General features: G+C 39.2%; 187 protein-coding genes, 3 tRNA genes and 4 pseudogenes (2 of these 194 only partly in view). 120 read left to right on the forward strand and 74 right to left on the reverse strand.

Translation table 11 applies throughout. From position 1 onward, the window contains the following. Window positions 1-91, forward strand: the final stretch of a protein-coding gene (locus HPE56_RS05100) for an N-acetylmuramoyl-L-alanine amidase family protein (RefSeq protein ID WP_188242896.1). Its footprint begins 911 nt before the window's first position; the window shows 91 of its 1,002 coding nt (coding positions 912-1,002); its start codon lies beyond the left edge, outside the window; it ends in the stop codon at window positions 89-91. Here the strand turns inward: HPE56_RS05100 and HPE56_RS05105 are convergent. The 6 genes from HPE56_RS05105 to HPE56_RS05130 are packed head-to-tail and all read right to left on the reverse strand — an operon-like array spanning window position 88 to window position 4,489. After that, window positions 88-795: a TIGR04283 family arsenosugar biosynthesis glycosyltransferase gene (locus HPE56_RS05105; RefSeq protein WP_188242698.1), complete on the reverse strand. Its 708-nt coding sequence runs from the start codon at window positions 793-795 to the stop codon at window positions 88-90. The genes HPE56_RS05100 and HPE56_RS05105 overlap by 4 nt on opposite strands. Next, the gene (locus tag HPE56_RS05110) at window positions 782-1,537 is read right to left on the reverse strand and encodes a DUF547 domain-containing protein (RefSeq protein WP_188242699.1); all 756 of its coding nucleotides are present in this window, start codon (window positions 1,535-1,537) and stop codon (window positions 782-784) included. The genes HPE56_RS05105 and HPE56_RS05110 overlap by 14 nt, the downstream gene beginning before the upstream one ends. Before the next feature lie 56 nt (window positions 1,538-1,593). Next, a complete protein-coding gene (gene arsM / locus HPE56_RS05115) occupies window positions 1,594-2,559 on the reverse strand; it encodes an arsenosugar biosynthesis arsenite methyltransferase ArsM (RefSeq protein WP_188242700.1) in 966 nt (321 codons plus the stop codon). Next, a complete protein-coding gene (locus HPE56_RS05120; RefSeq protein WP_188242701.1) occupies window positions 2,556-3,377 on the reverse strand; it encodes a purine-nucleoside phosphorylase in 822 nt (273 codons plus the stop codon). The genes arsM and HPE56_RS05120 overlap by 4 nt, the downstream gene beginning before the upstream one ends. After that, complete coding sequence (locus tag HPE56_RS05125) at window positions 3,374-4,045, reverse strand: TIGR04282 family arsenosugar biosynthesis glycosyltransferase (protein WP_188242702.1); 672 nt, start codon at window positions 4,043-4,045, stop codon at window positions 3,374-3,376. Before HPE56_RS05125 ends, HPE56_RS05120 begins: the two co-directional genes overlap by 4 nt. A gap of 15 nt (window positions 4,046-4,060) precedes the next feature. After that, window positions 4,061-4,489 carry a rhodanese-like domain-containing protein gene (locus HPE56_RS05130; protein ID WP_223170194.1) on the reverse strand — a complete coding sequence of 143 codons (429 nt, stop codon included), beginning with the start codon at window positions 4,487-4,489 and terminating at the stop codon, window positions 4,061-4,063. A gap of 143 nt (window positions 4,490-4,632) precedes the next feature. On the opposite strand from HPE56_RS05130, the gene HPE56_RS05135 reads away from it, so the two are divergent. Beyond that, window positions 4,633-6,195, forward strand: a complete 1,563-nt coding sequence (locus HPE56_RS05135) for a glycoside hydrolase family 32 protein (RefSeq protein ID WP_188242704.1) — start codon at window positions 4,633-4,635, stop codon at window positions 6,193-6,195. Here HPE56_RS05135 and HPE56_RS05140 read toward each other — a convergent pair. The 7 genes from HPE56_RS05140 to HPE56_RS05170 all read right to left on the reverse strand — a co-directional run bounded on the left by HPE56_RS05140 (window position 6,162) and on the right by HPE56_RS05170 (window position 9,774). Next, entirely contained in the window at window positions 6,162-6,761 is a 600-nt protein-coding gene (locus tag HPE56_RS05140) for a recombinase family protein (protein ID WP_317173178.1), read from the reverse strand. The genes HPE56_RS05135 and HPE56_RS05140 overlap by 34 nt on opposite strands. 290 nt (window positions 6,762-7,051) lie before the next feature. Then, a complete protein-coding gene (locus tag HPE56_RS05145) occupies window positions 7,052-7,480 on the reverse strand; it encodes a hypothetical protein (protein ID WP_188242705.1) in 429 nt (142 codons plus the stop codon). A 10-nt stretch (window positions 7,481-7,490) separates the two neighbouring features. Continuing rightward, window positions 7,491-8,072, reverse strand: a complete 582-nt coding sequence (locus tag HPE56_RS05150) for a hypothetical protein (protein ID WP_188242706.1) — start codon at window positions 8,070-8,072, stop codon at window positions 7,491-7,493. Next, on the reverse strand, window positions 8,069-8,578 hold the full coding sequence (locus HPE56_RS05155; RefSeq protein WP_188242707.1) for a hypothetical protein: 510 nt from the start codon (window positions 8,576-8,578) through the stop codon (window positions 8,069-8,071). Before HPE56_RS05155 ends, HPE56_RS05150 begins: the two co-directional genes overlap by 4 nt. A 391-nt stretch (window positions 8,579-8,969) precedes the next feature. Beyond that, window positions 8,970-9,269 carry a GIY-YIG nuclease family protein gene (locus HPE56_RS05160; protein ID WP_188242708.1) on the reverse strand — a complete coding sequence of 100 codons (300 nt, stop codon included), beginning with the start codon at window positions 9,267-9,269 and terminating at the stop codon, window positions 8,970-8,972. Window positions 9,270-9,365: 96 nt separating this feature from the next. Next, complete coding sequence (locus HPE56_RS05165) at window positions 9,366-9,647, reverse strand: GIY-YIG nuclease family protein (RefSeq protein WP_188242709.1); 282 nt, start codon at window positions 9,645-9,647, stop codon at window positions 9,366-9,368. A 54-nt stretch (window positions 9,648-9,701) separates the two neighbouring features. Then, window positions 9,702-9,774 (reverse strand) — tRNA-Phe (locus HPE56_RS05170). 101 nt (window positions 9,775-9,875) lie between these two features. Here HPE56_RS05170 and HPE56_RS05175 point away from each other — a divergent pair. The 7 genes from HPE56_RS05175 (at window position 9,876) to HPE56_RS05205 (ending at window position 17,611) form a co-directional block, all read left to right on the forward strand. Then, a complete protein-coding gene (locus tag HPE56_RS05175; RefSeq protein WP_188242710.1) occupies window positions 9,876-10,604 on the forward strand; it encodes a type III pantothenate kinase in 729 nt (242 codons plus the stop codon). Beyond that, window positions 10,605-11,894 carry a hypothetical protein gene (locus HPE56_RS05180; protein WP_188242711.1) on the forward strand — a complete coding sequence of 430 codons (1,290 nt, stop codon included), beginning with the start codon at window positions 10,605-10,607 and terminating at the stop codon, window positions 11,892-11,894. It begins immediately after the preceding gene. Between the two features lie 35 nt (window positions 11,895-11,929). After that, complete coding sequence (locus HPE56_RS05185; protein ID WP_188242712.1) at window positions 11,930-13,300, forward strand: tetratricopeptide repeat protein; 1,371 nt, start codon at window positions 11,930-11,932, stop codon at window positions 13,298-13,300. Window position 13,301: 1 nt separating this feature from the next. Further along, on the forward strand, window positions 13,302-13,910 hold the full coding sequence (gene lptC / locus HPE56_RS05190) for an LPS export ABC transporter periplasmic protein LptC (protein WP_188242713.1): 609 nt from the start codon (window positions 13,302-13,304) through the stop codon (window positions 13,908-13,910). Further along, window positions 13,903-14,106 (forward strand): hypothetical protein, encoded by a 204-nt coding sequence (locus tag HPE56_RS05195; RefSeq protein ID WP_188242714.1) that lies wholly within the window; start codon window positions 13,903-13,905, stop codon window positions 14,104-14,106. The genes lptC and HPE56_RS05195 overlap by 8 nt, the downstream gene beginning before the upstream one ends. Window positions 14,107-14,108: 2 nt before the next feature. Next, window positions 14,109-15,398, forward strand: a complete 1,290-nt coding sequence (locus tag HPE56_RS05200) for a hemolysin family protein (RefSeq protein WP_188242715.1) — start codon at window positions 14,109-14,111, stop codon at window positions 15,396-15,398. Between the two features lie 92 nt (window positions 15,399-15,490). After that, window positions 15,491-17,611 (forward strand): SurA N-terminal domain-containing protein, encoded by a 2,121-nt coding sequence (locus HPE56_RS05205; protein WP_188242716.1) that lies wholly within the window; start codon window positions 15,491-15,493, stop codon window positions 17,609-17,611. A 51-nt stretch (window positions 17,612-17,662) separates the two neighbouring features. Here the strand turns inward: HPE56_RS05205 and HPE56_RS05210 are convergent, their stop codons facing one another. Together HPE56_RS05210 and HPE56_RS05215 are read right to left on the reverse strand one after the other, a co-directional pair. Next, window positions 17,663-18,571: a GYDIA family GHMP kinase gene (locus tag HPE56_RS05210; RefSeq protein WP_188242717.1), complete on the reverse strand. Its 909-nt coding sequence runs from the start codon at window positions 18,569-18,571 to the stop codon at window positions 17,663-17,665. After that, window positions 18,568-19,890, reverse strand: a complete 1,323-nt coding sequence (locus HPE56_RS05215) for a hydroxymethylglutaryl-CoA reductase, degradative (RefSeq protein WP_188242718.1) — start codon at window positions 19,888-19,890, stop codon at window positions 18,568-18,570. The genes HPE56_RS05210 and HPE56_RS05215 overlap by 4 nt, the downstream gene beginning before the upstream one ends. A 156-nt stretch (window positions 19,891-20,046) precedes the next feature. Between HPE56_RS05215 and HPE56_RS05220 the strand changes: the two genes are divergently transcribed. From HPE56_RS05220 to HPE56_RS05230, 3 genes are all read left to right on the forward strand, one after another. Continuing rightward, window positions 20,047-22,215: a S9 family peptidase gene (locus HPE56_RS05220; RefSeq protein ID WP_188242898.1), complete on the forward strand. Its 2,169-nt coding sequence runs from the start codon at window positions 20,047-20,049 to the stop codon at window positions 22,213-22,215. 15 nt (window positions 22,216-22,230) lie between these two features. Next, window positions 22,231-23,598 carry a peptide MFS transporter gene (locus HPE56_RS05225; protein ID WP_188242719.1) on the forward strand — a complete coding sequence of 456 codons (1,368 nt, stop codon included), beginning with the start codon at window positions 22,231-22,233 and terminating at the stop codon, window positions 23,596-23,598. A gap of 104 nt (window positions 23,599-23,702) precedes the next feature. After that, the gene (locus HPE56_RS05230; RefSeq protein ID WP_188242899.1) at window positions 23,703-25,487 is read left to right on the forward strand and encodes a peptide MFS transporter; all 1,785 of its coding nucleotides are present in this window, start codon (window positions 23,703-23,705) and stop codon (window positions 25,485-25,487) included. 2 nt (window positions 25,488-25,489) lie between these two features. On the opposite strand, the gene HPE56_RS05235 is transcribed toward HPE56_RS05230, so the two are convergent. From HPE56_RS05235 to surE, 5 genes are all read right to left on the reverse strand, one after another. Continuing rightward, the gene (locus HPE56_RS05235) at window positions 25,490-27,523 is read right to left on the reverse strand and encodes a ComEC/Rec2 family competence protein (RefSeq protein ID WP_188242720.1); all 2,034 of its coding nucleotides are present in this window, start codon (window positions 27,521-27,523) and stop codon (window positions 25,490-25,492) included. A gap of 2 nt (window positions 27,524-27,525) precedes the next feature. Beyond that, the gene (locus HPE56_RS05240; protein ID WP_188242721.1) at window positions 27,526-28,083 is read right to left on the reverse strand and encodes a C40 family peptidase; all 558 of its coding nucleotides are present in this window, start codon (window positions 28,081-28,083) and stop codon (window positions 27,526-27,528) included. 33 nt (window positions 28,084-28,116) lie between these two features. After that, the gene (gene lpxB / locus HPE56_RS05245; protein ID WP_188242722.1) at window positions 28,117-29,229 is read right to left on the reverse strand and encodes a lipid-A-disaccharide synthase; all 1,113 of its coding nucleotides are present in this window, start codon (window positions 29,227-29,229) and stop codon (window positions 28,117-28,119) included. Window position 29,230: 1 nt separating this feature from the next. After that, window positions 29,231-29,515 carry a hypothetical protein gene (locus tag HPE56_RS05250; RefSeq protein WP_188242723.1) on the reverse strand — a complete coding sequence of 95 codons (285 nt, stop codon included), beginning with the start codon at window positions 29,513-29,515 and terminating at the stop codon, window positions 29,231-29,233. A gap of 114 nt (window positions 29,516-29,629) precedes the next feature. Continuing rightward, the gene (surE, locus tag HPE56_RS05255; protein WP_188242724.1) at window positions 29,630-30,403 is read right to left on the reverse strand and encodes a 5'/3'-nucleotidase SurE; all 774 of its coding nucleotides are present in this window, start codon (window positions 30,401-30,403) and stop codon (window positions 29,630-29,632) included. 204 nt (window positions 30,404-30,607) lie between these two features. Between surE and HPE56_RS05260 the strand changes: the two genes are divergently transcribed. From HPE56_RS05260 to cas2, 3 genes and pseudogenes are all read left to right on the forward strand, one after another. Beyond that, window positions 30,608-32,803: a carboxy terminal-processing peptidase gene (locus HPE56_RS05260; protein WP_188242725.1), complete on the forward strand. Its 2,196-nt coding sequence runs from the start codon at window positions 30,608-30,610 to the stop codon at window positions 32,801-32,803. Window positions 32,804-33,564: 761 nt separating this feature from the next. Continuing rightward, window positions 33,565-33,681 carry a hypothetical protein gene (locus HPE56_RS20635; RefSeq protein ID WP_394355034.1) on the forward strand — a complete coding sequence of 39 codons (117 nt, stop codon included), beginning with the start codon at window positions 33,565-33,567 and terminating at the stop codon, window positions 33,679-33,681. A gap of 130 nt (window positions 33,682-33,811) precedes the next feature. Then, a pseudogene (cas2, locus tag HPE56_RS05265) lies at window positions 33,812-34,158 on the forward strand (CRISPR-associated endonuclease Cas2). 1,129 nt (window positions 34,159-35,287) lie between these two features. Here cas2 and HPE56_RS05270 read toward each other — a convergent pair. Further along, window positions 35,288-36,739, reverse strand: coding sequence for a sugar porter family MFS transporter (locus HPE56_RS05270; protein WP_188242726.1), 1,452 nt, complete (start codon window positions 36,737-36,739; stop codon window positions 35,288-35,290). A 503-nt stretch (window positions 36,740-37,242) separates the two neighbouring features. Then, window positions 37,243-37,704: a peptide-methionine (R)-S-oxide reductase MsrB gene (gene msrB, locus HPE56_RS05275; protein ID WP_188242727.1), complete on the reverse strand. Its 462-nt coding sequence runs from the start codon at window positions 37,702-37,704 to the stop codon at window positions 37,243-37,245. A gap of 156 nt (window positions 37,705-37,860) precedes the next feature. On the opposite strand from msrB, the gene HPE56_RS05280 reads away from it, so the two are divergent. Further along, window positions 37,861-38,673 (forward strand): DNA/RNA non-specific endonuclease, encoded by an 813-nt coding sequence (locus HPE56_RS05280; RefSeq protein WP_188242728.1) that lies wholly within the window; start codon window positions 37,861-37,863, stop codon window positions 38,671-38,673. Here HPE56_RS05280 and rodA read toward each other — a convergent pair. The 7 genes from rodA to HPE56_RS05315 form a co-directional block, all read right to left on the reverse strand. Next, window positions 38,670-39,953 (reverse strand): rod shape-determining protein RodA, encoded by a 1,284-nt coding sequence (gene rodA / locus HPE56_RS05285; protein WP_188242729.1) that lies wholly within the window; start codon window positions 39,951-39,953, stop codon window positions 38,670-38,672. The genes HPE56_RS05280 and rodA overlap by 4 nt on opposite strands. Beyond that, entirely contained in the window at window positions 39,943-41,811 is a 1,869-nt protein-coding gene (gene mrdA / locus HPE56_RS05290) for a penicillin-binding protein 2 (RefSeq protein WP_188242730.1), read from the reverse strand. The genes rodA and mrdA overlap by 11 nt, the downstream gene beginning before the upstream one ends. Window positions 41,812-41,881: 70 nt before the next feature. Next, entirely contained in the window at window positions 41,882-42,388 is a 507-nt protein-coding gene (gene mreD / locus HPE56_RS05295; RefSeq protein WP_188242731.1) for a rod shape-determining protein MreD, read from the reverse strand. Continuing rightward, window positions 42,381-43,193 carry a rod shape-determining protein MreC gene (gene mreC, locus HPE56_RS05300; protein WP_188242732.1) on the reverse strand — a complete coding sequence of 271 codons (813 nt, stop codon included), beginning with the start codon at window positions 43,191-43,193 and terminating at the stop codon, window positions 42,381-42,383. Before mreC ends, mreD begins: the two co-directional genes overlap by 8 nt. A gap of 76 nt (window positions 43,194-43,269) precedes the next feature. Beyond that, window positions 43,270-44,298, reverse strand: a complete 1,029-nt coding sequence (locus HPE56_RS05305; RefSeq protein WP_109648904.1) for a rod shape-determining protein — start codon at window positions 44,296-44,298, stop codon at window positions 43,270-43,272. A gap of 55 nt (window positions 44,299-44,353) precedes the next feature. After that, window positions 44,354-45,883 (reverse strand): bifunctional phosphoribosylaminoimidazolecarboxamide formyltransferase/IMP cyclohydrolase, encoded by a 1,530-nt coding sequence (gene purH, locus HPE56_RS05310; RefSeq protein WP_188242733.1) that lies wholly within the window; start codon window positions 45,881-45,883, stop codon window positions 44,354-44,356. Between the two features lie 227 nt (window positions 45,884-46,110). After that, the gene (locus tag HPE56_RS05315; RefSeq protein ID WP_188242734.1) at window positions 46,111-46,563 is read right to left on the reverse strand and encodes a GAF domain-containing protein; all 453 of its coding nucleotides are present in this window, start codon (window positions 46,561-46,563) and stop codon (window positions 46,111-46,113) included. Between the two features lie 132 nt (window positions 46,564-46,695). Here HPE56_RS05315 and HPE56_RS05320 point away from each other — a divergent pair, with 132 nt between their 5' ends. The 5 genes from HPE56_RS05320 (at window position 46,696) to HPE56_RS05340 (ending at window position 52,973) form a co-directional block, all read left to right on the forward strand. Next, a complete protein-coding gene (locus HPE56_RS05320; RefSeq protein WP_188242735.1) occupies window positions 46,696-47,109 on the forward strand; it encodes an HYC_CC_PP family protein in 414 nt (137 codons plus the stop codon). A 96-nt stretch (window positions 47,110-47,205) separates the two neighbouring features. Beyond that, window positions 47,206-47,772 carry an AraC family transcriptional regulator gene (locus HPE56_RS05325; protein WP_188242736.1) on the forward strand — a complete coding sequence of 189 codons (567 nt, stop codon included), beginning with the start codon at window positions 47,206-47,208 and terminating at the stop codon, window positions 47,770-47,772. Between the two features lie 73 nt (window positions 47,773-47,845). Next, on the forward strand, window positions 47,846-50,335 hold the full coding sequence (locus tag HPE56_RS05330; RefSeq protein WP_188242737.1) for a heavy metal translocating P-type ATPase: 2,490 nt from the start codon (window positions 47,846-47,848) through the stop codon (window positions 50,333-50,335). A gap of 20 nt (window positions 50,336-50,355) precedes the next feature. Next, window positions 50,356-52,599, forward strand: a complete 2,244-nt coding sequence (locus HPE56_RS05335; protein ID WP_188242738.1) for a TonB-dependent receptor — start codon at window positions 50,356-50,358, stop codon at window positions 52,597-52,599. A 17-nt stretch (window positions 52,600-52,616) separates the two neighbouring features. Further along, window positions 52,617-52,973 (forward strand): heavy-metal-associated domain-containing protein, encoded by a 357-nt coding sequence (locus HPE56_RS05340; RefSeq protein ID WP_188242739.1) that lies wholly within the window; start codon window positions 52,617-52,619, stop codon window positions 52,971-52,973. Between the two features lie 216 nt (window positions 52,974-53,189). Here the strand turns inward: HPE56_RS05340 and groL are convergent, their stop codons facing one another. The 7 genes from groL to miaB form a co-directional block, all read right to left on the reverse strand. Next, window positions 53,190-54,821: a chaperonin GroEL gene (gene groL / locus HPE56_RS05345; RefSeq protein WP_188242740.1), complete on the reverse strand. Its 1,632-nt coding sequence runs from the start codon at window positions 54,819-54,821 to the stop codon at window positions 53,190-53,192. A 107-nt stretch (window positions 54,822-54,928) separates the two neighbouring features. Further along, window positions 54,929-55,207 carry a co-chaperone GroES gene (locus HPE56_RS05350; protein ID WP_109648913.1) on the reverse strand — a complete coding sequence of 93 codons (279 nt, stop codon included), beginning with the start codon at window positions 55,205-55,207 and terminating at the stop codon, window positions 54,929-54,931. Window positions 55,208-55,348: 141 nt separating this feature from the next. Beyond that, a complete protein-coding gene (gene secG / locus HPE56_RS05355; protein WP_188242741.1) occupies window positions 55,349-55,708 on the reverse strand; it encodes a preprotein translocase subunit SecG in 360 nt (119 codons plus the stop codon). Window positions 55,709-55,713: 5 nt separating this feature from the next. Further along, window positions 55,714-56,661, reverse strand: coding sequence for a hypothetical protein (locus tag HPE56_RS05360; RefSeq protein ID WP_188242742.1), 948 nt, complete (start codon window positions 56,659-56,661; stop codon window positions 55,714-55,716). A 75-nt stretch (window positions 56,662-56,736) separates the two neighbouring features. Continuing rightward, window positions 56,737-57,258: an LptE family protein gene (locus HPE56_RS05365; RefSeq protein ID WP_188242743.1), complete on the reverse strand. Its 522-nt coding sequence runs from the start codon at window positions 57,256-57,258 to the stop codon at window positions 56,737-56,739. A 2-nt stretch (window positions 57,259-57,260) separates the two neighbouring features. Further along, on the reverse strand, window positions 57,261-58,535 hold the full coding sequence (locus HPE56_RS05370) for a sigma-54 interaction domain-containing protein (protein ID WP_188242744.1): 1,275 nt from the start codon (window positions 58,533-58,535) through the stop codon (window positions 57,261-57,263). A gap of 24 nt (window positions 58,536-58,559) precedes the next feature. Next, entirely contained in the window at window positions 58,560-60,005 is a 1,446-nt protein-coding gene (gene miaB, locus HPE56_RS05375) for a tRNA (N6-isopentenyl adenosine(37)-C2)-methylthiotransferase MiaB (protein WP_188242745.1), read from the reverse strand. A gap of 133 nt (window positions 60,006-60,138) precedes the next feature. On the opposite strand from miaB, the gene HPE56_RS05380 reads away from it, so the two are divergent. From HPE56_RS05380 to HPE56_RS05420, 9 genes are all read left to right on the forward strand, one after another. Next, the gene (locus tag HPE56_RS05380) at window positions 60,139-60,867 is read left to right on the forward strand and encodes a hypothetical protein (RefSeq protein WP_188242746.1); all 729 of its coding nucleotides are present in this window, start codon (window positions 60,139-60,141) and stop codon (window positions 60,865-60,867) included. 158 nt (window positions 60,868-61,025) lie between these two features. After that, a complete protein-coding gene (locus tag HPE56_RS05385; protein WP_188242747.1) occupies window positions 61,026-62,270 on the forward strand; it encodes an LVIVD repeat-containing protein in 1,245 nt (414 codons plus the stop codon). Between the two features lie 120 nt (window positions 62,271-62,390). Then, the gene (gene topA / locus HPE56_RS05390) at window positions 62,391-64,892 is read left to right on the forward strand and encodes a type I DNA topoisomerase (protein WP_188242748.1); all 2,502 of its coding nucleotides are present in this window, start codon (window positions 62,391-62,393) and stop codon (window positions 64,890-64,892) included. 2 nt (window positions 64,893-64,894) lie between these two features. Beyond that, entirely contained in the window at window positions 64,895-66,052 is a 1,158-nt protein-coding gene (locus HPE56_RS05395; protein ID WP_188242749.1) for a formimidoylglutamase, read from the forward strand. Between the two features lie 119 nt (window positions 66,053-66,171). Next, window positions 66,172-67,527 (forward strand): T9SS ring complex lipoprotein PorK/GldK, encoded by a 1,356-nt coding sequence (gene porK, locus HPE56_RS05400; RefSeq protein WP_188242750.1) that lies wholly within the window; start codon window positions 66,172-66,174, stop codon window positions 67,525-67,527. A gap of 116 nt (window positions 67,528-67,643) precedes the next feature. Further along, a complete protein-coding gene (gene porL, locus HPE56_RS05405; RefSeq protein WP_188242751.1) occupies window positions 67,644-68,297 on the forward strand; it encodes a type IX secretion system motor protein PorL/GldL in 654 nt (217 codons plus the stop codon). Window positions 68,298-68,352: 55 nt separating this feature from the next. Beyond that, window positions 68,353-69,909 (forward strand): type IX secretion system motor protein PorM/GldM, encoded by a 1,557-nt coding sequence (porM, locus tag HPE56_RS05410; protein WP_188242752.1) that lies wholly within the window; start codon window positions 68,353-68,355, stop codon window positions 69,907-69,909. A 27-nt stretch (window positions 69,910-69,936) separates the two neighbouring features. After that, window positions 69,937-70,839: a type IX secretion system ring subunit PorN/GldN gene (gene porN / locus HPE56_RS05415; protein WP_188242753.1), complete on the forward strand. Its 903-nt coding sequence runs from the start codon at window positions 69,937-69,939 to the stop codon at window positions 70,837-70,839. Between the two features lie 109 nt (window positions 70,840-70,948). Next, window positions 70,949-72,010, forward strand: a complete 1,062-nt coding sequence (locus HPE56_RS05420) for an NAD(P)/FAD-dependent oxidoreductase (protein ID WP_188242754.1) — start codon at window positions 70,949-70,951, stop codon at window positions 72,008-72,010. Here HPE56_RS05420 and HPE56_RS05425 read toward each other — a convergent pair. Next, window positions 71,997-72,383 (reverse strand): DUF983 domain-containing protein, encoded by a 387-nt coding sequence (locus HPE56_RS05425; protein ID WP_109648928.1) that lies wholly within the window; start codon window positions 72,381-72,383, stop codon window positions 71,997-71,999. The genes HPE56_RS05420 and HPE56_RS05425 overlap by 14 nt on opposite strands. Window positions 72,384-72,447: 64 nt before the next feature. On the opposite strand from HPE56_RS05425, the gene HPE56_RS05430 reads away from it, so the two are divergent. The 22 genes from HPE56_RS05430 (at window position 72,448) to HPE56_RS05535 (ending at window position 100,013) form a co-directional block, all read left to right on the forward strand. After that, complete coding sequence (locus HPE56_RS05430) at window positions 72,448-74,364, forward strand: ABC-F family ATP-binding cassette domain-containing protein (RefSeq protein ID WP_188242755.1); 1,917 nt, start codon at window positions 72,448-72,450, stop codon at window positions 74,362-74,364. A gap of 171 nt (window positions 74,365-74,535) precedes the next feature. Next, a complete protein-coding gene (locus HPE56_RS05435) occupies window positions 74,536-75,414 on the forward strand; it encodes a leucine-rich repeat domain-containing protein (RefSeq protein WP_188242756.1) in 879 nt (292 codons plus the stop codon). A 226-nt stretch (window positions 75,415-75,640) separates the two neighbouring features. Next, window positions 75,641-76,045 carry a MarR family winged helix-turn-helix transcriptional regulator gene (locus HPE56_RS05440; protein ID WP_223170196.1) on the forward strand — a complete coding sequence of 135 codons (405 nt, stop codon included), beginning with the start codon at window positions 75,641-75,643 and terminating at the stop codon, window positions 76,043-76,045. Window positions 76,046-76,062: 17 nt separating this feature from the next. Next, the gene (locus tag HPE56_RS05445) at window positions 76,063-77,208 is read left to right on the forward strand and encodes an efflux RND transporter periplasmic adaptor subunit (protein ID WP_188242758.1); all 1,146 of its coding nucleotides are present in this window, start codon (window positions 76,063-76,065) and stop codon (window positions 77,206-77,208) included. Further along, entirely contained in the window at window positions 77,205-80,453 is a 3,249-nt protein-coding gene (locus HPE56_RS05450) for an efflux RND transporter permease subunit (RefSeq protein WP_188242759.1), read from the forward strand. Before HPE56_RS05445 ends, HPE56_RS05450 begins: the two co-directional genes overlap by 4 nt. Before the next feature lie 70 nt (window positions 80,454-80,523). Continuing rightward, entirely contained in the window at window positions 80,524-81,876 is a 1,353-nt protein-coding gene (locus HPE56_RS05455; protein ID WP_188242760.1) for a TolC family protein, read from the forward strand. 4 nt (window positions 81,877-81,880) lie between these two features. Beyond that, window positions 81,881-82,063, forward strand: a complete 183-nt coding sequence (locus tag HPE56_RS05460; protein WP_188242761.1) for a CPXCG motif-containing cysteine-rich protein — start codon at window positions 81,881-81,883, stop codon at window positions 82,061-82,063. Between the two features lie 160 nt (window positions 82,064-82,223). Continuing rightward, window positions 82,224-83,252: a formylglycine-generating enzyme family protein gene (locus HPE56_RS05465; protein WP_188242762.1), complete on the forward strand. Its 1,029-nt coding sequence runs from the start codon at window positions 82,224-82,226 to the stop codon at window positions 83,250-83,252. Between the two features lie 15 nt (window positions 83,253-83,267). Then, window positions 83,268-83,810: a YceI family protein gene (locus HPE56_RS05470; RefSeq protein WP_188242763.1), complete on the forward strand. Its 543-nt coding sequence runs from the start codon at window positions 83,268-83,270 to the stop codon at window positions 83,808-83,810. 130 nt (window positions 83,811-83,940) lie between these two features. Further along, entirely contained in the window at window positions 83,941-84,849 is a 909-nt protein-coding gene (locus HPE56_RS05475; RefSeq protein WP_188242764.1) for an FAD:protein FMN transferase, read from the forward strand. Between the two features lie 312 nt (window positions 84,850-85,161). After that, window positions 85,162-86,406: a TolB-like translocation protein gene (locus tag HPE56_RS05480; protein ID WP_188242765.1), complete on the forward strand. Its 1,245-nt coding sequence runs from the start codon at window positions 85,162-85,164 to the stop codon at window positions 86,404-86,406. A gap of 56 nt (window positions 86,407-86,462) precedes the next feature. Next, a complete protein-coding gene (locus HPE56_RS05485; RefSeq protein ID WP_188242766.1) occupies window positions 86,463-88,136 on the forward strand; it encodes a PorP/SprF family type IX secretion system membrane protein in 1,674 nt (557 codons plus the stop codon). 776 nt (window positions 88,137-88,912) lie between these two features. Next, window positions 88,913-89,533: a response regulator transcription factor gene (locus tag HPE56_RS05490; protein WP_188242767.1), complete on the forward strand. Its 621-nt coding sequence runs from the start codon at window positions 88,913-88,915 to the stop codon at window positions 89,531-89,533. A 540-nt stretch (window positions 89,534-90,073) separates the two neighbouring features. Then, complete coding sequence (gene kduI, locus HPE56_RS05495) at window positions 90,074-90,910, forward strand: 5-dehydro-4-deoxy-D-glucuronate isomerase (protein ID WP_188242768.1); 837 nt, start codon at window positions 90,074-90,076, stop codon at window positions 90,908-90,910. A 111-nt stretch (window positions 90,911-91,021) separates the two neighbouring features. Then, entirely contained in the window at window positions 91,022-92,428 is a 1,407-nt protein-coding gene (uxaC, locus tag HPE56_RS05500; RefSeq protein WP_188242769.1) for a glucuronate isomerase, read from the forward strand. Between the two features lie 24 nt (window positions 92,429-92,452). Beyond that, the gene (locus tag HPE56_RS05505) at window positions 92,453-93,493 is read left to right on the forward strand and encodes a sugar kinase (protein WP_188242770.1); all 1,041 of its coding nucleotides are present in this window, start codon (window positions 92,453-92,455) and stop codon (window positions 93,491-93,493) included. Window positions 93,494-93,509: 16 nt separating this feature from the next. Then, complete coding sequence (locus HPE56_RS05510; protein ID WP_188242771.1) at window positions 93,510-94,181, forward strand: bifunctional 4-hydroxy-2-oxoglutarate aldolase/2-dehydro-3-deoxy-phosphogluconate aldolase; 672 nt, start codon at window positions 93,510-93,512, stop codon at window positions 94,179-94,181. Between the two features lie 3 nt (window positions 94,182-94,184). Beyond that, window positions 94,185-95,162 carry a TRAP transporter substrate-binding protein gene (locus tag HPE56_RS05515; protein WP_188242772.1) on the forward strand — a complete coding sequence of 326 codons (978 nt, stop codon included), beginning with the start codon at window positions 94,185-94,187 and terminating at the stop codon, window positions 95,160-95,162. A 1-nt stretch (window position 95,163) separates the two neighbouring features. Continuing rightward, window positions 95,164-95,628: a TRAP transporter small permease gene (locus HPE56_RS05520; protein ID WP_188242773.1), complete on the forward strand. Its 465-nt coding sequence runs from the start codon at window positions 95,164-95,166 to the stop codon at window positions 95,626-95,628. Then, window positions 95,628-96,923 (forward strand): TRAP transporter large permease, encoded by a 1,296-nt coding sequence (locus tag HPE56_RS05525; protein ID WP_188242900.1) that lies wholly within the window; start codon window positions 95,628-95,630, stop codon window positions 96,921-96,923. The genes HPE56_RS05520 and HPE56_RS05525 overlap by 1 nt, the downstream gene beginning before the upstream one ends. Before the next feature lie 24 nt (window positions 96,924-96,947). Further along, a complete protein-coding gene (locus tag HPE56_RS05530; RefSeq protein ID WP_188242774.1) occupies window positions 96,948-98,393 on the forward strand; it encodes a tagaturonate reductase in 1,446 nt (481 codons plus the stop codon). A 6-nt stretch (window positions 98,394-98,399) separates the two neighbouring features. Next, window positions 98,400-100,013, forward strand: coding sequence for a UxaA family hydrolase (locus tag HPE56_RS05535; protein ID WP_188242775.1), 1,614 nt, complete (start codon window positions 98,400-98,402; stop codon window positions 100,011-100,013). Here HPE56_RS05535 and HPE56_RS05540 read toward each other — a convergent pair. The 10 genes from HPE56_RS05540 to HPE56_RS05585 form a co-directional block, all read right to left on the reverse strand. Continuing rightward, complete coding sequence (locus tag HPE56_RS05540) at window positions 100,008-101,039, reverse strand: LacI family DNA-binding transcriptional regulator (RefSeq protein ID WP_188242776.1); 1,032 nt, start codon at window positions 101,037-101,039, stop codon at window positions 100,008-100,010. The genes HPE56_RS05535 and HPE56_RS05540 overlap by 6 nt on opposite strands. A 313-nt stretch (window positions 101,040-101,352) precedes the next feature. Next, window positions 101,353-101,928: an electron transport complex protein RnfA gene (locus HPE56_RS05545; protein WP_109648965.1), complete on the reverse strand. Its 576-nt coding sequence runs from the start codon at window positions 101,926-101,928 to the stop codon at window positions 101,353-101,355. Window position 101,929: 1 nt separating this feature from the next. Then, window positions 101,930-102,535, reverse strand: coding sequence for an RnfABCDGE type electron transport complex subunit E (locus HPE56_RS05550; protein ID WP_188242777.1), 606 nt, complete (start codon window positions 102,533-102,535; stop codon window positions 101,930-101,932). A gap of 5 nt (window positions 102,536-102,540) precedes the next feature. Next, window positions 102,541-103,137, reverse strand: a complete 597-nt coding sequence (locus tag HPE56_RS05555) for an RnfABCDGE type electron transport complex subunit G (RefSeq protein WP_188242778.1) — start codon at window positions 103,135-103,137, stop codon at window positions 102,541-102,543. Between the two features lie 2 nt (window positions 103,138-103,139). Then, window positions 103,140-104,150 carry an RnfABCDGE type electron transport complex subunit D gene (locus HPE56_RS05560; RefSeq protein ID WP_188242779.1) on the reverse strand — a complete coding sequence of 337 codons (1,011 nt, stop codon included), beginning with the start codon at window positions 104,148-104,150 and terminating at the stop codon, window positions 103,140-103,142. A gap of 7 nt (window positions 104,151-104,157) precedes the next feature. Continuing rightward, window positions 104,158-105,486 (reverse strand): electron transport complex subunit RsxC, encoded by a 1,329-nt coding sequence (gene rsxC, locus HPE56_RS05565; protein WP_188242780.1) that lies wholly within the window; start codon window positions 105,484-105,486, stop codon window positions 104,158-104,160. Continuing rightward, window positions 105,479-106,384 carry a Fe-S cluster domain-containing protein gene (locus tag HPE56_RS05570; protein WP_188242781.1) on the reverse strand — a complete coding sequence of 302 codons (906 nt, stop codon included), beginning with the start codon at window positions 106,382-106,384 and terminating at the stop codon, window positions 105,479-105,481. Before HPE56_RS05570 ends, rsxC begins: the two co-directional genes overlap by 8 nt. Window positions 106,385-106,390: 6 nt before the next feature. Next, window positions 106,391-106,819, reverse strand: a complete 429-nt coding sequence (locus HPE56_RS05575) for a SoxR reducing system RseC family protein (protein WP_188242782.1) — start codon at window positions 106,817-106,819, stop codon at window positions 106,391-106,393. A gap of 205 nt (window positions 106,820-107,024) precedes the next feature. After that, entirely contained in the window at window positions 107,025-107,750 is a 726-nt protein-coding gene (locus tag HPE56_RS05580; RefSeq protein WP_188242783.1) for a ribonuclease activity regulator RraA, read from the reverse strand. A 24-nt stretch (window positions 107,751-107,774) separates the two neighbouring features. Continuing rightward, window positions 107,775-108,728, reverse strand: a complete 954-nt coding sequence (locus HPE56_RS05585; protein ID WP_188242784.1) for a sugar phosphate isomerase/epimerase family protein — start codon at window positions 108,726-108,728, stop codon at window positions 107,775-107,777. Window positions 108,729-109,052: 324 nt separating this feature from the next. Here HPE56_RS05585 and HPE56_RS05590 point away from each other — a divergent pair, with 324 nt between their 5' ends. From HPE56_RS05590 to HPE56_RS05700, 23 genes are all read left to right on the forward strand, one after another. Continuing rightward, complete coding sequence (locus HPE56_RS05590) at window positions 109,053-111,374, forward strand: chondroitinase-B domain-containing protein (protein WP_188242785.1); 2,322 nt, start codon at window positions 109,053-109,055, stop codon at window positions 111,372-111,374. A gap of 116 nt (window positions 111,375-111,490) precedes the next feature. Next, the gene (locus HPE56_RS05595) at window positions 111,491-113,731 is read left to right on the forward strand and encodes an alginate lyase family protein (RefSeq protein ID WP_188242786.1); all 2,241 of its coding nucleotides are present in this window, start codon (window positions 111,491-111,493) and stop codon (window positions 113,729-113,731) included. A gap of 24 nt (window positions 113,732-113,755) precedes the next feature. After that, entirely contained in the window at window positions 113,756-114,133 is a 378-nt protein-coding gene (locus HPE56_RS05600) for a cupin domain-containing protein (protein ID WP_188242787.1), read from the forward strand. A 514-nt stretch (window positions 114,134-114,647) separates the two neighbouring features. Further along, complete coding sequence (locus tag HPE56_RS05605; protein WP_188242788.1) at window positions 114,648-117,692, forward strand: SusC/RagA family TonB-linked outer membrane protein; 3,045 nt, start codon at window positions 114,648-114,650, stop codon at window positions 117,690-117,692. Window positions 117,693-117,719: 27 nt separating this feature from the next. Then, window positions 117,720-119,258: a RagB/SusD family nutrient uptake outer membrane protein gene (locus tag HPE56_RS05610; protein WP_188242789.1), complete on the forward strand. Its 1,539-nt coding sequence runs from the start codon at window positions 117,720-117,722 to the stop codon at window positions 119,256-119,258. 257 nt (window positions 119,259-119,515) lie between these two features. Continuing rightward, window positions 119,516-120,220, forward strand: a complete 705-nt coding sequence (locus tag HPE56_RS05615; RefSeq protein ID WP_188242790.1) for a FadR/GntR family transcriptional regulator — start codon at window positions 119,516-119,518, stop codon at window positions 120,218-120,220. 158 nt (window positions 120,221-120,378) lie between these two features. Further along, window positions 120,379-121,668, forward strand: a complete 1,290-nt coding sequence (locus HPE56_RS05620; RefSeq protein WP_188242791.1) for an MFS transporter — start codon at window positions 120,379-120,381, stop codon at window positions 121,666-121,668. A gap of 31 nt (window positions 121,669-121,699) precedes the next feature. After that, a complete protein-coding gene (locus HPE56_RS05625; RefSeq protein ID WP_188242792.1) occupies window positions 121,700-122,464 on the forward strand; it encodes an SDR family NAD(P)-dependent oxidoreductase in 765 nt (254 codons plus the stop codon). A 49-nt stretch (window positions 122,465-122,513) separates the two neighbouring features. Then, window positions 122,514-123,554: a sugar kinase gene (locus HPE56_RS05630; RefSeq protein ID WP_188242793.1), complete on the forward strand. Its 1,041-nt coding sequence runs from the start codon at window positions 122,514-122,516 to the stop codon at window positions 123,552-123,554. 40 nt (window positions 123,555-123,594) lie between these two features. After that, the gene (locus HPE56_RS05635; RefSeq protein WP_188242794.1) at window positions 123,595-124,818 is read left to right on the forward strand and encodes a 6-phosphofructokinase; all 1,224 of its coding nucleotides are present in this window, start codon (window positions 123,595-123,597) and stop codon (window positions 124,816-124,818) included. Window positions 124,819-124,827: 9 nt separating this feature from the next. Then, the gene (locus HPE56_RS05640; protein ID WP_188242795.1) at window positions 124,828-125,496 is read left to right on the forward strand and encodes a bifunctional 4-hydroxy-2-oxoglutarate aldolase/2-dehydro-3-deoxy-phosphogluconate aldolase; all 669 of its coding nucleotides are present in this window, start codon (window positions 124,828-124,830) and stop codon (window positions 125,494-125,496) included. A 260-nt stretch (window positions 125,497-125,756) separates the two neighbouring features. Further along, window positions 125,757-126,638 carry an NAD(P)-dependent oxidoreductase gene (locus HPE56_RS05645; RefSeq protein WP_188242796.1) on the forward strand — a complete coding sequence of 294 codons (882 nt, stop codon included), beginning with the start codon at window positions 125,757-125,759 and terminating at the stop codon, window positions 126,636-126,638. Between the two features lie 833 nt (window positions 126,639-127,471). Next, complete coding sequence (locus HPE56_RS05650; RefSeq protein WP_262890265.1) at window positions 127,472-127,618, forward strand: hypothetical protein; 147 nt, start codon at window positions 127,472-127,474, stop codon at window positions 127,616-127,618. 191 nt (window positions 127,619-127,809) lie between these two features. Further along, window positions 127,810-129,063 (forward strand): Nramp family divalent metal transporter, encoded by a 1,254-nt coding sequence (locus HPE56_RS05655; protein ID WP_188242797.1) that lies wholly within the window; start codon window positions 127,810-127,812, stop codon window positions 129,061-129,063. 4 nt (window positions 129,064-129,067) lie between these two features. After that, on the forward strand, window positions 129,068-130,159 hold the full coding sequence (locus tag HPE56_RS05660) for a type I phosphomannose isomerase catalytic subunit (RefSeq protein WP_188242798.1): 1,092 nt from the start codon (window positions 129,068-129,070) through the stop codon (window positions 130,157-130,159). 789 nt (window positions 130,160-130,948) lie between these two features. After that, window positions 130,949-131,779, forward strand: coding sequence for an SDR family oxidoreductase (locus tag HPE56_RS05665; RefSeq protein ID WP_188242799.1), 831 nt, complete (start codon window positions 130,949-130,951; stop codon window positions 131,777-131,779). A gap of 21 nt (window positions 131,780-131,800) precedes the next feature. Beyond that, on the forward strand, window positions 131,801-132,991 hold the full coding sequence (gene uxuA / locus HPE56_RS05670) for a mannonate dehydratase (RefSeq protein WP_188242800.1): 1,191 nt from the start codon (window positions 131,801-131,803) through the stop codon (window positions 132,989-132,991). Window positions 132,992-133,222: 231 nt separating this feature from the next. Further along, window positions 133,223-134,017 (forward strand): gluconate 5-dehydrogenase, encoded by a 795-nt coding sequence (locus HPE56_RS05675; RefSeq protein ID WP_188242801.1) that lies wholly within the window; start codon window positions 133,223-133,225, stop codon window positions 134,015-134,017. Between the two features lie 1,463 nt (window positions 134,018-135,480). Next, window positions 135,481-138,714, forward strand: a complete 3,234-nt coding sequence (locus HPE56_RS05680) for a SusC/RagA family TonB-linked outer membrane protein (protein WP_223170198.1) — start codon at window positions 135,481-135,483, stop codon at window positions 138,712-138,714. 6 nt (window positions 138,715-138,720) lie between these two features. Next, entirely contained in the window at window positions 138,721-140,316 is a 1,596-nt protein-coding gene (locus HPE56_RS05685; RefSeq protein WP_188242803.1) for a RagB/SusD family nutrient uptake outer membrane protein, read from the forward strand. Between the two features lie 12 nt (window positions 140,317-140,328). After that, the gene (locus HPE56_RS05690) at window positions 140,329-141,531 is read left to right on the forward strand and encodes a hypothetical protein (RefSeq protein ID WP_223170199.1); all 1,203 of its coding nucleotides are present in this window, start codon (window positions 140,329-140,331) and stop codon (window positions 141,529-141,531) included. Window positions 141,532-141,554: 23 nt separating this feature from the next. Continuing rightward, window positions 141,555-143,027 (forward strand): PKD domain-containing protein, encoded by a 1,473-nt coding sequence (locus HPE56_RS05695; RefSeq protein WP_188242805.1) that lies wholly within the window; start codon window positions 141,555-141,557, stop codon window positions 143,025-143,027. 114 nt (window positions 143,028-143,141) lie between these two features. After that, complete coding sequence (locus HPE56_RS05700; protein ID WP_188242806.1) at window positions 143,142-144,065, forward strand: polysaccharide lyase family 7 protein; 924 nt, start codon at window positions 143,142-143,144, stop codon at window positions 144,063-144,065. Window positions 144,066-144,298: 233 nt separating this feature from the next. Here the strand turns inward: HPE56_RS05700 and HPE56_RS05705 are convergent, their stop codons facing one another. Then, window positions 144,299-145,120 carry an endo alpha-1,4 polygalactosaminidase gene (locus HPE56_RS05705; protein ID WP_188242807.1) on the reverse strand — a complete coding sequence of 274 codons (822 nt, stop codon included), beginning with the start codon at window positions 145,118-145,120 and terminating at the stop codon, window positions 144,299-144,301. A 557-nt stretch (window positions 145,121-145,677) separates the two neighbouring features. On the opposite strand from HPE56_RS05705, the gene HPE56_RS05710 reads away from it, so the two are divergent. The 3 genes from HPE56_RS05710 (at window position 145,678) to HPE56_RS05720 (ending at window position 149,232) form a co-directional block, all read left to right on the forward strand. Continuing rightward, window positions 145,678-146,868, forward strand: coding sequence for a hypothetical protein (locus tag HPE56_RS05710; protein ID WP_188242808.1), 1,191 nt, complete (start codon window positions 145,678-145,680; stop codon window positions 146,866-146,868). Window positions 146,869-147,271: 403 nt separating this feature from the next. Beyond that, a complete protein-coding gene (locus HPE56_RS05715) occupies window positions 147,272-148,525 on the forward strand; it encodes a tyrosine-type recombinase/integrase (RefSeq protein WP_188242809.1) in 1,254 nt (417 codons plus the stop codon). A 176-nt stretch (window positions 148,526-148,701) separates the two neighbouring features. After that, complete coding sequence (locus HPE56_RS05720; RefSeq protein ID WP_188242810.1) at window positions 148,702-149,232, forward strand: hypothetical protein; 531 nt, start codon at window positions 148,702-148,704, stop codon at window positions 149,230-149,232. Between the two features lie 395 nt (window positions 149,233-149,627). On the opposite strand, the gene HPE56_RS05725 is transcribed toward HPE56_RS05720, so the two are convergent. From HPE56_RS05725 to HPE56_RS05750, 6 genes are all read right to left on the reverse strand, one after another. Then, complete coding sequence (locus HPE56_RS05725; RefSeq protein WP_188242811.1) at window positions 149,628-150,098, reverse strand: DUF6730 family protein; 471 nt, start codon at window positions 150,096-150,098, stop codon at window positions 149,628-149,630. A gap of 18 nt (window positions 150,099-150,116) precedes the next feature. Continuing rightward, a complete protein-coding gene (locus HPE56_RS05730) occupies window positions 150,117-150,986 on the reverse strand; it encodes a relaxase/mobilization nuclease domain-containing protein (protein ID WP_188242812.1) in 870 nt (289 codons plus the stop codon). Further along, the gene (mbpA, locus tag HPE56_RS05735; protein ID WP_188242813.1) at window positions 150,983-151,279 is read right to left on the reverse strand and encodes a mobilization protein MbpA; all 297 of its coding nucleotides are present in this window, start codon (window positions 151,277-151,279) and stop codon (window positions 150,983-150,985) included. The genes HPE56_RS05730 and mbpA overlap by 4 nt, the downstream gene beginning before the upstream one ends. A gap of 162 nt (window positions 151,280-151,441) precedes the next feature. Next, entirely contained in the window at window positions 151,442-152,305 is an 864-nt protein-coding gene (locus HPE56_RS05740) for a toprim domain-containing protein (RefSeq protein WP_188242814.1), read from the reverse strand. Between the two features lie 226 nt (window positions 152,306-152,531). Next, a complete protein-coding gene (locus HPE56_RS05745; RefSeq protein ID WP_188242815.1) occupies window positions 152,532-153,725 on the reverse strand; it encodes a VapE domain-containing protein in 1,194 nt (397 codons plus the stop codon). Then, on the reverse strand, window positions 153,722-154,009 hold the full coding sequence (locus tag HPE56_RS05750) for a helix-turn-helix transcriptional regulator (RefSeq protein WP_188242816.1): 288 nt from the start codon (window positions 154,007-154,009) through the stop codon (window positions 153,722-153,724). Before HPE56_RS05750 ends, HPE56_RS05745 begins: the two co-directional genes overlap by 4 nt. Window positions 154,010-154,571: 562 nt before the next feature. Here HPE56_RS05750 and HPE56_RS20645 point away from each other — a divergent pair. The 7 genes from HPE56_RS20645 to HPE56_RS05780 all read left to right on the forward strand — a co-directional run bounded on the left by HPE56_RS20645 (window position 154,572) and on the right by HPE56_RS05780 (window position 165,496). Then, window positions 154,572-154,883 carry a DUF6660 family protein gene (locus tag HPE56_RS20645; protein ID WP_394355031.1) on the forward strand — a complete coding sequence of 104 codons (312 nt, stop codon included), beginning with the start codon at window positions 154,572-154,574 and terminating at the stop codon, window positions 154,881-154,883. A 126-nt stretch (window positions 154,884-155,009) separates the two neighbouring features. Beyond that, entirely contained in the window at window positions 155,010-159,413 is a 4,404-nt protein-coding gene (locus HPE56_RS05755; protein ID WP_188242817.1) for a CusA/CzcA family heavy metal efflux RND transporter, read from the forward strand. Window positions 159,414-159,428: 15 nt separating this feature from the next. Continuing rightward, complete coding sequence (locus HPE56_RS05760; RefSeq protein ID WP_188242818.1) at window positions 159,429-160,682, forward strand: efflux RND transporter periplasmic adaptor subunit; 1,254 nt, start codon at window positions 159,429-159,431, stop codon at window positions 160,680-160,682. Window positions 160,683-160,792: 110 nt separating this feature from the next. Next, window positions 160,793-161,131: a P-II family nitrogen regulator gene (locus HPE56_RS05765; RefSeq protein WP_188242819.1), complete on the forward strand. Its 339-nt coding sequence runs from the start codon at window positions 160,793-160,795 to the stop codon at window positions 161,129-161,131. A 15-nt stretch (window positions 161,132-161,146) separates the two neighbouring features. Then, window positions 161,147-161,569, forward strand: coding sequence for a Fur family transcriptional regulator (locus HPE56_RS05770; RefSeq protein WP_188242820.1), 423 nt, complete (start codon window positions 161,147-161,149; stop codon window positions 161,567-161,569). A 407-nt stretch (window positions 161,570-161,976) separates the two neighbouring features. Beyond that, window positions 161,977-164,505 (forward strand): heavy metal translocating P-type ATPase, encoded by a 2,529-nt coding sequence (locus HPE56_RS05775; RefSeq protein ID WP_188242821.1) that lies wholly within the window; start codon window positions 161,977-161,979, stop codon window positions 164,503-164,505. Window positions 164,506-165,115: 610 nt separating this feature from the next. After that, window positions 165,116-165,496 (forward strand): hypothetical protein, encoded by a 381-nt coding sequence (locus HPE56_RS05780; protein WP_188242822.1) that lies wholly within the window; start codon window positions 165,116-165,118, stop codon window positions 165,494-165,496. Window positions 165,497-165,560: 64 nt separating this feature from the next. On the opposite strand, the gene HPE56_RS05785 is transcribed toward HPE56_RS05780, so the two are convergent. The 4 genes from HPE56_RS05785 to HPE56_RS05800 form a co-directional block, all read right to left on the reverse strand. Continuing rightward, a tRNA-Arg gene (locus HPE56_RS05785) sits at window positions 165,561-165,637 on the reverse strand. Between the two features lie 483 nt (window positions 165,638-166,120). Further along, window positions 166,121-167,146 carry an adenosine deaminase gene (locus HPE56_RS05790; protein ID WP_188242823.1) on the reverse strand — a complete coding sequence of 342 codons (1,026 nt, stop codon included), beginning with the start codon at window positions 167,144-167,146 and terminating at the stop codon, window positions 166,121-166,123. Window positions 167,147-167,368: 222 nt separating this feature from the next. Then, a complete protein-coding gene (locus tag HPE56_RS05795; protein ID WP_188242824.1) occupies window positions 167,369-167,788 on the reverse strand; it encodes a response regulator in 420 nt (139 codons plus the stop codon). A gap of 3 nt (window positions 167,789-167,791) precedes the next feature. Further along, window positions 167,792-169,657, reverse strand: coding sequence for a PAS domain-containing sensor histidine kinase (locus tag HPE56_RS05800; RefSeq protein ID WP_188242825.1), 1,866 nt, complete (start codon window positions 169,655-169,657; stop codon window positions 167,792-167,794). 996 nt (window positions 169,658-170,653) lie between these two features. On the opposite strand from HPE56_RS05800, the gene HPE56_RS05805 reads away from it, so the two are divergent. The 11 genes and pseudogenes from HPE56_RS05805 (at window position 170,654) to HPE56_RS05855 (ending at window position 189,564) form a co-directional block, all read left to right on the forward strand. Next, the gene (locus tag HPE56_RS05805) at window positions 170,654-170,878 is read left to right on the forward strand and encodes a type II toxin-antitoxin system ParD family antitoxin (protein ID WP_188242826.1); all 225 of its coding nucleotides are present in this window, start codon (window positions 170,654-170,656) and stop codon (window positions 170,876-170,878) included. Beyond that, complete coding sequence (locus HPE56_RS05810) at window positions 170,875-171,171, forward strand: type II toxin-antitoxin system RelE/ParE family toxin (RefSeq protein WP_188242827.1); 297 nt, start codon at window positions 170,875-170,877, stop codon at window positions 171,169-171,171. Before HPE56_RS05805 ends, HPE56_RS05810 begins: the two co-directional genes overlap by 4 nt. A gap of 74 nt (window positions 171,172-171,245) precedes the next feature. Continuing rightward, window positions 171,246-171,599: a hypothetical protein gene (locus HPE56_RS05815; RefSeq protein WP_188242828.1), complete on the forward strand. Its 354-nt coding sequence runs from the start codon at window positions 171,246-171,248 to the stop codon at window positions 171,597-171,599. An 84-nt stretch (window positions 171,600-171,683) separates the two neighbouring features. Beyond that, on the forward strand, window positions 171,684-173,135 hold the full coding sequence (locus HPE56_RS05820) for a serine hydrolase domain-containing protein (RefSeq protein WP_188242829.1): 1,452 nt from the start codon (window positions 171,684-171,686) through the stop codon (window positions 173,133-173,135). Window positions 173,136-173,405: 270 nt separating this feature from the next. Continuing rightward, entirely contained in the window at window positions 173,406-174,272 is an 867-nt protein-coding gene (locus HPE56_RS05825; protein ID WP_188242830.1) for a DUF2911 domain-containing protein, read from the forward strand. A 481-nt stretch (window positions 174,273-174,753) separates the two neighbouring features. Further along, entirely contained in the window at window positions 174,754-176,088 is a 1,335-nt protein-coding gene (locus tag HPE56_RS05830; RefSeq protein WP_188242831.1) for a tyrosine-type recombinase/integrase, read from the forward strand. A 1,173-nt stretch (window positions 176,089-177,261) separates the two neighbouring features. Then, window positions 177,262-178,094: pseudogene (locus HPE56_RS05835) on the forward strand (type IV secretory system conjugative DNA transfer family protein); the annotation flags it as partial. A 50-nt stretch (window positions 178,095-178,144) separates the two neighbouring features. Then, window positions 178,145-184,621, forward strand: coding sequence for an NACHT domain-containing protein (locus tag HPE56_RS05840; protein ID WP_188242832.1), 6,477 nt, complete (start codon window positions 178,145-178,147; stop codon window positions 184,619-184,621). 97 nt (window positions 184,622-184,718) lie between these two features. Beyond that, on the forward strand, window positions 184,719-186,098 hold the full coding sequence (locus HPE56_RS05845; RefSeq protein WP_188242833.1) for an RNA-binding domain-containing protein: 1,380 nt from the start codon (window positions 184,719-184,721) through the stop codon (window positions 186,096-186,098). A 40-nt stretch (window positions 186,099-186,138) separates the two neighbouring features. Next, on the forward strand, window positions 186,139-187,302 hold the full coding sequence (locus HPE56_RS05850; protein WP_188242834.1) for a hypothetical protein: 1,164 nt from the start codon (window positions 186,139-186,141) through the stop codon (window positions 187,300-187,302). A 3-nt stretch (window positions 187,303-187,305) separates the two neighbouring features. Next, window positions 187,306-189,564, forward strand: a complete 2,259-nt coding sequence (locus HPE56_RS05855) for a type I phosphoribosyltransferase (protein WP_188242835.1) — start codon at window positions 187,306-187,308, stop codon at window positions 189,562-189,564. Window positions 189,565-189,606: 42 nt separating this feature from the next. Here the strand turns inward: HPE56_RS05855 and HPE56_RS05860 are convergent, their stop codons facing one another. Both HPE56_RS05860 and HPE56_RS05865 read right to left on the reverse strand, forming a co-directional pair. Continuing rightward, window positions 189,607-189,861: a hypothetical protein gene (locus HPE56_RS05860; RefSeq protein WP_223170200.1), complete on the reverse strand. Its 255-nt coding sequence runs from the start codon at window positions 189,859-189,861 to the stop codon at window positions 189,607-189,609. 369 nt (window positions 189,862-190,230) lie between these two features. Beyond that, window positions 190,231-190,641 carry a helix-turn-helix domain-containing protein gene (locus HPE56_RS05865; protein ID WP_188242836.1) on the reverse strand — a complete coding sequence of 137 codons (411 nt, stop codon included), beginning with the start codon at window positions 190,639-190,641 and terminating at the stop codon, window positions 190,231-190,233. Between the two features lie 126 nt (window positions 190,642-190,767). Between HPE56_RS05865 and HPE56_RS05870 the strand changes: the two genes are divergently transcribed. Next, window positions 190,768-191,646, forward strand: coding sequence for a hypothetical protein (locus tag HPE56_RS05870; RefSeq protein ID WP_188242837.1), 879 nt, complete (start codon window positions 190,768-190,770; stop codon window positions 191,644-191,646). Between the two features lie 478 nt (window positions 191,647-192,124). On the opposite strand, the gene HPE56_RS05875 is transcribed toward HPE56_RS05870, so the two are convergent. Continuing rightward, entirely contained in the window at window positions 192,125-192,319 is a 195-nt protein-coding gene (locus HPE56_RS05875; protein ID WP_188242838.1) for a hypothetical protein, read from the reverse strand. 553 nt (window positions 192,320-192,872) lie between these two features. Between HPE56_RS05875 and HPE56_RS20265 the strand changes: the two are divergent. From HPE56_RS20265 to HPE56_RS05930, 12 genes and pseudogenes are all read left to right on the forward strand, one after another. Then, window positions 192,873-193,246 (forward strand): annotated as a pseudogene (locus HPE56_RS20265) (type I restriction-modification system subunit M N-terminal domain-containing protein). 146 nt (window positions 193,247-193,392) lie between these two features. Continuing rightward, on the forward strand, window positions 193,393-193,809 hold the full coding sequence (locus tag HPE56_RS05880) for an HYC_CC_PP family protein (protein ID WP_188242839.1): 417 nt from the start codon (window positions 193,393-193,395) through the stop codon (window positions 193,807-193,809). Window positions 193,810-193,916: 107 nt separating this feature from the next. Continuing rightward, the gene (locus HPE56_RS05885; RefSeq protein ID WP_188242840.1) at window positions 193,917-197,666 is read left to right on the forward strand and encodes an efflux RND transporter permease subunit; all 3,750 of its coding nucleotides are present in this window, start codon (window positions 193,917-193,919) and stop codon (window positions 197,664-197,666) included. Beyond that, window positions 197,663-198,880, forward strand: a complete 1,218-nt coding sequence (locus HPE56_RS05890) for a TolC family protein (protein ID WP_188242841.1) — start codon at window positions 197,663-197,665, stop codon at window positions 198,878-198,880. Before HPE56_RS05885 ends, HPE56_RS05890 begins: the two co-directional genes overlap by 4 nt. Window positions 198,881-198,957: 77 nt before the next feature. Continuing rightward, window positions 198,958-201,285, forward strand: a complete 2,328-nt coding sequence (locus HPE56_RS05895; RefSeq protein WP_188242842.1) for a multicopper oxidase domain-containing protein — start codon at window positions 198,958-198,960, stop codon at window positions 201,283-201,285. A 43-nt stretch (window positions 201,286-201,328) separates the two neighbouring features. Beyond that, window positions 201,329-201,711: pseudogene (locus HPE56_RS05900) on the forward strand (DUF302 domain-containing protein). A 59-nt stretch (window positions 201,712-201,770) separates the two neighbouring features. Continuing rightward, window positions 201,771-202,310: a DUF3347 domain-containing protein gene (locus HPE56_RS05905; RefSeq protein WP_188242843.1), complete on the forward strand. Its 540-nt coding sequence runs from the start codon at window positions 201,771-201,773 to the stop codon at window positions 202,308-202,310. Window positions 202,311-202,361: 51 nt separating this feature from the next. Further along, complete coding sequence (locus HPE56_RS05910) at window positions 202,362-204,863, forward strand: heavy metal translocating P-type ATPase (protein ID WP_188242902.1); 2,502 nt, start codon at window positions 202,362-202,364, stop codon at window positions 204,861-204,863. 18 nt (window positions 204,864-204,881) lie between these two features. Then, a complete protein-coding gene (locus tag HPE56_RS05915; protein ID WP_188242844.1) occupies window positions 204,882-205,361 on the forward strand; it encodes a DUF305 domain-containing protein in 480 nt (159 codons plus the stop codon). Between the two features lies 1 nt (window position 205,362). Continuing rightward, window positions 205,363-207,135 (forward strand): efflux RND transporter periplasmic adaptor subunit, encoded by a 1,773-nt coding sequence (locus tag HPE56_RS05920; RefSeq protein ID WP_188242845.1) that lies wholly within the window; start codon window positions 205,363-205,365, stop codon window positions 207,133-207,135. A gap of 140 nt (window positions 207,136-207,275) precedes the next feature. Next, window positions 207,276-207,569: a heavy-metal-associated domain-containing protein gene (locus HPE56_RS05925; RefSeq protein ID WP_317173176.1), complete on the forward strand. Its 294-nt coding sequence runs from the start codon at window positions 207,276-207,278 to the stop codon at window positions 207,567-207,569. 337 nt (window positions 207,570-207,906) lie between these two features. Next, window positions 207,907-208,701 carry a cation transporter gene (locus HPE56_RS05930; RefSeq protein WP_188242846.1) on the forward strand — a complete coding sequence of 265 codons (795 nt, stop codon included), beginning with the start codon at window positions 207,907-207,909 and terminating at the stop codon, window positions 208,699-208,701. A gap of 442 nt (window positions 208,702-209,143) precedes the next feature. On the opposite strand, the gene HPE56_RS05935 is transcribed toward HPE56_RS05930, so the two are convergent. After that, window positions 209,144-209,216, reverse strand: a tRNA-Met gene (locus tag HPE56_RS05935). Between the two features lie 292 nt (window positions 209,217-209,508). Between HPE56_RS05935 and HPE56_RS05940 the strand changes: the two genes are divergently transcribed. Together HPE56_RS05940 and era are read left to right on the forward strand one after the other, a co-directional pair. Then, window positions 209,509-210,873: an alanine/glycine:cation symporter family protein gene (locus HPE56_RS05940; RefSeq protein ID WP_188242847.1), complete on the forward strand. Its 1,365-nt coding sequence runs from the start codon at window positions 209,509-209,511 to the stop codon at window positions 210,871-210,873. After that, the gene (gene era, locus HPE56_RS05945; RefSeq protein WP_188242848.1) at window positions 210,860-211,750 is read left to right on the forward strand and encodes a GTPase Era; all 891 of its coding nucleotides are present in this window, start codon (window positions 210,860-210,862) and stop codon (window positions 211,748-211,750) included. Before HPE56_RS05940 ends, era begins: the two co-directional genes overlap by 14 nt. Window position 211,751: 1 nt before the next feature. Here the strand turns inward: era and HPE56_RS05950 are convergent, their stop codons facing one another. After that, window positions 211,752-212,243, reverse strand: coding sequence for a GTP-binding protein (locus HPE56_RS05950; RefSeq protein ID WP_188242849.1), 492 nt, complete (start codon window positions 212,241-212,243; stop codon window positions 211,752-211,754). Window positions 212,244-212,375: 132 nt separating this feature from the next. On the opposite strand from HPE56_RS05950, the gene HPE56_RS05955 reads away from it, so the two are divergent. Next, window positions 212,376-213,266 (forward strand): DapH/DapD/GlmU-related protein, encoded by an 891-nt coding sequence (locus HPE56_RS05955; RefSeq protein WP_188242850.1) that lies wholly within the window; start codon window positions 212,376-212,378, stop codon window positions 213,264-213,266. Between the two features lie 267 nt (window positions 213,267-213,533). Next, complete coding sequence (gene der, locus HPE56_RS05960; RefSeq protein WP_188242851.1) at window positions 213,534-214,838, forward strand: ribosome biogenesis GTPase Der; 1,305 nt, start codon at window positions 213,534-213,536, stop codon at window positions 214,836-214,838. Between the two features lie 11 nt (window positions 214,839-214,849). On the opposite strand, the gene HPE56_RS05965 is transcribed toward der, so the two are convergent. From HPE56_RS05965 to HPE56_RS05990, 6 genes are all read right to left on the reverse strand, one after another. Continuing rightward, window positions 214,850-215,314, reverse strand: a complete 465-nt coding sequence (locus tag HPE56_RS05965; RefSeq protein WP_188242852.1) for a hypothetical protein — start codon at window positions 215,312-215,314, stop codon at window positions 214,850-214,852. 65 nt (window positions 215,315-215,379) lie between these two features. Beyond that, complete coding sequence (locus tag HPE56_RS05970; RefSeq protein WP_188242853.1) at window positions 215,380-216,192, reverse strand: TPM domain-containing protein; 813 nt, start codon at window positions 216,190-216,192, stop codon at window positions 215,380-215,382. Continuing rightward, window positions 216,173-216,610 carry a TPM domain-containing protein gene (locus HPE56_RS05975; protein ID WP_188242854.1) on the reverse strand — a complete coding sequence of 146 codons (438 nt, stop codon included), beginning with the start codon at window positions 216,608-216,610 and terminating at the stop codon, window positions 216,173-216,175. The genes HPE56_RS05970 and HPE56_RS05975 overlap by 20 nt, the downstream gene beginning before the upstream one ends. Before the next feature lie 9 nt (window positions 216,611-216,619). Further along, window positions 216,620-217,219: a LemA family protein gene (locus tag HPE56_RS05980; RefSeq protein ID WP_188242855.1), complete on the reverse strand. Its 600-nt coding sequence runs from the start codon at window positions 217,217-217,219 to the stop codon at window positions 216,620-216,622. Between the two features lie 22 nt (window positions 217,220-217,241). Further along, window positions 217,242-217,571, reverse strand: coding sequence for a MerR family transcriptional regulator (locus tag HPE56_RS05985; protein ID WP_109654912.1), 330 nt, complete (start codon window positions 217,569-217,571; stop codon window positions 217,242-217,244). Then, window positions 217,571-218,548 (reverse strand): M23 family metallopeptidase, encoded by a 978-nt coding sequence (locus HPE56_RS05990; RefSeq protein WP_109654910.1) that lies wholly within the window; start codon window positions 218,546-218,548, stop codon window positions 217,571-217,573. The genes HPE56_RS05985 and HPE56_RS05990 overlap by 1 nt, the downstream gene beginning before the upstream one ends. A 104-nt stretch (window positions 218,549-218,652) precedes the next feature. Here HPE56_RS05990 and alaS point away from each other — a divergent pair, with 104 nt between their 5' ends. The 3 genes from alaS to HPE56_RS06005 all read left to right on the forward strand — a co-directional run bounded on the left by alaS (window position 218,653) and on the right by HPE56_RS06005 (window position 222,947). Continuing rightward, window positions 218,653-221,268: an alanine--tRNA ligase gene (alaS, locus tag HPE56_RS05995; protein WP_188242856.1), complete on the forward strand. Its 2,616-nt coding sequence runs from the start codon at window positions 218,653-218,655 to the stop codon at window positions 221,266-221,268. Between the two features lie 4 nt (window positions 221,269-221,272). Next, window positions 221,273-222,235 carry a GSCFA domain-containing protein gene (locus HPE56_RS06000; RefSeq protein ID WP_188242857.1) on the forward strand — a complete coding sequence of 321 codons (963 nt, stop codon included), beginning with the start codon at window positions 221,273-221,275 and terminating at the stop codon, window positions 222,233-222,235. A gap of 85 nt (window positions 222,236-222,320) precedes the next feature. Further along, on the forward strand, window positions 222,321-222,947 hold the full coding sequence (locus HPE56_RS06005; protein ID WP_188242858.1) for a DUF4230 domain-containing protein: 627 nt from the start codon (window positions 222,321-222,323) through the stop codon (window positions 222,945-222,947). Window positions 222,948-222,960: 13 nt separating this feature from the next. On the opposite strand, the gene HPE56_RS06010 is transcribed toward HPE56_RS06005, so the two are convergent. The 4 genes from HPE56_RS06010 to HPE56_RS06025 form a co-directional block, all read right to left on the reverse strand. Beyond that, entirely contained in the window at window positions 222,961-224,217 is a 1,257-nt protein-coding gene (locus HPE56_RS06010) for a glucuronyl esterase domain-containing protein (protein ID WP_188242859.1), read from the reverse strand. Between the two features lie 32 nt (window positions 224,218-224,249). After that, the gene (locus HPE56_RS06015) at window positions 224,250-226,013 is read right to left on the reverse strand and encodes an aromatic amino acid hydroxylase (RefSeq protein WP_188242860.1); all 1,764 of its coding nucleotides are present in this window, start codon (window positions 226,011-226,013) and stop codon (window positions 224,250-224,252) included. A 102-nt stretch (window positions 226,014-226,115) separates the two neighbouring features. Beyond that, the gene (locus HPE56_RS06020) at window positions 226,116-226,685 is read right to left on the reverse strand and encodes a DUF4136 domain-containing protein (protein WP_188242861.1); all 570 of its coding nucleotides are present in this window, start codon (window positions 226,683-226,685) and stop codon (window positions 226,116-226,118) included. A gap of 75 nt (window positions 226,686-226,760) precedes the next feature. Continuing rightward, window positions 226,761-226,919, reverse strand: a complete 159-nt coding sequence (locus HPE56_RS06025; protein ID WP_170117919.1) for a DUF5522 domain-containing protein — start codon at window positions 226,917-226,919, stop codon at window positions 226,761-226,763. Between the two features lie 204 nt (window positions 226,920-227,123). Here HPE56_RS06025 and HPE56_RS06030 point away from each other — a divergent pair, with 204 nt between their 5' ends. The 4 genes from HPE56_RS06030 to hemL are packed head-to-tail and all read left to right on the forward strand — an operon-like array spanning window position 227,124 to window position 230,501. After that, window positions 227,124-227,453 (forward strand): hypothetical protein, encoded by a 330-nt coding sequence (locus tag HPE56_RS06030; protein ID WP_109654897.1) that lies wholly within the window; start codon window positions 227,124-227,126, stop codon window positions 227,451-227,453. A gap of 11 nt (window positions 227,454-227,464) precedes the next feature. Then, entirely contained in the window at window positions 227,465-228,370 is a 906-nt protein-coding gene (locus tag HPE56_RS06035) for a 1-aminocyclopropane-1-carboxylate deaminase/D-cysteine desulfhydrase (protein WP_188242862.1), read from the forward strand. Continuing rightward, window positions 228,367-229,209: a glucosaminidase domain-containing protein gene (locus HPE56_RS06040; RefSeq protein WP_188242863.1), complete on the forward strand. Its 843-nt coding sequence runs from the start codon at window positions 228,367-228,369 to the stop codon at window positions 229,207-229,209. The genes HPE56_RS06035 and HPE56_RS06040 overlap by 4 nt, the downstream gene beginning before the upstream one ends. A 2-nt stretch (window positions 229,210-229,211) precedes the next feature. Further along, window positions 229,212-230,501 carry a glutamate-1-semialdehyde 2,1-aminomutase gene (hemL, locus tag HPE56_RS06045; RefSeq protein WP_188242903.1) on the forward strand — a complete coding sequence of 430 codons (1,290 nt, stop codon included), beginning with the start codon at window positions 229,212-229,214 and terminating at the stop codon, window positions 230,499-230,501. A gap of 41 nt (window positions 230,502-230,542) precedes the next feature. Here hemL and HPE56_RS06050 read toward each other — a convergent pair whose 3' ends face one another. Then, window positions 230,543-230,686, reverse strand: partial view of a hypothetical protein gene (locus tag HPE56_RS06050; RefSeq protein ID WP_188242864.1) — the 3' end only. It continues 297 nt past the right edge of the window; only the last 144 of its 441 coding nucleotides appear in the window; the start codon falls outside the window, past its right edge — the gene reads right to left on this strand; its stop codon occupies window positions 230,543-230,545.

The raw sequence follows: 230,686 nt of genomic DNA on the forward strand, positions 1-230,686 counted from the left end.
GGAGCCCGATAATCGTCAGGCCCTGGCCAAATGGATTTCTGAAGGCGTTATTTTGGATTTTGAGAGCGGGGAAATCGGACCGATTCGCTAGAGGGCTATCTTTCGTTTATAATAATCATATAACTGTTCCGGTCCGGCACCTAGAAAATTCTTTAGGTGAATTACCCCAAAATGATATTGAAGGCGCACGACTCCATGCTGTCTGTACTTTCTGGCAGAGGTCTGGACATGATGTGGGATTATACTAAAGTTGGTTTTTTGGTATAAACGACCAATGAACTCATTGTCTTCAAAAACGATATATTTCTCATTGAAACCTTCGGTCTTAAAAAAAAGCTCTTTGGTGACAAATAACGATTGGTCACCCCCTCTACAGATTTTGTGGTTGTATCTGGTGAACCAGGCAAAGAAACGCAGTACCCAATGGTCGCTGTCAAAACGCATTTGAAAACAACCGGATTGATGTTTTTTCGAAGTCGCGTTGAGGATATGTTGGTCAAAATCCTTTGGAGGAAACGTATCGGCGTGTAAAAAATAGAGAATGGTGCCTTTTGCATGCTTGGCCCCTTCGTTCATTTGTTTGGCTCTCCCTTTTCCGGTTTGTAGCACTGTTGCCCCTGCATTTTTTGCAATTTGTACGGTGTTGTCATGGCTACCTCCATCAACGACCATTATTTCAGCAATACAGCTGGTGCTGCTATTCACCTTTAAATAGCCAATGAGTTTCCCGATTTGGTCTTCCTCATTGAGTACGGGGATAATAATGCTGATGGTTATGGTATTACCGCTTTTCATTCAAACTCCAGTCATACGTTAGAAAATCTATTTCTGCATTTTGTGAAATCTCAATATCCACATATTTGTTCAGGTAGTCGATCAGTGATTTTTTGGTAGTGAAATCGTCCCCATACCATTTGAATATTTTAGACAAGGCAACTGCATTTTGTGAGATTTTATTCTTTGTGGTGTCGTTTATAAAATCGAAAGTGGCCTTTTTTAGCTGTCCCTCCAATTCCTTGGCGGAATAGGCACGGTTCAATAGTTTGGGGCAGGAATAAGAGGCGCAATTAATGGCAAAATGAATGCGTGGTTCATCCATTTCTCGAAGAATATCGTGCTCTATTTCCCCTAGGGAAAAGCTGTCGACCCCAATCTTTAGGCGGTCTTTGCCCCAAGGTCTGAAAATATCCTTTATACTCTCCAAGGGGTAATTATCCACGATCAACTGAACCGTCCCTGCATTGTATAGGTTTATGTGATAGGCCAATTGCTCTTCTTTGGATGCGGAATGGGCAATGGGGTTTTGTGACAGGTATTCGAGATAGTTCCTTAATTGGTCGCTATCGGCAACAAAACCTTTGTAGTCGACATTCCCATTTTCATCCACATGTTTTTTCAACAAAATGTCCCAGGGGGTATGGTCAACCGTTTCAACACTACTATCCAAGGTGGCACGTGATGGCTTCTGGCCAAAACAATTCAGTAACAGGAAAAATGGCAATGTTATGCCCAAGATGTATTTAAGTTTGATCATCATCCAATTTTAGGAATATATATCCTTTAGTTTCATTTCATGATCAAACCTTACACAAATCAACAACAACCACCGCCGTTGTAATGCCAGGTGCTTTCGCTGATATGAATAGGGGCACCGGTTTTTGCCAATGCTGCTGCTGTTTTGTCGCAAATGGCCAAAGGTTGGTTTTGGAGTAAAACATGTCCGGCATTATCATCAAAATACGCCTCGTTACCATAATAGATTGCGGTTTTTCCCGTAAAAATACAAGGTCCATCCTCTGGCATGGGGTCTTTTATAGCGGCAATTTCAATAGATTCTATAAATATCAGTTCGTCGGTGGGGTAGTGGTTGGGCGATAATACCCGATATGATTTTCGGGCCCTTACCTCTATGGTCCCAAAGCCTGCATCGGTTAAGGCCTTGATGTATTCTTTCATGGGTATACTTCCGCTTAAGCAGAGTGCCCGGAGTCTATCGTCATTTCGCAACGCTTCGTTCATGGGCTGTTCACAGATGGGGTCGCTCATGACCAATCGACCGTGTGGTTTAAGAACCCGGTACATTTCGCCAATGGCTTTTCTGAGGTCTTCGGCCTTGAAGATATTGAAAAGACAGTTTTGGGCCGCAATATCAATACTCTCATCTGCAATGGGCAGATTCAGGGCATCACCTTTGACTAGGTTTACATAATCACTTTTAAACCAATCGTTTTCTTCTTCAGCTATCTTAAAATTCTTTCTGGAAGCCTCGAGCATTTCATCGACCACATCTACACCGGTAACACCGCCTTTTTGGCGTGAGAAATAGGAGAATTGCAAAAGTTCCATACCGCCACCAACGCCTACATACAAAACCTTTGGGTTGTTTACCAAATCCTGGGCCGAAACCGTACTCCCACATCCATAGTTCATTTCCTGCATGATTTTGGGTATAGACAAACCAGGAAACTGCCAAATAGGATTTGTGGTACAGCATAGGCCTACATCCGGGGTTAGGGCAGCATCTTTGTACAAGTCGTTCGTAGCTTCTAAATAGCTCATAGTTCTTTTATTAGTTCTGTAAAAAGTTTGATCATTTTGGGCTCCGTATCGTTTGCGATCTTTATGATTTCCTGAATATCGACGGGTTCAAGGTTGTCAGGGTCACACTCATCGGTCAATACAGACACGGCAACCATGGGCAATCGTAAATGGTTGGCAACGATTACTTCGGGTACGGTGCTCATACCCACTGCATCGGCACCTAGGATTTTCAACATTCGGTATTCTGCCTTGGTCTCCAATTGTGGACCTACAACCGCTGCGTATATCCCTTTCTGTAGGCGTATATTCTCTCGTTTGGCAATTGCCTTGAGTTTGTTGCGCATGGTTAGGTCGTAAGGTTCGCTCATGTCTACAAAACGATCTCCGAATTCATCTACATTACTGAAGGCCAACGGTGATCCCCCCTGAAGGTTGATATGGTCCTCGATCAACATAATGTCGCCCTTTTTGAAATCGAGGTTAATGGCTCCTGCGGCGTTTGAAACGAATAACTTTTTGATTCCAAGCCTGTGCATAATCCGGATGGGATAGGTGACATCCACAAAATCGTAACCCTCATATAAATGGAAACGACCTTCCATAACAACAGCTTTCTTGCCCTCTATGGTGCCATAAATCAGTTTGCCTGAATGAAATTCGACCGTTGCCAAAGGGAAAAATGGTATGTGGTTGTAATGCGCTATAATGGGGTCTTCAATGGCATCGACCAATTGGCCCAAGCCTGTTCCCAAAACAATGCCGATTTCAGGGTTGTCAAAGCCCTTTTCTTTTAAATACTCAGTGGATTCTTGTAATTCTTGCTCAGATAATCTCATATATTCTTCAAATAAGTTTGAAAAGCTTTTATTGGTAAAACGTCTTCGTAAAGGTCAATATCATTCTTGGTTTCCAAATGGAACACTTTTTTGCCTGTTAAGTCATTTATGGTATCCTCAAGCACTTTGTTCTTGCCCCATGCCTTATTTTTGAAGACGGCATCCGTATAGGATTTCATTCCCAATAGATAATATCCGCCATCCAAAGCAGGTCCTATCACAAAGTCATTTTCATTAAGGGCGTTGAAGGCTTTTTGTATATCGGTACTCTCCAAATCATACATGTCGCTTCCGATAATAATGATTTTTTCAAATCCGTTTTCAAAACCTTCCCGAAAAGCATTCGCCATCCGCTCCCCCAAATCGGCTCCCACTTGCAATCGTTTATCAAAAATAAGATTATCCCAAGAATCATCCTCCCAAATCCCTTCCGAATAATACACGTGTTTGTGTACATGCAGATCTTTGGTTATGTCCGCGGTATGCCTAAGTAGGTACTTGTATATATCCAAGGCCACTTGGTCCCCGACCTTTGCCGCCAATCGTGTTTTGCATTTTCCCAAAACAGGATTTCTGGTGAATATGAGTAATAGTTCCCTGGAATTGACCAAATGGAAATGAATGGCCAAAGCATCTTTCTTTTCAGTATTTTGTTGAATTAAACCCATGTGTTTCGGATTGATTTATTCATAAATTTTTTCACCTTTTTCCAATAATTTGCCCCATAATCTATTATAGGCGTGTACTTTTTCCGTTTCATTGCCTTCTGTATCAAAAACCGGATAACCCGAATTCTTCCATTTAAATATACCGCCATACAGGTTTTGGATATTGGTATATCCCATTTCCTGAAGTTTTTCACCAATATCCTCTGACCTAACCCCTATAGAGCAGTACACCACAATCGGGGTTTCTAGGTTGGGAATGGCGTTTTGTAGGTGTTGTGCGTCAAATTGGTCGTAACCTACCCAAAGGGCCTGTTCCAAATGACTTATTTTAAACTCTTCCAATTTTCGGGTGTCTAGGAAAACCAGACTGTCCTTGGCAACGGCCTCGGAAACCTGTATGTAAGGAATTGTTTCATTATTGAGGGCTTTTAACTTCCTATCCATTTTTTTTTGGGCGACCATTATTGTCGTGCAAAGAAGGAAAATATAAAAAGCGGATAAGGTTTTCATACAATATTGAATGTTAAAAGTAAAGGTACTATATTATGGGATTTTGTTATCTTAACCTAATCAATAAAAACACCATTATGGTTTATAGATTGCTTGCAATTATTTTTCTTTTAACCGTATTGGTCGGGTGTAAGCAAAAAGTACAAAACGCACCAAATGTTATAGTTAGTGGTAAGACGGAACATTATCAAGAGCCTTACAGGCCTCAATATCATTTTTCCCCAAAAGAGAAATGGATGAACGACCCCAACGGATTGGTGTATTATAAAGGGGTTTATCACTTGTTCTATCAATTTTATCCCGACGATATTGTTTGGGGCCCGATGCATTGGGGGCATGCGGTTAGTAAGGATCTTTTGCATTGGGAACATAAACCCATAGCGCTATATCCCGATGAACACGGATTGATATTTTCTGGGAGTGCCGTTGTTGATGAAAATAATAGTTCCGGATTCGGTACCGAGGAGAACCCTCCACTTGTGGCAATTTACACCTATCATTTAATGGAAGGCGAAAAGGCAGGCAGGAACGATTTTCAAACACAAGGAATCGCTTATAGCCTTGATAATGGTGACACTTGGACAAAATATGTGGATAACCCGGTAATTGGAAATGAGGGAATCAAGGATTTCCGTGACCCTAAGGTTATGTGGCACAAGGAATCGGAAAAATGGATACTCACGTTGGTAGCCGGGGATCATGCCCGGTTTTATAGCTCTAAAAACCTTAAAGAATGGACGCTTTTAAGTGAATTCGGAAAGGATAAAGGCGCGCATGGCGGTGTTTGGGAGTGTCCAGACCTAATACCCATGACGGTCGAAGGGACTGATGGTATAAAGTGGGTTTTATTGATCAGTGTAAATCCAGGGGCCCCCAATGGAGGTAGTGGTACCCAATATTTTGTGGGTGATTTTGATGGGGATACGTTTACCACCAATCAAACGGAAACGAAATGGATTGATTTTGGCACGGATAATTATGCGGGGGTAACCTACAATAATGCTCCGGAAACCCATCCGATTTTTATTGGGTGGATGAGTAATTGGACTTATGCCCGGGATACACCAACTGAAAAATGGCGTAGTGCAATGACGACGCCCAGAAAATTAATGTTGAATAAAACGGATGGGGATTATCAACTGTTCAATTATCCTATTGATGGTATTGATAAAATCATTTCCGAAGAGGAGGGTTTCGATGTTGGGATAGCTGCCAATGCAACGGAAACCATGGCTTTTAAAAACCTCAACCCCTCGGAAATAAGGTTTACGACCAGTTCAAAGGATTTTCAATTGAAGTTAAGTAATAGCACCAAGGATGAATTGGTATTGACCGTAATGGGGGAGGATAAAACCTTTATTCTTGATAGGTCTAGATCGGGAAAAGTCGATTTTCAGGAAGATTTTGGAAAGGGCGTTCAGCAAATGCCTATGCCCCTTTTACCGGAAGGGGAATATGAGGTCCGTTTACTGCTCGATTGGTCGTCTATTGAAATATTCATCAACGGAGGGCAGTATGTGATGACTTCCCAGATATTCCCCAATGGAAACTACACAGATATAACCATTAAGAACTTAGGGGAAGACAATTTTCAATGCCGTGATTTTCAGGTTAATGGGATAAAAAGCGTTTGGGAGTAATCCCTAAAAAATGTTGGTAGTATATAAAAAAAAGCGTTTGAGAAATCGAATACTTTTTTGCAGTGCCTCCAGCCCCTTACCCTGCCTTTATACATCCCTTTGGCCTTGGCTATATCTATACCTTCCCGTTGTCGTTCCAACATCGTATTACGTTCCATTTCGGCAATGTTGGCCAGTACCGACACAATCAACTTAAAGGCTGGGTTGGGTTTTCCGTCAACCAATGATTCAATGCCCAGGTTCTCTACCTTGAGTTTAATCCCATGATCATCAAAGTGCTGGAGTGTCATTAGTATATCCAGGAGGTTTCGTCCCAGTCGATCTATTGCATGTACCGATACATAGTTTAGATCCATATCGTTTAAAAGCCTCTGCCCTTCTGCCCGTTCATTGAAGGGTATGGAGCCACTACATATATCTATGAAGAGCTTTTCGCCCGTGTGTTGCTTTATAAGCTGTCTTTCCAAATTCTGGTCTGGTGTGGATATTCTTATGTATCGTGCTTTTATAAAAGAAAGATCCGAAGAATATTCTACTGGATCAAATTTAGGGAGGGTATAATTGATACATTTCGATCAACTGCAAATAGCTTGGATCAACTACCTAAATCCGTACCACAGTTAGGGCATGGTCTATTTTTGCAATAAATGTTTGCAAACGTATTTTATATGTATAATAGCTTGATAGATATCTTATACCTACATAAAACATGGGCTATTTTAAATACCTGTAAATAAGAAATATGCGTACCTTGGTAATCATATACAATTGTTGTAATCAATAGCTCAAAAAGTAAATATTATACAAGTATATAAATTTCAGTAAAACCGATTAATTCTACTTAACAAGGGTAGCCTTAATCGAAATAATCATCAGGAATATTAGCAATAGGTAATGTAAAATCATTGTATTGCGTAGATGATAAATAAACTGATAACATACCTCTTGAACCACCAATAGCGATATTTAATAGCTTACGCGCAAAACTTGAATCTAAATCACTCTCCTTATCCTTCTTATTGGTTAAAACATCTTCTAATTTAAACACTCCAAATTCAAAAAAAGATACTAGACTGAATAAATCTTCATCATTTTCCTTTAGAACAACTGTTAAATCAATCTTAACCGCCACAGCAGAATTTTTTCGGTCGACTTGAAACTCTGTTTTCAATGCTAAATTTATATTTTCAAATTTTAAATCACCTTCAAATTCATTTTCACTATTAACTTGAAAAGAAAGGGGCTTAGCGTTATAAATTTCAATACTGACATCTGATTTTTTCATAATCTATAAATTATTCAATATTAAATAAAACAGGCTTTTCTACAGCCAACGCATTTCCTTTACTTCGAATTTTTCGAACATCTTCAACTTTCCACCTAAAAGTACTTTCTTCTGACCCAGATAAAACTATTCTGTGAATAAATTGAGTTCTTCGTGCCTCATACACTCCAAGAGTCTTAACATTATTCCAAGTGTTTTTCAAGGCAGAAAGATCTTCTATCTTTTTTTCTAATTCGGCAACTTTATTTTTAAGTCTAAAAATCTCTTTTTTTAATTGCTCTTCAGTCTCAATTTCAAATGCATTACATTTTAAATGTTCTTCAATATTTTTGTCCGAGAGTTTCTTTATGATAGCCATTCCAGTACGTGCTTCTATTAGGCTTAAAGTTAAAATCGTAAAGTTGTGATTACCAGAAACCCATCGAGTAACATCACTTGCTGTTTTACCAACTAATTTCGCAAATGACTTTTTATTCATCCCATCTATGGAGCGAATATAATTAGTTATCATTATGCCTATTTCAGCAGAATGAGCCGTATAATTTTCAATTTCTTCTGGGATACCAAAATCCAAATCATTTATAGTTTTCATAATTCTAAAATTTCGTCTTTTTCAATTTCTTCAATAGATATTGCTTGTGTTTTATCTAGTGATTCAATATATTTTGACACACTACATAATTCTTCTGCTGCATTTTCACACTCTGAAACTTCCTGATAAGCCTTAATTTGAACTCCCTCTATTTTCTCAGGTTTAAAACAACCTCCACCTATTATGATTGTATTTATATTTAGCACCCAGTAGAATATTCTATATCGACTTGTGATCTTTTTTCCATCTTCATATTTACTCGGTATCGCAAATAGCCCGTCTCGTCCAGTACAAACTTCATTTCTTCCCTCTATTCCGTATACATTCGCAGTATTAAGTATTTGAGATTTCAAAATTTGGGCATCTTGTGGAGATTTTTTATGAAGTTCTTGCAAGAAATCAAAAGTTGGACTTGAAACTGTTTTTCCATCTGAATCACATATTTCATAAGTATAGACAGCTACAACCTTGGCATCTAGTACAAACTCATTAATTCGGAAATTCATAAATACACATATATGTAAAACGCTAAACTAAAGAATTTGTTTCATAATAATGCAAAAATTTTATTAAAAAACGTCTATTATATCTAATCGCTGTATATATGGACTTCACTCTGATGGAAAAAATGCAGAAATGAAATCGTTCGTGCTTACTCATGTGTGTCGTTACTGATTACAACAAAACCTAAACGTAATGCGGACTTTAAGACTAAACCGAAAGGTCTGTGTATATTTATAATGTCGCTAAATCTTATGCCCCGACGCTTCGGGGTATCTTTGGAAAAGGAAAAATAAAACTAAACAAAAAGCTTTAGCTTCGGACGCAGACGGCGAACCTCCGCACTACGTTTAACCCAACCGAGGAATTAATTAAATCAGAACCTTTTACACAAATTTAAGTATACATATTTGTATATTTTTGGATGATCAGGTCATCCAATATTTCGGGGTTTTCAATGATTTTATGAATGAATTTCTTGCTTTTCATACGTTTGACGAATTTCTCCAGATAAACGGCATCTTGCTTTGATTTGCATTTTTTGGACAGTGCGATTGTCCAATCGTCCGCGGCCTTCGTGAAATTCTTTTTGAAATGATGTTGGTTGTGTTGTTCAAATCGAACCGTCAGGTCAGGGGTTTCACCGATATAATATCGGTTTATGGTTTTACTATGAAGGATATAAAAGAAGTGCATTGTTGTATAAAAATACAAAACCCTGTAAACATTGGGTTTACAGGGTTTTTAAAGTGGTGCCTCCAGCCCCGACCCTTCGGGGGAACCAGGGACGAATTATTTTTGGATGATCAGGTCATCCAATATTTCGGGGTTTTCAATGATTTTATGAATGAATTTCTTGCTTTTCATACGTTTGACGAATTTCTCCAGATAAACGGCATCTTGCTTTGATTTGCATTTTTTGGACAGTGCGATTGTCCAATCGTCCGCGGCCTTCGTGAAATTCTTTTTGAAATGATGTTGGTTGTGTTGTTCAAATCGAACCGTCAGGTCAGGGGTTTCACCGATATAATATCGGTTTATGGTTTTACTATGAAGGATATAAAAGAAGTGCATTGTTGTATAAAAATACAAAACCCTGTAAACATTGGGTTTACAGGGTTTTTAAAGTGGTGCCTCCAGGAATCGAACCAGGGACACATGGATTTTCAGTCCATTGCTCTACCAACTGAGCTAAGGCACCATCCCTTTTAGGAGGGTGCAAATATAATTTCAAATTTAGGATATACAAACAAAAATGAAAAAAAAGGTGATTGTTTTTTTTCAATTGCAGATCTTTGTGTCATGAATCTGATAATTGATGCCGGTAATAGCTTTGTGAAATTGGCTGTTTTTGATAACGGCTCATTGGTTGATGATGTGAGTGCGAAGCTTGTTGATTTCGTTGAAAGTGCAAAGGCTATCTATCATAAATATCCGCAAATAGAATGGACCATGGTGTCCTCAGTGGTATTTTTGGATAAAAAGGATATTGAGGCTTTAGCCGTTTTTTCAAAAGTGCATGTGCTCGATCATAAAACCAAAACGCCATTTAAGAACCAGTACGGTACTCCAGACACCTTAGGGGTAGATCGCATAGCCTTGGCTACTGCGGCGTTTTACCATACGCCCCATAAAAATGTTTTGGTGATTGATGCCGGTAGCTGTATTACGTACGATATTCTTACCCATAAGGGGGAATATTTGGGCGGCGCCATTTCCCCAGGTTTGGGGATGCGGTATAAGGCGCTGAACCAACAGACTTCAAAATTGCCTTTATTGACCCCAAAAGCTCCCATGGATTTGGTAGGGAACACCACCGAATTAAGTATCCATAGTGGGGTGGTGAATGGTATTTGTGCCGAATTGGATGGGGTTATTGATCAATATAAACTTAAATTTGAAGATTTAACAGTCATTTTAACAGGAGGGGATGCCCAATTTTTGTCTAAACGATTAAAAAATACCATATTTGCCCTTTCCAATTTTCTACTAGAAGGTTTAAATAATTTGCTAGACTACAATAAGCGCTAAATGATCAAAAAAATTGTAATTGCAATAGTATGCATTGCGTCGACCGGACTGTATGCTCAAAATGGTTCAGTTTCCCCTTACTCTTATTTTGGTTTCGGCGATATACAATCCAAAGGAACTATTGAAAACCAAATGATGGGAGGAATCGGAATGTTCGCCGATAGTATCCATGTAAACCTTAAGAATCCTGCGGCCTATAGTGCTCTGGGTATCAAATATGGGGAGGATTTTGGAAATACAACCTACACCGTCGGCTTGTCCCATAATAGGCTGAGTTTTGCAAACAACATCGAAAGTCAGAGCAATTCCGTGACCAATCTGGAATATATTGCCGTAGGTATGGCTCTAAAAAAAGGATTGGGTATTGGTTTTGGGGTCATGCCCTATTCCTCTGTGGGATACGATATGCTATCGGAAAGTACCAATGGTAATGATGATAGGGTATTGAACCGCTACTATGGTGATGGGGGATTGAATAAAGTATATTTTTCCATTGGGTATGAATTTATGGATGACCTGAGTGTTGGGGTAACGGCCAATTTCAATTTCGGTACGTTAGAGAACAATCGTGTACAGACCGTTGAGGATGTGCAGTACGGTACCTTGGACAAACGAAGTTCCAAGGTTAACGGAATGGATTTTAATTATGCGCTGAATTATACCCCGTCTTTTAAGGATAAATATAGGTTGTTTGCCTCGGTTAGGGTAAATACACAAGCGAATCTCACCTCTAAAAACACCAAGGAAATAGGATCCTTTGCGGTAAATTCTGGCGCGAACATCGAAGTGGTTGATGTAAATCTGGATGCTTCAAACCTTAGGCACACTGAATTAAAGGTGCCAACCACCACTACCTTGGGGCTGGGTTTTGGGGAAGATAGAAAATGGTTTGTTGGTGGGGAGTACAGTTTTCAAGGCATGGGTTCTTTTACGAATGATTTTGTTGATGCCCCTAACTTGAGGTATCAGGATGCCAGTTCATTCGCTTTCGGAGGGTTCTATATCCCTGATTATTCGGCCTTCTCGGGCTATTTCAAAAGAATGACATATCGGGCAGGTTTACGTTTTGATAAAACAGGAATGCTCTTAAAAGATCATGAAATAAATAACTTTGGCATAACTTTTGGGTTTGGGTTACCAATGCGCGGAAGTTTTTCTAATCTTAACCTTGGTTTCGAGGTGGGTAGAAAAGGGACTAAATATGATAATTTAATAGAAGAAAATTACTTTAAAGTCAATGTAGGACTATCTTTGAACGATATTTGGTTCCGTAAGCGAAGAATAAATTAAGAAAAATTTGTACATTAACCACTAAAATTAATAATATGAAAACGAAACTTTACTTCACAGCGATGATGCTTTTAGGATGCATTGGAGTAAGTAGCGCACAGGCACAGAATCAGGAGTGCATGACCAATTTGTCTATTTACGTTGAACACGCGAAAGTCAAGAATTATGAGGCTGCTTATACACCATGGAAAATGGTGTATGAAAATTGTCCCGATATCAACTGGGCCAATTTCGCCTACGGGGAAAGAATCTTGAAAGATCGTGTAAAAAAATCGACTGGCGCCGATAAAGACGCTAACATTCAGGAATTATTGGCACTGTATGACAACAGTATGAAGTATTTTCCTAAAAAAGCCAAACTTGCTGAAGTAATCATAGACAAGGTTTTGTTGAAATATGATAACAAGATGATTGATGATGGGGAGATTTATAGTCAATTGAGTAAAGCTTTCCATGAGGACAAGCCTAATTTTAAAAACCCAAAGGCGCTTTATCTTTATTTCTCCAGTTTGGTTGATTTACACAAGGCAGGTAGCAAGGACCTTCAGGAGGTATTTGATGTTTATGATGATGTAACCGAAAAAATCGAGGATGAGAACGTTAAATTAACCGATAGGATATCAGCATTACTTCCAAAAGAGGAGGCCGGTACCTTAACAAGTAAAGAGAAAAAGCAATTAAAGGCCGCTACAACCAATTCAGAGTCATTTGGTAAGATCGAAGGTAGTATAGATTCCAAATTAGGTGATTTGGCCGATTGTGGCAACTTGATTCCTTTATATCAAAAAAGTTTCGAAGAGAAGAAAAACGATATCAACTGGGTAAAAAGGGCTGTGGGTAGAATGTTCAACAAGGAATGTACTGATGACCCTATGTTCAAAAAGTTATTTGAAGCCCAAATGGCACTTGATCCATCTGCCGATGCCTATGTGTACGGCGGTAACCTTAAACTTAAGGCTGGTGACCGTAATGGTGCGGTAGCCGATTTCAACAAGGCCTTGGATTTGGAAACCGATGCTAGAAAAAAATCGAACATTGCCTATAAGGTGGCCACGGTCTTTAGAAGAAGTAGTAAGTCTACGGCTAGGAGTTATGCACAAAAGGCAATTGATGCCAATCCTTCAAACGGTAGGGCGTATTTGTTGATTGCCAACTTGTATGCAACCAGTGCCAATGATTGTGGTACAACGCCATTCGAGAAGAGGGCGATTTACTGGAGAGCGGCAGAAATGGCAAGAAAAGCAGGAAGAGTTGATCCTTCACTTAGTGGAAGGGCTAACCAATCTGCAGCTAGTTACTCTGCAAAGGCGCCTTCAAAAACAGATATCTTCAACTCTGGAATGGCTGGTAAAACGGTTACGTTCAAGTGTTGGGTAGGTGGTAGTGTAAAAGTTCCTAATTTGTAAGATGAAACAATCTTTTGGATTTTTCTTAAAGAGCATTGCCCTGGGTTTTTCCGGGGCAATGCTTTTTTTTTCCTGTGCGGATAACTATAAGCGGGTGGGGGAAGAAGCCTTGCCGTTGGTATTTCCTCAGGGTGTCGCAGAAAATTTTTCCTTTAGGTATTCCGAATCGAATAACGTGATGGGCAATGAGGATATTGACACCACTAGGGTGATATCGGTGTTATCGGGGCCTATTACCGAGAATTATGAAAATTTGGAATTCCCTTATCGTACATTCCCAAAAGGGATAGTAGTGGACATTTATGACGAGGACAAGAACAAAAATAAAATAATCGCGGATTATTGTATTCGGTATTCTTCCACAGGATTGATAGATTTGCGTGGGAATGTTGTTTTGGAGACCCATGACGGAAAGAAATTGGAAACGCCACAATTGTATTACGACCAATCCAACGAGTGGGCGTTTACACAGGATAAATTTAAATATACAAACCCTGAGGAAGGCACGGTAATGGATGGTGAGGGTATGGATTTCAACAAAGACTTCAGTTTTTTAAATGCACATAAAACCTATGGTCTAATGACTATAAAAGAAGAAATCAATGATTAAGATATTAAAATATACAGAGTATTTATACTTGGTAGTAGCCATTTTCTCGATTTACAGAATAGTTACGGATTGGAATGTGAACCGTGAAGGCACCTATTTGTTTATGTTCTTTGCTGTTGTATCTATCGGAATGTTCTTCTTCCGAAGAAATTATCGAAAGAAGTTCGAGCAACGGAAAAAAGATAACCAACGTTAAAAATGGAGACATCCATTGTAATCATACTTCTTTCTTTGGTGTTTTCAGCCTTTTTCTCGGGCATGGAAATCGCCTTCATTTCTGCGAATAAAATCCATATTGAGATAGAAAAGAAGCAAGATAATTTTTTGGCCAAGGTACTGTCGCGTCTAACGAAAAGGCCTTCCAAATTTATAGCAACCATGCTCATCGGTAACAATATTGCACTGGTGGTGTACGGGATGTTCATGGGAGAACTGCTTATGAATTGGTTTTTAGGTATGTTGCCTGTCAACAATAGCTTTTTACAGCTTATATTGACTGATTTCAGTTTGCTTACCCAAACCATTATATCAACCCTTATCATATTGGTTACTGCGGAATTCTTGCCGAAGGTCCTGTTCCAGATCTATGCGAACAACCTTTTAAAGGTCCTGGCGGTACCGGCCTATTTTTTTTATGTGCTGTTTTCCATTATTTCCGAGTTTGTAATCAAGGTATCGGATTTTATATTGAAAACCTTTTTTAAGACCGAAGGGGATGAGACCCAACTTGCGTTCAGTAAAGTAGAACTTGGGGATTATATCAGCGAGCAAATGGGAACTGTTGAGGAAGAGGATGAGGTGGATTCCGAAATACAGATTTTTCAAAATGCCTTGGAGTTTACATTGGTCAAAGCGCGGGAGGTTATGGTGCCACGTACCGAGATCACTGCGGTGGAATTGCACGAGAACACAAAAAATCTGACCCGGTTATTTACCGAAACGGGCTATTCGAAAATACTGATTTACAAGGGTACTATCGATAATATCATTGGCTATGTGCATTCGTATGAGCTTTTTAGTAAACCCAAGACCATAAAGAGTATTTTGAGGCCGGTGGAGTTTGTTCCCGAAACCATGCTCATTCACGATATTTTGAATGTATTGACCAAAAAACGGAAAAGCATTGCTGTGGTATTGGATGAATATGGGGGTACTTCAGGAATAATGACCGTTGAGGACATCGTTGAGGAACTCTTTGGTGAAATAGAGGACGAGCATGATACAACCGATTTGATTGAGGAACAACTCGATGAAAATAATTATAAGTTCTCTGCCCGATTGGAAGTCGATTATGTAAATGAGATTTATAAATTGGAACTTCCCGAGAATGATGAATATGAGACCTTAGGGGGGCTCCTGGTCAATGAAACTGGGGAAATACCCGAAAAAGATTCCGAGATAAAAATCGGGAAATACCTGTTTACCGTTTTGGAAGTCTCCAACACAAAGATCGATTTGATAAAACTTGGTGTGGTAGACGATGAATAAACCCGTAGTAACCTCATTTTAGGCATGTTTTACTTTTTAATAATTCAAAAGAAAATGGTAATTTCGCAAACTGATTATAAACAAACCATATAATGGCAATTTTAGAGAATATAAGAAAGAGGACCACCGTATTGATATTGATCATAGGTTTAGCGCTTTTTGCGTTTGTCATATCCGGGGTATTCACAAAAAACAATATGTCTGGCGGAAAGATAGGTTCTTCTGTTGCGGAGGTAAATGGGGATGAAATCTCGATCGATGATTTTAGAAGAAAGGTGGAAGTGGCATCGAACAGATATGGTTCCTCAGGGTCATCGATGATGGTCGTGAACCAAGTGTACGATCAAGAAGTAAGGAATGCCATTTTAGGCCAGCAATATGAGGATCTGGGAATCGATATCGAGAAGGATCAGATCATGAACTATATCAAAACGATTCCTGCCTATAATCAGAATCCACAGTTTATGGATGAAAATGGGATTTTTGATGAGAATAAATTTTTGGATTTTATTGCAGAACTTAAGGCAAATAGTCCTTCACAATACAATCTATGGTTGCAAGACGAGCAATCTATAATCCAAAATGCCAAGCAGCAGACTTATTTCAACTTGGTGAAGGCCGGTCTTGGTGTAACACTTAAAGAAGGTGAATTGGATTATAAGTTGGCCAACGATAAGGTAGATATCAAATACGTTCGAGTTCCTTTCACATCGATTGCGGATAGTACTATCGCTATTTCCAAAAGCGAGATACAATCCTATATCAAAGAGCATAAGGAGGAATTCAAACAAGAGGATGCCCGTGATATCCAATATGTTTATTTTGAGGAGAAAGCTTCTGTGGAGGATGTGGAAGCGGTAAGACAGGAAACGATTAAATTATTGGACGACACCGTCGAGTACCGTAAGGATACCGATAGAATGGATACCATTCCAGGATTTAGGAACACCAAGGATGTTGAGGATTTTCTAGATCGGAAATCAGATGTAAAATATGATACCATTTATAGGGCAAAGAAAGATTTGCCAACAAGTGTTGCCGATACATTGGTAGCGCTTAAGGTTGGGGAGATTTTTGGTCCCTACCGGGATGGGGATTATTTTAAGGTGTCTAAAATGATCGATAAAAAAATCAATGGATCGGCAAAAGCCAGCCACATTTTGATTTCTTGGAAGGGAAGCAAAAGTGCCGGAGAGAATATTACAAGAACCAAGGAGGAGGCTGAGGCCAAAGCCAAGGAACTTTTGGCAGATGCCAGAAAAAAGGATGCTGTGTTCGTACAATTGGCAAGGGATAATTCAGATGGACCTTCCGCGCCAAAAGGTGGTGACTTAGGGTATTTCCAAGAAGGGGCGATGGTAACCGATTTCAATGATTTTGTTTTTGGTAACAAAGTAGGTACCATTGGTCTTGTTGAAACCGATTTTGGTTTTCACGTCATAAAAATCGATGATAAGCAGGATGTTTACCGAATAGCGACTTTGGCAAGGGAAATAGAGCCTTCGGAGTCAACGATCAATAATTTGTTCCAAGATGCGACCAAATTTGAAATGGACGCTATTGCAGGGGATAAATCATACGCCGATTTGGCCAAGGAAAACGATTATCAAGTTCGTCCTGTGAATAAGATCAAGGTAATGGATGAAAGTTTACCAGGCTTAGGTTCCCAAAGGAGTGTTGTACAATGGGCCTTTAAGGAAGATACCGAGGTAGGTGATATAAAAAGGTTCAGTGTAAACAACGGGTATGTCATTGCACAAATGACAGCCCAATATGAAGAGGGACTTAAATCCGTTGAGGATGCTTCTGTCACTGTTTTGCCGATTTTGAGAAAGGAAAGAAAAGCAGAACAGATCATAGCGGCCAATAAAGGCAAATCCATGGAAGAAGTTGCCAAGGATAATAGTCTGTCTGTTTCCAATGCCTCGGCATTGACGGTTAAGTCACCGACTATTCCAGGAGCAGGTCGTGAGCCAGCAGTAGTTGGTACGGCGTTTGCTATGAAAGTGGGTGATACGTCAGATTTCATCAAAGGTGAAACCGGTGTTTATCTTATTTCAGTGACCAATAAAAAGGATGCCCCGAAATTGGATAACTATAGTACGTTTGCCAACGCGTTGAAAAACTCAAATGCAGCAAGGGTAAATACAGCCGTATACAATGCGTTGAAAAATGTTTCGGACATAGAGGACAATAGGTCCATTTTCTACTAAGAAATACAGGTTTATATAAAAAAAGTCCCAACGAATTCGTTGGGACTTTTTTTATAATATCATTTCTGAATAGGGTACAATCGTATGATATCCCTTTTTGCTGAAATAGCGCATTAGGTTAGGGTCCCCAACGGCTAATATGAAGTCCCCTCCCCATGCTCCAAGGCTTTTTATGGCCCTAGGGTAATCTGGGAAAAGTTCGTGTTTCACACTTGGTATTTGCAATATTCGGGAAATTACAGATTCGTGAAGATTCAAAAGGGTTTCAAAAGTCGTTATGTCGGTACACGCTACTATTTTGGAGGTTAGGTCCCCGATAACCCTGACCAATTCTTTTTTATTGAACGTTTGATTTCTGTAATCCGATATGCCTTCCCTGCTGTTCTGTTTTTTATTGAGATAAACGAAGAACAGCTGCGTTTTGAAATCAGGATTGAAATCTACTTTTTCCACTATAGGGGAATCCCCGTCAAGTTGGTATGTTATGGGGGTGTCGTATTGTGCACATGCAATGTCATAACCGCTACCACCAAAAGTGTTTTTTAGTAAAGGGTAAGGATCTATATGGGCCCATTGGGCAATATTGTTGATTAAGGTCGAGGAGGACCCTAGGCCCCAGTCCTTTGGGAATGTCAGTTGGGTGGTTAGGCTAAAGCCTTTACCGGCAATTAAAAAGTCGGGGCATATATGCTTCGTTTCTACAAGGATTTCAAGTGCGGTTTTCGATATTTTGGCATCGGTCGATCCCATTTCTTCCATCGTTTCCGAATGAAATTCCGCCTTAAACCAAACTTTACCATCCTTATCCAAACTTTTCCATGAAATGGTTTTTGTTTGGGTCGGCTCAACGGTAAGAACCTGACCATACTTGGTGGGTAGGGCCAAAGCCTTCGCCCCGTCAAGAACGGCATATTCCCCGGTCAGCAATAATTTGCCATTACTGTAAAATTCTTGCCTCATGTATTGTTCCTTAACTTTTTGAAAGCGGCAACTACGGCGCTATGACTGGCAGTGTGGTTTTTGAAATAATCTACGATCTTGTTTTTTTCTTGATCGGTCGCCCCAAGTTGGTTTAAAATATTCAATAAGTGCATTTTCATATGACCCTCTTGAATGCCTGTGGTAACCAGGGAACTAACCGCTGCAAAGTTCTGTGCCAATCCGGCAACCGCGACGATTTGCATGAGTTCCTTGGCAGTGGGCTTTTGAAGTATTTCAAGTGCCAACCCTACCAAAGGATGAAGGTTGGTCAACCCACCGATAGTGCCTAAGGCCAATGGTATTTCTATCCAGAACTTAAAAACCCCGTTCTCCAGACTGGCATGGGTAAGGCTTTTGTAGGTGCCGTCTTTCGCCGCAAAGGAGTGGGCCCCTGCTTCCACGGCCCTAAAATCGTTTCCTGTGGCCAAAACCACGGCATCGATACCGTTCATAATGCCTTTATTGTGGGTAACCGCCCTGTGGGGCTCTACGTTGGCAATGTTTACGGCCCTGATCATTTTTTGGGCGAATTCCTCTGGGGATATGGTTTTGCTCAGTTGTAAGTCGTCAATAGCACAAGTCACCTCAGCCCGTACCAAGCAATTGGGGACGTAGTTCGAAAGTATACTCATGATAATTTCAATCTGCTTTTCCGATTCGGTAAAAATCGGGGATGCCTTAGCTTGACTCGCTAAGGTGTCGGCAAATTGTTCCAAACAGGTGTTGATGAAATTGGCACCCATGGCATCCATGGTCTCAAAGGTGCAATGCAATTGGTAATAATCCTTGAGTTCGGAAGTTTTATTGCGTAGTTCGATATTGGTGATGCCCCCACCTCTTTTTTCCATATTGGATGTCAAGGTTTTGGTGTCTTCGATCAGTTTTGGTTTTACCTCATTGAAAAAGGCTTCCAAATGGGTAGGGTTCCCTGAATACATAAAATGTACTTGGCCCACTTTTTCGGTCCCGATAATCTCTGTTTTGAATCCGCCACGGTCTAGCCAAAACTTTGCAGCCTTACTAGCAGCGGCGACCACTGAGCTTTCCTCAATGGCCATGGGTATGGCGTACAGCGTGTCATTGATCAGGAAATTTGGGGCTATACCCAAGGGTAAATAATAGTTGGTAATCGTATTCTCTATGAACTCGTCGTGTAATTTTTGCAATTCTGAATCAATATTCCAGTATTGCTTCAGTAATTTTTTGGTTTTTTCAGGTTCATGTGTATATTGTTCGGCAACCCAGTCTATTTTTTGTTGTTTTGACAATTTAGAGAAGCCTAAAATAGGATCGGTCATGGTTAATTGGGTTTGTGGCTGTAAAGATAGTCATTACACGGGTATTCATCGGATTCCTAAGAACCCCGAAAACCCGTAGCTTTTTGGCCTTAAAGTTTAATTAATTGTAAAATAATCACTAAACTTGACTGAATTTAAATGGATATATTTACAAATATGAATAAACGCCATATGCTCTTGCTTTTAATGGTTGGTTTTGTGACCATTACATTTGGGCAAGGGAAGAAGAAAATCACCATTGAAGAAATTTATAGAGGGGCTTTTAGAACCAGTAGTATGGAAGAGCTCCGATCTATGGAAAACGGAGCGCAGTACACCTTACTGGATTATGATCGATCTAGCAACGCTACGCGTATTGATAAATATGATTACCAGACCTTGGAAAAGGTTGAAACAATCGTAAGTTCTTCCGAAAGTGACCATGTCCCCGGTTTTAGCTCCTATGCTTTTAGTAAGGATGAAAAGAAGGTCCTATTGGCTACGGAACTCGAATCAATCTATAGGCGCTCTACCTTGGGTATATATTTTGTGTATGATATTGGTTCGAAGACTATAGTCAAGGTGTCGAACGCGAAAATCCAAGAACCGTTGCTTTCACCTGATGGCAGTAAAGTGGCCTATGTCATGGCTAACAATATTTATATTTTTGATATAGCTGGCGGAACGACAAAACAAATCACTCAGGATGGCGTATTAAACAAAGTCATCAATGGCGTTACCGATTGGGTCTATGAAGAGGAATTTGCTTTTGTCAGGGCTTTTGCTTGGAATTCAAACGGTACTAAAATCGCATTTCTTCGCTTTGATGAGACTGATGTTCCTGAGTTTTCTATGGATGTATATGGACAGGACCTCTATCAGCAACAGTATGTCTTTAAATATCCTAAGGCAGGGGAGAACAATGCATTGGTTTCCCTACATATGTACGATGTGAAATCTGGAAATACCTCTAAGGTCGATTTGGACGACCCGTATTATATTCCACGTATCAAATGGATGAACAATGCCGATGATTTAAGTGTAACCACACTCAACCGTCATCAAGATCATTTGAAATTATATGCGGTGAATGCTAAGGATAATTCCGTTAATGTGCTTTTAGAGGAAAAGGACAAAGCCTATGTCGATATCAATGATAATCTGACTTTTTTGGCCGATGATAGTTTTATCTGGACCAGTGAGCGGGATGGGTATAATCATTTGTACCTCTATGCTTCAGACGGTAAACTGATGAATCAAATAACCAAAGGGGATTGGGAAGTGACCGATTACTATGGGTATGACCAGAATGAGGATAAGATCTATTACCAGTCCACAGAGAATGGATCGATCAACCGGGGGGTATATAGTATTGGGAGCAATGGGAAAAAGAAAAAAGCACTGGCAGTGGAAACAGGAACGAATGCGGCATCCTTCAGTGCGGATTTCTCATATTTTATAAATACCTATTCCAGTGCGACAACGCCTTACCGATTTACCCTGCACAAGGCACTGACCGGTGATAAGTTGAAGGATATAAAGGACAATCAGGTGCTTGCGGATATGCTCAAAGGGTATGATGCTTCCCCTAAGGAATTTTCAACCTTGACCATCAATGGCAATGATTTGAATATGTATATGATCAAACCGTCGGATTTTGATGCTTCAAAAGAATATCCTTTATTGATGTACCAATATAGTGGTCCAGGCTCCCAAACGGTGGCCAATCGCTGGGGTGGTGCAAATGATTATTGGCATCAAATGTTGGCTTCCGAAGGGTATATTATTGCCTGCGTCGATGGTAGGGGAACAGGTTTTAAAGGAAAGGATTTTAAGAAAGTCACCCAAAAAGAGCTAGGAAAATATGAGGTCGAGGATCAAATCGAGGCGGCTAAAAAACTTAGTGCACTATCTTATATCGATGAAGATCGTACAGGAATTTGGGGATGGAGTTATGGAGGCTTTATGTCTACCAATTGTATTTTAAAGGGCAATGATGTCTTCGAGACGGCTATTGCCGTGGCTCCTGTTACGTCATGGCGGTTTTATGATACCATTTATACAGAACGTTATATGCAGACTCCACAAGAGAATGCAAGCGGCTATGATGACAACTCTCCGTTCAACTATCCCGAATTATTAAAAGGTAACTTTCTTTTGGTACATGGCTCAGGGGATGATAACGTGCATGTGCAGAATACCATGCGAATGGTTGAAGCCTTGGTTCAAGCGAACAAACAGTTCGATTGGGCGATTTACCCCGATAAAAACCATGGGATATATGGTGGGTATACCCGAATTCATCTATTTACAAAAATGACCAATTTCATTAAAGAAAATCTATAACCAAATCAAAGATATATGGCAGTAATTGATAAACCAGCACATCAGAAGGAACTTTTTGGCCATCCAGTAGGGCTATATGTATTATTTTTCACTGAAATGTGGGAGCGATTCTCTTACTATGGTATGCGTGCCATATTGGTACTTTATTTGGTGACCCAGACAGCGGGTGATAATCCAGGATTGGGTTGGTCAAACAAGGAAGCCTTGGTGCTGTATGGCTGGTACACCATGCTGGTTTATGTTGCCTCGATACCCGGGGGTATCATTGCTGATAGACTGCTTGGTCAAAAAAAGGCGGTGATTATAGGGGCTATTTTACTTGTTATAGGCCATAGTGTTTTGGCTATAGAACAAATGTGGGCGTTTTATACCGGTCTTGGTTTTATTATCGCGGGAGTAGGAATGTTGAAACCCAATATTTCCACAATGGTCGGTGGTCTTTATAAAAAAGGGGATATCCGTAGGGATAAAGGATTTACCATTTTCTATATCGGTATTAATGTCGGCGCATTTCTATCCAGTTTGATTGTCGGATATGTTGGAGAGGTTTATGGATGGCATTATGGTTTTGGGCTGGCTGGTATTTGTATGCTATTTGGACTTGTTCAGTTTATATATGGTCAACGGTTTCTTAAAGGTGTCGGTGGTTACTTGGGGCAATCCGAGAATCAGGAAGATCGGGATGCACTGAAAAGACCCTTGACCAAGATTGAAAGGGATAGGGTTATCGTTTTGATTCTTTCCTTTTTAATGGTTATTGTTTTCTTTGGTGCTTTTGAACAAGCAGGTGGACTAATGAACATCTATGCCAAGGATTATACCAATAGGATGTTATTTGGATGGGAAATACCTGCTTCATGGTTTCAATCTTTGAATGCCTTTTTTATAATCACCTTGGGTACAGTCGTTGCGGGGTATTGGGCCAACCGTAAATTAAAGGGGAAAGAGGCTTCCTCACTTTTTAAAATGATCATGGGACTCATTATTATGGGTACGGGATTTTTATTTATGACCGCGGCTACGGCCGAATACCAAGGTTCGGGCTCATCGGCCATGTATTGGTTGGTTTTGGCATATCTTTTCCATACCGTTGGGGAATTGAGTCTTTCTCCGGTATCCCTGTCCTTTGTCACAAAATTGGCACCCGCCAAGTACGCATCCTTGATGATGGGGCTGTATTTTGCTACTACTGGACTAGGTAATAAGGTGGCTGGTCTTTTAGGGGAATCGGCATCTGAGTTTGGTGAGTATACCGTTTTTACGGGTATCGCTATTTTCTGTATTCTATTTGGACTTCTGATTTTAATATTCATTAAGAAATTAAAGGTCTTGACCCATGGCGCCGAGGACAATGAACATATAATAACCGCGGAAGAGGCTTAAAGTGCAGACCTGGAAGATGGTAATAAGATGTGTTGTTTGCCAATGGTCTTTTATTATAGTAACAGCAAGGATAACTATATCGTAAATATGAAATGATGAAATCAATGGACACCGATATTGAAAATTTATTCAAGGATAAGGTTCTTGGGCATCCTGCAGGATTGTTCGTTCTTTTTTTTACTGAAATGTGGGAGCGTTTTTCATTCTATGGAATGCGTATTTTGTTAGTGTTGTTTCTTACAGCCCCCATCGTTAGTGATAATCCCGGATGGGAATGGCCTCGGGAGCATGCCTTGGCACTGATAGGTACCTATGCTTCCTTGTTATATTTGACACCCATTGTTGGAGGTTATGTAGCCGACAAACTTACCGGATATCGTATTGCCGTGGTTATCGGCTGTACGATTATGACCCTGGGACATGCCTCCATGGCCTTGGAAACAACCGCGACTTTTTATTTGGGTCTGGCCTTATTGATTATTGGTACAGGGTTTTTTAAACCGAACATTACGTCTATTATCTCTGAAATGTACAAGGGGAAGGAATCCAAGAAAGATGGGGCCTATACGATTTTCTATATGGGGGTTAATGCAGGTGCTTTTTTCGGAATGATGCTTTGTGGTTATTTGGCTGAGAACATTGGATGGTCTTGGGGCTTTGGCCTTGCGGGTATATTCATGTTTTTCGGTATGCTCCAGTTTCTATTGGCAAAAGATCTATTCGGTAACGTTGGTGCCAAACCTTCAAAAAAATATGAGGTTGAACTTCCACAGAATATCAACGAGGAAAGTCCGGCTTTGGCAGTGGAAGATAGTGTCGACGAAAAATTGAATCCGTTCACTCTCTTTGATTATATATTAATCGGGGTATCCGCTATTGGTGGATTATTGTATTTGTTCAATGACCCATTGGCCAAAATCGAGGATATAAATTTGATTCCATTCACCATGGGAGGATTGGACGGGTCTTCTGTTGTTATTTTGACCGCCCTTGTGCTGTTTTTGGTACTCTTGGTTTCTCGGGTATCCAGATATATCCCCATTGTTCGGGATCGGATTATCGCAGTGGCCATATTTGGCCTGTTTACCGTTTTCTTCTTTGCTGCTTTTGAACAGTCCCTAGGGTCTATGACTTTGTTTGCAAGGGATTATACAAACCGGGACCTGGTAGGTTCTTCCGCTATGATATTCAAGGTAATCGATGGGCTATTGACGACGGTGCCCTTGATGATCATCACCTGGGTACTATTCCTGTTGTTTAAAAAGACATATTCGAGAATCGGACTTTCCAATATTATTTTAGGATTGGCCTTTGTTGGGATATGGATTTTGGTCATTTATAGATTGATGGATAAATTTTCCCAGGAAGGCCACCAAATAGATGCTTCGTGGTTCGGGATTTTAAACTCCTTTTTCATTATAACGCTGGCGCCGATGTTTTCACGTTGGTGGGAAAGTAAGTACAACCCCAGTGCCGCTATGAAATATGGAATGGGATTGATTTTACTTGGATTGGGTTTTGGGATTTTAGCCTACGGTACCATGGGAATTCCACAAGGAGCGAAAACGGCCTCGGTAAGCATGATATTTTTAATATTGGCGTATTTGTTGCATACCATGGGAGAGTTGTGCCTGTCCCCGGTCGGGTTATCCTATCTTAGTAAATTAGTACCGCCAAGAATGATCGGATTCATGTTCGGTATTTGGTATTTGGCCATTGCCATTGGGCAAAAAGCAGCAGGGACCATGGGAGGTATGATCGATAAGATTTCGGAAGAATACTCCCTGAGTATTTTCTTTTTGATATTTACCCTTGTTCCTATCGGGGTCGGATTTATATCCATCTTATTGAATCCAGTGCTTAAAAGGTTGATGCACGGCGTACGCTGATTTTAAAAGGATTGGTCTAGATCCAATTCAAAACAACCCTGTTCCCCAGTATAGTGGATGGGTAGTTTTCGTTGTGCACAAGTGGCTTTCCATCGATTTATATAGCTACGGTAATTACTTCCATCGGCAATCACGGCCTTGGGTTGTAGGGTGTCAATGAGCCTCTCAAGATTTATTTTTGGGGATTGGGTCAACAACACATAATCGGGTTGCTTGTCCAATTGGGGAAATACACCCAAACTATCGATTATAAGGAACTTTCCATTCTTCAGGTTGAAGGTATTTACGATTGGTTGAAAGTTTATAGCCGCGATATTTTCCCCTACCTTATAATCGGTGACGATTTTTGCCGACGAAAGACTGTCCGTTGTATAAACGGTGAGATGTTCCCCAAAACGATGCATCACTATCGAATTCGTTGTTTGATGGGCCACCAAAAGTTGTTCCTTACGCTGGGTTTGGTGTTGCTTGTACATAGGCCAAATCTGTAAGGGGATAATACAAACAAGAACGGCACATAGTTTTCGGTAGGTGTATTGGTGCAAGAGCCAAATCAATGCAATTAAAAAGGCATAGGTCAAAACCAGTTGTACCAAATCAAAAGAAATATTCCGAAAAATAAAAGCCTCTTGTTGGGCTACCCAATCGATAACCGTGTTCATTAATCGAATCATAGTATTGTACAGGGTTATTAATTGGTCCGGCGCCAGGTCCATGAGCACCAAGGCAATTACGATTATCCCCATGCCCAATATCAATCCTAGGAAAGGTACGATCAGGATATTGGATAGAAAGAAAAGCCCTGGAAATTGATGGAAGTAATACAGGCTGATGGGTAATACCCCGAGTTGGGCGGCAATACTGACAGAAAGCAATTGCCATATTTTCTTCGTCAACCAATGCTTGGGGCGCCATATTTTTTGTAAAAGGGGATATACCCATACAATTGCCAATACGGCGGCATAACTCATCTGAAAGCCAACATGGAACAAAAGTAGGGGGTTAATGACCAAGAGGATGAAAAACATGGATAAGGCAAGGATGTTGAACGTATTGCTCGGTCTGTTCAAGTAGAGGGCATATGCTACAAAAGAGAACATGGTTACCGCCCTGATCACTGATGCCGATAAACCGGCCAAAAAAGCAAAACCCCATAAAAGCACAACAATGACAAAGAGTTTTAATTCTTTTCCCTTTCGAAGTAGTTCCAGCGGTCGAAGAAGAAACTCCAAGAACAACAGGAGTATTCCGATATGCAGGCCAGAGACGGCCAGTATATGAACGGCACCCGCATTTTTATAAGCGTTATAGGTACTTTCCGATATATCATTTCTTTGACCTAAAAATAGGGCTTGGATAATTCCATATTCATCCTTTCCAAAATTAGCCTGTTTAAGTTTGGTGCTGATGGTATTCCTCAAGGTGGTTATACCCCCTAAAAAGGTCTTTTTCGGATGCTTTAATACGAACGAATTGTAGGGTCCCGTTTTTAATTGATGGTAGATTCCCTGTAGCTCCATGTAATTTTTATAATCGAATTGATGTGGGTTCAAGGATGGGGTTATTTCCTCTTTTTTTGCCAGGACAACAAGTTCATCGTCTACGTTCATGGACTTTAGGGTTGAGTCTCTCGGTACAGTTAAGAGTATCTTTCCTGATACTTTGGTTGAATTCAATTCCAGTACGTCGGCAACAAATCGTTCTGAAAAAGACGAAGGGGCGAGTACTTGGGTCACCTTTAATTTCCATGTTTCTTCTTTAGGATCATGGACATTCGAATAATGATGAACGTCGTTTTTGGGTTGGGCAATACCAATGATAAACACCCCAAGACATAAGGTTGTTATAGCAGCGAATAGTCCGAAGACCGGTTTTTTGGGGTTCTTTTTCCCAAAAAACAGGAAACCAAGGATGGTAAGGGACAATAGGGTTAAGGTTAGGGGAAGTGAAACCCCCAAATCAAAAAAATAGCCAGTTGTAATCCCTAAGACCAAAAGCAGTGTCAGCTTTATAGGGATAAATTGCAACAGTTTCATTCTTATAGCACCCTAGTTGCTTTTACGAAAGCATAATTCCAATATCCTTCACGCAGTGAGGAAACAATGACCCCTCGTGAGGTTGAGGCATGTATAAATTTGATATCGTCATTATCAACAGCGACTACCAAGCCTACATGGTTTATTTTTTTTGCCTTGCGGGAGGTTTTAAAGAAGAGGAGGTCTCCTTTTTCAACTTGGTTTACCCGTATTCGTTTTCCTTGGTTGGCCATGGCTGAGGAAACCCTGGGAAGGGCTACATCGTTTTTCTTGAAGGCGACATAAAGAAGTCCGGAACAATCCATACCTTTTTTGGTCGTACCGCCATATTTGTAACGTACCCCCGAAAAAGTCAGGGCTGTATTGATGATCCTATTGACCTTGGATTCGGATGAATGGTTTTCGGAGGCTTTGGTCAGGTTGTTATCCGCTTCAGACGAGGTGATTTCGGGAGAGGCTTCAACGGTGATTTTGCGCTCCCTGGAATAGGTGGTCTTTTTTTTGGCAACACAGCTGCTTAAAAAAAGAAGGAGTACAATAAAGGGTGATAATCTTTTCATTCGGGGTAGGAAAATGGTCTATGAATCCCAAATTTAAGCATTTTCTACAATTAGCTGGGCTACTTTACTGCTGGCGCCCCTACCACCCAACTTTTGTTCCAATTGGTCATAGGCTTTCAATTGGTCTTCACGGCTACTGCCTTCCAATATTTTGGCAAGCTCGTTTTTCAGGTTTTTGGTTGTCAGGTCATCTTGGATCAGTTCCCTAACGATTTCCTTATCCATAATCAGGTTTACCAAGGAAATATACTCTAGGGTAATGATGCGTTTCGCGATTTGATAAGATATCCAATTGGCCTTATAGCAAACGACCTGTGGTACTTTAAACAATGCGGTTTCCAAGGTTGCCGTACCGCTGGTGACCAATGCGGCATAGGATGCACTCAAAAGGGCATAGGTCTTATTGGAAACAAAACCTACATTGGTATTTTTTAAAAATGGGGCATAAAACTCGTTATCCAAACTTGGGGCCCCTGCGATAACAAAGTAATAATCGGGAAAATCGTCGGTTACCGAAAGCATGGTCATAAGCATTTTTTTGACTTCCTGTTTACGACTACCCGGTAGCAGGGCGATGATGGGTTTGTCGTTATCAAGCTTATTCACTTCCCTAAATGACTTTTCGTCTATTTCACTTCGATTTTCGATGGCATCGATTAAGGGGTGGCCTACAAAATGGACGGGAAAGTCATGTTTTTTTTCATAGAAATCCTTTTCGAAAGGAAGAATTACATACATCGCATCGATGTTCTTTTTTATTTTATGGATCCGTCCTTCCCTTGAAGCCCAAATTTGGGGCGATATATAATAATTGGTGCTGAAACCCTGTTGTTTTGCCCATTCGGCAATGCGAAGGTTAAATCCGGAATAATCGATGAAAATGATGATGTCGGGGTTAAAGGTGGTAATGTCGTTTTTACAGAATTTGATGTTGGCAAAGATAGCGCCCAAGTTCATAATGACTTCAATAAATCCCATAAAGGCCATTTCCTTATAGTGCTTCACCAAAGTGCCACCGGCAGCTTCCATAAGATCGCCACCCCAACATCTAATTTGGGCATCGGGATCTTTATGTTTCAATGCCTTGATCAAATTGGATCCATGAAGATCTCCGGATGCTTCCCCTGCGATGATATAGTATTTCATATTAAAATACTTTGTAATAAAGAATGACCATTGCAGTAAGCAAAGTGGCAATTAAAACCCCTTTGGCACGTTGGTCCCTCCGTATTTTCAAAAATCCAAAAAAGGCTACCAGGTTCAGGATCGCACCAAGTGCCAACAGACTTCCCACATGTCCTTGTTTAATGGCGGCTTCAAAGGTTTCGGTAATACTGAAGTCAGAAAACAATACGATATAGGCTAAAGTGCCTATGGTATTGGCGATAAGGCCTATTATAAAGCCGATAATAATTTCTTTTTTAGTGTTCATGGTTCAAATTTCAAGTACAAATTCAAGATTTGTCCAAATAGTTTTTTTCAATTGTACGAGTATGCCAAAATACAAAATACCTTTTACTCAAAAAGTACGTCCTGGAGGAAACAATTAAAGGTCCCAACCATTCAGTTCCTGTATGGCATGATGCGCCGTTAGGTCGAATTGGGTGGGAACGATGGATATATAATCATTTGCCAAAGCCCATTCGTCGGTGTCTTCCCCTTTGTCGAGAAGTTCAAATTCACCGGTAAGCCAATAATATTCCTTACCCCTGGGGTTTGTTCGTTTGTCAAATTTTTCTTTCCAGTTTGCCCGGGCCTGTCGGCATATTTTTATTCCTTTTGGCAGTCTTCGGTCTATTTTGGGTATGTTCACATTGAGAACCACACCTTTGGGAATTTTGTTTTTAAGGGCCCCGTTAACGATGCTTATGATAGCTTCCTTGGCCGATTCAAAATCGGCATCCCAGGAATAGTCGCATAAGGAAAATCCAATGGCCGGGACCCCTTCGATACCGGCTTCGATGGCAGCACTCATAGTTCCCGAGTAAATAACGTTGATCGATGCATTCGAACCATGGTTTATACCACTGATGCAAATGTCGGGTTTACGGTCCAAAATTTCCTGAAGGGCAAGTTTTACACAATCAGCGGGTGTGCCACTGCAGCTGTATTCGACCAGGGCGCCATCGGTTTGGTCTATATCTGCCTTTGAGGAATACAAGGTATTGTCGACGGTAATGGCATGTCCCATGCCGGATTGCGGACTGTCAGGTGCGACAACAACGACCTCCCCGATTTCAGACATAAAACGTATCAAAGCCCGCAGTCCTGGGGCGGTAATACCATCGTCATTGGTCACAAGGATAAGGGGTTTTTCCATATCACATACTTTATTAGGTAAAAATACGTTTAAAAAAACAGAAGTTCCCAAATGGTGTTTAACAAAAATTTAATGTCACGGACTTAAGTGCTGGCACGGTTTTTTCAGTATATTAGGGAATCTGATTGACCCATTCGCAGGTTAATGTGGAATCTAAAAATTTAGAAAAAGAAAAGGTTATTAATAAATAACAAAGAATATTTTATGAGAAGGAACTTGGCCTATGCCCTAACCGTGATGCTTGTTGCAGTCGCATCTTGCAGTTTCACCAATAAATCCTATGAGTTTGAGGGTGATGACAAGGATAAATTGTTGTTGGACCTGATTACGTATGTTTTGGAAAAAGGGCATTACGAACCCAAACAGATCGATGATGATTTTTCGGTGAATGTATTTGAGGATTTTATCGATGTCCTTGATCCTACAAAAAGATACTTCTTACAGAGTGATATCATGGATTTTGAAAAGTATAAATTTCAAATCGATGATCAAATCAACAATACCGACATCACTTTCTTTAACGTGGTCTACAACCGGCTCATAGAACGGATGAACGATGCAAAATTAATCTACAAGGAAGTATTGGATGTTCCTTTTGATTATTCCGTTGAGGAAAGCATTAGTATAAAATATGAGGACGAACCTTTTGCCGCTTCCAGGGAGGAGCTTAAGGAACGATGGAGAAAACAATTGAAGTATGCTACCTTAGGTACCTATGACTCTAAACTGACCCAATCTGCAAAACAGCCAAAGATTTCCAAAAAGGTAAAAAACGAACAGGTTGAAACGACCGTAGAGCATCCTGGTATTTCAGACGAGGAATTGGGGAAGGCACTAACACCGGAAGAAGCGGAAAAAGAAGCAAGGGAGACAACAAAGAAAACCTTGGATGAGTTTTTTGATTTTATCGATGATTTGGAACGTAAGGATTGGTTTGTACAATATATCAATACCATTGTTGATGAATTTGACCCCCACACCTATTATTTTGCTCCTGAGGATAAGGAAAAGTTTGATGTGAGCATGTCGGGTAAATTTGAGGGTATCGGAGCGCGATTGCAAAAGAAACCCGAAGGGGCCAAGATCGTGGAAATCATTTCGGGTGGACCGGTTTGGAGAGACCAGCGTATGGAAGTTGGTGATGAGATCATCCGGGTAGGCCAAGATGGTAATGATCCTGTAGACATTGTAGGCATGCGATTGGATGATGCCATTAAATTGATCAAAGGCCCAGAAGGTACCGTAGTTGATTTAACAGTACGGAAAGTCGATGGTTCGATCGAGGTCATTTCTTTGACAAGGGATGTGGTTGAATTGGAGGAATCCTATGCCAAATCTGCCAGTATCATAAAAGGGGACCAAAAATTCGGTCTTATCGATCTTCCTAAATTTTATGTCGATTTCAATGATTATTCTGAACGGAATGCAGCGACCGATGTAGCCAAGGAGGTTGATCGTTTAAAGGAGGAAGGCGTTGAGGGATTGATTCTTGATTTACGTGATAATGGAGGTGGTTCATTGAAAACAGTTGTTGAAATGGCCGGATTGTTCATTAAGGATGGTCCGATAGTACAAGTGCGGTCCAATGGAAAAGGCAAGGATGTTTATGACGACAAGGATGAGCGCATTCAATGGGACGGACCTTTAGTGATCTTGGTCAATGAGTTATCAGCTTCGGCTTCCGAAATTTTGGCAGCTGCCATGCAGGATTATAAACGGGCCATAGTTATTGGTAGTAAGCAGACCTTTGGTAAAGGAACGGTCCAAAATGTGATTCCTTTGGAAAATATTGTACGAAGCAATGAGCATGGCGATTTAGGGGCCATAAAGTTAACGACCCAGAAGTTTTATAGGATCAATGGTGGCTCTACCCAGTTGGAAGGCGTGAAAAGTGATGTTGTAGTACCGGATAAGTATAGCTATATCGATTTGGGTGAAAGGGATCAATCGAATCCATTGAAATGGGATAAGATCACCCCAGCGGAGTATAAAATATGGAACGGGTATATCGATTATGAGCAAACCATAGCCAACAGTGAAAAGCGGATGGCAGCAAACCCTCAAATAAAATTAATCGAGGAAAATGCCAAATGGATCAAAGATCAACAGGATGAAAATCTTATTTCATTGAACTATGATGTTTATAAAGAAGAAGAGACTAAAGACAAGAAAAAATCCGATTACTTTAAATCATTGACCGAATACGATTCTAAATTGACTTTTGGATCATTGAAGTATGAGGAGGAATTGTTTACCAAAGATGAGGACTTAAGGGAGAAGAGAGACCGTTGGCACAAGAATTTAGCCAAGGACGTTTATGTGGAAGAGGCCGTGAATGTATTGCAAGACCTTAAGGGCAATAACCTGAAGCATGCCAAATTGGCTAGTGTGAAGGGGTAGAAAGCTTAATAAATACTATTGTTTATAAACCCTGACCGTTAGCGTCAGGGTTTTTTTGTGCTCTTGATTATCGTAGAAATACGGTATGCCCTACCTCGTCCATCCTACAATGGGATATATCTATTTTTCGCGCCACGAATAACTTGTATGAATGTTTTTTGGGGAGTAGTGGAAGGTTGTTGTATCAAGAGTTGCTATAAATAAAATGTCAGGTCGAGCGCAGTCGAGAACTAATAAAAAGATATAAGGATAGACAATGTAAGTTCGAGTGCAATGGGGAACCCGTCAAAATGATAGAATTGGCCTGTCAGGTCGAGCGCAGTGGTGAACTTGTCATAATGATAGAATTAGCTTGTCAGGTCGAGCGCAGTCGAGACCTCATTCATAAAGAAAGGGCCGATCAATTATCAAATCTAGCGCAGTCGAGAACTAATAAAAAGATATAAGGATAGACAATGTAAGGTCAAGCGCAGATGGGAACTCGTTTAGGTAATAGAAGAACCGGACTGTCAGTACGAGCGCAGTGGTGAACTTGTTAGAATGATAGAATTAGCCTGTCAGTTCGAGCGCAGTCGAGACCTCATTCATAAAGTAAGAAGAACCGATCAATTATCAAATCTAGCGCAGTCGAGAACTAATTTAAAAGATATAAGGATAGACAATGTAAGTTCGAGTGCAGATGGGAACCCGTCAAGATGATAGAGGAACCGGACTTTCAGTACGAGCGCAGTCGAGAACCAAAAACCTATTAGGTTTATATACTGGAATGCAAAAACGGCCTACGGTACACGGGTAGTACCAACTACTTGGGCAGAGGTTTCGATGAACATCAGTTCGAGAGTAAGAAGACCTGTTTCACCTTAAAGTGTAAACCTTGATGGAGGTCTCGACTGCGCTCGACCTGACAAACGAAGACTTATGGTGATGTGAAGGACACTTACGCAGTTGTAATGACAAATGAAAAGATTTTGGTATTCCCATTTTTGTGATTATGCCGAGAGCAATAAGATGGATACAAACCGATTTAGCCGTATAAACCAGTATAGAAGTATGTGGGTACTTTATTGTTTGATTTACCGACAGAAACACGAACCGATCGTAAGATAGCGACACGATTCCGGAAAAATCTATTGGATGTTGGATTTACGATGTTCCAATTTAGTATATACCTACGTTTTTGCCCTAGTCGCGAAAATGCCGGGGTACATATAAAAGGAACGAAATCCAACCTGCCAATAAAAAGCAAGCTCTGCATTATGCAGATTACCGACAAGCAATTTGGGATGATCGAATTGTTCCACGGTCAGAAAGAAGCAGCATCCGAAACCCCTACCCAACAATTGGAACTTTTTTAGCATACAGAATGTCAGGTCGAGCGCAGTCGAGACCTCATTCATAAAGAAAGGGCCGATCAATTATCAAATCTAGCGCAGTCGAGAACTAATTAAAAGATATAAGGATAGACAATGTAGGTTCGAGTGCAGATGGGAACTCGTCAAAATGATAGAATTAGCCTGTCAGGTCGAGCGCAGTGGTGAATTTGTCATAATGATAGAATTAGCTTGTCAGGTCGAGCGCAGTCGAGACCTCATTCATAAAGAAAAGGCCGATCAATTATCAAATCTAGCGCAGTCGAGAACTAATTAAAAGATATAAGGATAGACAATGTAGGTTCGAGTGCAGATGGGAACTCGTCAAAATGATAGAATTAGCCTGTCAGGTCGAGCGCAGTGGTGAACTTGTTAGAATGATAGAATTAGCCTGTCAGTTCGAGCGCAGTCGAGACCTCATTCATAAAGTAAGAAGAACCGATCAATTATCAAATCTAGCGCAGTCGAGAACTAATAAAAAGATATAAGGATAGACAATGTAAGTTCGAGTGCAGATGGGGACCCGTCAAGATGATAGAGGAACCGGACTGTCAGTACGAGCGCAGTGGTGAACTTGTTAGAATGATAGAATTAGCCTGTCAGGTCGAGCGCAGTCGAGACCTCATTCATAAGAAAGAAGAACCGATCAATTATCAAATCTAGCGCAGTCGAGACCTCAATCGTAAAGAAAGAATCAATTAGGTGTCAGGTCGAGCGCATTCGAGACCTTGATAAGGGCTTTTATATTTCTGCAACATCCTCTAAAAATTAGGATACCAGCTTATTATGTCGGGGTGTCCCTGTGAACTATCCTTAATCCTTCGACTGCGCTCAGGGCTTGAATTAAAGAACGGACATCGAAGTTCCAAATAAGGAAGTTGGAAATAATATAGCGTGTTACGCTATATTTAGTAAAGCAACGAAGAAAACCTTGAGGTAGAACGTATCCAAAACAATTCACGGCGGGTCATTGCTATGCGCCATATTTTTATGCTTCATGGTTAGGAAGGACCTTTTATAGGAGGGCTAAAAAAATAAGATGCCCCGATTTTTAAAAAGCGAGGCATCTTAAACATGATTTATGCACTATATGAAATAGACATGGCACAAGTGTTTATTTCTTAGCAAATAAGGCTTCCATTTCTTCCAATGTCTTGCCTTTGGTTTCAGGGATGTATTTATAGACAAACACAATAATGATTATGATAAAGAAAGAAAACAGGAAGTAGGGAAGGGCATTGTTCCAAGTACCTCCGTTCATGATCAAGCCATTCGACTCGCTTTCAACCACTATAGGGAACGTCTGTGATACAAAATAGTTGGCCAACCACTGTACGGCCACGGCTACAGCCATAGCTGTACTCCGTATTTTGTTGGGGAACATTTCAGACAATAACACCCAAACAATAGGGCCCATAGACATGGCGAACGAACCTATGAAAATCAGAACACCGATCAAACTGATAATACCTTCATTGGTAGATATGGTTGGCAGGCCAGCAGAATTCACGCCGGCATAATCACTGAAATAAAGTGTAAAGCCCATCAATAAAAACCCGATAAGCATTCCAAAACCTCCAATGATCAATAGTGGTTTTCTACCTAGTTTATCCACAGTGAACATGGCGACAAACGTAAAGATAAGATTTACGGAGGCCAATAAGATCTGTTGTAAAAGAACATCATCCTGTCCAAAACCAAGGGCCTGCTCAAATATATCGGCCCCATAATACAGTACTGCATTGATTCCGGTAAATTGTTGCAACGCCGATAATACCGTACCGATAATCACAATAGGAAGCATGGTTTTATTGAAGATGGATGCTTTTGCCTTCGTGCTTTCCGCTTTTATGGAATCTTTGATCGCTTTTATTTCCTTTACCGCTATTTCTTCACCGTGTATTCTGGTCAATATGTTTTCGGCTTCTTCCTCTTTTCCTTTGATCATTAACCAACGTGGACTTTTAGGTACGAAAAACAAGAGCCCCAAGAAGATACCTGCTGGTATCATTTCTGACCAGAACATGTTACGCCATCCAAAGGCTATATTCTCACTTTCGCTCAATTCGGAACCAATAAAATAAGTAACCAAAAAGACCACAAAGAAACCAATGACCACTGCAAGTTGATAGAAGGTAACCAAAATACCCCTGTTTTTTGCCGGGGCAATCTCTGCTATGTACATTGGGGCGTTCATTGAGGCGATACCTATGGCAATACCCCCGATGAGTCTAAAAATGACCAATAAGGTGGTCGATTCCGGTAATATGCTGGGTAATCCTGATCCCCACGCTGAAATAAAAAATAGAACAGCTGAAATAATCAAGGAATTCTTACGACCAATAGCCTTACTGATAAGTCCTGCCGAAGCCGCCCCTGCCAAAGCTCCTAATAGGGCGCTACTAACAATAAAGCCTTTTAAGGCTCCGGTAAGTTCGAAATATTTTGAAAAATAGAACTGGGTGCCATTGATGACCCCTGTATCATAACCAAATAATAACCCGCCCAGGGTTATTACAAGGGTGATAAAATAAATGTTGATTTTTGCGGTAGATGTTTTACCCATGGTTGTTTTGGTTTTAATTAGTTTAATCTTTGACTGCTGCTACGACCTAAAACATTAAGGACATCAGTCCCAATGAGGTCCATGATATTTGCCAAATTATAATTCGTAGAGCACCCAGTCGAGGTTTGGTTTACCTAATGTCTTGTTTTGATTTAGGGTATAAATCGCATAAAACATTGGTATGTCAAATATAGTTTTTTGTTCTGTAAATGACCTCCGTATTTCTTTAAATTTTATAACTAAAACGTAGGATTCCGTGGTTTAGGAAGAGCTATTTTTTCCGTTCTAAGAAATATGGGGAATTACGTTTAAAGGAGTGAGGTTTAAAAACGATGGATTGTAGTATACCATCTTAATGGGGAGCTGTCCGCCGTATAAAATAGGGGCGATTGAGAAGTTTTTAATGGTGTTGGGGCGTCTATTGCCAGACGGCCGACGCAAGTAGCACGGGCTTAAGGTCAAACCACCGAATATACAGCTTCCATTCGTTCTGGAATGTCGTCCTAATCGATATCCGCTTCCTTGGTGTTTAGAACAAGGGATTCGGAATTGACACAATAGCGTAAGCCACTCGGTTCTGGACCGTCAGGGAATACATGGCCCAAATGTGCGTCACAGGTGTTGCACATTACTTCGACCCTGATCATGCCAAACGAGCTGTCTTTTTTGTATTGGATCGCGTTTTCCTTATATGGCTGTGTAAAACTGGGCCAGCCAGTGCCGGACTCAAATTTTATGGTAGAGTCGAATAAGGGGGTGCCGCAGCAGGCGCAATTGTATTTTCCAGCTTCGTGTATGGCGCAAAGTGCTCCTGAATGGGGAGATTCCGTGCCCTTTTTACGGGTAATCCTATATTGGTCGGGAGTAAGGGTTTCACGCCATTCGGTATCGGTCTTTTCGACCCTGCGATCTGGTTTTGGGTTTCCTTTGACCGTAAAATTGATGATATCTTTCCAGGTGAGCATAGCTTATTTTCCTTTCTTTAATGGTTCGTATCTATTTCCTTTTGCAAATTAAGGATTGAATACAACTTCGTGAAGTTCCATGGTTAGTCTTTTTCCTGAATATAACCTTACAGGATTAAAGGTTGGGGCTTTGCTAAATTAATTTAAATTTGCCAAGTGAGTCGAGCCTTGAACAATAAAAATCTTTATGCGATATTAATTGCACTATGTGTCATTGGCTTTTGGCTGTTCGATAATTTTTATACACCGGATACCTATTCGACGTCTTCGGATGACGGACTGGAAACGGAAATACCATCCTATTTTTTGCCGAGTTCGTCAACGGGTGATGTAGTGGCACACGATCATTTTATGTTGTCTTATAATGAACCTTTTGAGCAGGCCGAATGGGTGGCCTATATGCTCAAAAAGAGTCATCTTACCTATGACGATAGAAAACGACCTTATTTTATCGAAGATCCTAAAGTGAAAACCAAATCTGCCGATTGGCGTAATTATAAAGGGTCAGGATATGACAGGGGCCATTTATGCCCTGCTGGCGATCGTCGTTTTTCCGAATATGCCTATAATGAGACTTTTTACACGAGTAATATAAGTCCACAGGACCGGGATTTCAATTCCGGGGTTTGGAATAAGCTTGAAATGCAGGTCAGACGCTGGGCAAAACAGTATGGCGAACTTTTTGTGGTCACTGGAGGTGTTCTTGAGGATGGTCTTGATCAGATTGGGGAAGAGGATGTTGATGTGCCTGATTATTACTATAAGATCATAGCAAGGGGAAACGACAAGGATCTTAAGGTTATCGCCTTTTTGTTGCCCAACCGGGAAAGTTCCAAACCAATACAACATTTTATTGTTTCGGTAGACCAAATTGAAAAGTTGACAGGTATTGATTTTTTCGAAAAACTATCCGATAGGGAAGAGACAACCCTGGAAGCCAAATCAACGAGGTCTGGGTGGAAGTTTTAAATGCCTTCCTTCAGTCTGTTCGAATCCAGTTTTAGGAAGATGAACAACAAGATGGTAAAAAAGAGTAAGCCAGAGCCTCCATAACTAAAAAATGGCAGCGGTATACCAATGGTAGGCAAAACACCGATCACCATTCCGATATTGATGAAATAGTGGATGAATAAAATGGAAATTACGCCGTAGCCGTACATACGGGCGAAAGGGTTTTTCTGTCTTTCTGCCAAATACACCAATCGTAAAAATAGGATGGTAAATAGAAGTATCACCGTTGCGGTACCGATAAACCCCCATTCCTCACCTACCGTACTGAAAATATAGTCGGTATGTTGTTCCGGTACGAAATCGCCTTTGGTACGGGTGCCTTCCAAAAATCCTTTACCAAAAAAGCCTCCGGATTCAATGGCTTTTTCAGATTGATACGTATTGTATCCGATGGTTTTTCGTATTTGATCGAGCTTTTTAGGGTCTTTTTCCAAACGAAGCCAAAGTCCGAAACGGTCTCTATGCCGTTGCTCGAAAACGTTGTTGAAAACAAAGTTAACCGAGAGTGAGAATAGTATGGTTGCCGCAATAATTATAGTCAATGGGAAAACAGGGATTTTGAATGTTTTCTTTTTCAACAGAAAGAATAGCGCAATAACCAAGCCTAGGAAAATGACGATCCATATGGTTCCAAACATCAATGTTGTGATGAAAACCAAGATAGTCAGTAGGCCAATGACCAAATAATAAAGCGGTAGGCCCTCCCTAAAAATAACGAACATTAACGCGAAAAAAACCAATGCGCTCCCAGGGTCTGGTTGGGGAATGATCAATAGTGCGGGCAATAGGATGATGCCGACGGCAAATATCTGGTCCTTTTTCCTTTTGATATCGGTCTGAATGTCACTCAAGTACTTCGCTAAGGCCAAGGCCGTCGCTACTTTGGCAATCTCTGAAGGTTGTAAATTGAAAAAACCTAGATTATACCATGAGGTGGCACCGGCTATCGTCTTGCCAAAAACAAACAATCCAAGCAGCAATGCCATGGAGATGACATAAAATAAGCTGGAGAACCGTTCGAAAAAATTCGCCTCAAGCGCCAAAATAATAATTATGGTTACGATGCTGACCCCAAAAAAGAATAATTGCTTGCCGTGGAGGGAAGCAAAATTAATAATGGAAGGGTCGGTATCGGTAAAGGTGCTCGAATAGATATTTATCCAGCCGATCCCCACCAAGGCGACATAGATGATAATGGAAAGCCAATCGAGACGTTTTAGAATACTTTTACCAGACATATTCGTTTATCTTAAACTCTTCGCCACTGTACGGTTTAGCGTATTCGTGATCTAAGGTTTTTTCTAGCATTCTTTTTTCCATGTCTTTTCGGGTAATTTCCCCCTTAATGTATTTTTCGATCATCAATGATGCGATATGCCCTGCGTAACGTGAACCGTAATATCCATTTTCAATGTACACGGCTATAGCTATTTTTGGGTTGTTTACGGGTGCGAAGGCAACGAAGAGCGAATGGTCGGTCAATTGGGTCTTGACTCCATCAATAATCGTGTAGTTCTCAACGGTTCCCGTCTTGCCCGCGATTTCTATATCGGGTATCTGCAACCACCTTGCGGTACCTTTGTGGTAGACATCGGCCATACCTTCGATTACAGGTTCAAAATGCTTCCGATCAATGGTAGTATGCTTCATTTCCGTAAATCTGGGTATCGTAATATCCTTTCCGTTGACCTTTTTTAGAATGTGTGGTGTATAATAATACCCGCGATTTGCTATGGCAGCCGTCATATTGGCCAATTGGATGGGAGTTACCGCAATTTCCCCTTGACCAATGGAATTGGATATGATATAGGAAGAACTCCATCGATTGTCCCCATACCATTTGTCGTAATATTCTTTTGAAGGAATACGACCAGGTCTGCCTGTATGCAAATCCGATCCCAAGTAACCACCAAGGCCAAAACTGCGCATGTGTTTTTCCCAAACATCCATGGCTTCGTCCGTAGTATCGAATTTATCATATATTTTTCTGAATGCCCCGGCAAAATAGGCGTTGCAGGATTTGTATATACCCACGTGCAAATCGCGAAGCCCTCCACCACAGTGGCATCCACGTTTTGTTTTGCCTACATAAAAACCGTGATAACACATTATTTTAGTATCCGGTGTTATGGCACCTTCCTGTAATGCAATCAATGCATTTAGGGTTTTAAAGGGTGAACCGGGGGAAGGTTCTGCCAAAAGGGTACGGTCCCAAGTAGGATTGGCTATGGAGTCGTTATAGAGTTTCGTGTAATTTTTTGATCGTTTTCTTCCTACCAAAAGTGAAGGGTCATAGGTAGGTCCGGAAATCATTGACAGGATTTCACCCGATGAAGGTTCTATGGCAACGATACCGCCACGTTTACCATGCATCAACAATTCCCCGTATTCCTGAAGGTTCTTATCTATGGTGATACTTATTTCCTTTCCTTGTTCAGGAGGAGTGTCCAAGGCACCATCCTTATACGGTCCAATATCCCTATTGAATCGGTCCTTTTGAATGTATTGCACGCCTTTTTTTCCTCGTAGGGTGTCTTCATAGGTTTTTTCAACCCCGGTCCTTCCTTTTAATTCCCCTTGGACATAATAGGGGTTCTCGGCCAAATCCCGCTCATTGACCTCACTAATATAACCTAAAACGTTGGCGGCACTTTTCGTGTCATAATAGCGGAGTGATCTTTTTTGTATGTAAAAGCCCTCAAAATGACGCATTTTTTCTTGAAGTTTCGCGTAATCTTCTTTTGACAGTTGGGGGACCAATACCGACGGAAGTCTAGGGGAGTAGACCCTGGCTTTTTTAAGCTTTTTGATAAAGGTATCCTTGTCCAAGCCAATAAGATTGCAGAACATCAAAGTATCTAGGGGTTTAACCTCCCTAGGAATGACCATTACATCGTAAGCCGGGTCATTACCTACCAATAATTTGCCATTACGATCATAAATGTATCCTCTTTCGGGATAGTCGTAAATAGCCTTTATGGCAGGATCTTCCAAAACCTGGTCAGGGGAAAAACTGAATATCTGTAAGTAAGACAACCTACCGATAAAAACAATTCCAATAATCAGGATAATAGATGATAGAAGAATCTTCTTCATTGAAGATAATGATTTTTAAGCTTAAGGAAATCAATCCTATTTTATATTCGACAAATAGTTATAAAACACCTTATTCCTTTTTCACACTGAATAAAGTACTGAACAATAAACACAAAATTAGTGAGGCAAGGCCATTAGACAATACTTTTTTCACAATTAACAACAAATTGGCAATGCTGAAAATCTCCATTGAAAAGTAAACCGAATGGTGTACCAGTATTAATAACGCCAAAAATGTAAATTGTTGTGCCTTAGTAGTGTTACTTAATTTAAAACTTTGAAATTCATAATTTATGCCGAATACAAAGCGCATTATGGCAGGCCGTAAATAGGCAATGGTAGTGGTTGCGGCCGCATGTATGGCCATTGTGTCTGAAAGGAAATCTACAGAAAGTCCCAAAAGAAAGCTCAACCCAATGAAAACGGCCCTTTTTTCCTTGATAGGGTACCAATATAAGAACATGATATAGACCATGGGGTTGATAAACCCAAAAAAGTTGAGTCTATTGAACACCAATACCTGTACTAGGACTAGTAATATGAAGCGTATTATATTTATGGGAATACCTCTATTCATTGCTTGTGGCTTCTTCCAAATCCAGGATTTCCTTTCGGTCTAAATTTTTGATGATATATACATTTTTGATATTGGTCATGTCATTGAAGAGGTTTACATCTATTTTGTAAAAGCTCTTGGAAATGTCGAGATCGAATTTTTTAATGGTACCAATAGGAATGTTTTCAGGGAAAATACTGCTCATGGCTCCCGTAACGATGGTGTCGCCAATGTTCAAGGGTACCAAACGGGGAATATCTATCAATTGCACCGTGTTATAGGTTTTGGTGTCCCAAATCAAAGAACCAAAATGATTGGTGTTCTTTATTTTGGCATTGATATTCGATTTTGTATTGAGTATGCTTTGGACAGTAGCGAATTTATTGGAAGTATTTTCCACGATACCAAGGATTCCCAAATCGGTGATGACACCCATGTCCTGGCTAATACTATCGTTTTCGCCCCGATTTATGGTAATATAGTTTCTGGGGTCGGCATAACTATTTTTGATTACCTGTCCGGAAATCACCGTGTATCTTAAGCTGGAATCGACTTCCACACTGGGCGATGTGGTTGTATTGAATAGCTTATTGCGCAATCTTTCGTTTTCCTTAAGCAAACGTTCATTTTCATCATCCAAGTCAAAATAGGTATTGAAACTATGGGAGAAGCCGTAAATATTCCCCGCTACCCAGCTAGAGGAATTAAAGAATCGTGATTGATGGTATGAATGCGATTGAATCGTGAAGGCCAAGGAGATAATCATCAATAAGATATAAAGAAGTAAATTCTTATATCGAATAATAAAATTGATAATCTGCTGCATTCACTTTTATTGATTTAGTACCTCGGTCGAAAATCTTGATAATGAGCCGTACGGTCTACCTGCTAGTCATTGAATTTTATTTGATTAAGATACTCTTGTATCGCTCCAAATTTTTCAAGGCTATTCCGGTACCCCGAACAACGGCACGCAATGGGTCTTCGGCAATGTAGACGGGAAGATCTGTTTTTTGCGAGAGTCTTCGATCCAACCCGCGCAACATAGATCCACCACCTGCAAGGTAAATACCGGTATTGTATATATCCGCGGCCAATTCCGGTGGGGTTTGCGATAATGTTTCCATTACGGCATCCTCAACCCTTAGAATCGACTTGTCCAATGCTTTGGCGATTTCCCTATAGGATATCTGCACCTGCTTTGGTTTTCCGGTAAGAAGATCGCGCCCTTGTACTGATTTTTCATCAGGTGGGGTTTGGAGGTCTTCGGTAGCCGAGCCTATTTCTATTTTAATGGCTTCCGCAGTGGCTTCCCCAACATAGAGGTTGTGCTGCGTACGCATATAATAAATGATGTCATTGGTAAATACGTCACCCGCAATTTTTACCGATTTGTCACAGACAATACCCCCTAAGGCGATTACTGCGATTTCGGTGGTACCACCACCTATATCAACAATCATGTTTCCTTTGGGTTGCATGATATCCAAACCGATACCTATGGCCGCAGCCATGGGCTCATGTATTAAGTACACCTCTTTGCCATTTACGCGTTCCGCAGATTCCTTTACCGCCCGCATTTCAACTTCTGTAATACCGGAAGGAATACATATAACCAATCTTAGTGCTGGGGGAAACCATTTTTTCTTTAAGGCAGGGATGTTCTTTATAAACATCATCAGCATTTTTTCAGATGCATCAAAATCCGCAATAACCCCATCTTTCAATGGTCTAATGGTCTTAATGTTCTCGTGTGTTTTTCCCTGCATCAGGTTGGCTTCCTTGCCAACGGCGATGATCTTCCCAGAAATACGGTCTCTGGCAACGATTGACGGACTGTCTACAACGACTTTGTCCGCATGAATGATGAGGGTATTTGCCGTACCTAGGTCAATGGCAATTTCCTCGGTTAAGAAATCAAAAAATCCCATTTTAAGTTATTTGGTTTCGGTTAAAAGGTGCATTTCATCGACAAAAGTAATGAAATTAATGCTTAAAATGACGTGTGCCTGTCATTACCATAGCAATATTATTCTCATTACAATAATCGATACTCAATTGGTCCTTAATAGAACCTCCTGGCTGTATAACGCTTGTAATGCCACTTTTATGCGCAATTTCCACACAATCGGGAAAAGGGAAAAATGCGTCACTGGCCATAACCGCTCCGTCTAAATCGAAATTGAACGATTTTGCTTTGTGTATCGCCTGGTTTAAGGCGTCTACACGCGATGTTTGACCTGTTCCACTCGCGCACAGTTGTTTGTTCTTGGCAAGTACAATAGTATTCGATTTCGTATGCTTACATAATTTTGAAGCGAAAATCAGGTCCTCGATCTCGCGATCTGTCGGTGCATTGTTGGTTACCTTGGATAAATCTGCCACAGTATCTGTCTTGTGGTCCTTTTCCTGGAGTAGCATACCGTTCAAACATGTTCTTATAAGCATGTCTGGCATTTCGACCTCATTCTGGATCAAGATGATCCTGTTTTTCTTGCCTTTCAATATTTCAAGGGCATCATCGGCGTAGCTTGGTGCTATTACCACCTCGCAGAATAGTTTGTGTATTTCCTCGGCAGTTGCTTTGTCAATTTCCTTATTGCTGATAAGGACCCCGCCAAAAGCGGAAACAGGATCTCCTGCCAAAGCATCTACATAGGCTTGGTGCAAGGTGTCCCTCATTGCCAGGCCACATGCGTTGTTGTGTTTTAGAATAGCGAAAGTGGGACCGTCATTTTTAAATTCGTTCATCAGGTTTACGGCCGCATCAACATCCAGAAGGTTGTTGTATGAAAGCTCTTTACCGTGAAGCTTCTCGAACATGGCATCGAAATCACCAAAGAAGAATCCTTTTTGATGTGGGTTTTCACCATAGCGAAGAACTTTTCCTTGGGTCTCGCTAACCTTTAAGGCCGCTATTTCGTGGTCTGTATTGAAATAATTGAAGATTGCCGAATCGTAATGCGAAGAAACGTTGAAGGATTTCGTGGCAAAGCGTCTTCGGTCTTCAAGGGTGGTTGATCCATTTCCTTTGGTGATCAGTTCCAATACTTCGGCGTAATCCTCCATTGAGGAAACACAAAGTACATCCTTGAAGTTCTTTGCCGCCGCACGGATCAGTGAAATGCCACCTATATCTATTTTTTCAATGATATCTTGTTCTGAGGCACCACTCGCTACAGTTTTTTCAAAAGGATAAAGATCAACGATGACAATATCCAATTGTGGGATTTCAAATTCTTCCAATTGGGCAAGGTCGCCCTCGTTGTCCTGCCTGTTCAGGATTCCTCCAAAAACTTTAGGGTGAAGGGTTTTTACCCTGCCCCCAAGAATGGAAGGGTAACTGGTTACCTCTTCAACCGGGACAACATCTATACCCAGGTCCTTGATAAATTTTTCAGTACCACCAGTGGAATAGATGGTAATACCAAGTTCGTCGAATTTTTTTACGATAGGTTCAAGTCCGTCTTTATGAAAAACTGAAATTAAGGCCGAGGTCGCTTTTTTGGTGCTCATTTTTGTGTTGCTGGGATTAAGTTTCTAAAGCACACAAAAGTAATTTTTTTGAAGCGAACAAATGCCGCAGGTTATCAACAAAACCACGAAAGTTTTAACCAAAATTATATTAGGGGGTCGTAAACGGATATTTTTTGAAGGTAAATTGCCTTTTTCTTGCAGGAGTAGCAACAAGGTCATCCGAAAACAGAATACCTCATTGTGCTAGACCTGGAATGAAACTTCCTTTAAAGGATCTTGGCGATTTCCGCATTAATATATTCCAGCAATTCCTCGTCCTTCTCGGTAAATGGATCGGCTGTGTTCGAATCAATATCAATTTGCCCTATGTTTTTACCATTTACAAATAAAGGGACTACGATTTCAGCTCTAACAGTAATGCTACAGGCAATATAATTGTCCTGTGCCTGCACATCGGGAACCACAAAGTTTTGATCGCTTACGGCTACTTGTCCACAGATACCCTTTCCGAAAGGTATTATGGTATGGTCAGTGGGTGCCCCGGCATAGGGCCCAAGTTTCAGTTCTTCCTTATCGCCATTCTTAAAATAAAACCCTACCCAATCGTAATGGGTGACACTTTCTTTTAAAAAGTCACAGATGGCTTGCATGCGTTCCTCTGTACTAGCGGTTGAATCGGAAAGCAGGGTGTTTATCTTCGGCTGTAGGTCTTTCAGCATATCAAAATTTTCGGCTAAGATATTAAAATGTACTCTTTATTCGGTTGGATGTCTTAATCGTTTAATCCCAAAAAAAGCGTTAATTATCCAAAGGGCAAGTCATGCTGTTTCAATAATTTGTAATTTTGCAGGGTGAAAGCTATCGCATTTAAAATAACGGCAGTATCAATGGCGCTCTTGCTTTTGGCTACTACTACCTCTTGGAAGGTGGAGAAGCACTTTTGTATGGGGCATTTGGTCGATATGGCTTTTTTTGTTGATGCCCAGGATTGTGGTATGGACATGGTTTCGGAGTCCGATTCGGTGGCTACGATAGATAAAGAATCTTGTTGTGACGATGAGGTGATTGCCATTGAAGGCCAAAATGATGTAAGGCCTTCTTTTAATGATATTGATGTAGAACAGCAACCGTTCTTGGTTGCCTATACCTATACGTATCTTGGGTTATTTGAACCTATAGCGGTTAAAAATATTCCGCACAAACAATATATTCCCCCCAAAATTGTCAAGGATTTCCAGTTGCTTGGCGATGTCTTCCTGATTTGATTCATTTTTAGTTTTTTTCTTATCACTCTTTTAGGGGTGTTTCGATGTATGTATATCGATATATTCCTATAATTTTCAATAAGCTTAAACCATAAAATGAAAACAGTATTTCATATTAAGAATATGGTCTGTGACCGTTGTAAGATGATCGTTTCCCAGTCGTTGGAAGAACTCGGTGCTACATGTGTCGATGTAGAACTCGGTACGGTAACCGTGGCATCCGAAACAATACCCGATTACGAAACAATGCGTCAGGTATTGGAAAGTAAAGGTTTTGAGCTTATTGCCGATAAGAATGAAATTATCGTAGAAAGGATAAAAACGAATCTCATCGATTTTGTCGACCCCGAAAAACATGTAAAGGAAAGGAATGTCTCTGCCTTTTTATCAAAGGCATTGAATCGGGATTATTCCCTGTTAAGCAAGCTTTTTAGCAAAACCCAAGGTATTTCCATAGAGAAATATGTTATCCATCTAAAAATAGAAAAGGTCAAGGAATTCATTCAGATGAATAATTTGGGTTTTTCTGAGGTAGCCTATACAATGGGTTATAAAAGTAGCAGTCATTTGGCGCGACAATTTAAGATGGTAACCGGTTTGTCGATGTCTGAATACAAAAATTTGCAGGAATGGGGGCGTAAGTCCTTAGACCAAATTGTATAAGTCTTAACCATAACTTGTCAAATATTCACGAGTGTTGTATTGTAATTTTGCAAAGTACAAAAAGTAGATACCAATGAAACATACCTATCATATTCACGGAATGAGCTGTAACGGTTGTCGGGCCCATGTTGAGCAAACCTTGGCAGGGGTCAAGGGTGTGACCCATGTTGTGGTCTACTTGGAAAAAGCCGAGGCTGTTATAGCGTCTGAAAAGGAAATCTCCTTAAAAACATTGCAAGAAGCAATGGAAAAAGATGGTGGGCATTATTCCATCCATGAGCAAGGTGACCACCATCATGAAGTAAAAAAAGCGGAAAAGCAGGTCAATGGCAATGGTGTTTTTTATTGCCCAATGCATTGCGAGGGGGAAAAGACCTATGACAAACCCGGCGATTGTCCTGTATGCGGAATGGATTTGGTAGAGGAAGTAAGTGCTGTAAGTACCCATCAAAAGTATACGTGTCCCATGCATCCGGAAATTGTACATGACGAACCTGGGGATTGCCCCATTTGTGGTATGGATCTGGTGCCAAAACAGGTAGATGTATCGGCTGAGGATAAGAGTTACAACAGGCTTTTGGGCAAGTTTAAGATTGCAGTCGCCTTTACCCTGCCGATTTTTATCATCGCCATGTGGGGAATGTTGCCCAATAACCCCCTTCATGATCTGTTACGTGTGAAGTATTGGAACTGGATTCAATTCGTACTGTCACTACCCGTGGTTTTTTATGCAACGTGGATGTTCTTTGAACGTGCTTATCGTTCGGTAAAAACATGGAACCTCAATATGTTCACGCTAATTGGCATTGGTGCCGGGGTAGCATGGTTGTTCAGTGTATTCGCCATATTGGTGCCGGACTTTTTCCCGAGTCAGTTTAAAACGGATGGAGGTACGGTGCATGTATATTTTGAGGCTAGTACGGTTATACTGACTTTGGTGCTCTTTGGGCAGATGTTGGAGGCACGGGCACATAGTAAGACCAATTCCGCTGTTAAGGAGCTTTTGAAATTGGCACCCAACACGGCTATACGAATCACGGATGGAAAGGAAGAAACCATTGCAATAGATCAAATTTCAAAAGGGGATTTATTGCGTGTTAAACCGGGGGACAAAATCCCTGTGGATGGTGTTATCTCTGAAGGGGAAAGTGCGGTTGATGAATCCATGATTACCGGTGAGCCTGTTCCTGTTCGAAAAGTGGAGGGCGATAACGTAAGCTCGGGTACCATAAACGGTAAAGGTTCTTTTGTGCTGAAGGCTGAAAAGGTGGGTTCGGAAACGTTGTTGTCGCAAATTATTGATATGGTGAACAAGGCAAGCCGAAGTCAGGCCCCAATCCAAAAATTGGCGGATAAGATCTCCGGTTATTTTGTGCCCACCGTGGTTTTCGTTTCCGTGGTCACTTTTATCGTTTGGGTCTTTTTTGGTCCTGAACCTGCCTATGTGTATGCCTTGGTCAATGCGATTGCGGTTTTGATCATCGCTTGCCCATGTGCCTTGGGACTGGCTACGCCAATGTCCGTTATGGTAGGTGTGGGTAAAGGCGCGCAATCGGGGGTCTTGATAAGGAACGCCGAGGCATTGGAGCGCATGGACAAAATAGATACACTGATAATTGATAAAACAGGTACCATTACCGAGGGAAAACCATCGGTTGAAAAAGTTGGCACCGTGGCTGGTTTCGATTTACAAAAAGTGGTACAATACATAGTTTCATTGAACCAATATAGCGAACACCCCTTGGCCGATGCGATCGTCAAATACGGGAAGTCCCAAAATGTCGGGCTCCTAAAGGTGTCCGATTTCAACGCTGTTGCGGGCAAAGGGGTTACTGGTGAAATCGGGGGCGATTCCGTCACCTTGGGTAATGGTAGGCTTATGGCTGATGCGAAGGTCAGTATTCCCGATACTTTGCAATCGGATGTTGCATCCTGTCAAAAACAAGGAAAAACGGTTTCGTATTTGGCAATTGGTAAAAAGGCCGTCGGTTTTGTTGCCATAGGGGATAAAATAAAGGAAACAAGCAAAAAGGCGATTCAAGAATTGCAGCGATCAGGTATTGCGGTGATTATGCTAACAGGAGATAACCATGATACGGCGAAGGCTGTGGCCAACGAATTACAGTTGACCGATTTTAAGGCCGAAATGCTGCCACAAGATAAACTTGCCGTGGTATCGCAATTGCAGGCCGAAGGTAAAAAGGTCGCCGTTGCCGGCGATGGCATAAATGATGCGCCTGCATTGGCAAAAAGTGATGTGGGCATTGCGATGGGGACAGGAACCGACGTAGCGATTGAAAGCGCTTCGATTACCTTGGTAAAAGGGGACTTGCACGGTATTGTAAAGGCATATAGGTTGAGTAATTCGGTAATGCGGAATATAAAACAGAATCTATTTTTCGCATTGATTTATAATACTATTGGTATACCCGTTGCGGCCGGAGTCTTATTTCCATTTTTTGGAATACTACTGTCACCCATGATCGCTGCCTTGGCCATGAGTTTTAGTTCGGTGTCCGTAATTGCTAATGCATTGCGTTTACGTACCGTAAAAATTGATTAAAAAAGTTAATAAAGAAACAAATGAATAAATATATCGTAGTAATGGTTTCCGCACTTATGCCTTGGCTGGCTTTCTCTCAAGAGAAAGTGGAAGGAATGGTCATGGAGGTAAGTGAAGGGAATAAACATTTGGGATTGTCCGGGGCCAATGTGTATTGGATGGATTCCCAAATAGGAACAATGACCAATGACGATGGCCTGTTCTCCATTCCATATAAAAAGGAATATAATAAATTGATTATAAGTTATGTAGGTTATGAATCGGATACATTGACGGTAAATTCACCTAAAACGATACATCATACCTTAAAGGCTTTGAATGCGTTGGATGAGGTTGTGGTACATAAGAAACGGGATGCCATACAGAAAACATTCTACAGTGCCCAAAATGTGGTAACGGTGAATAGTGCTGAATTGTTAAAGGCAGCTTGTTGTAACCTTTCGGAAAGTTTTGAGACCAATCCGGCCATCGATGTCAATTTCTCCGATGCCCTAACAGGGACCAAACAGATACAGATGTTGGGTTTAACGAGTCCATATTTATTGATAACCCAAGAGAATATTCCCATGGTTCGGGGTGCCTCACAGGCTTTCGGATTAACATTTACCCCAGGTACCTGGGTCGAGAGTATACAAATTACCAAAGGGGCAGGAAGTGTCGTCAATGGTTATGAAAGTATTTCGGGCCAGATCAATACCGAGTTGGTAAAACCGCTAACCGATAAGGCCGTTTTTGTCAACGGATACGGGAATCAAAATGGGCGGTATGAATTGAATACCCATTTCAATAAAAAACTGACCGAGAAATGGAGTTCGGGCTTGTACATCCATGCGAACCGAAGGGATGAAAAAGAAGATAACAATGGGGATGGATTCCTGGATGCGCCTTTGGCGAACCAAATCAATGTGATGAACCGCTGGCAATACCAAAATCCCGAGACCGGATGGGTGAGTTTTATCAATGTCCGTTTTTTAAAGGATGAAAAGCAGGTAGGACAAACCGATTTCGATCCCTTTACGGATAAGTTCACAACCAACGCATGGGGAGGTGAGGTTGATACCAGAAGGTTCGATTCTTCGGTGAAGTTAGGCTATGTTTTTCCTGAATTGCCGTATCAGAGCCTCGGTATCCAGGGCTCTTATAGCATGCATAAACAAGATTCGTACTATGGTTTCAATCAATACAATATTGATCATGAAAGTATCTATTCTAATTTTATCTTCAACTCGATTATCGGTGATACGCAGAACAAGTTCAAGACAGGATTTACCTTTGCGTATGATGGATACAATGAGTTGGTAAATGTGGATAATTACGTACGCCATGATAATTCGGTAGGTGCCTTTTTTGAATATAGTTATGATAATCTGGATAAAGTAAGTTTAACCGCCGGATTAAGGGTCGATAACCACAACCGTCTAGGTACCTTTGTAACCCCTAGATTCCATATTCGATACACGCCTTGGGAATTGGGTAGTTTAAGGGGGTCTTTTGGAAGGGGTCGGAGAGCGGCCAATATCTTTGCCGAAAACCAACAGATATTCGCTTCCTCAAGACAAATAAATTTGATAGGGGCCAATGGGGGAAGTATTTATGGTTTTGAGCCTGAGGATGCTTGGAATTACGGGGTTAGTTTTCTTCAAGGCTTTCTTCTGTTCGAACGCAAGGGGAATGTCACCGTTGATTATTACAGAACCGATTTCAAAAACCAGATCGTTGTCGATTACGAAAACCCCAATGAAGTGGCATTTTATAATTTGGATGGAAAAAGCGTGGCCAATAGTTTTCAGTTCGAGGTGAATTATGAAGTAGTGAAGAATCTCGATTTTAGAACGGCATATAAATATTATGACGTACAAACCGATTTTAGAACAGGTCGTTTACAGAAGCCTTTACAGGCCAAACATCGGTTTTTCGCGAATCTGGGCTATGAAACGACAGCAAGGGAAAATGGTTCACAATGGCGTTTTGATTATACCCTGCATACCTTGGGGGAACAGCGCTTGCCGAGTACCGAAAGTAATCCGGAACAATATCGATTAGGGGATTATTCCAAGCCCTATAGCTTAATGAATGCACAGATTACGAAAGTATTCAATACTAATTTTGAGGTATATATCGGAGGTGAAAACTTATCGAATTACACTCAAGATAATCCTGTCTTAGGGGCTGATGATCCTTTTGGCGCAAATTTTGATACCAGTATCGTATATGCCCCCATTATGGGAAGGATGTTTTATGGAGGATTTAGATTTAAACTATGATAATTAACCAATAAAAGATGAAAAGAACAATTTTAACAATAATGATGATGGTCGTAACCGTCGTAACGTTTGCACAAGAGAAGAACAAAAAAATGACCATGGAGGTCGATGGCAAATGTGTAATGTGTAAAACCCGCATTGAAAAGGCGGCTTTGGGTGTAAAAGGGGTTAAATATGCTTCTTGGGACATACCGTCGCATCAATTGTCGCTCATTATTGATGAGCGTAAGACAGATCCAATGAAAATAAAATCCGCTATAGTGGCAGTAGGTCATGACACCAAGGAGTTGAAAGCCACGGAGGAAGACTATAACTCTGTGCACCCGTGTTGTAAGTATAGGGATGATGATACCGATGATAGTGATGCACACTGATTTGTAATGGTGGGTAGAAGTAGTGAACCCCTTTCCAAAATGAAGTAGGGGAGGTACTTTTTTGGCAGAAACCTTAATATATGGATACAACCATCTTTTTGGTAAAAGATGGTTTTTTTATGTGTAAAAAATAGGGGTATGAAACGAAAAAAGCCCCATTGGGGGATTCCCAATGGAGCTTTTTAAAAAAGTATTAGTGTTTTGTATGCCTAAGGCTTACATCATACCGGGCATTCCGCCACCGCCCATTGGAGGCATGGCAGGTGCATCTTCCTTAATATCGATCAAGGCACATTCCGTGGTCAAGATCATTCCTGAAACAGATGCGGCATTTTCCAAAGCAATCCTTGTCACCTTCATTGGGTCAATGATACCTGCTTTGAACATTTCGACGTATTTTTCTGATTTGGCATCATAACCATAGTCGCCTTTGCCATCCTGTACTTTAGCTACAACAACAGAACCTTCACCTCCAGCGTTTTCAACGATGGTTCTCAATGGGGATTCAATAGCTCTAGCAACGATTTGTAGACCAGTTTCCTCGTCTGCATTTTCGGCTTTTATCTTAGATAGGACACTTTTTGCGCGAACCAAGGCAACACCACCACCGGCAACAATACCTTCTTCCACGGCAGCTCTTGTAGCGTGCAATGCATCATCTACACGGTCTTTCTTCTCTTTCATTTCAACTTCAGAGGCAGCACCAACATATAGTACGGCTACACCACCGGCCAATTTGGCCAAACGTTCTTGAAGTTTTTCTTTGTCATAGTCCGAAGTGGTAGTTTCGATTTGGGATTTAATTTGGTTTACCCTAGTCTTGATGTTTTCGGTAATACCACCACCGTTGACAATTGTTGTATTGTCTTTGTCAATGCTCACTTTTTCACAAGTACCCAACATGTCAATTGTGGTATTGTCCAAAGAGAAACCTCTTTCCTCGGCGATAACGGTACCATTGGTTAAGATGGCGATATCTTCGAGCATTGCTTTTCTTCTGTCACCGAATCCTGGTGCTTTAACAGCGGCAATTTTCAAGGAACCCCTAAGTTTGTTCACTACCAAGGTAGCCAACGCCTCTCCGTCAACATCTTCTGCGATGATCAAAAGTGGTTTTCCCGATTGTGCCACTGGCTCCAATACAGGTAGCAAATCTTTCATCGAAGAGATTTTCTTGTCGAATAAAAGAATGTATGGGTTTTCCAATTCGGTAGTCATCTTTTCAGAATCGGTCACGAAATAGGGAGACAAATATCCTCGGTCGAATTGCATACCTTCAACAATGTCAACATAGGTATCGGTACCTTTGGCTTCTTCAACAGTAATGACACCTTCTTTACCTACTTTTCCAAAAGCTTCGGCAATCAACTCACCAATGGTTTCATCGTTATTGGATGAAATTGAGGCAACTTGTTTGATTTTTTCGGAAGAATCACCGACTTTTTTTGATTGTTTGCGTAAATCGTCAACAATAGCTTCTACGGCTTTGTCGATTCCTCTTTTCAAATCCATTGGGTTTGCACCGGCAGCAACGTTCTTCAATCCTTCTTTTACGATAGCTTGTGCAAGAACGGTAGCGGTAGTGGTACCATCACCTGCAAGATCATTGGTTTTGGAGGCCACTTCTTTTACCATTTGGGCTCCCATGTTTTCCAATGGATCTTCCAATTCAATTTCCTTAGCAACGGAAACCCCATCCTTGGTCACTACGGGAGCGCCGAAAGATTTGCTGATGATTACATTCCTACCTTTAGGGCCCAATGTTACCTTTACTGCGTTGGCCAAGGCATCAACACCTCTTCTAAGACCATCACGTGCTTCAATATCGAATTTTATTTCTTTTGCCATAATTAAAATTTTATTTTAAAATTTTAAATTCCAATAGCGAAATCCCAGTTGGCAATAAAGATTGCTTTTTTGGAATTTGCGATTTATTCAGTTGGAATTTACGTTAATTAAATAATTGCTAAAATGTCACTTTCCCTCATCATCAGGTAATCGGTACCTTCTAATTTCAACTCAGTGCCAGCATATTTACCATAAAGAACGGTATCCCCAATCTTTACAGTAATTTGCTCATCCTTTGTTCCGGGACCAACTGCAACTACTTTTCCTTTTTGAGGTTTTTCTTTAGCGGTATCTGGAATATAAATACCGGAAGCGGTTTTGGTTTCTGCTGCCATTGGCTCGATTAAAACTCGGTCTGCCAATGGTTTAATGTTAACTTTAGCCATATTTATTATTTTAAGTTGATTTTTATAACTGAATGTTATAGTCAGAAATTATGCCATTTCTTGAAAACTGACATATTGTAAAACAAAAATGCCAGCTTGTCATTCAAGCTGGCATTTTTTATGTTTTAAGAAACGGATAGCTTAAAGACTATCTGAAGTATTATTGGTACTTGTAGGAGCAGCTGGTACTTCTTCGGGTACCGTTTCTGGAACGGTCTCCTCGATATCGCTACCTTGGAGAAGTTTAGATTCCGAATCGCTGTAGTTTCCCTTAAGTGCTATGTTGGAAGCCAAAATCAAGACAATCAGTAATGCGGAAAGAATCCATGTACTTTTATCCAAAAAGTCCCCTGTTTTCTTGACACCACCAACGACTTGGCTGCCTCCACCTCCAAAAGAGGAAGATAATCCGCCTCCTTTTGGGTTTTGAACCATAATCACTAACACCAATAGAAAGCAAACTGCGATGATAAGAATCAAAAATATTGTAAATGTGCTCATCAGTACTATGTATTTTCTTGTTGTATTTTTTCTGCCGCTTTAATACGGTCTGCAAAGAAACCACTTTTTTCTGGATATTTCAAACTTAAAATCTTGTAAGCTTGAATGGCTTTCTTATACTTTTTCTGTTCCAAGTAAACCTTGGCCAAAGTTTCGGTCATCAATTCGTTTTTATCCAATTTCAAGGATTCTGTGATGTCGATTTTCTTGGCGGTCTTTGGGGTTGGTGATATCTTGGGATTGTTTTCGATGAACTTGTCTATAAGTTCGAACTTTTTCTTTTTTAGGACTTCTTTTTCCAACTGGAAATCAATATCCCCATCGTTGGGTTCTTGGGGTGCGGTTTTGGCTGGTTTCCCTTCTTCCTTGGGTTGGCGTTCAATGGTCTTTACAGTGGCCAATTGCAACCATTCACTGAAGGAATGTTTCTCTTTCTGTGTAAAAGGCAAAGGTTTTCCTATTTCAAGTTCTTTTTCGGCAATTTCCTTTTGCTCCTTTATGACCTTATCAATTTTAGGGTCTTTTGATTTAAAAAGTTTTGGATCCAGAATTTGGTCCGCATCCTTAAGGTCTTGTGGTAGGGGTTTGTCCGTGGATTTTACTATCAACGGTATTTTGTCCTCCGTAGGCTCATTTTTTATTTCGGCTTCCGTATCCTCTTGCCCTACGCTGGGGGTTTTACCGGATATCGTATCCGCTATCGTGTTTTGCAAGAAATCCTTGGAGGTGATGAAATCGAACAGAATGTCGCGATCTGTGGTGTAGGCGGCAGTCTTCTTAAGGGCGTTGTTGTATTTGAAACTGTTGAGGTTCCGAAGCCCCTTTAAATGGAGCGCCCTGGCCGCTTGGAAATAAGGGTATTCTTTCAATACGTCCTCTAACTGTTTGGTCTGTATTGGGGTAACGACCTTTTCAGGGTTTTGTAATAGATATGTAAAATCCTGTACGTTCATTGTTTTATATCAATAGCAGAGCCTTTTATATATATTCCGATTGGAGTCGGGGTGCTTTATCCTCAAACCGTGCAATTACCAATCTGCAAGGGACTCATTGAAAATATCTTGGGTAATCCGTTCAAAAATAATCTCATGTGCTTCCGATTTAACGGATGATAATTGAGCATCGGCATCATAGTCATAGAAAAACGAAAAGCGTTTTTCAAAATCGGCATCTTCCTTTGTTTTATTGTAAAAGCGCACATTGACTGCAATCGACAACCGGTTTTGTGCAGCGGTTTGTTGGGCGGTCGCACTCATAGGTGAGATTCGGTATTCTACAATTTCCCCTTCGTACAATAGATCGGCATTGTTGTTATTTACCAAATCCAAACTCGTTTGGTTTAGAATCCTGTCCTGCAACGCCAAGGTAAATTCCCTGTCCATACCCGGTTCAAAGGTAGAACCCGGACTTTGGGTCGCATAGTTTTGAAAATAGTTCACTTGAAAAGTAGAGGCCGTACCCACATCGCCTCCAGTAAAATTATATATGCCACATCCCATCATTGGGATACAAATGACAACCAACAATATTATTTTTTTGAAGTCCTTCATGCTTACAGGTCGTATTGTTTTATTTTACGGTAAAGCGTACGTTCTGAAATGCCCAGTTCTGCAGCTGCGGCTTTTCGTTTGCCCTTGTTCCTTTCCAATGATTTCTTGATCAATTCCACTTCCTTTTCCTGTAAAGATAGGGTTTCTTCCTCTTCTATCTCCTCTGCGAAATGGTACTTGTCTTCCACAGGGGGCGGGTCATAACTTTGTTGTTCAACCATGGGTTCCGGAAGCCGTAGGACCTCCATGGTTTCGTTTTCCTGCTCTTCGTAATCCTCATCACTATTTGAACCGTAGATTTTCTGGATCAGGCCTTCATTCTCTTTCTGCACCTTTTGGGTGTCTTTGTTCTTCAGTAATTCCAAGGTCAATTTTTTCAAATCGGTAAGGTCTCCCTTCATATCGAATAAAACCTTGTACAGTATTTCCCGTTCGTTGCTAAAATCACTACCGCTCTTACTTTGTCCCACTACAGCGGGTAAACTGGAGTTTCCTGTATTGGGTAGGTAACTGTTTAAGGTATTGGCTGAGATGATTCTTTCCCCTTCCAATACGGATATCTGTTCTGCGATGTTCCGCAATTGTCGAATATTCCCAGGCCAGCGATATTTGAATAGTAATTGTACGGCGTTATCCTCTAATCGAATGGTAGGCATTTTATATTTTTGTCCAAAATCGGAAGCAAATTTCCGAAATAATAAATGAATGTCTTCCTTGCGTTCACGAAGGGGGGGGATGTTGATTTCGACCGTACTCAATCGATAATATAAGTCCTCCCTGAATTTTTCCTTTTGAATAGCCTTGATCATATCCATGTTGGTGGCTGCAACAATACGAACATCGGTTTTTTGTACCTGGGAAGATCCCACTTTCAGGAATTCCCCATTTTCGAGTACCCTTAAAAGTCGAACTTGTGTCGTCAATGGTAGTTCCCCGACTTCATCCAAAAAGATCGTGCCCCCATCGGCAACCTCGAAATATCCGCTTCGGGTGGAGGTTGCTCCAGTAAACGACCCTTTCTCATGGCCAAAAAGCTCACTATCAATAGTTCCTTCAGGAATCGCACCACAGTTTACCGCGATGTATTTTGCGTGTTTTCGGTGTGACAGGGAGTGAATGATCTTTGGGATCGATTCCTTTCCTACCCCACTTTCCCCAGTGACCAGGACAGAAATATCGGTGGGGGCAACCTGTATGGCTTTCTCTAGGGCCCGGTTGAGTTTGGGGTCGTTCCCAATGATTTCGAAACGTTGTTTTATTGCTTGTACACCTTCCATATTATTCCTGTGAATTCAAGTATATTATTTATTTTCACTAAGACCTACAGCTTCGCCGATTAGTGTGGCAGAGGTACAGTCATTGATCTTGACATTTACAAAATCCCCCAGCTTGTAATTTTCTTTGGGAAAAACAGCAACCACGTTCTGTGAGTTACGACCCCTCCACATGCTGTCATCCTTCTTAGAGGTGCCTTCGATCAAGATTTCCTGGATCTTGCCTACATGCCTCTTTGTTCTCAACATGCAATGTTCCCGCTGTAGGGCAATGATTTCTGAAAGCCTGCGCTGTTTTACTTCATTGGGCACATCATCCTTCATTTTTCGGGCGGCCATGGTACCTGGGCGTTCTGAATACGAGTACATATAGCCGTAATCGTACTTGACATAATCGAGGACGGCCAAGGTGGCTTGTTGGTCTTCTTCAGTCTCGGTAGGAAAACCGGAAATCATGTCATGGGACAAGGCGATATCTGGAATGATCTTTTTAATATCGTCAATCAGCGCAAAATAATCTTCAATCGTATGTAAGCGATTCATCTCCTTTAAGATTCGATTGCTCCCGCTTTGTACAGGCAAATGAATGTGGTTGCAGATATTCCGATGCTTTGCCATAGTCTTTATAACATCTAGATTCATGTCCTGTGGGTTCGAGGTTGAAAACCGAATACGCATTCCAGGTTGTGCCAAGGCGACCATTTCCAAAAGATTGGAAAAATCAACCGCGGTCGCAATTTGCATTTCAGAAGCCTTAGTAAAATCTTTTTTGAGTCCACCACCATACCACAGGTAACTATCGACGTTCTGTCCGAGTAAGGTTATTTCCTTATAGCCCTTATTCCATAGATCATTGACCTCGTCGATTATCGATTGGGGGTCTCTACTGCGTTCACGCCCTCTGGTAAAAGGTACAACGCAAAACGTGCACATATTATCACAGCCCCTGGTAATCGATACAAAAGCACTTACCCCATTGGAGTTTAGTCTTACCGGGGAAATGTCACCATAGGTTTCGTCTTTTGAAAGAACAACATTGACAGCATCGCGACCCTCATCGATTTCTTGGATGAGGTTTGGCAGGTCTTTATAGGCATCAGGGCCTACGACCATATCGACGATCTTTTCCTCTTCGAGCAATTTGCTTTTGAGACGCTCGGCCATACAGCCTAAAACACCTACTTTCAAATGGGGTCTGTCCTTTTTTATGGCGTTGAATTTCTCGAGCCGTTTTCGTACAGTGGCTTCGGCCTTTTCCCGAATTGAGCAAGTGTTCACCAATACCAAATCGGCAAGTTCCAATTCATTGGTGGTATTGAATCCTTCATTGGCCAAGATCGAGGCCACGATTTCACTATCTGAAAAATTCATAGCGCACCCGTAACTCTCTATATATAGATTCCTTGTGTTTTTTTTATCCTTTTTTAGGGAGAGGGCATCCCCCTGAATTGATTCATCAATGATTTTCTCCATATATTCACCCCTAGCTTAATAATGGGGGCAGCAAAGATAGTGCTTATTCCAATTTAATGACAATATGACAGTATATTTTAGTACTAATTTAGGTTTTCAATCGTTTAAACCACTGCTTTAAATTGAAGTAACCATGAATTTTACAACATTGTCAAATACAATTAGGGAAAGTAATCCGTTGGATTTTGGTTCCATATTCAGTAAATCCATAGAACTGTTCAAAAATGTCTGGTTACAGGGATTTATAGTGGTTATACTTACCTTTGTAACCATTGTCCCTTTCTATGTTTTGGTTTATGTTCCGTTATTGATTGCCGGGATATCAGATCCTGAAATGTTGAAAAGTGAACAGGTGCCCCCGGTGCTTTTAGTATCCATGGTGGTGTTGGTGCCTTTAATGCTTTTAGGTATCATGACAGTAAGTCTTTTGCTGAATGCGGCATTCTTGCGTATTTGTAGGAATAAAGATTTGAACTTGGTGCATACCGACAATTACTTTTACTACTTTAAGAAATCATACGCTTTAAAAGCATTGCTTCTTTCCTTGATTATGTTGGGCTTGATCTCATTGGGGATGTTGACCTGTGGCTTGGGGATTTTTTACTTGATAGTGCCCATCTCATTAATGCCGGCATTCTTGGCCTTTGATGGGGAGTTGACGGCCATGGAGATCGTGAAATCAAGTTTTTCACTTGGCAACAAAAATTGGTTGGTGATCTTTGGGTTGATCATCATCATGGGGTTGGTCGCCGAATTAGGGATTTTACTCTGTTTTGTTGGGGTTTTCTTTACGGCTATGTTAGCCAAGATCCCTGTTTATTTTATGTATAAGGATGCTATTGGGTTTTCTTCAGAACCCTGATTTTTTAGTCCCAAGTTTTTTTACGCAACGCTAGGGCGTAGATTGTATCTAATGGATATAACCATAAAATGATTGTGAAATGGCCAAAATGAATCCCTATGTCTTGTAGGGTCTTTGTTTTTGCGTTATAGCTGATCTTTTTTACTAAAAATTTTCCCATGAAAAAGAATTTTTTGCTACTTCTGTTTGTAGTCTCATTGGGCTTAGTGTCTTGTGAAAAATCCGATGACGGAAAATATGCCGATTATTTGGTGGCCAAACCCTTGACCATAAGTAAGTCTGAATTTAAGAATAGTGTTGCTATCGTAGCTCCAGCGCCTATAAAGGAATCAGGGAAAATCTATACCTATAAGGATTATATTTTTGTGAATGACAAATATCGGGGCGTACATGTTATTGATAATAGTGATCCGTCTGCCCCAAAAAAGATCTCGTTTATTAAAATTGCGGGTAACGTGGATATCTCGATAAAGGATGGGTATCTATATGCCGATAGTCTTATGGATTTGGTGGTTCTCGATATTTCGGATATCACCCAGATCAAAATAGTCACACGTTTGGATAATGTACTTCGGGACAACGTGGTATGGCCCGCAGCTGATTTTTATGAATATGATGGTTTGGATTATGAAAATGAGGTTTTGTTGGGTTGGGAAACGGTGACCGAACGAAGGCTGGTCACGGAATTTGAGGAAAGATTCACCGTGGATGGGGGATTTTTTACGAATGCCGAAGCCGTCAACGATGCCTCGGTAGGACAAGGAGGGTCATTGGCCCGTTTTAAGATCGTAGGGGATTATCTCTATGCCGTTGATAGCCATACGATCAATGTTTTCAATATACAGGACTTGGAAGACCCTCAAGACCTGGAAGACGTTTATGCCGGTTTTGATATTGAGACTATTTTCAATCGGGATCAGTATTTGTTTTTGGGAAGCATGCGCGGAATGTATATCTATGACATATCCTCCCCGGCCACACCGACTTTCGTTTCTGAGTTTCAGCATGGCACTGCCTGTGATCCCGTGGTGGTCGATGGGAATTATGCCTTTGTGACCTTGCGGGGTGGTAATCGGTGTGGGGCAACCGAAAGTGGACTTTTCATCGTTGATATCTCTGATATTGCCAATCCTGAATTAACGATTAGCTATTCTCTGGATGGTCCCTATGGTCTTGGTGTTAAGGGAGATAAGCTGTTTGTTTGTGATGGTGAATCCGGATTAAAGGTATACGATAAGTCCAATGTTGAGGATTTGATAAGCTTGAATCATTTTAAGGATATTAATACCTTCGATGTCATTCCATTGGAGAATTCGTTGCTTATGGTAGGAGAGGATATGCTATATCAATATGAATATCTAGAGGATGATATTAAATTGATCAGTACCTTGGAATTGGATTGAAAATTGAATTGTTTATACATTTAAAAGCCCAGTAAATCCCATGATTTTTTAGTACATATATATAAGGTAGCGGCTCTAATTAAAAAAATCAACTACTTTTGTGTCACGAAAAATCGATGAATGGCAAAGAATTTAGTTATTGTAGAGTCGCCGGCAAAGGCAAAGACCATAGAAAAATTTTTAGGTAAGGATTTTAAGGTAGAGTCAAGTTTTGGACATATTGCCGATTTACCTTCAAAGGAATTGGGTGTTGATGTTGACAATGGTTTTAAACCCAAGTATATAGTCGATAAGGAAAAGAAGGCCCTTGTAAAAAAACTAAAGGATTTAGCGAAAAAAGCCGAGACCATCTGGTTGGCGAGTGATGAGGACCGGGAGGGGGAAGCCATATCATGGCATCTTTCCGAGACGCTGGAATTGGATAAGAGCAAGACGAAAAGGATTGTTTTCAATTCAATCACCAAATCAGCGATACAGAAGGCCATTGAGAATCCAAGGGAGATAAATTACAATCTAGTGAACGCCCAACAGGCCAGAAGGGTGTTGGATCGTTTGGTAGGGTATCAGTTATCCCCGGTACTTTGGAAAAAAATAAAACCAGGACTCTCAGCAGGTCGTGTGCAGTCGGTCGCTGTGCGATTGATTGTAGAGCGCGAACGTGATATAGAGGCATTTACCCCAACAGCTTCTTTCAAGATCTCTGCTGAGTTTAAAACGGAAAGTGGTAGTGTGTTTACCGCTAAATTGGGAAAAACGTTTGCGACCAAGAAAGAAGCTGAGGCCTTTTTAAAGAAAAATATCGAAGCAGGTTATTCCATTGGAAACTTGGATAAGAAGCCTGCTAAAAAATCGCCATCAGCGCCATTTACCACATCGACCTTGCAGCAGGAAGCTGCGCGGAAACTCTATTTCTCGGTAGGTAGGACCATGCAGGTAGCACAACGTTTGTATGAGGCAGGACTTATCACCTACATGAGAACGGATAGTGTCAACCTTTCCGGGGAGGCGATTACTGCGGTAAAAGATGCTATTGTGGATAATTATGGGGAGGAATATAGCACCGTAAGGAACTTTAAGGGGAAGACCAAAGGGGCACAAGAGGCTCACGAGGCCATTCGACCTACGGATATGACAAGACAATCCCCTTCGTTGGAGCGGGATCAATCCAAGTTGTACGATTTGATTTGGAAAAGGACCATTGCGTCGCAAATGAGTGATGCCCAATTGGAACGTACCAATGTAAAAATAAAGGCTACTACACATAACGAGGAATTCACGGCGAATGGTGAGATAATCAAGTTCGATGGTTTTCTGAAAGTATATATGGAAGGGCTCGATGACGAGGATATCTCCGAAGAGCAAGAGGGAATGTTGCCTCCAATGAAAGTGGGCGATACGCTGTATAATAATTTTATTACAGCCACTGAACGCTTCACCAGGCCTCCATATAGGTTTACCGAAGCTACCTTGGTTAAAAAGCTTGAGGAACTTGGAATAGGAAGACCTTCTACCTATGCGCCAACCATATCAACCATCCAGAATAGAGGATATGTTGAAAAAGGCACTGTGGATGGTGTCGAAAGAAAATATATCCAATTTGTCCTTAAGGCAGGTGCGGTAAAAGAAAAGGAAATGGTCGAGACCGTTGGGTCCGATAAAGGTAAAATGGTGCCAACCGATATAGGAATGATCGTCAATGATTTCCTAGTCAATCATTTTTCGAATATCCTGGATTATAACTTTACAGCGAAGGTTGAAGAGGATTTTGATGGAATCGCACACGGTGAGGAGGATTGGCAAAAAGTGATGAATGATTTCTACAAGGATTTCCATCCTACGGTTCTCGATGTTGAGGAAAATGCCGATAGGGCCAGTGGAGAAAGGGTTTTAGGTAAGGATCCAAAGACAGGTAAACAAGTCTCGGTTCGTTTGGGAAGATTCGGACCTATGGTGCAGATAGGTACCGTTGATGATGAGGAGAAACCACAATTTGCGAGTTTGGCCCCAGACCAATCCTTGAATACGATAACATTTGAAGAGGCGATGGATCTGTTTAAACTCCCTAGGAAGCTGGGTGATTTCGAAGGTGAGGAAATTGAAGCCAATGTAGGTCGTTTTGGTCCCTATGTGAAATTTGGTAAAAAGTTCGTTTCACTGGCCAAGGGTGAAAGTGCCATGGATATTTCCTTGGATCGGGCCATAGAGCTGATCAAGGAAAAACAGAAAGCCGATGCACCGATTGCATCCTATGAGGATAAGGATGTGGTTAAAGGGGTTGGGCGTTTTGGGCCGTTTATCAAATGGGATGGTATGTTCATCAACGTAAACAAGAAATATGATTTTGATAATCTTAACCAAGCTGATATAGAGGAGTTGATCGAAGCCAAAAAGCAAAAGGAAATCGATAAGCTCATACAGGAATGGCCCGAAGAGGGAATCCGTATTGAAAAGGCTAGATGGGGAAGACATAATATATTAAAAGGAAAAGTAAAGGTTGAACTGGCAAAAACCGTTGATGCGGCAAAGATGTCCTTGGAAGAAGCAAAGGCATTGATTGAAAAGAAATCCCCTAAACGAAAAACAAAGGCGAAACCTAAAGCAAAACCTAAAGCTAAAAAATAAGTATGGCATTTGATTTTTTGGTTCCTGTAGAAGATAGGGTATTGGCCCATTCCGAATTACTGCCCCCACAGGCGCTTGGAAGACATATTTACCCCCATACCAAGAAGGAAGGCCTACCTGTTCTTGCGAATGCGACCATCGCCATCCTGGGCGTTAAGGAGTCTCGTAATGCCTTCGAGAAAAAAACGGAGAAATTAGATGTTTCCGCGATTAGGATACAATTGTACAAGTTATTGTTGGGCAATTGGAATTCAACCATAGTCGATATGGGTGATATAGAGGAAGGTGAAACCGTTGATGACACTTATTTCGTCGTAAAGGAAATAGTGGCCGGCTTGCTTGAAGAGAGTATTATCCCCGTTATTTTAGGAGCGACCCAAGATATCACCTATCCCGCATATCGTGCTTTTGACGGTATAAAGGATATGGTCAATTTAGTGGCTATCGATAGCCGTTTTGATTTTGGGATGGAAGATGAACTGATATCTTCCCATTCCTATATGAGTAAGATTATTACGGATAAGCCCAATAATCTTTTTAATTTCTCGAATTTAGGATATCAGAGTTATTTTAATGCCCAAGAAGAGAAAGATCTAATGGATCGTCTTTTTTTTGATGCCTATAGGTTGGGTGAATTAATAAACGATATTTCCCTGGCAGAACCTGTTTTGCGTAATGCACACATGGTGAGCTTGGATACGCGGTCTATTAAATCGAGTGAAATAGGGGTATCTCCCAATTTTTCACCCAATGGTTTTGACGGTCGTGAAATTTGTGCCATTGCAAGATATGCAGGGTTAAGTGATAAGGTCAGTATCTTTGGTATCTATGAAATGGAGAATATTGACCAATCATGCCAATTATTGGCACAGATCATATGGTACTTCATAGAAGGGGTGAATTTTAGGATCGAGGAATCCCCTTATTCAAGAACAGACGATTTTACAAAGTATACCGTACCAACCGATACTGAGCAGTTGGTCTATTATAAGAGCCATCTTACCGAAAGATGGTGGGTAGAGGTACCTTCAATTTTGACTTCACATACTAAAGGCAATTCGGTTGCGTTATTACCTTGCACCGAACAGGACTATTTTGATGCATGCAACGAGATTATTCCTGAAAGGTGGTTTAAGGCTTATAGAAAAGGCTTTAACTGATTAAAAAAAAGTAGACGATAATTGTATAACATACAATAATTTACCCAAAACGTAGTTTTAGAGAGTAGAATAATAATTGTGTTTGCATTTATAACCTTAATCGAAATTTAACCTAAAGTATGAAGAAGCTATTGTTATCATCTATAGCATTTGTTTTTTTACTCACCAGTTGTGGGTCCAAAACAAAAGGAGAGCTAGTCGGCGTCCAGGGTAAGAAGTGGTACCCGGAAAAACCTTATGGAATGGAATTAATCCCACGCGGATCTTTCATCATGGGTAAAAGTGAGGAAGACCAAGCCAAACTTCTCAATGCACCCACCAAAACTGTTACCGTACGGTCTTTCTATATGGATGACACTGAAATCACGAATAGTGAGTATCGTCAATTTGTAGAATGGGTCAAAGATTCTATTGCAAGAACGAGGTTGGCTATTTTGGCCGATGAGTTGGGGCTAGGACCTGAAGATGGCGGTATTGGTGATTATGCATTCAAGGATGCGGATACCACCAAGGCATCAGTGTATGACAAATATATGTTGGACAACTACTCAGGAATGGGTGAAACAGGTTATGAGGGTCGTGCACTCAATAAGGACACGGATCTGGTCTGGGACACTTCGGAATATCCTGATGAATATTATACCGAGGTAATGGATTCGTTGTACATTTCTGAAGATGAGTCATACAATGGTCAGAGGACCATTGATGTTACTACATTGAAGTACAAGTATAGTTGGATGGATATAGAGGCTGCTGCCCGTTCTAGAAACGGTAAGAGAAAAGACTTTATAAAACATGAAGAGTTGGAAATCTATCCAGATACCACGGTTTGGATCAGGGATTTTGAATACTCCTACAACGAGCCAATGCACAACGATTATTTTTGGCACGATGCCTATAGTGAGTACCCAGTTGTCGGTATTTCCTGGAAGCAAGCCAAGGCTTTCTGTAATTGGAGGACCAAGTTCAAAAATGATGACCAGAAAAGTAAAGGCAAACAATTCGTGAATAAATTTAGATTGCCAACCGAGGCCGAATGGGAATATGCCGCAAGAGGTGGTATCGAAGGAGGTACTTATCCTTGGGGTGGTCCTTATGTTATTAGTGATACAGGTTGCTTTATGGCAAACTTTAAACCGCAACGTGGCGATTATGCCGCTGACCAAGCACTATACACTGTAGAGGCCAAATCATATGAGCCCAACGATTTTAACCTGTACAATATGGCAGGTAATGTTTCGGAATGGACGAATTCAAGTTATGATCCCAGTTCTTATGAATTTGTATCTACCATGAATCCCAATGGAGGTGACGAACAAAATGCCCGAAAGGTAATCAGGGGAGGTTCCTGGAAAGATGTTGCCTATTTCTTGCAAGTCAGTACAAGGGATTATGAATATGCCGATTCCGCCCGTAGTTATGTAGGGTTTAGAACAGTACAGGATTACATGGGTGAGGAAGATTCAACACAATGATAGCATAATATACATTATAAATACATCCCGGTTCCCCATTTATAAGGGATAGGAAAAAAAATCAAACCTTAACCAAATACTTATTATTAACATAAACTAAAATTAAATTTAAAATTATGGCACAGTCAAAATCAACAAAAAAATTATTTAACATGGCTTACGGGCTTGGAGCATCGGTAGTGATTATTGGTGCATTGTTCAAGATCCTTCACTGGGAGTTCGGTCCTTTGACAGGTGGACTTTTATTGGCGGTAGGTCTTATTACGGAAGCATTGATCTTTGCTATTAGTGCATTCGAACCAGTAGATGACGAATACGATTGGTCATTGGTATATCCAGAATTAGCTGGTGGAATGACCAGTGGTGGTATGAAAAATGAACTTACAGAGATCAAGGAAACTGAAACTTCCCTGTCCAAAAAATTGGATAACTTATTGGAAGAGGCCGGTATCGATGCCAGTCTTATGGAAAGCTTAGGTTCTAGTATCAAGAATTTTGAAGGTGCAGCAAAAGGTATCGCCCCTACTATGGATGCCATGGAATCTACCAAAAAATATTCTGATGAAATGGTACAAGCTGCCTCTCAAATGGAATCTTTGAACAGTTTGTATAAAGTACAATTAGAGAGTGCTAGCCGACAAGCAAGTGTCAACGAGGAAGTAGTGCAAAATGCAAGTGCACTCAAAGATCAAATGGAATCTTTAGCCACTAACCTATCTTCTTTGAACGGAGTATACGGTGGTATGTTAACTGCAATGAATAGAAACTAATTAGAACGTTAGTCCAAACCCAAATCAATTAATCATTAATACCTAATTAGAAAAAATGGCAGGAGGTAAACAAACACCACGTCAGAAGATGATCAACCTAATGTACTTGATCTTCATCGCGATGTTGGCCTTAAATATGAGTAAAGAAGTTTTAGCTGCATTCGGAATTATGAATGAAAAGCTAGAGGCTTCTAATGAAAAGACGACCGAAAGTAATGAAGCTTTCTTGGGAAGTCTTGAAACCAAAGCATCCGAGGATGCTAAGAAATATGGCGAATTATATCAGAATGCCCAGAAAATCAAGTCCATGTCCCAAGAGTATTATGACTACTTGGAAGGTCTTAAGAAAGGCATGATGGAAAAAGTGGAAGACCCAAAGGATTATGCCCGTATGGACAATTCCGATTTCTTGGATCAAAAGTTTTTCCAAGGTGATAACTTGGCCGCAGATGGTAAGGAGTTCATGAAACGGATTACCGATTATCGTGAGCAAGTTGCCGCAATGGTTCCTGCTACATTGAAAGAGTCTGTAATGACCCGTTTTAAAACAGGAAACGAAGAAGGTAAGGTTAAGGCTAAGGATGGCATGCAAGATTGGATCAATTACCACTATGAAGGTTATCCTTTGGTAGCTTCCCTTGCTAAACTTACATCGCTACAAGCTGATGTTAAGGCCACGGAAGAGGCTGCTTTAAAATCAATGTTGGAAGGGGAGTTGACCAGCCAAGTTTCATTGAAGAATTTCGCAACCGCACTTGCTGCAAGTAAATCAGCTTTCTATGCTGGTGAAAAGTATGATGGTAAGATCATTATCAGTAAGACCGATAAATCATCAACACCTGTTAGGGCCGAATTGACCCTGGATGGCAGAAAACTTTCAGAAGGTAAGGATTACGCTTTGGAAGCAGGTGGAATCAAAATGTTGATTGGTGCAGGTTCTGCCGGTGATCATGAAATCAAAGGTATTATGTACTTTATGCAGGATGGAGAGGAAATACCTGTTGAGGTTAAGAACAGTTTTGCAACGATTAGTAAACCTAATGCTGCACTGATTGCCGCCGATAAGATGAACGTTGTTTATCGTGGTGTTGCCAACCCAATGTCTATCTCAATTCCAGGTATACCCAATAACAAAGTAAATGCTTCTGCCCCAGGTTTGAAATCAGTAGGTGGTAGTAAGTATGTGATGAATCCAGGTACCGGTAGAACGGTTACGATCACGGCTTCAGGTAAATTGCCTGATGGTCAAACGGTAGCTTCCAAGTCTGAATTCAGGATCAAGGATATTCCAAGACCAGCTGGTGCGATCAGAGGTGAGACCGGTAGTGCAAAAATGCCAAGGAAGAACTTGGAAATAGCTACTGTTGGTGCTTTGTTGGAAGATTTTGATTTTGACTTGAACCTTAAGGTAAGTGGATTTAAATTCAAAGTTCCTGGTCAACCAACCGTTAGTGTTAATGGTAACAAACTAGACTCTAGGGCCAAATCAGCCTTGAAAAGAGCCAAACGTGGTGATGCTGTTCAGATATTCGATGTAAACGCTTATATCACGAACAATAAGAGCTACAAACTTAAAAAGGTATCTCCAGTTGTTGTTGAGATAACAAACTAATAAGTAGTATTATTTAAATTATATTTTATGAATTGGAAGAATGTTTTATTAATCGGAGCCGTTAGTTTACTGCCCGCATCTATCATGGCCCAGGCAAACATATTGAATGCCAAAAAGCCAGAGCAGATAGGGGTAAGGACTGAAGCACAGAAAGCTCTAGACAATGATGCTCCTCTAGAGTATGGTTATGTGGATGATAGGGATATCCTTTGGTCCAAAACCGTATGGGAGACCATTGATTTGGACGAGCGTGTCAACTTTCCTCTATACTATCCTGTCGACACCATTGATATAGGTTCCGATAGAAGGTCCTTATATGATGTACTTATCAAGAACATCAAGAATGGGAATTTAGAGGATGTATATGTAGATTCTTATTTTACTGAAAAAAGAAAGTTCAGTGATTTGGCTGCTACGTTACGTAAAGTGGATACCACCGATATGGGATACGAACAGATAAATGCAGGGGAGGAATTATCGCCTGAGTTTATCAACCAGCGGGATTTGACTGCCGCGGATATAGAAGAGTATCGTATAAAAGGTATGTGGTATTTCGATAAGCGCCAGGGAGAATTAAAATACCGTTTGTTAGGTATAGCCCCGGTCGCGCCGGATGTTAACTTCATCGATGATGAAACCATGGACCCGTCAGACGCAAAGGTTGAGCTTTTCTGGGTATGGTACCCAAGTGCAAGACATATCCTGCACGACGCAAAAGTCTTTAACCAGCGCAACTCGGCGCAACCAATAACATATGATATGTTGTTGAATTCCAGAAGGTTCAATGGGGTTATTTATCGTGAAGACAATGTTCATGGTGACCGTAAGGTCAACGACTACATTGCCGATAATGCCTTGTTCCAACTCTTGGAGGCTAAACGAATCAAAGAGGCCATTAGGGATAGGGAACAGGATATGTGGGCCTATTAAACATGGTTTATTCCAATTCAATCCATAAAATAAAAACCCTGGCGATTTCGTCAGGGTTTTTTGTTTGCAGGAAGTACGTATACTTTCATAGATTGTATAATTTTACACCATGATAGATTATTTGGTTGTTGGACTAGGATTGGCAGGTGTTTCATTTTGTGAACAGTTAGAGGTTCATAAGAAGGATTATAAGGTTATTACCGATAATTCCCAAACGTCATCCCTTGTTGCCGGGGGATTGTACAATCCAGTTATTCTTAAGCGGTTCACCTTAGCGTGGAATGCTGATACCCAACTTGAGAAGGCAATACCTTTTTATAAGGGTCTAGAAAGAAAATTGGGAACACGGTTGGATTATAAGATTTCCATTTTAAGGAAATTCGCCTCGATAGCGGAACAGAATCTTTGGTTCGAAGCTGCGGATAAAAAAGGACTCGATAAGTTTCTCGATACAACCCTCATAAAAAATAATGACAGATCCATCGATGCGCCTTTTGGTTTTGGCAAGGTGTTGCATACGGGAAGAATAGATGTAAAGGCCTTGATAGGGGCATACCAAAATGATCTTGTTGAAAAAGGAAGGCTATTGCAGGAAGCTTTCGATTTCAATGCTTTGCAAATCCATAATGGATATGTGGAATATAAATCCATTAAAGCCCGTAAAATTGTTTTTGCCACGGGTTTCGGATTAAAATCAAACCCTTATTTCAAATACCTTCCATTACAGGGTAGTAAAGGGGAGCTCTTGACGATAAAAGCCCCGGATATAAAAACGCGGGACATCATAAAATCCTCGGTTTTCATCATCCCTATGGGTAACGGCCTATATCGGGTCGGGGCAACCTATGAAAGATTGGACAAATCCAATATCCCAACAGATGGGGCCAAGAACGAACTATTATCAAAATTGCACACTTTTTTAAAATGCGATTATGAAATCGTGGATCATGTGGCGGGTATTCGGCCTACCGTAAGCGATAGGAGGCCCTTGGTGGGGGCACATCCAGAATACGACCAAATGTATGTGCTGAACGGGTTTGGGTCACGTGGGGTTTTAATTGCGCCAACAGTGTCCGCGCAACTTTTTGATTATATAGAGAGAGGGGAGGCGCTCCCAACGGAAATAGATGTGTTGCGGTTTATAAAAAAGTATACTCCTAAGGTTTCTTAATGGCATTGGGATCATAATGAATGAAAAAGTTGATCCAAATATTTCTTGATAATCGTACGATTACCGGTAAAAAAACGATCATTGTAACTACAATGGCGATAAAAGAGGTGACCAGTGAAGTGCCTATGAACAAATAAGAGATTACAAAGGCCGCTACTGCAAAGGCGATACCTACACCATAACTAACATACATGGCACCATAAAAGAAGGAAGGCTCGATCTTGTATTTGGTATTGCAATGTGAACAGCGCTCATGCATTTTGAACAATTTACCCAATTTATAAGGGTTTTTTTCCAAATACATACTTTCACTCTGGCATTTGGGGCAAGTTCCTGTTAAAATGCTGTAGAGTTTGTTTCCTTTTTTTAACATTTGCAAAAGTTTCAGCGAAAATACAGTTTTTGTATTTTTTTAAACGTAACCTAGGTCACAAATTATGCTAAACATACATAACCTGTCAGTTTCTTTTGGTGGTGAATACTTATTTGAGGAAATCTCATTCAGGCTAAATGCTGGTGACCGCGTGGGCCTTATTGGAAAAAATGGGGCAGGGAAATCCACACTCTTAAAATTACTGTCAAAAGACATGCCTATTGATTCGGGCACTATTGCTACCGAGAAGAATTTGAAAATAGGTTTTCTTCGGCAGGATATCGATTTTAAACAGGGTAGAACGGTTTTGGAGGAAGCCTATCATGCTTTTGAGGAAATCAAGTCCTTGGAGGTGAAACTCGAGGATGTCAATCAACAACTCGCCGAGCGTACCGATTATGAGAGTGAAGGGTATCATCAATTAATGGTGGATCTTAATGATTTTACACATCTATATGAAATCCTTGGGGGATACAATTATCAAGGGGATACCGAAAAAATATTGCTAGGGCTGGGCTTTAGGCGGGAGGATTTCGATAAAAAGACCGAAACCTTCTCCGGAGGTTGGCGAATGCGTATCGAATTGGCCAAATTATTACTCCAGAGTAATGACGTTTTATTGTTGGATGAGCCTACCAACCACTTGGATATCGAGTCCATTATATGGTTGGAACAATTTTTGACCAATTATCCAGGGGCAGTTGTCATAGTATCGCATGATAAGATGTTTTTAGACAATGTGACCAATAGAACCATTGAGATATCCTTAGGGCGTATTTATGATTATAACAAGCCCTATAGCGAATTTCTAAAATTGCGTGATGAGATGAAAGGGCAACAACTCAATGCCCAAAAGAATCAAGAAAAGGAAATACAGCAGGCAGAACGTCTTATTGAAAAATTTCGGGCCAAGTCAACAAAGGCCTCAATGGCGCAATCCTTGATCAAGAAGTTGGATAAGATGGATAGGATCGAGGTCGATCAAGACGATAATGCCGTTATGAACTTGCGCTTCCCGATTTCGATTACACCGGGTAAGGTGGTTGCTGAAATAGAAGGGCTATCTAAAAGATATGGCGACAATCTTGTACTGAATAATATTGATCTACTCCTTGAACGCGATAGTAAAACCGCCTTCGTAGGCCAAAACGGACAAGGAAAGTCAACCTTGGCCAAAATTATGGTCGGTGAATTGGAGTATGCGGGTAAATGCAAGTTGGGCCATAATGTGCAGATCGGCTACTTTGCCCAGAACCAGGCAGAATATCTCGATGGTCGCAAAACGGTTTTGGATACGATGATCGATTCCGCAAATGAAACCAATAGAAGTAAGGTTCGCGATATTCTTGGATCATTCCTTTTCAGGGGAGAAGAGGTAGATAAATATGTTAGGGTCCTTTCCGGAGGGGAACGCAATAGACTTGCGTTGGCAAAAATGCTCCTACAACCCTTTAATGTGTTGGTTATGGATGAACCGACCAACCACTTGGATATTCAATCCAAGAATGTGCTTAAAAAAGCCCTACAGAGCTTTGAGGGTACCTTGATACTTGTATCCCACGACCGGGATTTTCTTCAGGGACTGACCAATAAGGTCTATGAATTCCGTGATAGGAAGATCAAGGAGTATTTGGGTGATATTGATTTTTATCTTGAACAACGTAAGGTTGATGACTTCAGGGCCATAGAAAAGGAGAAGAGTGAGCCCGTAAAGAAAACCAAAACAGAAAAACCGTCCAATACCTATCAAGATCAGAAAAAAATAAAGTCGTTGAAGAATAGACTTAGCTCCGTGGAAACTAAAATCTCCGACCTTGAGAAAGAACTGAAGAAAATTGACCATGATCTTTTGATGAACTATGATTCAACAATAGCAAAACCCAATTTCTTCGATGAATACCAAGGAAAGAAAAAAGACTTGGAAAAGTTTATGGAACAATGGACGGAAATCACCTTGGAGTTGGAAAAATACGGTCAGTGATCTCAAAATAACTTTGTTATAATTTCCTACACCACACATAATCCGACTTTCACAACATTATAGGGCCGTTTAGCGATAAAAGTTGCAATGTAACAGTTATTCGTTTTACTTTTGTAGGGTAATTCTTAAGTTACGGCTAATATAATTGTTTCTAATTAATTGATTTGCAATATGAAAAGGATTTTATGTTTGGTTTTGACCGCTATTATTTGCAGTAATGCCGTACAAGCTGAAATTTCTGGAGATGAAAAGCAAGCCTTGGTGGATTTCTATAATAGCACCAATGGGGAAGCATGGAAAGTCACTTGGGATTTGAACGCTTCCTATGATACATGGCACGGGGTTCAGGTTGTAAATGACCATGTCGTCGCGATTGATTTGTTTCATAATAATCTATCAGGTTCCTTACCTAATAGTATAGGCAAATTGGCTCGTCTTGAAAAATTGAATTTGGCTTTTAATTCTATATCAGGAACACTGCCTACAAGTTTGGGCCTACTGAAGAATCTTAAGGTTTTAAAACTGGAGATGAACCGTATCAAGGGGACTTTGCCCAATACGATAGGCATGATGTCCGAGCTTGAGGAGTTTTCAATTTTCAATAATTTTATTTCAGGAAGTATACCCGAAGCTATTGGCGGCCTTAAGAAATTAAAGGTCCTGAACCTCTCAAGCAATAATTTAAAAGGGGCCATTCCCAAATCCTTGGGTGATTTGACCAAATTGGAAAGTCTTGGGCTTTTTGAAAATGGCTTGGAAGGTAAGATTCCCAATGAAATGGGGAACTTGAAAGAATTAAAGGAACTGGTATTGGCCAATAATCAATTGGGAGGAGAAATACCTGAAGAATTTGGACAATTGGCAAGTTTGGAAATATTCCAGATACAAAATAATAATTTCAATTCCTTTGAGAATATAGGAATGATGGATACAAGAGGTTTGCTAGTCTTTGATTACGATAAGGACGATTCCCAATTGGATTTTAAAGACATTAACTTTAGCAAAACTAGGATGGCAGACACAAAGTTTGAGGATGATGTTGAAGAGTAGTTAGTGATTCATAGTTTTAGTTAGTTTGGTTAAAAGGGATGCAAGAGCATCCCTTTTTGTTTTTTCACAGGATTTATTCGTAAAAAATATCGATAAAAAAAATGATATTATGATAATTTTAACAATGGTTGCACCTGCAACCAATAGTGATTTTCATTAGCTTCGCCCCGTGCAATCCAAGGAAGTATATATCGATTTCGAAAATTCAATAATCCCTTGGTTGGGAATGACCTCTAAGTTTGTTGATCATTATTTGCATTTACTCCTTGTCCAACATGGTTTGACCCTTAGTAAGGAGCAGGTTGTTGTTCTTAAAAGATTGCATGATCACGATGGGGACGGCCTCAATCAAAATGAACTTGCATATCTTACCAATAGGGATAAATCGTCTTTGGCTCGTTTGCTTTCCAACATGGAAAAGAAAAGGTTTATCGCCAGAAAACAAAACAAAGAGGACAAACGGATCAACCGGGTTTTTTTGACCGATGAGGGGAGAGCGGTTTTTATAAAAGCGAAGATGGCTATAAAAGAGCTCATTCGAGCCATGGAAGAAGGGATAACGGAAGAAGAGAAAAAACAATTGATCAAACTATTGAAAAAAGTACAAGTTAATTATAAGAAGGAAATATAGTACAATAACCGAACCGTATGAGAAAATCAATTTTAAGCATTTTGGGTGTTCTGATTATTGTGGCATCTGTTTTTGTCGCGAAAATGATCATTGATAGTAAAAGCAATGCTCGCCCCAAAGCTGAAAAAATAGTGAAGACCGTCTTTGCTGAAAAAGTCAAAAATGGCAAAGTACCCATTGTAGTGCCAGCCAATGGTAATTTAAAAGCGAAGAACCGCTTGGAGCTATATGCTGAGGTACAGGGGGTATTTCGAGGTGGAAACAAATTATTCCGTCCTGGACAAAAATACAGTAAGGGGGAAAGCATCATTCGAATAGATGCATCGGAATATAAGGCAAATGTGCAATCGGCCAAAAGTAACCTGTATAATGAGCTTACTTCGATTATGCCTGACCTGCGATTGGATTATCCTGAAATATTTCCGAAGTGGCAAGCCTATCTTAGTGGTTTCAATATGGAAGAAACCACTCCAAAGCTACCTGAAATGACAAGCGAGAAGGAGAAGTTCTTTATTTCGGGCAGGGGTATTTTGACAACTTATTACAATGTGAAGAATTTAGAACAACGACTCTCAAAATATAGGATTTCCGCTCCTTTCAATGGCATCCTTACCGATGCCTTGGTGACCGAGGGTACACTCATTCGTTCGGGTCAGAAACTAGGGGAGTTTATAAATACCGATGTCTATGAGTTGGAGGTATCCATCAGTAAGAAATTTAGTGATTTACTTAGGGTAGGTGAGCAGGTAGTGCTTACCAATCTTGATAAGGTAAATACCTATCAGGGTAAGGTCGCACGGATCAATGGCAGTGTTGATCAAGCGACCCAAACCATAAAAGCATATATAGAGGTTCGTGATAGTAATCTTAGGGAAGGTATGTATTTGGAAGCCAATCTAGATGCCAAGGAAGAAGCCAATGCGATTGAAATTGATCGAAACCTGTTATTGGAGAACAATCGCATCTTTGTGGTTCGCGATTCCATTCTCGATATGATCGATGTGGAACCCGTATATTTTTCGAATAAAAAGGTTGTGTTGAAGAACGTGCCTGACGGAACGACCATTTTAAGTAAACCCGTAATAGGGGCTTATACCGGAATGTTGGTCAAACAATATCAAGAAAGCGAAGTAGGGAAGTCATCTAATCCAACGAACGAATGAGAAATATTATTTCCTATTTCATTAAGTACCATGTTGCGGTACATGTTTTTATTTTCGCTGTGGCGATTTTTGGGGTTTTGGGCGCCCTTTCCATGAAATCCTCGTTTTTTCCACTTTCCGATTCCAAGAATATATCAATCAATATTACGTATCCGGGAGCCTCGCCCCAAGAAGTAGAGGAAGGTATCGTACTTAAGATCGAAGATAACCTAAAAGGTTTGGAGGGTGTTGATCGGGTAACATCGACCTCACGTGAAAATAGTGGAAATATAAATGTCGAGATCGAAATGGGACGCGACATAGATTTTATGTTGTTGCAAGTCAAGAATGCCGTAGACCGGGTGCCGACCTTTCCAACAGGAATGGAACCACTGATCGTTTCCAAATTGGAGGCCGTTCGGCAAACCATAAATTTTGCGATTAGTGGAGAGAACATTCCATTGGCAACCTTAAAGCAGATAGGGAGGCAAATAGAGAATGATATTCGGGCTATCGACGGAATTTCACAGATTACCATTTCAGGATATCCCGAAGAGGAAATTGAAATTGCGGTAAACGAGAATAACCTGTTGGCGTATAACCTGTCCTTCAATGAGGTAGCACTGGCCGTAGGGAATGCCAATATCCTTGTTACAGGGGGGAATATAAAAACGAATGCGGAAGAGTATTTGATACGGGCCAATAATAGATCTTATTATGGCAATGAGTTTTCCAATATCATCGTGCGGGCAGACCCCAACGGGCAAACAATTCGTCTGAAGGATGTAGCCGTTATTCGTGATCGGTTTTCTGAAACCCCGAATGCGACCTATTTCAATGGTAACATGGCCATCAATACCACCATTACCAGTACCAATACAGAAGATTTACTGAGTTCTGCCGAAAAGGTCAAGGAGTATGTTTCGAGTTTTAACGAGGAACATAACAATGTGCGTTTGGATGTGGTGAGTGACCAATCCAAGACATTGAACCAACGGACACAGTTACTTACTGAGAACGCCATAATGGGAATGATTTTGGTACTGTTGTTCCTTTCACTTTTTTTAAATACCAGACTGGCATTTTGGGTGGCTTTTGGCTTGCCGATTTCCTTTTTGGGAATGTTCATCTTTGCTGGTTTTTTCGATGTGACCATCAATGTGCTTTCATTGTTTGGGATGATCATCGTTATCGGTATCCTGGTCGATGATGGAATTGTTATAGCGGAGAACATCTATCAACATTATGAAAGGGGTAAATCGCCTTTGGATGCGGCCATTGACGGCACAATGGAGGTTATTCCTCCTATTGTTTCCGCGATTATAACTACCGTACTGGCATTTTCCATTTTCTTGTTTCTTGATGGTAGGATCGGGGATTTTTTCAGTGAGGTTTCCGTCATCGTGATCCTAACCCTTTTGGTTTCATTGATCGAGGCATTGATTATCCTGCCTGCCCATTTGGCCCATTCAAAAGCCTTACAACCTGTTGATGATTCGGAAAAAACAGGATTGGCAAAAGCTTTTGTACGCCTCAGGGGCATAAATCGGGCCGGGGATTGGTTTATGAAATGGATGCGGGATGAAATGTACAGTCCGACACTTAGGTTTGTGATGCGACATAAGTTGTTTTCTTTCGGGATTTTTGCCATGCTTTTGATGCTGACATTGGGTTCTATGGGCGGTGGTATCATAAGAACCTCTTTCTTTCCACGTGTTGCCAGTGATAGGGTACAAGTTGAATTATTGATGCCTAATGGTACCAATGAAAAAGTAACCGATTCCATTATTTCATTGATTGAGGATAAAGCAAAAATCGTAAATCAGGAATTGACCGAAAAATATTTAAAGGGTACCGGAAAGGAACTCTATGAAAATGTTATAAAGAATATTGGACCGGGATCATCTGCCGCAACACTTACGTTAAATCTTTTGCCCGGTGAGGAACGACCCGATGAAGTTATTTCGGATATGGTCACCAACCGCTTAAGGGAATTGGTAGGTCCGGTAATCGGTGTTGAAAGTTTGATCTATGGCTCTGGAGGTAATTTTGGGGGAAGTCCGGTTTCGGTGTCACTACTCGGTAATAATATTCAAGAATTAAAAGCCGCGAAAGAAGAACTGAAAACGGCTATGTTGAACAATTCCGCCTTAAAGGATATTGAGGATAACGATCCTGCGGGGATCAAGGAAATACGGTTGGAACTCAAAGAAAATGCCTATTTGCTGGGCTTGGACCTAAGAACGGTCATGACCCAGGTTAGGGCTGGTTTTTTTGGTGCTCAGGCCCAACGCTTTCAACGGGGGCAGGATGAAATTCGGGTATGGGTGCGTTATGACCGCGAAAACCGTTCTTCCATTACCGATTTGGATGAAATGCGCATACAGACCCCATCGGGAAATCGAGTGCCCTTAAAGGAAATTGCCGATTATACCATTGAAAGGGGTGATGTAGCCATAAACCGTTTGGAAGGTAGGCGTGAAATTCAAATATCAGCAGACCTAAAAGACGAGAAGGTTACAAGTGCTACCGATGTTATGGCAGAAATAAAGGCGGATATTATGCCCGCAATACAATCTAAATACCCCACGGTGACACCTTCTTATGAGGGGCAGAATAGGGAGGCGAATAAGATGTTGAAATCATTGAAGGTAGTGGGTGTCGCTGTTTTACTCTTAATCTATATCACCATTGCCTTTACCTTTAGAAGTTTTAGTCAGCCTTTAATGTTGATATTGTTGGTGCCTTTTAGTATTACCGCAGTAGGATGGGGGCATTGGATCCACGGATTTCCGGTGAACTTTCTCTCTATGTTGGGTATTATCGCCTTGGTAGGGATTATGGTGAATGACGGACTGGTACTTATAGGGAAGTTCAATGCCAACCTAAGGGATGGTATGCATTTTGACGAGGCGTTGATTGAAGCGGGAAGGTCTAGGTTTAGGGCTATTTTTCTAACCTCGGTAACTACTATTGCAGGTCTGGCTCCCTTACTTTTAGAGAAAAGTAGGCAGGCACAGTTTCTAAAGCCAATGGCCATTTCCATTGCTTATGGTATTGCCTTTGCCACCATCCTGACCTTATTGATGTTACCAATATTCCTTTCGTTCAGTAATAAGATCAAGGTGGGGACGAAATGGTTGAAGACCGGTAATAAAGTCACAAAGGAGGAGGTCGAAAGAGCGCTAAAAGAGCAAAAAGAAGAGGCCCATTTAAGTGGGGGACTTTCAAAAGGCCATGAAGTAACGAATACAGACAATGATTAAGTGCTTTATGATATATAAAGAATCGGAACGCATGTACAAGAAACTTCAATCAATACAGAAGTCGAATATAATGAGAAATAAAACTGCTTTTTTAATGGTGGTTCTTGGTCTACTTGGAGTATGTGCCCAGGCACAGGAAAAAAAGTTGAGCAAGGAAGAAGCCATTACCCTCGCCTTGGAGAACAATTACGGTATTAACGTAGCCAAAAACGAGGTTGAGGTTGCAGGGAACAATAAAGGCATATTGAATTCCGGTTATTTGCCAACACTTACGGGTACCGCCGGGGCCAATTATGGTCGGGACGATTCCGTTATTGAGTTTCCAGGCCAGTTCAATGAGGATGGGAGTCCAAGGGGGGATGTTGAACTCGATAAGGCGGAAGCCCAATCCTATTCCTCCGCCTTAACGGCCAGATATACTTTGTTCGATGGTCTAGGACGATTTTACAATTATAAAAAATTGAAGGAACAATATCAATTGACCGAACTACAGGCCAGGGAAACCATAGAAAATACTATAGTACAATTGTTCAGTGTTTACTATGAAATCGCGAGGCTTACTGAAAATGAATATGTATTGGGGAAAACGCTCAATATATCCAAGGATCGGTATAAGAGAGCGCAATATGCCTTCGAATACGGTCAGAGTACCAAATTGGATGTTCTTAATGCCCAAGTGGATATTACCAATGATAGTATAAATGTGTTGAATACACGGCAAGAATTGTCCAATGCTAAACGGGACCTTAATGTGCTCTTGAGCCAAGATCTTAATATGCTTTATACTGTAGATACCTTGGTTACTTTTATACCGAAGATTAAATTGGAAGCGTTTGTTGAACAGGCAAAAATCAATAACGTTTCCGTATTGCAGACCGAAAGGAGTCTTACAATCAATTCTTATGATATTAAAGTTCAACGTTCGGGCTATCTTCCTACCATTGGTTTAAGTGGGGCTTATGGGTGGAACTTGAACCAAAGTGCCCAATCGGCTTTTTTTCCGGGAACCAATACCGATAATACCAGTTTTGATTTAGGGGCCAGTCTTACTTGGAACTTGTTTGATGGAGGCGGTACAACGGTACGGGTCAAGAATGCCAGAATAGCGTATGAGAACCAAGAATTACTAAAAAAGCAAATAGAAATCGAGGTTGATCGGGATATAAGGAATGCGATGGCCAATTACGAGAATAAATTAGTGATACATGGTATTCAGGAACAAAATGTAATTACCAACCAAAACAATTTTGAACGGTCCAAGGAACAGTTTCAATTGGGACGGATTACATCGATAGAATTCAGGCAGGCACAAATAAATTTATTGAACGCCCAGACCAATAAGAATTTGGCCAAATATGATGCTAAATTGGCAGAACTTCAATTGTTGCAGCTAACAGGGCAATTGCTGAATGTAGAACTTTAGATACATGTACGAGCATTTTTTTCAATGTCCTTATTGTTGGGAGGAAATATCCATGTTACTCGATACTTCCGTGGCCAAACAAACCTATGTGGAGGATTGTGAAGTATGTTGTAATCCTATAGAAATCACACCTGAATTTCAAAACAATATCCTGATAGCATTTGAAGCCATTGGATTGGAACAGTAAAATTTTTGTCGGGAAACGCCCGATGTTAGACCTTCTATTTTGGGGGTAGGGGAATTGAGATTTGTCATTAGGTCAAGAATAAATTGCAATTGCTGTAAATAGGTGTCATGTTTACAGCCTATTGATCATAAATTTTAATATTTTTAGTAAAATTTATGTAATGACCTTTACAACCGCCAAACCCATAACAACGCTTTCTTTCTTATTGTCTTTTGCCTCTATTGCGATCTTATCTGTATCCTGTAAGCCTTCATTGGCCACGGTGCAAAAGACAAATGACAAAAGGGTCAATGAAGAATATACCGAGACGATTCCACTTACCACTGAATCCTTTGAAATGGTCTTGATCCCAGAGGGGGAATTTCTTATGGGGAGTCCGCCTAATGAGATGCATAGGAAAGATGATGAAGGTCCCCAGAAAAATGTTTCCTTGGATGCTTTTTGGATGGGTAAATATGAGGTTACATGGAGTGTTTTTGAACTTTTCTTTAAACAAAATCAACAGCTTTTTGAAAATATAGGGGCAGATAAACGCGATGCCATAGATGCCATAACGAGACCTAGTCCTCCTTATGAGGATCCTTCTTACGGTATGGGCAAGGATGATTTTCCTGCCGTGAGTATGTCGACCTACTCCGCTTTGGTGTTTTGTAAATGGCTTAGCGAAATAACAGGACGCTTCTATAGATTGCCCACTGAGGCCGAATGGGAGTATGCCGCCCGTGCGGGATCGGAAACCATGTACGGGTTTGGGGATGCTGTCGAGGATTTGGACAAGTATGCGGTTTATTATGGGAATTCGAATGGGAAGTATGCCAAAGTGGGCTCGAAATTGCCAAACCAATGGGGATTGTTTGATATGCATGGCAATGTTGCTGAATGGACGTTGGACGAATACAAGTCGGATGCCTATGCCGTAACAGGGGAGCAAAATCCCTGGGTGGTTCCAAAAGTGATTCATCCAAGGGTAATCCGGGGTGGTTCATGGGACGATGATGCAGAAAGTTTACGTTCGGCCGCGCGAAGGGCCTCCAGTGTGAAATTACAGAAACGTGATCCACAACTACCAAAAAGCTTTTGGTGGTTTACCGATTCCAATTTTGTAGGGATGCGGTTAGTGAGTCCCAAAGAAGTGCCTACTCCTGAAGAGCAAAAGAAATTCTGGCAAATGGTCCTTGATGAGGGATGATAAAAAGTTGTTTATATGAGAAATACGATACTTTTATTCTTGGTGTTTATACAATCCCTGGTGGCAGTGGCCCAGGAAAATTACACCCTTACCGATAAGGGGAGTATAACGGTTGATGGTTCTTCGACCTTACATGATTGGACGGTTACGGCCAATGCCTATAGTGGGGCATTAGCGCTAAATGACAAGGTCTTCAATTCCATTTCCTTAGAGGTTGATGTTGTCTCGATTTTGAGTACACGGGGGGCGACCATGGATAAAAAGACACATAATGCCTTAAAATTTGAAGCGTTTCCCAAAATCAAGTTTACAGCTAAGGATGTCGCTTTTTCCGAAGGGGACGGTCAAGCCATTGCAGGTATTTTGGATATTGCTGGCGCTGGGAAAGAAGTGGTAATTGAAACGAGGATACAAAAGCTAGAAGATGGTATTCAAATAAGCGGTTCATATACCATTACCCTTCAGGATTTTAATATAGAACCACCAACGGCCATGTTTGGTTCTATAGTTGTTGGCGATGACGTAACCGTAAATTTCGATTTGGTCTTTGCGAAATAACCGTAACCCACTCGATCCAACATACATTTACCGGGAATTTACTTTCGTAAGGCTTTTATGGTGTTCTTTATTGTTCCTCGGACATCTATCCGTGTGGTCCCAAAGTAGATTTGAATACACCTATCAACAGATGGGTACCCAGATCAGATTGGTGCTGTATGCCTCCGATAAGGAAAAAGCGGATTCAGTATCGGTATTGGCCTTTCAAAGAATAGATGAACTGAATGCTATTTTGAGTGATTATCTCGTAAATAGTGAGCTCAACCTGCTTTGTGATAAAAAACCCGGAACCTATGAGGTTAGTGATGACCTGTATAGGGTGTTGAAAAAGGCAGATAGTATTTCTAAGTGCACCGAGGGTGCTTTTGATGTTACCGTTGGGCCAGTGATTGCCCTCTGGCGAAAGGCTAGAAGGACTAAAAAGTTACCGGTCCATGCAGCATTGGCCAAAGCAAAGCAAAGGGTTGGTTATAATTTATTGCAGTTAACACCACCCAACAAGGTTCGGCTCACCGTGGAAGGAATGCGGTTAGACCTGGGTGGGATAGGAAAGGGTTTCGCTGCGGATGAGGTTATCCAGATATTGGAATCAAACGGTATTTATTCCGGTTTGATAGATATGGGGGGTGATATACGGGTGAGTGGCCCTCCGCCGGAAAGGGAGCATTGGGTTTTAGGATTCTCTTATGTTGACCGACAAGGAGCGGAGTGTTTTCAAAAAATAAGATTGAAGGATGGGGCAGTGGCTACCTCAGGCAACCTGTATCAATTCGTTGAAATTGATGGCATAAAGTTTTCACATATCATCAACCCTAAATCAGGTCTGGCATTGAAAGATGGTATTCAGGTGACCACTATATCAAGATACGCTGCCGAGGCCGATGCTTTTGCCTCAGCCTTCAGTGTCATAGGCCTTGATCAAAGCAGCCTTGGGGATGCCGATTATCAGCATTTGGAAGTCTTTATGACAAATCAATCCAAAGCGGGATACAAACAATGGGAAAGCTCGGGATTCAAACAGCATTTAATGCCTGAATGACGAAAAAAGATAGAATTTACTTCCTCAAGGATCAAGTGTAGTAGGGGGAAATGGTTTTGGGAATACAAAATTATTCGGGATTTCAGCCGTGTAGGGTATCTTAAAAATCACGAAGCTGACCATTCATATAATGTGCAGAATGCGGTGGTATTACTTCTTAATAGACAAAAATATTTGTCAAAACAGTCAAAAAATACGTTCAACGAACCAAATTAACAGTAAAAAGCATAAAAACCTATGAATTTTTGCTAGTACATGGTCTGCAACAATTAGTGAACTTTGACACCATAAGAACCCAATATCTTATTTATTATGAAAAATACTATAACCTATAACGTGGCCCTTGGCCTTATTATTACATTTTTCTGTTCTTCTTTAAACGCACAGAGCGTAAATAGTCCTAATACATCCGTTTCCGATGTCTACAAAGCCAACCAACGTGTAAGTCAATACATGGAGCTGCGAAAACTGGGTTACGAGGAAAAGGCGATTTTTGAAGATTTAGGGAATGCCAATTTTCTTGCCGGAAATTATGACAATGCTGTTTTCTGGTATGAAAAATTGAAGGAAGTCGGTGATAGCGATATGTTGAGCAATGGTTTCCAAAAGAGATATCAATATGCATTGGGGAAAACATCAACAGGTCAGGTAGCGACTCCAATGAAAAAGGAAGATTGGTTAGCGAGTATTAAGGAAGATTACGAATTGGATACACCAAAGCGTGAATTGGCGAAGTACCGACCCTTGGATGCCCAATTATCGCAGCAGGAAGTTCTGGAGCAAGGGTTGTTATTGGCTAATAATGATGCTTCGAATAATGGAATGACCAAGGGTAAAAATATCTTTACCGCCCCAATAACCGTTACAGCGGATGGGAAAACGGCATTTTTCAGTAAGCCGGTGTATGTTAAGCCTGAAGTTGGTCTCTTTTCTAAAAAAGAGCTGGTGTATAAAATATATAAGGCCAATAAAGTACATGGCAAATGGCAGAATATAAAGGAATTGGCCTTATGCCCAAAATACTATTCGGCCCTTCATCCTGCAGTTTCCTTTGATGGTAAACGATTGTTTTTTACTTCAGACATGCCTGGTACTTATGGTAAATACGATATTTATGTATCGAACATCCGTAAGGATGGCACTTTGGATGTCGCCAAGAACCTTGGGCAAAAGGTGAACACCAAGAAAAATGAGATGTATCCAAAGATAGTTGGAGCCAACACCCTGTTTTTTGCTTCTGATGGGAGAAAAGGTCTTGGAGGACTAGATGTGTATATGGCGGAAGTCAATAGTTCGGATGTCGGCTTGGCCATTAATTTAGGGGACACCCTGAACAGTCGGGAAGATGATTACTCGATTCGTTTCTTGCCCGAACAAGGAATGGCCTATGTCGTTTCCAGTAGGGGTAAGGATGAAGGCGACCTACATCAAGTGGCATTCTCATACCATCAACCGAGTACCAACATTCCAGAGGAAAAAACAGCATATACTCTTCTGGAGGCTATAAACAGTGATTCAAAAACGGATTATAGTACCTCTGTATTTGAAGATGAATAAATGGTTGAATGCCCATTCAAACAGTAGAACTCCATATAATTTAAAATTTCGTCGTGATGGATTACAACATAACAATTATATATAGATCGAGATTATTGATAGTAATTTACATGATGCTTTGTGTATTTACATCATTCGCACAGGAAACGGCTTCGGGCCTAAGTTCTCGTAGCGCGTATCACAATCAATTGTTTTTCAATCGGTTTTTGATCAATCCGACTTTCTCCTTGGTAAGGGAAAATAAATCGTACCTCAATATCCTGCACAGAAACCAGTATGCTACTTTTGAGGACAATAGTCAAAACTATTTTTTGGGTTTCAGTAATAAATTGAACGAGAATACAGCCGTAGGAATCGGCGTATACAGTCAATGGGAAGGGGTTGTCCAAGAATTCGGTTTTAATGCGAATTACGCAAGGGCTGTACAGTTGGGAGAGAAAAGTAGACTGACTTTCGGAACCAATGTTTCGTATTACAATGAAGGATTGGATAAAAACAGGGTCATAACCAATGAGAATGATCCAGAGGTTCTAGAAGCAAGCAAACAAAGTAAAATCGCGATACAACCGGGTGTTACCTTGTCGGTCGGAAGCTTCGATTTTGGATTGTACGCCGAGGATTTGTTCAAATTCAATCAAACCACGAACGAGTTTTTAACGCAACTCGACGATAAGAGTATAAAGGCTTCCCTACAGTATACCCATTCTTTTGGGGCCAATATGGGAATGTTCAAAAATGCGAGATTAATGCCGTTGCTCCAAGTTGGTAGAAATGACGATAATACGTTGGCCTATATGGGCTCAGTGCTCTTGGATATGCCAAAGTATGGTTGGTTGCAAACTACTTTGGACGATACCTATGGCTTATCAATGGGTCTTGGTTTTAATATTAGTAATAAAATGTCCATCGGTTATTTAATGGAAAAGAACATTAAGCAGGAGGATGCCGATCTTGGGTTTAACCATGAGTTGTCATTGGCTTATACCTTTAAGGATTCCCAGAATCTTAAGAATGCTTTTACCGACAATTCCGAAGATGAAAAGATTGATCGTATTGTACGGAATTATGAGGAACAGATCTTGGCGTTAATGGAGGAAAAGAAAAATAAAAGCAAGGTTGAGCCTAAAGCGGAGCCTATTGAGGAAATAAGTATCGATAAAAATGATCTAGCCTATCAAAACCGCCTCATCCTGGATGAGCTTATTTTGAGACAGGATTCATTGGAGCGGGCGCGAAATAATGAATTTGAAGAACGATTCGAGTCCATTGTCCGAGTGTTGCGTAATGACCTTAAGAAGAATATAAAGTCCAATTTAAAGGAATTTACCAATGGCAGTAGAACGGTATTGGTCACCAATGATAGGCAACCTGAAGAATCTAAGGATCTGAATGAATTGGAACATAAGGATTACATTAAGTTACCGATTAAAGTTTTAGGCCAGTCAGATATGATAGGTGTGGAATCCGGTTATTATGTCATTGTCAATGTATATAAGAACAAAAGGTATTTAAATGCCTTTGTGGATAATCTGAAGCATCAAGGATTGAATGCCAAACACTTCTTTAATAAATCAAACGGATTGTATTATGTTTATTTGGCTGATTATGATATTAAGAAAGATGCCGAAACCGCTATAGTATCTAACCTAGAAGGTGAATATAGGGATGAAAAATGGATCATGCAGGTTCAGAACTCTTCCGCTACGGCAGCAAATTTATACAATGATTAATTAAAACCGGTTCAAAATTGTGGGGAAGTAGGTAAACCGAAGCGGTTTAGCGCCACACAAGAAAGTTGAAAATGATATAAAATATTTAAAAATTTCTGATTGGGTTGATAAAAGGAGGGGTATCCGGGGGGATAGTATTTACCCCCTCCTTTTCATTTGTAATAAGATGGAAACCTAAAAGGATGCTAATCCAATAGCTAGATCCGTAACATTACCCGTGACCTTCACGGGCTCTTCTTAAATGGTTTGTATTATGCCGTTGAACGATGTTTTTCGAATGTGGACTTAAAATTCCGTGTATTTGAACGAAAAAACCTACATTAAATTGAAGCGCATTTCAATTTTATATATCATTGTATCATAATATCAACCAATATTAATCTCCAAATCCCCCCAAGAAATGGAACCAGACCCAAACCTACAGTACTACAAAAAAAGCAAGCACATTGATGTGTTGAATGTTGAAACCCTTAAGGAACAGGATCCGTATCGGATTTTTCGATCCAAAGGATTTTCAGGGCTGAGTTAAAGCTTCTGTCAAGGCATTTAATAGATCATTTTGCATGGGGGAACCCATCTGAAGTTCCCTGCTTATAAACCCTAGTAACAATTTTTATTTGTTGAGTTTTTTACCTGTTATGGATCATAATGGGAAAGAGGCTATAGGTCTTTCTATTTGATTTTTTAAGTGTCTGATTGGCGGCAAACTTGCCCTGGCCGTTCGTGGAATAATTCCAAAAAAAATAGAAATATATGTAACATAAATACGCTGACGTATGAAATCAACAATTTTAAAAATTATCATTGTAGATAATGATCAGGAGCTTTATGAAGGATACCGATTCTTCTTTGAAACTTATAGGGATTACGGACTTGAAGGACTGTTTCCTTCGATAAAGGACGCGCTGTTGGACTATGAAAATATAATGCCCGACATTGTGATTTTAGAGGCAAACTTATGGAGAGAGGATGGGATTGAATCCATACATAAGTTTCGCCAAAAGGATCCCAGGGTGAAAGTTATTATGATAAGTGACCGTTCTGATTTTGAGCGTGTAAAAAAAGCATTTAAGAATGGCGCTAATGGCTATTTGACCAAGCCATTGACTAAAAATCGATTGCACAATGCCCTCAACTCGATTAAGTATGAAGGGGCTGCTATGAGTAATGATATCGTACAAAAGATAATATCGAATTTAAACGGGAAATCATATCAATCCTTCTCCAAAAGGGAGAACCAGATTATTGATTATCTGTGTAAGGGGGCGACCTATAAGGTCATTGCCGAAAAATTATTCGTGACCACCAGTACCATAAATTTTCACATACAGAACATATATTTAAAACTCAATGTGAATTCAAAATCAGAAGCCCTGGTTAAACTAAGGCAATTGTAATTAAAAAGCACTGTGTTGATTTGGTTTTTGCGGGATGTGGATGTTGTATAGTCTTTTTTAAACTAGGGTAAGTTGCTTGTCATTCGGTGTAGTTTGTATGGCGCCTATATTCCATAATTCCTAAAAATAGTGGTCGCCACCCTTTTGTCAAGGTTTTGGGTAACTATAAGGTGAGGAAAATCCCTTAGGGCCATATTCCATACCTGGTTCGCCTTTCTCCGGGGAGTATTGGGCCGAAGGACCCGCAAGCCCGAAGATTATAGGAAAGTGGACCGTGTATTTTGATAAGTACGCGGATAAGGAATAAGGGGCAGTCCAATCCAGCGATTTAAAAAGATGTGAAGACATTTCCGATCAAATCAATTTCCCCAAAGGGGATGGAACTGTTTTTAAATTGACAAAGGGTTTATTGTCACAATTGAAGGCAATAAAGTGATATCCTTAAAGAAAACACCCAAAAAAAAGAAATAGCACCATTTTTATTGACAATTATTAGAAATCCATTATCTTCGCGTAATCGATTGCACAATATTTTAAAAGATGATAAAACACGAATTTAGATATGCAGCTAATCCTGTTGATGCTAGAAAATATGGGACTGAGGAACTACGTAAAGAGTTTTTGATCGAAAAGTTGTTTGTCCAAGATGAAATACGGTTGACCTATTCGATGTATGATCGTTATATCGTAGGTGGGGTAATGCCTGTCAGTAAAGATTTAACCTTGGAAACGATACCTTATTTGAAATCGGAAAACTTTCTAGATCGACGGGAATTAGGGATTGTGAATGTCGGAGGAAAAGGAAAGGTGGTCGTTGATGGCAAGGAATATGAACTCAGTAAAAAGGAAGCGCTGTATGTTGGGCAAGGAGCCAAGGAAGTGATATTTTCAAATGTCGGGGAAGGGCAACCCTTGTTCTATATAAATTCAGCCCCGGCGCACAAAAATTTTCCTACCAAAAAAGTTGGTGTGAACGAAGCTGAGGTTGTTCAACTGGGGGATGAAAAATACGCCAATAAGCGAGTACTTAACAAGTTAATCGTGAATAGTATAGTCGAGACCTGTCAATTGCAAATGGGCCTTACGGAGCTTTTACCGGGTAACGTTTGGAATACTATGCCAGCACATACACACAATCGACGTATGGAGGCCTATTTCTATTTTAATTTGGAAGAAGGTCAGACCATCAGTCATTTTATGGGGGAACCCCAGCATACCAGGCATATTTTTATGGAGAATAACCAAGCGGTCTTATCGCCCGAATGGTCAATCCACTCTGGATCGGGTACCAGTAGCTATTCCTTTATTTGGGGAATGGCTGGGGAAAACCTTGATTATGGGGATATGGATGTCTGTGCACCCAACGAATTGAAATAACAATTATAATATGGATGGTTTATTTGATTTAAATGGAAAAATGGACCTGGTTATCGGTGCTGTCCATGGCTATCATTGGAAAACCGGCTAACGAATAGTAAAGAAACAATTATGGCAGCAAGCAACCCTTTTATACATGATGATTTTCTGTTGGAAAATAAATACGCAAAGGAATTGTATCATACCTATGCAAAAAATCAGCCCATAATCGATTACCACAATCATTTACCACCGCAAGAGATAGCCGATGATAAGATATTTGGCGATATTACAAAGGTGTGGATCAATGGTGATCATTACAAATGGCGGGCCATGCGTACTTTGGGTATCGATGAGAAATTCATTACCGGTGATGGATCAGATAAGGAGAAGTTTATGCACTGGGCCAAAACAGTGCCCTACACTATGCGTAACCCTCTATATCATTGGACGCATTTGGAATTGGCCCGATATTTTGATATCTACGACTTATTAAATGAAAGTTCGGCGGAAAGGATATATTTGGATACTGCGGAAAAATTAAACGCTCCGGAATATAGTTGCCAAAACTTGCTTAGAAAGGCGAATGTTGAGGTCGTTTGTACTACAGAAGATCCATTGGATAATTTGGAGCATCACCAGACATTGGCAAAAAGCAATATCGATATTAAGGTAAGTACGGCCTTTAGGCCTGATAAGGCCATTCTCATCGATGCCGAAGGTTATAATGATTACGTAGATGCCTTGGCTAAAGTGGCTGATCTGGAGATAAATACTTTTGGCGATTTGTGTGATGCGCTCAAAAGTAGAATAGCCTATTTTGATAAGAACGGATGTAAGCTTTGTGACCATGGTTTAGATCGAATTCATTTCGAGAACTTTACGGATTCAGAAATAGAAACTATTTTTAAAAGGAAAAGAAACGGTGAAGTGATCTCTGATGAAGAAGCCTCAAAGTTTCAAGGAGCGGTTCTAATGTTCCTCTCAGAGACCTATCATGAATATGGTTGGGTACAACAATTCCATTTAGGTGCTTTAAGAAATAACAATGCCCGTATGCATCAAATTCTCGGTCCGGATACGGGTTGGGATTCAATAGGGGATTACCCACAAGCACAAAAACTATCCGCTTTTTTAAATGCATTGGATAGCAAGGATAAATTGGTGAAGACCATTATTTACAACCTGAATCCAGCCGATAATGAGGTTATGGCCAGTATGATCGGTAATTTTAACGATGGTAGTGTAAAAGGGAAAGTGCAGTTTGGATCGGGTTGGTGGTTTTTGGATCAAAAAGACGGAATGACCAAGCAGATGAATGCGCTTTCAAATATGGGGCTTATCAGTTGTTTTATCGGAATGTTGACCGATTCGAGAAGTTTCCTATCCTTTCCGAGACATGAATATTTTAGGCGTGTACTTTGCAACCTTTTCGGAAGTGAAATACAACGTGGCGAATTGCCAAATGATATCGAATGGATCGGGAAACTGGTACAGGATATCTCATATAACAATGCCAAGGAATATTTTAATTTTTAAAGAATAATAAACCAATCAAAAAAAATGAAAAAAGTAGTTACATTCGGTGAGATCATGCTCAGATTATCCCCTCCTGGATTTTTAAGGTTTTCGCAGGCCAATAGTTTTGATGTGGTATACGGGGGCGGAGAGTCCAACGTTGCTGTATCCTTGGCGAATTACGGAGTGCCGGTCGATTTTGTAACCCGTTTGCCTAAAAATGATATTGGGGAATGCGCCCTTATGGAAATGAGGAAAAGAGGGGTGAACACCCAGAACATTGTTTTTGGAGGTGACCGTTTAGGGATTTATTTTTTAGAGACCGGTGCGGTGAGTCGTGGCAGTAAGGTGGTTTATGACCGTGCACATTCGGCCATTTGTGAGATCAAACCAGGAATGATCGATTGGAAAAAAGTGTTTGATGGTGCTGGTTGGTTTCATTGGACGGGTATCACGCCAGCAATATCACAAGGGGCGGCCGATGTTTGTCTTGAAGCTGTGCAAGTGGCCAGTGAAATGGGAATCACCATTTCAACCGATTTGAATTATAGGGCCAAATTATGGAACTATGGAGGCGATAGGGAGGCTATCATGACCGAACTTACTTCCTACTGTGATATTATTTTGGGCAATGAGGAAGATGCCGAAAAGCATTTTGGAATACATCCCGAAGGCTTGGATGTGCATAAAGACGGCCATGATGTTAAGGCAGAGGCTTTTCTTTCCGTCTGTGAACAAATGATGAAAAAATTCCCGAAAGCAAAAAAAGTAATCACTACTTTAAGAGGGTCTATATCGGCATCCCATAATACATGGGCCGGTGTCCTCTACGATGGTAAAAAAATGTATGAGACCCGTCAATATCAAATAACCGATATCGTTGACCGTGTTGGTGGTGGCGATTCCTTTATGGGTGGGTTGATCTATGGACTATTGCAGTATCCCGATGATGACCAAAATGCATTGGATTTTGCTGTAGCAGCTTCCTGTTTGAAGCATACCATAAAAGGGGATGCGAATTTGGTGACCGTGGATGAAGTGAAAAAATTAATGGGAGGTGATGCCTCAGGTAGGGTAGCACGTTAATAAAAAAATAAGCATTATGGCAAAATACTCAAGATTACATGTTGCAAAAGTGATGGAAGAAACAGGGATGATTCCCTTGTTTTACCATTCCGATATCGAATTGGGCAAAAAAGTACTTAAAGCCTGTTATGACGGGGGAGCCCGTTTAATGGAGTTTACAGCAAGGGGCGATTTCGCTTTTGAGGTATTTTCAGAATTGAATAAATATGCCCTTAAGGAATTACCAGGGATGATTATGGGGGTTGGTTCCATTACCGACGCTGGTGCGGCCAGTATGTTTATGCAAATGGGGGCCAATTTTATAGTAACCCCTTCCTTACGGGAAGATATTGCGTTGGTCTGCAATAGGAGAAAAGTACTTTGGTCTCCGGGCTGTGGGTCATTGACCGAAATAAACCGTGCTGAAGAGTTAGGTTGTGAAATCATTAAACTATTTCCAGGGTCTACCTATGGTCCAGGCTTTGTAAAAGCGATAAAAGGACCACAACCTTGGACAAGTATTATGCCTACGGGAGGTGTGAGCACTGAGGAAAGCAACCTTAAAGGTTGGTTCGGTGCCGGTGTAACCTGTGTGGGCATGGGTTCACAATTGATCAGCAAGGAAATTCTTGTGAATAAGGATTATGACCTTTTGAAAAAGAAGGTAGGGGAAGCTCTCGAAACGATTAAAAAGATCAGAAACAATTAGGATATGCAAATCTTTAGAAACCTTACCTTTTTATTTATAGTTCTTCTCATCCAAGGATGTGGCTCGGAAAATGCAACAAAGACTTTGCGATTAGGGCATGGTTTGGATGTTAGCCACTCCGTTCACAAAGCCATGGTGAAAATGGGTGAAGATCTCGCTCAACGTTCCGGCGGTAAATTGAAATTGGAGATTTATCCAAGTCAGCAGTTGGGAACCGAGCGTGAATGTTTGGAACTATTGCAAATCGGTAGCCTGGACATGACCAAGGTTTCTGTAGGTGTATTAGAGAATTTCGCCCCTAAAATGAAAGTTTTAGGGTTGCCCTTTTTGTTTAGGGACAGGAAACATTCCTTTGATGTCCTGGATGGTCCTATAGGACAATCCCTGTTGAACGAAGGTGAGAAATATTGGTTAAAAGGTCTGGGTTATTACGATGCGGGTAGCCGAAGTTTTTATACCATGAACAAACCTATTGAGACTCCGGATGATCTTAAGGGGCAAAAAATAAGGGTCATGGAAAGTGTTACAGCAGTGCGTATGGTACAGGAATTGGGAGGTTCGCCAACACCCATTTCATGGGGTGAACTCTATACATCCTTACAACAGGGTGTCGTTGATGGTGCGGAAAACAATCCACCTAGTTTTTATCTTTCGAGGCATTATGAAGTCTGTAAGTATTATTCACTTGATGAACACACGGTCTTACCCGATGTATTGCTCATGGGTACTTACCGATGGAACAAGCTGTCGAAGCAAGAACAACAATGGCTTACCGAATCTGTGAATGAATCGGTCAAATACCAAAGAAAACTTTGGGCAGAGGCGGAAGCCGAGGCCCTTAGGGAAGTTGAGAAAGCAGGGGTTACCATCATACACCCCGATAAAACACTTTTTGCAGAAAAGGTCTCCAGTATCTATGAAGATTATAAGAATGATAAGGACATCTACCCACTTATCCAGCAAATAAAAGAAACCAACTAATATGGCATTACGAAAACAGATTGATAAAATTCTTGGGAAAACCCTAGTGGCCATTATGGCCATTATGGTCATAAATGTACTCTGGCAGGTGTTTACAAGATACGTCACGGGCAATCCCAGCTCGTTTACCGATGAATTGGCCCGATACCTAATGATATGGGTCGGTATTCTGGGAGCGGCTTATGTAGCCGGAAAGAATTTGCATGTGGCCATTGACATCCTGCCCTCAAGGGCTACTGCCAAAACGCAGAAAAAGTTAAAATTCATAGTAACCATACTGATAATCCTTTTCGTGTTTTGTGCTTTTATAGTAGGAGGTTCCCGATTGGTTTATATCTCCTATATTTTGGGACAACAGTCCCCAGCACTGCAAATACCTTTGGCGGTAGTGTATGTAATTATTCCGATTAGTGGTCTTTTGATCATTTATTACAAAGTTTCGGATCTCTTAAACCTAAGGTCATGATGGAAAATATACCCGTTTTAGTATTAGTGATTAGTTTTATTTGTCTTTTGGCCATAGGTACGCCTGTTGCTTGGAGCATCGCTATCTCATCCTTATTGACCATGTTGGTAAGCATACCTGCAATACCGGCATTTACCACAGTATCACAACGAATGGCCACTGGGCTCGATAGTTTTGCACTGCTGGCCATACCTTTCTTTATACTTTCTGGGGAACTGATGAATAAGGGTGGTATTGCCCAACGGCTTATCGCCTTTGCAAAAACCCTGGTGGGTTCGCTACCTGGGGGACTTGCACTGATCAATGTTATCGCTGCCATGTTAATGGGTGCGATTGCCGGATCGGCTATGGCCTCAGCTTCGGCAATGGGTAGTATTCTTGGTCCGGAAATGGAGAAAGAAGGTTATTCCCGTGAGTTTGGTGCCGCCGTGAATATTACCTCGGCTACCACCGGGTTGATAATTCCACCAAGTAACGTTTTGATCGTGTATTCCTTGGCTAGTGGGGGCGCATCTATAGCAGCCTTGTTTTTGGCTGGTTATATTCCAGGGATTTTAACCGGATTGTTCTTAATGATCGTAGCTTCTTTTTGGGCCAAAAAGAAAAAATATAAAGTAGGAAAACGCAGTAGCTTAAAAGAGGTTTTTAAAACCTTTATCGATGCCATGCCTAGTCTACTTATGCTCGTGGTCGTTATCGGGGGTATTGTAACCGGTATCTTTACCGCGACGGAAGCATCGGCCATAGCCGTTTTGTATAGTCTTATCCTAGGGTATGTCTATAGGGAAATTACTTCTGCAAAATTACCCCAGATTTTATTGGACGCTGCTTCGACTACCGCCATAGTAATGCTGCTTATCGGCGCGTCGATGTGTATGTCATGGGCACTTTCCTATGAGAACATTCCACAGGAAATAAGTTCCGGTTTATTGGGATTGAGCGACAATAAGATCGTTATTCTTTTGATTATCAATTTGCTGCTCTTGTTTGTGGGTGTGTTTATGGATATGACTCCGGCTGTCCTGATTTTTACTCCGATATTTCTACCTGTCGTCACAAAATTGGGATTGGATCCCGTACATTTTGGAATCATAATGGTGTTGAATCTTTGTATTGGACTGTGTACACCTCCCGTTGGTTCTGTACTCTTTGTTGGTGTGGGTGTGGCGAAGACAACTATAGAAAAGGTGTTTAAACCGCTTTTACCTTTGTTCATCGCAATGATCGTGGCCTTGTTCTTGGTTACTTATTTCCCACAGTTGAGTTTGTGGCTACCGAGTTTATTCGACCTTTAATAGAAAATCATAAAAGACATTAAAATGCAACAATTAAATAGGGCTAATATTGGTTTAGCCGAAAGCCTTCCTATCAAAGTGGTTCAATTTGGTGAAGGTAATTTTTTAAGGGCCTTTATTGAATATGCCATTCAAAAGTTGAATAAGGAAGCGGATTTCGATGCAGGGATCGCTGTTGTACAACCTATTGATAAGGGCATGGTTTCCATGCTGAATGATCAGGACGGCCTATATACCCTTTTTACAAAAGGAATCAAGGAGGGCCAGGAAGTCGAGGAAAAGGAACTTATTACCAATATTGTAAAAGGGATAGATCCATATGCCGATTTTCAGGATTTTTTGGATTTGGCCAAAGAGGAGCAACTTCAATTTATCATATCGAACACTACGGAAGCAGGTATTGCATATGTGGCCACCGATACCCCGGATATGAGACCACCAAGTTCGTATCCTGCCAAACTTACGGTATTATTGCGTGAACGTTACCGGCATTTTGATGGGGCAGAAGATAAAGGGCTTACTATTATCCCTTGTGAACTGATCAATTATAATTCGGATACGTTAAAAAAAATCATACTTGATTATATTGGACTATGGAAGTTAGGCGAAGGTTTTGAAAACTGGGTTTTGAATGCCTGTACCTTCCACAATACTTTGGTAGACCGTATTGTACCAGGTTATCCTCGAGATCAAATAGAAGCCTATAACGCACAATTGGATTATGGGGATAAGCTCCTCGTGAGTGCGGAAACTTTCTTTTTGTGGGTGATAGAAGGAGATGATAGGCTGAAGGAAAAACTGCCTTTTCATAAAACGGGCCTCGATGTCAAAATCGTAAAGGACATGCAGCCCTTCAGGACCCGTAAGGTGCGTATATTGAATGGCGCACATACGGCAATGGTACCCATTTCTATCTTATATGGAAACCAGACCGTAAAGGAAAGTGTAGAGGAAAAATTCACCGGGCCATTCATCCAATCAGTGGTATTTGACGAAATTATTCCCACCTTGGATATGGACAAGGCGGAATTGGAGGCTTTCGCAAAAGCGGTATTCGATCGTTTTCGAAACCCGTTTATTAAGCATCAGTTGGCAAGTATTGCCTTAAATTCCATTTCAAAATTTAAGGTTAGGGTCTTGCCCAGTCTTTTGGAGTTTGTGAAAAGAAACAACAGCTTGCCCGTGCATATGGTTTTTGCCTTTGCCTGTCTGATCCGTTTTTATAAGGGGGATTTCAAGGGCAGGGAACTACCTGTCGATGATGATGCGGAAATCGTTGCTGAAATGGCTGGTATATGGAAGTCCGGAAATTACAATACCATAGCGGAAAAGGTATTGTCTAAAGTTGAATACTGGGGAGAAGACCTTACACAGATTAAGGATTTGAAGCAGCGTATCGCAAAAGCTTTACAACTTATTGAAGAAGATGGAATAAGTGATGGGTTTATTGCATTTAAGAACATTAAATAATCATTTATGCAAAAGTTGATCAAGGTTCAGAATGAAGATAATGTAGCTGTCGCTCTTGTTGATTTAAAGCAAGGGGAGAAATTGCATTTTGAGGGTGATGTGCTTGTTATTTTGGAAAATACCAAAGCCAAGCACAAAATATCCTTGGTCGAATTACAGCCTAATGATAACATTTACATGTATGGTGTGCTTGTAGGTAAGGCAGTTACCCATATAGATAAGGGAGGATTGTTGACGGTTGGGAATGTCAAACACCAAACCAATCCGGTAAAGGAAAAGACTACTAGCGTTTCGTGGACGGCACCATCCATTGAAAAATGGAAGGATAGGACTTTTATGGGCTATCATCGACCCGATGGGCAGGTGGGTACCGAGAATGTTTGGTTGTTCTTCCCATTGGTCTTTTGTGAAAACAGGAACATAGAGGTCTTAAAAGATATTTTCGAAAAAGAACTTTCGATAGGTAAGGTCAGTAAACAACAACAGTTGTTGCGAAACCTCATTAGCGGGAATACCACTGATGTCCATGTAGAAGATGGAGTACAACAACCCCTGAGCTTAGAGAACATCAAGGTTAAGTTCATTACCCATCAAGGAGGGTGTGGGGGAATCCGTCAAGATTCGGAGACTTTGGCCAAACTTTTGGCAGGTTATGTAAAAAACCCGAATGTTGCCGGGGCAACGGTATTGAGTTTAGGGTGTCAAAACCTGCAGGTCGATATCTTCAAAAAAGCATTGTCGAATATTGATCCTAATTTGGAGAAACCCGTACTTATTTATGAGCAACAACAAATGGGTACTGTTGACCATATGATGAATACGATCATCAAGGAGTCTTTCGAGGCCATTAAGGAGGCTAATGGAATAAAACGGGGACCAGCTCCCCTTTCTAAATTGAAGATGGGATTGGAGTGTGGTGGTTCTGATGGTTTCTCGGGCATATCTGCCAATCCGGCATTGGGTTATGCCTCCGATATTTTAGCGGCCTTGGGCGGTTCACCGATACTTTCCGAGTTTCCGGAATTATGTGGGGTTGAACAAGAATTGGTAAACAGATGTGTGAATGATGCCGATGGCATTCGATTTATGCAATTGATGCATGACTATGAAAAATCAGTTGTGGATGCAGGTTCTGGTTTTGACATGAATCCGTCTCCAGGAAATATAAAGGATGGTCTTATTACCGACGCGATGAAATCTGCAGGGGCGGCCAAAAAAGGGGGTACTTCACCAATTGAAGCTGTATTGGACTACGCAGAGTACGTTACCAAACCAGGTCTTAATTTATTGTGTACCCCGGGCAATGATGTGGAAAGCACCACGGGTTTAGTGGGCTCAGGAGCCAACATTGTACTATTTACAACAGGTTTGGGTACGCCTACGGGCAATCCGATAGCTCCAGTGTTGAAAGTTTCAAGCAATACGGTATTGGCAGAACGAATGTCTGATATCATTGATATTGATACGGGGTCAGTAATACGTGGCGAAAAGTCTATCCCTGAAATGGGAGAGGAAATATTGGAGTATGTCATCAAAGTGGCAAGTGGGGAGGTGATGTCCAAAGCCGACCAATTGGGGCAAGATGATTTTATCCCTTGGAAACGAGGGGTTTCCTTATGAGGGGGTATAATCGAGTCTAGAGGAGGATTTGCGTATTTTTAGGCTAGGGGAGAGCACCATACGTCTTTCGATTTTCAGGTTGTCTGCATTCATCTGCTCCAAGAAAACCTTGGCGGCCGTTTTTCCCATTAATAAAGGGGATTGATCTACGGTACTTATCGTTAACTCCATAAATTGGGTAAATGGTTCATTACTGAACCCTACCACGCAGAAATCTTGTGGAATCTGAACACCGATACCCTTCAAATATTGTATAGCCCCCAGGGCCCCAAGGTCACTTGCCGAGAATATAGCGTCAGGCGGAATGTCCAGTTCCATTAATTTTTTGGCGGCATCTTTTCCCGATTCAATCTTACTCTCTAAGGAAAGTACATAATCCTCATTAAAAACAACGCTATTATTAAGTAGGGCTTGCTTGTACCCCTCGTATCTTTTCCTATAGATTTCCACAGAGCGATCTACCGTAAAATGGGCGATTTTGGTACAACCTTGTTCAATCAAATGCTGTGTGGCCTCATAAGCGCCACGAAAATCGTCAAGGGTAACGGAACTAGCCCCTTTGACGTCTATTTTACGGTCAAAGAAAATCAAAGGAATGTTCTTTTTTAAAATCTGTTCAAAATGTTCGGTATTTTTCGTGTGTCTTGCAATCGACATGATAATGCCGTCTACTTGGGCGTTTAGCAGATTTTGTATAATATCCGCTTCCTTTTTCTCATCATCATGGGTCTGGCAGATAATAACATTGTATCCCATGGGATTCAGTTCTTCCTCTATACCCCGAATAACGTTTGAGAATAGGTTTCTATTGATAATGGGAAGTACAACGCCTACGTTCTTGCTTTTGCCACTTTTTAGGGCTAAGGCCAAACTATTTTGTTTGTAATTTAATTTTTTGGCGGTCTTTTGTACCAGTTTTTTGGTGTCTTCACTTATTCTGGGGTTGTTGTTGAGGGCCCTAGATACTGTTGCAGCAGTGATGTTAAGCACTTTCGCGATATCATATATCGTAGTTTTTTTACTCATTTAAGGTTTGTTGTCAAATAACAGAAATTCCTATGTGTAAAGTGTATGTGTGTTATCGATTACACTTGCCAGTTCCAATGAATAAAGATAAATTATTTATTTATGAAAAACATATTTTGTTGTTTTTCAATTATGGGGTTGTTTAATGCCAAAAATAGAAACCTTATTGTGTTAAATAATAAAGGCCACGAGGTTTGGATACGTAAAACATGGAGGAAATTTGAATAATGATTTAGGATAATAATTACACAAGAGGTAATGATAATAGTTGTTTATACACTATTACGTATCAATATAAAATGGTTATAAAAGTTTATACCAATCCTGTAAATCCTAAAAAGGCCAAGGATAATAGTCCGGCCACCAATAAATTGATAGGAACCCCTTTCATGCCTTCAGGTATATTGGCGAGTTCTAGATATTCGCGAATACTGGCAAAGACGATCAAAGCCAAACCAAAGCCAAGGGAATTGGAAAAGGCAAAGAAAACGGCCTTTAAGAGGCTACTGTTTTCGAGGCCCAAAGCCAGAATGGCAACACCAAGGACTGCACAGTTCGTGGTGATCAGTGGAAGAAAAACCCCCAAAGCCTGGTATAGAGGTGGACTTACTTTTTTAAGGATGATCTCTACCATTTGCACTAAAGCGGCAATTACCAGGATAAAGGTTATGGTCCGTAGATAATCCAATCCTGCAGGAAGCAGAATATAGTTGTGCAACAGATAGGTTGCGGTAGTGGCAATGGTCATTACGAACATTACGGCACCTGCCATACCTACCGATGTCGATATTTTGTTGGAAACGCCTAAAAAGGGACATATGCCCAAAAATTGCGATAGTACAATATTATTGACGAATACAGCGGCTATGAGTATTACGATATAGTCCATTCTAAGCTGTTTTAGCGGTTAGTTTATTAAACAAGATTGATAGATAGGCCAGGGCTATAAACGCTCCTGGAGGTAGAATGAAAAGGATGAACGTATTGGCATCCTCTGACACGAATTTATAATCGAAAATACTTCCATTACCCAGAATTTCACGGGTTATACCCAGAACGGTAAGCGCAAGAACAAAACCCAGTCCCATGCCAAGAGCATCCAAAACCGAGGATTTTAAATCGTTTTTCGAGGCAAAGGCCTCGGCCCTCCCCAGAATGAGGCAGTTTACCACGATCAAGGGGATAAAGATGCCCAGTTGCTCGTAAAGAAAGGGGATATAAGCTTCCAAGACCATTTCAACGATGGTCACGAAAGAAGCGATTATGATGATAAAGGCAGGAATCCTGACCTTACTCGGTATTTGCGATTTGACTAGGGAAACTACCGTATTGGACATTAAGAGTACGAATAAGGTGGCAACGCCCATCCCGAATCCGTTAAAGGCCGATGAAGTAACCCCCAATGTAGGGCACATACCCAGAAGCATTACAAAGATGGGGTTCTCCTTGACGATACCTTTTAAGAAATTTTGCTTTTGATCAATGGTGTTGGCCATAATTTCTAGTTGTTCGATTTGGTTAAAGAATCCTTGATTTTCATGTATTCATCATAGGCACTTTGGGCAGCTTCCGTAAAGGCCCTTGAACTGATCGTAGCTCCGGTCAGGGCATCGACCCCACCACCATCTTTGGAGACTTTTAGGTTATAGTCGGATGGATTTTTTTCCCGAAATTGGCCCAGGAATTTTTCCTCTTTCATCTTGGTGCCCAATCCAGGGGTTTCTTTCTGCTCAAGTACGACGATATTTTGAATACTTCCGTCGGGTTTAAAACCGACCATGATTTTCACCAAGCCACTAAAGCCTTTTTCCGAGGCACCGATAACGGCGGCACCTACGAATTTTCCACTTTTAAAAGCGGGGTAAACTTCCACACTATCTTTTGCTACCGTGGTTTTTATCCGTACTACTTCGGATACGAGGTCGTTATCAAATTCCGGTAGTACAGCCTTAAGGGCATTGACTTTTTTGGCCAATTTGGCTTCGGCTTTAGGGGCCAAGGTTAGGTTATTGACAAAACCTAATGAGAATCCGGCCACTAGGGTGATCACGATAAGTGATAGGGCCATGTTCAAAAATGTTGATTCCTTCTTGCTCATAACTACATTATTTTGGCTTTGATCTTAGAACCGAACCTGCGTGGTTTAAAATAACTGTTGATTAGGGGTACAAAAGCATTCATAATCAATATGGCAAAAGAGATGCCTTCAGGATAGGCGCCGTATAATCGAATGATAACGGTTATTGCTCCAATACCTATGGCGAAAATCACCATGCCCTTTTTGGTCATGGGACTCGTAACCATATCCGTGGCCATAAAGAACGCCCCTAAAATGGCTCCTCCTGATAATAGATGTATTAATGGATTGGCGTAATGCTCGGGGTCTATAGACCAGAAAATACCGGTCATTATGGCCATGGTAAGCAAGATTGTCACAGGAATATGCCATGAGATGACTTTGCGAATCATAAGATATAAACCTCCAAGTAGAAGGGCAATGGCCGACATCTCACCAAGGGAACCTCCTGTGATACCTAAAAGCATATCAACGCTAGAGGGAAGCTTGGCACTTAACTCGGTCATGGTTCCTCCAAATTGTAGGCCTTCTTTTATAATGCCCAATGTTGTAGCACCGGAAACGGCATCTGCGATGGTGGTATTGTTTACTACCGCCATTGGCCAAAGCGTCATCTGTACGGGAAAGCAGATCAAAAGGAACACCCTACCGACCAAAGCTGGATTAAAAACGTTGAACCCAAGTCCACCGAAAGAGAGTTTCGCTATACCGATAGCGACCAAACTACCTACGATTATCATCCAAATGGGTAGACCGGCAGGTACGTTGAATGCCAACAGTAATCCAGTTAATAAGGCCGAACCATCCGTAATGGTCACCTCGGTTTTCATGAGGTATTTTTGAATGAGATATTCAAACAACAAACATGAAATAATGGCTATGGAGGTGGTTATTAATGCGTTAAAGCCAAATACGTATAACGATACCAAAAACGCGGGTACCAATGCGATGACCACATCGTACATTATTTTTTTGGAAGTTCTTTCAGAATGAACGTGTGGGGAGGCCGAAATAACAATTGGGGGGCTATCCATTATGTATTTAATTTTTAGAAGATGCTAAATTTTTAGTGATATTTTTTCCAAACCTTATATAGTCTAACAAAGGACGGTTCGATGGACATACATAACTGCAGGAACCACATTCGATACAGGTCATTATGTCCTCTTGGGCCGCTTTTTCATATAGGCCTTTCTCTGTAAGGTTCATTAAGAGGTGGGGTTCCAGTCCCATAGGGCAGACATTGACACATTCACCGCAACGTATACAATTTTTTACCTCTCCCCTGCAAGCTTCACCGTCATCGACGATCAAGATGCCCGAAGTACCTTTGGTAACGGGTACGTCGGTGTTTTTTATGGCTTTGCCCATCATGGGGCCACCGTTTATTATTTTCCGTGTCCCTTCTGGCATACCACCTACTTCCTCGATCAAATCCTTGATGGGGGTTCCTATCTTGACCCAAAAGTTAGAAGGGTTTTCCAATTTTTTACCGGTTACGGTAACGACTCTTTCAATCAGCGGTTTGTTATGCTGTATGGCTTGGTAAATGGCGAAAATCGTTCCAACGTTATTGACCACCACACCAACATCCATAGGTAATCCATTTTTGGGAACCTCTCGATCCAAAATGGCACTTATCAATTGCTTTTCACCACCTTGGGGATATTTCACCTGTAAGGCAGCTACTTGTATCTCTTTTTCGTCGGCGGTCAATCGTTTGAATAATTCAACGGCATCATGCTTGTTATCCTCTATGCCGATGACCGCTTTGTGCACGTGTAGTGCTTTCATTAGGATTTTTATACCCACAATGATTTCCTCCCCTTTCTCGAGCATCAATCTATGGTCTGCCGTCAAATAGGGCTCGCATTCGACACCATTGATGATAAGACAATCCATCTTTTTATCTTCCTTGATGTTCAGCTTTACATGGGAAGGGAAAGTAGCACCGCCCAAACCTACGATTCCCAAATCGGAAATGCGTTTTACGATTTCCGCAGGCTCAAGATCTATTTCTTTTTTAAGGGGGTATTCGGTTTCCTGAAAATTGGTTTCGTTCTTTACGTCTGTTCGTATAACGATACATTGTTTTTTATATCCGCTCGAATCGATGACCATATCCAATTTGGTAACCGTACCAGCAACGGGGGAATGTATGTTCGAAGAAACGAATCCTCCGGATTTGGCGATGACCTGGCCGATTTCTACCTTATCTTTTCGATCAACAATAATTTCAGCAGGTATTCCAATATGCTGGGCTATAGGCACGTAAACCACCTTGGGTGGAGCCAGTCGCTTAATGGTCTTTGTTGATGTAAGTTTATTTTCTGGGGGATGTATACCTCCTTTTGAGAATGTTTTAAGCATCTTTTACAAGGTTTACCGATTTAACTTCGCCTGAGGAGTCAGCTTCTACCTTTTTTTCCACTACCTTTTTTACTTTTGGTGGTGGGAAGTTTGTTTCAATAATGGAGTGTGTAGGACATACAGGGACACATTTTCTACATAATGTGCAATATTCAGGATCTATATAGGCCAAGTTGTTGACCATGGTTATGGCTTCTTTCGGACAAGCATCCACACATTTTGAACAACCGATACAAGCCACCGAGCAAGCTTTTTTGGCGATACCTCCTTTTTCCTCATTTAAACAACCCACATAGACCTTTAGGTCCCTCTTGTTTTTAGGGCGCATTTCGATGATATCTCGGGGGCATGCTTCGACACACATACCGCACGATGTACATTTATCGGTTATGACAATGGGCAGTCCGGTGGTTTCGTCCATGTACATGGCATCGAACTTACAGGCGGTAACGCAATCCCCATCGCCCAAACAACCGTATTGGCAATCGGTTTCACCACTATAGATCATGGCCGATATGGCACAGGATTTGGGTCCTTGGTATTCTGTGGTCTTTGGTCGAACATCACAAGATCCTTGGCAACGTACCACGGCAACCGTTGGGTCTTTTTCGGCGACTTCCTTGCCCAAGGTTTCGGCGACCAATTTCATAACCTCATTTCCCCCGACAGGACAAAACAAATCCGAAATATCTTCGGTGGCCACTAATTTTTCAGCGAATGATTTACATCCGGGAGAACCACAGCCGGCACAATTGGCCCCGGGCAATATATCTTCCACTTCAGCGATCAACGGGTCCTCATATACATAGAACTTTTTAGAGACCACAAACAGCACCAACGCTGTTACAGCTCCTAAGGAAACGAGTAAAAGGACACTATTTAATATGGATTCATTCATCGTTAGCTAAATTTTTACAACGGAAATTTTAAATGTTTTTTTAAAGACATTCCTTAAAACATAGAGCAACAGGTAATAAGGTACCAAGATCAAAAGGGATAGAATACCCGCCATCCATTCTTTTAAGAATAAGGAAGAGACCATTAATGTCAATACCATTAGTAGAAAAGGGAAAATATATGCCCAGAAAACGGCTTTTAGTCCCAGTCCTTTCTTTAAAATCACATTAACCTGTTCGTTTAAATCAAAAGATTCATCTGTACTGGAAATCTCCACTTCCTTGGAACCGGATTCGGAAATACCGCAAGTGCTTTTGGCACGGCACGATTCACAATGGACATTTTCATCTAAAGAAACAATCAGTGAACCATTGTCCTTTTTGGAAATAACACCAGAGTGTATGTATGCATCTTTGTCTGATAACCTTGATTCCATTTATAATGGGTGTTTGTCTCTTTTTTAGTGGCAATAAAGTTAAGTTGATTGGTTAGGTCAGAACATGACATATGTCAGGATTTGACGCATGGGTAGGTGGTTTATAGCTCTTTAGAATCATTCTAAAGAGTGTTTCTTTAAAAAATAAGGGGCGAAATGATGTATTTCGCCCCTTGTTAAAATGTAAATTATTGATAGTAATATGTTATTGATTAGTGGTTTTGTTTTTCTTCCATGACTCAAACTCTTTTTTAATGTTTTCATCAACAAGGGGATAGAGGCCTATGACCGCATGTCCATTTTTAACTTGTTGGATAACATAATCCTCATACAAGGTCATCTGGATACATTCATCCGCTACTTCATCGGCTATATGGGCAGGTATTACCATGACACCATCATCATCACCCACTAAAATATCACCGGGAAATACGGCAACATCGCCACAACCTATGGGTTCATTGATTGCAATGGCTTGGTGCAAGGTTAAATTGGTAGGAGCGGAAGGGCGGCTATGGTAAGAAGGGAATTCCAATTCGGCAATTTCAGCGGAATCACGGAATCCACCATCGGTAACGATTCCGGCGACACCCCTAACCATTAACCGTGTCGCTAAGATGGAACCTGCCGATGCTGCCCGGGCATCTTTTCTGCTGTCGATAACCAAAACCGCACCCTTTGGACATTCCTCCACGGCAACTCTTTGAAGGTGGTTAGGGTCTCGGAAGACTTCTATTGGGTTGAGATCTTCCCTTGCGGGAATGTACCTTAATGTATAAGCCTCACCAACCATGGTCGGTTTGTTCGGCTTTAAGGGTTTTACATCTTGAATGAATTGATTCTTCAAGCCTCTTTTAAAAAGACAAGTGGCTATGGTCGCCGTACTTAATTTTCGTAACTTCTCCTTGGTGGTATGTAAGGTTGTACCCATAGTATCGATGTTTCGAAAGTTGTTTTATTTCGCTTTTTGCCATGCCTCCTTTAGGAAGGTCAAGTCTTTTTTCATCTGTTTGAAAACCTCCTTTTGAGGAATGGATATTTTCGAAGCTCCCTTTTCGGCACCACCAAGGTCATATTCTAAATGAAGGGAAATCGGAACATTGATTTTATATTTTTTAAGTAACGAAAAGTACAGGTCAAAATTGACCATTCCCTCTCCTAGGGGGGTGTTTATCGGTTTCCATTTTCCGTTCTCATTACCCCATTTAAAATCCTTGATCACGATTGTTTTTATATAAGGACGTATGCGCCTTAAACCTAACTCCCAACAGGATCCTCCTTCGACCACCGCATGTCTAATGTCGTATTGACAGCCCATATATTCATTTTGGGTATGGGAAAGGATTGGCGGTAAATCCCATATTGGGGCACCGACATGGTTGCCAGCATGGTTTTGATAGCATCCTATGAGTCCATACTTTTTGTTAAGGGTTTCCAATTCCTTGAATTGTTGCGCATAAATGGCCTGACTCTCCGCAATGGTACGGTCTTCAGGATAGGAGAGCCACCCTGTGCGGTAATGGGTCAAACCCAAGGAACCGGCTGTTTTCAAAACGGATAAGGTCTCTTTTTTTTCGGCATCGAGAATATTGGTTGTCATCATTAAAGGAAGCAAATCGTTTTTTTGCATGGCCTCTACAGCTTTTGGCAATTCATCGACGACTTTTTCAGGGGATACATGGCCTTTGGGTCTCACCGTTAAGTCAAGTCCATTAAAACCCATTTCAGCAGTAGCTTCCGACATGGCATTATAGTCCAGGAATTGAAGATGCTTCGAAAACAAGAACACTTTGGGCAGCTCTGGCGTGTTTCCTTTAAATAGATTCCCAGCAACACCCGATAAAGGAAGGATCATGGCGGAACCGGCAAGGGTTGATTGTTTTAGGAAGTGTCTTCTAGTGTGTTTCATTCGTTCCGGTTTTTAGGTTGTTCTTTATTTATGCAATCGGAAATACAAACTGGGTATATTTTTTAAGGATTACCTACCTAAAAGTATGACTTCATATTTCCCTTTGAGCTCCTAAATCTTCAAAGTTCCTTTTTACCAACCTATAATCGATAATGGATAAAACAGGTGGCAATGAAGGATGTTTCTAAAGTTTCTTTTTGCCGTTTACCCATTAAGTAGCTTATAGGATTATCAGTTTAGGAATTTAATGTTAAAAATTTGTTAGCTCCACAAATATACATATATTTGGTAAACCAAATTGGTAAACCAATTTAATCTATCGCAATGTACTTCAATCTCTTTAAACAAGTTTTTCTCTTACTTATTTTAGTCTCAACAATTTCGTGCTCGGAAAAAGCAGCAACCGATGTTTTGGTTCATAATCTTGCAGAATTTGATAAAGCTGTTCTAGAAGCGGAACCTGGTACTGAAATCGTGTTAGCCAATGGAGTCTGGAAAGATGTTCAAATTAAATTTATAGGAGAAGGGACTAAAGACAAACCAATAACTATTAAGGCAGAAACACCTGGGAAAGTATTTATTGAAGGTGTTTCCAATTTAGAGATTGCTGGAAATTATTTAGTCGTTAAAGGCTTGTTTTTTAGAAATGGTTATACACCAACCGGTGATGTAATTGCTTTTAGAACAAGCGAAGAAAAAGTAGCCAACTACTCTAGGGTTACTAATTGTGTAATTCTGGATTACAATCAGCTACAACGTGATAAAGATGATCTCTGGGTTCAGTTTTATGGTACACACAATACATTAGACCATTGTTATATTGCAGGTAAAACCAATGGTGGCCCAACGGTTAGAGTAGATTTAAAAGGAAATCAAAGCATAAGAAACTATCATCAAATTGTAAATAATCATTTTGGTCCAAGACCTAGAAAAGGTGGTGCCAGAGGAGAAACCATTCAATTAGGTAGTAGCTTTACATCAATGTCGCCAAGTAATACAACTATTGCCAATAATTTATTTGAAGAATGTAACGGAGAGGTTGAGATTATTTCTAGCAAAACAAATTTTAATGAAATTAGAAATAATGTTTTCTACAAAAGTGAAGGTTCTGTTGTAACACGTCATGGTAATTATGCTATTATAGATGGTAATTATTTTATTGGTGATGGTGTAAATAAAAACTTTGGAGGAATAAGACTTGTAAATACAGGGCATTGGGTTATCAATAATTATTTCTATAATATCATTGGTGAAAACTTCAGAAGTCCATTAGCGGTTATGAATGGAATTCCAAAATCGCCATTAAATAGATATAATCAAGTTACAGATGTTGTGGTTGCATATAATACGTACGTTGACTGTAAATCACCATGGCAATTTGGAGTTGGAACGAATATTGCACAGGCAGATGTGCTTCCTAAATCGGAAATACGTTCTGCTAGGGCACTTAGAACAGAGGTTGCCAATAATATTATCTACAATAAGATAGGGGATAAAAATGTAATTATTGAGCATGATAAGGCTGATGGCGTGAAATTTAAAAATAACATTATCAATAACCAAGGTGTTGATTTTGGTGATACTATAAGAATTAAGGCAACTGAATTTGAATTGACGAAAGTTGGTGAGCATATTTATTTACCTAAATTAACAAGCGAATTTGATATTTATCAAGGTTTTGGATTTGAGAAAATAACAAAAGATCTTTTTGAAAATTCCAGAGAAAATAAGAACTCCATTGGAGCAACAGTTCAAGGTGAGTATAAAGACCCAAATATTTTGGATAAAACTAAATACGGGGCTGATTGGTATTCTAATATTGTTGAAGTTAAAGAACCTAGTATTATTGAGGTTACCACGACTAAGGGAGAATTAGAAGCTAAAATAGCTGCGGCCAAAGCTGGAGATGTTATCTCCTTGATTCCAGGAAAATACAATGTGTCAAAATCAATAAAAATCAATAAAACCATTACAATCCAATCAAAAGAAAATGGGAAAGCTGAAATCGTTTTTACGGGAACAGAAAATACTCCTGTATTTGAATTAAATCCTTATGGGATCTTACACCTTAAGAATGTGTCGCTTACAGGGAACGGTAAACAACAAGCTTTTTCCAACCTAAAAGAGAATATGTCAAATCACTTCGGATTAACAGTTTCAGGATGTGATATCAACAATTTTAATTATGTTTTAAAAGCATACAAGCAGACATTTGCTGAAGAAATTACCTTTAAAAACACAACTATCTCTGATTGTGAAAACGGTATAGAATTATCAGAAGAGATAAATGACAAAGGAGATTATAATGTCGAGTATTTAACTATCGATAACTGTACGTTCAGAAACGTAAATCAAAATGTGATCGATTATTATAGGGGAGGTTATGATGAATCTACAATTGGAGGGAATTTGTTAGTCACTAATAGCACTTTTACAAATTGTGGAAGCAAAGAAAAGAATGGGATTTTATTAAACCATAGGGGGATTGTGAATGTTAATATCAATAAAAATACATTTACTGATAACAGCGTGGAATTGGTTGCTTTATTATGGGGGGCAAAGAACAATGTAGCTTCTGATAATAAATTTTCAAATTCAGGAGAGATTAAAGTTGAAGCGAATTTAAAGATGAAATTAATGTACTAATCCATAATTTAAACCAATACATAAAAAGTTCATTGGTCTTCATATTGTTTTTGTGAAACAGTTTGCAGGCTATAAGAAATAGTTTGTAAATGACTATTGAAAAGTAAATTAAAAGAATGTATATAAAAAGAATCAATAAGGCGGTAATAACGGTTACATGCTTATTAATAAGCATATGTCCTATTATCAATCAAGCTCAAGAACATCCAAGTCTAATTTTAACCAAAGCGGGAGTAGAAAAAATTAGGGCAGAATTAGGCAGTATACCTTTATTTGATGCATCCCTTAAAAAAATAAAGGAAGAAGTAGATGCTGAAATGGCTTTGGGCATTGATACGCCTATACCAAAAGATTATTCTGGTGGTTACACACATGCACGTCATAAGCGTAACATGATAGTTATGCAACAAGCTGGTGTTTTATACCAAATATTGGACGATGAAAAATATGCGAAGTATGTAAAAGACATGCTAATGCAATATGAAGGAATGTATAAAACATTACCCTTGCATCCAAAAACAAGATCTTATGCTAGAGGAAAATTGTTTTGGCAATGTTTAAATGATTCCAATTGGTTGGTTTACGTTAGCCAGGCTTACGATTGTATTTTTAATTACTTAAGTAAAGCTGAAAGAAAAAAATTGGAGCAAAATCTTTTTAGACCATTTGCAGATCATATTTCAGTAGACAGTCCGCAGTTTTACCAAAGAGTCCATAACCATAGTACCTGGGGAAATGCAGCTGTCGGTATGATTGGTTTGGTAATGAACGATAAGGAGTTGATTGATCGTGCCCTTTATGGTATCAAAGGTGTTAATTTAGATAAGAACGCCAAAGATGATGATGGGGGTTTTTTAAATAAAGAGGGAAAAGCAGGTTTTTTGGCTAATATAGAAGAACCATTTTCGCCAGATGGCTATTATAATGAAGGTCCATATTATCAAAGGTATGCCATGTATCCTTTTTTGATTTTTGCAGAAGGACTACACAACGTAAAACCAGAATTGAAAATTTTTGAATATAAAGATGGTGTACTTTTAAAATCAATCAATGCTCTTTTAAATTTATCTGATGCGGATGGTGATTTTTTCCCATTGAATGACGGTCAGAAAGGAATGTCGTATTATAATGATGCTTTAGTTACAGCCGTGGATATTTCTTATTATTTCGGTAATCAAGATCCAGGTTTATTAAATATTGCAGCAAAACAAAACAAGGTCTTATTAGACGATTCAGGTTTGGCAGTAGCACTTGGTATAAAAAATGGAAAAGCAAAACCATTCGACAAAAAATCAATCAACTTGTCTGACGGACCTGATGGAAAACAAGGTGGTGTTGGTATTTTACGAAGTGACGATTTAGAACTTGTTTTTAAATATTCTGCCCAAGGATCAAGTCATGGCCATTATGATAAGTTATCCTATTCCTTCTACGAAAATGGTAATGAAGTACTGCAAGATTATGGATTGGCACGTTTTGTGAATATTGAACAAAAAGGCGGTGGTAACTATTTAAAGGAAAATAAAACTTGGGCCAAACAAACGATTGCCCATAATACGCTAGTGCAGAACGGGAAGTCTCACTATCAGGGCAAATATGACATTGGAAGTAAACATCATCCAGATTTATATGTTTTTGATGATTCTAACGTCAATATACAAATAGTAAGTGCTAAAGAAAACAATGCTTATCCTGGCACGGAAATGCACAGAACAATGGCTATTATTAAAGAAGAAGGTTTTGAAAAGCCATTCCTGCTTGATATATTCAAAGTCAAATCTGATAGTACAAACCAGTATGATTTACCCTTTTATTTTATGGGTCAAGTATTGAAAACAAATTTTGAATACGAGGTTCCGGGAACACTAGAGCCTTTAGGTATTGATAACGGATATCAACATTTATGGTCTGAAGGTTGCGGAAGTACAACAGCAGAAAACACTAAATTAAGTTGGTTGGAAAAAGGGAGGTTCTACACACTGACGTCTGCTACATCAAAAGATGACGAATTAAGATTTGTCAGAATAGGAGCGAATGACCCTGAATTTAATCTGAGAAGAGAGGCAGGTTTTCTGATTCGTAGAAAAGATGCTAAAAACACTCTTTTTGTTTCAGTGATAGAGGCACATGGCAGTTATAGTCCAGTCACAGAATCTGCGGTGAACTCCAATAGTAATGTTGCATTGTTAAAAGTGGTTTTGGATACTATAGATTATACCGCTATTTCAATTACTACTATAAAAGGAGATACCAAACTGTTTATTATTGCAAATACAAACGCTTCAAAAGAAGCAAAACATACTTTAAATATAAACGAAAAGAATTACACTTGGATGGGTTGTTCTTATTATAATTAAATTAATCATTAAAAAAATTGAAAAATGAAACGATTTAGTGAAAAGTACATTATCTCAAAAGAAATACCATGGGAAGAACTTGGAGGAGGGGTATCAAGAAAGTTCTTAGGTTACGATAACCAAATCATGATGGTAAAAGTGAAGTTTGAGAAAGGGGCATTAGGTGCCCCACATCAACATTTTCACACACAAGCTACCTATTGTGTTTCAGGTAAATTTGAATTTGAAATTGATGGGGAAAAGAAAATTATAGAAGGAGGGGATGGAGTTTATATAGAACCTAATTTGTTGCATAGTGCAGTTTGTTTGGAAGAAGGGATGCTAATAGACACATTCAGTCCTGTAAGAGAAGATTTTTTGAGTGGTGGTGAGGTATCTTATTTTGGAGATAAAGAGGCGTAATATAAAAAACCACTAATCCTATTGGTGAGGATTTTATGGAATAGTCCCTCATTATGGGATGTTTTGTGTATTTCATAAAAAGAAGGGTGTTAAAATCCAAAACAAATTAAATTTTAACATTTAATTCTGTTTTGGATTTTTTTTTAACACATATATAACATATATTTGGTTATCCAAACTGGTTTACCAGTTTGGATAACCAGAAAAAACTAGATAAACGAATACTAACTCTGACAAAATCAACATTCAATGAAACTAGATGGATAGTACAAAAAAAAGGATAGGTGCCAGCCTATCCCTTTCAAAATGATCACTTCTTTTGGAAAGAAGTAAACTCTAAAACACATAATGCTTTACAAAAACATGCTTTCTGCAAAAATAGCAAAATATTAATTGACTTCTTCAGAAAGATCGTGCTTAGGTAAGGCAAGGGAATTGAGATTGTTATATCTCATTTATCAATACTTCTCAATGGTATTGAATTGTAAAAAGTATAAACATAATAAGATCACAAATGAATTTAAAATCGAGATTAATCTTAATGGTGGTATTGCTATTCAATGCTACATTATTTGCGCAGGATAGCTATCAGCTATCAGGTACGGTAACAGATGAGGCGAATGTTCCCATTCCAGGGGTGAATGTTGTTATATTAAATACAACTAGGGGAACGGCGACCGATTTTGATGGGTTGTATCAAATAGAGGTTTCAAATGGCGAAACGCTACAATTTTCGTATTTGGGTTATGTTACCCAAACGATCGATGTTTCTGGTCAGAAACAAATTAATGTTGCTTTGAAAGAAGATGCGGCACAACTTGAAGAAGTTGTGGTGGTAGGGTATGGTGCTCGTAGAAAAAGTGATGTAACGGGTTCTGTATCTTCAGTTAAATCTGATGAATTGACGGCTTTTCCAGTATTGGAGGCCGAGCAGGCACTTCAAGGTCGTGCTGCCGGTGTTGTTGTCCAATCCAATAATGGAGGTGAGCCAGGGGCTCCTATTAGTATTAGTGTTAGGGGTAATACTTCTATAAATGCAAATAGCGATCCGCTAATTGTTGTAGATGGTTTTATCGGGGCTAATATGCCTCAAGCTGGTGATATTGCATCTTTACAGGTTTTGAAGGATGCTTCTGCAACTGCAATTTATGGTTCCAGAGGTTCTAATGGTGTTATTATGGTTACAACCAAGAAAGGTAAAAGTGGTAAATTAAATATTGAATTAAATACGACTTATTCCATTCAAAGTACTTCAAATAAATTGGATTTGTTGAATGCTAGTGATTTCGCAAATTATCAAAATCAAATAAGGGCTAATCAGGGGAATACTAATACTTATACTCAAGGAGCGTATGATACGGATTGGCAAGATTTGATTTATAGAACCGGTAGCACCCAAAACCATCAAGTTTCTTTTTCAGGTGGATCGGAAAAAATCAATGTTTATGCCTCGGGTACGTATTTTAATCAAGATGGTGTTTTGATAAATTCAGGTTACGAGAGGTTATCATTTTTGTCAAATATTGATGCCCAAATATCGGATAAATTAAAATTAGGACTTAATTTAACTGGTAGTACTAGTAAAAAGAATGGTGTTGCTACCCAATCGGACGGTTCTGCTTCCGTAGGGGGTGATGATGTGGTTTCTTTGGCTATGCGGTTTGCTCCTGATAAGGGTATTTATAACGAGGATGGCACGTTTGCGACAAATGATCAAATAGGGGATCAGGTGGATAATCCATGGGCTGTGGCCACGCAAAAAGACGATGATACTACAATAGACCTTTTTAGGGCAAATGTCTATGCGGACTATGAGATTATCGAAGGTTTGACTTTTAAGACAACTTTTGGTTTAAGTACCAAAAATGAATTTAGAGGAACTTATACGCCCAGAACATTAACATTGACTTCAGGAGGTGTTGATGGCAGGGCAATAATGTCAGAAGATAAATCCAAGTCGGTATTGAGTGAAAATTATTTAACCTACAATAAAGAGTTGGGAAAAGGTAATTTAACATTATTGGCTGGTTATTCGTATCAAAAAACCACTAATGAAGGGTTTTATAGTGAGGGTACAGGAACTATCGATGATTCGTTTTCCTATTATGGTTTATACACCGCCACAAGTTTAATCAATGGTTCTTCAGGTGATGTGTATTTCAATGAAACAGAAATTCAATCCCAATTTGGAAGGGCGAACTTTGATTACGATGATAGATTTTTGTTGACAGCTACGGTAAGAAGGGATGGAGCCTCGAATTTTGCTAAAAATGAAAAATATGCTATTTTTCCTTCAGGGGCTTTAGGTTGGAAAGTGTCCAATGAAAACTTTTTGAAAGACAGTAAATCCATTTCAAACTTGAAATTAAGGGCAAGTTATGGTGTTACGGGTAACCCGTCAATTGGTGCTTACGAATCGTTAGCGGTTTTGAGAAGTTTATATGCTTCAAGTAATGGTGAAACTGTTACGGCTGTTACTCCATATCAAAATGCTAACCCGGATTTAAAATGGGAGTCTTCCTATCAAACAAACTTTGGTTTGGATTTAGGTCTGTTCAATAGTGCAGTTTCACTTTCTTTGGATTATTATGATATCGACACCAAAGATGTTCTTATGTTCGATAATAGTATCCCATGGTCTTTTGGTCTTCTTAATGATGAAATAATCACGAATGTTGGTGAGATTAACAATAAAGGATTTGAAATTTCATTAAATACCAGAAATATATCCAATGAAAGTTTTAGTTGGACTACGGATGTTGTCTTCTCCAGAAACAAAAATACGGTTGAAACCTTAATTAACGGTGCGGATTTCTTTGGTAGTGGTGCGCCAAGTTATTTTAGTGTGGATAATAACTACATCCTAAGGGAAGGTGAAGAAGTTGGTCTATTTTATGGCTTGGATTATGCAGGTGTATATCAAGGAGGTGCTGTACCAGCGGGGACAGCAGCTCTTACAGGGGCTGTAGCTGGTGACCCATTGTTTGCAGATTTAGATGATAGTGGAGATATTACTACTGCAGATAGGGAAATTATTGGTAACCCTAACCCTGATTTCACTTGGGGTATTACAAATACCTTCAGATATAAAGACCTTGATTTAAATATCTTTTTCCAAGGTTCTCAAGGTGGGGATATTTTTAATATGACCAATGTTCAATTGTACAATGGTGATGCCAATACAACGTATGAGAATTACAATAATGCTTGGACGTCTACCAATACCGATACAAACGTTCCTCGTGTAGGAAATAATAGTAACAGGGAAATTTCTTCCCGTTTTGTTGAAGATGGAAGTTACATTAGATTAAAGAACATAGCCATAGGTTATAATTTACCTTCAGATGTTCTCGAACCTATAGGTATATCTAAAATGAGATTATCAGTTAGTGCACAGAATCTATTGACTATTACAAATTACTCTGGTCTGGATCCTGAGGTAAATTACTATGGTGCTTCTGGCAATAATAATACTTCGAGCAATACTGTTAGGGGTTTTGATTTTGGAAATTATCCAACGGTAAAATCGGTTAGTTTTAGCCTTAATGTAACATTTTAATGAATTGTTTAAAAAAATATGTATAAGATGATAAAAACTAAATATATATTATTATTGATAATGGGATTGTCGATAATGGGATGTTCCGATTTGGAAGAAGATCCAATAGCTTTATTATCCCCAGAAGGATACTTCAAGTCTACAGCTGATATACAAGCTGCTGTAGATGGTTCGTTAACACATGCGATCAATGAAGAGATTTGGGGTAGGAAACTATCCATAGCTTTATTGTTGCGTTCTGATATGGTTGATCTTCAATCCGATGAAACTAGAAGGGTAGAAATGAATACGCATACAATTTCGGGTGATAATGAAATGGTATATGATCCTTGGACAAGGATTTATCTTGGAATATCAGCGGCCAATACGGCCATTGCGGGGGCTGACGACGTAGTCGAAGAAGATAGTGTTAAAAATCCGGTTACGGCGCAAGCTTATTTTGCTAGGGCTTTTTATTATTTTCATTTAGTGAGATTATTTGGGGATGTTCCCTATTTTGATGCACCTGTAATCGATGCAGAAGCGGCTAAATCTGTGAGTAATACGCCAGAGGCTGAGGTGTATGAAAAAATCATTGCCGATTTGCAATTTGCCAAAACCTGGTTACCTGAAACCGTTGCCTCAAGATCAATACCGTCTAAAGCCGCTGCGAGTTCTTATTTGGCCTTAGTGTATTTGACAATGGCCGGAAATGATTCAGGAAGTGAATATTTTCAAATGGCTTTCAATGAGGCCAAAGAAGTGATCAACAATGCAGGGACGTATAATTTGGCTTTGGATAATGACTTCCAAACTTTATTTAATGCCGAAAAAATAGATGCTTCTTTGGAACCTATATTCGCTTTGGATTACAATAATGTAGAGGCAGAAGACAATGCTTATGACCAAACAGCTCCAATGACGGGTATCAGGGGTGATGATGATGATCAAGGTTGGTCTGTAGCTGTCCCAGCTATGGCTGTTTATGATTCATTTGATGCAGATGATTATAGAAGAAGGGTTTCTTTTCAAACTGAAGCTACAATTGGAGGTGTTACCGTTGATTATACCGAGTTTGATATAAGCGGACATGAATTTGCTGCAAATAGACCATATATTGCAAAATATACTCGGTTCCCTGGACCTTATGCGAAATCGAATAAAAGGGCAACAAGCCATAATTATTCAATGATACGTTATGCTGAAGTGTTGTTGATTGCAGCTGAGGCGGCAGTAGAAATTGGAGATAATGCATCGGCACTTACTTATATTAATATGGTAAGGGAAAGAGCAAGAAGAGGTGGTGAATCGACCAATGGTGGTTATGTTGAGGAAGCAATCCCAGCAAGTGCCGTCCCAGCCGATCTTAGTGGAACTGTCACTGTTGATGATGTGTTGGAAGAACGAAGGGTGGAACTTGCTTTTGAAGGTAAGAGATGGTACGATATTAAAAGAAGACAATTAGGAGAAGAAGTATTTGGTGCTTCCGGTTATGAAGGTGCAAAACCAGATTGGAATTCTGCCGTTGATTATGATACTCCAATTCCAGACGAAGAGTTGAATAGGATGCCTAATGTTGTGAATTAAGTCTTGGCGATTGATTTATGTTTAATAGGCAGTTATCTATTATTTCATGTTCTAGTCGCATTAAAAGCATAAGTTTTGATTAGTAGTTGAGTTAGTTTGAGTTTTTGGTGGTACTGGTCCTTTATTGGACCGGTACTCCAAATTAAAAGAGTAATGGGAATAATTGTTTTTTGAACATTTCGAACTCCTTTTATGTTGAATTAATTGTTTAATTTTAACAAACCAAACTGGTTAACCAATTTAGCGAAAATGTTAATATGAAATTAGAAGTCCTTACAAAATCAGAGAATAAAGAAGTTCAAAAAGAAATTATTTCAAAAATCCGAGACCTAATCGATTTTAAAAATTTAGAACCAGGGGATAAACTGCCTTCAGAGCGTATGTTGTCAGAAAAGTTTGGGGTAAGTAGAAGCAACCTAAGGGAAGCCATCCAAAGATTGGAGTTCTATGGTTTGTTGAAATCCAGGCCACAGAGCGGTACATTTATTGCCGATATAGGGCCTATTGCCATGAAGGGAATGCTAAAGGATATACTTGAATTGGAAACTCCGGATTTTAAATCTCTCGTTGAGACACGGATTTTATTAGAGTTGAAAACTTGTAGATTGGCAGCTTTGCGACGAACCGAAGAGGATTTGGAACATATGAAAAAGGCCTTGGATGCTTTTAGTGCTAAGGTGAATAACGGGGAAGATGCCGTTCAGGAAGATTTGTTGTTTCATTTGTCCATCGCTAAAGCCAGTGGCAATAGTAGTATGAATACATTCATGTTGATCATTACCCCTGAGATCATTACCAACTTCGAAAAGTATCATGTATGTGATGTCAATAGAGCGGCCTTAGGGATACAAGAACATAATGATATCTTCGAAGCGATAAAAAAACAAGACCCAAAATTGGCCAAAGAAAAAATGAAAGTACACTTCAAAATGTTGTACCAGTATTGTTATAATATTGAATGAAACTAGTTTGGGAAAAAGATAGAATCTCGCACTTTTACTTTTTTAAGTAAAACAATCTAGGAAGACAAATAATTTATATCAGTTTAATTGCTAAGTCAATTTCTAGCTTAATTGGGTTCAGTGATTAAATAGATTTTCAATAAATAAAATAAGTGATTATGAAAGTTAAGGGATTAAGATGGTTTATTATCGGCCTCATATTTTTGGCCACGGTAATTAATTATATAGATAGGAGTGCGCTTTCTATAATGTGGGGTGGTGAAGATGTTGAAGGTTCAATAGCTCAATCTCTTGGTTTAACAAAGTATCATTATGGGTTAATATCCAATGTTTTTATGGTTGCCTATGCATTGGGTCAACTTTTCTCAGGGAAATTATTTGACAAGGTAGGAACCCGAATCGGTTATGTAATCAGTATTGGGGTTTGGGGTATATCGTCTTTTTTACACTCCACAGTTCGAGGATTTTTATCTCTTGCTTTTTTCAGAACCACCCTAGGTTTATCTGAAGCTGGCAACTGGCCAGGAGGTGTAAAAAGTAATGCCGAATGGTTTCCGATAAAGGAACGGGCCATTGCTCAAGGATTATTTAATGCTGGAGCTTCTATTGGGTCAGTAATTGCCCCACCATTTATAGCCACATTATTTGTGGCTTTTGGGTGGAGAATAACCTTTATGGTTGTTGGTTCTTTTGGAATACTATGGATTATTCCTTGGTTATTGGTTAACAAAGCGGGACCTAAAAAACACCCTTGGATTTCAAAAGAAGAGCAAGATTATATTCTTGAAGGTCAAAGTTTGGCTGATCAAAATGCGACTGAAGATACTAAAGGAAAAAGTTTAAAGGAAATCCTTTCATTTAAAGAGTCTTGGGCGGTTGTAATCGGTCGTTTTTTCCTAGAGCCAATATGGTGGATTTTTGTCACTTGGATGCCAATTTACCTTTTTGATATTTATGGATTTAATGTAAAAGAAGTTGGGATGTTCCTCTGGGTACCTTACGTAGGGGCTGCTGCCGGTAGTATTATTGGTGGATACGTTTCAGGAAAAATCATATCAAAAACCAATTCAATCGATAAGGGAAGAAAAACGACCATATTTATTGGAGGTGTTATCATGTTGTTAGGTTTGATAGCTACTGTACTTATAGGTGATACAGCTGAAAAATTTGTTGCCATAGTGTTTTTTGTTTTGTTCGGTTTCCAGTTCGCCATCAGTAATGTGCAAACATTACCGAGTGATTTCTTTAGTGGAAAATCTGTAGGTTCATTGGCCGGCTTGGGCGGTATGATTGGTGTTTTATCTGTAATTATAATGAACTTTTTAGTTCCGGTTATAGTGGATAATTTCTCTTACACACCCATATTTGTTGTTATCGCAATATTTGTGCCCCTTGGGGTAGGGGCAATATATTTCTTCGCAAGGGATATAAAATCAGTTGAAAAATAATAGTATTATACAATAATAAAATTTTTAAAAAATGAGTGATTTAAAAGGAAAAGTAGCAGTAATTACTGGGGCTACAGGTGGAATTGGTTTTGCAGTAGCAAAAAGATTGGGTAAAGACGGATATACCGTGGTTTTGAACGGTATTGAAGATGAAGAAGGAGCGAAAAGGGTTGAGGAACTCAAAGCAGAAGGGATTACCGCAGAATATTACGGATTTGACGTTACCAAAGAAGAAGAGGTAACTTCAAATATCAATAAGATTGGAGAGAAATTTGGTAAAATCGATGTTCTTGTAAACAATGCAGGTGGACTCGGAGGAAGATCAAGATTTGAAGAAATGACTACGGAATTTTACAGATCTGTCATGGCATTGAATCTTGACTCAACATTTTTTGCTTCTAGAGCAGCTATTCCTTTCCTTAAAAAAGGGAAAGATGCTTCTATCATTAACTATACTTCCAATGCAGCTTGGACAGCTGGTGGACCAGGAGCAGGAATCTACGGTACTTCTAAAGCTGGTGTTCATGCGATCACTAAAGCATTGGCGAAAGATTTAGCGGAATATGGAATTAGGGTGAATGCAGTATCACCGGGTACAATAGACACTCCTTTTCACGCCCAAATAAAAGCCACTAAACCTGAAGTATTCGCTTCATGGGCAAACAGTATTATGCTAGGTAGATTGGGGCAACCGGAAGATGTGGCCTCTGTTGTTTCATTCTTGGCAAGTAAGGATGCAGGTTTCATAACAGCTGAAACTATCCAAATCGGTGGTGGACAAGCTTTGGGTATTTAGAATTAATGTTGTGATAAGTTTTAAAAAAGAATAAATAATCCGATTTTATATGAAAAAAGTAGTCACTTTTGGAGAGATAATGCTGAGATTGGCACCTCCTGGATTTTTAAGATTTTCCCAAACAAATAGTTTTGATGTTGTCTATGGGGGCGGTGAATCCAATGTTGCCGTTTCTTTGGCTAACTATGGGGTTCCCGTGGATTTCGTAACACGACTTCCAAAAAATGATATCGGTGAATGCGCCCTTATGGAAATGCGTAAGCGTGGCGTTGGGGTCGATAAGATCGTTTATGGTGGTGACCGTTTAGGAATTTATTTCTTGGAAACAGGAGCGGTAAGTAGGGGTAGTAAGGTTGTATATGACCGGGCCCATTCCGCTATTAGTGAAATAAAATCGGGAATGATCGATTGGGATTCCGTTTTTGATGGGGTCGAATGGTTCCATTGGACCGGGATTACGCCTGCGATTTCACAAGGGGCTGCGGATGTATGTCTTGAAGCGGTGAAAGCCGCAAGTGAAAAAGGTATTACCATTTCCACAGATTTAAATTATCGTGCCAAGTTATGGAATTATGGGGGAGATCGTGAGACCATCATGACTGAACTTACCTCCTATTGCGATATCATCCTCGGTAATGAGGAGGATGCTGAGATGCATTTTGGGATTAAGCCAGAGGGTATCTCGGTACAAACCCAGGGGCATGATGTAAAAGCAGAAGCCTTTTTGTCGGTATGTAAGCAAATGATGGAGAAATTTCCACGTGCCAAAAAAGTGATTACCACGCTTCGTGGATCAATTTCCGCTTCCCACAATACATGGGCAGGTGTCTTGTACGATGGTAAAAAGATGTATGAGACCCGTCAATACCAGATTACCGATATTGTAGACCGTGTTGGTGGTGGTGACTCATTCATGGGTGGTCTGATCTATGGATTGTTGAAATATCCTGAGGATGATCAGAATGCCTTGGATTTTGCCGTGGCTGCATCCTGTTTAAAACATACTATAAAAGGTGATGCGAATTTGGTCACTGTTGCTGAAGTTGAAAAACTTATGGGTGGTGATGCATCAGGTAGGGTTGCGAGATAACCCAAGTAGAATAACTATGATCTAAATAATGATTTTTTAAATGGATAAGGGTAAATCTATATTGATTATTTGTGGAGGGGGACCTGCACCTGGAATTAATTCAGTGATCAGTACGGTTGCCAAGGTTTTTTTAAAGGATGGTTACAGGGTCTTAGGTTTACATGAAGGTTTTAAAGGCATCTTCAGTGAAAACCCTGAGATAAAGGAGTTTGATTTTGATCATGCCGATAGAATTTTTAGCCGAGGTGGCTCCACCTTGGTCATGAGTAGGTTCAAACCAGGAAATGAAAAGCTAAACACTAACCTTTTTTTGGAGAACAATGTAAAACTATTGGTCAGTATTGGTGGTGATGACACTGCCTCTACGGCCAATAGGATTGCATCATACCTTGAAAGGGAAAATATATTGATTTCCAATATCCATGTTCCCAAAACCATTGATAATGATTTGCCTTTGCCCGATAGGAATCCCACTTTTGGGTTTCATTCCGCAAAGGATGAAGGTGTGCGAATAGGCAATACGACCTATGAGGATGCCCGTACCAGTCAAAATTGGTTTGTAATGTGTGCCATGGGAAGATCCGCCGGTCATCTGGCATTTGGTATTGCCACAAGCTGCCACTTTCCGATGATGGTCATTCCGGAAATGTTCAATAATACAGATCTTACCCTCGATAAGGTAATTCGACTTATAATTTCATCGATAGTCAAAAGAAAAGTAAAGGGTATCAAGTATGGTGTGGCAATGGTGAGCGAAGGTGTTTTTCATTCTATGCCAAAATCCGAACTGGACAAAATTGGTATAAATTTCACCTATGATGACCATGGCCATCCCGAACTAGGGAATGTGAGTAAATCCCATATTCTCAATGTGCTTCTCCAAAAAGAATTGGAAAAACTTGGGCTGAATGTTAAAAGTAGGCCGGTAGAATTGGGGTATGAACTACGATGTTGTCGCCCAATAGGGTTTGATCTTACGTTGTGTACCTTACTTGGAATCGGCGTAAAGAAATTGTATGACCAAGGTCTTAGTGGTTGTATGGTAAGTGCGAACTCAAGAGGGGAAATAAAACCGCTCTTTTTATCGGATATGCAGGATGCGAACGGTAAAATACCGCCACGTTTGGTAGATATGGAATCTGAATTTGCAAATCTGTGTTTTCAAAACTTGGATTATTTAAAACCAAGTGATTATGAGGCTGCAAGGAAGTTTGTGGAGAATCCTTTAAGCTATGATTTTAAAAAAATATTAAACGAAAAATAGAATAAAAATATGGCACAATATTCAAGAATTGAAGTGGCATCAGTGATGAGAGAAACAGGCATGGTACCATTGTTTTATCATCCAGATATTGAACTTGGTAAAAAAGTACTTAAGGCGTGTTATGATGGTGGCGCGCGATTGATGGAGTTCACCAGTAGGGGCGATTTTGCCTTTGAGATATTTGGTGAACTGAACAAATATGCCATCGCAGAGCTTCCCGGAATGATTATGGGGGTCGGTTCCATTACCGATGCAGGGGCAGCTTCCCTATACATGCAATTAGGTGCGAATTTCATTGTTACACCATCACTACGTGAGGATATAGCGATAGCCTGTAACCGCAGAAAAGTACTTTGGTCACCGGGTTGTGGCTCTTTGACCGAAATCAATAGGGCAGAGGAATTGGGATGTGAGATTGTTAAGCTGTTCCCAGGTTCAACCTATGGGCCAGGGTTCGTAAAGGCAATTAAAGGTCCGCAACCATGGACTAGTGTTATGCCTACAGGAGGTGTTTCGACTGAAACCTCAAACCTTAAAGGTTGGTTCGATGCGGGTGTTACCTGCGTAGGTATGGGATCCCAATTGATCAGTAAGGATGTGTTGGCGAACAAAGATTACAAAGGTTTGGAAAATGCTGTACGTGAGGCCATGAAAACTATAAATAAAGTAAGAAAATAATTTTTATTAGGAAAAGCCTAAAACAAGTAATTGAATAATGTATAATTGCTTGCTTTGGTTTTTATCATTTACATCAAATGGACATTGAGGTGTATTTGGGGCAAAAATCTTGAACATTTCAATTTATACAGAGGTACGTTTCATTTCTTAAAAAAAAAATTGGAATTTCTCTATTGTTTTTCACATCTTAATCTGATTGGATGCTGAAGCTTGAAAATACATATTATTATATCAATATTTATTAATAAAAAACAAAAAACATGAAAAACCCCTCTATCGGATTTATAGGACTCGGTCTTATGGGTGCCAACATGGTTGAAAATCTGCAAAATAGAGGTTATCAACTATCTGTCATAGATCTTAATAAGGAAGCTGTTGCTACTGTTGTAGCTCGCGGTAATGCTACCGAGGCGACATCACCTAAAGAATTAGCTGAAAAGAGTGATATCGTAATGCTCTGTCTAACCACGTCCGCTGTTGTAGAAAAAATCGTTTATGGCGATGAAGGTATCCTGGCCGGAATAAAAGAAGGTGCTGTTTTGATTGATTTCGGAACATCGATTCCTTCATCTACCCGTAAAATCGGTAAAGATCTTGCCGCGAAAGGTGTCGGCATGATCGATGCTCCTCTGGGTCGTACACCTGCACATGCCAAGGATGGGCTTCTTAACATTATGGCAGCTGGAGATAAGGAGACTTTTGAGAAGGTAAAACCGGTTTTGGACGAACAGGGTGAGAATGTATTCCATTTAGGTGCTTTAGGAGCCGGTCATACGACCAAGTTGATCAATAATTTTATGGGAATGACTACCGTAGTCGCTATGTCACAGGCTTTTGCAGCTGCAAAACTGGCTGGAGTAGACGGGCAGCAATTATTCGAGATCATGTCTGCGGGACCTTCGAATTCCCCGTTCATGAAATTCTGTAAGAACTATGCCGTGGATAACGTAAGTGATTTGGGGTTCTCAATTGCCAATGCCAATAAAGATTTGGGATATTTTGTACATATGATGAAGGATTTAGGTACGGTTTCCAAGATTGCCGAGGCTACTTCGTCCAACCTTCAGGCCGCTTTCGATGCGGACATGGGTAGTGGTAATGTTCCTGAGATTTTCGATTATTTCATGAAGTTACAGAAATAGCTTAATATCTTGCCTTTTTGGCTTTATAAACTTTTGAACCTTTGAATAAGCACCTATTTCGTTTTATTCAAAGATTTTTTTAAAAGTAGCCCAAATTCTCGGGACAAATCTCAGAGTTCTTTTTCTATGAATTGGAGGTGGAGCACTAATCAACGCTTAGATTTATAAACGACAATAAGCAAACATTTTTATTTATTCCAGCTCAAGGATGATTGTTGCTGAACTATGCGGTCAAATCTTTTAAACGCACCGAGTGTTCTATGATAGGGCCATCCAATAAGCGGTTAATCAGGTGTCTAAGGTTTTTTTTACAATCATTTAACTTTTTGGTTATGGGGCTTTCAGAAGCACTTTAGACTCATTAAGTATTTTTGCAGAAAAATGAAGTATATACCATTCTCTCTTCATAGGTGATATTCTTCATTCATCATAATCAATAATCCACATACCTGTTATTCAAAAACAGCAGGTACTGCAATTATGACACCTTGTTTTTGGCGAATTGCGGCCATAATCGTATGATTTATGAACAGTTTAATAATTCAAGCAAGAAACAAGATATTACAGGATGGATACAATGAAGGCATTGTGTAACTTTAGGGGTGTAAAAATTAACGTAATTAACCTCTTTATGAACTATTGTTTCGTTCTTTTGGTTTTAAACCAAGAAATTTGAAGAGGAGCTATTGATGCCTAGTGTAAATTCCTATAAAAGAATAAAATTTAATGAATCTAGAAATGGATAAAAAAGTAATTGTGTTAACAGGGGCCGGGGGGTTCTTATCAGTGCATTGGCAAAAGCCTTTGCAAAAGAAGGTCATAAAATTGCAGTTTTGGACCTAAAAAAAGAAGCTGCCGTTAAGGTCGCTGATGAGATCAATGGTGAAGGAGGTACGGCTATAAGTTTGGTAGCGAACGTTTTGGAAAAAGATTCCCTTGAATCTGCCAAAAAAGAGGTCAATGATCAATTGGAAAGATAAAAATACAGATAAAGTATTTTGCTTGTTTTCTTTGATGAAAATTATATTTCCTTATTCATCTGGATGAATAAAAGACTAGCAATATAAGGGTTGAAATAAGTATTTAGAGAATAAAAACGTTGAATTACCTTTAGAAGGGTGGAATACAAAATCATTGAAAATGGGTATTAATAGTATTAACGATTAAAATTATGAATCAAACCTTCCGTAGCAAGTTTTTAAAGTGGATAGCGCTATTTCTTCCAGGCATATTTTTACTGGGTCTAAATATTGGTACAGGTAGTGTAACTACCATGGCAAAAGCTGGAGCTGATTATGGGATGTCATTACTTTGGACTATTGTTGCCTCTTGTTTAACAACCTATTTTATGATAAACTTATACGGTAAGTTTACCCTCGTCACAGGAGAAACTGCTTTACAGGCTTTTAGAAAGTATATACACCCTAGTGTTGGTGTCTTTTTTATTGTTGCTCTAACTGCAGGAGTTTGCGGAAGTGTAATGGGAGTGATGGGAATCGTATCGGATATTTGTTACGAATGGTCTAAGAGTGCAGTTGACGGAGGTATTTCTCCCGTTTATTTTGCGGCCTCTTTTATTGCAATGGTATATTTTATTTTTTGGAATGGGAAAACACAGTTTTTCGAAAGGGCATTAGCAATAATAGTAGCAATTATGTCTGCTAGTTTCCTTCTTAACTTTTTTATCATGATGCCCCCACCAATGGATATTTTAAAGGGGCTTATACCAAATGTGCCTGAAAGTTTAGATAATGATAAAAGCCCATTTTTAATAATTGCTTCTCTTGTAGGAACAACTGTTTTTTCTGGTTTGTTTATTATTAGAACGACTTTGGTTAAAGAGGCCGGTTGGAAAATAAGTGACTTGAAAAAACAACGTAATGATGCTGTTGTATCTGTAACTTTAATGTTTGTTATTAGTGCTTCTATAATGGCTGCCGCTGCTGGTACACTTTATATTGAAGGAATTGGGTTATCAACGGCTTCTCAGATGATTGGATTATTAGAACCATTGGCAGGAAGTTTTGCAACATCTGTGTTTGCAATTGGAATAATTTCTGCAGGTGTTTCGTCTCAATTCCCTAATATTTTAATGCTGCCTTGGTTATTATGTGACTATAATAATTCAGAAAGGAATATGACCTTGCCAAAATACAGGATAATGGTTCTGTTAATTTCTTTATTGGGTCTGATAGTACCTGTTTTTAATGCGCAACCAATATTTGTAATGGTGGTTTCACAAGTTTTTAATGCAGTTATCTTACCCGTTACTGTTTTGGGTATTCTATACTTGAGTAATAGATCCGATTTAATGGGGAGTCACAAAAACAAACCATTGGAAAATGTTTTTTTAACACTGATATTATTGTTTTCAATATATACATCTTTTGTAGGGATTACAGGAGTTATTCAACTTATAAATTAGAATAATGGAGGATTTACAAAAATTTGCTTACATACCTTTAAAACAAAATAATAATAGAGTTTGGCGCACCTATGGGGGAGGTGCGTTAATTGATAAATGGAAAAAGGATAGGCCGGAAACTGATGGAGATATGCCAGAAGAATGGATTATGTCTACAATTACGGCAAGAGGAAAAGGTCGTCCTGAAAATGAAGGACTTTCTATGTTGAATACTCCTGTTGGCTTAAGGTCACTTAAAGAATTGGTTGATTCCAATAAAGAACTTTTTTTAGGAAAGAAACTAGCTGATAAATTTGGAACAACAGGTGTGCTAATCAAAATGTTGGATTCGAATGAGCGATTAACAATTCAAGTACACCCCGATAAAGAGTATGCCCAATCTATGCTAAATTCGGATTTTGGTAAAACAGAATCTTGGTATGTGTTGAACAAAAGAGAAATAGACGGAGAAAAGAGTGTTGTGTACATGGGGTTTAAAGAGGGTGTTACTCCTGAGATATGGAAAGAACATTTCATTGAACAAAACATTGAGGAGATGTTAAATTGCCTTCATAAGATAGAAGTAAGCCCTGGTGATGCATTCATGATATACGGTGGTGTGCCCCATGCCATTGGTAGTGGTTGTTTTTTAATGGAGGTCCAAGAGCCGACAGATTATACCATGAGGGTTGAACGTGTAACGCCTAAAGGATTGACGATTTCTGACGAATTAATCCATCAAGGTGTTGGCAATGAGAAAATGTTGGAATGTTTTCATTATGATTGTTGTTCTTATGAAGAAGCTTTAAGGCGTTGGAAGGTGAAACCAGAGGTTGTTGATAATTCCGATACTTACAGTTTAAAAACAATCTTCAATGAAAGGCACACCAATTGTTTTGGTCTAAATGAACTCGATTTGAATGGTGCATACACCATAAAAGGGAATGGCGGTTTTTATGTAGCTGTAGTTTACTCTGGGGAAGGTGTTGTTCTTTGTAATGGTAAGGAATTCGATTTTAAACAAGGAGATGAAATATTTTTATCCGCTGCCATTGATGAGGTTACTTTTAAATCTAATATAAAGTCAAGAATATTACTTTGTTATCCTCCTAATTAGGATGAAGAGAAAAGTATTCATTGTTTTTTTAGCTAATGTGTTTTTCATAAATACCAAATTTATTGGCGCAATTATCTGATATGTTAATTCTGGAATCAATTGAAAACCAAGGAGCAGCTAAAGGGAATGAAATCTATTGGAAGCTAAACACTACTATGACTTTAAAAGAATTAGCTAATAATCTATTTAAAATTAAACATTAATTGCCCATAATCCTCTAGTACTGAACTGTCCGGTTTAACGGGAGGAGATCAAACATAGATCAGAAAATTATTTTCGTTAATGATATTCCTCATGCAGCCTTCTTTTTTTCATGCGTTATTTCCTATAATGGTGTTGTGGCATTGTTGGCTTATTTTTAGAAAACCCTTTACTTAACTTTTATCATCATTATTTTATCCTAAGGTATCTTAAATTAGTATTAGGTAATCCCTGGTCATTGAAATCATTGCCCATTTGGTTATTCTAGAAGGTATGTTTCGAGCGGATATGCTTTAGTGTACAAAACAGCAAATACAGCCTTTGCTCATAGACGGTTCTTAGCAAAATGAAACATATTACATAAATTATGACCATTCTATTCTTTTCTAACAAGAAAGAAGTTATTACAGGATGGATAGATTAAATGCATTCCGTAATTTTAAAGTCGCAAAAATGGACTTAATTCTGCTTTTTGTTATTGTGGAGGTAGGGGGTTAGTTCGTTTGATTTAAAATAGGGAAATTTGATGGAATACTATATTTTTTATAGTCCATCATTATTAAGGAATAAAATTTAACGAATCTAGTAATGGATAAAAAAGTAATTGTGTTAACAGGGGCCGGTGGGGTTCTCATTAGTGCATTGGCAAAGGCCTTTGCTAAAGAAGGTCATAAAATCGCGGTTTTGGACCTGAAAAAAGAGGCCGCCGATAAGGTTGCTGATGAAATCAATGGTCAAGGAGGAACCGCTATAAGTTTGGTTGCCAATGTATTGGAGAAAGAATCCCTCGAATTGGCAAAAAAGGAGGTCAATAGCCAATTGGGACCGTGTGATATTCTGGTCAACGGTGCTGGGGGCAACCATCCTTCGGGAACCACAAGCAACCCTTATTTGGAAGAAAAGGATTTACTCAAAACAACGGAGGGTTTCAAGACTTTTTTTGATTTGGATGTCAACGGTATCCAGTTCACCTTCAATCTTAATTTTATAGGTACTTTATTGCCGACACAGGTATTTGCGAAAGACATGGTGGGCAGAAAGGATTGTAGTATCCTGAATATTTCCTCCATGAATGCCTTTACACCACTGACCAAAATCCCGGCCTATAGTGGGGCAAAAGCTGCGGTTTCCAACTTTACCCAGTGGTTGGCCGTACATTTTTCCAAAGTTGGGATACGTGTAAATGCCTTGGCTCCAGGATTTTTCCTAACGGATCAAAATAGGGCCTTATTGTTAGGGGCAGACGGGGCTTTGACCCCAAGGGGGAATACGATAATAGGCCAAACACCCATGGGACGCTTTGGAGAGCCCGAGGATTTGATAAGCACAGCTTTATGGCTGAGTGATAAGGGTGCCTCTTTTGTTACAGGTGTTGTTGTGCCCATAGATGGAGGTTTTAGTGCTTTTAGCGGTGTTTAATAATATAGAATTATAATACGAATGACTTTAGAACAGACTTGGAGATGGTATGGGCCCAATGACCCAGTATCTTTATCAGATATTAGACAGGCAGGCGCTACGGGAATTGTTACCGCCTTGCATCATATTCCGAACGGACAGGTATGGACGGTTTCGGAAATCACAGAAAGGAAAAAGGAAATAGAAGCGGCCGGACTCACATGGTCGGTCGTTGAGAGTGTGCCTATCCACGAGGCCATCAAGACCCAGGCTGAAGGGTATATGCAGTATGTTGAAAATTATAAGCAAACCCTTTTGAATTTGGGCGAATGTGGCATCGATATCGTGTGCTATAATTTTATGCCCGTATTGGATTGGACCAGGACCGATCTTGACTATGAGGTAAAGGATAGTTCCAGGGCCTTGCGATTTGAAGCTGCCGCTTTTGCCGCTTTTGAATTGTTTTTATTGAAACGGCCTGGTGCAAAGGAAACCTATACGGAACAGGAAGTGGTTGCCGCAAGGGATTATTTTGCAAATTTGACCGAAGAAGGCAAACAACAACTGACCAATAATATCATTGCAGGGCTTCCAGGTGCCGAGGAAGGATATTCCTTGGAGGAATTCAACTCCATTTTAGCAACGTATGATGCTATCGATGAAGTAAAGTTGAAAAAGCATTTATTCGAATTTTTGGGACATATAATCCCGGCCGCCGAAAAAGCAGGGGTTTTAATGTGTATACACCCCGATGATCCTCCTTATCCTATTTTAGGCTTGCCGCGTGTGGTAAGTACCGAACAGGATATTGTAGAGCTATATAAGGCTGTCGATAGTCCTAATAACGGACTCACATTCTGTACGGGGTCTTTTGGTGTGCGCAAGGACAATGACCTCCCGGGTATGGTGGAACGTTTAGGGGAACGTATCCATTTCATCCATCTTCGAAGTACCCAAAGGGATGCCGATGGGAATTTTCATGAGGCAAACCACTTGGAAGGCGATGTAGACATGTTCAATGTCATGAAGGCATTGATCACGGAGCATGAAAGGCGGAAGTCCAAAGGAAGAAAAGACTTGCGAATGCCGATGCGTCCCGATCACGGACATAAGATGCTTGATGATCTGAGAAAAAAGACCAATCCAGGATATTCCGGCATTGGACGATTAAGGGGATTGGCAGAACTACGAGGTCTGGAATGGGGTATAAGAAAGGCGCTTTTCAATCAGTAATGGTACGTTTATATCCTTACTATAAGATAGTAAAAGAACACTTTTAAAAATAGTTTGAAATACCGGCATTGGTAGGGTTCAGCAATGCGTCTATTCCTATAGCCGTTATCTCCCTACCATGGTCAATGCACTGGGAATCGGGAATTTCCAATTACATTTTTATTTCGGGTTGGCGGGGTAAACCTGGATGATGGCGCCATGTCGTTGAAATAACAGAATTAAAATAATATCATGGGTATGGAATTATTCAGTTTAAAGGGAAAAATCGCTTTGGTTACCGGAAGCACACACGGATTGGGAATGGCCATGGCCAAAGGATTGGGCAAGGCAGGGGCGACCTTGGTCGTCAACGGTAATTCGTCACAACAAAAAATCGATGCTGCGGTAAAGGAGTATGAAAACGAGGGAATCAAAGCCTTTGGTTATCGATTTAACGTGGCCGATGAGACCTCGGTAATAGCAGCCATAGGTAAGATTGAACGGGAGGTAGGCCCCATAGACATCTTGGTCAATAATGCGGGAATCATAAAACGGACTCCTTTGGAGGAAATGGAAGTGGCCGAATTTAGACAGGTCATCGATATTGATTTGGTGAGTCCGTTTATAGTGTCCAAACATGTCGTAAAATCGATGATTGCCCGTAAGCATGGTAAGATCATCAACATCTGTTCCATGATGAGCGAACTGGGTAGGGATTCAGTGGGTGCTTACGCTGCCGCTAAGGGCGGACTTAAGATGCTGACAAAGAATATGGCGACGGAATGGGCCAAACACAATATTCAGACCAACGGGATCGGACCTGGTTATTTTGCGACCTCACAAACAGCTCCCATTCGTGTTGATGGACATCCGTTCAATGATTTTATCATTAGTCGCACCCCAGCTGGAAAATGGGGAAATCCTGATGATTTGGCCGGTGCGGCCATCTTTTTGGCATCGAAGGCCAGTGATTTTGTGAACGGGCATATTTTATATGTTGATGGGGGAATATTGGCGACTATCGGAAAACCATCAAACGAAGATTAAAACAAATGGCTGTGAAAAGAAATCCCCTTCCACCTTGTTCTACATCAATTCTATTTTTGGGGGAAGAAACATGATCGAATACTAGGATTATAGTCAAGATTAGCAGATTCTTCAAGACTGGGAATTGAACACCGGAATCGCGGTGCCCGAGGTTCCAATGGCAGGCTGTGGGGACCATTAAACCGAAAAAAAGGATGAGGGTAATCTCTTTTTCCTATTGAAACCAAAACCGATAAAGTGTTTTGTCATACAGGTTTTCGTTGGAAAAAAAGGGACAGTTTAATATCATGGAAGAATGCAATGCTTGTTTAAAGCGATTTGCAGGGATTGAAGCATCCTTTGCAAATTAGGGTTGAGTAAACAGAAAAGTTTAAAGGGCTAATATACTCGTTACCTGTGGGTTGTAGGCCTTTTCTATATTCATTTGTGTAGGCTGAAGGGTTGAATATTATTAACCCTTACCGTTGCAAATAAATAATCATGGGTTAATATAGATTCCTTTTTTTTCTTCAAAAATTCAAATTTTGTTTGACATTTTCGAAAGACAAAAATCCATAGTCATTTGAGCGTGGTTTTTCTAGTGTATCGATCGAGGTAGGATCCGAACCTTCTAGCGTCTGCGGGGAAGATGCTACAATTTTATTTTTAATGTATTTTAGGTTGCTGATTATCATTCCTTTATAAAATATTATAGGGAAAATAATAATAAAGAAATAGCTGTACGCCAATGTGATTTCTACAGTTCATGTATCTTCAATGGAACATAGCTTCACTAAAAACTGATTAATAAACATTTTGAACCTAACAATCTGTTATATATCAGATTGTGGAAGTGAAACGCAGATTACACTGCAATGTGCGTTTTTGTATAAATATCAATAAGGTTGTATATCGTGAACCTTAATACTAAATGCATCTGCTAGGTAGCCTTTACCATTATTAGTTTAGAATTTTCCAATGGGCTTTTTTAAATTCATTTTTACTTCAATATAATAATCTTCTTTCTTTAATAGTTTCCCAATTTTATAAAACAAAGGTCTTTTAAATGATATATTCTTCGCTAATTGGACAAAGAATATAGTCAAAAATGTTAAAATCGTAAAAACTATTTATTTAACAATAAAATAACATATATTTGGTTATCCAAATTGGTCGACCAATGTGGGTAACCAAAGGAAGAATAAAACGATAACTAACTAAAACCAACAATGTACATTCAATGAAACTTTACGGGTAAATCAAAAAAAGGGTAAGAGCCAGCCTATCCAAATCGCGATGTTCACTTCTTTTCAAACAGAAGTAATTCGTTAAAACATGTACTACTTTTCAAAAGCATGCTTTTATAGAACTAGGTGAAAATCCATTGGATTCTTCAAAAATGTGTTTTTTGAAAGGAGTAGGGATGTTGACATTCTTATATCCTATTCATCAATACTTCTTAACGGTATTGATCGGTAAAAATTATGAACATAATAAGATTACAAATGAATTTAAAAACCAAATTAACTTTAGTTGCGGTAATGTTGTTCAATATATCATTATTTGCACAAGACGGATATGTGCTCTCGGGTACGGTAACCGATTCGGACAATATTCCAATCCCTGCTGCCAATGTTGTTATTTTAGGTACAACATCAGGTACGGCAACGGATTTTGATGGTAATTATTCTATTAAGGTGTCAAATGGGGATGTTTTACAATTCTCTTATTTAGGATTTGTAACACAAACAGTAACTGTAAGTGGTCAACAAAAATTGAACATTACATTTGTTACTGATGCGGCCCAATTGGATGAAGTGGTTGTAATTGGATACGGTAATCAATTAAAGACCAGTGTAACAAGTGCCTTAACTGAAGTTTCAGGCGAAGATATAGAGAATGTTTCCGTATCCCGTGTTGAAGATGCACTTAAGGGTCGGGTGGCCGGTTTAAGAATCCAGACAGTTGCATCAGAAGCAGGAGGTGACCCTAAGATTACTTTGAGGGGGCCTGGGTCTATAACAGGTTCTTCATCGCCACTAATCGTGGTTGATGGGGTCGTGTTAGGGACCGATGCGGACATATTGGGTTCTATTGATAATAATAACATTGAGTCGATCAGTGTTTTGAAAGATGCGTCATCCGTGGCGATATATGGTTCCCGAGGTGCCAATGGGGTGATTTTGATTACACTGAAAAAAGGGGTTACCGGTAAAACTAAATTCTATTACAACACATTTACCGGATATAAATATGCGACGAAAAATGATAACTTCAATACGACGATAGCTGACGAAAGGGCTAGGTTGAATGGACTTCAAGGTGTAGTTGACGGAATATCGCCAGATAGTGAGAATTACGACAGAATCATTGGGGACTACAATTCGGCGTATGCAGAACTTGAGGCTATGGATTTTATAGCTTCCTTAGGGGGTGGCGAATCCAACTGGCAGGATGAAATTTTCAACGGGGGCATCATTACGAGTCATTCATTGGCGGTAAGAGGGGGTTCTGAATTAACAAACTATTCAGCTTCTTTTGGATATCTAGACGATGAAGGTATTGTGTTGACCGATAATTTCGAGAAATATAATGCGAGGATAAAAGTTGACAGTAAATCTAAAAACGAGAAAATTAAATTTGGGGCGAATTTGCGTGCCAATTATAACAATCAAGTTAAGGTACCGACAAGATTTACGGATCCTTTAAGGCAATATGGGTATTTGCCCCTTTATTTAAATGAAGAACATTTAAAGTACATCACCCAATCGGATCCTGGTGATGCTGGCGCCCAATTTGAAAATATTGGGGTTGGCAGTTATGGTTTTTCCAGGGCTTTTGACCATGTGTTCACCGTTGATCCCAATAACCCAAGGGCAATAGCCAGAGATCCGAATACAGGTCTTCCATTGGTGAGTGATTTAACTTCCGGTGGATTGACATTGTCAACTACTAAAAACGTACATCCTTTAGTGCATTATCTAGAAAGGTCTAGATTAAAGAAAAAGTTAAGTTTAAATGCATCTTCCTATATTGATTTTGAATTGGCAGAAGGACTTAATTTTAAACAGACCATATCCGGTGTTTTTAGACATAGTAAGACCAATGATGCGGATTATCTATATGGTCAGGAAAATAGGGAACAAGAGTCTTACCGATTGGAAAGAAGGGAAGAATTGAACCAATATGCATTCGAGTCCCTGCTTAGGTATACCAAAAGCTTTGGAAAACATAGTATAAACTCAATACTTGGATTTGAGTATACCCACCGGGATTTTTATATACAAGAGTCGGAGGCCGTAGGTTATACCGATGATTTCAACAATAATATTGCGCTTGCGGATGGAGGGACCACTTATACCGATAATGGAACCGATAAACTGGTTTCATATTTTGGAAGGTTGGATTATGATTATGACCAAAAATACCTTTTACAAGTTTCTGCCCGTACCGATGGTAGTACCAGATTTGGATCCAATACAAGGTTTGGTTTCTTTCCTGCAGCTTCTGTAGGTTGGGTAATGTCAAATGAAGATTTCTTGTCCCAAAGCGATTTTGTTACATTTTTGAAATTAAGGGCTAGTTATGGTATTTCGGGTTCCAATGAAATATCCAGCGACATATTTGAATCGCTTTACAGGTTTGATGAGACATTCAGCACTATCGGTTACAATGGAACTACCGGCGTTAAGGCGGTAACCCTTGCCAATGCGGATTTAGGATGGGAGAAATTAATAGAATTCAACCCAGGTATCGACGTTACCTTTGGGAGAGGGCTTTTGACACTTTCTGCGGATTATTATACAAGAACAAGTGAAGACTTGATTCTTTTTGCTCCAGTAGCTGCCACTTACGGTACGGACAATTGGTTGCAGAATATAGGGGAGGTTAAAAATGAAGGTGTTGAATTGGAATTGAATTCCAGGATTTTAACCAATGAAAACTTTAGTTGGTTGGCGTCAGGTCAGTTTTCTTTGAATAGGAATACGGTTCAGAGTTTAGGTAATAATGAACAGATCATTTCCAGGATCGATCAGGATACCAGACCTACGGAATTTATAGCTAAAGTAGGTCAACCGATAACCTCTTTTTACGGATGGGTTTATGATAAGGAAATTCCATTGGAGTGGGTAGACAATCCTTTTAATAGATTTAATAACGATTATGCCGATGTTTATGTAAAGGATTTGAATAATGATGGAATCATCGATGATGAGGATAGAACCGAATTAGGTAGTCCTTATCCGGATTTTACTTGGGGGTTTAATTCTGATTTTAAACTTCACGATTTTGATTTTTCATTTCAATGGCAAGGATCTCACGGTGCCGAAGTAAGGGTGGCCGATTTGGATCAGCTGTATTATGCCAGTGAATCAGCCGTAAACGAAGTTGCTAGTTTCCCTGATGCCGATTTAACGGTCCATAGAAGATATACAGATGACCATATTCAAGATGCATCCTTTGTAGCGCTAAGAAATATTACGCTAGGTTTTTCATTCCCGGAAAAATTTACTTCCAAATATAATATAGACAGACTTAGATTGTATGTAACGGGTGAGAATTTACTTTTCTTCACAGCAGCAGGTTATGAAGGGTTTAATCCTGAAGCGGCCGGTCAAACATCCGATAACGCTAATACGCCGTTAACAGCTGGATATCAAAGAGGAGATGGTCCCGTGGTTAGAACAATTTCAGTAGGAATGAACTTTCAATTTTAATTAATTATGAAAAATATATATAAAAATATAGTAGTTTGTTTTTCGATCATGGCCTTATTTACAGGTTGTGAGGAAGAGCTTGATCTTAGTAACCCTACGGCACTTTCGATAGAAGAGTTGCTGCAGACCGACAATGGATTCGAATTATTGGCAAATGGGGTTTTAGATGCATATCAAAAGGTTCCTGCCAATGAATTTTTATTGACTGAGTTAAGATCGGATAATGTTAGGGCGAATTCTGAAAACGGAAATTATCCAGCAATCAATGCATATAATGTAGATGCGAACAATGGTGATGTCGCTACATATTATTCCAATAATATGCATACCATTAAACATGCAAACACTATTATAGATAATAAGTTTTTGGCCCCTGAAGATCAGCAGTATACGGTTGGTGAGGCTTATTTCATGAGGGCTTTGTGCCATTTCAATTTGGTAAGGGCTTATCAAAATGTGCCTTATGTGGATAAGGTTGTCGATATCACCACGGAAGAGGCTCTGGATTTTCCCCAACTACCCGAAGCGGAAGTTTACCAGAGGATAATCAGTGATTTTAAAACATCGATTGCTTATTTAAATGGGGTGGAACAAAATAGATACCGTCCTTCTGAGGGGGCCGCTATTTGTTTGGCCGCTAAAGCGTACTTAAGTCAGCCTGTCCCTAATTATACTGAGGCAGAACTTTTATTGGCATCGGTTGTGGAAAACCACACCACGTATAATTATGACCTACTATTTACCGAAAGGGATAATGCCGAACAGTTCGAGTTCAATGCGGATCCATTGGATACCAGTGTTGACCTTTTAACGGACGCGGAGTATAATGCAAATTTGGTGATCGATTATGGTCATGTGTTCGGTAATTCGATTTCTGATGGGTATACAGATGGAGTGCTTGATGGTTCTTGGTCTAATAATCCCGCCTTTGAAATCAATGATGAAGTAATATTTTCAATAGCCTACGATTTAGTGAGTAGTGATAATTATGTAACTAGCGATAGCGGTTTGGATGACCAAGTTGAAACTGATTCCGAATCCCATAGTTTTGCCATGACACTTCAAGGTCCGTCCAATGGTGTGAATATTGCATCTCTTGACTTTTTGGAAGTCATGAACCCTGAATTACAACCTGTTAGGTTTTATGCCAGTATAGATGCATTATCATACAATCCAACAGTGGAAACCAATGATACTTTTAATGCTAAATTCCCCACAGAAGGTGAGATAGGGGATAATGATTGGATCGTTTTAAGATATGCAGATGTGTTATTGTTGTATACCGAAGCGATTATGGCAGGGGCGAACAGTACTACCGATTCAAGGGCAATAGATGCATTCAACCAAGTTAGGGCAAGGGCCGGTCTCGAAGAGGTGGCCAATTTAACAAGGCAGCAATTATTGGATGAAAGAAGGGTTGAGTTTGTATATGAGAACCAACGCTTGTATGATCTAATACGATTTGGTGAAGCGGATAATGTTTTATCGGAGTTTTCAACTGAAAATAGTTTGTTCTATACAAGTGAAAAGAAATATCTTCCTTTCCCACAAAGGGAAATTGACAATTTGCCCAATTTTTATACACAGAACAACGGATACTAAAAACTCATGATTATGAATAAATATTTATATAATTTTAAGTATATGGTTTTAGGGATATTTGTATCCCTGACTTCTTGTGTCAGTGATAACTTAGCTGACATAGGTGACTTGGAAGATATTACAGGTCCGACTCCCTTTTATAATTATACCAACATTACTTCCTCGGAATTCGACTGTAATGATGTTGAATTATGGGCTAATTATGAATATAATTTTCAAGCTGGTTCAAACTTGGCAGTGAACGGTATATACTATGAATGGACGGTAGTACCTTCTGAAGGTGTAACGTTGATCAATAAGGATCTTCCTGTTCTAAAGCAATCGATCGAAGCTGAGTTGGCCACGGTTGTAGCATTGGAAGATGAAATCGCAAAACTCGAATTTAAGATTCCTTGTGAGACAAATCAAGATAAGATCGATGTCTTAGAAGCTGATATAGATGCCCTACAGGTTGAATTGGCAGCAGCTGAAGCGGCACTTTCAGAAGAGACTTTGCAAAATGTTGCAGATCTGGAAAGTCAAATAGCTGCATTGGAGCCGGCAACGTTACAAGATCGTGAGTTGATCTTTTCGTTTCCGGGCCCTGGTGAATATACCGTTGGCTTAACGGTAAAGGATAATTTGGGTAAATCGGATTATACAGAAAAATTGATTACGGTCAACCAGGCGGTACCAACGATTCCGCTACCTGAAATTGCCGAACCTAGTTTTGAGGTAAATAGCCTATTCGATGGAACAGGTGACGGTAGGGATTCATGGAGGGTTCCTAGTAATGATGCATGGAGTCCACTTGGAGGTGGTACAACTGTAATCCAGATCAATACGGATTCAGATCCAGTAAATACCCCAAATTTACCGGATGGGGTAAAAGCGGCCAAATTCCCTGCAGGGGGTGATAGGGTTGCATATCAAGAAATAGAGGTTACTCCTGGAGCAACATATGTCATAACTTATTTCAGTGCTTTCGAAGAGGATAACTATGGAGAGATGAAGGTTTCCATATTAGCTCCAAATACATCGAGTTATGCGGAAGCACAGCTTGAGGCTAACATCATTGCTACAAGAACCGATAATAATGTGGGTAGGGTTGATAATGTATTCAAAAAACATGCGATAACCTTCGAAGCAGGGGAATATGAATCTGTGATTATTTTTGCAACAAACTCAGGTGTTGAATCTAGGCTGGATGCATTTGAAATTTCAGTAAAACAATAATAGCATCTTAAAATATTACTATTATGATCAATAAAATAATTAATAAATTCAATAGAAGATTTTTCACTTCGTGTTTTATGTTTTTGGGTCTTTTATCATGTGTTGATAATGGTTACGAAGAATTCGTGGCTCCTACCGGAAACGTAAATAACATTCAGCCCAATACATTATTTACCGCAACAACCGATGCAGATGATGACCTCTCAGTGGTGTTCAGAAGTTATTCGACGGATGCAGCTTCATATTCATGGGATTTTGGGGACGGTAATACGTCAACTGAAGCAAATCCGGATTATACGTATTCAACCGGTGGATTGTACATGGTTAAATTGACCACTGTAAGTTCCGATGGTTTAACAGCTGTGGATTCATCAGAGGTAGCTCCTATTTATGTTGATTTTGATTTTACCACGATAGATTCAGAAGTGATTTTTGACAATCTAAGCAATGGCGTCAGTTCATTGATTTGGGATTTTGGTGATGGGGTAACTGTGGAATGGGATGTAGAGGATACGGAAGATGATTCTGACTTTAACCCAGTTCACATATATGCTACGGCAGAAACATTTGAGGCAACACTTACAGCGACTAACTTTTTGGGTGATGAAGTTTCCGTTTCCAAAAATATAGAAGGATTGATTTTATCCACGGTTCCTGATTTTACTTTTGAAGTTTCTTCTTTTACTGTAGATTTTACAGATGCTTCACTTTTGGCTGTTTCCCATAGTTGGGATTTCGGGGATGATAATTCCTCTACAGAAGTCAATCCAACGCATACCTTTGCCACTTCCGGCACCTATAATGTAACATTGACTACCACAAATGAAGCCGGTGTATCCAAAAGTATTACGAAAGCCGTTCCGGTCGGAGGGGTAGAGCCTACATTTAAAGCAATTGTTTTAAACGGTACCGCAGATGACCATCAGACCGAAACAGGTGATAACGCCGATGCTTGGGATATGACCCCGAATAGTACGGTGGTCGATGACGTTCTAGGAACAATAGATAGTCCATATAGGGCACTTTGGTATAATTCAGAGTTGAATGGTTACATTGATGAGACCTATTGTACAGACGAACAACCAGGGTCTTCAAGTGATGGTTCCTATGTTGACGGGGAAAAGACGAGAGCAGTTAAACTTAGCAGTTGGTGTCGACGTTTATACCAAGTTGTAGCTGTTGAACCAGGCGTGGAATATACTTTTACCATTGATACGCGTTCAGAAGCAGAAGGAATTAATACTGAGGTGTTTATCTTGAACACGGAAATAACTACTGAGGTAGGTATTGAAGATTATGCCGATGCTTATTTTACGATTACGAATGATTTTAATTCGAGTAAAGGTTCGGCCTCTGATAATACATTTACGACCAATACTTTTACTTTCAAACCATCATCCGATAAAATCGTGATTTATGTACGATCATTGAGTGCGGTTGATAGTAGTAATGAAGTATTTATTGATAACATAGATATAATCACACCAGGTTTTTAACCTAGGTTGAATGGAAACTTTTATAGTTTGGAATAAATTTTTTGGGTGTACTCAACGTGTTGTTTATAAAACTACCATAGTAGTACACCTAAAAAATTAAATTAATTTACAAAAATGAAAATCTTTCGTAAAGAAGTATTTACCATTTTAATTTTGACATTTTTATCTCTTAACGCTATTTGTCAAGAAAAGACAAGTAGCGTTTCGGATTTAGACACTAAATCTGAAAAAACAGTAAAGAAGAAAAAAAAGAAAAGAAAGAAGGTAAAACTTCCCGAAATCGATTTAAGCCACTGGAAAGTCACCCTACCGGTTGCCAATGAAAACGGGAAGCCTTATGAGATTGACCCGCCTGGGATTCTTGATTTCGCATCAAATGAAATAGCTAGGCCTTATATGTATATAGATTCTACGAAAGGGGCAATTGTATTTTATACATTGCCTACAGATTCAAAAACTGCAAATACAAAGTATACGAGGTCAGAATTAAGGGAACAAATGGAGCCAGGAAACAATAATGTCAATTGGACCTTTAAGCAGGGGGGCATTTTGAAAGGTAAAATATCTTTGGAAGAGATTACCAAGGATTCCGAAGGAAAATTCCATAGAACGATTATCATGCAGATCCATGGGCGTTTGACCAATGAACAAAAAGAGTTGATAGGGGCAAAAGACAATAATGCACCCCCTATATTGAAGATTTATTGGGATAAGGGTAAAATCAGGGTTAAAACAAAGGTCCTTAAAAATCTGAATGCATCCTATGAGGAGATGTTACATGAGGAAGCTTGGGGGGATGATGACGGGTTTAATTTTGAGCAACAAGTGGATTTCAGAAAGTTCACCCTTGAGGTTAGGGTAACAGATGGCAAAATGGTTGTTATCTTGAATAATAACGAGTATAAGGTTTATGAGAATATCCATATGAAAAAGTGGGGTATTTTTGAAAATTACTTTAAGGCGGGAAATTATTTTCAATCGAGGGATAAAGGGGCCTTTGCGAAGGTTAATTTTTATGAATTGGAGGTAGAGCATTGATTGGCGGTTATAATGAAATTAAGCAAATACGGGTTTTGATTTTGAGGTAATATCCAACTGCGGAGAATAGATTTATTGAGGTTGTTTTACAGAGAGAAGGCCTTTTAGCTTGCTAAAAGGAATATCCCATATGGTTTTTAAATGGAAAATGGTCAGGGCATGCCCTGACCATTTTTTATATTTTAGGATTTACATCGTATGCCGTGATATCGTTTTTCGCGCCTACTTCAATGCTATTCATTAAAATGTACATATTCCTTACGGTTGGCATCCTCACATATAAATGAAAGGTCATTGTTATATAATCCTTTGTAATCCAAATAAACCTGTCCGCAATTGGTTTCATTATAATGGTTGATTATTACTAGTTTTCCGGCATCCAGAAAACTTTGGGCACCGGATTGATCCCACCAATTTTTATCGTCGCTATAGGATTCATACAATACCCCATCAAACTCAGAGGCGTTTTCAACGAGATTTTTGGCCATGCATTTCATCCCTTTGGAATGCACATAGTCACAGAGCTTTTGATAATATGCAATGCCTTCGCTTTGGGTGACCTGAAATCCATACGTAGCCCTTAATTCATCATCGTATATCCAATCCATATTGTCAAACTCTACCCAATCAAAACCCCAGTCTGCGATTTTGTCAATCCTACTTTTCATAATTTCAAGAATACCGGTAGTAGTCGAGTTTACAAAATATTCATCAGGCCATTGTCCCCATGAAGAAGAGACAAGGTAGGGTTGTAGTTGTTCAAAGTCCTCCCGATAGGTTTCCCCAGTGCCAATACTAATGTAGGCGCCAACCTGATTGTTATTCGCTTTAATTCCGTTAATATGTTCCACGACATCATCTTGGAAAGGATCTAATAGTACATAGGCGTTCATGGCTTTGTCTTTGATATCGCTGATTTTGTCTTTTTCAAAATTCTCTTGGTATGCCTGGTTATAGACGGGAATGGCTTTGTTGGTATTTGTGCCGGTTGATTGGTCGCTATTGGAGCAAGAGGACAAGGAGAACACATACAGTAGGAGTAAATAGAATTTCATGGTTCATTTATTTAAGATGATCGGAAATGAAGTTAAAAATACGTATTCCCATTCGGTTTACCCCATTGAAATCGAACGCTATATTATTTGGGGATAAAACCAATTATACAATGTTATGAAATAAGTATGGAAGCTTAACATGACGACCGTAGAGGATATGGTTTGGTTGTTTCATACTGATGTTGGTCATTTACAGAAAATATTCTATTACTTGATCGATTAACTTGGAACCATCAAGATCCCTCTGGGTTTTAAATTTGGACAAGTTATCGGCCCATTGCGAGGTTCTGATGTTAAAGGGAGGGTTTTCTGATTGGAATAAATATTCCAAATACATAACCGGTTTTAATTTATACCAAGGAGAATGCAAGGGGGAACATGGGTTGATTGGGGTACTTTATTGACTTGGGGAATAGGGTTTAAAACTATATACCTCGATTTGATTATTCGATATTTTAAGTTGTGATGATTGCGATTCAGGGTAATTGATTATAGATAAACTTTCTTTTAATTGTCTCCCAAGTATAAAAGATTATTTTCGCTTACAAATTTCGAACATGATGAAACTAAAAGGTATTTTGCTTCTTTTTTTACCGCTTTTTTGTCTATTTCTTTGCGGATACGATACGTTTTCACAAGACACCAATACACCTGAACTTTATTTAGATCCTATCTTTAAAGTGAATTATGGAGACGCGACGGCGGATAAGCCCCAATCAAAATCGTGGACAAACGATTATGGGCAATGGCTTGTGGTAGGTGATGAGGACGGACCTAAGCTATTGAAAAAGGATGGCCTTGGCTGGGCGAGTCAATCTGCGGTCAATCGTGCTTGGCAAACCTTACCGAGTAGGGCAGATGTATGGAACAAGGGTGATGAGGTGCATATCGTATTCGTTGATGAATGTGCCTTGAATGTCGTTCAAATGACGTATTCCAAACATCGCGAACGATATAAACAACGGAGAAGCAGGTATCTTCCTATGCCTACGGACTGTCAAACTCTTGAAACTGCTACCATTACCCAGGATTCAAAAAATCAATTTTGGGTTTGTGCGGACATGAATGAAAAAATCATGGTTTGGCATTCTTTCAATGGCAGGGTTTGGTCTGAACCATTTGCGCTTGCAGATGATATCAATAATGACGATATATCCCTAATAGTTACATTAAAGGGCCAAGTATCGGTTATCTGGTCCAACCAAAACACACAATCCATCAATGAACGGATCCATATGGATGGGGATGATCCCGATCAATGGTCAGAGCCTATAGTTGTTCAAGAAGGGGATAACAATGCGGACGATCATTTGAATGCTACCGTTTTTAAAAATGGACAAATGGCTATGGCTACCAAGAACAGTGTCGATATCATCAATCAACCTCAGTTTGTATTGCGGTTAAGGGATAAGAACGGTCAATGGACCAACATTCCGTATGAGAATCTCAGAACAGAAAGGAGTCCTAGCCGTCCTATAATCAATCATATTGAACAAGGAAGGATATTTGAGGTTCATACCGTAAGGAACCGGGTAAATAATCGATATTTTATTTCTGTCAATGAAATAATAAGAAAGGGAGATGGCTGGGAGTTTAAGGAGCTCATCCAACTAAAAACCAAAATAAATGGAAAAAACGGTGATGTTACTTCGAGTAAGGCTGGTTTTTTACCGGATGAACCTAAGCTTATATTCTTCTCCGATGATTTAGGCCATATTTATTCGTTTGATCTAGATACGTTATTATAGGTCAATTTGTTAATTATTTTATTGGGTACAATTCAACCTTAATAAGGCTCCGGTAGTTTTTTGGGTTTCAAACTGTTGTTAAGCAACATGCTTTATACTTGGCACAGTTCCACTTTAAAGCTCCAAACTTCTTTTGGAATCTTTGAAAAATAAAAAACCACACTCTTGTGAGTGTGGTTTTTTGAGAGTGGTGATGGCAGAAGGATTCGAACCTTCGACCGCCTGCTTAGAAGGCGCTTTTTTTAGTTTCCCATAGATTCTTTTAGATTCCTTTAGACTTATATATCATTGAAAAACAGCAGGTTGTATACATTTGATATCATATGATGTCAAATGGCATCAAATAAAACTATGCACAAACTATGCACATTTTTGATTATCTTACAGTTGAAACCTATGAGATATGGCACGAGCAAGATTAATTTTAGACGTACGTCTGCATTCAAAAAACACGGAAGGATTATTTCCGATTGCATTGCGGGTGTATCATAAGAAGCAAAGAATTGTCCGACTTCCCTTTTTTACTTCCAGTGACGGATGGGATGATAAAAACATGGCATTTAAGAAATCGGCAATTGCTAATAGGGAACAGGATTGCGATGAAATAAATAAAGAGCTGAACGATAAATTGTACTCGGCCAAATCAATAATTGATAAACTTGGTAAAGTTATCAATGAGATATCTGTTGATGTCCTAATAGAAAATATTAAGGAATCCTGGGATAAGAAATTAGACTCCGATTTAAAAAAGAACCTCTCCAATGAAATATCTTTATCGGAGTGGGGACAAGTTTTGATTGATCGGAAATTGAGGGAAGGAAAGCCCAGTACGGCCAAATGGTATCAAAATTCAATAGCCGCATTTGTAAACTTCAATAATGGCGAACCTATTAAACTCTATCACCTGAACGTGACTTTACTAAAGGAGTTTGAACTAGTTAATAAAGCTAAGGGAAATTCAAATAACGGAATAAGTGCCTATATGCGTGGGGTTAGGGCAATATACAATAGTGCTATAAAAGAAGATAGGTACGTCCCGATCAAAAACCCATTTAATCATTACAGAATACCAACAACCCGACGTACCAAGAAGAAGGCTCTCTCCAAAGAAAGTATAGTTACCATTAGAAATTTAAAATACAAGAAAGGTTCCAATCTTTGGCACACCCAAAATTATCTATTGTGTATGTTCAATTGTAGGGGCATGAACTTAATCGATCTCGCAAAATTACGGTTAAAAGATATAGGAGAAAGTCGAATTTTTTACGGAAGAAGTAAAACAGGCGATCCTCTATCGGTTAAAATAACAGATGAATTTGCGAGTATCTTAGAATATTATAAAAAAGGAAAAAGCCCAAACGATTTTATTTTTCCCATTGGTTATGATGGGTCCGTTGAAACGTTCACAAAGTATAAATCCGACAGAAGGTTAGTTAATAAGTTATTCAAGATAATTGGTGAAGATGCTGGTATCGAAGAAAAGATCACCTCCTACTACATCCGTCATTCTTGGGCCACTATTGCCAAAAACATGGGGATTTCTACTGAGATTATTAGTGAAGGCCTGGGACATCATTCGGTTAAAACCACTGAAATTTACTTAAAGAGCTTTGATAATTCTGTTTTAGATGACGCTAATGAGCAAATCGTTTCTTAGCTCCTTGTTACCATTAATAGCTCGATAAAAATTTCCTGCCAATAGTATGCCAAATATTGTGAGTGGAATTGAGCAAGTTTGATCAAATGGACATCACTCAAACGCAACTGTTCGCTGTAAATTTCACGCAACTTTAAACACGATTATGCATCTATTAAAATAAATACTTTATTACTATGGAAGTGAAAAGAAAACTCTTGCTAATGATGATAACAATTTTCGTTTTAGGGTGCTCTAAAGAAAATGACGCTAGTGCGAGCTTTTTGTCAGTTGAACTCTTGACAAAAGACGAACCCGCTTTTTTCGATAAAACTGTAAATCTATTCGAGGATAACGACTACTTAATAAAAACAAATTTTGATACGTACATTGATTCCTATCCATTCAAGATTCAACACGGCGCTGGTGAAGGCCCAATTCCCCTAGGCAATTATGGAGAGATTGCAATTCAAATAACACTTGATTCAAATAATCAGGATTTGTTGTTTATGAAGGATTATCTTGACCGCCCTAAGGATAGCACATATATTTTAGCTCATCATTTGGAAAAAGGCTCTTGCCTTATATTTGACAAAAAAGAAAAAAGAATATTATCTAAAATTGAAATGGAAAAGTATACGCTCGGCGAGCCAATAATTAATAGCGGTGGCCGTAGATTTTACTTAAAAAGTGTTTTGTTTTTAGAAACGGTTGACTTCATATTCTAAAACACCAACACGTAATGCGGAATTTAATGCGAATCCGAAAGGTCTGCGCATATTTATGAAGAATGTTGCGCAAATGGACTTTTTAGTAAGTTAGCGCAAATGAATTTCACTTGAACGGGTTTCAAAACGTTCTATTCTGCGCAATCGAAACGGAATCGACCTCCAATCGTTATCTAATCTGCTTAAGGCACGTTATTATTATTTTCACGACAAGATAGAAAGCTTTACTTTAAAATATACTTAAATTGCTTCTCTTAAATGCTTACTGTTTGGTTAGAAGTCCATTATAATAGAAAACATCCCAAATCTTACCCCAAAACTTTGCGCATGGATCCTATGCTGTTTTTATAGTGTTCAGGCAGATAAACGTATAGCAAAAATAGCATAGGGCGCACCTACTTTGCATTTTTCTCTTTCTCTTTCTCTTTTTCCGTCCAAATCAGAAAATCTTTGTAAATTTCAGAGTGTTCCCTGAAATAATTATTCAACTCTGTTGAAATAGCTGCTTTTCCCTCCTGGAACACTATCTCTTTTTCTTCCTCGAACTGTCTCACCTGATAGCCTAGATAGCCCAATGTGGAGATGGAAAGTATGGGAATCGCCAGTATCATTATAAGTAACCATTTTGGAATTAGGAGTGCCGTTTTTATTTCCTGTTTTACTTCACTTAGTCCCGTATTTTGCTCTCGGAAGCGATTGTCCTGTGTTTTATTGAGTTCCTCCTGCTTGTACCGTATTCGGGATATATCCTGTACGGTCTCAGAACTGGTCAGTTCTTTAGTCAGTGTTTTCAATTGTACCAACATCTGTTTTAGTCCTTCCAGCTCATCGACCAATAATTCCGTGATTTCGTCCAGCTTTGCCATATTGTTTTGGTTTTAACATTAATATCCAATATCCATTCCAACACTTTTTTGAATAGCTTGTTTGATGACTGTTTTAGCAAGTTTTATGGCGATATTGCCACTGAGCTGCGTAGCCTTTCCCATCAGGTTAACAGTTTTATCCTGGCCTTGGAGTATACTTTTCTCCGCATGGTTCGCTATCCCCATAATCAATTTACTGCCGGACATGGAACGGTGGACCTCGCTTCCCTTTAGGTTTTGGCCTTTGTATTGGAACCGAAATCCTTGCAGCTGGTTGGACTTATTGATGCTTGGGATGACTTCTACGTTTTTTTCCTTCATTAGCTTGATATAATTATCCAGGTCCTTGGGACGTTGTTCGTTCATAACTTTTTCATGAACCTGCTTAATCTCCTGTCTTATATTCAGTAACTGTTCCAATCTTTCCAGTTGTACTTCCCGTACCGTGGTAAGCCCCATTTTCTCCGCTACCCGTTCCGCGGCCAATTGACTTCTCTTCCCGATAAAACTGTCGTTATAGGCAGTGCCGTTAAAATCGATACGGTTTACATACACATGAACATGGGTATGCGGCTGGTTCCTATGTACAAAGCCAATGGCCTGATGTTCCTGTAATTTCATTTCCTTAAGAAACTTTGCAGTCATCTCGTTAAGCTCTTTGGCTTTTAGCTGTTTTCCATCTTCAATCGTAGGGCTGATGACAAAACTCAACGTATTTTTTTTGCATTGATAGTTCTGGGATTGGATGATATTGAATTCCTTGGTAATCTGGTTTGGAGTTTGCCCAGCTACGTGATTGGAGTATACGACCTCGGCTTGTTTCTCTTTGTTCCAGCCATAGCTCATGGAATTTCCTGTATGCGATATTGATTTTCCTATGCCTATCATTTTTTGAAATTATAAAGGTGGTTCTGTATTTCTTTTGCCAGCTTGGTCACCTCGGCCGTCAGTTTGGGATCCCGTTTCCGGTACATGTTCCCGATCAGTTTAAAGTTGGTCCCGTACTTGGCCAACATCTTATAAAGATCTATCTGTTCCTCTGTTAATCGCTCAATAATCTTATCCCCAAAGGCGGCACGCCTACAATATTCACTCAAGCTAAGACCGCTCTTTTTAGCCTTTATCCGGAGCAATTTTTTCTCAAATAGAGAACATCGAAATTTAACATAGGTGCGTTTCATTTTTTCCGTCTTTGCGACCTTCGGGAGTAAAGCAAGATTGTCTTTGTGGCAACAAAGACACATCTTGAATTACATCACAATCAGATTATTTTATTTATGTATTAAATTTGTATTTATTAATAGTTATTTCCTTTTTCAGGATAAAATATTATCATCATCAGATCATTTCTTTTGAGCGTTCCACCATCCATTTACGTCTTTAAAATTCTCGTATAGATTTGATCTGTCAGTACATTTTGGCTGTTGTTGCATTATCAATTTAAAGGCATTTTTTCCGGCATGGTCATTGTCCAGATAAAGCGATATCGTTTCATAGGGATCTAATAATTCAAGCGATTTTTCTATAAAACCCAGGGAGTTCAATATCAGAAGATCGTTCCTCTCCCTTAGTTCATTGTCCCGTTCCATTAGGCTCAACATATCGAACATTCCTTCGGTAACTATCAGCCTACTATTTCCGTTCTGGAGGTGAGTGACGTCTTTTGGGGAGCTGGAATTCTTATAATATTTGTTCCGCAATTCCCAACCTCCAGAGCTGTTCGCTAAGCCTAGGGCGAAATACATCTTGTCCTTAAACCTATAGTGGACTTCCTTGCACAGTTTTCTGGCAGTCAATATGGAAATCCCTCTTTTAATTACATATTCCCTTAGCGCAAAATGGCCCAATTCCTTAATATGTTTTATCTCGATTTTATCCTGTTTATCCACTTTAAAAAGTGGCTGCTGAAAAGAAAAAGAGATTTGCCCGTTTTGTAGCCAATCCAATGTTTCCCTTACCGATGAGTTGTTGATTTGACAAATCAGATCGATAACATTTCCCCCTTTGCCTATTCCGTGGTCGTACCATCGGTTCAGCTTCTTGGATACTTTAAAAGAGGCTTGGGTTTCTGAGCGGAACGGACTCAGGAACCAAGCTTCTTTATTAGATTCCTTTGTTGGAAAGTGCCCTAGTTTTGTCAACGCTTTTTCGATGGGAAAAGCTCGGGCTCTTTCGCACGATAGTTTATTGGTTCTTTCTTTTTTCATCAGTTAATTCTTTTTTTCGTTTTTCACTTACCTTCTTACCTAAGTCCCTGTTTATAAAGGATGAGAGCTTGGGTAGGTTGTTTTTTGATCTTACCCATCTTACCCTAATAGGTAGGATAGGTAATACCTAGGTAACTAGTGGTTAATGTATCTTACCTATGGTAGCTCCCATTGTTTGGGCGGTCATGGTCCGTTAGGTAAGTAGGTAGGTGCAATGGTACTTTTTCTACAGTTCCAATTCCCAAGGGCTCTTTGTAAACACCGATTTGGCCAGATACCCATAAACCTGACGCTTTGGATGTTTCACCCGTTGGAAGTTGAACCCCGATAAGGCGCGCCCAAGGTTTATCTGGTTCAGTCTTACGTTTAAGCTACTCAGCTTGACCAATACATCCGAGGCGGTTACGAAGTCGTTGATATCATTCGATTTTTCAAAGTATTTAGAAACCAGTTCCTCCTCGGTAGTCAATTTGGTATATTTCTTATTCCGTTCCTCGTTCTCTAAAATATCCGTCAGCGTGAGTTCGGCATTAAAGGTGGGGTCTTGATAGGCCAAGTGATAAGCTTGAATCCAGAGGTTCTTGATTTTCACTTCTTTGGAGTAGGAGAAATCTATTTTATCCATTAGCTCAAAGCATAACCAGCGTACGGATCCAGTCTCATCGTTTAGAAAGGACGACATATTGGTAGAACCCAAAAACGAACAGATCCTGGGCAGGGTAGTGTTCTTTCGGTCATAGGGCAGGCGTTCATTGATAAAGGTCTTGGAAAAGAACGCTTTCAGGGCATTCACGTCCTTTTTGGTCAGCACGGCCAGCTCATCCAAGTTATAAAGAAAGTTTTTGCACAATTGGATTCTCGCATCCTTATCGTTGCTGATGTCCTCCGCCATATAATCGGCAAGTTCTGGAGGGCAGATAAACCGGCACCAGGTAGATTTCCCTGAGCTTTGTCCCTTATGGCTGATGATCAGGGCTTGTTTGTTGAAGTAGCCCGGTTCCAACGCACATTTTATGGCACGTACCAACCATTTTTTTAAATGATAAAGAAAAGCTTCATCATCATAGGTAGGGACGTAGGACGCCAGTTTTTGAATATGGTCTTCCCCGTCCCATTTTGGGAGGGATTTAAAGTACGCTTTAATTGGATTGTATTTCGGGATGAGTTCTGACCGGATCAGGATTTCCAGTTTCCCCGTACTGATATCGACACCTGCTTTGGCAAGTTCAATGATCAGGGAATTGAGGTTCAGATAGGACCATTCAGCACGTTTCTTAAACGATATTTGGAAATCATGGGATATCTCGTTGTACATGATATCATATTTCCCTTCCAAGTATTCAATGGTATAATCGTAGATCGTCTTTTTTTTGGCATCCTTTACCTTGTAAAGTTCAGCCCGATGGTCACCGACTTTCATGGTCGTCCATTGTTGAGGGTATGCCTTAGATCCTCACTATCAATTTCGGCTTTAGATTTTTTACTGTTCTGTAGGAGCCAATTGTTCAGTTTCCTTTTTTCAAAGAAAATCATTTTCCCATTGGGCTTGGAGTGTGGGATAGTTCCGGAGGAAGTCAATTTGTAAAGATAGCTTCTCGAAATTCCGGTGTAGTCACAGGTTTCCTCAAAAGTTAACACCTCTTTATGGGCGGTTAACAGTTTTTCCAGACGATCTAAGCGATCAAAAATTAAAATAGTGTCCATTTGTTTCTCTTTTAAGATTAAGAAATGAACAAAAGCGCTTTTGTTTACCTTCTATAGGTTTGTTAAAATAAAAGTAGGGAATAGGTGGGCTGAAAGCCATGAGAAACTCAAATAGTTATCCACAACTATTTGGCTTACAGCGCTATGTGGCATATGATGCCAAATAATAGTAAAGGTAATTTCCTCTAATTTTATTTGACATCATTTGATATCAAATGGACCCAAACATTTTTGGTTGAAAATGGACTGATTATTGGAATATTGGTAGTTATTAACAATTAAATTTGAAGGAACAGTTAAAAAAAGAGCTTCAAATATGCAGATTTCTTTTGCTGTATACCTCCTAATAGTAATCTTGCCTTAATTCTTATTATGAAATATTCTCCTGATATAAAATTTTAAGGTCTCAATTTTCGTAATAGACTTTTAGAATGCAAAACTTGAAGTAAGTTTTGCATTCATCTGAAAAATACAGCCCCATAAAAGGTTCCTATTCTGAAACTTATAGGATTAGGGGGGGCTTTGCACAACCTGTGCATTGATTATTTGTTACCTTTGCACTGTGAAAATCATCACTCTCATATTATCCTTTTACATTTTAGGGCTTAACGTCCTACCGTGCACCGATACTCGTGCAGAGTTTGATGATACCCAGATAGAGGCAGCATTTAGTTTAGATTTGGACCATAGCCACAGTGCTTTTGACTTATGTCCTCCATTTTGCTCTTGCCATTGCTGCCATGTACATACAATTGATTTTGGTGCGACGGCTTTCACACCCATACCAAATCCTATCTCAAAGGAAAACTTCTCACACTTCGAGAGCATTTCTGATGGAGTAGTTTTTTTATTGTTACAACCACCTAGGGCTTAATTCAGTTTTTTTAGAGGATAGCTATATCCTCCCATTAACCCGTTCATAGGGTTAATTCTCATTTTGTATGATGTCGCACCTGCGAACGGTCATATCTAAAAGTTCAACTGAATTAAATCTCTTTCTATGATTAATAAAATCATTTCATATTCCATCAACAATAAATTCGTTGTTGGGCTATTCATAATGGCACTTATCGGTATTGGTATTTGGTCGATGGCCACTATCAAACTGGGTTCCGTACCAGATATTACAAACAATCAAGTACAGGTAATAACGACTGCTCCGAACCTTGGGACAGAAGATATCGAACAATTTGTTACCTACCCCGTAGAACTGGCAATGGCCAATCTACCGGATGTAGTAGAACTGCGCTCCGTATCCCGTTTTGGGCTTTCAGTGGTAACCATTGTTTTCGAGGATGAAGCGGGAACCTACCTGCCAAGACAGTTGGTTCAAGAAAAGCTTACAGAAGTAAGTGGAGAAATTCCCGAAGGTTTTGGCAAACCATTTATGGCTCCTATCACCACGGGATTAGGAGAAATTTATCAATATTCTATTAAAATTAAGGAAGGATACGAAGATCAATATGATGCGATGAAACTCCGTACCATTCAGGATTGGTTGGTAAAACGCCAAATGGCATTGGTGCCGGGCGTGGTAGAAGTCAATGCTGCCGGTGGTTTCGTAAAGCAATATGAGGTCTCCATCAATCCCGACAAGCTAAAAAGTTTTGGCATAACTATGGCGCAGGTTTTTGAAGCCCTTAAAATGAACAATGCCAATACTGGAGGTGCCTATATAGAAAAAAACCATCAGGCGAACTTTATACGGGGGGAAGGACTTGCCCGAAGCATAGAAGATTTGGAGAATACGGTGGTAGCCTCTCAAAATGGTACTCCTGTACTGGTACGGGATATCGCGGAAAAAGTGGGCTACGGAAGCCAAGTTCGATACGGTGCTTTTACCCAAGATGGCAAAGAAGCCGTTGGCGGGCAAATATTGATGCTAAAGGGCGAAAGCCCAAGCGAGGTAATTGAGAATGTGCAGAAACGTATAGATGAGATTCAGAAATCACTTCCGGAAGGATTATATATAGAGCCTTTTCTGAGCAGGAGCGAACTCATTTCCAGAACTACAAGTACCGTAGAGAAGAACCTTATAGAAGGTTCACTTATCGTAATATTCGTGTTGGTTCTGTTATTGGGAAGTTTTCGTGGAGGCCTTATAACAGCCTCGGTAATTCCCCTTTCCCTTTTGTTTGCTTTTATACTTATGAAACAATTTGGGGTATGGGCAAACCTGATGTCCCTTGGTGCAATCGATTTTGGAATAATTGTGGATGGCGCTGTAATTATTGTAGAGGGTATGGTTTTACATATTCATCATCGAATCAAGAAATCAAATGCCGTCATTGACCAGGCGGAAATGGACAAGATGGCTTACGAATCGGGAAGTAAGATGATGAACTCTGCATTTTTCGGACAGCTTATTATCCTTATTGTATTTACACCGATCCTTTTCTTGACCGGTGTGGAAGGAAAGATGTTCCGACCAATGGCGTTTACCTTTGGATTTGCCGTATTGGGTGCCATTATACTTTGTTTGACCTATGTCCCAATGGTTTCTGCATTGTTCTTGAAACCGACAAAAAACCAGGACGGTTGGTTCGCGAAATTTGAAAATGCCATAGATCGCTTTAGTGACAAAATAATATCGGGGCTAAATAGGCTTTACAGGCCATTGCTTTCTTTTGCATTACGATTTAAATCTGGGATCATCATTGGTGCAGTTGCCCTGCTGCTAATAGCAGGATTTATATTCAGCAATATGGGCGGAGAATTTATACCAAAATTTGACGAAGGTGATATTGCAATGCAAGCCCTTATTAAGCCTGGAAGCAGCCTTACGGAATCTATAGAAACTTCCAAAAAGCTTCAAAATATTATTAATGAATTTCCGGAAGTAAAAACAATGATTTCAAGGATCGGTGTTGCGGAAATACCTACGGACCCGATGCCGATGGATATTGCGGATAGCTACATCATCCTTGAAAAGGATAAAGGTAAATGGACAAGTGCGGATAGCAAGGAAGAACTGATCGAAAAGATTAAGGAAAAGATTGCCGTTATCCCTGGTGTGAACTTCGTGTTTACACAACCCGTAGAGCTTCGTTTTAATGAATTATTGACAGGGGTCCGGGAAGATGTCGCCATAAAATTATATGGGGAAGACTTAGACGTTCTGGCCGATAAGGTACAGGAAATCGCAGCGATAATCAGGACCGTTCCCGGCGCGGCAGATCTCAATGTAGAGGCCACCAGTGGGCTGCCTCAAATGACAGTGGAATACAACCGGGCAAAAATGGCACAGTACGGAGTTACCATTGATAAACTCAATGATTACGTAAGCGCAGCTTTTGCCGGAGAAACTGCCAGCGTGATTTTTGAAGGTGAAAAACGCTTTGACGTGGTCATACGCTTGGCCAAAAAATATCGACAAGATATCAATAGCCTGAAGAACCTATATATCGACCTGCCAAGTGGTAATCAAGTACCTTTAAAAGAGGTGGCGGATATTAGCTTCAAACCAGGGCCTATGCAGATATCGAGGGACAATACGTACCGTCGAGTTTCCGTAGGTGTCAATGTAAGGGGGCGTGATGTAAAATCGATGGTCGAGGAGATCCAACTGAAGCTCGACGAACAAGTTAAACTTCCATCAGGTTATTATGTGACCTATGGCGGTTCATTTGAAAACCTTCAAAGGGCTACCGACCGATTGATGATCGTAGTTCCTATTGCACTTTTCCTAATATTCATATTGCTCTATTTTGCTTTGAATTCGTTTTCTCAGTCTTTAATGATCTATATGGCCGTGCCGCTTGCGGCAATCGGTGGCGTGTTCGCCCTATGGATACGCGGTATGCCCTTTAGTATATCCGCAGGGGTAGGTTTTATAGTGCTCTTCGGTGTGGCCGTATTGAACGGGCTTGTGCTTATCAATAAATTCAACGAACTCAAAGAAAACGGAATGACAAATATAAAAGACCGGATCTATGAAGCGACCCATGAGCGTCTGCGCCCTATCCTTTTGACGGCCACAGCCGCAATTATGGGCTTTATTCCAATGGCTGTGTCCACATCTGGAGGTGCAGAAGTACAAAGACCTTTGGCAACAGTGGTTATTGGTGGTCTGTTAACGGCAACCCTATTGACCTTAGTCGTAATCCCCGTCCTCTATAATTGGTTAGAGGCAAGGAAAGAACGTATCGGAAACGGAAATGACCCAAGTTATGTCAATAAAAGTGCATCAATTATCGTGGTGCTCGTGAGCCTGGCAGGGTTTTTAGCCTCAAACACAGTGAATGCACAGGACCGTCGGATCGCACAGACCATTACATTGGAAGAAGCCATTTCCCTGGCCAAGGAAAATTATCCTTCTCTTAAGGAGGGCCAGGCATTCATCGAGCGCGAACGGGCGATGAAGGGTACAAGTTTCGACTTGGGCAATACCCAAATCTTTACAGGAAAAGAAGAAGTAGGCAATGACCTGCCCGGGGTACAGACCACTATAGGTATACAGCAAGGAAACATTGATCTACTCTCAGGTTTTTCAAAATCCAAGTTTTATAGGGAGCGTGTACAGCTCGGTGAAAAATTCTATGCCCTCAATGAGCAACAGTTGATCCGTAATGTGATGCAGTCCTATGACCGTATCAATTATAACAAGGCACAATTGCGCTTTGCGGAAAAATTGGACAGTGTCTATGCCAATTTCAAGACAGCCGCAGAACTCCGTTACGATACGGGAGAAACCGGAAAACTGGAATTTATTGCAGCCTCTTCGGAATATCAACAGATACAGGTGTTTCGGCAACAGGCCTATGACGATATTGAGATAGCCAAACGTGCCTTAAAACAATATTTAGGTGTTGACCAAGAAATAGAAACGGTAGGTCTGCCCTATCAATCGCTGAATTATATGTCAATGCTAGATTCGATATCTATAGCAGACAACCCTCTATTGCAATATTCAATGCAAAATGCCGAAGTGAGCAAGGCAAACGTGGGGGTGGAAAAATCGGAGTTTCTGCCCAAGTTCAACCTTACCTATGGGCGCCAAGTGGTCGATGATGTATCAGGGTTTAATAGCTATCAAGCCGGAATCAGTATTCCACTTTGGTTTTTTCCTCAAAAATCAAGGGTAAAGGCGGCCAAGGCAAATGCCAGGGTTGCCGAAAGCCAGTATCTGGAACAGAAGGCCATAACCAAAAGTAGGGTCTCCCAACTTTTAAAATCCTTGGAGAAGACACAAAAAACGCTCGATTATTACCAAGAAGGAGCTTTACTCTTGGCAGAAGAACAGATATCCACGGCAGAACTGGCTTCCAAGGAAGGAGAAATTGATTATGTGAACTATATCACGATCCTAAATAGTGCGATAAGAATTAAACAAAACCATTTACAATTTATCAATCAGTACAACCAGCAGGCCATTGAGCTGCAATATCAATTGGGTAATCTATAATATAAAAAATCAGAAATGAAGAATTTAGCAATAATAAGCGCAGTATTACTAACCTTTTTGGTAGTTGGCTGCAACGACAATCCCAAATCAGAATTGGGCCATAATGTAGAAAGTACAAAGATTGAAAAAATGGAAAGCGGAGGGGATTCGCACGGAGAAGTAGGTGGACACAGGAAAGAAGGCGGCCACGAAGAGGAAGAAGGTGTGGTAGAAATCTCCAAGCAACAGGCCGAAACAATCGGTCTGGAAACGAAATCTTTGGAAACCCGAAACCTGGGGAACAATATAAAAGTGACCGGAAGGCTCGAGCTTTTTCCACAGGACAAGGCTAATATTAGCCCTTTCGTAGGCGGTAATGTACGTTCCATCAAAGTAATCGAGGGCGATAAAGTGCGAAAAGGAGAGGTATTGGCCTATTTGGAACATCCCGATATTATTAGTATGCAACAGGAGTATCAGGAAAAAAACGATGAACTTGTTTTTCTTAAACAGGATTTCGAACGGAAGAAAATCCTTTATGACAAGGGTGTTTCCTCCGGGAAGGAATTCCAAATGGCACAATCAAAATTCCGTTCTACCACTTCAAGTGTCAATGGATTAAAATCTAAATTGCGCTTGTTGGGTATCAATACTTCCAAGGTTGATGACGGGCAGATCTACTCAGCCGTACCCATAACGACTCCCATATCCGGATTTGTGGATGAAGTAATGATAAGCTTGGGAGATTATATTGCCCCTCAAACAAAAATGTTCGCGGTAAGTGATAATTCAAAAATCCATTTGGATCTTAAAGTCTATGAAAAAGACATACACAAAGTTCAGATAGGTCAAAAAATCCATTTTACCGTTGCCTCAAAACCTGATGAATTGTTAACGGCAGAGGTACATTCTATTGGTAAGACCTTTGAGGAAGACCCCAAAGCTTTGCACATCCATGCAGATATCGATAACAAAAATGGCGACCTTTTACCAGGAATGTATGTGGAAGGAAGAATTGTTCAAGGAGAAAAATCGGCTTTTGCAGTACCCGAGGAAGCCATAGTCAAGGAAGGTGAACAGTCTTATATTTTCATCGATGGCGAAGATAAAGAACCGGAAGAAAATACGAGGAAATATAAACGGATTCCTGTGAGTACAGGGATCAGCGACCTTGGTTTTATAGAAATAAACCTTCCCGCAGGGATAGCCGAAAATGTCAAAATAGTGACGAAAGGAGCCTATACTCTATCTTCAGAAATGGTAAAGGGCGAACTGGAGCACGGGCATTAATGAACATATAAGGATTTTGATTCCGGGTCTGTTCTTCTTCTTGATCAGTTAGTTAATAATTATATACGGGCTCGGTTCAAAATCAATCAAAAAACTATAAAGTATTTATAATGAAAGAAATAAAAGCATTCGTAAAACCGAACAGGATACAAAGAGTAATTGAAGCCCTAAGTGACAAGGGCTTTAAAAGTATGACCCTTTCACTAGCAGAAGGTACCGGAGCGTTCAAGGACAAAGGGGCAAAACCTTCTCTTGATTTTCACGTGACCGATAGCCCCATTGTAAAGCTAGAAATGGTCTGCCAGAACGAGGAGGCCCAATCGGCAATAAATATTATCCTTAAAAACGGCAAGACACCTGACCCAGGAGACGGTATCATTTATCTATCCGATATAGAGGATGCCTATCAGATCAAAACAGGGGGATCCTTAAAAAGGTACGACCTTTAAAGCAGTTTAGTACAAATGGAAAAAATAGTTCAACTACTGGAAAGCAAAGGGATACGGCCCACCGCTATTCGCCTGATTGCCTATAAGCGTTTGGCGGAATTAGATGTGGCCATCAGCCTTGGCAATCTGGAAAAGGATTTTATGGTCAGCGAAAGAAGTACCCTATTTAGAACTATGAAAACGTTTGTAGACAAAGGGGTCGTGCATCAGATCGAGGATGGGACGGGGGTTATAAAATACGCCCTTTGTGAAGAAAACTGTGAGTGCGAGGTCGGCAACGACCTCCACTTGCACTTTCATTGTAACAACTGTAATGAAACGGTCTGTTTGACAGAGCATAAAATCCCCCATATCCACTTACCCGAAGGTTATAAAACAGAAGATATCAATATGGTGGTAAAGGGTGTCTGCGATAAATGTAGCAGCAATCTGGATTAATTTTCAAGTTTTGAAAATACGAAGATTGTTTATAAATAGTAAGTAATGGTAACAATCTATAAAAAAGAAGCTGCGATATATATATAGTAGCAGCACATAAGCTCGATGTCAAGGATTACGAAAATTTGACTCCGGTTTTAACGGATCATATAAAGGCATATCAAGAAGTTTGCTGGTACGTCGAAATGTAAAATTTTGAAGGCTGGACGGCAAGTAACTATTGGAAGGGCATTGAATTAAATTTTCCCAATGAAAGGCATTTAAAGTGCGTCGCGCTAGTGGGAAGTGTCAAATGGAAGTAGCAATTTACCGAGGCATTGCTCTTATTTTCAAGGGGCCCACATAAAATTTTTTAAGCGCGAAGATAAAAACTTCGCCAAAAAATGGATCGAAAACTCAAATGTAAAATGAAAAAACTACAACTAAAAATACCGGTCATCCTTCCGCAAGTTCCAAACGAAAAAGATACTTGTGTTGAAAGGCTTATTGATGAGTTACAGGCTAAAGAGGGTATCGAAAAAGTCCACGTTGCCGATGCAAACGGAGATGATGTGCCACAGCTCTGCTTTCATTATGACCCCGATATCATTTCTATTGACCGCATTCAATCCCTTGCCGAACGGACCGGTGCTGAGATAACCGAAAAATACGGGCATTTGCTCATAGAGGTCAAAGGGATCAGACATACAAGACAGGCCCGTTCCATAGAGAAAAGCCTTTTGGCAATCAAGGGGATTTTGGAGGCTTCTGTTTCGGCCTCTGGAATGGTACGACTTGAGTTTAATAAAAAGGAAACAAATTTTGATGAAATAAGCAAACAAATTGAAAAGGAAGACCTTCAGGTTCAGCGGAGTTCTTCAAACGAAAATAATCACACCGAACTATCCAACAAAAAACCGGAGCGTTCAAAGAAGGAAGATACTAAAGAGCAAACTTCCGTTGATGACCACGAGCACGAGGAGGCCGCGAGCCACGAGGATGGGGAAAAACACTCCCACGGTGGGGTTTTAGGCAAAAATACAGAGATGATTTTTTCGATTATCTGTGGGGCACTTCTCGGGATTGGCTTCGGGCTTTCCTATGTGGAATCCATTCCAGATTGGGTCAGCCTTTGTTTGTATATAGGGGCGTATTTCTTTGGGGGATTTTTTACCGCTAAGGAAGCTATTGAAACAGTTGCAAAAGGAGGTTTTGAAATTGATTTTTTAATGCTGGTCGCTGCCATTGGCGCCGCCATTCTGGGAGAATGGGCGGAAGGTGCACTGTTGCTGTTCCTTTTTAGTCTTGGACATGCCCTGGAACATTATGCGATGAACAAGGCCAGAAAGTCCATTGCCGCGCTTGCGGACCTTGCACCAAAAACAGCCTTGCTTAAAAAAGATGGCAAGACAGAAGAAGTCGGGATTGATAAATTGAGTATTGGCGATATTATAGTGGTTAAGCCTAACAGTAAAATATCCGCAGATGGTATCGTGGTCAACGGAAAAAGCAGCGTAAACCAGGCGCCTATTACCGGGGAAAGTGTACCCGTGGACAAAATTCCAGTGGAAGATACGGGCAAGGACTATTCGGTACACGATGATATCAAGGATGAAAACCGCGTATTCGCCGGAACCATTAATGGTAATAACACCTTGGAAATTAAGGTGATCAAAGAGGCCAAAGATTCTACCCTGTCCCGATTGGTCAAACTGGTCAACGAGGCGCAGACCCAGAAGTCCCCCACGCAGCTGTTGACCGATAAGTTCGAAAAATACTTTGTGCCATCCGTACTGATACTGGTCGGTATCCTGCTCTTTGCCTTTCTGGTCATTGATGAACCGTTTAGTGCCAGCTTTTACCGGGCGATGGCGGTATTGGTAGCTGCAAGTCCCTGTGCACTGGCCATTTCAACGCCAAGTGCCGTATTGAGCGGGGTGGCAAGGGCAGCACGTGGCGGTGTGCTTATCAAAGGTGGGCGACCGCTGGAGGATTTGGGGGTCATTACGGCTTTGGCTTTTGATAAAACGGGCACGCTTACAGAAGGCAAGCCCAAACTTACCGAAGTAGTACCATTGGGGGCTATTGAAGAAAATGAACTGTTAAAGATAGCCGTTGCCGTTGAAAGCTTGAGCGACCACCCTTTGGCCAAAGCCGTCGTAAGGGATGGCAAAAAGCGTCTGAAAGGTACTGAAATTACCGATGCGTCAGATTTGGAAGCAGTTCTCGGAAAAGGTATCAAAGCTTCTTTGGGCAAGGATAAAATCTATATTGGCAATCTTGACCTATACGAAGACCTCGATGATGCAAAACCATCCGAAGAAATATCCAACAAGGTAAGGGAACTTGAAGGGGGTGGAAATACCACGATGCTCATAAGAAGGAACAAAGAATATATCGGTATCATCGCTCTGATGGACACCCCACGGGAAGCGGCCAAGGAAACACTGAAAAAATTGAGGGAAATTGGTATCAAGCGGATGGTAATGCTAACTGGGGATAATCAAAAGGTTGCTGATGCCGTTGCCAAAGAAATTGGATTGACCGATGCCTGGGGAAGCCTGTTACCGGAGGAAAAAGTGGATGCAATAAAAAAATTAAAAGAACAGGAATCCAAAGTCGCAATGGTAGGCGATGGTGTGAACGATGCCCCTGCAATGGCAAACAGCACCGTAGGTATCGCAATGGGTGCAGCGGGCAGTGATGTGGCCTTGGAAACAGCTGACATTGCCCTAATGGCCGATAAATTGGAAACACTGCCCTTTGCAATAGGCTTGAGCAGGAAGGCCAAAGCCATTATCAAACAGAACCTTTGGGTCAGTCTTGGTATTGTCGTCCTGCTTATCCCATCAACCATGTTTGGGTTTGCAAATATCGGTATTGCGGTGGCTATACACGAAGGCTCAACATTGCTTGTGGTCTTTAATGCGTTAAGGCTTCTGGCATACAAAAAATAACTTTAAAAATATATTTAAAAAAAGGGGTTGCTTTTGAATTTATAATGCAGGAAAAGATACTATCAAATCACTTTAATCGACCCACATTAATACGGTAAGATTGCAGAGGATGAAATGGAAATATAACTGATGTCACAAAATCGTAGAAAGAGAAGAGAAAATACAGAAAGTGAAAAACCCAAAGAACGGACGGTGACCAAGAAGGACAGATTATATGGTATCCTTGCAATTGCTGGAATCTTTGTTGCAGTACTTATAATTTATTTTTTCGATGTCATTTTTTATTTCTTTTACCTGCTTTTCTCCGATAAGTAAAATCGTGAAATGGGTATAGTGTAAATTACAGGATATATATAAGATAGCAATAGTTTGGAAAATGAAATGTTCAAACATACATAATGTATGGCTCAGCATCATATAGGTAATAATTTAGCATGCTTATTTTCACGGTTTTGTGGTGTCACAACATATGCAATATTGAATGCTGTATCATTGCAAAAGATGAAAAGGAGCAAGAACTTAGCTCAAACATTTTTAGCATCGTATCCAAAAGTACCTGTTTTGCAAAACTGTTTGGAAAGAAACGCAAATTCATATAAAGGATTATTTTATGAAACTACTTCTTATTCATTGTAATATACCTTTAACTATTTTTCAATTAACCTCACTTTCCCGGTTTTTCAGCACCTTAGATTTGAATGATGGAACTGTTCGATTATTTGGTAACTTTCCTCCCGCTTTCCGTAAAATCGAAGAAAGCGATAGAGGAAATATGCAGTTCAGTTTCAATGCGCAAAACGAGGAACTACAACCTATTGACCATACTTGCAAGACCATTTATTTTATCAAATCGGGTATCGCCAGAATATACTATTACAAAGATGGTATCGACATCACGGAATACTTTGCATTCAAAACGGTGCAATTGATATCAAAAAACAGTAAAGTATTGTTAAAATCAATAACTATGCACAAACTATGCACATTTTAGAACATTTATTTATTTCAATATTAACAAAAAAAAGAAAAACCCCCTGTTTATAGGAGGTTTCGTGTGGTGATGGCACCAGGATTCGAACCTGGGACCGCCTGCTTAGAAGGCAGGTGCTCTATCCAGCTGAGCTATGCCACCATTGGTAATTTCACTATTTCACTTCGACGGTTTATGCTCTATTTTGACGATTGCCATTGGCAATGTCAGAATCCTGATAAGTTTTTCTCGTCAGGACCAGTTGAGCAACGTGACCATTTTTTACTTTTAAATAAATATTAAAAGCCATGTACTATAAAACGTACTCCGTTTTATCAATATTTCGGCAAATTTAAATCTTTTAAACTAACTGGAAAGAAAAATTCAAAGAATTAATGGATATGGCTGAATTATAACCTTTGTAATTAGTTGTGTTAGGTCGGCCCAAGGGGTATTAGGGCAATGATGCAATCCTTATGAGGTGTTTGGTCGTTCAGTAATGGTGCATCGGGTGTCATCAAAAAAAAAGGGAGCCTTATTCTCGGTTATAGGGTAACCATTGCAATGGGTTATGCTACATTTTATTTTAATACCCTAGGATAAAACAATAGTGCCTAAACGTTTATAATCCAATTTAGGTTTTGATTATGAATGGAGGGTATTGAAATAGTGTTTTACCTGGGAGATATGTTTTTCCTTGGTTTCATGACTTAACCAACTCGCTTTGAATGCATTGATAGCCAATTGCATCAATTGATTTTTATTTAGGTTCAAAGCTTTGGCCGTTTCATAATAATTCTCATTCATATAACCTCCAAAATAGGCTGGGTCGTCGGAGTGAATGGTAGCTAAGATTCCTTTGTCGAGCATTTTTGCAACGGGATGGTCTTCCATTTTCTGAATGACCTTGAGTTCTACATTACTTAATGGGCATAAGGTTAAGGGGATGTTCCCCTCCCGTAATCTTTGAACTAAAGCATCGTCGCCCAAACAACGATTTCCGTGGTCTATTCGTACAACTTTCAGAAGATCGAGTGCTTCCCAAATATAGTCTTCAGGACCTTCCTCCCCGGCATGGGCCACTAATTTGTACCCGTGGTATGCAGATGCCTCAAACACATTGACAAACTTACTGGGGGGATTGCCCATCTCGGATGAATCCAACCCCACGCCATCGATCCAATGTTTGTATGGCAGGGATGATTGAAGTGTTTTGAATGCTTCTTCTTCGCTTAAATGCCGCAAATAGGACATGATGAGTTTAAACGAAATATTCAACTCCTGTTTGGCCTTTTCCAGCGCTTTGTAGATACCGTTAATAACAACATCAAACCCGATACCCCTGTCCGTATGGGTTTGTGGGTCGAAGAATACCTCTACGTGGACTACATTCTGACTGTGGACTTTGCGCAGGTAGGCCCATGTCAAGTCGAAAAAATCCCGCTCATGAATCAGTACCTGTGCACCTATGTAGTATAGGTTCAAAAATTCTTGGAGGTTATTGAAATTGTATGCTTTCCTTAATGATGCTATGGAGTCATGATCCAGGGCAATATTATTTCTACTGGCTATTTCGAACATAAGTTCGGGTTCAAAACTACCTTCAATGTGTAAGTGAAGTTCTGCTTTGGGAATGCCATGAATAATATTTTTTAGATGTGATGGTTCCATAGAATGAGTAACAGTTGAATATTAGTAGAGAAGTTTAATGGTTTGGAAATTAATTATAGGTGCTGTGGGCTTACGTATTTTTCTATTTCGGGCAAATCGGTTTGTTATCCGCAATACGATATTGGTAATCGGAAGGTAATGGCTTTAATGGAGTCGTATTTGTCATTGGGTATAAGGCGAAGGATAAAAGTGTCACAGATAGTGCTTGTGGGGGTTTTTGCTTTATTCCATGTTCTCTACATTATGCAATTTTTCGATAATGGATTTTAATTGAGTCTCTTGAATAGGTTTGACGATATAGTCGGAAATTTCACTGATTCTTTTCGTTTTTTCAATATCGGCGTCATCGATAGAGGACGAAACCATATATATCGTTATATTCTTCCCCATTTTAGGTTTTATCTTTACATATTCTTCCATAAACTGAAAGCCATCCATTATGGGCATATTGATATCAAGTAAAATAACATCGGGGAGTTCTTTGTCTTCGTTAAGGTTTTCGAGTATAAAATTCAAAGCCTCTTCACCATCATTAAAAGAAACTATATTCTTTGCAAGATCAAAGTGTTTTATGGTCTTCTTTATGGTAAATTGATAGATGTCATCATCATCAACAATGCAAAAATTAAATTTTTTATTCATTTTTCACGCATTAAAATTAATCTTGAAAGTAGAACCTACATTGACTTCACTTTCAACGGATATTTTCCCTCCCATGGATTCAATTTGCACTTTTGTTATAAATAAACCTACTCCCTTGGCATCAGGGTGCCTGTGGAAGACCTTGTTTAATCCAAATATTTTATGGCCATGTCTTTCTAAATTAATACCAAGGCCATTGTCTTTAAACCAAATCTTTTGAACCCCATCCTCTATTCCGGATTGAATAAGAATCTCTGGATTCCTGTCTTCGGATTTATATTTCATGGCATTGCTTAATAAGTTAAGGAAAATACTTTCCAAATAAACCCGATTATAATTAATTATTGGATTTTTTGAGAAATCACTGGTTATGATCGTGTTGGTTTTTAAGATTTGACCAGAAAGAATCTCTTTTGTTTTGTTTAGGATTTCATCAAAAGAAATGGTTTCCAATTTTTCAGAGCCTTCATTTTTAGTCTTTAAAGCTTCGATCAACGTGTTCAGTGTTTCTGTAAGATGGTTGATGACAATTTCAAATTTTTCAAATAGAAGTGTTTTTTCATCTTCCGTTTCGGCCGTTTTGTAAAATTCCAACAAAGAGTTTAAATTGCTTACGGGAGCACGTAGATTATGGGAAGTGATATGGGCGAAATCTGCTAGTTGGGTGTTTTTCACCTTAAGCCTATTGGCTAATATTTCTAGATTTTCTTTGGTCTTTAGTAGTTTTTTTTCTGCTTTTTTCTGAATGGTGATGTCTCTAATGGCTGCGGAAACCAATAGGCCTTCTTCCGTTTTAAATGGACTTAGGCTTATTTGTATCGGTATCTCCTTCCCCTGTTTGTTAATGCCGTAAAGTTCTTTTCCTTCACCCATTTTCCTTGCTTTGGGCGTGTTGAAAAACTTTTCACGATGCGTGGGATGCTTCGCATTATACCTGCTGGGTATTAAAAATTCTACAGGTTTACCCAGTAGTTCTTCGGATGGGTAACCAAATAACTTTTCTGTTTGCTTATTTGTCAACTGTATTTTCCCCTCCTCATTTACAATTACCATTGCATCAGGGGCAGATTCAAGTAGTCCTCTAAATTTGATTTCCGCCATTCTCTGTTCTGTCACATCTTGGCAGGTTCCAATGATCTCAATGACATTGCCTTCATTGTCCGTTATTACTTCACCAAGTAGTTGTATCGTTTTTGTTTTACCACTAGTTGATATAATACGATGTAACAGGTCATAAAACTTTCTATCGGTAATGGATTTTTCAAAAGACATGCTAACCGCATCTTTATCCTCTGGATGCACAAAATTGAAGTAAGTCTCGAAATTCAAATTTTCATTAGGGTCTACTTCAAAAATATTACATAGGTTACTGGACCATTGCACTTTATTAATAACAGTATCCCACTGCCAATTTCCCATCATGGTTATTTTTTCAGCATAATGCAAAACATGGTTTTTTCGTAAAAGTTCGGTTTCTATTGTTTTTTGATTTGTTATATCCCTTATTATTCTGATGTATCCCATACTTTCCCCGCTTTCACTTTTTAAGGGGGTTAGTGTTGAATGGGCAATAAAAGTTGTGCCATCTTTTTTAACGATAGTCCATTCACGGGAATCATAACCGTCATTTAGGGTTAACAATCGATAAGGGTCAACATTTGGTTTTTTACCTTTGTATCGGGATAGGATATCACTCTTGAAGTTTTCAAACTCTTCTTCCATAAGAAAAGAAGTAACTTTTTTTAGACCGATCATTTCAGTGGCAGAATACCCTAATAAGTTTTCGGCCCCTTCGTTAAATCGGTATATAACACCGTCATTATCTGTAGCTATAATAGCTATGATCTCAGGATTTGTAATTGATTCCATTAATGTCGGGTTAGTGAAGCAAGTTTGCTTTTAGTTTGGTCAATAATAACTTTTTTTATTGAGAAATAGATGTTTTTAGTTCAATTCCGTTTTTGGTTATCCTAGATTATTCGCTAAAGCCGAAGAATCGAAAAATGTCTTATGGGACTATCTGATTTTCTGAAATCCGAAGTCCCTGTTTTGAATTGTTGGTTTGCGTGAATTTTGTGAATGTATATAAATTTTAATCCGGGATTTTCTTTTAAATACCAAATAAGTGTTGTTTAGATTGTTTTAGGGAAATTCCGTATGGATTAATTTAGAGGTAAGTTCTAATACTGAATGGTTGTTTTCTAACCATATACGTTCGTGAAGTCCGATTTGGATGTTTGGGTTTGGAAACTGGAAAAATCATTGGCAAAACAGGACCGTTTAAGATTTGGGTAGTAAAAAAAGCATCAAAAGGGTGAGTTCCTCTTTACTTGTCCCAAGCCATATTCACGCTCGATAGGATTCTGGATATCCCTTTTTCAATATCCCTCGAAATGAAGGATTGCCAATTGTAAAAAAAGTCAATTAGGAAAATGCCAAGACGTTCAAAGCGGGCAATACCGTATAATTATTTGTGACTTTATAGGTTTGAATCATCGTAAGGGTTTATTATACTGTAGAACCAAAATCAGTGTATGGATTAAAAATACTTAGTAGAAGATATAAAACGTAATGCCCAACGTTTTAAAACTAAAAATACCATTTATTATAAAAATAATGAGCTGGATAAATGGGAAGGCGTTTCTTGTGTAAGCTACCTGTAAAACCGAACTGTTTAAAATTGGAATTGATTAATTTTAAGTCTAGGGAGGAATAGATTAAGGATAAGTTAGGACACTTTCTAAGTAAACCAGATAGAATTAAAAACTCAAATAAACGATAATCATACCTTTATTTAGTGTGTATAATATCCATATATGCTATATATGAACATATTTTAGTATAATATTTGTAAATTAGTAAGACATGAACATTAGTTTCACCAAAAAACAGGAAGAGTATATAAACGACCAGGTCGCTTCTGGAGAGTATCAAAACAATAGTGAAGTAATTAGGGATGCTCTGAGGTTACATGGTATCTACAGGGACAAAGTAATAAGGGACCTAAGAAAAGAAATTGAGAAAGGATGGGACGGACCAGATAGTAATTTATCAATGAGCCAGATAATAGCATCCAAAAAAAGTTTATGAAATACACCTATGTCCTTTCTGAGGGGGCGGTCGCTGACATTAATGAAATCTTTGAGTTCGGAGAATATAAATTTAGTAATGCCCAGAGTATCAAATACCTAATTGATCTAGAAGAACACTTTGAAAAATTGAGCGACAACCCTGATATAGGAGGAGAGAGGAATGACATCAAAAAGGGCCTTTATAGTCTACCTTACATTTCTCATATTATATTTTACCGAAAGCTCAAAGGCAAATTGAGAATTGTTAGGATATTATATGGTGGGAGGGATTTAATTAGATTCTTGGAATAGGGTTCAAATAAAGTTTATTTAAAGGATTATTAACTTAGCCTAATAGGCAGGGTTTATCAACAACACTATATAAAATGGAAAAAATACAATTTCTTGAAAAAAATATCTTTCTAAACTTAGAAAATCTTAATAATGAACATGACTCTGATTCAATACTCTTTTTTTCCGAGTCGGATTTTGAGATAATCTTAGAACGAATCGAAAAGTTAGGAATTGGAATCTATGAAATTAAACCTCGTTTAGAAGGGGATTCCTTTGATGTAAAAGTAAATGAAGACTATAGAAAAAAAGCGACTGATCCAAGATGGTATAGAAAGGCGTTTTCTGAATTTAAAAAACAACAATCTAACCTTCAATATTCAGCCACTTATAAAGTTTCAGATAAGTTACTGAATAGACAAACTATTGGTAGCAAGGAGCATAGCTAAAACCACAGTTCATATAAAGGATACTTGAACATAAGAGATCGCACGTTAGGGGCTATATAAAAATGATTCAAAATTTTGATAACAATGAAAAAACTACTTCCCCTGTGTACCATCCTTATATTTTCTGCCTATCTGACATTTGCGCAGCAAAGGGAATCTTATGATTATTCTAAGTCAAATAGGGAAATGATTCAGTACGGTGTTCAGGCCGTCCTTACTTGCAATGCGCTTTTCACCTCTAACAGGACCCTAGAGCAGGCTTATAATCAGGAGCTTAAATATCTTAAACAACCCGTAGGCAATTCAGAGGGTGGAGACTACTTGATAGATTGGGATAAAAGAACGGTCACCATTGGCACTACCGAAAATACTCCAGTAATGCGGGCAGTATACAGAGAAGGAATTGGTGCTGTTATTTTGGCGCCAGATCAAACTTTTGATATGATTGATGAACTGCCGATACAGCGCCTACCTGCTCCAATCGGGGACCTAAATACCATTCCATGGCCCGAAGGGGATTTTGTTAAAAAGCAAGAATCACCAAAATATATCGATAAAGAGCTATTGGCTGCAGCATCAAAATGGTCTTTTGAAAGAGAATCCCCTGAGCAAGTTACCATCAGCTTGATTGTTGTTCATAAAGGACAAATCATTCATGAACGCTATGCAGAAGGGTTTGATATGTATACCAAAACACGAACCTGGTCGACAGCAAAAAGTATTGGAGTGACCCTAATTGGAATGTTGGTAGATCAGGGTAAAATGGATTTAGATGCCCCACTTGGGATAGAATGGCTCCCGAAGGAGGAAACTTCTGAAAATGATCCTCGTGCTGATATTACATTAAGAAATGTATTAAACATGTCTAGTGGGCTTTATACCGTAGATAACAGGAAGAAGGAATATGCCACGGGGTCAGGGTTGTCCTATTGGGCAGGGGCTAGCTCTGTAAACGGAGCAAGAAACAGGGGGCTAATCAGAAGACCGGGTACCTATTGGGACTATGAGAACTATGATTCGATATTAGGAATCCTAGCAATGAAAAATGCCCTTGGTGATGATAAAACCTATTTGGAATTCCCTAGGACTGCTTTGTTTGATAAAATAGGAATGAGAAATACTGTTGTTAGCACAGACAGATTTGGAGATTTCATTTTTAGCAGTCAAGTATACACCAATGCACGTGATCTTGCCCGATTTGGTTTGCTATACGAGCAAAACGGTCTTTGGAATGGCGAGAGGCTGCTATCCGAGCAATGGATCGATTTTGTAAGGACACCCGCACCGGCCACTTCACAACGTGGTAATTTTTATGGAGGACAATGGTGGCTCGTTCCAGATGACCGTAATGATGTACCCAAAGACGCCTATACCACGGCAGGAAACCGTGGACAGTATGTTGTTGTAGTTCCTTCCTACGATCTTGTCATCGTTAGAAGGGGTCTTGATTATGGTAAGCAGGGGTTTGATGAGTGGGATCTTACACGGGAAGTGTTGAAAGCTTTCCCAGTGGATTATAAAGCTGCAGAGGAATAAGAGGACATAGCGTTTTGAGATAATCAAGAGTATGTAATCACTTAAGGGTAAATTTCTTATACAATGTAGGCTCCACTTAAAACGGAACTGTTTAAAGGTGGAATTGGTTAACTTAAAGTCTCCGTGGGCAAAGGATAAGTTAGGACACTTTCTCGACGAACCAAAACAAATTAAAAGTTCAAAAAAAGGATAATTAACTTATACATATAAGCGGGATATCATCGATGATGCTATTCCATTTTTGTGTGTCATTATAATAAACTTCGAAAAATGAAAAAAATCCAATGCCTAATAATTCTGATTTCAGTAAGTTTTCAACTTAATGGTCAAGACACAGATTATCCTTATCCTTCTTTTAGCCCTAAAGGCAACCTTTCCCAAATCGTTGGGAATACGCTAATAAGTGTTGAATACGAAAGGCCTTCTGCCCGTAAAAGATTGATATATGGAGGACTCGTACCTTGGAATAACGTTTGGCGGACTGGTGCTGGGAATTGTACCAAAATTGCATTTGACAAAGAAGTAACAATTGGTGGACAAAAAGTTCTTGCTGGAAATTACTCGATTTTCACCATACCAAATCCGAATGAATGGGTCGTAATAATCAACAAAGACACTACCCTATATGGGAGCTACAACTATAATTCTAAAAATGATGTTGCAAGGTTTACAGCCGTGCCAGTAGAAACTAATCGTTATTATGAAACTTTGAATTTCGATATTGAACTAAATCAACACAATGCAAAAATGTACGTTTCATGGGCAAATACCCAAATCAAATTTAACATTGCAACATCGACCAACTATAAAATGGAGAAACTCATTCGGGAAGAATTAATGACTGGTATAAATCAAGTATCCAATACTTATGCCGGAGCTGCTTCTTATTTAACTTTCAGGGAAATGGATTATGAAACTGCTCTGAAACTTGCCGAAAAAGCAATTGAACTTGACAAGAATAACGAGTGGGGCTACGGAATAAAAATTGAGATTTACGAAAGACTAAAACTTTACGAAAACGCAATCACGGAGATCAATAGAGAACTTGAAATCTTAAATAAGAACAAAGAAAATCGCTCGGAAGAGATAAAAAAATTAGAATCTGAATATAAAAGGTTAAGTAAGTTGCAGGAATAAATACGCACAATATTACCTACTATGAAAGCCTCAGTCCTGTTCACTAAAGTTCAAATAAAGGATTGTTTTTTTTACGCATTATTTTGTTGCGTTTAAGTTAGGGAGGACCACTTTGAAATATCGATTCCACCAGTATAGATTTTTGGCGTGATATAGTTCGGTTTCATGGAAAAAGTGATTCCGTTTTGTTTACTGAACGTAGTATTACGGAAATACAGGGCATAAAAAAACGGATTGTAGTTCACAATCCGTTTGTTTATAGCGGTTACGCCTTAGTAGCGGGGACTGGACTCGAACCAGCGACCTTCGGGTTATGAGCCCGAAAAGTAGTATCATTAGAATTACACAAAACCCCTTATAATCAACTGTTTAGTAGGGTTTTAATATTTTTTGATTTTAATTAAAATCAATTGAAATCAAATTATTCTGTACTTATTCTGTACTAGTTTTTAGTACCTTTAATGTATTCAATTAAGGAGTTATGGCAAATATCAAGATTGTATTGCGCAAGAATATGAAGAAAAAGGATGGCACTATTCCATTGGCGCTTCGAATAAGCGAAAACTATAAAACGAATTACAAGTGGCTTGGTCAATATGTTTTTGAAAAAGATTGGGATAAAGTTTCGGGAAAAGCAAAAGGGTCCCATCCTAATCACAAAAAATTGAATAACTTTTTAATGAAAAAGTTGACCGAGGCCAATGACCTATACTTTGATTCTAAAGAAAAAAGTATCACACCAAAACAAATTAAATATAAATTAAAGGGGCCAGGAGGCTCTAAATCTTTCTTTACTGTAGCAGCTGAACGCGTTAAAAGTAAATATGATCGTGGTACTTTTTCAGTAGCCAAATCAGAACTTTCCATATTGTATAATATCGAAGAGTTTCTTTCTTTAAAATCTTCCTCACGTAAAAATGATATCATTGAAGCAATAAGAAAAAGAAGGAACGAAAGGATTAGTAAAGCACGGAGGTCAGAATTCTCATTTGTTGATGGGATTAACCATTTTAAGAAGAACAAGTCGCTAAAGTTTCGCGATATAGATGAATCATTTTTAAAACGGTATAAAACTTTTTGCTCTGTTTATCTGAATCAAAAAACTCGCACGATTTCAAATCAACTTATTTTTATTAGAACCCTTTTCAATATTGCAATCAAAGAAGGAATAGTAGATTCAAAATTTTATCCCTTTTCAGGTGAAAGAGAAAGGATACGACTTGGTTCGGGTAATAAAATTGGCCTTACTACTAAAGAGCTGGAAAAAATAGAATCCCTTCAATTTGAGCCCCAATCGTCAATCTGGCATACACATAACGTTTGGTTGATTTCTTTCTACTTTGCGGGTATGCGTGTTTCCGATGTGGTTAAATTAAGATGGGCCGATTTCAAGGATAACCGCCTTTATTACATTATGAACAAGAATGAAAAACCCTTGAGTCTCAAAATTCCAGATAAAGCTAGCGTCATATTGAACTTTTATAAAGAGGCCCAGAGAGAAAATAAAGGATATGTATTTCCATTTTTAAAAGATGCGGACCCTAAAAAAGATTTGGAAATTTTTAGGAAAACCAGAAATGCAACAACATTGTTTAATAAATATTTGAAACGTATTGCTAGGCTATGTGGAATTGATAAGAATTTGTCTAATCACATAGCACGCCACAGTTTTGGAAATATAGCAGGGGACAAGATACACCCATTGATGTTGCAAAAGCTATATCGGCATAGTGATTTGAAAACGACGCTCAATTATCAAGCTAATTTCATCCATAAAGATGCCGATGATGCGTTGGATAGCGTTATTAATTTTTAATTGTCAACATATTAGCAGTTGAATAAACACGAAACTTTCCCTAATCAACATTTCTTTTTTTATACTTAACTACAAACCACAGAATGTAAGCTTTTCCAAACTAGAACTGCTTAGTTTTATAAAGCATCATTAAAGTCAACCTTGATACTTAATGGGTTTATCAAAGGGTTTTTTATGCAAAAACGGGTACTATCTATTTAGATTCTTGATGAAGGAATACAAGTGTCCTTTACCTTCTATTCCCATTTTGAATTTAATTTGATATTGAGAAACCAAACAAACTCCGCCCATTGACCTTCATTTTATTTCGGTCAAAGCGCATCGTTTAAAGGTCTTGAACACCATCGATTTTAAGAAAAATAAAATCAATGGAGTTCGCTTTTGATTTTAAAAGGATTTACCATTCCAATTTTTCGAACAAAAAAACTAAATGGGACCAAACTCTATCAAATTATATGTACGTATTTAGTGGTGGGATAATTAAGTGTTTTTATACGTTTTCTTGCAATTAATATTATGATTACCATAAGTTGCATTACATGACGGTAAACGTGGCTCCAACGGGTCTTAAAATGCAAAATAAGACTATGTTCGAAGTAATTTCAAAGGCTGTGAATTATTTGAAAATCATTTTTTAAATTTAAAAAAAAGAACCGGCGGCCGTTTATTGTTTTATATGTTTATTAATGTTTATAATAGATACTACTGCTTGTCCACTACTTGTCCTCTCATGGGACGGTTGTGTACCAGTACTTGTCCGATTATGGGACGGTGGGACAGCATAAGTACTAATATTGATTTTATGTTGAGGGGTTGTAAATTATGATAATTGACCTTAAATTAAATTGGTGTTTCATGTTACATTCGTGACCCTTTTTCCGATACCAAAGAAAACCAATTTGTTCTTAGACGGATTGCATAACCAGGCTCGTTTCTCGCACTTTTTATAAATCCTTACTAAGCTCAAATCAGTTGTGAGAATAGATATCGAAAAGGTAGGGTTAAGGGCAAGGAAAAATAAAATTAATGGTTTTTGGATGCGGGTTTTTGAATGGACCGGTTCGCGGATATTAGTAAGGAATTAGCACCCTTGAGTTTGGCGGATAAGGAGCCATCAATTAGGACTCAGGACATAATGCTACTTTTTTCGTTATGAAGTTAATTAAGTCGATGGAGATGGTTGTTCAATTTTTGGAAACCAATACCACATCAAGAGCAATGGCAGATGCTTTTATTAGTGGAAAAGATTCTGATAGACAGACCGCAGGCGTTAAAAGCACCTTGGCAAATGCGCTTAAACGAATTAGTACACAACGGGTTTTTATGGCATTATCCGTAGACGAAGTACCATTAAATATTAACAGCAAAGATAATCCTGCAATCATTTCCGTAGTAAACAATCCAAAATTTGAAACGTCGTATTCGTCAGTAATTGCCAGCATAATTCACACCATTACCAAACAAATGAGCGTGCGAAATTCTAAGTCGTCGTTCTTGCTAATGGAAGAAGCACCTACCATCAGATTATTAAATATGCATAGAATTCCTGCAACTTTGAGAAGCTACGATATTGCCGCCATCTAAGTAATGCAGGATAAAATCCAGAACGATATGATGTATGGCGATAAGGAGAGTAAGGCAATTTTAAGCAATTTGTCCTACCAGTTTTTCGGTAAGGTCAACGACCCAGATACGACAAAATATTACGAGCGCTTTTTTGAAATTATCAAAGACCCAACCAAAAGTATTAGTTGTGGGCATAACCTTGATTTTGAATCGCGAATTACGACTGGAGAAAAAGAAATTCCAAAAATTAGCGCTGATGTATTCTTTAGATTAAAGCAAGGCGAATTATAGCCTATGCTGATGGAAAGGATAAGAAAGTTCAGTTTAAATTGGCTGATATTCAAAGAGAGTTACCAAAGGAAACGAAGCAGTTTTCTCAGGTTGATTTGGCTGCTAATTTTGAAACCATTTATAATGAGGCGAAATCTATTTTCAAATAGATTTTATAAAATTATCTTTATACCTGTAAAACTAATTTTTTAAATAATTTATGACAGGTTCGGCACCACAAGCAGGATTCTATTATCAAAATAATATTGCAGCTCTTAAAATAATTGAAAGCCTGTTTTTTGATTCCGATATACAATATATTCAACTTGAAAATTACGACAGAGGAAATCATATAGATGATGTTATTATCAATAGAAAAGATAAAACAGATTTCATCCAAGTTAAATGGTCCGAAGATGAAAACAACAATTTTACGCTTTATAACCTATTAAGTAATGCCGAAGATAAAAAATCTATTTTTCGACAGCTTGCAGATGGTTATAAGAGTGTTGTAAATTCAGAGATACAGTTTCGTATTATCCTTTATTCAACCAAAGGTATAAGTAACGCTGCGCGACCTAGCAAGGACATTACCATTGGACTGAACGATTTTATAAAAAAAATTGTTTTACCAATACAAGCTTCAGGAAAACAATATGATGCCATAAAATCGGTAAAGGAGTTTTTGCCAGTAGTGGAGATAATTAGAAAAGAAACTGGGTTACAAAAAAAGGAATTTACAGATTTTCTTAACCGATTAGATTTTCAGTTAAAGCAAGACTCTATTCATATTATAAAAGATGCTATTGGTTCAAAATTTAGCCTGTTGGGAATTGAAAAAAACCTGGTTGATAGGCTATTAACCTCGGTAGTTGAGTGGAGTATTTCTGCGAAAAAAATCACTAAAGAGAAAGTTTTAAGACAACTCGGTTTATCAGAAAGGTTTGAAGATAAGCTTTCACATTACTTTAAAGTTGTAGATGATATTTACTATGTTGCTAACGATAGGTTGTTGAAATCAATACAAAAATCAGTTGATGACTTAGATGGTGGTTATATTCTTGTCGAAGGTCTGCCAGGAATTGGCAAATCTACGGCATTGACTAAATTCCAACAACAAAACGATGACATAGCATTTACATATTATTGCTTTATACCAGATTCTAAAAATAATTTTGGGGAGTTAAGGCACAAGACTAATTACTTTCTGAAGTCTATGTGTGTTGGTATTGAGAATCGTTTTCCAGATGTGAATTTACCTTCTCGCTATTCTAATGATTATGAAAGTAAATTTGTTGAATATATTGATAAGCTTGCTACTCTTGACAGAAAAATAATTTTTATAGTTGATGGTCTAGACCACGTGCATAGAGATTTGGCTTTTTCAGAAAATTCGTTACTGAATAATATTAAGGGTAACCTTCCTAATAACATATTTATAATAGTCAGCACCCAATATAAGTCGGTGCTTGCTACAGATGTTCTTCAACAAATTAACTTAGATTCCAAAAGACACATTATTGCTAAAGGATTTACTCAACGAAAAATTAAGGAATATCTCACCAACAAAGGTATTGACCATTCTGAAATACTTGAGTTGATAGAAAAGGTGTCCTCTGGTATTCCTGTTTACCTTCATTATATATCCGAATTGCTTTTAAAAACTGATAAGCGCAAATATGTAAAATTACTTAGTAATCTGCCAGAGTTGGAAGGTGGGGAAATTGACACATACCATGAATATTTATATGGAGGTATCGCTTTTAGTGAATATGACCGATGGGTATTGTCTTTTTTAGCATTTAGGAAAGAGCACACTAGTATTGAGTTAATCAATTTTATCATTTCAAAACTTGGTGTTGATTCGGATATAATAAAAGTGAAGCAGGTAATCAATAAATATTCACATTTACTCAAACAAAATGATTCAGGCAATTTTATTGTGTTTCATAACAGCTTCAGGGAATTTATTCTTCAGAAAACAGAAGATGTTATAGTTAATTTCGGTCCAGCATTGATAGATTACTATGAGGAAAACCCTAATACTGATGAAGCATTTAGAAACTATTTTTCGCATTTGTACGATTCAGGTAGTTACTTAAAAGTAATAGAAACAACAAATGTAGCATGGATTAAAAATGCTTGGGCCAATTTACGCCCAATCCAAGAAATAAAAAGCAACATTGAAATTGCCCACAACGCCGCAATTGAAGAATTAAATTTATCTGAGTTTATACGAATATCGTTTTTAAAAGCTCGAATTTTAAATATAGAATGGAATTTTGATAGTTCCCATATTGACTTTCCAACCCTATTCTTAAAAGCTGGACACGTCAAAAACAGCCTGAGAGCAATCTGGGATGGTGATTTTCTTTTAGGTTCTAAGGAATATTTTCACCACTATCTTAGTGAATATCATTTAAAGTTTTCCAAATTATTACCTAAAACTATTCTATCACGTGGTCTTGGTAAGGAAACCTCAGAATCTAGTTATGAGTCTCTAGTACAAAGCTTGAAAGCTGATATTTTAATTGAAAAAGACCCAGTAGCCGTATTTAATAGAATAGACAAAATCTCCTGGAAAAAAACGGATGACCACGTAAGGAATTTTAAAAAGACTGATTATTCAAAAAAGCAGAACAAAAAAATAAACCGTAAGATTAAGCGAAAGGCAATTAACTACTTATTGTTACATAAACAATTTGATAAGCTGATTTTATTGGATAATGCCAATATAAAAGACAAGAAAATCGTCGTTACGATTAAATTGGCTCTAGCGGAATTCTTTATTAAAGATGACAAAAACACCGCAATTGGTATTTTAAATGAGATAGACTTTAAGCAAATTTCCAATGCGAATCTGTTAAGTCAAATAGCATATTTTTTGTCTTTTTTGACATTCGAAGAAGTCGTTAAGATTTTTCCAAAGCCAAAAATAGTGCTGCCAAAAATCGAAAATAAAATCATTGAACAAGGCAGGATGCAATTTAAAATAAAAAAGAACATCGTTTCTTTGTTCGACTTGCTGAAAGTAATTTGGGTTTTTGAGATTAACCTTATTAATAGCTTAAAACTAAAGGTAACGTTACTTAGAAACCCTTCCCTCGGAATTTATGATTCAATCTTGAATCTCTCGCAATTTTGGAAAGATAATAAGACCACGAAAGTAGCGGAATCTTCAAAACTGAAAGCACTCAAAATTTCATTAGATTATCTATACATAAAACATCCAAAATTCCTTCAAAAGAGAAGTTATGGTTTGATGGATGGTGACGATGATAGTCATTTTATTCGTCGTAGCTTGAACGATATAACCAATACCATATTTCAACTAGCAACAGATAGTTTAAATGAACAGAGCCTAAAGAAATTTATACAGTATTGGTTAGAATTAGAAGCTGGCGATAATGGTTACCGAGAACATAAAATTGGGATTGGATTTGCAAGAATCTTAAATAAAAAGCATAAAGATTCGCTAAGTCCTGAAATTTTGAAAATCATACAACATGCAGAAGAAATTGTAAGATATGATGAAGATACCCACTCGTTATTGGATCATCTTGGTGAAATAGCTGAAATCTATGGAATTTGTGATTTTCAAGACCATTTTATGAGGCTATATAATGAATTCATCATAGTTGCTTTTGGTGTGGGCTACCGTAAGGATTATCAAGCAAGCTACATCACTAATGCCCTAGAAGCTGTACACGAAACAAATCCAGAAAACACCCTAAAGAGACTCAAGGATGCATTCTCTGTTCAAACACAACTAGCTTATGCTGGCAATGGAAGGATGAATCATATCTGTAAATCAGACCTAATTAGTTTTACTGGCGAAAGATATCCAGGACTCGCATTTAGCCTTTTGGACTATGAGGAAAACAATATAGGACGAAGCGAAGCCATTTCTCGAGTATTACAGCTACTCATTGAGAAAGCTGAAAATGAAGAATTACCACTCTTATTTACTGTAATAAAAACTTTGCCAAAATGGGACGTTGGTGGTACATCAAAAGGTGAGTTTTTAGAATTGACCACTCAATTATTTAAGCGCACTTTAGAGATTAATGAGAAAGACTTTATACCCAACATTCTTAATGAAATAAGGTTCAACATATTAGTGGAACTTGAAGAGCCCAAAAAATTTGAAGAGTTTTATAAGCTATTAAAAACGTACAATTTAAACCCAAAGGACTACAACTTACCTGATATTGATTTTAAAGAAGATGAAAGCCAAAAGAAAAAACAATATAGAGGTAAATTTCTTGCGCCATTTTCCAAACCCACAAAAGAGCAACTTTTAGACCTATTCAACAACGACTTTGAAAAATTCAATGGCACATTGGAATCACTTCAAAGAACACATATTGAAAACGGAAGGCGAACAGGTATTAGAAATGAATATTATCCCTTAAAAGAAAGTTTTCAGGATTTTTTCGATAAGCTTTCTAAGACTGAGCAAAAAAAGATAAAACCATATCAGATTCTTCGATGGTTTGTTGAATACAATAATAATATAACGGATATTAAAACTTCACACATTGAAAAAGATGAGATTGAACTACATTTCAAAGCGCTTTTCGATAAAATTGATAAAGCCTATCCCAAAGCATACTTCAGAAAATATGTTAATGAGGATTGTGACTTTAATAAAATTGTAGATGAAATTTATGCAAATGTGAACAATGGTCCGGATTCTGTGCTATACGCTGTCCTTAAAGATGAGGATGTTTTCGAGATAGTCACTAAAGCATCTTTATTGAAGCAACAGTCTATCGAGGAATTTTTGGACAGATGGGTTAAAGACCAAACCTACTCAAAGGCAATACTTATTTTGGCTAATCGATTGGTCAATCCGCAGCCAGAAAAGGCTAAAAAAATGCTTGATGATATAGCAGAAAAAGAATATGACAGCCTTTTGTTTTCAAATCATTATAACAAGGACACATTAGGTTTTAACGTAGTTGAAACATTAATAAAAGCAGACCCAAAATTCGGAAAACGTTATTTGCTTAAAAGCTTTATTTCACAAAAGGGAAGGTATTTCTACGAGCTCTTGAGTGCAATTAATATGCTTACGGAATATGCGCCTTACTTTGAAGGTGGAAATGTGGCTGAATCGTTTTTCAACGCTAACTTAGAATACAACGTAGGTTTAGCTGAAGGACTACCTCAAAAGACAGCAGATTATGATTTTGTTGAACAATATACGGAAAACGCTGAGTTATCAGAGGTTATAGTAAATTACATTGTCTCTCTTTTTGATTATCCTGTAATCAAAATTCGTGAATTGGCTTTGCAAGCCTTATTAGACATTTCTTTGGAAATTCCAGATTATCTTTCACATTTTCTTAAAAACAACTTACAGGATTTAGGTTTTAATAAAGTCGAGCATTTGCTTACTGTATTAATTAGCATTGCACTCAAAGAACCTGATTTGCTTATTGATTATAAAAAAGAAATCTGGGTTTTGTTTCGCCTAAAACATTTTAATATTAACCAGCTTTTAATTAGGTTGTTTACAGTTCTATCAATTCACGATAAAAAAATATTAAACAAAACTGAGCAACTGTTTATTCAAAATCTTAACCAACCCAGCACCATTATTATGCCACCAGAATTTAAGGTATATGAAAATGGTGGTAGGTTTATTTATTCAGATTTTCAAGCAGAAATATTATATAAAATAAGCAGAAATGATTTGTGCAATGAAGTTGTACAAGATGAACTATACACAGATTTAAAACAACAAAAAGGACTTGGTAATTACGATGCTGAAAATGAAGGAATAGTACATCGAAATTATAATATCAATACAAATTTTGACGTCATTGAAATACATTCGAAGTATTATGAAGAAGTCAAGAATAGCTTAAATGAAATAATATACAAAAAAATTAAGCGAGATTGTTTTGAACCTGAATTTGTAGAAAAGCTGGCTCTGGATATGAGACTATATGACCCTTCAAGTCTTTTGAATAAAACTATAACACGTCCAAGTTATATTAATTGGTTGCCAAAAACATCACCAGAAGATTTTATGCAGTTTAAAGATTTGGACAATGTGGTTGAAACGGTTGCATCACGCGAGCAAAACTACGTTACGTTATTTGAATCTGGAAGCCAAAGGTCTTTAGGTGGTTACAGAGAATCAAAATTTACTACTTATTTTGAGGTAAGCACTTTCTTGAAGAAAAAAGACTCAACTATAGATATTGAAAGTTTGAAGTATGAGCATTTTATTCCTAGAGAAAATAGCTTTGATATTGAAATGCCTGGTTCCACAAGAAGTATTCATTCATTTCCTGTAAAAGACATATTACCAATACTAGAAGTGTCCAAGAACAATTTTCGAGGCGAGAAAAGTATTTCAACTGCAATGGTGGCTAACGAGTTTTTGGAAATGTTGGAAATCAATGAAATGATTTTGTTAGATTTGCTTAACAACTCATCTGAAAAAGACGAAATAAAAGCTGTTAAATGGCAAAATTGTTATACCTCAGGAAGAAGGCGGTATAAACCAAGCTCTGAAGGATTTACAATAAAGATAGATAGATTAAGGCTAAAAGAGTTTTTAGATAAAAACAATTTTCAATTGTGTTTGAATATAGAAGTGTCTAGAGCTAACACACCTTATGTTAACGAGTCTCACATGGACTGGAAACATTATCAAAAAATTTCAATGGTAGAGATTTAGTCGACCAGTATTGATTTTGAAAATAACTCAAACATTATTACAGACAGGCTTATCAATTCTCGCAAATTAATATCTTTATTACCTATTTATCCAATTAATGACTGAAACAAACCGTATAGAATACAAACGTGAACTGTCCGATGGGCTTGAAAAAGAGGTCATTGCTTTTTTGAATTATCGCGAAGGTGGCATTCTCTACATAGGTATTGATAAGGAAGGAAATACTTATGGTTTGGCAGATGCTGATGGCGACCAATTAAAAATCAAAGATAGACTCAAAAATAATATCCGTTCTTCAGCACTTGGTTTATTCGATATTGTGAGTGAAGAAAAAGATGGTAAAAACATTCTAAAAATCATTGTGGCCAGCGGTCCAGAAAAACCATATCATCTTAAAAAATATGGGATGAGTGAAAAAGGTTGTTTCATTCGTTTGGGTTCATCGGCTGAACCGATGCCGCAAAAAATGATTGACGAGCTATTTGCCAAACGCACTAGGAATTCTATAAGTAAAATTAAAGCTGGTCGGCAGGATTTGAGCTTTAGCCAGTTAAAGATTTACTACGAAGAATCGGGATATACCCTTGGTAAAGCATTTTCAAGGAATTTAGAATTACTAACCGAAGATGGTGCATTCAACTATGCTGGCTATCTTTTGGCAGATAAGAACAACACTTCTATTAAAGTGGCGAAGTATTCCGGCACAACCCGAACAGACCTTATAGAAAGTAACGAATATGGTCACGAGTGTTTAGTCAAGGCTACTAAACAAGTGATAGATAAGATTGCAGTAGAGAACAGAACCACTACAAAAATCACAGCAAAAGAAAGGGAACAATCCAACCTATGGAATCCCATTGCGTTGCGAGAAGCCATTATTAATGCCTTTGTTCATAATGATTACACCAATGAAATTACGCCAAAGTTTGAAATTTTTAGCGATAGAATTGAAATTACATCGGCGGGTGGTTTACCTGAAGGATTGAGCGAAAAAGAATTTTTTGAAGGCTTTTCAGTCCCACGGAACAAGGAACTGATGCGAATTTTCAAGGATTTAGAATTAGTAGAACAATTGGGCTCTGGCATCCCTCGTATTTTAGCATATTATGGAAAAGAAAGTTTTAATTTTTCTGATAATTTCCTTAGGATGACTTTTGCAGTTAAAGAAGACACTAATGAAACTTCTATTATAATTGATGATAAAGTAGGTAGTCAAAAAGGTGGTGTAATAGGTAGTGTAATAGGTGGTGCAATAGGTAGTGTAATTGATGCAGCTGAAGCTTTAACTAAAAGACAAAAAGAAGTACTTAAGCTTATTGCTGCAAATCCTTCTATAACATATATTGAGATAGCTGAAGCTTTAAGTATTAACGAATCTGCTGTTGGCAAACATATTACAGCTATTAAGAATAAAGGTTTTTTAGTGCGAAAAGGAGATACTAGAGGCTATTGGGAAATCAACATAGATGAAAACTAAAATTTGAAAATTATTTTTTTGTGAACAACCAAAAAGTCAAATGACCGAAATAAAAATCATTAAACATACAACCCCTAAGCATCTCGCAGAAACTTATTGCAAAATAGGAGACATTGAAGGTAAACCTATAACTTTATTGATTCCAAGTGATTTAGCGCAATACCGTTTTGGATTATTGGCTGATATATTGAAACTGATTATCACCTTAAATAGTAATTGTAATATTAAAATTATAAAACTTGATTTCACTTCAAGTGAATTGGATAAATTCTATGAGCAGGAATTTAGCTATCCAATAATTTCTTTGCTTTGGAATACTGCTGAATTTGTAGATAAAGATGGGGAAAATATTAAAAGCCTTCTAAGAGAAAAACAAAATGAATTTTTCATAAAGATGAATTCATATGAAAAATTTAAAGGTAATAAGCACATCTGGGTCAATACAGACCATCTATCTAAAAGCAAAGGATTAATTAGGCTTTTTGAAAACTCAAATGGCTTTAATGATGACGAAAAGAAAATTGCTAATACAGTAAAAAAGATACTCGCAAAAAATATTCTGACTTTCAAAAAACAAAATTTAAATGAAGTAGAAGATATCCTTGAAGATATAGGAGCTATTGTCTATGAGTTAACAAAGAATACTTTCGAATGGGGAAGAACAGATTCAAACTCTGTTGAAATACCTTCAAGTGTTAGAGGTGCATATCTGCGTTTTCATATAAACAAAAAAGAAAAAATTACTGAAGAATATAAAGGTACACCAATAGCTACATTTTTTAATCATAAGAGCATAGAGAGGGAATATCTTAACCATTTAAAGCAGGTGTACTATTTGGAAATTTTGGTTTTTGATTCTGGAGTTGGTTTTATTGATAAGTTTCACCAAAAAAATGAAATCGACGATTTAAGCATTATAAAAAAGTGTCTTATTAAAAACCAAACTTCATCTACATCAAATTTGAAATCAAAAAAAGGTATTGGTTTAGATAGAATTCTGAGAATTTTAGATAAGAAAGGATTTCTAAAAATATCTACAGACAAGTATAGTGTATATCGTGATTTGATTAAGGATAATTATGAACCAGTCAAAAAAGATAATCTAAAGGATTTAGTGATAGAAAACTGGAACCAGGATGGTTTTGAAAATCAAATTAAGGCTCAGGGTTCATACATAAGTATTTTATACCCGTTCAAAAATTAGATTATGGGTAAATACTATATATACAATGCCAAACTCGTAGACAAAAAGCATAAAAATGCTACGATAGTGTTCAACCCGGACATCGCTTTTGATTTTAACACCTTGAAAAATGAACTTACAGAATACTTCAAATATTTTCATCAAACAAGCACATTAGTTTTTTTGCATTGTCAAGAGAATACGGATGTACAAAAAAGTGTTGAAGCCAATTTAGAAGTCATCTTTAAGAGTATTCCAAAAGTTGAAGAATCTTCTTTATCAGACAGTATTTCTTATATACCTTACGATAAAGATTCTTTCTGTTTTCCAAAGAGAGGATTTTTGGCAAAAAACAAGAAAGAGATATTGAATCAAGGTTTAATTAAAATTTTTGAGGATAATGGTGGCTTAGTTGAAAGTAATGGAATTTCCCACCATTTTGTTTTTCCTTCAGGAAAACATTCATCAAAATTTCTTAGAACTGCCAATGTTTTAGTCTTTAAAAGTCAAATTGACTTTATAGCACTAAACACTTTACATCTATTTGGTAAATTAGATTTCGATAATATATATTGTGATACCCTGTCTATTAATGTCGTTGCATATTCAATGACCAAATATTTGAAGAGATTCAAACAAGATAAAGAAATTAATATTGAATCTTTTAAGTCCTACGATGGTTTATACAATAGCCAATCCGTCTTTTATAATAAATCCATATTTCTTATTTCTGCATCTACATCCGGTGGGCTCATAAATTATATTCAAAAGAACCACCCAGAAATAAGCTCGGACGAAATATGCACCCTTTATTATATGCCAATCGATAAGGACTCGCCCATAGTTCAAGAAAGGGTTTTGTGTAATTTAGAAAAAAGTGAAAAATTAGACTATGGTATTCCTCTTTACGACCAATCAAAAGCAAACGAAGAGTGTATTTACTGTAAAAACCACTCAACGCCTATAAGTATTATAGGCGACTCTTTCAATTTAGATAAACCAGTCATTTACCCCAGAAATATTAGTGCGTCTAAATATATTCCTAAATCATTAAAAAGCTTTGTTGAAGTTTTCAAACATAACAACGAGTCTGGAACGTCCTTAAAAGTATCATATAGTGAAGATTCAACTTCAAGAAAAAAATATAACCTCTATATAGACTATGCAAATATCATTGGAGACATTACTAATGAGTGTTTCAAAAGTCACAAAAACAAATTAGATGCTTACATTAATCAATATGTCCCAGCATCTATAAGCCACATTGTCCACCTCAATGATAAAGGTTCCCTGCTATTGTCGCAGTACATCAAAGATAAAATCAAAGATTTTGCAAAGAATAAAATCACTATCTTAAATCAATCCGAATTAAAGGAAGACACTATAGAGAGTAAAACTTCAGGCTCTATATTAATTGTAGGTTCTTGTATTTCAAATGGAAAGAATCTACTTTATCTAAGTCGGTTTTTCAGGAATTATGAGAACATTAGGTTAATCTATTTTATTGGAATAAACCGAGTTAGCGACCCAAAGAAATTTGCTGAGCTCAAAACCAATATCAAGTATGGTCTTTATGGTCCAGATAATAGTTCTTTGGTAGAGATAGAGACCATAAACTGCGATAATTCAAGTTCGAATACACCTTGGGAAGAAGAACTCGATTATTTACAGTCTGTTCAAGAAGAATTGGATGTGCCTTCAAAATTCATCAATGATAGAGTTGATATTTTGAGAACATTTTCAGATTCTAAAAAGCGAGGCGGAAGTCAAAAAATATTTTATTCAAGTGTAGGGGGTAATGAACTTGAAATAAGAAAAAATTCAGCTTTTTTTAACGATAATAAATACTACCAAAATGTATCTCAATCAGATGTATATTTTACTATTTCTTGCGTTCTGAATAATATGCGTAATAATAAAGAAGATGGTTTGTTTCAGACCAGTTTTGTAAAAAATGTATTAGACCCTTTTGTCTTTAATCGTTTTAATGATGGAATAATTCAAGCATCTCTCTTGAGAGCAGCAAGAAATGAAGAATTAAATTATTCCTGTAGCAAAAAGATTTCTGCGGATATGCTTATGTTGTTAAAGACTTTTATGAAATCACTCGACGAGTATCAAGGCGAGGCTATATTAGAGTTTTTATACGCTTTAGCAATAGGGAAATTGAGATTGGTAAAAGAACACTATAACGAACTTATACTTGAACTAAATAATCAACCTAATCCAAAATTTCACATATTCAAAAGTTCAATTGAGCAAGTTTATAATCACAGCCTATAAAAATGGTTTTATGAGTCTTGCCTAAGTTTATTTTTTCTGAACTTAAAATGTTCCTTTTTCCCTAGGTTCTTTATTTGTGACTTTCCATTGACCGTTCTCTTTAACCAATTTGAAATCACCAGATTTTCCATCATAGTTAGAGCTATATTTTACCCAAGCAATTTCCCCATAAATGGCGTTGTCCAAAATTTCTACTTCAATTTCTTTATCGGAATCTGGCTGCATATTTTGAACGGTAACCAAACTAGCATAGCCTTCTGAAGTGGTATGCTGTTTTAAAGTTGCTTCATCTTTCAAGAAAAAGCTTTTCGCAACAATTTTTGAGGTTTCGCAATGGGACCTATTCTTATTTTCTGAATAGGAAATGAATAGAAGTACTAGTTCACCTCCTCCCGTTAAATGAATTAATCTAGAAGAAAAAGAGCTACCGTTTTTAGGAGCGAAGTGGATAAAAAAGAGAAGCAAGAGGGTAACACGCTAAAGCGATGTTACTTGTTTTAAGTAATTGATATTCAATTACTTATATATGTTTCAGTATTGCGCTCCGCATCACATTTACTGTAAAAACGCTGGGAAGCCAATAAACATGGGAAAATTTACTGTAAATCGAATAAAAAAACTGGTTTTCGGTAATTGTAAGGCTACAAATTCATAGAAGTACATTATCTATTTTTCTTTCATCAGCTTTTCAAGATAAGCGATTTTTTCCTGTTCTACCTTTAATAGACGTTCGTATAATTTTTTGTTTTCTTCGTAGACTTGAACTAACTTTTCAATGGGATTAAAATTAGGTTGAAAACAAAGTAGGGAGGAGTTATCATGATTGGTAACGGTGTTGCCGATAATGTTAAAAATAGCTTCGTCAGAAAAATTCTCTATTCCTTCCTTGGTCACACCCAGAACTTTTGCGATTTTTTCTAATTTCTCTTCTTCAATCTTTTCAGATTGTTCAATTTTAGAAATGGCCTGTTGACTGATTCCCAATTCTTCCGCCAGGGTTTCCTGCTTCATTCCTCGAAGCTCCCTGATACGACCTATCTTTCTACCAATATGGTTCGGTTTCTCTGCTGTTTCCATATATCAAATATATGGTTTTTCATACAATCCATAACGGGTAAAGAACAATTAACATAGGGTAAAATACAAACGGTGGTGGTTCGGTACTTTACAGCTTTGCTGTTTATTGAGGTAAAATAGGACATCATGGAAACAGGAACAACCTCAAAATTCCCATTTAGGGACGAACTGATAGAATTGATACAAAAAGAACTGCCCCTGCATTCGGTATACGTGATCGGTATGGAGACCGTCAAAAGGAGGCAAAAGGTTTTCCTATACCCATTACCGGTCATGCCACAAGAGACCGTTACCTATACGCTTCTGATCGTCGGACATAGATCCCCGGCAAAAAACCTGGGGGATTTCATGGGGAACCTATATGGTAAAATGAAAGGACGCTGTAGGGTATATGTAATTTTCCGTACCCTTTCCAATGTCCTTAAAAGGTTGGACATCGGGGATAATTTTCTGAACCGTATCGTTTCCGGGACACCCTGCATCTTTAAGGAGAACAATCTAGTAAGCGAGTCCTGTTCTGTTGGGTTATGTCTGCATAGCACCTATTATGAACGAATCAGGGAAAGTTGGATAGACCGAATGGAAAGGGCGGACTATCTTATTTCGGTCATTGGCATTATCGGGGCAAAGGAGGACACGGCTTCCAAAATGGCGGTAATGTGCTGTGCGTTGGAACAGGTATGCCTTGGATTGTTGCGCATCTTTTGGGAATACGTCCCAAACCATTATTCCCTGTCCTATCTGTTCCATTTATGTCGTCACTTTACCGGGTTGCCGCAAAGGATATTTCCCCGAGGGACATACGGCCTGCAGCGCCAGTTCTATATGCTGTGCAATGCGCACCATATCATGCGCTTCAAGGGGGCGGTCCAATTTTCATCAGATGATTCGGACAGGGTTTTTCGCCGTTGTGAACGGTTCTTTATGGAGGCAAGGGGTTTGGGTGAAATACAATTGGCACATCTCAGGGAAATACATTGTAACCCTTCGAAGGAAGGATCGTAAGCTGTCGAAAGGAATAGATGATTAAGTAGGATGTTGGAAAGTAAAGTCCTTCCTTACCTTTCCTTTTATGGTCATGGTTATATTCGGTAGGCACATTTTGTTTTGCGGCAATAGGGCAATCAACTTTATAATTGCCGTAAGGAATACGGCGTATGTTTTATCAAAATGGAGAATGTTCATTCTACCGGTGAAGAAGTTTCGAGGCCTGAGGCCAAAAAGACCGTTTAGGTTTATATTAAAATGACCTTTCGTAGAACTTTTTACAAGTTGAGTGATAGGTGGGTAAAAAGGAAATCATTGAAAGACCCCAGAAGAGCATAATTATTGACTCCAATAATCGAACTTTAGACAGCTTATCATAAAGTTTAGTAAAAGTTGGGATTAATTACTGTTGCAGAATCCGTTTACAAACTCAATTAATGTGGTGCTAGATAATGTTTTTAATCAACCCGAATTCTACCAGAACCACAAACTAAATCTAGGCATAAGTTTTTAAATATGATAATATTTTATATATGAACGGTAGAGATTTAAAGTAGTTCCAATATTTCGTTAATTTACTTTCTTTTGAGTTAAGCAACGCAAGCATTACTTCTTTGGGAAATGCTTTAACAAATGTTTCGGGTGGCATTTCAAACTCTCTATCTTTATCCTTGTATTTTACCGTTTTCATATGCTACTTTTTTTATTACTATCAAGTAAGGAAATATTAATTTAGTTTAAAAGGACATGGCATATCGTGTCGCCTTTAAGTTATTTTATAATCCATGTAAACCACTTATTTTATTGAGTTTATACAATGATACGAAGTAATTTTATATAAGGATGTAACATAAAGAACCTGTAATTAGTAACTAAATTTTTTTTTACAGTTACAAAAGATTATTGATTAATATTTATGTTAACTTTCACTAAAGTTCTTTTGTTCAAGAGTACATTTTTACGACACTTGACAAGTATCTGGCCATCCAAGGGAGAAGGACCTGCAAGGAATGCGGGGTCGTGTTTTGGGATAAACAACAAGATGTAGAGGTAGCTATCTACAAAAAGCATTACAAAGCATAAATTTCTTAATGCCATTACGCTTTTCCGTAAGGGTATTTCTTTTAAATTCATTTATTTTGATTTAAATATTTGGAGTTTGATTTAGTACCGTTTTCAAATTTGGTTTGTTAAATTTGGTTGTAATTATTTACTCCTCTTAAAAATTATAGTACGTATTTCCTATGGCAAAAGCAGATATTGATTTTGAAAAAGAATTGTGGGACGCTGCTAACGAGCTTCGTGGTGCGGTTTCAGAGAATAACTATAAGAATTATATATTACCCTGGTCTTTTTAAAACACCTCAGTGAACGATTTGATATCGTTAAAGAGGAACTTGAAAACACCCTTAACGAACCAAGTTCCGAATATTATACCACGGATCAAGCGGAAAAAGATTATGTATTGGCCGATCATGTTGAATATCGTTCTCGTAATACGTTCATGATACCGAAAACTGCCTCATGGCAATATTTAAAGGACAATGCGGAACAAGACGATATTAAAGTAAAGGTTGATGATAGGAATATACAGGTTTCTCAAATTTTAACATTTTAAATTATAAACGTCAAGGGTTCGAATGTTTTATTTTAGGTTAAGGAGTAAAGCATTTGAACAGATATTTTGTTATTGGAAATTGATGTTAGCATAAACAATACGTTAAAAAGCGTCCAAGTATTTAAATATTTAATATTTTTGCATTAATGAAAAGAATTTTTCACAAAATATCATCCTTTTTAATGGCAATTGTAGTGCTATTCTCTACAATGTCATTTACTGTTGATATGCATTATTGTGGAGATACATTAATGGATTCAGCTATTTTCTATAAAGCGGAAAATTGTGGAATGGTGATGGAAAAATCTACATCAAATTCCGACTGTAACATAACAATTAATGATTGCTGTTCAGGCGAACAAATAGTTATTGACGGTCAAGATGAATTAAAAATATCTTTTGACACACTTACTTTCGACCAACAATTGTTTGTTGCATCATTTGTTTACACTTACATAAACCTATTTGAAGGTTTAGAAGAAAATGTAACTTCATATAGAGATTACGCCCCCCCACTCGTCTTCAGGCAAATCTACAAGCTTGACGAGACTTATTTAATTTGATTTTTAAACAATAGACTTTTTTATCCGGTGGATGTTATCCATTAGGATAATTCCTTGTATTCTGTGTTTTCTTAACGCCATTGTCTAATTGTTTAATTATCAAGCTAATGCTAAATAAAAGCATAAAATTTCTAATAGAAAACAAACTTGTTGCAGTACTAATGCTCGTGCTATTTATAGGATGGGGAACGGTCAACGCACCCTTTAATTGGGAAACAGGTTTTTTACCAAGTAACCCCGTAGCCGTTGATGCCATACCAGATATCGGCGAAAATCAGCAGATAGTATTTACCAAATGGGATGGTCGTTCCCCACAAGATATAGAAGACCAAATTACATATCCATTAACCACATCCCTTCTCGGAATTCCAGGCGTTAAAACAATTCGTAGTTCGTCTATGTTCGGGTTTTCGAGCATCTATATCATTTTTGAAGAGGATATAGAATTTTATTGGAGTCGAAGTCGTATTCTCGAAAAACTAAACTCATTGCCAAGTGGATTGCTTCCAGAAGGTGTGAATCCTGCTTTGGGCCCTGATGCAACAGGCTTGGGGCAAATATTTTGGTACACGTTGGAAGGACGTGATGAAAAAGGCAACGTTACTGGAGGATGGGATTTGCACGAATTGCGGAGCATTCAGGATTACTACGTAAAATATGCTTTGTCATCTGCAAGCGGTGTTTCAGAGGTTGCTTCGATCGGTGGTTATGTTCAGGAATATCAAATTGATGTAAATCCCGAGTTGATGCGGCAATACAATATTGGATTGAACCAAGTTGTAAAAGCGGTTAAGGAGAGCAATAAAGATATTGGTGCACAGACCTTGGAAATAAATAAAGCTGAATATTTGGTACGTGGTTTGGGCTATGTTAAGTCTATTTCCGATATAGAAAATGCCGTAGTCACATCCGAAGATTATACAGCAATTAAAATCAAGGATATTGGCAAAGTGTCCATAGGCCCAGCAACTCGCAGGGGAATTTTGGACAAAGAAGGTGCAGAAGTTGTAGGAGCGGTTGTAGTTGCACGATATGGTGCGAACCCAATGGAGGTAATCAACAATGTAAAGGAAAAAATAAATGAATTAAGTACGGGATTGCCATCAAAAGTATTAAGTGATGGAAGAACGTCGCAAGTATCCATTGTGCCTTTTTACGACCGAACGGAACTCATTCAAGAAACTTTAGGAACACTTAACGAAGCATTGACCTTGGAAATACTAATTACCATTTTGGTCATCATCATTATGGTATTTAATCTTCGAGCTTCGGTACTCATATCAGGACTTTTACCCGTTGCCGTTTTAATGGTTTTTATTGCGATGAAACTCTTTGGTGTGGATGCTAATATTGTGGCGTTGTCAGGTATCGCTATTGCGATTGGTACAATGGTAGATGTGGGTGTTATACTCTCGGAAAATATTATCAGGCATCTTGATGAAGATGATGGAACATTACCCATAAACACGGTCGTTTATAACGCTACTGCGGAAGTTTCTGGAGCAATTGTTACGGCAGTAATGACCACCATTATTAGTTTCATTCCTGTATTTACAATGATTGGTGCGGAAGGTAAATTGTTCAGACCATTGGCGTTTACAAAAACATTTGCGTTAACGGCTTCCATAATTGTTGCCTTATTCTTAATCCCACCATTTGCAGCATTTTTGTTCAGAAAGAAAAGCATTAAAAAAACTTCTGGATATGTAATCAATGGCATTTTAATAGCACTTGGTATTATAGCTATCGTCTTTGGTTATTGGTTAGGGCTAATCCTTATTGCGTTTGGAGTTATTACGCTATTAAAACTACAAGATAAAGTAACAGAAAAGCGTTCCAATCTCTTAAACATTGGTGTTTCAGCTTTCGCCATCGTAATCCTTTTAGCCGAATACTGGCGACCTTTAGGTGTAGATAGAAGCATACTTTGGAATCTTATTTTTGTTGGACTTATCTGCTTTGGACTATTAGGTTTCTTTACCTTATTCAGACAATACTATACACGTATTTTAAGATGGGCTTTGGCCAATAAAATACTGTTTCTATCCATTCCAACCCTAATTGTCATTGCTGGTTTTTTTATTATGAAAAATACCGGAAAGGAATTTATGCCATCATTAAACGAGGGTTCATTCCTATTGATGCCAACGTCTATGCCACACGCAGGAGTGGAAGAAAACAAGCGGATTTTACAACAGTTGGATATGGCCGTGGCCAGTATTCCCGAAATCAAAACGGTTGTGGGGAAATCAGGTAGAACAGAATCTGCTTTAGACCCAGCACCATTGTCGATGTACGAAAATGTAATTCAGTATAAATCTGAATACATATTGAATGAGAAAGGAATTCGACAACGCTATAAAGTTAACGATGATGGTTTTTTTATACGAAGTGATGGTAGTTTGATTGAAAATCCAAATTTTCCACTTGGTTCTGAAAAAATTGAAAATGCCCGAAAAAATGGCAAAAAAGTTTTGATAACCGTTGATGAATCTTCCAACAATCTAATTCCCGATGATGATGGCGGATTTTTCAGAAACTGGCGACCAGAAATAAATTCCCCAGACGATATATGGAAGGAAATAGTAAAAGTAACCAAACTACCAGGAGTTACTTCCGCACCTAAATTGCAACCCATTGAAACCCGATTGGTAATGCTTCAAACAGGAATGCGTGCACCAATGGGAATTAAAGTAAAAGGACAGGATTTAAAAGAAATTGAAGCTTTTGGTATTCAATTGGAAAATATCTTGAAACAAGCGGAAGGTGTTAAAACCGAAGCTGTTTTTGCAGATAGAATAGTAGGAAAACCGTATTTATTAATTGATATAGATAGGGAAAAACTGGCACGATATGGCGTAACAATTGAAGAAGTACAAAATGTTCTCAAAGTAGCCGTAGGCGGAATGTCGTTGACCCAAACCGTCGAAGGTCGTGAACGTTATGGGGTTCGTGTTCGTTATCCAAGAGAGTTGCGAGAAAATCCAAACGATTTAAAACAGATATATGTGCCTGTGGAGAAAGGTAGCCCTGTACCATTGGGTGAATTGGCAACCATACGTTATGAACAAGGTCCACAAGTCATTAAAAGTGAAGATACTTTTTTAGTGGGTTATGTCTTATTCGATAAACTGGATGGTTTTGCAGAAGTTAATGTGGTTGAAAATGCCCAAGGGCTTATTCAGCAGAAAATCGATTCGGGGGAATTGATTGTGCCTAAAGGTATCAACTATCAATTCACGGGAACGTATGAAAATCAATTGCGAGCCGAAGAAACTTTATCGGTAGTAGTGCCATTAGCATTAGCAATTATCTTCTTGATTTTATATTTCCAATTTAGGTCGATAGCCACATCATTAATGGTTTTTACAGGAATTGCCGTAGCATTCGCAGGTGGTTTTTTAATGATTTGGCTGTATGGACAAGGTTGGTTCTTAAACTTCAATTTTTTTGGAGAAAATTTACGGGACTTGTTCCAAATGCACACCATTAATTTGAGCGTTGCCGTATGGGTCGGTTTTATCGCCTTGTTTGGTATTGCAACAGATGATGGCGTAGTAATGGCAACCTATCTGACCCAAACCTTTGATAGAAATACACCTGAAACAAAACAGGAAATAAGAGCATCCGTAGTTGAAGCTGGAGAAAAACGTATTCGTCCTTGTTTGATGACCACGGCAACCACCATTTTGGCATTATTACCAGTTTTAACTTCCACAGGTCGAGGAAGCGATATTATGATTCCTATGGCAATACCGAGTTTTGGAGGTATGGTCATCGCCTTAATCACATTGTTCGTTGTTCCTGTTTTATATAGTTGGAAACAAGAGGTACAACTTAAAAACGTAGCGAAATGAAAAGAATAATTTTAATAGTGATTGGACTTTTAACCTTTGGTTTTTCTAATGCTCAACAATTGGAAACCCTTATTGATGAAGCATTGAAAAATAGTCCAGAAATCCAAAAATTTGAATTGCAATATAGCATTGCTTCTGAAAAAGTAAATGAAGTAAACACGATTCCAAATACTGAATTAGGCGTTGGCTATTTTGTGAGCGAACCGGAAACGAGAACAGGAGCTCAACGCTTTAAGGTGTCAGCTAAACAAATGATGCCTTGGTTTGGCTCTATCACGGCAAGGGAAAATTATGTAAGCTCATTAGCCGATGCAAAATATGAGGACATTGTTATTGCCAAAAGGAAATTATTGACCTCTGTATCGCAATCCTATTACAATCTCTATGCAAATAAGGCAAAACAAAAAGTACTGGTTGAAAATATTGAATTGCTCGAAACCTACGAAACATTGGCTTTGACTTCTCTTGAAGTTGGTAAAGCTTCAGCAGTAGATGTATTGCGATTACAAATGCGTCAAAACGAGTTGGAACAACTAAAAGAAGTGTTGGCTCAACAATATTTGGCGGAACAAACGCTACTCAATAAATTGTTGAACCGTGATAAAGATATTGTAGTGAATGTGGTTGAAGAACTAACTATTCCATCTGAAACCGACTTAATCAATACAGAAAATTTATCCCTACATCCCGAATTGATTAAATATGACAAACTCTACCAATCGGTTGAGCAGTCCGAGCTATTAAATCAGAAGGAAAGCCTTCCCATGATTGGTTTTGGACTGGATTACGTGAATGTGGACAAAAGACCAAATATGGACTTTAGCGATAACGGAAAAGATATAGTAATGCCAATGGTATCATTATCAATTCCAATATTCAACAATAAGTACAAATCGCAAACCAAACAGAATGAGTTGCAACAGGAGGAAATAACTTTACAAAAACAGGAACGATTGAACAAATTGGAAACGGTTTTAGATAAAGCCGTGAACGATAGAATTTCTGCAAGAATCAGCTACAAAACACAAACGAAGAATTTGAAACAGGCAAATGATGCCGAAGAAATTTTAATCAAAAGCTATGAAACTGGAACAATAGATTTTAACGATGTATTGGACATTCAGGAATTGCAGTTGAAGTTTCAAATGAACCAGATAGAATCCGTTAAGACCTACTATTTGCAATCAACGATAATAAACTATCTCATAAGTTAACAATTACATCAAAAGAGGTAATCGGTTACACCGCAATCCTTTTATTTAATAAAATTTTAATTATAAAAACATATAAAATGAAGAATTTAAAATACCTAACACTACTTATTTTAATGGGATGCCAAACCATTTTTGGCCAAAGCATTTATGAGCAGTCCCAAGAAGGAAATAAAGAAAATCTACCAGTTCACGAATACACTTTGACAATCAAAGAAGAAATGGTAAACAAAGCAGGAAAAGAAGTAAAGGGAATGACCGTAAACGGTACAATCCCTGGTCCCACTTTGGAATTTACCGAAGGTGAATATGCAGTCATTTATGTGAAAAACGAAATGAGCGAGGAAACATCCGTTCATTGGCACGGACTTATTTTACCAAATTTTTATGATGGTGTTCCTTATTTGACAACCCCGCCCATTGCACCCGGAACTACTTTCAAATATGAATTTCCTATAAAACAAAACGGCACATATTGGTATCATTCACATACAATGTTACAGGAACAAAGCGGTGTATTTGGTTCTATTATCATAAAACCAAAAGAAAAAACCTTGGATTACGATAAGGATTTAGTATTGATGCTTTCCGATTGGACAAATGAAAAACCAATGAATGTTCTACGAAACTTAAAGCGTGGCAATGAATGGTATCAAATGAAAAAAGGAACGTCCACACCTCTAAACCAAGTCATTGCAAGAGGTGCATTTGGTGCACAGCTTGATTTTTGGAGACAGCGAATGGAGGGTGCGGATATAGCGGATATTTACTACCCTGCCTTTTTGGTCAATGGCAAAGAGGTTATAGAGTATCCTGAATTTCAACCTGGAGAAAAAATCCGTTTACGAATCATCAATGGGTCGGCATCATCACAATTTTGGATGACATTTGGTGGCGACACCCCAACCTTGATTGCGGCAGATGGTAAGGACGATGTACCTATAAAACGGAACAAGACATTTATTGCCATAGCGGAAACCTATGATTTTATTGTCACCGTTCCAGATGAAGGGAAAATTGAGTTTCGGGCAATGGCACAGGACGGTTCGGGTAGTGCCTTGGCATATATAGGAAACGGCAAAGTTTTACCTGCTGAAATATTGCCAAGACCTGATAAAATCGAAATGATGAAAAAAATGGCAAAAATGGATATGAAGATGGGTGCACACGCCCTAAAATTCCAGCCTAAAAAAGATGAACGGTTTGAAATGAAGGAAGAATATGGGATGCAAATGGATGGAATGAATATGGATACTACAGGCGAAAAGAAAATGAATAAGCCTAAAGATTCAATGAAGAATGAAAAAATAGACCATTCCAAAATGGACCACTCAAAGATTAATATGGAAATGTCCAAGGATTCAAAAATGGAGAAAGATGATATGGAAGGAATGGATATGTTTTCAGAATATAATTACGACTATTTGAAGTCGCCCGAAAAAACAGCCTATGTCAAGGATGTTCCCGTTAAGAAAATCTTACTGAATCTTACTGGAAATATGAACCGTTATATCTGGAGTATGAATGGTGTACCACTTTCCGAAACCGACAAAATCAAAATTAATCATAAGGAAGTAACGAGAATAACCCTAAACAATCTCACAATGATGCACCACCCAATGCATTTGCACGGTCATTATTTTAGGGTCATCAACAAAAACGGCGAGTATTCACCTTTAAAACATACCGTGAATGTACCGCCAATGCAAGAGGTTACAATCGAATTCTATGGTAACGAGTACGGCGATTGGTTCTTTCATTGCCACATACTCTATCATATGATGAGCGGAATGGCACGGGTAATTAGTTATGACACACCTCGTGATGAACGATTAAAAGAACATCCTATAAGTGGTCTCATTAACGAAGCCGATATGTATTATACGTGGGCGATGCTCGATGCAGCATCACATATGACCGAGTTTAATTTTACAACTTCCAATATTCGTAACCAATTTAATGTAATGGGGGAATACGGTTGGAATAAAAACCTTGAAGCAGAAGTAACCTACGAACGCTATCTGCACGATTATTTAAGGGTGTTTGGTGGTGTTAACATAGAAAATGAACTGGAAGATAGTTTAGATGAACTTTCAACCACAGCAGTTGTTGGAGTTAGATATTTAACCCCTTTTCTCTTTAATCTCGATGTGCGTATCGATAACAAATTAAGACCACAAATTGGTTTGAGCCGTGAAATACTCATTTTTCCGAGAACAGCAATTTTTGGCACTTATGAATACCAAGCAGATTTTGGATGGGTAAATGACCTTCCAGTAAAAGACAATTTCGCAAAGGAAGTTGTTTGGAATGCAGGTATCGAATATTTTATATCACGAAACTTTTCATTTATGGCAAGCTACGATAACCGTTTTGGTGCAGGTGGTGGGTTCTCAGTAAGATTTTAAATAAAAAATGAATCAGATTATTAATTCCAAAAATTAAAAAATTATGAACTATTATTTTAACAAAACAATCGAAGGCACTTTTGAAGATGTAATCGATAAAGTTACACAAGGGTTAAAACATGAAGGTTTTGGCATACTTACAGAAATTGACGTCAAAGAAATCTTAAAGAAAAAACTTGATGTAACCTTTAAAAAATATAGAATTCTTGGGGCTTGTAACCCGCCGTTTGCACACAAAGCGTTGCAAGCAGAAGATAAAATCGGAACAATGTTGCCCTGCACATAGTACAGGAAATAGAAGAAGGTGTTATTGAGGTAGCTGCGGTTAACCCAATGGCATCAATGCAGGCTGTAGAAAACGAAAAATTGAACGCTATTGCCAATGAAATAACGTCAATGTTGGAAAATGTGATTGAAAAATTATAAGACATTATTCACAAATATTAAACAACAAAAAAACAATTATAAACTTAAAACAAAACAAAATGAAAAAAGTAAAATTAACAATACCCATTATTGTAATGGCTTTTGTGAGCCTAACTGCAATGTCTTGTAAAGACAGTAAAAAGGAAAAATTAACTGATACGATGCACTCTGAAATGAACCATGACACAGAGCAAAGTGCGAAAGCAAACTTTAACGATGAAAAGACAGCAGAAGTATATCAGCATTATATTCATATTAAAACTGCCTTGGTAAATTCAAATGCAACTGAAGCACAATCTGGTGCGAAGATGTTAATTGAAAATACAGATGATGATGCATTTAAAACTGCTGTTTCGATGATTGCGGATTCTGATGATATCGAAACCCAGCGAAAAGCATTTTCCGATGTAACTGCTCAATTAGAACCATTACTTAAAAAAGCATTGTCATCAGGGGAAATCTATAAACAATTTTGCCCAATGGCATTTAACAATACTGGAGGATACTGGCTTTCCAATGATAAGGAAATACGAAATCCATATTATGGCGATAAGATGTTAAAATGTGGTAAGGTTACAGAAACCATAGAGAAGCTGTAATGTAGTTTTCAGAACTTTTGTTGACTCTTAACTAATATGAACTAAATGAAAATGAAACATACTTACCACATACACGGAATGACTTGCAACGGATGTCGCAGTCACGTAGAAGAGACACTTTCAAAAGTGAAAGGTGTTTCAAAAGTATCAGTCGATTTAAAAAAGGCGGAAGCTACTATCGAAATGGAATACCATATCTCGTTAGATACATTTAAAGAAGCATTAAAAAGTGATGGTGGAAGGTATAGCATCCATAAAAATGGAGAGTATCATCATCATTCCGAAACTAAAAAAGAAAAGAAACCTAAAGGTAAAGGCACAGGAACATTTTATTGCCCAATGCATTGCGAAGGCGATAAAACTTACGATAAAGCTGGAGATTGCCCTGTTTGTGGTATGGATTTAGTCGAAGAACAAAATCTGTCATCTACAACAAAAGAACAATGGACGTGTCCAATGCACCCAGAAATAGTAAAAGATGAATCGGGTTCGTGTCCTATCTGTGGAATGGATTTAGTACCAATGCAACCAGACCTTTCCGCTGAAGTAAAAACCTATAAAACGCTGTTGAAGAAATTTTGGGTAGCGACCGCATTCACATTGCCAATTTTCTTAATAGCAATGAGCGAAATGCTTGCCAACAATCCCTTATACGACCTAATGGAGCAAAAATATTGGAATTGGATTCAGTTTGCATTGTCCATTCCCGTGGTGTTTTACGCAACGTGGATGTTTTTTGAACGTGCCTATAAAAGTATAAAAACGTGGAATCTCAATATGTTCACACTCATTGGTATTGGTGCGGGAGTAGCTTGGCTGTTTAGCGTGGTCGGTATGCTTTTTCCAGATGTTTTTCCAAGTCAGTTCAAAACAGAATCTGGTGCAGTCCACGTTTATTTTGAAGCAGCAACCGTAATTCTAACACTTGTATTGTTGGGTCAACTTTTAGAAGCTCGTGCACACAGCAAAACCAATTCCGCAGTAAAAGAATTATTGAAGTTAGCACCCAACAAGGCAATAAAGGTTGTTAATGGAGAGGAAATTGAAGTAAGTATAGACAAAATTGAACTAAATGATATTCTAAAAGTAAAGCCTGGCGATAAAATTCCCGTGGACGGTGCTGTTACCGAAGGAGAAACAAGCATAGATGAATCTATGATTACCGGAGAACCTATTCCCGTCAATAAAACTGTAGATGATAAAGTGAGTAGCGGTACTATCAATGGCAATCAATCCTTTTTAATGAAAGCCGAAAAAGTGGGTAGCGATACATTACTTTCCCAAATTATACATATGGTCAATGATGCCAGTCGTAGCCGAGCACCCATTCAAAACTTGGCAGATAAAGTTTCGGGTTATTTTGTACCAGTAGTGGTTATTATCTCACTCATTACGTTTGCAATTTGGGCGATTTGGGGCCCAGAACCAGCTTATGTTTATGCTTTGGTCAATGCCATTGCCGTTTTAATTATTGCTTGCCCTTGTGCATTAGGATTGGCAACACCAATGTCTGTGATGGTAGGTGTTGGCAAAGGTGCTCAAAATGGTGTGTTGATTAAAAATGCCGAAGCTCTCGAAAAAATGGACAAGGTAGATACTTTAATCATTGATAAAACAGGAACGATTACCGAAGGAAAACCAACCGTAGAAACGGTAGGTTCTTTTAATAAAAATTACAACGAGAGTGAAATTCTTCAGTACATCGTTTCATTGAATACTAATAGTGAACATCCACTTGCCGAAGCAACCGTGAAACATGGCAAAGAGCAAAATACCAAAGTTTTAAAATCAGATGGATTTAGTGCAGTTACTGGAAAGGGCGTAGAAGGATTTATAAATGATAAAAAAGTAAGTTTAGGAAACCCTAAAATGATGGAATATGCTAATGCAGAAATTTCAGAGGATATGCAGAAAAAAGCAGAATCGTTTCAAAAACAGGGTAAAACAGTTTCTTATTTATCGATGGATAAAGCGGTTGTTGGTTACGTTGTTATAGGCGATAAAATAAAGAAAACGAGTGCCAAAGCTATAAAAGAACTTCAAGACACAGGTATTGATGTTATAATGCTTACAGGAGACAATCACAATACCGCACAAGCCGTGGCTTCTGAACTTAATTTGGCAGATTTTAAAGCAAGTATGCTACCCGAAGACAAACTCAAAGAAGTAGAGAAATTACAGACACATGGTAAAATAGTCGCAATGGCAGGCGATGGCATTAATGATGCCCCAGCTTTAGCGAAAAGTGATGTAGGAGTGGCAATGGGAACAGGAACTGACGTTGCCATAGAAAGTGCAATGATAACCTTGGTTAAAGGCGATTTACACGGTATAGTTAAGGCTAAAAATTTAAGTCATTCTGTAATGCGAAACATAAAGCAAAATCTCTTTTTTGCACTTGTCTATAATACATTGGGCGTACCTATTGCAGCAGGTGTTCTATTTCCATTTTTTGGAATTTTATTATCGCCTATGATTGCTGCTTTAGCAATGAGTTTTAGTTCGGTATCGGTAATTGCAAATGCATTAAGATTAAGAACAATCAAAGTTTAACTATAAAATCATATTAGTATGGAAAATTCAAAACAAAAATCAAATAATAATTACTCGACATTCTTTTTAATGTTAGGTGGCTCGTTCGTAGCAATGTACATCACGATGTACTTGAACACTTATGCGATTGACCACGTTTATTTTAGCTTAACACGGTTTTATATGACCTGTTTGGGAATTTCGGCAATGGCAGTCATAATGTTGCTTTTTATGTTGAAAATGTATAAAAACAAAAAGAAGAATATCGCAATTCTTATGGGAAGCCTTGTACTTTTTATTGGTGCATTGGTTCTCGTTAGGACACAAAAACCAATCATTGGAGACGTGCTATGGATGAAGGCAATGATTCCCCATCATTCAATTGCCATTTTGACAAGTGAAAGAGCAGATATAAAAGACCCAGAAGTAAAACAATTGGCAGAAGATATCATTAAGGCTCAACGAAAAGAAATTGAAGAAATGAAAGCAATGATAAAACGATTAGAAAACAATAAATAGTATGAAAAAATACGCAATATATATAGGAATATTGGTCATAGGGCTACTAATGGGATGGGTTATTTTTGGTAATTCATCCGATATGAAAACGGAACACAATCATAACGAAGTAGCAGAAACCAATCAAATGTGGACCTGCTCTATGCATCCACAGATTATGAAATCAGAACCAGGGAATTGTCCGATTTGTGGCATGGAATTAATTCCTGCCGAAAGTGGTGCGGATGGTCTGCTGGCAGATCAATTTAAGCTAACTGAAAACGCAATGGCTTTGGCCAATGTTCAAACATCATTAGTTGGTAATGGAAAAATAAATGATAATACTATTAAATTATCAGGAAAAATTGTTGAAAATGAAGAATCGAATGCTGTTCAGGTAAGCTATTTTTCTGGAAGGATAGAAAGGTTGAATGTGAGTTTTACAGGAGAAGAAATTCGTAAAGGGCAATTATTGGCCACCATTTATTCTCCTGAATTATATGCCGCTCAACAAGAGTTGATTACTGCGGTTTCCTTAAAAGAATCACAACCTGCATTATACAAAGCGGTAAGAAACAAATTGAAACTTTGGAAATTATCAGAAAGTCAAATCAACAACATTGAAACATCAGTAAAAGTTTTAGAAAACTTTCCTGTATATGCTACGGTTTCAGGTACAGTCTCAGAAAAATTAGTTGAACAGGGCGATTATATCAAACAAGGACAGCCATTATTGAAAATCGCAAAATTAAACACGGTATGGGCAAATTTCGATGTCTATGAAAATCAGATTGATTTATTCAAAAAAGGACAAGAAGTGGCAATCACAACCAATGCATATCCCGATAAGGAATTCAAAGGTAAAGTTTCGTTTATTGACCCTGTGTTAGATACACGAACCAGAACCGTAAAATTAAGAGTGGTGTTAAATAACAAGAACAACGGTTTTAAGCCGGGTATGTTTGTTGAAGGTAAAGTTGAAGGTACTACTTCCACCAAAGAACAAGTGTTAAGTATTCCGTCGACAGCAATTTTATGGACAGGAGAGCGTTCGGTTGTTTATATTAAAAGTAACCCGAATGAGCCAGTTTTTGAAATGAGAGAAGTAGAATTAGGTAATTCAATAGGCGAAAATTACGAAGTGCTAAACGGATTGGAAAATGGCGATGAAATAGTTACCAATGGAACTTTTACTATAGATGCAGCTGCACAATTAAAGGGTAAAAAGTCAATGATGAACAAGGAAGGTGGAAAAACAATGACTGGACACGAAGGACATCTTGGAATGGGTAATAATGTATCAATAAAAGAAAGTGACCATACCAATATGTTTGAACGATTGGATGTATCAGGGAAACTTCGGGAACAATTAAATGTTGTTTTCAATGATTATATCAATTTAAAAGATGCTTTGGTAAAAGAAGATGCAAAAAGTACTTCAGTCAATGCATCAAGTTTACTAAACAATATGAGTAATGTAGATATGAAATTATTGCTAGACAATAAGGCTCATAATCATTGGATGTCATTAGAAGAAGATATAAAATCTTCTGCAACTTCTATTTCTAAAGCATCAGATATAAAAACACAACGGGATCATTTCAAACATCTGTCATCACATTTAATCAAAATGGTTCAATTATTCGGAGTGAACGAAAAAGTCTATGTAGAATTTTGTCCAATGGCGGACAACAACCATGGTGCATACTGGTTGAGTAAAGAAAAAACAGTAATCAATCCATATTTTGGTAAAGCAATGGTATCCTGTGGTGAAGTACAACAAGTATTAGAATAATAATTAAATTTTTATACAATAAAGAAAGTAATTAGAAGTGTAGTTATATTAGTGGTATTAGGTATAATATGTTGTAAAAACAAAATAAAAAAGAAACAGTATGGAAAACCAAAACTACTGTAATATCCAAAGAAATGGCTATGACAGATTTATCTTTTGGCGTAAGGGGTAATTGTGGGATGTGTAAAAATGCCATTGAAAAAGCTGCAAATAGTGTTGATGGCTTAGCAAGAGCCAATTGGAATGTTGATAAAAAGAAAATTGATGTTTCTTTTGATGGTACCAAAACAGATGCAATGTCAATCCATAAGGCAATACCAGCTTCAGGATACGATACCGAAAATGTTGAGGGAAACGAAGCTTACAGTAGTTTGCCAGGTTGTTGTCAATATGAGCACGAAATGATGCAGAATCAGTCTGGTGAAACGAATTGAGAAGACCATTCAACTCATAACCATTAGAACCCACATAAGTAGAGTCCGTTTTAGGGCTCTTTTATTCTATAACGTACTAGAATTTTAGAGTAGATTTTTATAATAAATATATTAGTTTTCACTTAAGTGGATGATGAGAAAATTTTTGGTGGTTCATTGAATTTCATGAAAAAATTCAAAGGGATTTTCATAGTTAGAGTCCTTGGAGTAAGATGGACTTTCCAAAGCACCTAAAGTAAAGTTCAAATAAAGGATTATTAACTTAGACACATAAGTGGGACATCATCAATGATGCTGTCCAATTGTTGTAGGTAATGCTGAAAAACCAACAAACCAATTGAAAAAGACCATATTTGAAATTACCAAAATGGACTGTCCATCGGAGGAAAACCTAATCCGAATGAAATTGGACGGAATACCGGGTATTGCGAATTTGGACTTTGATATTCCGAATCGAAAATTGACCGTTTTTTACAGCGGAGAAATTGCCCAAATAGAAAAGTCAGTTATCGAACTGAATTTAGGAGGGAAAAAAATCTCGACTGAACAAACCGACCAAACGGAATTTAAAGAAAACGCAAACCAGAAAAAGCTACTTTGGTCTGTACTGGCAATTAATTTTGTTTTTTTTATTATAGAAATGACAACAGGAATTATCTCAAAATCTATGGGGCTTGTTGCCGACAGTTTAGATATGCTTGCAGACAGTTTCGTTTACGGAATTAGTTTGTTTGCGGTTGGTGGAACAGCTATAAAGAAAAAGCGGATTGCCAAACTTGCTGGATATTTTCAAATAACACTTGCGATTATTGGATTTGTAGAAGTTTTAAGGAGATTTTTCGGAGACGAGAAACTTCCCGATTTTTCGACAATGATTATCGTTTCGATTTTTGCACTTATCGCAAACGGAATTTGTCTTTACATTTTGCAAAAGTCCAAGAGTAAAGAAGAGGCACATATGAAAGCTAGTATGATTTTCACCTCGAATGACGTGATTATCAATTTGGGAGTAATAATTGCTGGAATTTTAGTAAATTATTTGAGTTCCAATAAACCCGATTTGATTATCGGAACAATCGTTTTTGTGTTGGTAATTCAAGGAGCGTTTAGAATATTGAAATTGAGCAAGTGAGTGGAAATACTATTTAATTCAAAATGTTCAATGAAAAGCCTTGGTCCAGTTCTCTAAAGTCCAAATATGGGTTTAGAAAGGACACTTTCTCGGCAAACCAGAATAGAATTAAAAGTTCAAATAAAGGATAGCAACAATTTGGAAATACTCCATATTCATGGATACGCCCTTGAATTGTGGGAATTATTATCCCGGATCATACCAGCTTCCTTTCGTAATTCATCTTCTTTTTTTGATGACATAGTTATGCCTTAAAATGCAAAAGGTTTTTGGTGGATAATTTAAATCAATTATTCATAACCCATTTTGTTCAATCAATCAAATAAAATCAATTAGGAATAAATAAAATATTTTTACACAAAAAGTAGCAATTCTGTACTTATTCTGTACTAGGTGAAATAAAAAAAGGCTCCCAATTTTTCGGAAGCCCTTTGTTCTCTAGTAGCGGGGACTGGACTCGAACCAGCGACCTTCGGGTTATGAGCCCGACGAGCTACCTACTGCTCTACCCCGCGATGTATATCAAACGCCAATTAAAGGCATCTGGTTTCCCAAAATTCCCAGGTCAAGTAGGTACCCTGTCCTGAGCGTAGTCGAAGGGTACTGCTCTACCCCGCGATATGGGTTTCTCCTTTCTTGTTTTGCAACTTCGGCTCATTACACCGACAAGAAGAGCGCTACTATTTGTAACGGGCGACAAATATACAACGGTTTCTTGGTATAATCAAAACTTGTTGCGATAATCTTTTTAAGACGGCCCTTCGGTGAAACCTCTTAAAAATCCATATCTTCGGATTTTTATAGCCCATGGACCTTATCAATGATTTTATAGCAAAGATGTTGCCCTATACAGAATGGCCTATGTTCATTCTTCTTATACTTGGCGGACTCTTTCTTGTTTTTTATTCTAAATTATTGCCTTATCGGTATTTTGGACATGCTATAGCCATTACCATGGGTAAATATGATGGTAAGAATGCTAAAGGTGATGTCAGTTCCTTTCAGGCACTTTCGGCAGCGGTTGCTGCCACAGTAGGGTTGGGTAATATTTCAGGGGTTGCCATTGCCATTCATGATGGTGGTCCCGGAGTGGTTTTTTGGATTTGGATGACCGCCTTGATCGGTATGTGCATTAAATTCTATTCCTGTAGTTTATCAATAATGTTTAGAAAGACCGATGCCCAAGGTAATCTGCAGGGAGGTCCCATGTACTATATAACCCAAGGTTTAGGGGAAAAAGCAAGACCCTTGGCCGTTTTCTTTGCGATTTGCGGATTATTTGGTTTTTTAGGGGTGTTTACAGCCAATCAATTTACAGAGACTTTTATGAGTGTGGTAGAACCGTCACGAACCATATATGGGATGAGTGATGTTAATTGGAAATGGACCATAGGTTTGGTTTTGGCCCTGGTTACCTCTTTGGTTATTTTTGGTGGTTTGACAAAAATTGCCAAAGTAGCCTCAGCCATTGTACCTTTTATGGTCGCCGTCTATTTGATTGCTGTAATCGTGGTTATGGTGATGAATGCTTCCCAAATAATCCCATCACTCCAAATGATCATTACAGAAGCCTGGAATTTCGATACTATGGTTACTGGGGGATTTTGGGGCTTGGTGATTATTGGTGTTCGCAGGGCCATGTTCTCCAATGAGGCTGGTCTGGGGAGTGCGCCAATGTACCATGGCCAATCCAAAACGGATAATCCTATAAAGGAAGGTTTGGTCGCAATGTTGGGACCTTTTATAGATACCATAATGGTTTGTACCTTTACGGCGGTGGTTATCATCCTTAGTGGTGCTTATCTGGAAGACCAAAGTGGTATTGTAATGACCCTTTCGGCTTTTGAAAAGACACTTTTTGGTTATGGTGATGGCCTCTTGATGTTGATTGTGACCGCCTTTGCATTATCAACGTTATTTACCTATTCGTATTACGGTGTAAAGTGTTTATCGTTTCTTACGAATGCAAAAATTGGTAGATTCTATAATTGGTACTTTGTGATCATGATTGTTTTTGCGGCCGTTGCGTCGTTGGAATTGGTCAAAAACCTGATCGATCTATCCTATGCGCTAATGGTAATACCGAATATGATCGCAGTACTATTATTAGCACCCAAAGTGAATAAGGCAGCAAATGAGTATTTTAAAAATTTGAAGAATGGCAGAGCATAAAGCAGGATTCGTAAATATTATCGGAAACCCGAATGTGGGCAAGTCCACCTTGATGAATGCCTTTGTGGGCGAGAAACTCTCTATAATAACCTCAAAGGCGCAGACGACCCGGCACCGGATTTTGGGGATAGTGAATGGGGATGATTTTCAAATGATACTCTCAGATACCCCAGGCATAATCAAACCAGCCTATGAGTTGCAGTCTTCTATGATGGATTTTGTAAAATCTGCCTTTGAAGATGCCGATGTGTTATTGTATATGGTTGAGATTGGTGAGCAGGCATTAAAGGATGAGCAGTTTTTTGAAAAAATAAAGAACAGTAAAATACCGGTACTCCTATTATTGAATAAGATAGATGCTTCCACGCAGGAAGAATTGGAAAAGCAGGTACAGTATTGGCAAGAACAATTGCCAACGGTTGAGATCCATCCAATTTCTGCATTGAATAACTTCAACGTTAAAGGAGTGTTTGAGCGAATTTTGGAATTGCTTCCAGAATCACCGGCATTTTATCCTAAAGATCAACTTACCGATAAACCCGAACGGTTTTTTGTAAATGAGACCATTCGTGAAAAAATATTGCTTTTTTACAAGAAAGAAATTCCATATTCCGTTGAGATTGAAACCGAGGAATTTTTTGAAGAGCCCGAAATCATTCGAATGAGATCGGTAATCATGGTTGAGCGCGATTCCCAAAAAGGTATTATCATTGGCCATAAAGGGAGTGCCCTAAAGCGGGTAGGTGTTCAGGCACGTAAGGACCTGGAAAAGTTTTTCGGGAAACAAATCCATCTTGAGTTGTATGTGAAGGTCAACAAAAACTGGAGAAGCGACGCCCGACAATTAAAACGTTTTGGTTATAATCAAAAAAAATAAGCTACAGCCCAAGTCTCTCGTTCATGAAATTATGAAGCTCTTGCATTTGAGGCTTTCCCTTGCTTCTTCCTGTCCTACCAAAAGCATAGAGTACAAACCACAAGAGTACCATAAAAACCATAAGGCCAATTTGTAGACGAATTGGCCTACCCAGAGAAGCACTTGAATAGGCCCAAATGCCCAATCCGGTAAAGATAGTGGCTACCCCAAAATGTAAGAACATGAAAAAGGTCCATAGGGTAGGGTTGGGGCCGAACAAACCATAAAGCCTGCTGCCACCTTCTTCAGTAGTATTGATTTCCAAATGTAACTGTGGTGACCAAAAATGGACTTTTTCTTTATTGAATTTTATAAAGACATGGTCATCCATTCGTTTTACCACAAAAGGAGGTTGGTTTATGTTTTCAAAGGCATCTAAAACCGATTCTTTGGGTTGCGGCAACTGAAGTTGAAACCTTGGACGTAATACTATTTCATTGGGTAGGATGGTCATAACTATTCGTATCGATGTTGAAATGTAACTAAAAATAGAAAAACATTGCGGTGGTGTACAATGTTTTTCTATATTTGAATTTCGGTAAAGTGTTTTATTTTATCGATGAAATACCAAAATCCCCTATTTGGCATGAAAAATATTGTAATAATTGGAGCATCGGAACATCACAGTGTAGTGTTGGATGATGTTGAGGATAAGGGTGTTTACGATCTTATCGGATATGTTGATCCTTTTCAAAAGAAAGGTAGGAAGCATAATGGTTATCCTATACTGGGAAGTGAACATGACTTGCCTTTTTTGATCGATAAGCATAATATTTATGGCGGAATAGTAGCTACAAAGGATGCTAATACTAAGAAATTCCTTGTAGATAGGGTCTTGAAGATTATTCCTGATTTCAATTTTATAGCTTCCGATTTACCTTCCGTGGAATTAGGAAGAAATCATTCGGTAAGTAATGGCAGAATGTTTGCGCAAGAAGATCTTGAAATTCAAAAGGGTGGGGAAGAAGCTTTTATCCACCCCCTTGCCGATGTTCAGTCCGAGTGTATTGGTAATGAAACCAAAGTTTGGCAATTCAGTGTTATTTTGAAAAATGCTAGGGTTGGCAGCAACTGCAATATTAACAGCCATACATTTATTGAAAATAACGTTGTCGTTGGTAACAATGTAACGGTTAAATGTGGTGTGTATCTTTGGGACGGGATGCGAATAGAGGATGATGTCTTTATTGGTCCAAATGTAACATTCACCAATGATAAATACCCTCGATCTAAAAATTACCCAGTAGAATATCAACGCATTATCATAAAAAAAGGAGCTTCTATTGGGGCCAATTCTACAATTTTAGGGGGAGTTTGTATCGGTAAAAACGCAATGATCGGAGCAGGAAGTGTCGTTTCTAAAAATGTTCCTGAAGGGGAACTTTGGGTAGGAAATCCTGCAAGGTTTGTCAGGGAAATTGAATCTGTTGAGGAGCTCTCAATCGTTGAGGGTAAATTCAACAAGGTTGAATTCTAGTATTATTCTTTCTCTAGAACCTTGGTGGGCATCTTGAAATTGTTGTTTAGGGCAGCAGATTCTTTATGTGGCCCTTGTGTACACCGAGCACTGATACCAATATCAGCATATATATAGAAAGCGTTCCGAAAATCGTAAAATTGGAGGGCAACGACGGGTTTTTATGTCAAAATATTCGGGTTGCTACGGATGATGTCTTCTTATTTGGTATTCTTTATGAATTTTTGAAGATTAAATAATACTACCTTTGCACAAAATTAAAGTTGTATGGGTGCTATTGTCGCTATTGTTGGAAGACCTAATGTTGGGAAATCGACCTTTTTTAATCGATTGATCCAGAGGAGGGAAGCAATTGTTGATGCCGTTAGTGGGGTAACCCGTGATAGGCATTATGGTAAGAGTGATTGGAACGGAAAGGAATTTTCCTTGATCGATACCGGAGGATATGTACTGGGAAGTGATGATGTCTTTGAGAAACAAATCGATAAACAGGTAGAATTGGCCATTGAAGAGGCAGATGCCTTGGTCTTTATGGTTGATGTCGAAAGTGGAGTCACGGGAATGGATGAGGATGTGGCCATTTTATTACGACGGTCGAATAAACCCGTATTTTTAGCGGTAAATAAGGTAGATAATGCTAAACGTGCCGAGGATGCAGTGGAATTTTACGGACTCGGATTAGGGGAGTATTATCCGCTATCAAGTATAAATGGTAGTGGTACCGGGGAACTGCTTGACGCTTTGGTTGAGGTATTACCCGATAATGAAGAGGAGGAAAATGAGTTGCCACGGTTTGCCGTTGTGGGTAGGCCCAATGCTGGAAAATCATCCTTTATCAATGCTTTGATAGGGGAAGAAAGGTATATCGTTACCGATATTGCCGGTACTACACGGGATAGTATTGATACCAAATACAATCGTTTTGGATTCGAGTTTAATTTGGTAGATACGGCGGGAATACGCCGAAAATCAAAGGTTAAGGAGGATCTGGAGTTTTATTCGGTCATGCGGTCGGTACGTGCCATTGAACATAGTGATGTCTGTCTTTTGATATTGGATGCCTCTAGGGGTTTTGATGGTCAGGTGGCCAATATATTTTGGCTGGCTCATAGAAATAATAAGGGAATTGTGATTTTGGTGAATAAATGGGATTTGGTGGAAGACAAGGAAACCAACACCATGAAACAATATACCGAAAAGATAAAAAAGGCTATTGAACCATTTACCGATGTACCTATTCTTTTTATTTCCGCACTGACCAAACAGCGTATCTACAAGGCGATAGAAACTGCGGTACAGGTGTATAATAACCGAAGTGCCAAAATACCGACACGTAAATTCAATGACATTATGTTGCCTATCATTGAAAATTATCCACCGCCTGCCTATAAGGGTAAGTTTGTGAAAATCAAGTTCTGTACCCAATTACCAACGCCTTATCCGCAATTTGCATTTTTTTGTAACCTACCACAGTACGTGCGTGAACCTTACAAAAGATATTTGGAGAATAAACTAAGGGAGAATTTTGATTTCACTGGGGTGCCGATTATGATCTTTATGCGTAAGAAGTAGTTGAGTCAGTTTTAGTCAAGTGAAATAATAAAGATACCGTTGCCCATTTGGGCTGGAGTGCCGTCAATTTCCAGATTTTGTAGAAAAGCAACATTTCCACAACAGGAACTGTTCACAGCCTCCAATTCAATAAAAGTTGCCTTCAATTCAAATCGCGTATCATTGCCAATCAGCAATGTGTATGAATAGTTGCCTTCGGCCCATTCAGGATTTTGAAGGAAAAGAATGGGGTTTTGGGCGGAATCCAAATCAGATACAAGGTGAAGATTCGTTTCCAAGGCCGTTTCACCTTCCATGGTAATATCTTCCAAGGAATAGTTTCCATCGGAAAACACATTGGATCCATCAGCGATAATTTCCATACCTATCGAAGGGGAGCCCAAACATAAAACCGCGGAACAATCGTTTTTATCATCCTCACAACTTAATAGTAAAAATATAAATATGGCGTAGATGCGGAATTTCTTTAAAAGCATATGTCTTTTTACTTTTTAAGATGGGGGTAATTGCAACAGGTTGCGTGTAATTTCAGACAATTAAATCACCAGCCACCGGAAGCGCCACCTCCGCCACCCATGCCACCTCCAAAGCCCCCTCCGAAGCCACCTCCGCCTCCGAAGCCACCTCCGCCTCCGAAACCACCACCGGAACCGAAGCCACCACCGGAACTGCCTCCACGACCCATATTACTTAGGATGATTACATCCCATAGGTCAAGTCCGGATTTTCTCCCACCACCTTTGCCACCACCATTTCTTCGGTTGCGACTGGAAAGTATGATCATGATGACAATAAAAATGATGATGGGTAGAAAGGCATCAAATGGAATACCGGTATTGTCGTTTAAGGAACGTTCCTCATTAAATTCCCCATTTAAAACTTGAAAAATAGCATCACTACCACTATTCAGACCTTCATAATAATCGTCTTGTTTAAAATGGGGTATGATAACATTTTCGATAATCCTTCTGGACATCGCATCGGTCAAGGAACCTTCAACACCATAACCCGTATTGATACCGATTTTTCGGTCGTCTTTGGCTAAAATAATTAATACTCCATTGTCTTTGCCCTTTTGTCCAATGCCCCAATCGGTGAGCCAATTTGCCCCTAGATAATTAATCTCTTCACCTTCAGTAGAACTTATTATGGCTACGACTATTTGTGTAGAGGTGCTGTCTGAATAACGGATAAGCTTTTGTTCCAGACTATTTTTCTGGCCTTCGCTTAAGAGATTAATATAGTCGTAAACACTGGTTTCCTCTTTTGGTTTATCAGGAATCTGGAACTGGGCGAAAGAACCCAAACCCCAGAAAAGAAACAATACAAGTATACTAGTTTTTAGATATTTCATTGCTCAGTTCATTTACATCGCCATGTTGCCATGGAAAATGTCTTTCCAACTCCTTTCCGGCGTTCAATATACCCTCAATGAGGCCTTGTTTGAACCTTCCGTCCTTAAAATGCGATGCAATAGTGTCCCTAGTGGTGTCCCAGAAATTTTCAGGCACAACCTTGTCAATGCCCCGATCACCGTAAATAGCAAATTTATTATCGTTTACAGCAACATAGATCAGTACTCCGTTTTCTTCTTTGGTGTTGTCCATTTTCAGTGAATGGAATACTTCCTTGGCCCTATCAAGTAGGTCCTTTTTTGCATGGGACTCTATATGTACCCGTATTTCCCCGGAAGTATTTTTTTCAGCATCGACAATGGCCTGAACAATTTCCTGCTCTTCCTCCGCCGTTAAAAAGTTTTCTACTCGAGACATGATCTGGGCCTATTTAAAATCGAAATTTACATCGGGCGCCTGTTCTGCCCCCGCCTCTGATTTGAAGTACGAAAGCTCTTCAAAATTGAACAAACCTGCCAAAAGGGAATTTGGGAAGGTCTTTATGTGTTTGTTATAGGGTTCTACCGTGGCATTAAAGCGATCTCGGGCTACATTGATCCGATTTTCTGTACCCTCCAACTGCGATTGTAGTTCCAGAAAGTTTTGGTTGGCCTTCAAGTCAGGATACCGTTCTACCGTTACCAAAAGGCTTTTTAGTGCGCCACTTAATCCGCCTTGAACTTCATTGAATTTGGCCAATTGTTCAGGGGTAATATTTGTTGGGTCTATAGATACTGAAGTGGCTTTTGCCCGGGCTTCGATAACATCTGTTAAGGTACCCCTTTCAAAATCTGCAGCGCCCTGAACGGTTTTTACCAGGTTGTCTATAAGGTCATTTCTACGTTGGTAAGAACTTTCTACATTAGCCCAGGTCTTGGTCGAAGTTTCTTTGAGTTCAATAGCCGTATTGTTGAAGCCTACTCCCCATTGGTAAAGTCCAAAAGCTATTACAGCGAGTATTATTAAAGGTATTAACCATTTTTTCATGATAGTCTGTGTTAGAAGTTATTTATAGTTGATCTTTTATCTTAACAAGTTCACTTTTGACATATTCCAATTTCTGGATAATATCAAAATTTGATAGGGTTTTTTGTTTTTCTTCCTTTAAATGGGTTTTGGCACCTTCGAGGGTAAAGCCCCGTTCTTTGACCAAATGATAGATCAATTGAAGGTTTTTTATATCCTGTGGGGTAAATTTGCGATTGCCTTTTGCATTTTTTTTAGGCTTTAGTGCATCAAATTCTTTTTCCCAGAAACGTATTAATGAGGTGTTCACCCCAAATGCCTTGGCTACTTCACCAATGCCATAATATCGTTTTTCGGGTAAGTCTATATGCATTAATCCAAGGATTGGTTTTCTTGATTGGCAAATTTCAACATGTTCGTGAATTCCTCGGGTGTCAAACTGCCGTAATAGAAGTTTATGGGATTGATCCTTTCATTGTCTTTCCAAACCTCGTAATGTACATGTGGTCCTTCGGATCGGCCAGTGTTGCCCACGAATCCGATTAAGTCACCTCGTTTGACTTTCTGTCCTTTCTTTACGTTGTATTTGCTCATATGGGCATACAGACTTATATATCCATATCCATGATCGATACGGATATGCTTGCCGTAGCCTGAGGAATTGTTGTCTGCCCTAATGATCGTGCCATCTCCCGAAGCATAAATGGGTGTGCCTTTAGGGGCGGTGAAATCCATTCCCCAATGTTTCTTCCGTGCCTTTGTAAAAGGATCGGTTCGCCAACCATAACCGGAAGCCATTCGGGTAAGGTCTTCGTTGTTTACAGGTTGAATCGCCGGTATGGCTGCCAAAAGTTTTTCTTTTTCCTCGGCCAATTTGGTGATTTCGTCCAAAGATTTGGATTGTATGGCGAGTTGTTTTTTGATAATGTCCAGTCTTTTTGTTGTGGCGATTACCATTTCCGAGTTATTGAAACCCTCGAGGGACTTATATCTATTTATACCACCAAAGCCGGCACGGCGCTGTTCCTCGGGAATGGGGTTTGCCTCAAAATACAATCTGTAGATGTTGTTGTCACGCTCTTCCACATTGGCCAGAACTTCTTCAATCTGTTCCATCTTTTTATTGAGAAGTTCAAATTGGAGTTCGTAATTCTTGACCTCACGCTGCAAGGAAAGCTCTTTTGGGGTGTTTATTAAGTTGGTGTTCAACAAAAGAATCAATGAAAGAAACCCAAAGAGGAATGACCCTAGCAAAAACAATGCAATGTTCCGGTATCGCCTAGATTTTTTAGGCTCTATCTTTCGGTATGAAAGTGTATCCGGATCGTAATAGTACTTTACTTTAGACATGAATGGATTTTATCCTATTTTTGTGCTTTCGTTTAACGCGAACAAACAAATATAAAAATTGTTTGGCACAATTTGTTGAAATTATTAAAACCTTACCATTTTAGATGAATTCCAAGGAAATTAGGGCCCATTTTTTAAACTTTTTCAAGGAACGGAACCATAAAATCGTATCCTCTGCACCAATGGTCATAAAAGATGACCCGACTTTGATGTTCACGAATGCTGGTATGAACCAGTTTAAGGAGTTCTTTTTGGGCAATAGCGCAGTGAAAAATAGCCGTGTTGCAGATACCCAAAAGTGTCTTAGGGTGAGTGGTAAACACAATGATCTTGAAGAAGTAGGGAAAGACACCTATCACCATACCATGTTTGAGATGTTGGGGAATTGGAGTTTTGGTGATTATTTTAAGAAAGAGGCTATTGAATGGGCATGGGAATTGTTGACCGATACCTTGAAAATTGATAAGGATAGTCTCTATGTTTCGGTCTTTGAAGGGAGTAATGATGCCGATCATCTCGAAATGGATAATGAGGCCTATGGTTTATGGAGTGCCATTGTACCCAAAGACCGGATCATTATGGGGAATAAGAAGGATAATTTTTGGGAAATGGGCGACCAAGGCCCTTGTGGTCCGTGCTCGGAAATTCACGTGGATATTCGCCCAGCTGAGGAAAAAGCCAAAATTTCCGGTGCTTCATTGGTCAATAAAGACCATCCTTTGGTGGTTGAGATATGGAACCTGGTTTTTATGCAATACAACCGTAAGGCCGATGGAAGTCTGGAGTCCTTGCCAGAGAAACATGTCGATACCGGAATGGGTTTTGAGCGTTTATGCATGGTCTTGCAAGGCGTAAAATCAAACTATGACACTGATGTTTTTACCCCGATAATCCGGGAGATTGAAGCGATAACCGGTAAGGATTATGGTAAAAATGAGGAAACTGATATTGCCGTTCGTGTTATCGCCGACCATATACGGGCCGTGGCTTTTTCAATAGCTGATGGGCAATTACCGAGTAATACGGGAGCGGGTTATGTCATACGCAGGATCCTCAGAAGGGCCATTCGTTATGGGTTTACGTTCCTTGGTACTAAGGAGCCATTCATGTACCGGTTGGTCAATGTCCTTACCGAAAGTATGGGAAATGCGTTTCCAGAGTTGAAGGAGCAGCGTCAATTAATAGAAAATGTGGTCAAGGAGGAAGAAAATTCCTTTTTGCATACCTTGGAGCAAGGTTTGGTTTTGTTGGACAATATCGTAAAACAAGCCGATAAAAAGGAGATTTCCGGTAGAAAAGCCTTTGAATTATATGATACTTATGGTTTCCCTATAGATCTTACTGCCTTGATATTGGAGGAGAAAGGCTATATGCTTGATGAAAAAGGTTTTCATAAAGCTATGCAAGAACAGAAAAACCGGTCTAGATCGGCTTCTGAAGTGGCCAAAGAAGATTGGGTGGTCTTAATGGATGACTCAGAACAGGAATTTGTAGGTTATGATGTTTTAGAGACTAAGGTAAAGTTGGTTAAATATCGAAAGGTTACCTCAAAAAAGGAAGGGGAACAATATCAATTGGTGTTTAATCTTACCCCTTTTTATCCTGAAGGAGGAGGGCAAGTAGGTGATAAAGGATATTTGGTGGCATCCAACGGTGATGTTTTCTATATTCTGGACACCAAAAAGGAGAACAATGAAATTGTGCATTTTGCCAAGCACTTGCCAAAGAACACTTCTGAAACGTTTAAGGCAGTGGTTGATAAGAAACAGCGTCAGCGAACGGCAGCCAACCATACGGCAACGCATTTATTACACCAAGCACTTCGGGAAATTTTGGGTGAACATGTAGAGCAAAAAGGATCTGCGGTACATTCTAAATATCTGCGTTTCGATTTTTCCCACTTCGCCAAATTAACTATTGAGGAACTTAGGGATGTTGAAAACTTTGTAAATGCTAGGATAGATGGGCAATTGCCATTACAGGAAAACCGCAATGTGCCCATGGAGGATGCAGTAAAAGAAGGGGCCATGGCCTTATTTGGGGAAAAATATGGTGATACCGTACGAACCATCCGTTTTGGACAATCCATAGAACTTTGTGGGGGGACCCATGTGAAGAATACAGGTGATATTTGGCATTTTAAAATAAAGTCTGAGGGAGCGGTTGCAGCAGGGATCCGTAGAATAGAGGCTATTACCTTGGATGCGGTCAAGGATTATTACCATCAGAACAATCGAAGCCTTTACGAAATCAAGGATTTGCTCAACAATGCCCAAGACCCGGTAAAAGCTGTGGAATCCTTACAGAAAGAGAATATTAAATTAAAGAAGGAGGTTGAAATCCTATTGAAGGATAAGGCCAAAAATCTTAAGGGGGAATTGCTTGCTGAATTGGAAGACATCAATGGGGTACATTTCTTGGCCAAAAAGCTTGATTTGGATGCCGCAGGTATAAAAGATCTTTCCTTTGAAATGGGCAATAACAAAGACAACCTGTTTATGCTTTTCGGTACGGAGCAAAATGGAAAGGCACTCCTTTCCTGTTATATTTCCAAGGAATTGGTCGCGAAAAAGAATCTGAATGCCGGGACTATTGTTAGGGAACTGGGCAAGTTTATACAAGGTGGCGGTGGAGGCCAGCCTTTCTTTGCTACAGCAGGAGGAAAGAATCCGGAGGGCATCGATAAAGCCTTGGCACAGGTAAAGGAATATCTTAGCTAAAACCATGAAACTACAAACCCAGGTACCCTTACAACAGGTCAGTGATCAAATTGATTACCATAGTCGTTTGTTGCTGATGGGGTCTTGTTTTGTAGAGAATATGGGTGCTAAATTGGATTATTTCAAGTTTAGGATACTTCAGAATCCGTTTGGAATCTTGTTTCACCCTAAGGCGATTGAAAAATTGATCTCGAAGTCCATTCAAGAGGAAGAATATACGGAAAGCGATATATTTTATCATAATGAACAATGGCATTGTTTTGATGCCCATTCTGATTTAAGTGATGCATCCAAAGAGAACTTGCTCTTGGAATTGAATAAAGGCTTATCCCAAACAAAGAAAGAGCTCTCAGTAACTTCCCACGTGTTGATTACCTTGGGTACCGCATGGGTTTATCGCCATATTGAAACCAATTCGGTCGTGGCCAATTGCCATAAAGTGCCCCAAAAAGCTTTTACCAAGGAATTACTTTCCATTGAAGATATTAGTGAAAGCCTTGAACATACAATTGATGCATTGCTATCTGTTAATCCCAAGGTCAAGATTGTAATGACCATTTCGCCGGTAAGGCATCTCAAGGATGGATTTGTTGAAAACCAACGGAGCAAGGCACATTTGTTATCGGCCCTGCATCAGGTACTTCAATCGCGCAAATATGGGGAAGCCTTGAGTTATTTTGCTTCCTATGAGATTATGATGGACGAACTTAGGGACTACCGGTTTTACAAGTCCGACATGGTACATCCGAATGAATTGGCGGTGGATTATATCTGGGAGAAATTCAGCAATATTTGGATTTCTGGGAATGCCAGGCAAACCATGGCAGCTGTCGATGAAATACAAAAAGGCCTAAAGCATCGAGCGTTTAATCCGGAATCGGAACAGCATCGGAAGTTTTTGGGAAAGTTGCATGAAAAAATCACAAGGCTGCAAAACTTACATCCATTCATGACGTTCAACAATTGAATTGGTCAGGTGGTCCAAATTCAGGGGCATCTATATGGAAGATTTGGGTTTTTTAGGAAATCAACGACTACTTTGAATTTAAGTTATGAAAAGAATCTTAATCGGTGCATTAGTTACTTTGTCTTTGGTCTTGGTTGTACGATCTTGTTGGGATGACAGGGAAGAGAAGTCCATATTGAAGGAAAACTCCATGCTCATCCAACAACAAATCAATAACGTGTCCAAATTGATTGTTACCGAAGGTCATTTTGCCGAGGTATATACCTATAAGGATTCCCAGGAATTATTTGGCGCTTTAATCACGGCCGATAAAAAAGCCTTGGTTGTTGTCAATGCTGAGGTTTTGGTGACCTATGATTTGGGTAGAATTGATTTTGAGGTCGATGAATTGACCAAAACCTTGCGCATCAAAAGTATTCCCGAACCGGAAATTAAAATCAACCCTGACTTTGAGTATTACGATGTATCAGCGGATTATCTGAATCCCTTCAATGCCTCGGATTACAATACGATCAAGAGGAATGTGCAAGCATCACTTATGAAAAAGATTGAGGCTTCCTCCTTAAGGTCGAATGCCGAAAATAGGTTGATCAGCGAGCTTTCCAAATTTTATATTCTAACCAACTCCATGGGTTGGACGCTGGTTTATGGCGATAGGAATATCGAAAATATCGATGGCTTAAGGGGGCTGGACATAATTTCTACGGACTAGGGTTGGTTACCTGCTATTTTACGAAGGTATTTGCCCACTTTATATAGTTTTCCCAATCGTAATCCGTGACATCATGCTTGCCCGTGCGAATATGATACGCTACCGTATTTTGGATGGGGGCATTGGTCATGGGCATTTCCTTGGTGTCTATTCCTTTCTTGCCATATAATCCATAAACGGAGGACGCATAATAGGTAGAAAGGAACTCACCCCTTGGGTCGGCCCATTTGTCATCAAGTGCACTGGCCACGTATAAAGGTCTTGGTGCTACCAAAGCCAATAATTGATGTTGGTCGACAGGAAGCGTTCTTTCATTGTTGTTGTATTTTAAAAAGCTATCTGCAAACCAATGCGGAAAAGAAGTGTTGATTTGCTCGATGGTTTCTCCGAATTTACGCCTGCTCAAGGCAGCACCGCCACAACCGGAATTATTGCTTATGACTCCTGCAAACCTTTTATCGGTAGCTCCGGCCCATAGGGCTGCTTTGCCCAATCGCGAATGTCCAAAAACAAATACTTTGGAGATATTGACGTCGCTTTCGAGGTAGTTCATCGCTTTGCTCAAACCAAAGGCCCAAGCCGAAATACTGCCCCACTCATTCGTTTTGGGCTTAGATTGTCCGTCTCTGTAAAATAGCGGATGTACGCCATCTGAGAAATCGTTTTTATCCGGGTCAATTTCACCATAGTATATCGTAGCAAGACCAAATCCATTGTCCAACATTTTTTCTATGGCCCATCGGTGTGTTCTTACCCCTCTGCTACTCTCAGACGCTTTGTTGTCCGTTATGCCCAAAGCATCATTGTTCTTTACCCAAGCTTTTGTGATTTGCACCTTCGGATCGTTGGTCACCGTATGATTGCCATAAAAATTATAACCAAGGAAAACAGGTGCTGTCGGATTTCCCTTTGGAAGATAAATAAGCATATAATAAGTAATGCTTTTTTTGTTCTTCTTTAAGGTAATGGCAATCTGTTTGCGCCTTGCTTTTCCGCCGTAGGCGTCATTGCTTTCTTCCAAAAGTTTAAATCCAAACTCATCCAGCCTATCGGGAACCTTTCCATAAACTTGCTTTTCAAAGAATTGCAAAATCTCACGGCGCCTGTTTTCTTCCCATTCCGTTTGATTGGTTATAAGGTTGCCACTAAAGGAAGTTAATACATCTGGCAGTGCAAATTTGGGAACCTTTGTTTCATCATAATTGGCCTGTGATTGGGCTTGGCATAGGGAGCCAAAAAAGAATAAAACGATTATAGTGTAGGTTTTCATGGTATCGGGTTATTTAGGTTGGTTTATTATTTTCATTTGGTCGGATGGGTTTGTAAATTTTTGTGGACCAGTTTGATCCCGTCATCTATCAAATACCCTAATTTTGGCTGGCCTTGTTTTACTTTTTCCAAGTGTTCACGAATGGTAGCTGCAAAAACAATATCGCCATTTGATTTGGCTAGTTCATAGAGTTCTATGGGTAACAACCAGTCTTCAGGGTAATTCCCCTTAACTTCATTAAAGACTTTATTTCGTGAAATTGTAGTGTTCTTTCTTTCCCTAAAATCCCGCACTTGTTGGTAGAGTTGCTCCAACAGTATTCGTTTGTGGTCTTTCTTGGGTTTTTGTGTGAGTGTTTTTAAATTGTGCTGTATCAAGTTAAAGCTGTTTAGGTCGGCAGGGCCGTTAAAGGCCGATACAATGCGTTCCCCTATGGCCATATGATAAAGCTCGTCTTGGGATTGAAAAAGCAATTCGCCCTTGTGCCCAACAGCACAGTTTCTTAGGGTTATTAGGATAATTTCCCCCCTCAAATTCCGGGTTCCTGTAATTATTTGACCGGTAACGTTTATCCCTCCCTCAAATTCAAGGGTAACTTGTTCACCTTCATAAATATTATAGGCTTTAAGGTCTCGGGGACTCATATCTTCAATGGCCAGGTTAATGCCTTTCAGTTTTCCTAGTGGACTTCCAAAACCCGCGGGGTGTTTTTCGATCCCATGGCCCACGAGTTCCTTTTCTCGGTATGATAATGCCGTTGGTCCCTTGGTAAGAAAGAACACCGGTTTGCCCTCATGGGTGATTACCTTTTCAAAATTGCCCGAAATTTGAAGTCCGGTACTCAATTCTACAGTGCCGAGTTCCTTGGAGTGGATTAACTTATTGATACCCTTCAATCCGCCTTGTCGCAGTGCCATGGTGTTGGCAAACTCTTCCAAAACCTGGCTTAAAAAAGCAAAATCGGGGGTAATGAACAATTGAGGCTGTGGTTTTGTAATATCAAAGGCCGTATGCGCGGCTTCCATGGAGTATGGTATTTTTTTAACGTTGTCCGTCATGCACCATGCGCTTTCACCTATGGAAGACAATAGGCCCGCACCATAGATTTTGGGGTTGTCCAAAGTACCGATAAGACCATATTCCACAGTCCACCAATGCAGATTGCGAATGAGGGCCATTTCACTGGGTTGCCCCATGTTCTGTTGTAGTTCCCCAATGTGTCTTTCCGCTGCGGTGACCTCACTGTTCGGAGTACCCGAAGCTTCTTTGATAATGGAGAGGTGGCGTACTGCCTCATACAATTCAAAATCCTTGGCACTCGAAATGGCTTTGCAACCGATTTCCCCAAAGCGCCTTAAATATTCGGCATATTCCGGATTGGCGATTATCGGGGCATGCCCGGCACCTTCATGTATAATGTCCGGGGCAGGGGTATATTCAATGTGTTCCAATTGACGTATGTCCGAGGCAATGACCAACACATTATAAGCCTGGAATTCCATAAAGGCTGAAGGGGGAATGAATCCATCAACGGCAACGGCGGCCCAACCGATATCCTTAAGAATCCGGTTCATACCATACATGTTCGGAATTTGGTCAATTGAAATACCGGTTTTTTTTAATCCCTCCAAATAAGACGAATGTGCCACGCTACTCAGGTAATCCACATTTTTCCGCATTACATATCGCCATACAGCCTGGTCTATGGCCGTATAATCGGTATAATCCTGGGGCTTTATATATTGCCTCAAATGTTTTGGGAGCTTGTCTAGTATTGGATTACTCTCGTATGACACCTTGATTCAGTTTATAATTACTTTAAAGTTACGAAATTGAAATTATGTCTAGAAAAGAGAACATGGCACAAAAAACCGCCCATTGAAGGCGGTTTGATCTATTTATTTTGAGGTATTTCCTGGAGGGTATTGTTGCAGTATTTCCGTAACGAACTCCCTAATACGTTCTTCTTTCTTTTCAATATTATTGGAAGAGCTCAAGGATCCAACACCTTTGCCTTGCCATACGAGCTCTTTGTTTTTGGCATCGATCAAATCAATGTAGAGCGAACCTTGTGTTCGAGTACTTACGGCCGGGTTATCCCATCCCCATCCTGGACCATAACCGCCCCAGTAATAAGGACTCCATCCCCAACCAAAGCGACCGCCCCAGTAGTTATTGTAAACATCCACTTGTTCCCGTTCTTTAGTGAATATACTGATCAGGACATCGGGGTCTTCAGATTTAACCAGGCCCCTTGAACTCAATTCCGAATCAATGGCCTTTAATATCCTCTTTTTATCCAAGTCCGAAATATGGGCCTTGTCAATACCTGTCTTGTAAAAAGCATAGGTTTTGTAACTGTTGAAATTAGCGTCCTTATCATAATCGGATAAAACACGGACCGAAACACAGGAACTCAAAAAAAGCAGTGCCACGATCGGTAGTGCGAGAATTTTCATTGTTTTCATAACTTTTATTTCTTTTTGAATTAATGCTACCTAACATGTTTTTATGCTCAAAAATCGTGCCGAAAGTCTTGATTATCACTGCGAATTCGTCTTGGGATCATATCCATATGGGCAGTGTCTACAGCCACTCTCACAACAATAGCCGCGTTTTAGGTGGTACTGTTCCGTAAAAACCCTAAAACCGGATTCTGAGAGGTAAAAATCGCCTTCTTCGGGTGGAATGTTTATTTTCATTTGGGGTGGAATGGTTTTTGTCCTGTTTTGTAAAATTAATGGTTTCTGTTGAAAAGTATACTTTAAAATAGCGAAAGCCTTGGTTTTAAAGGAACTTTGGCCAAAAAGTATCGTTGAACGAATTTGTTGGTAACAAGTCAGGATACACAAGGGAAGTCAAATTTTAACAATTATCTTTGAATAGAGACGTTATTATTACAGAATATGATTCTAGTATTTAAACATTTTTTCTACAAAAATTATGTGGGCCTTTCCCTTTGGCCTTTCATATTTTTGAAAAATGATGCCTTAAAAGAGGATGTTTATCTTATTAATCATGAGAAAATCCATTTGAGGCAGCAAAAGGAATTGTTGATTGTCCCTTTTTACATTCTTTATATCTCTGAATGGATTATAAGATCACTGTATTACTATGACAGTTATAAGGCTTATCAGAATTTAAGTTTTGAACGGGAGGCCTATCACAATGAAAAAAACTTGGATTATATTGCCAATCGTCCATCTTTCAGCTTTATTAAATATCTTTGGCGCTGAATTTCATTCATGTGCAAACAGAGAATCAAAAAATAAATCTCCCAATACTGGAATCCAAAAGGATATCGCTCTTTATAAAAAGGGAAGATCGTATCCATCCTTTTATTTCAGGGAATAAATATCGGAAGTTAAAGTACAATACCCGGAAGGCCATATCTGAAAAGTTCGATACCCTTCTGACTTTCGGGGGGGCATATTCCAATCATATAGCCGCTACCGCTTGTGCCGCCCAAGAAAATGGTCTTCAGAGTGTAGGTGTTATCCGTGGTGAGGAATTGGCTTTTAAATGGCGTGACAATCCAACTTTGGCTACAGCGGCCGAAATGGGAATGCAATTGAAGTTTGTGCCAAGAAGTATTTATAAAAATAAGCACACGTCGGAATTTTCAGCTTATTTGAAATCAGAATACAATGATTTTTATCTATTGCCCGAAGGAGGCACCAATGATTTGGCCGTTAAAGGTTGTGAAGAGATATTGACAGAGGGGGATAAGGATTTTGATATCATCTGCAGTAGTGTGGGTACAGGAGGTACCATTGCGGGAATTATCAATGCAACCGAACCGGAACAAAAGGTCTTTGGATTCCCTGCGTTAAAAGGGGATTTTTTAAAGGAAGATATTCGTAAATTTGTCAATAAGGATAATTGGGCATTACAAACTGATTATCATTTTGGGGGGTATGCGAAGGTATCCGTTGAGCTTATCGATTTTATTAATGATTTTAAACGTTCGACCCAAGTACCATTGGATCCGGTTTATACCGCTAAAATGTTGTTTGGGATAATGGATATGGTCAACAAGGATAGTTTTGAGCCCGGGACTAAAATATTAGCCATACATACCGGAGGTTTACAGGGAATTACAGGAATGAACTCCAAATTGAAAAAGAAGAACTCACCATTGATTAACCTATGATGAAAAGACTGGTATTATTCACGATCTTAGGAATTATGCTGATTGGTTGCAAAGCCAAAAAGCGAACCACCCATTCCGATAGGTCAAATCACAAAACGGTAACAGTTGTAAAGGAAGAAGCCAATGAAGGCTATGATTCCAAGGGATTGTATCCATTACCAAAGGATACAGGGAGGTTTCAAAGATTCTCTATAGGCTCTGTAGAGGAATATATTGAAACGTTTTCGGAAATCGCACAATATGAAATGAAGGCTTATGGTATTCCAGCGAGTATCACCTTGGCCCAGGGTTTGTTGGAAAGTGGTTTGGGTAAAGGGGAGTTGGCCGTTAAGACCAACAATCATTTCGGTATTAAATGCCATAAAGGCTGGCAGGGTGATTATGACTTTCATGACGATGATGAAAAAGGGGAGTGTTTTCGAAAATATAACCACCCCATGTATTCCTATCGAGATCATAGCGAGTTTTTATCCAGCCGGGCCCGATATGCCTTTTTATTCGACTATGGCACTACCGACTATAAACGTTGGGCCAAAGGACTTCGCCAGGCAGGTTATGCCACAGATCACAGATATCCACAAAAACTGATATACCTAATAGAGAAGCACAAGCTATACAGATTCGATAAAGGGGTACAATTGAACTATGCAGTTGCCAGCAGGGAACCAAAATCTTTTAAAAACAAGATACATGTGGTTCAAAAGGGGGATACCCTGTATTCATTATCAAGAAGATATTTTATTTCTGTCGACGAGATAAAAAGAATGAACAATATGAATTCCAATAATTTGGCCATTGGACAGGAAATTACTGTCAAGACCGAATCGGGTAAAAAATAATGATGATTTATAAAAGAAGTAGTGCCTTGTTTGCAGAGGCCAAGAAGTATATTCCAGGCGGTGTTAATTCACCCGTTCGTGCATTTAATGCTGTTGGGGGTGATCCTGTTTTTGTAAAAAGTGCCAAAGGGGCCTATTTGTATGATGAGGATGGGAATAAGCTAATCGATTATATCGCATCATGGGGTCCACTTATTTTAGGGCACGCCTATGAACCGATTATCGAAGCGGTTATAGAAAAGGCTCGGAAAGGTACCTCATTTGGTATGCCGACCGAAATTGAAACGGCTTTGGCGAAGCTTGCCGTTACCATGGTTCCCAATATAGATAAAATAAGGTTTGTCAATAGTGGTACCGAAGCCTGTATGAGTGCCGTGCGTTTGGCACGGGGTTATACCGGTAAGGATAAGATCATAAAATTCGCAGGGTGTTATCACGGACATTCCGATTCTTTTTTGATACAGGCAGGTAGTGGGGCAATGACCTTTGGTAGCCCCAATAGTCCGGGGGTGACCCAAGGGACGGCCAAGGATACCTTGTTGGCAACCTATAATGACTTGGAAAGTGTAAAGGAATTGACTAAGGCCAATAAAGGGACTATTGCCGCTGTTATCATTGAGCCTATTGCGGGGAATATGGGATGTATCGTTCCATCCGATGGATTTATCAAGGGACTTAGGGAACTTTGTACACAAGAAGGTATCTTGTTGATTTTTGATGAGGTAATGACCGGTTTCCGATTGGGAAAAGGCGGTGCCCAAGAAGCTTTGGGTGTCAATGCCGATATTGTAACCTTTGGTAAGGTTATCGGTGGGGGAATGCCTGTAGGTGCCTTTGCGGCAAAAGAAAAAATCATGAATCATTTGGCGCCGGACGGACCTGTTTACCAGGCAGGGACCTTAAGCGGGAATCCTTTAGCGATGAGTGCCGGATTGGCCATGCTCACCGAATTGGAAGCGAATCCGAATGTATTTAAAAGCTTGGCGGATAAAACAGCCTACCTACACAAAGGGATGGAGGAAGTTTTGGTAAAAAATGGTATTCCACATCAAATCAATCGATTTGGAAGTATGATGTCGGTACATTTTACGGATGAACCTGTTGTAGATTTCAAATCATCGGCCAAAGGGAACAATGATACGTTTAAAAAATATTTTCATGGCATGTTGCAACAAGGAATTTACTTGCCGCCCAGTGCCTTTGAAAGCTACTTCCTGAATGACGCCCTTTCGTATAGTGATTTGGATTTTACGATAAAGGCTTTGGAGAAAATAGTGGATGGACTAAAATAAAAAAAGGCGCTACTAGCGCCTTTTTCATTTTGTGTACAATCTTATTTTTTTCTTTTGGATTGCTTTCCTTTCTTTTGGTCACGATCACCTCTTTTTTTACGGGTCATTTCCCATTTGGCATATTGATCGTCATTTAGAATATTTTTAAGGGCCGCTTTGTGGGCTATAGCGGCATCAAGTCGTTC

It is taken from the genome of Maribacter aquimaris, from assembly GCF_014596745.1.
Lineage (GTDB): Bacteria > Bacteroidota > Bacteroidia > Flavobacteriales > Flavobacteriaceae > Maribacter_A > Maribacter_A aquimaris.

Bases quoted from the DNA above. Each gene is read 5' to 3' on its own strand.
- HPE56_RS05420 (WP_188242754.1), top strand. From the start codon at position 70,949: ATGATAGATTATTTGGTTGTTGGACTAGGATTGGCAGGTGTTTCATTT.
- HPE56_RS05120 (WP_188242701.1), bottom strand. From the start codon at position 3,377: ATGAGATTATCTGAGCAAGAATTACAAGAATCCACTGAGTATTTAAAA.
- topA (WP_188242748.1), top strand. From the start codon at position 62,391: ATGGCAAAGAATTTAGTTATTGTAGAGTCGCCGGCAAAGGCAAAGACC.
- HPE56_RS05205 (WP_188242716.1), top strand. From the start codon at position 15,491: ATGGCAATTTTAGAGAATATAAGAAAGAGGACCACCGTATTGATATTG.
- HPE56_RS05615 (WP_188242790.1), top strand. From the start codon at position 119,516: ATGAAATTAGAAGTCCTTACAAAATCAGAGAATAAAGAAGTTCAAAAA.
- HPE56_RS05105 (WP_188242698.1), bottom strand. From the start codon at position 795: ATGAAAAGCGGTAATACCATAACCATCAGCATTATTATCCCCGTACTC.
- HPE56_RS05855 (WP_188242835.1), top strand. From the start codon at position 187,306: ATGGGTAAATACTATATATACAATGCCAAACTCGTAGACAAAAAGCAT.
- HPE56_RS05435 (WP_188242756.1), top strand. From the start codon at position 74,536: ATGAAAAGGATTTTATGTTTGGTTTTGACCGCTATTATTTGCAGTAAT.
- purH (WP_188242733.1), bottom strand. From the start codon at position 45,883: ATGAGCACCAAAAAAGCGACCTCGGCCTTAATTTCAGTTTTTCATAAA.
- HPE56_RS05635 (WP_188242794.1), top strand. From the start codon at position 123,595: ATGGATAAGGGTAAATCTATATTGATTATTTGTGGAGGGGGACCTGCA.
- HPE56_RS05270 (WP_188242726.1), bottom strand. From the start codon at position 36,739: ATGGGTAAAACATCTACCGCAAAAATCAACATTTATTTTATCACCCTT.
- HPE56_RS05755 (WP_188242817.1), top strand. From the start codon at position 155,010: ATGATTAATAAAATCATTTCATATTCCATCAACAATAAATTCGTTGTT.
- HPE56_RS05520 (WP_188242773.1), top strand. From the start codon at position 95,164: ATGGCATTACGAAAACAGATTGATAAAATTCTTGGGAAAACCCTAGTG.
- HPE56_RS05925 (WP_317173176.1), top strand. From the start codon at position 207,276: ATGACAGATTTATCTTTTGGCGTAAGGGGTAATTGTGGGATGTGTAAA.
- rodA (WP_188242729.1), bottom strand. From the start codon at position 39,953: ATGTCTGGTAAAAGTATTCTAAAACGTCTCGATTGGCTTTCCATTATC.
- HPE56_RS05830 (WP_188242831.1), top strand. From the start codon at position 174,754: ATGGCAAATATCAAGATTGTATTGCGCAAGAATATGAAGAAAAAGGAT.
- HPE56_RS05490 (WP_188242767.1), top strand. From the start codon at position 88,913: ATGAAATCAACAATTTTAAAAATTATCATTGTAGATAATGATCAGGAG.
- HPE56_RS05985 (WP_109654912.1), bottom strand. From the start codon at position 217,571: ATGCATATAGACTTACCCGAAAAACGATATTATGGCATTGGTGAAGTA.
- porK (WP_188242750.1), top strand. From the start codon at position 66,172: ATGAAGAAGCTATTGTTATCATCTATAGCATTTGTTTTTTTACTCACC.
- HPE56_RS05815 (WP_188242828.1), top strand. From the start codon at position 171,246: ATGGAAAAAATACAATTTCTTGAAAAAAATATCTTTCTAAACTTAGAA.
- HPE56_RS05475 (WP_188242764.1), top strand. From the start codon at position 83,941: ATGGGTACCCAGATCAGATTGGTGCTGTATGCCTCCGATAAGGAAAAA.
- hemL (WP_188242903.1), top strand. From the start codon at position 229,212: ATGATTTATAAAAGAAGTAGTGCCTTGTTTGCAGAGGCCAAGAAGTAT.
- miaB (WP_188242745.1), bottom strand. From the start codon at position 60,005: ATGGAGAAAATCATTGATGAATCAATTCAGGGGGATGCCCTCTCCCTA.
- HPE56_RS05200 (WP_188242715.1), top strand. From the start codon at position 14,109: ATGGAGACATCCATTGTAATCATACTTCTTTCTTTGGTGTTTTCAGCC.
- HPE56_RS05875 (WP_188242838.1), bottom strand. From the start codon at position 192,319: ATGAAAACGGTAAAATACAAGGATAAAGATAGAGAGTTTGAAATGCCA.
- HPE56_RS05380 (WP_188242746.1), top strand. From the start codon at position 60,139: ATGAATTTTACAACATTGTCAAATACAATTAGGGAAAGTAATCCGTTG.
- HPE56_RS05145 (WP_188242705.1), bottom strand. From the start codon at position 7,480: ATGAAAAAATCAGATGTCAGTATTGAAATTTATAACGCTAAGCCCCTT.
- mbpA (WP_188242813.1), bottom strand. From the start codon at position 151,279: ATGAAACGCACCTATGTTAAATTTCGATGTTCTCTATTTGAGAAAAAA.
- HPE56_RS05445 (WP_188242758.1), top strand. From the start codon at position 76,063: ATGAGAAAATCAATTTTAAGCATTTTGGGTGTTCTGATTATTGTGGCA.
- HPE56_RS05585 (WP_188242784.1), bottom strand. From the start codon at position 108,728: ATGAAACACACTAGAAGACACTTCCTAAAACAATCAACCCTTGCCGGT.
- HPE56_RS06030 (WP_109654897.1), top strand. From the start codon at position 227,124: ATGATTCTAGTATTTAAACATTTTTTCTACAAAAATTATGTGGGCCTT.
- HPE56_RS05710 (WP_188242808.1), top strand. From the start codon at position 145,678: ATGATGAAACTAAAAGGTATTTTGCTTCTTTTTTTACCGCTTTTTTGT.
- HPE56_RS05150 (WP_188242706.1), bottom strand. From the start codon at position 8,072: ATGAAAACTATAAATGATTTGGATTTTGGTATCCCAGAAGAAATTGAA.
- HPE56_RS05260 (WP_188242725.1), top strand. From the start codon at position 30,608: ATGAGAAGGAACTTGGCCTATGCCCTAACCGTGATGCTTGTTGCAGTC.
- HPE56_RS05450 (WP_188242759.1), top strand. From the start codon at position 77,205: ATGAGAAATATTATTTCCTATTTCATTAAGTACCATGTTGCGGTACAT.
- HPE56_RS05395 (WP_188242749.1), top strand. From the start codon at position 64,895: ATGGCATTTGATTTTTTGGTTCCTGTAGAAGATAGGGTATTGGCCCAT.
- HPE56_RS05595 (WP_188242786.1), top strand. From the start codon at position 111,491: ATGTATATAAAAAGAATCAATAAGGCGGTAATAACGGTTACATGCTTA.
- HPE56_RS05590 (WP_188242785.1), top strand. From the start codon at position 109,053: ATGTACTTCAATCTCTTTAAACAAGTTTTTCTCTTACTTATTTTAGTC.
- HPE56_RS05455 (WP_188242760.1), top strand. From the start codon at position 80,524: ATGAGAAATAAAACTGCTTTTTTAATGGTGGTTCTTGGTCTACTTGGA.
- HPE56_RS05730 (WP_188242812.1), bottom strand. From the start codon at position 150,986: ATGATAGGCATAGGAAAATCAATATCGCATACAGGAAATTCCATGAGC.
- HPE56_RS05850 (WP_188242834.1), top strand. From the start codon at position 186,139: ATGACCGAAATAAAAATCATTAAACATACAACCCCTAAGCATCTCGCA.
- HPE56_RS05725 (WP_188242811.1), bottom strand. From the start codon at position 150,098: ATGGCAAAGCTGGACGAAATCACGGAATTATTGGTCGATGAGCTGGAA.
- HPE56_RS05720 (WP_188242810.1), top strand. From the start codon at position 148,702: ATGGAAGTGAAAAGAAAACTCTTGCTAATGATGATAACAATTTTCGTT.
- HPE56_RS05130 (WP_223170194.1), bottom strand. From the start codon at position 4,489: ATGGATAGGAAGTTAAAAGCCCTCAATAATGAAACAATTCCTTACATA.
- HPE56_RS05330 (WP_188242737.1), top strand. From the start codon at position 47,846: ATGAAACATACCTATCATATTCACGGAATGAGCTGTAACGGTTGTCGG.
- HPE56_RS05640 (WP_188242795.1), top strand. From the start codon at position 124,828: ATGGCACAATATTCAAGAATTGAAGTGGCATCAGTGATGAGAGAAACA.
- HPE56_RS05620 (WP_188242791.1), top strand. From the start codon at position 120,379: ATGAAAGTTAAGGGATTAAGATGGTTTATTATCGGCCTCATATTTTTG.
- HPE56_RS05575 (WP_188242782.1), bottom strand. From the start codon at position 106,819: ATGGAATCAAGGTTATCAGACAAAGATGCATACATACACTCTGGTGTT.
- HPE56_RS05550 (WP_188242777.1), bottom strand. From the start codon at position 102,535: ATGGCCAACACCATTGATCAAAAGCAAAATTTCTTAAAAGGTATCGTC.
- HPE56_RS05740 (WP_188242814.1), bottom strand. From the start codon at position 152,305: ATGAAAAAAGAAAGAACCAATAAACTATCGTGCGAAAGAGCCCGAGCT.
- HPE56_RS05535 (WP_188242775.1), top strand. From the start codon at position 98,400: ATGCAAAAGTTGATCAAGGTTCAGAATGAAGATAATGTAGCTGTCGCT.
- HPE56_RS05645 (WP_188242796.1), top strand. From the start codon at position 125,757: ATGAAAAACCCCTCTATCGGATTTATAGGACTCGGTCTTATGGGTGCC.
- HPE56_RS05335 (WP_188242738.1), top strand. From the start codon at position 50,356: ATGAATAAATATATCGTAGTAATGGTTTCCGCACTTATGCCTTGGCTG.
- mrdA (WP_188242730.1), bottom strand. From the start codon at position 41,811: ATGAAGAAGATTCTTCTATCATCTATTATCCTGATTATTGGAATTGTT.
- HPE56_RS05525 (WP_188242900.1), top strand. From the start codon at position 95,628: ATGGAAAATATACCCGTTTTAGTATTAGTGATTAGTTTTATTTGTCTT.
- HPE56_RS05360 (WP_188242742.1), bottom strand. From the start codon at position 56,661: ATGAACGTACAGGATTTTACATATCTATTACAAAACCCTGAAAAGGTC.
- HPE56_RS05325 (WP_188242736.1), top strand. From the start codon at position 47,206: ATGAAAACAGTATTTCATATTAAGAATATGGTCTGTGACCGTTGTAAG.
- porL (WP_188242751.1), top strand. From the start codon at position 67,644: ATGGCACAGTCAAAATCAACAAAAAAATTATTTAACATGGCTTACGGG.
- HPE56_RS05165 (WP_188242709.1), bottom strand. From the start codon at position 9,647: ATGCACTTCTTTTATATCCTTCATAGTAAAACCATAAACCGATATTAT.
- HPE56_RS05480 (WP_188242765.1), top strand. From the start codon at position 85,162: ATGAAAAATACTATAACCTATAACGTGGCCCTTGGCCTTATTATTACA.
- HPE56_RS05825 (WP_188242830.1), top strand. From the start codon at position 173,406: ATGAAAAAAATCCAATGCCTAATAATTCTGATTTCAGTAAGTTTTCAA.
- HPE56_RS05840 (WP_188242832.1), top strand. From the start codon at position 178,145: ATGACAGGTTCGGCACCACAAGCAGGATTCTATTATCAAAATAATATT.
- HPE56_RS05485 (WP_188242766.1), top strand. From the start codon at position 86,463: ATGGATTACAACATAACAATTATATATAGATCGAGATTATTGATAGTA.
- HPE56_RS05510 (WP_188242771.1), top strand. From the start codon at position 93,510: ATGGCAAAATACTCAAGATTACATGTTGCAAAAGTGATGGAAGAAACA.
- HPE56_RS06040 (WP_188242863.1), top strand. From the start codon at position 228,367: ATGATGAAAAGACTGGTATTATTCACGATCTTAGGAATTATGCTGATT.
- HPE56_RS05195 (WP_188242714.1), top strand. From the start codon at position 13,903: ATGATTAAGATATTAAAATATACAGAGTATTTATACTTGGTAGTAGCC.
- HPE56_RS05155 (WP_188242707.1), bottom strand. From the start codon at position 8,578: ATGAATTTCCGAATTAATGAGTTTGTACTAGATGCCAAGGTTGTAGCT.
- HPE56_RS06020 (WP_188242861.1), bottom strand. From the start codon at position 226,685: ATGAAAACAATGAAAATTCTCGCACTACCGATCGTGGCACTGCTTTTT.
- rsxC (WP_188242780.1), bottom strand. From the start codon at position 105,486: ATGCTTAAAACATTCTCAAAAGGAGGTATACATCCCCCAGAAAATAAA.
- HPE56_RS05880 (WP_188242839.1), top strand. From the start codon at position 193,393: ATGAAAAGAATTTTTCACAAAATATCATCCTTTTTAATGGCAATTGTA.
- HPE56_RS06000 (WP_188242857.1), top strand. From the start codon at position 221,273: ATGAAACTACAAACCCAGGTACCCTTACAACAGGTCAGTGATCAAATT.
- kduI (WP_188242768.1), top strand. From the start codon at position 90,074: ATGATAAAACACGAATTTAGATATGCAGCTAATCCTGTTGATGCTAGA.
- HPE56_RS06010 (WP_188242859.1), bottom strand. From the start codon at position 224,217: ATGAAAACCTACACTATAATCGTTTTATTCTTTTTTGGCTCCCTATGC.
- HPE56_RS05540 (WP_188242776.1), bottom strand. From the start codon at position 101,039: ATGAGTAAAAAAACTACGATATATGATATCGCGAAAGTGCTTAACATC.
- HPE56_RS05910 (WP_188242902.1), top strand. From the start codon at position 202,362: ATGAAACATACTTACCACATACACGGAATGACTTGCAACGGATGTCGC.
- HPE56_RS05795 (WP_188242824.1), bottom strand. From the start codon at position 167,788: ATGAATAAAAAATTTAATTTTTGCATTGTTGATGATGATGACATCTAT.
- era (WP_188242848.1), top strand. From the start codon at position 210,860: ATGGCAGAGCATAAAGCAGGATTCGTAAATATTATCGGAAACCCGAAT.
- HPE56_RS05700 (WP_188242806.1), top strand. From the start codon at position 143,142: ATGAAAATCTTTCGTAAAGAAGTATTTACCATTTTAATTTTGACATTT.
- HPE56_RS05370 (WP_188242744.1), bottom strand. From the start codon at position 58,535: ATGGAAGGTGTACAAGCAATAAAACAACGTTTCGAAATCATTGGGAAC.
- HPE56_RS05185 (WP_188242712.1), top strand. From the start codon at position 11,930: ATGAAAACGAAACTTTACTTCACAGCGATGATGCTTTTAGGATGCATT.
- HPE56_RS05750 (WP_188242816.1), bottom strand. From the start codon at position 154,009: ATGGACACTATTTTAATTTTTGATCGCTTAGATCGTCTGGAAAAACTG.
- HPE56_RS05125 (WP_188242702.1), bottom strand. From the start codon at position 4,045: ATGGGTTTAATTCAACAAAATACTGAAAAGAAAGATGCTTTGGCCATT.
- HPE56_RS05515 (WP_188242772.1), top strand. From the start codon at position 94,185: ATGCAAATCTTTAGAAACCTTACCTTTTTATTTATAGTTCTTCTCATC.
- HPE56_RS05745 (WP_188242815.1), bottom strand. From the start codon at position 153,725: ATGAAAGTCGGTGACCATCGGGCTGAACTTTACAAGGTAAAGGATGCC.
- HPE56_RS05780 (WP_188242822.1), top strand. From the start codon at position 165,116: ATGAAACTACTTCTTATTCATTGTAATATACCTTTAACTATTTTTCAA.
- HPE56_RS05990 (WP_109654910.1), bottom strand. From the start codon at position 218,548: ATGTCTAAAGTAAAGTACTATTACGATCCGGATACACTTTCATACCGA.
- HPE56_RS05685 (WP_188242803.1), top strand. From the start codon at position 138,721: ATGAAAAATATATATAAAAATATAGTAGTTTGTTTTTCGATCATGGCC.
- HPE56_RS05240 (WP_188242721.1), bottom strand. From the start codon at position 28,083: ATGAAAAGATTATCACCCTTTATTGTACTCCTTCTTTTTTTAAGCAGC.
- HPE56_RS05890 (WP_188242841.1), top strand. From the start codon at position 197,663: ATGAAAAGAATAATTTTAATAGTGATTGGACTTTTAACCTTTGGTTTT.
- HPE56_RS05530 (WP_188242774.1), top strand. From the start codon at position 96,948: ATGCAACAATTAAATAGGGCTAATATTGGTTTAGCCGAAAGCCTTCCT.
- HPE56_RS05350 (WP_109648913.1), bottom strand. From the start codon at position 55,207: ATGGCTAAAGTTAACATTAAACCATTGGCAGACCGAGTTTTAATCGAG.
- HPE56_RS05690 (WP_223170199.1), top strand. From the start codon at position 140,329: ATGAATAAATATTTATATAATTTTAAGTATATGGTTTTAGGGATATTT.
- secG (WP_188242741.1), bottom strand. From the start codon at position 55,708: ATGAGCACATTTACAATATTTTTGATTCTTATCATCGCAGTTTGCTTT.
- mreC (WP_188242732.1), bottom strand. From the start codon at position 43,193: ATGCAGCAGATTATCAATTTTATTATTCGATATAAGAATTTACTTCTT.
- HPE56_RS05210 (WP_188242717.1), bottom strand. From the start codon at position 18,571: ATGAGGCAAGAATTTTACAGTAATGGCAAATTATTGCTGACCGGGGAA.
- porM (WP_188242752.1), top strand. From the start codon at position 68,353: ATGGCAGGAGGTAAACAAACACCACGTCAGAAGATGATCAACCTAATG.
- surE (WP_188242724.1), bottom strand. From the start codon at position 30,403: ATGGAAAAACCCCTTATCCTTGTGACCAATGACGATGGTATTACCGCC.
- HPE56_RS05250 (WP_188242723.1), bottom strand. From the start codon at position 29,515: ATGAACACTAAAAAAGAAATTATTATCGGCTTTATAATAGGCCTTATC.
- HPE56_RS06005 (WP_188242858.1), top strand. From the start codon at position 222,321: ATGAAAAGAATCTTAATCGGTGCATTAGTTACTTTGTCTTTGGTCTTG.
- HPE56_RS05655 (WP_188242797.1), top strand. From the start codon at position 127,810: ATGAATCAAACCTTCCGTAGCAAGTTTTTAAAGTGGATAGCGCTATTT.
- HPE56_RS05555 (WP_188242778.1), bottom strand. From the start codon at position 103,137: ATGAGCAAGAAGGAATCAACATTTTTGAACATGGCCCTATCACTTATC.
- HPE56_RS05365 (WP_188242743.1), bottom strand. From the start codon at position 57,258: ATGAAGGACTTCAAAAAAATAATATTGTTGGTTGTCATTTGTATCCCA.
- HPE56_RS05545 (WP_109648965.1), bottom strand. From the start codon at position 101,928: ATGGACTATATCGTAATACTCATAGCCGCTGTATTCGTCAATAATATT.
- HPE56_RS05715 (WP_188242809.1), top strand. From the start codon at position 147,272: ATGGCACGAGCAAGATTAATTTTAGACGTACGTCTGCATTCAAAAAAC.
- lpxB (WP_188242722.1), bottom strand. From the start codon at position 29,229: ATGAAATACTATATCATCGCAGGGGAAGCATCCGGAGATCTTCATGGA.
- HPE56_RS05680 (WP_223170198.1), top strand. From the start codon at position 135,481: ATGAACATAATAAGATTACAAATGAATTTAAAAACCAAATTAACTTTA.
- HPE56_RS05385 (WP_188242747.1), top strand. From the start codon at position 61,026: ATGAAAAAGAATTTTTTGCTACTTCTGTTTGTAGTCTCATTGGGCTTA.
- HPE56_RS05760 (WP_188242818.1), top strand. From the start codon at position 159,429: ATGAAGAATTTAGCAATAATAAGCGCAGTATTACTAACCTTTTTGGTA.
- HPE56_RS05775 (WP_188242821.1), top strand. From the start codon at position 161,977: ATGAAAAAACTACAACTAAAAATACCGGTCATCCTTCCGCAAGTTCCA.
- HPE56_RS05920 (WP_188242845.1), top strand. From the start codon at position 205,363: ATGAAAAAATACGCAATATATATAGGAATATTGGTCATAGGGCTACTA.
- HPE56_RS05790 (WP_188242823.1), bottom strand. From the start codon at position 167,146: ATGGAACCATCACATCTAAAAAATATTATTCATGGCATTCCCAAAGCA.
- HPE56_RS05805 (WP_188242826.1), top strand. From the start codon at position 170,654: ATGAACATTAGTTTCACCAAAAAACAGGAAGAGTATATAAACGACCAG.
- HPE56_RS05845 (WP_188242833.1), top strand. From the start codon at position 184,719: ATGACTGAAACAAACCGTATAGAATACAAACGTGAACTGTCCGATGGG.
- HPE56_RS05175 (WP_188242710.1), top strand. From the start codon at position 9,876: ATGAATCTGATAATTGATGCCGGTAATAGCTTTGTGAAATTGGCTGTT.
- HPE56_RS05765 (WP_188242819.1), top strand. From the start codon at position 160,793: ATGAAAGAAATAAAAGCATTCGTAAAACCGAACAGGATACAAAGAGTA.
- HPE56_RS05315 (WP_188242734.1), bottom strand. From the start codon at position 46,563: ATGCTGAAAGACCTACAGCCGAAGATAAACACCCTGCTTTCCGATTCA.
- HPE56_RS05225 (WP_188242719.1), top strand. From the start codon at position 22,231: ATGGCAGTAATTGATAAACCAGCACATCAGAAGGAACTTTTTGGCCAT.
- HPE56_RS05870 (WP_188242837.1), top strand. From the start codon at position 190,768: ATGGAAACAGGAACAACCTCAAAATTCCCATTTAGGGACGAACTGATA.
- HPE56_RS05965 (WP_188242852.1), bottom strand. From the start codon at position 215,314: ATGCTTTTAAAGAAATTCCGCATCTACGCCATATTTATATTTTTACTA.
- HPE56_RS05940 (WP_188242847.1), top strand. From the start codon at position 209,509: ATGGACCTTATCAATGATTTTATAGCAAAGATGTTGCCCTATACAGAA.
- HPE56_RS05600 (WP_188242787.1), top strand. From the start codon at position 113,756: ATGAAACGATTTAGTGAAAAGTACATTATCTCAAAAGAAATACCATGG.
- groL (WP_188242740.1), bottom strand. From the start codon at position 54,821: ATGGCAAAAGAAATAAAATTCGATATTGAAGCACGTGATGGTCTTAGA.
- uxuA (WP_188242800.1), top strand. From the start codon at position 131,801: ATGACTTTAGAACAGACTTGGAGATGGTATGGGCCCAATGACCCAGTA.
- der (WP_188242851.1), top strand. From the start codon at position 213,534: ATGGGTGCTATTGTCGCTATTGTTGGAAGACCTAATGTTGGGAAATCG.
- HPE56_RS05215 (WP_188242718.1), bottom strand. From the start codon at position 19,890: ATGACCGATCCTATTTTAGGCTTCTCTAAATTGTCAAAACAACAAAAA.
- HPE56_RS05610 (WP_188242789.1), top strand. From the start codon at position 117,720: ATGATAAAAACTAAATATATATTATTATTGATAATGGGATTGTCGATA.
- HPE56_RS05975 (WP_188242854.1), bottom strand. From the start codon at position 216,610: ATGTCTCGAGTAGAAAACTTTTTAACGGCGGAGGAAGAGCAGGAAATT.
- HPE56_RS05570 (WP_188242781.1), bottom strand. From the start codon at position 106,384: ATGAATGAATCCATATTAAATAGTGTCCTTTTACTCGTTTCCTTAGGA.
- HPE56_RS05630 (WP_188242793.1), top strand. From the start codon at position 122,514: ATGAAAAAAGTAGTCACTTTTGGAGAGATAATGCTGAGATTGGCACCT.
- HPE56_RS05695 (WP_188242805.1), top strand. From the start codon at position 141,555: ATGATCAATAAAATAATTAATAAATTCAATAGAAGATTTTTCACTTCG.
- mreD (WP_188242731.1), bottom strand. From the start codon at position 42,388: ATGAATAGAGGTATTCCCATAAATATAATACGCTTCATATTACTAGTC.
- HPE56_RS05180 (WP_188242711.1), top strand. From the start codon at position 10,605: ATGATCAAAAAAATTGTAATTGCAATAGTATGCATTGCGTCGACCGGA.
- HPE56_RS05505 (WP_188242770.1), top strand. From the start codon at position 92,453: ATGAAAAAAGTAGTTACATTCGGTGAGATCATGCTCAGATTATCCCCT.
- HPE56_RS05895 (WP_188242842.1), top strand. From the start codon at position 198,958: ATGAAGAATTTAAAATACCTAACACTACTTATTTTAATGGGATGCCAA.
- lptC (WP_188242713.1), top strand. From the start codon at position 13,302: ATGAAACAATCTTTTGGATTTTTCTTAAAGAGCATTGCCCTGGGTTTT.
- alaS (WP_188242856.1), top strand. From the start codon at position 218,653: ATGAATTCCAAGGAAATTAGGGCCCATTTTTTAAACTTTTTCAAGGAA.
- HPE56_RS05955 (WP_188242850.1), top strand. From the start codon at position 212,376: ATGAAAAATATTGTAATAATTGGAGCATCGGAACATCACAGTGTAGTG.
- uxaC (WP_188242769.1), top strand. From the start codon at position 91,022: ATGGCAGCAAGCAACCCTTTTATACATGATGATTTTCTGTTGGAAAAT.
- HPE56_RS05705 (WP_188242807.1), bottom strand. From the start codon at position 145,120: ATGAAATTCTATTTACTCCTACTGTATGTGTTCTCCTTGTCCTCTTGC.
- HPE56_RS05605 (WP_188242788.1), top strand. From the start codon at position 114,648: ATGAATTTAAAATCGAGATTAATCTTAATGGTGGTATTGCTATTCAAT.
- HPE56_RS05135 (WP_188242704.1), top strand. From the start codon at position 4,633: ATGGTTTATAGATTGCTTGCAATTATTTTTCTTTTAACCGTATTGGTC.
- HPE56_RS05915 (WP_188242844.1), top strand. From the start codon at position 204,882: ATGGAAAATTCAAAACAAAAATCAAATAATAATTACTCGACATTCTTT.
- HPE56_RS05905 (WP_188242843.1), top strand. From the start codon at position 201,771: ATGAAAAAAGTAAAATTAACAATACCCATTATTGTAATGGCTTTTGTG.
- HPE56_RS05560 (WP_188242779.1), bottom strand. From the start codon at position 104,150: ATGGATAGCCCCCCAATTGTTATTTCGGCCTCCCCACACGTTCATTCT.
- HPE56_RS05460 (WP_188242761.1), top strand. From the start codon at position 81,881: ATGTACGAGCATTTTTTTCAATGTCCTTATTGTTGGGAGGAAATATCC.
- HPE56_RS05665 (WP_188242799.1), top strand. From the start codon at position 130,949: ATGGATAAAAAAGTAATTGTGTTAACAGGGGCCGGTGGGGTTCTCATT.
- HPE56_RS05660 (WP_188242798.1), top strand. From the start codon at position 129,068: ATGGAGGATTTACAAAAATTTGCTTACATACCTTTAAAACAAAATAAT.
- HPE56_RS05810 (WP_188242827.1), top strand. From the start codon at position 170,875: ATGAAATACACCTATGTCCTTTCTGAGGGGGCGGTCGCTGACATTAAT.
- HPE56_RS05465 (WP_188242762.1), top strand. From the start codon at position 82,224: ATGACCTTTACAACCGCCAAACCCATAACAACGCTTTCTTTCTTATTG.
- HPE56_RS05220 (WP_188242898.1), top strand. From the start codon at position 20,047: ATGAATAAACGCCATATGCTCTTGCTTTTAATGGTTGGTTTTGTGACC.
- arsM (WP_188242700.1), bottom strand. From the start codon at position 2,559: ATGAGCTATTTAGAAGCTACGAACGACTTGTACAAAGATGCTGCCCTA.
- HPE56_RS05235 (WP_188242720.1), bottom strand. From the start codon at position 27,523: ATGAAACTGTTGCAATTTATCCCTATAAAGCTGACACTGCTTTTGGTC.
- msrB (WP_188242727.1), bottom strand. From the start codon at position 37,704: ATGCTCACCTGGAAAGATATCATCAATTTTACGGTCAAAGGAAACCCA.
- HPE56_RS05770 (WP_188242820.1), top strand. From the start codon at position 161,147: ATGGAAAAAATAGTTCAACTACTGGAAAGCAAAGGGATACGGCCCACC.
- HPE56_RS06025 (WP_170117919.1), bottom strand. From the start codon at position 226,919: ATGAAAATAAACATTCCACCCGAAGAAGGCGATTTTTACCTCTCAGAA.
- HPE56_RS05970 (WP_188242853.1), bottom strand. From the start codon at position 216,192: ATGAAATATCTAAAAACTAGTATACTTGTATTGTTTCTTTTCTGGGGT.
- HPE56_RS05110 (WP_188242699.1), bottom strand. From the start codon at position 1,537: ATGATGATCAAACTTAAATACATCTTGGGCATAACATTGCCATTTTTC.
- HPE56_RS05675 (WP_188242801.1), top strand. From the start codon at position 133,223: ATGGGTATGGAATTATTCAGTTTAAAGGGAAAAATCGCTTTGGTTACC.
- HPE56_RS05580 (WP_188242783.1), bottom strand. From the start codon at position 107,750: ATGGGTACAACCTTACATACCACCAAGGAGAAGTTACGAAAATTAAGT.
- HPE56_RS05230 (WP_188242899.1), top strand. From the start codon at position 23,703: ATGGACACCGATATTGAAAATTTATTCAAGGATAAGGTTCTTGGGCAT.
- HPE56_RS05820 (WP_188242829.1), top strand. From the start codon at position 171,684: ATGAAAAAACTACTTCCCCTGTGTACCATCCTTATATTTTCTGCCTAT.
- porN (WP_188242753.1), top strand. From the start codon at position 69,937: ATGAATTGGAAGAATGTTTTATTAATCGGAGCCGTTAGTTTACTGCCC.
- HPE56_RS05430 (WP_188242755.1), top strand. From the start codon at position 72,448: ATGCTAAACATACATAACCTGTCAGTTTCTTTTGGTGGTGAATACTTA.
- HPE56_RS05440 (WP_223170196.1), top strand. From the start codon at position 75,641: ATGACCTCTAAGTTTGTTGATCATTATTTGCATTTACTCCTTGTCCAA.
- HPE56_RS05865 (WP_188242836.1), bottom strand. From the start codon at position 190,641: ATGGAAACAGCAGAGAAACCGAACCATATTGGTAGAAAGATAGGTCGT.
- HPE56_RS05950 (WP_188242849.1), bottom strand. From the start codon at position 212,243: ATGACCATCCTACCCAATGAAATAGTATTACGTCCAAGGTTTCAACTT.
- HPE56_RS05340 (WP_188242739.1), top strand. From the start codon at position 52,617: ATGAAAAGAACAATTTTAACAATAATGATGATGGTCGTAACCGTCGTA.
- HPE56_RS05470 (WP_188242763.1), top strand. From the start codon at position 83,268: ATGAGAAATACGATACTTTTATTCTTGGTGTTTATACAATCCCTGGTG.
- HPE56_RS05160 (WP_188242708.1), bottom strand. From the start codon at position 9,269: ATGCACTTCTTTTATATCCTTCATAGTAAAACCATAAACCGATATTAT.
- HPE56_RS05625 (WP_188242792.1), top strand. From the start codon at position 121,700: ATGAGTGATTTAAAAGGAAAAGTAGCAGTAATTACTGGGGCTACAGGT.
- HPE56_RS05425 (WP_109648928.1), bottom strand. From the start codon at position 72,383: ATGTTAAAAAAAGGAAACAAACTCTACAGCATTTTAACAGGAACTTGC.
- HPE56_RS05885 (WP_188242840.1), top strand. From the start codon at position 193,917: ATGCTAAATAAAAGCATAAAATTTCTAATAGAAAACAAACTTGTTGCA.
- HPE56_RS05800 (WP_188242825.1), bottom strand. From the start codon at position 169,657: ATGGAATCAATTACAAATCCTGAGATCATAGCTATTATAGCTACAGAT.
- HPE56_RS05305 (WP_109648904.1), bottom strand. From the start codon at position 44,298: ATGGGATTTTTTGATTTCTTAACCGAGGAAATTGCCATTGACCTAGGT.
- HPE56_RS05980 (WP_188242855.1), bottom strand. From the start codon at position 217,219: ATGAAAAAATGGTTAATACCTTTAATAATACTCGCTGTAATAGCTTTT.